207 protein-coding genes, 1 tRNA gene and 2 pseudogenes (2 of these 210 cut by a window edge) are annotated in these 230,686 nt (G+C 61.2%); 119 read left to right on the top strand and 91 right to left on the bottom strand.

Going from position 1 to position 230,686, the window contains the following annotated elements:
* Positions 1–174, bottom strand: the beginning of a protein-coding gene (locus tag NXC14_RS07810; RefSeq protein WP_085780030.1) for an AI-2E family transporter. The gene continues 951 nt to the left of window position 1, outside the view; only the first 174 of its 1,125 coding nucleotides appear in the window; it begins with the start codon at positions 172–174; its stop codon lies off the left edge, out of view.
* A 247-nt stretch (positions 175–421) separates the two neighbouring features.
* Between NXC14_RS07810 and purM the strand changes: the two genes are divergently transcribed.
* From purM to NXC14_RS07795, 3 genes are all read left to right on the top strand, one after another.
* Positions 422–1,495, top strand: coding sequence for a phosphoribosylformylglycinamidine cyclo-ligase (gene purM / locus NXC14_RS07805; RefSeq protein WP_085777687.1), 1,074 nt, complete (start codon positions 422–424; stop codon positions 1,493–1,495).
* The gene (gene purN / locus NXC14_RS07800; protein WP_085777686.1) at positions 1,492–2,163 is read left to right on the top strand and encodes a phosphoribosylglycinamide formyltransferase; all 672 of its coding nucleotides are present in this window, start codon (positions 1,492–1,494) and stop codon (positions 2,161–2,163) included. The genes purM and purN overlap by 4 nt, the downstream gene beginning before the upstream one ends.
* Before the next feature lie 341 nt (positions 2,164–2,504).
* Entirely contained in the window at positions 2,505–3,683 is a 1,179-nt protein-coding gene (locus NXC14_RS07795; protein ID WP_085777685.1) for an integrase core domain-containing protein, read from the top strand.
* Between the two features lie 86 nt (positions 3,684–3,769).
* On the opposite strand, the gene NXC14_RS07790 is transcribed toward NXC14_RS07795, so the two are convergent.
* The 3 genes from NXC14_RS07790 to NXC14_RS07780 all read right to left on the bottom strand — a co-directional run bounded on the left by NXC14_RS07790 (position 3,770) and on the right by NXC14_RS07780 (position 7,876).
* Positions 3,770–4,939, bottom strand: coding sequence for an alpha-D-ribose 1-methylphosphonate 5-triphosphate diphosphatase (locus tag NXC14_RS07790; protein WP_085777684.1), 1,170 nt, complete (start codon positions 4,937–4,939; stop codon positions 3,770–3,772).
* A 145-nt stretch (positions 4,940–5,084) separates the two neighbouring features.
* The gene (locus NXC14_RS07785) at positions 5,085–5,675 is read right to left on the bottom strand and encodes an NUDIX domain-containing protein (protein ID WP_085777683.1); all 591 of its coding nucleotides are present in this window, start codon (positions 5,673–5,675) and stop codon (positions 5,085–5,087) included.
* Positions 5,672–7,876 carry a molybdopterin oxidoreductase family protein gene (locus tag NXC14_RS07780; protein ID WP_085777682.1) on the bottom strand — a complete coding sequence of 735 codons (2,205 nt, stop codon included), beginning with the start codon at positions 7,874–7,876 and terminating at the stop codon, positions 5,672–5,674. The genes NXC14_RS07785 and NXC14_RS07780 overlap by 4 nt, the downstream gene beginning before the upstream one ends.
* Before the next feature lie 16 nt (positions 7,877–7,892).
* Between NXC14_RS07780 and NXC14_RS07775 the strand changes: the two genes are divergently transcribed.
* Together NXC14_RS07775 and NXC14_RS07770 are read left to right on the top strand one after the other, a co-directional pair.
* Positions 7,893–8,762 carry a 23S rRNA (adenine(2030)-N(6))-methyltransferase RlmJ gene (locus NXC14_RS07775; RefSeq protein ID WP_085777681.1) on the top strand — a complete coding sequence of 290 codons (870 nt, stop codon included), beginning with the start codon at positions 7,893–7,895 and terminating at the stop codon, positions 8,760–8,762.
* 60 nt (positions 8,763–8,822) lie between these two features.
* On the top strand, positions 8,823–9,419 hold the full coding sequence (locus NXC14_RS07770; RefSeq protein WP_085777680.1) for a glutathione S-transferase: 597 nt from the start codon (positions 8,823–8,825) through the stop codon (positions 9,417–9,419).
* Positions 9,420–9,506: 87 nt separating this feature from the next.
* Here NXC14_RS07770 and NXC14_RS07765 read toward each other — a convergent pair whose 3' ends face one another.
* Positions 9,507–10,142 carry an outer membrane protein gene (locus NXC14_RS07765; RefSeq protein WP_085777679.1) on the bottom strand — a complete coding sequence of 212 codons (636 nt, stop codon included), beginning with the start codon at positions 10,140–10,142 and terminating at the stop codon, positions 9,507–9,509.
* 364 nt (positions 10,143–10,506) lie between these two features.
* Here NXC14_RS07765 and NXC14_RS07760 point away from each other — a divergent pair, with 364 nt between their 5' ends.
* The 5 genes from NXC14_RS07760 to NXC14_RS07740 all read left to right on the top strand — a co-directional run bounded on the left by NXC14_RS07760 (position 10,507) and on the right by NXC14_RS07740 (position 14,993).
* Positions 10,507–11,274 (top strand): SDR family oxidoreductase, encoded by a 768-nt coding sequence (locus tag NXC14_RS07760; protein ID WP_085777678.1) that lies wholly within the window; start codon positions 10,507–10,509, stop codon positions 11,272–11,274.
* Positions 11,271–13,310 carry an excinuclease ABC subunit UvrC gene (uvrC, locus tag NXC14_RS07755; protein ID WP_085777677.1) on the top strand — a complete coding sequence of 680 codons (2,040 nt, stop codon included), beginning with the start codon at positions 11,271–11,273 and terminating at the stop codon, positions 13,308–13,310. Before NXC14_RS07760 ends, uvrC begins: the two co-directional genes overlap by 4 nt.
* Positions 13,311–13,467: 157 nt before the next feature.
* Complete coding sequence (pgsA, locus tag NXC14_RS07750) at positions 13,468–14,058, top strand: CDP-diacylglycerol--glycerol-3-phosphate 3-phosphatidyltransferase (protein WP_011424811.1); 591 nt, start codon at positions 13,468–13,470, stop codon at positions 14,056–14,058.
* A complete protein-coding gene (gene moaD, locus NXC14_RS07745) occupies positions 14,055–14,309 on the top strand; it encodes a molybdopterin converting factor subunit 1 (protein ID WP_064801643.1) in 255 nt (84 codons plus the stop codon). The genes pgsA and moaD overlap by 4 nt, the downstream gene beginning before the upstream one ends.
* Positions 14,310–14,531: 222 nt before the next feature.
* Positions 14,532–14,993 carry a molybdenum cofactor biosynthesis protein MoaE gene (locus NXC14_RS07740; protein WP_085777676.1) on the top strand — a complete coding sequence of 154 codons (462 nt, stop codon included), beginning with the start codon at positions 14,532–14,534 and terminating at the stop codon, positions 14,991–14,993.
* A 56-nt stretch (positions 14,994–15,049) separates the two neighbouring features.
* Here the strand turns inward: NXC14_RS07740 and NXC14_RS07735 are convergent, their stop codons facing one another.
* A complete protein-coding gene (locus tag NXC14_RS07735) occupies positions 15,050–15,946 on the bottom strand; it encodes a branched-chain amino acid ABC transporter permease (RefSeq protein WP_085777675.1) in 897 nt (298 codons plus the stop codon).
* A gap of 64 nt (positions 15,947–16,010) precedes the next feature.
* On the opposite strand from NXC14_RS07735, the gene NXC14_RS07730 reads away from it, so the two are divergent.
* Positions 16,011–16,556, top strand: a complete 546-nt coding sequence (locus NXC14_RS07730; RefSeq protein WP_085777674.1) for a CGNR zinc finger domain-containing protein — start codon at positions 16,011–16,013, stop codon at positions 16,554–16,556.
* Complete coding sequence (locus NXC14_RS07725) at positions 16,553–17,056, top strand: hypothetical protein (protein WP_085777673.1); 504 nt, start codon at positions 16,553–16,555, stop codon at positions 17,054–17,056. Before NXC14_RS07730 ends, NXC14_RS07725 begins: the two co-directional genes overlap by 4 nt.
* Before the next feature lie 71 nt (positions 17,057–17,127).
* On the opposite strand, the gene ndk is transcribed toward NXC14_RS07725, so the two are convergent.
* Together ndk and NXC14_RS07715 are read right to left on the bottom strand one after the other, a co-directional pair.
* Positions 17,128–17,550, bottom strand: coding sequence for a nucleoside-diphosphate kinase (gene ndk, locus NXC14_RS07720; protein WP_011424805.1), 423 nt, complete (start codon positions 17,548–17,550; stop codon positions 17,128–17,130).
* A gap of 81 nt (positions 17,551–17,631) precedes the next feature.
* A complete protein-coding gene (locus NXC14_RS07715; protein ID WP_085777672.1) occupies positions 17,632–18,321 on the bottom strand; it encodes a glutathione S-transferase family protein in 690 nt (229 codons plus the stop codon).
* 138 nt (positions 18,322–18,459) lie between these two features.
* Here NXC14_RS07715 and NXC14_RS07710 point away from each other — a divergent pair, with 138 nt between their 5' ends.
* The 6 genes from NXC14_RS07710 (at position 18,460) to NXC14_RS07685 (ending at position 26,281) form a co-directional block, all read left to right on the top strand.
* Entirely contained in the window at positions 18,460–18,969 is a 510-nt protein-coding gene (locus NXC14_RS07710) for a DinB family protein (RefSeq protein WP_085777671.1), read from the top strand.
* A gap of 143 nt (positions 18,970–19,112) precedes the next feature.
* On the top strand, positions 19,113–20,162 hold the full coding sequence (locus NXC14_RS07705; protein WP_085777670.1) for a GGDEF domain-containing protein: 1,050 nt from the start codon (positions 19,113–19,115) through the stop codon (positions 20,160–20,162).
* A 125-nt stretch (positions 20,163–20,287) separates the two neighbouring features.
* Entirely contained in the window at positions 20,288–22,171 is a 1,884-nt protein-coding gene (locus NXC14_RS07700) for an ABC-F family ATP-binding cassette domain-containing protein (protein WP_085777669.1), read from the top strand.
* Positions 22,172–22,297: 126 nt separating this feature from the next.
* Positions 22,298–23,146: a polysaccharide deacetylase family protein gene (locus NXC14_RS07695; RefSeq protein WP_085777668.1), complete on the top strand. Its 849-nt coding sequence runs from the start codon at positions 22,298–22,300 to the stop codon at positions 23,144–23,146.
* 67 nt (positions 23,147–23,213) lie between these two features.
* Complete coding sequence (locus NXC14_RS07690; protein WP_085777667.1) at positions 23,214–25,256, top strand: prolyl oligopeptidase family serine peptidase; 2,043 nt, start codon at positions 23,214–23,216, stop codon at positions 25,254–25,256.
* A 98-nt stretch (positions 25,257–25,354) separates the two neighbouring features.
* Positions 25,355–26,281 (top strand): Gfo/Idh/MocA family oxidoreductase, encoded by a 927-nt coding sequence (locus tag NXC14_RS07685; protein ID WP_085777666.1) that lies wholly within the window; start codon positions 25,355–25,357, stop codon positions 26,279–26,281.
* 45 nt (positions 26,282–26,326) lie between these two features.
* On the opposite strand, the gene NXC14_RS07680 is transcribed toward NXC14_RS07685, so the two are convergent.
* Both NXC14_RS07680 and NXC14_RS07675 read right to left on the bottom strand, forming a co-directional pair.
* A complete protein-coding gene (locus tag NXC14_RS07680; protein WP_085777665.1) occupies positions 26,327–26,776 on the bottom strand; it encodes a DNA polymerase III subunit chi in 450 nt (149 codons plus the stop codon).
* Positions 26,773–28,266: a leucyl aminopeptidase gene (locus NXC14_RS07675; protein WP_085777664.1), complete on the bottom strand. Its 1,494-nt coding sequence runs from the start codon at positions 28,264–28,266 to the stop codon at positions 26,773–26,775. The genes NXC14_RS07680 and NXC14_RS07675 overlap by 4 nt, the downstream gene beginning before the upstream one ends.
* A 143-nt stretch (positions 28,267–28,409) precedes the next feature.
* Here NXC14_RS07675 and NXC14_RS07670 point away from each other — a divergent pair, with 143 nt between their 5' ends.
* The 7 genes from NXC14_RS07670 (at position 28,410) to rsmA (ending at position 36,870) form a co-directional block, all read left to right on the top strand.
* Positions 28,410–29,183 carry a phosphatase PAP2 family protein gene (locus NXC14_RS07670; protein WP_085777663.1) on the top strand — a complete coding sequence of 258 codons (774 nt, stop codon included), beginning with the start codon at positions 28,410–28,412 and terminating at the stop codon, positions 29,181–29,183.
* Between the two features lie 99 nt (positions 29,184–29,282).
* Positions 29,283–30,464 carry an LPS export ABC transporter permease LptF gene (gene lptF / locus NXC14_RS07665; RefSeq protein ID WP_085777662.1) on the top strand — a complete coding sequence of 394 codons (1,182 nt, stop codon included), beginning with the start codon at positions 29,283–29,285 and terminating at the stop codon, positions 30,462–30,464.
* Entirely contained in the window at positions 30,461–31,549 is a 1,089-nt protein-coding gene (gene lptG, locus NXC14_RS07660) for an LPS export ABC transporter permease LptG (RefSeq protein WP_085777661.1), read from the top strand. The genes lptF and lptG overlap by 4 nt, the downstream gene beginning before the upstream one ends.
* Positions 31,549–33,879 carry an LPS-assembly protein LptD gene (locus NXC14_RS07655; protein WP_085777660.1) on the top strand — a complete coding sequence of 777 codons (2,331 nt, stop codon included), beginning with the start codon at positions 31,549–31,551 and terminating at the stop codon, positions 33,877–33,879. Before lptG ends, NXC14_RS07655 begins: the two co-directional genes overlap by 1 nt.
* A gap of 184 nt (positions 33,880–34,063) precedes the next feature.
* Complete coding sequence (locus tag NXC14_RS07650) at positions 34,064–35,008, top strand: peptidylprolyl isomerase (protein ID WP_085777659.1); 945 nt, start codon at positions 34,064–34,066, stop codon at positions 35,006–35,008.
* Between the two features lie 6 nt (positions 35,009–35,014).
* Positions 35,015–36,043, top strand: a complete 1,029-nt coding sequence (gene pdxA / locus NXC14_RS07645; protein WP_085777658.1) for a 4-hydroxythreonine-4-phosphate dehydrogenase PdxA — start codon at positions 35,015–35,017, stop codon at positions 36,041–36,043.
* Entirely contained in the window at positions 36,043–36,870 is an 828-nt protein-coding gene (gene rsmA / locus NXC14_RS07640) for a 16S rRNA (adenine(1518)-N(6)/adenine(1519)-N(6))-dimethyltransferase RsmA (RefSeq protein WP_085777657.1), read from the top strand. Before pdxA ends, rsmA begins: the two co-directional genes overlap by 1 nt.
* Before the next feature lie 96 nt (positions 36,871–36,966).
* On the opposite strand, the gene NXC14_RS07635 is transcribed toward rsmA, so the two are convergent.
* Genes NXC14_RS07635 through NXC14_RS07620 form a run of 4 tightly spaced genes read right to left on the bottom strand, consistent with a single transcriptional unit; the run spans position 36,967 to position 42,011 of the window.
* Positions 36,967–38,406, bottom strand: a complete 1,440-nt coding sequence (locus NXC14_RS07635; RefSeq protein WP_085777656.1) for a coniferyl aldehyde dehydrogenase — start codon at positions 38,404–38,406, stop codon at positions 36,967–36,969.
* 21 nt (positions 38,407–38,427) lie between these two features.
* Positions 38,428–39,534 carry an NAD(P)-dependent alcohol dehydrogenase gene (locus NXC14_RS07630; protein ID WP_085777655.1) on the bottom strand — a complete coding sequence of 369 codons (1,107 nt, stop codon included), beginning with the start codon at positions 39,532–39,534 and terminating at the stop codon, positions 38,428–38,430.
* 31 nt (positions 39,535–39,565) lie between these two features.
* On the bottom strand, positions 39,566–40,387 hold the full coding sequence (locus NXC14_RS07625) for a p-hydroxycinnamoyl CoA hydratase/lyase (protein WP_085777654.1): 822 nt from the start codon (positions 40,385–40,387) through the stop codon (positions 39,566–39,568).
* A 4-nt stretch (positions 40,388–40,391) separates the two neighbouring features.
* Entirely contained in the window at positions 40,392–42,011 is a 1,620-nt protein-coding gene (locus NXC14_RS07620) for an AMP-binding protein (protein ID WP_085777653.1), read from the bottom strand.
* A gap of 197 nt (positions 42,012–42,208) precedes the next feature.
* Between NXC14_RS07620 and NXC14_RS07615 the strand changes: the two genes are divergently transcribed.
* Positions 42,209–42,694, top strand: a complete 486-nt coding sequence (locus NXC14_RS07615; protein ID WP_085777652.1) for a MarR family transcriptional regulator — start codon at positions 42,209–42,211, stop codon at positions 42,692–42,694.
* Positions 42,695–42,771: 77 nt separating this feature from the next.
* Here the strand turns inward: NXC14_RS07615 and NXC14_RS07610 are convergent, their stop codons facing one another.
* Entirely contained in the window at positions 42,772–43,671 is a 900-nt protein-coding gene (locus NXC14_RS07610) for an AraC family transcriptional regulator (protein WP_085777651.1), read from the bottom strand.
* 233 nt (positions 43,672–43,904) lie between these two features.
* Between NXC14_RS07610 and NXC14_RS07605 the strand changes: the two genes are divergently transcribed.
* From NXC14_RS07605 to NXC14_RS07570, 8 genes are all read left to right on the top strand, one after another.
* Entirely contained in the window at positions 43,905–45,368 is a 1,464-nt protein-coding gene (locus NXC14_RS07605; protein ID WP_085777650.1) for an aldehyde dehydrogenase, read from the top strand.
* A 65-nt stretch (positions 45,369–45,433) separates the two neighbouring features.
* Positions 45,434–46,753, top strand: a complete 1,320-nt coding sequence (locus tag NXC14_RS07600; protein WP_085777649.1) for an ABC transporter substrate-binding protein — start codon at positions 45,434–45,436, stop codon at positions 46,751–46,753.
* A 5-nt stretch (positions 46,754–46,758) separates the two neighbouring features.
* Positions 46,759–47,514 carry an ABC transporter ATP-binding protein gene (locus NXC14_RS07595; RefSeq protein WP_085777648.1) on the top strand — a complete coding sequence of 252 codons (756 nt, stop codon included), beginning with the start codon at positions 46,759–46,761 and terminating at the stop codon, positions 47,512–47,514.
* Complete coding sequence (locus NXC14_RS07590; protein ID WP_085777647.1) at positions 47,511–48,239, top strand: ABC transporter ATP-binding protein; 729 nt, start codon at positions 47,511–47,513, stop codon at positions 48,237–48,239. The genes NXC14_RS07595 and NXC14_RS07590 overlap by 4 nt, the downstream gene beginning before the upstream one ends.
* Positions 48,236–49,168, top strand: a complete 933-nt coding sequence (locus NXC14_RS07585) for a branched-chain amino acid ABC transporter permease (protein ID WP_085777646.1) — start codon at positions 48,236–48,238, stop codon at positions 49,166–49,168. The genes NXC14_RS07590 and NXC14_RS07585 overlap by 4 nt, the downstream gene beginning before the upstream one ends.
* On the top strand, positions 49,165–50,190 hold the full coding sequence (locus NXC14_RS07580; RefSeq protein ID WP_085777645.1) for a branched-chain amino acid ABC transporter permease: 1,026 nt from the start codon (positions 49,165–49,167) through the stop codon (positions 50,188–50,190). Before NXC14_RS07585 ends, NXC14_RS07580 begins: the two co-directional genes overlap by 4 nt.
* A gap of 39 nt (positions 50,191–50,229) precedes the next feature.
* Positions 50,230–51,015 carry a coniferyl-alcohol dehydrogenase gene (locus tag NXC14_RS07575; protein WP_085777644.1) on the top strand — a complete coding sequence of 262 codons (786 nt, stop codon included), beginning with the start codon at positions 50,230–50,232 and terminating at the stop codon, positions 51,013–51,015.
* 20 nt (positions 51,016–51,035) lie between these two features.
* Entirely contained in the window at positions 51,036–52,481 is a 1,446-nt protein-coding gene (locus NXC14_RS07570; RefSeq protein WP_085777643.1) for an aldehyde dehydrogenase, read from the top strand.
* 170 nt (positions 52,482–52,651) lie between these two features.
* Here the strand turns inward: NXC14_RS07570 and gmk are convergent, their stop codons facing one another.
* From gmk to fabD, 7 genes are all read right to left on the bottom strand, one after another.
* A complete protein-coding gene (gene gmk, locus NXC14_RS07565; protein ID WP_064810043.1) occupies positions 52,652–53,314 on the bottom strand; it encodes a guanylate kinase in 663 nt (220 codons plus the stop codon).
* Positions 53,315–53,317: 3 nt separating this feature from the next.
* Positions 53,318–54,205, bottom strand: a complete 888-nt coding sequence (locus NXC14_RS07560; RefSeq protein ID WP_085777642.1) for a YicC/YloC family endoribonuclease — start codon at positions 54,203–54,205, stop codon at positions 53,318–53,320.
* An 18-nt stretch (positions 54,206–54,223) separates the two neighbouring features.
* Positions 54,224–55,441, bottom strand: coding sequence for an endolytic transglycosylase MltG (mltG, locus tag NXC14_RS07555; RefSeq protein ID WP_085780029.1), 1,218 nt, complete (start codon positions 55,439–55,441; stop codon positions 54,224–54,226).
* Positions 55,442–55,573: 132 nt separating this feature from the next.
* Positions 55,574–56,836, bottom strand: a complete 1,263-nt coding sequence (fabF, locus tag NXC14_RS07550) for a beta-ketoacyl-ACP synthase II (protein ID WP_085777641.1) — start codon at positions 56,834–56,836, stop codon at positions 55,574–55,576.
* A gap of 93 nt (positions 56,837–56,929) precedes the next feature.
* On the bottom strand, positions 56,930–57,166 hold the full coding sequence (locus NXC14_RS07545) for an acyl carrier protein (protein ID WP_003547058.1): 237 nt from the start codon (positions 57,164–57,166) through the stop codon (positions 56,930–56,932).
* 287 nt (positions 57,167–57,453) lie between these two features.
* Positions 57,454–58,191 carry a 3-oxoacyl-[acyl-carrier-protein] reductase gene (gene fabG / locus NXC14_RS07540; RefSeq protein WP_085777640.1) on the bottom strand — a complete coding sequence of 246 codons (738 nt, stop codon included), beginning with the start codon at positions 58,189–58,191 and terminating at the stop codon, positions 57,454–57,456.
* 30 nt (positions 58,192–58,221) lie between these two features.
* On the bottom strand, positions 58,222–59,166 hold the full coding sequence (gene fabD / locus NXC14_RS07535; RefSeq protein ID WP_085780028.1) for an ACP S-malonyltransferase: 945 nt from the start codon (positions 59,164–59,166) through the stop codon (positions 58,222–58,224).
* Between the two features lie 201 nt (positions 59,167–59,367).
* Between fabD and NXC14_RS07525 the strand changes: the two genes are divergently transcribed.
* From NXC14_RS07525 to NXC14_RS07495, 7 genes are all read left to right on the top strand, one after another.
* Complete coding sequence (locus tag NXC14_RS07525; RefSeq protein ID WP_085777638.1) at positions 59,368–60,411, top strand: aldo/keto reductase; 1,044 nt, start codon at positions 59,368–59,370, stop codon at positions 60,409–60,411.
* Between the two features lie 192 nt (positions 60,412–60,603).
* Complete coding sequence (locus tag NXC14_RS07520) at positions 60,604–62,379, top strand: adenylate/guanylate cyclase domain-containing protein (RefSeq protein WP_085777637.1); 1,776 nt, start codon at positions 60,604–60,606, stop codon at positions 62,377–62,379.
* Between the two features lie 256 nt (positions 62,380–62,635).
* Complete coding sequence (rpsF, locus tag NXC14_RS07515; protein ID WP_085777636.1) at positions 62,636–63,094, top strand: 30S ribosomal protein S6; 459 nt, start codon at positions 62,636–62,638, stop codon at positions 63,092–63,094.
* Between the two features lie 12 nt (positions 63,095–63,106).
* Positions 63,107–63,355 carry a 30S ribosomal protein S18 gene (rpsR, locus tag NXC14_RS07510; RefSeq protein WP_007531286.1) on the top strand — a complete coding sequence of 83 codons (249 nt, stop codon included), beginning with the start codon at positions 63,107–63,109 and terminating at the stop codon, positions 63,353–63,355.
* A gap of 155 nt (positions 63,356–63,510) precedes the next feature.
* Positions 63,511–64,497, top strand: a complete 987-nt coding sequence (locus NXC14_RS07505) for a DUF2232 domain-containing protein (RefSeq protein ID WP_085777635.1) — start codon at positions 63,511–63,513, stop codon at positions 64,495–64,497.
* Positions 64,498–64,519: 22 nt separating this feature from the next.
* Positions 64,520–65,098: a 50S ribosomal protein L9 gene (rplI, locus tag NXC14_RS07500; protein WP_085777634.1), complete on the top strand. Its 579-nt coding sequence runs from the start codon at positions 64,520–64,522 to the stop codon at positions 65,096–65,098.
* A 376-nt stretch (positions 65,099–65,474) separates the two neighbouring features.
* Entirely contained in the window at positions 65,475–66,971 is a 1,497-nt protein-coding gene (locus NXC14_RS07495; protein ID WP_064707063.1) for a replicative DNA helicase, read from the top strand.
* Positions 66,972–66,995: 24 nt separating this feature from the next.
* Here the strand turns inward: NXC14_RS07495 and NXC14_RS07490 are convergent, their stop codons facing one another.
* The 3 genes from NXC14_RS07490 to NXC14_RS07480 all read right to left on the bottom strand — a co-directional run bounded on the left by NXC14_RS07490 (position 66,996) and on the right by NXC14_RS07480 (position 68,903).
* Positions 66,996–67,298, bottom strand: coding sequence for an AzlD domain-containing protein (locus NXC14_RS07490; RefSeq protein WP_085777633.1), 303 nt, complete (start codon positions 67,296–67,298; stop codon positions 66,996–66,998).
* Positions 67,295–68,014: an AzlC family ABC transporter permease gene (locus NXC14_RS07485; RefSeq protein ID WP_085777632.1), complete on the bottom strand. Its 720-nt coding sequence runs from the start codon at positions 68,012–68,014 to the stop codon at positions 67,295–67,297. Before NXC14_RS07485 ends, NXC14_RS07490 begins: the two co-directional genes overlap by 4 nt.
* Positions 68,015–68,081: 67 nt before the next feature.
* Positions 68,082–68,903 (bottom strand): AraC family transcriptional regulator, encoded by an 822-nt coding sequence (locus tag NXC14_RS07480; RefSeq protein ID WP_085780027.1) that lies wholly within the window; start codon positions 68,901–68,903, stop codon positions 68,082–68,084.
* Positions 68,904–69,091: 188 nt separating this feature from the next.
* Here NXC14_RS07480 and alr point away from each other — a divergent pair, with 188 nt between their 5' ends.
* On the top strand, positions 69,092–70,255 hold the full coding sequence (gene alr / locus NXC14_RS07475) for an alanine racemase (protein ID WP_085777631.1): 1,164 nt from the start codon (positions 69,092–69,094) through the stop codon (positions 70,253–70,255).
* A gap of 9 nt (positions 70,256–70,264) precedes the next feature.
* On the opposite strand, the gene NXC14_RS07470 is transcribed toward alr, so the two are convergent.
* Complete coding sequence (locus NXC14_RS07470; RefSeq protein ID WP_085777630.1) at positions 70,265–70,897, bottom strand: LysE family translocator; 633 nt, start codon at positions 70,895–70,897, stop codon at positions 70,265–70,267.
* A 166-nt stretch (positions 70,898–71,063) separates the two neighbouring features.
* On the opposite strand from NXC14_RS07470, the gene radA reads away from it, so the two are divergent.
* The 4 genes from radA (at position 71,064) to NXC14_RS07450 (ending at position 75,712) form a co-directional block, all read left to right on the top strand.
* Positions 71,064–72,464, top strand: a complete 1,401-nt coding sequence (gene radA / locus NXC14_RS07465) for a DNA repair protein RadA (protein ID WP_085777629.1) — start codon at positions 71,064–71,066, stop codon at positions 72,462–72,464.
* Positions 72,465–72,554: 90 nt separating this feature from the next.
* Positions 72,555–73,169, top strand: coding sequence for a CvpA family protein (locus tag NXC14_RS07460; RefSeq protein WP_085777628.1), 615 nt, complete (start codon positions 72,555–72,557; stop codon positions 73,167–73,169).
* A 233-nt stretch (positions 73,170–73,402) separates the two neighbouring features.
* A complete protein-coding gene (purF, locus tag NXC14_RS07455) occupies positions 73,403–74,893 on the top strand; it encodes an amidophosphoribosyltransferase (RefSeq protein WP_085777627.1) in 1,491 nt (496 codons plus the stop codon).
* Between the two features lie 78 nt (positions 74,894–74,971).
* On the top strand, positions 74,972–75,712 hold the full coding sequence (locus NXC14_RS07450) for an SDR family NAD(P)-dependent oxidoreductase (RefSeq protein ID WP_085777626.1): 741 nt from the start codon (positions 74,972–74,974) through the stop codon (positions 75,710–75,712).
* A 9-nt stretch (positions 75,713–75,721) separates the two neighbouring features.
* Here the strand turns inward: NXC14_RS07450 and NXC14_RS07445 are convergent, their stop codons facing one another.
* Entirely contained in the window at positions 75,722–76,471 is a 750-nt protein-coding gene (locus NXC14_RS07445; protein WP_085777625.1) for a GH25 family lysozyme, read from the bottom strand.
* A 321-nt stretch (positions 76,472–76,792) separates the two neighbouring features.
* On the opposite strand from NXC14_RS07445, the gene cysS reads away from it, so the two are divergent.
* From cysS to rarD, 7 genes and pseudogenes are all read left to right on the top strand, one after another.
* Complete coding sequence (cysS, locus tag NXC14_RS07440) at positions 76,793–78,169, top strand: cysteine--tRNA ligase (RefSeq protein WP_085777624.1); 1,377 nt, start codon at positions 76,793–76,795, stop codon at positions 78,167–78,169.
* A 208-nt stretch (positions 78,170–78,377) separates the two neighbouring features.
* Positions 78,378–78,857 (top strand): GFA family protein, encoded by a 480-nt coding sequence (locus NXC14_RS07430; protein ID WP_085777622.1) that lies wholly within the window; start codon positions 78,378–78,380, stop codon positions 78,855–78,857.
* A complete protein-coding gene (locus tag NXC14_RS07425; RefSeq protein WP_085777621.1) occupies positions 78,857–79,339 on the top strand; it encodes a GFA family protein in 483 nt (160 codons plus the stop codon). Before NXC14_RS07430 ends, NXC14_RS07425 begins: the two co-directional genes overlap by 1 nt.
* Positions 79,336–79,812, top strand: a complete 477-nt coding sequence (locus tag NXC14_RS07420; RefSeq protein ID WP_085777620.1) for a GFA family protein — start codon at positions 79,336–79,338, stop codon at positions 79,810–79,812. Before NXC14_RS07425 ends, NXC14_RS07420 begins: the two co-directional genes overlap by 4 nt.
* Positions 79,809–80,770 (top strand): annotated as a pseudogene (gene pip / locus NXC14_RS07415) (prolyl aminopeptidase). Before NXC14_RS07420 ends, pip begins: the two are co-directional and overlap by 4 nt.
* Positions 80,771–80,946: 176 nt before the next feature.
* Positions 80,947–82,560: a citramalate synthase gene (gene cimA, locus NXC14_RS07410; protein WP_085777619.1), complete on the top strand. Its 1,614-nt coding sequence runs from the start codon at positions 80,947–80,949 to the stop codon at positions 82,558–82,560.
* 138 nt (positions 82,561–82,698) lie between these two features.
* On the top strand, positions 82,699–83,616 hold the full coding sequence (gene rarD, locus NXC14_RS07405; protein ID WP_085777618.1) for an EamA family transporter RarD: 918 nt from the start codon (positions 82,699–82,701) through the stop codon (positions 83,614–83,616).
* Between the two features lie 34 nt (positions 83,617–83,650).
* Here the strand turns inward: rarD and NXC14_RS07400 are convergent, their stop codons facing one another.
* The 3 genes from NXC14_RS07400 to NXC14_RS07390 all read right to left on the bottom strand — a co-directional run bounded on the left by NXC14_RS07400 (position 83,651) and on the right by NXC14_RS07390 (position 86,567).
* Positions 83,651–84,583, bottom strand: coding sequence for a hypothetical protein (locus NXC14_RS07400; protein WP_085777617.1), 933 nt, complete (start codon positions 84,581–84,583; stop codon positions 83,651–83,653).
* Between the two features lie 90 nt (positions 84,584–84,673).
* Positions 84,674–85,681, bottom strand: coding sequence for an alpha/beta fold hydrolase (locus tag NXC14_RS07395; protein ID WP_085777616.1), 1,008 nt, complete (start codon positions 85,679–85,681; stop codon positions 84,674–84,676).
* On the bottom strand, positions 85,674–86,567 hold the full coding sequence (locus NXC14_RS07390) for an MBL fold metallo-hydrolase (RefSeq protein WP_085777615.1): 894 nt from the start codon (positions 86,565–86,567) through the stop codon (positions 85,674–85,676). Before NXC14_RS07390 ends, NXC14_RS07395 begins: the two co-directional genes overlap by 8 nt.
* Before the next feature lie 84 nt (positions 86,568–86,651).
* Here NXC14_RS07390 and NXC14_RS07385 point away from each other — a divergent pair, with 84 nt between their 5' ends.
* Positions 86,652–87,587: a LysR family transcriptional regulator gene (locus NXC14_RS07385; protein WP_085777614.1), complete on the top strand. Its 936-nt coding sequence runs from the start codon at positions 86,652–86,654 to the stop codon at positions 87,585–87,587.
* Positions 87,588–87,625: 38 nt separating this feature from the next.
* Here NXC14_RS07385 and NXC14_RS07380 read toward each other — a convergent pair whose 3' ends face one another.
* On the bottom strand, positions 87,626–88,249 hold the full coding sequence (locus tag NXC14_RS07380) for a TIGR00730 family Rossman fold protein (RefSeq protein WP_085777613.1): 624 nt from the start codon (positions 88,247–88,249) through the stop codon (positions 87,626–87,628).
* A gap of 154 nt (positions 88,250–88,403) precedes the next feature.
* Between NXC14_RS07380 and NXC14_RS07375 the strand changes: the two genes are divergently transcribed.
* The 5 genes from NXC14_RS07375 to NXC14_RS32930 all read left to right on the top strand — a co-directional run bounded on the left by NXC14_RS07375 (position 88,404) and on the right by NXC14_RS32930 (position 94,702).
* Complete coding sequence (locus tag NXC14_RS07375; RefSeq protein ID WP_085777612.1) at positions 88,404–90,458, top strand: LysM peptidoglycan-binding domain-containing protein; 2,055 nt, start codon at positions 88,404–88,406, stop codon at positions 90,456–90,458.
* Between the two features lie 209 nt (positions 90,459–90,667).
* Positions 90,668–92,545 (top strand): ABC transporter ATP-binding protein/permease, encoded by a 1,878-nt coding sequence (locus NXC14_RS07370; RefSeq protein ID WP_085777611.1) that lies wholly within the window; start codon positions 90,668–90,670, stop codon positions 92,543–92,545.
* A 136-nt stretch (positions 92,546–92,681) separates the two neighbouring features.
* Positions 92,682–93,380, top strand: a complete 699-nt coding sequence (locus NXC14_RS07365) for a phosphatidylserine decarboxylase (RefSeq protein WP_020920887.1) — start codon at positions 92,682–92,684, stop codon at positions 93,378–93,380.
* A 51-nt stretch (positions 93,381–93,431) separates the two neighbouring features.
* Positions 93,432–94,277: a CDP-diacylglycerol--serine O-phosphatidyltransferase gene (gene pssA, locus NXC14_RS07360; RefSeq protein WP_085777610.1), complete on the top strand. Its 846-nt coding sequence runs from the start codon at positions 93,432–93,434 to the stop codon at positions 94,275–94,277.
* 278 nt (positions 94,278–94,555) lie between these two features.
* Positions 94,556–94,702, top strand: a complete 147-nt coding sequence (locus NXC14_RS32930) for a hypothetical protein (protein ID WP_176536258.1) — start codon at positions 94,556–94,558, stop codon at positions 94,700–94,702.
* 140 nt (positions 94,703–94,842) lie between these two features.
* Here the strand turns inward: NXC14_RS32930 and NXC14_RS07355 are convergent, their stop codons facing one another.
* Positions 94,843–95,607: an SOS response-associated peptidase gene (locus NXC14_RS07355; protein WP_085777609.1), complete on the bottom strand. Its 765-nt coding sequence runs from the start codon at positions 95,605–95,607 to the stop codon at positions 94,843–94,845.
* Between the two features lie 64 nt (positions 95,608–95,671).
* Positions 95,672–95,992: a YnfA family protein gene (locus tag NXC14_RS07350; RefSeq protein WP_085777608.1), complete on the bottom strand. Its 321-nt coding sequence runs from the start codon at positions 95,990–95,992 to the stop codon at positions 95,672–95,674.
* Between the two features lie 183 nt (positions 95,993–96,175).
* Here NXC14_RS07350 and NXC14_RS07345 point away from each other — a divergent pair, with 183 nt between their 5' ends.
* The 8 genes from NXC14_RS07345 to NXC14_RS07310 all read left to right on the top strand — a co-directional run bounded on the left by NXC14_RS07345 (position 96,176) and on the right by NXC14_RS07310 (position 101,217).
* Entirely contained in the window at positions 96,176–96,592 is a 417-nt protein-coding gene (locus NXC14_RS07345) for an NUDIX domain-containing protein (RefSeq protein ID WP_085777607.1), read from the top strand.
* A gap of 58 nt (positions 96,593–96,650) precedes the next feature.
* On the top strand, positions 96,651–97,073 hold the full coding sequence (locus NXC14_RS07340) for a TIGR02301 family protein (RefSeq protein WP_085777606.1): 423 nt from the start codon (positions 96,651–96,653) through the stop codon (positions 97,071–97,073).
* Positions 97,074–97,176: 103 nt separating this feature from the next.
* Positions 97,177–97,434 (top strand): hypothetical protein, encoded by a 258-nt coding sequence (locus NXC14_RS07335; protein ID WP_020920882.1) that lies wholly within the window; start codon positions 97,177–97,179, stop codon positions 97,432–97,434.
* A 16-nt stretch (positions 97,435–97,450) separates the two neighbouring features.
* On the top strand, positions 97,451–98,206 hold the full coding sequence (locus tag NXC14_RS07330) for a hypothetical protein (RefSeq protein ID WP_085777605.1): 756 nt from the start codon (positions 97,451–97,453) through the stop codon (positions 98,204–98,206).
* A gap of 96 nt (positions 98,207–98,302) precedes the next feature.
* On the top strand, positions 98,303–99,148 hold the full coding sequence (locus NXC14_RS07325) for a folate-binding protein YgfZ (RefSeq protein WP_085777604.1): 846 nt from the start codon (positions 98,303–98,305) through the stop codon (positions 99,146–99,148).
* A 29-nt stretch (positions 99,149–99,177) separates the two neighbouring features.
* Positions 99,178–99,750, top strand: a complete 573-nt coding sequence (locus tag NXC14_RS07320) for an HD family hydrolase (RefSeq protein WP_085780026.1) — start codon at positions 99,178–99,180, stop codon at positions 99,748–99,750.
* Entirely contained in the window at positions 99,747–100,277 is a 531-nt protein-coding gene (locus NXC14_RS07315) for a tyrosine phosphatase family protein (RefSeq protein ID WP_085777603.1), read from the top strand. Before NXC14_RS07320 ends, NXC14_RS07315 begins: the two co-directional genes overlap by 4 nt.
* Positions 100,278–100,335: 58 nt before the next feature.
* A complete protein-coding gene (locus NXC14_RS07310; RefSeq protein WP_085780025.1) occupies positions 100,336–101,217 on the top strand; it encodes a mechanosensitive ion channel domain-containing protein in 882 nt (293 codons plus the stop codon).
* A 28-nt stretch (positions 101,218–101,245) separates the two neighbouring features.
* On the opposite strand, the gene NXC14_RS07305 is transcribed toward NXC14_RS07310, so the two are convergent.
* Both NXC14_RS07305 and NXC14_RS07300 read right to left on the bottom strand, forming a co-directional pair.
* Positions 101,246–101,764, bottom strand: a complete 519-nt coding sequence (locus NXC14_RS07305) for a superoxide dismutase family protein (RefSeq protein ID WP_085777602.1) — start codon at positions 101,762–101,764, stop codon at positions 101,246–101,248.
* A gap of 124 nt (positions 101,765–101,888) precedes the next feature.
* On the bottom strand, positions 101,889–102,230 hold the full coding sequence (locus NXC14_RS07300; protein WP_085777601.1) for a hypothetical protein: 342 nt from the start codon (positions 102,228–102,230) through the stop codon (positions 101,889–101,891).
* A 421-nt stretch (positions 102,231–102,651) separates the two neighbouring features.
* Between NXC14_RS07300 and NXC14_RS07295 the strand changes: the two genes are divergently transcribed.
* The 3 genes from NXC14_RS07295 (at position 102,652) to NXC14_RS07285 (ending at position 106,226) form a co-directional block, all read left to right on the top strand.
* Positions 102,652–104,556 carry an EAL domain-containing protein gene (locus NXC14_RS07295; protein ID WP_085777600.1) on the top strand — a complete coding sequence of 635 codons (1,905 nt, stop codon included), beginning with the start codon at positions 102,652–102,654 and terminating at the stop codon, positions 104,554–104,556.
* A 143-nt stretch (positions 104,557–104,699) separates the two neighbouring features.
* Positions 104,700–105,344 carry an HD domain-containing protein gene (locus NXC14_RS07290; RefSeq protein ID WP_085777599.1) on the top strand — a complete coding sequence of 215 codons (645 nt, stop codon included), beginning with the start codon at positions 104,700–104,702 and terminating at the stop codon, positions 105,342–105,344.
* A 24-nt stretch (positions 105,345–105,368) separates the two neighbouring features.
* Positions 105,369–106,226, top strand: coding sequence for an MOSC domain-containing protein (locus NXC14_RS07285; protein WP_085777598.1), 858 nt, complete (start codon positions 105,369–105,371; stop codon positions 106,224–106,226).
* A gap of 102 nt (positions 106,227–106,328) precedes the next feature.
* On the opposite strand, the gene NXC14_RS07280 is transcribed toward NXC14_RS07285, so the two are convergent.
* The 12 genes from NXC14_RS07280 to rpoZ form a co-directional block, all read right to left on the bottom strand.
* Positions 106,329–107,333 carry an aldo/keto reductase gene (locus NXC14_RS07280; protein WP_085777597.1) on the bottom strand — a complete coding sequence of 335 codons (1,005 nt, stop codon included), beginning with the start codon at positions 107,331–107,333 and terminating at the stop codon, positions 106,329–106,331.
* A 96-nt stretch (positions 107,334–107,429) separates the two neighbouring features.
* Entirely contained in the window at positions 107,430–108,200 is a 771-nt protein-coding gene (gene recO, locus NXC14_RS07275; RefSeq protein WP_085777596.1) for a DNA repair protein RecO, read from the bottom strand.
* A gap of 139 nt (positions 108,201–108,339) precedes the next feature.
* Entirely contained in the window at positions 108,340–108,825 is a 486-nt protein-coding gene (locus NXC14_RS07270; RefSeq protein WP_085777595.1) for a response regulator, read from the bottom strand.
* A gap of 102 nt (positions 108,826–108,927) precedes the next feature.
* The gene (locus NXC14_RS07265) at positions 108,928–109,680 is read right to left on the bottom strand and encodes a Crp/Fnr family transcriptional regulator (protein WP_085777594.1); all 753 of its coding nucleotides are present in this window, start codon (positions 109,678–109,680) and stop codon (positions 108,928–108,930) included.
* A 145-nt stretch (positions 109,681–109,825) separates the two neighbouring features.
* Positions 109,826–110,767 carry a GTPase Era gene (gene era / locus NXC14_RS07260; protein ID WP_085777593.1) on the bottom strand — a complete coding sequence of 314 codons (942 nt, stop codon included), beginning with the start codon at positions 110,765–110,767 and terminating at the stop codon, positions 109,826–109,828.
* A gap of 7 nt (positions 110,768–110,774) precedes the next feature.
* Complete coding sequence (gene rnc / locus NXC14_RS07255; protein ID WP_085777592.1) at positions 110,775–111,494, bottom strand: ribonuclease III; 720 nt, start codon at positions 111,492–111,494, stop codon at positions 110,775–110,777.
* Positions 111,491–112,234 carry a signal peptidase I gene (lepB, locus tag NXC14_RS07250; protein ID WP_064801523.1) on the bottom strand — a complete coding sequence of 248 codons (744 nt, stop codon included), beginning with the start codon at positions 112,232–112,234 and terminating at the stop codon, positions 111,491–111,493. The genes rnc and lepB overlap by 4 nt, the downstream gene beginning before the upstream one ends.
* A 224-nt stretch (positions 112,235–112,458) precedes the next feature.
* Positions 112,459–112,863, bottom strand: a complete 405-nt coding sequence (gene acpS, locus NXC14_RS07245) for a holo-ACP synthase (protein WP_085777591.1) — start codon at positions 112,861–112,863, stop codon at positions 112,459–112,461.
* 37 nt (positions 112,864–112,900) lie between these two features.
* A complete protein-coding gene (locus tag NXC14_RS07240; protein ID WP_085777590.1) occupies positions 112,901–113,491 on the bottom strand; it encodes a DUF2062 domain-containing protein in 591 nt (196 codons plus the stop codon).
* A gap of 154 nt (positions 113,492–113,645) precedes the next feature.
* Positions 113,646–113,795, bottom strand: coding sequence for a DUF3563 family protein (locus tag NXC14_RS07235; protein WP_064706756.1), 150 nt, complete (start codon positions 113,793–113,795; stop codon positions 113,646–113,648).
* 195 nt (positions 113,796–113,990) lie between these two features.
* Complete coding sequence (locus NXC14_RS07230; RefSeq protein WP_085777589.1) at positions 113,991–116,225, bottom strand: bifunctional (p)ppGpp synthetase/guanosine-3',5'-bis(diphosphate) 3'-pyrophosphohydrolase; 2,235 nt, start codon at positions 116,223–116,225, stop codon at positions 113,991–113,993.
* 142 nt (positions 116,226–116,367) lie between these two features.
* The gene (gene rpoZ, locus NXC14_RS07225; protein ID WP_011424719.1) at positions 116,368–116,772 is read right to left on the bottom strand and encodes a DNA-directed RNA polymerase subunit omega; all 405 of its coding nucleotides are present in this window, start codon (positions 116,770–116,772) and stop codon (positions 116,368–116,370) included.
* 298 nt (positions 116,773–117,070) lie between these two features.
* On the opposite strand from rpoZ, the gene NXC14_RS07220 reads away from it, so the two are divergent.
* Complete coding sequence (locus NXC14_RS07220; protein WP_085777588.1) at positions 117,071–117,652, top strand: NYN domain-containing protein; 582 nt, start codon at positions 117,071–117,073, stop codon at positions 117,650–117,652.
* 38 nt (positions 117,653–117,690) lie between these two features.
* Here the strand turns inward: NXC14_RS07220 and smpB are convergent, their stop codons facing one another.
* Both smpB and dapA read right to left on the bottom strand, forming a co-directional pair.
* A complete protein-coding gene (smpB, locus tag NXC14_RS07215) occupies positions 117,691–118,170 on the bottom strand; it encodes an SsrA-binding protein SmpB (RefSeq protein ID WP_004675044.1) in 480 nt (159 codons plus the stop codon).
* 96 nt (positions 118,171–118,266) lie between these two features.
* On the bottom strand, positions 118,267–119,151 hold the full coding sequence (gene dapA, locus NXC14_RS07210; RefSeq protein ID WP_085777587.1) for a 4-hydroxy-tetrahydrodipicolinate synthase: 885 nt from the start codon (positions 119,149–119,151) through the stop codon (positions 118,267–118,269).
* 214 nt (positions 119,152–119,365) lie between these two features.
* Between dapA and NXC14_RS07205 the strand changes: the two genes are divergently transcribed.
* Positions 119,366–121,441 carry a lytic transglycosylase domain-containing protein gene (locus NXC14_RS07205; RefSeq protein ID WP_085777586.1) on the top strand — a complete coding sequence of 692 codons (2,076 nt, stop codon included), beginning with the start codon at positions 119,366–119,368 and terminating at the stop codon, positions 121,439–121,441.
* Positions 121,442–121,566: 125 nt separating this feature from the next.
* Positions 121,567–122,460 (top strand): alpha/beta hydrolase, encoded by an 894-nt coding sequence (locus NXC14_RS07200; protein WP_085780024.1) that lies wholly within the window; start codon positions 121,567–121,569, stop codon positions 122,458–122,460.
* Between the two features lie 133 nt (positions 122,461–122,593).
* On the opposite strand, the gene NXC14_RS07195 is transcribed toward NXC14_RS07200, so the two are convergent.
* From NXC14_RS07195 to NXC14_RS07165, 7 genes are all read right to left on the bottom strand, one after another.
* Positions 122,594–124,057 carry an HlyD family type I secretion periplasmic adaptor subunit gene (locus NXC14_RS07195; protein ID WP_085777585.1) on the bottom strand — a complete coding sequence of 488 codons (1,464 nt, stop codon included), beginning with the start codon at positions 124,055–124,057 and terminating at the stop codon, positions 122,594–122,596.
* Positions 124,054–126,198, bottom strand: a complete 2,145-nt coding sequence (locus NXC14_RS07190) for a peptidase domain-containing ABC transporter (protein ID WP_085777584.1) — start codon at positions 126,196–126,198, stop codon at positions 124,054–124,056. The genes NXC14_RS07195 and NXC14_RS07190 overlap by 4 nt, the downstream gene beginning before the upstream one ends.
* A 41-nt stretch (positions 126,199–126,239) precedes the next feature.
* Positions 126,240–126,545 carry a hypothetical protein gene (locus NXC14_RS07185; protein ID WP_085777583.1) on the bottom strand — a complete coding sequence of 102 codons (306 nt, stop codon included), beginning with the start codon at positions 126,543–126,545 and terminating at the stop codon, positions 126,240–126,242.
* Between the two features lie 73 nt (positions 126,546–126,618).
* Positions 126,619–127,851, bottom strand: a complete 1,233-nt coding sequence (locus NXC14_RS07180) for a GTP-binding protein (protein WP_085777582.1) — start codon at positions 127,849–127,851, stop codon at positions 126,619–126,621.
* A 48-nt stretch (positions 127,852–127,899) separates the two neighbouring features.
* On the bottom strand, positions 127,900–132,390 hold the full coding sequence (locus NXC14_RS07175; RefSeq protein ID WP_085777581.1) for a DUF4082 domain-containing protein: 4,491 nt from the start codon (positions 132,388–132,390) through the stop codon (positions 127,900–127,902).
* Positions 132,391–132,628: 238 nt separating this feature from the next.
* Positions 132,629–133,810 carry a GTP-binding protein gene (locus NXC14_RS07170; protein ID WP_085780023.1) on the bottom strand — a complete coding sequence of 394 codons (1,182 nt, stop codon included), beginning with the start codon at positions 133,808–133,810 and terminating at the stop codon, positions 132,629–132,631.
* Between the two features lie 101 nt (positions 133,811–133,911).
* Positions 133,912–139,053 carry a DUF4082 domain-containing protein gene (locus tag NXC14_RS07165; protein ID WP_085777580.1) on the bottom strand — a complete coding sequence of 1,714 codons (5,142 nt, stop codon included), beginning with the start codon at positions 139,051–139,053 and terminating at the stop codon, positions 133,912–133,914.
* 233 nt (positions 139,054–139,286) lie between these two features.
* On the opposite strand from NXC14_RS07165, the gene NXC14_RS07160 reads away from it, so the two are divergent.
* The 3 genes and pseudogenes from NXC14_RS07160 (at position 139,287) to NXC14_RS07150 (ending at position 142,509) form a co-directional block, all read left to right on the top strand.
* Positions 139,287–139,502 carry a hypothetical protein gene (locus NXC14_RS07160; protein ID WP_085777579.1) on the top strand — a complete coding sequence of 72 codons (216 nt, stop codon included), beginning with the start codon at positions 139,287–139,289 and terminating at the stop codon, positions 139,500–139,502.
* Positions 139,503–139,674: 172 nt separating this feature from the next.
* Positions 139,675–140,984, top strand: a pseudogene (locus NXC14_RS07155) (polysaccharide biosynthesis/export family protein).
* Positions 140,985–141,003: 19 nt separating this feature from the next.
* A complete protein-coding gene (locus NXC14_RS07150) occupies positions 141,004–142,509 on the top strand; it encodes an O-antigen translocase (protein WP_085777578.1) in 1,506 nt (501 codons plus the stop codon).
* A 193-nt stretch (positions 142,510–142,702) separates the two neighbouring features.
* On the opposite strand, the gene NXC14_RS07145 is transcribed toward NXC14_RS07150, so the two are convergent.
* From NXC14_RS07145 to NXC14_RS07120, 6 genes are read right to left on the bottom strand one after another with little or no spacing between them, the layout of a single operon-like run.
* Positions 142,703–143,920 (bottom strand): DegT/DnrJ/EryC1/StrS family aminotransferase, encoded by a 1,218-nt coding sequence (locus NXC14_RS07145; RefSeq protein ID WP_085777577.1) that lies wholly within the window; start codon positions 143,918–143,920, stop codon positions 142,703–142,705.
* Complete coding sequence (locus NXC14_RS07140) at positions 143,917–144,891, bottom strand: NAD-dependent epimerase/dehydratase family protein (protein ID WP_085777576.1); 975 nt, start codon at positions 144,889–144,891, stop codon at positions 143,917–143,919. The genes NXC14_RS07145 and NXC14_RS07140 overlap by 4 nt, the downstream gene beginning before the upstream one ends.
* On the bottom strand, positions 144,888–145,604 hold the full coding sequence (locus tag NXC14_RS07135) for an acyltransferase (RefSeq protein WP_085777575.1): 717 nt from the start codon (positions 145,602–145,604) through the stop codon (positions 144,888–144,890). The genes NXC14_RS07140 and NXC14_RS07135 overlap by 4 nt, the downstream gene beginning before the upstream one ends.
* Positions 145,594–146,697, bottom strand: coding sequence for a DegT/DnrJ/EryC1/StrS family aminotransferase (locus NXC14_RS07130; RefSeq protein WP_085777574.1), 1,104 nt, complete (start codon positions 146,695–146,697; stop codon positions 145,594–145,596). The genes NXC14_RS07135 and NXC14_RS07130 overlap by 11 nt, the downstream gene beginning before the upstream one ends.
* Positions 146,694–147,731 (bottom strand): Gfo/Idh/MocA family oxidoreductase, encoded by a 1,038-nt coding sequence (locus NXC14_RS07125; RefSeq protein WP_085777573.1) that lies wholly within the window; start codon positions 147,729–147,731, stop codon positions 146,694–146,696. The genes NXC14_RS07130 and NXC14_RS07125 overlap by 4 nt, the downstream gene beginning before the upstream one ends.
* Positions 147,728–148,234: an acyltransferase gene (locus tag NXC14_RS07120; RefSeq protein ID WP_085777572.1), complete on the bottom strand. Its 507-nt coding sequence runs from the start codon at positions 148,232–148,234 to the stop codon at positions 147,728–147,730. Before NXC14_RS07120 ends, NXC14_RS07125 begins: the two co-directional genes overlap by 4 nt.
* A 557-nt stretch (positions 148,235–148,791) precedes the next feature.
* On the opposite strand from NXC14_RS07120, the gene NXC14_RS07115 reads away from it, so the two are divergent.
* Entirely contained in the window at positions 148,792–149,547 is a 756-nt protein-coding gene (locus NXC14_RS07115) for a response regulator transcription factor (RefSeq protein ID WP_085777571.1), read from the top strand.
* A 158-nt stretch (positions 149,548–149,705) separates the two neighbouring features.
* On the opposite strand, the gene NXC14_RS07110 is transcribed toward NXC14_RS07115, so the two are convergent.
* From NXC14_RS07110 to NXC14_RS07080, 7 genes are all read right to left on the bottom strand, one after another.
* Entirely contained in the window at positions 149,706–150,752 is a 1,047-nt protein-coding gene (locus tag NXC14_RS07110) for a glycosyltransferase family 2 protein (RefSeq protein WP_085777570.1), read from the bottom strand.
* Positions 150,753–150,879: 127 nt separating this feature from the next.
* Positions 150,880–151,689, bottom strand: coding sequence for a glycosyltransferase family 2 protein (locus NXC14_RS07105; RefSeq protein WP_085777569.1), 810 nt, complete (start codon positions 151,687–151,689; stop codon positions 150,880–150,882).
* Between the two features lie 127 nt (positions 151,690–151,816).
* The gene (locus tag NXC14_RS07100) at positions 151,817–152,869 is read right to left on the bottom strand and encodes a UDP-glucuronic acid decarboxylase family protein (RefSeq protein ID WP_085777568.1); all 1,053 of its coding nucleotides are present in this window, start codon (positions 152,867–152,869) and stop codon (positions 151,817–151,819) included.
* Positions 152,870–152,915: 46 nt separating this feature from the next.
* Positions 152,916–154,370 (bottom strand): sugar transferase, encoded by a 1,455-nt coding sequence (locus tag NXC14_RS07095; RefSeq protein ID WP_085777567.1) that lies wholly within the window; start codon positions 154,368–154,370, stop codon positions 152,916–152,918.
* Between the two features lie 7 nt (positions 154,371–154,377).
* Positions 154,378–155,244, bottom strand: a complete 867-nt coding sequence (locus tag NXC14_RS07090) for a WecB/TagA/CpsF family glycosyltransferase (protein ID WP_085777566.1) — start codon at positions 155,242–155,244, stop codon at positions 154,378–154,380.
* 593 nt (positions 155,245–155,837) lie between these two features.
* The gene (locus NXC14_RS07085; RefSeq protein WP_085777565.1) at positions 155,838–157,967 is read right to left on the bottom strand and encodes a right-handed parallel beta-helix repeat-containing protein; all 2,130 of its coding nucleotides are present in this window, start codon (positions 157,965–157,967) and stop codon (positions 155,838–155,840) included.
* Positions 157,964–159,283 (bottom strand): O-antigen ligase family protein, encoded by a 1,320-nt coding sequence (locus NXC14_RS07080; RefSeq protein WP_085777564.1) that lies wholly within the window; start codon positions 159,281–159,283, stop codon positions 157,964–157,966. The genes NXC14_RS07085 and NXC14_RS07080 overlap by 4 nt, the downstream gene beginning before the upstream one ends.
* A gap of 617 nt (positions 159,284–159,900) precedes the next feature.
* Here NXC14_RS07080 and NXC14_RS07075 point away from each other — a divergent pair.
* The 5 genes from NXC14_RS07075 to gmd are packed head-to-tail and all read left to right on the top strand — an operon-like array spanning position 159,901 to position 166,435.
* Complete coding sequence (locus NXC14_RS07075; protein ID WP_085777563.1) at positions 159,901–160,851, top strand: glycosyltransferase; 951 nt, start codon at positions 159,901–159,903, stop codon at positions 160,849–160,851.
* Positions 160,848–161,951 carry a glycosyltransferase family 4 protein gene (locus NXC14_RS07070; RefSeq protein WP_085777562.1) on the top strand — a complete coding sequence of 368 codons (1,104 nt, stop codon included), beginning with the start codon at positions 160,848–160,850 and terminating at the stop codon, positions 161,949–161,951. Before NXC14_RS07075 ends, NXC14_RS07070 begins: the two co-directional genes overlap by 4 nt.
* On the top strand, positions 161,942–163,087 hold the full coding sequence (locus tag NXC14_RS07065) for a glycosyltransferase family 4 protein (protein ID WP_085777561.1): 1,146 nt from the start codon (positions 161,942–161,944) through the stop codon (positions 163,085–163,087). The genes NXC14_RS07070 and NXC14_RS07065 overlap by 10 nt, the downstream gene beginning before the upstream one ends.
* Positions 163,084–165,291, top strand: a complete 2,208-nt coding sequence (locus NXC14_RS07060; RefSeq protein WP_085777560.1) for a polysaccharide biosynthesis tyrosine autokinase — start codon at positions 163,084–163,086, stop codon at positions 165,289–165,291. Before NXC14_RS07065 ends, NXC14_RS07060 begins: the two co-directional genes overlap by 4 nt.
* Positions 165,292–165,343: 52 nt before the next feature.
* On the top strand, positions 165,344–166,435 hold the full coding sequence (gmd, locus tag NXC14_RS07055; protein ID WP_085777559.1) for a GDP-mannose 4,6-dehydratase: 1,092 nt from the start codon (positions 165,344–165,346) through the stop codon (positions 166,433–166,435).
* 154 nt (positions 166,436–166,589) lie between these two features.
* Here the strand turns inward: gmd and NXC14_RS07050 are convergent, their stop codons facing one another.
* The 4 genes from NXC14_RS07050 to NXC14_RS07035 all read right to left on the bottom strand — a co-directional run bounded on the left by NXC14_RS07050 (position 166,590) and on the right by NXC14_RS07035 (position 170,859).
* Positions 166,590–167,597: a porin gene (locus NXC14_RS07050; protein ID WP_085777558.1), complete on the bottom strand. Its 1,008-nt coding sequence runs from the start codon at positions 167,595–167,597 to the stop codon at positions 166,590–166,592.
* Between the two features lie 560 nt (positions 167,598–168,157).
* Positions 168,158–168,248, bottom strand: a tRNA-Ser gene (locus NXC14_RS07045).
* 190 nt (positions 168,249–168,438) lie between these two features.
* The gene (locus tag NXC14_RS07040; protein ID WP_085777557.1) at positions 168,439–169,656 is read right to left on the bottom strand and encodes an FAD-dependent oxidoreductase; all 1,218 of its coding nucleotides are present in this window, start codon (positions 169,654–169,656) and stop codon (positions 168,439–168,441) included.
* Positions 169,657–169,743: 87 nt separating this feature from the next.
* Positions 169,744–170,859, bottom strand: a complete 1,116-nt coding sequence (locus NXC14_RS07035; protein ID WP_085777556.1) for a Gfo/Idh/MocA family oxidoreductase — start codon at positions 170,857–170,859, stop codon at positions 169,744–169,746.
* 208 nt (positions 170,860–171,067) lie between these two features.
* Between NXC14_RS07035 and NXC14_RS07030 the strand changes: the two genes are divergently transcribed.
* The 8 genes from NXC14_RS07030 to NXC14_RS32925 all read left to right on the top strand — a co-directional run bounded on the left by NXC14_RS07030 (position 171,068) and on the right by NXC14_RS32925 (position 179,493).
* Positions 171,068–171,943, top strand: coding sequence for a MurR/RpiR family transcriptional regulator (locus tag NXC14_RS07030; protein WP_085777555.1), 876 nt, complete (start codon positions 171,068–171,070; stop codon positions 171,941–171,943).
* Positions 171,944–172,034: 91 nt separating this feature from the next.
* Positions 172,035–173,969: a 5-dehydro-2-deoxygluconokinase gene (gene iolC, locus NXC14_RS07025; RefSeq protein ID WP_085777554.1), complete on the top strand. Its 1,935-nt coding sequence runs from the start codon at positions 172,035–172,037 to the stop codon at positions 173,967–173,969.
* A 196-nt stretch (positions 173,970–174,165) separates the two neighbouring features.
* On the top strand, positions 174,166–176,016 hold the full coding sequence (gene iolD / locus NXC14_RS07020; RefSeq protein ID WP_085777553.1) for a 3D-(3,5/4)-trihydroxycyclohexane-1,2-dione acylhydrolase (decyclizing): 1,851 nt from the start codon (positions 174,166–174,168) through the stop codon (positions 176,014–176,016).
* Between the two features lie 66 nt (positions 176,017–176,082).
* Positions 176,083–177,000: a myo-inosose-2 dehydratase gene (gene iolE, locus NXC14_RS07015; protein ID WP_085777552.1), complete on the top strand. Its 918-nt coding sequence runs from the start codon at positions 176,083–176,085 to the stop codon at positions 176,998–177,000.
* Positions 177,001–177,203: 203 nt separating this feature from the next.
* Positions 177,204–178,001 carry a 5-deoxy-glucuronate isomerase gene (gene iolB / locus NXC14_RS07010; protein WP_085777551.1) on the top strand — a complete coding sequence of 266 codons (798 nt, stop codon included), beginning with the start codon at positions 177,204–177,206 and terminating at the stop codon, positions 177,999–178,001.
* An 88-nt stretch (positions 178,002–178,089) separates the two neighbouring features.
* A complete protein-coding gene (locus NXC14_RS07005; protein WP_085777550.1) occupies positions 178,090–178,311 on the top strand; it encodes a DUF1127 domain-containing protein in 222 nt (73 codons plus the stop codon).
* Between the two features lie 73 nt (positions 178,312–178,384).
* Positions 178,385–179,224, top strand: coding sequence for a helix-turn-helix domain-containing protein (locus NXC14_RS07000; RefSeq protein WP_085777549.1), 840 nt, complete (start codon positions 178,385–178,387; stop codon positions 179,222–179,224).
* A gap of 107 nt (positions 179,225–179,331) precedes the next feature.
* Positions 179,332–179,493 (top strand): hypothetical protein, encoded by a 162-nt coding sequence (locus NXC14_RS32925; RefSeq protein ID WP_176536305.1) that lies wholly within the window; start codon positions 179,332–179,334, stop codon positions 179,491–179,493.
* Between the two features lie 45 nt (positions 179,494–179,538).
* Here NXC14_RS32925 and NXC14_RS06995 read toward each other — a convergent pair whose 3' ends face one another.
* Positions 179,539–180,906 (bottom strand): MATE family efflux transporter, encoded by a 1,368-nt coding sequence (locus NXC14_RS06995; protein WP_085777548.1) that lies wholly within the window; start codon positions 180,904–180,906, stop codon positions 179,539–179,541.
* Positions 180,907–180,986: 80 nt separating this feature from the next.
* Positions 180,987–181,421, bottom strand: coding sequence for a glyoxalase superfamily protein (locus NXC14_RS06990; protein ID WP_183703874.1), 435 nt, complete (start codon positions 181,419–181,421; stop codon positions 180,987–180,989).
* Positions 181,422–181,775: 354 nt separating this feature from the next.
* Between NXC14_RS06990 and NXC14_RS06985 the strand changes: the two genes are divergently transcribed.
* Positions 181,776–182,108, top strand: coding sequence for a hypothetical protein (locus tag NXC14_RS06985; protein ID WP_085777546.1), 333 nt, complete (start codon positions 181,776–181,778; stop codon positions 182,106–182,108).
* On the opposite strand, the gene NXC14_RS33305 is transcribed toward NXC14_RS06985, so the two are convergent.
* Positions 182,059–182,307, bottom strand: coding sequence for a hypothetical protein (locus NXC14_RS33305; protein ID WP_085777545.1), 249 nt, complete (start codon positions 182,305–182,307; stop codon positions 182,059–182,061). The genes NXC14_RS06985 and NXC14_RS33305 overlap by 50 nt on opposite strands.
* Positions 182,308–182,396: 89 nt before the next feature.
* Between NXC14_RS33305 and NXC14_RS06975 the strand changes: the two genes are divergently transcribed.
* Positions 182,397–183,263 (top strand): LysR family transcriptional regulator, encoded by an 867-nt coding sequence (locus NXC14_RS06975; RefSeq protein ID WP_085777544.1) that lies wholly within the window; start codon positions 182,397–182,399, stop codon positions 183,261–183,263.
* A 53-nt stretch (positions 183,264–183,316) separates the two neighbouring features.
* Here NXC14_RS06975 and NXC14_RS06970 read toward each other — a convergent pair whose 3' ends face one another.
* The gene (locus NXC14_RS06970) at positions 183,317–183,763 is read right to left on the bottom strand and encodes a host attachment family protein (protein WP_085780021.1); all 447 of its coding nucleotides are present in this window, start codon (positions 183,761–183,763) and stop codon (positions 183,317–183,319) included.
* A 312-nt stretch (positions 183,764–184,075) separates the two neighbouring features.
* Here NXC14_RS06970 and NXC14_RS06965 point away from each other — a divergent pair, with 312 nt between their 5' ends.
* Both NXC14_RS06965 and NXC14_RS06960 read left to right on the top strand, forming a co-directional pair.
* Positions 184,076–184,501, top strand: a complete 426-nt coding sequence (locus NXC14_RS06965; RefSeq protein ID WP_085777543.1) for a pilus assembly protein PilZ — start codon at positions 184,076–184,078, stop codon at positions 184,499–184,501.
* 179 nt (positions 184,502–184,680) lie between these two features.
* Complete coding sequence (locus tag NXC14_RS06960) at positions 184,681–185,793, top strand: pyridoxal phosphate-dependent aminotransferase (protein ID WP_085777542.1); 1,113 nt, start codon at positions 184,681–184,683, stop codon at positions 185,791–185,793.
* 60 nt (positions 185,794–185,853) lie between these two features.
* Here the strand turns inward: NXC14_RS06960 and NXC14_RS06955 are convergent, their stop codons facing one another.
* Both NXC14_RS06955 and NXC14_RS06950 read right to left on the bottom strand, forming a co-directional pair.
* Positions 185,854–186,291 carry a VOC family protein gene (locus NXC14_RS06955; protein WP_085777541.1) on the bottom strand — a complete coding sequence of 146 codons (438 nt, stop codon included), beginning with the start codon at positions 186,289–186,291 and terminating at the stop codon, positions 185,854–185,856.
* Between the two features lie 191 nt (positions 186,292–186,482).
* Positions 186,483–186,752: a sel1 repeat family protein gene (locus NXC14_RS06950; RefSeq protein ID WP_011424668.1), complete on the bottom strand. Its 270-nt coding sequence runs from the start codon at positions 186,750–186,752 to the stop codon at positions 186,483–186,485.
* Between the two features lie 430 nt (positions 186,753–187,182).
* On the opposite strand from NXC14_RS06950, the gene NXC14_RS06945 reads away from it, so the two are divergent.
* From NXC14_RS06945 to amn, 3 genes are all read left to right on the top strand, one after another.
* Positions 187,183–187,521, top strand: coding sequence for a DUF2147 domain-containing protein (locus NXC14_RS06945; RefSeq protein WP_020920828.1), 339 nt, complete (start codon positions 187,183–187,185; stop codon positions 187,519–187,521).
* 216 nt (positions 187,522–187,737) lie between these two features.
* Positions 187,738–187,917 carry a hypothetical protein gene (locus tag NXC14_RS06940; protein ID WP_085777540.1) on the top strand — a complete coding sequence of 60 codons (180 nt, stop codon included), beginning with the start codon at positions 187,738–187,740 and terminating at the stop codon, positions 187,915–187,917.
* A gap of 86 nt (positions 187,918–188,003) precedes the next feature.
* Positions 188,004–189,506 (top strand): AMP nucleosidase, encoded by a 1,503-nt coding sequence (gene amn / locus NXC14_RS06935; protein WP_085777539.1) that lies wholly within the window; start codon positions 188,004–188,006, stop codon positions 189,504–189,506.
* 9 nt (positions 189,507–189,515) lie between these two features.
* On the opposite strand, the gene NXC14_RS06930 is transcribed toward amn, so the two are convergent.
* Entirely contained in the window at positions 189,516–189,731 is a 216-nt protein-coding gene (locus NXC14_RS06930; RefSeq protein WP_198175511.1) for a hypothetical protein, read from the bottom strand.
* Positions 189,732–189,886: 155 nt separating this feature from the next.
* Between NXC14_RS06930 and NXC14_RS06925 the strand changes: the two genes are divergently transcribed.
* The 4 genes from NXC14_RS06925 to NXC14_RS06910 are packed head-to-tail and all read left to right on the top strand — an operon-like array spanning position 189,887 to position 192,229.
* Positions 189,887–190,243 (top strand): YciI family protein, encoded by a 357-nt coding sequence (locus tag NXC14_RS06925; RefSeq protein WP_085777537.1) that lies wholly within the window; start codon positions 189,887–189,889, stop codon positions 190,241–190,243.
* Between the two features lie 10 nt (positions 190,244–190,253).
* On the top strand, positions 190,254–190,613 hold the full coding sequence (locus NXC14_RS06920; RefSeq protein WP_085777536.1) for a YciI family protein: 360 nt from the start codon (positions 190,254–190,256) through the stop codon (positions 190,611–190,613).
* A gap of 2 nt (positions 190,614–190,615) precedes the next feature.
* Positions 190,616–190,975: a YciI family protein gene (locus NXC14_RS06915; protein ID WP_085777535.1), complete on the top strand. Its 360-nt coding sequence runs from the start codon at positions 190,616–190,618 to the stop codon at positions 190,973–190,975.
* A gap of 12 nt (positions 190,976–190,987) precedes the next feature.
* The gene (locus tag NXC14_RS06910) at positions 190,988–192,229 is read left to right on the top strand and encodes an RNA polymerase sigma factor (protein WP_085777534.1); all 1,242 of its coding nucleotides are present in this window, start codon (positions 190,988–190,990) and stop codon (positions 192,227–192,229) included.
* On the opposite strand, the gene NXC14_RS06905 is transcribed toward NXC14_RS06910, so the two are convergent.
* Positions 192,197–193,159 (bottom strand): lysylphosphatidylglycerol synthase domain-containing protein, encoded by a 963-nt coding sequence (locus tag NXC14_RS06905; RefSeq protein ID WP_085777533.1) that lies wholly within the window; start codon positions 193,157–193,159, stop codon positions 192,197–192,199. The two genes, NXC14_RS06910 and NXC14_RS06905, sit on opposite strands and share 33 nt — an antisense overlap.
* A gap of 183 nt (positions 193,160–193,342) precedes the next feature.
* Between NXC14_RS06905 and NXC14_RS06900 the strand changes: the two genes are divergently transcribed.
* The 4 genes from NXC14_RS06900 to NXC14_RS06885 all read left to right on the top strand — a co-directional run bounded on the left by NXC14_RS06900 (position 193,343) and on the right by NXC14_RS06885 (position 198,991).
* Positions 193,343–194,836 (top strand): glycosyltransferase family 39 protein, encoded by a 1,494-nt coding sequence (locus NXC14_RS06900; protein ID WP_085777532.1) that lies wholly within the window; start codon positions 193,343–193,345, stop codon positions 194,834–194,836.
* A 138-nt stretch (positions 194,837–194,974) separates the two neighbouring features.
* Positions 194,975–195,991 (top strand): glycosyltransferase family 2 protein, encoded by a 1,017-nt coding sequence (locus tag NXC14_RS06895; RefSeq protein WP_085777531.1) that lies wholly within the window; start codon positions 194,975–194,977, stop codon positions 195,989–195,991.
* 12 nt (positions 195,992–196,003) lie between these two features.
* Entirely contained in the window at positions 196,004–197,503 is a 1,500-nt protein-coding gene (locus tag NXC14_RS06890) for a glycosyltransferase family 39 protein (RefSeq protein ID WP_085777530.1), read from the top strand.
* A complete protein-coding gene (locus NXC14_RS06885) occupies positions 197,504–198,991 on the top strand; it encodes a glycosyltransferase family 39 protein (protein WP_085777529.1) in 1,488 nt (495 codons plus the stop codon).
* Positions 198,992–198,997: 6 nt separating this feature from the next.
* Here the strand turns inward: NXC14_RS06885 and NXC14_RS06880 are convergent, their stop codons facing one another.
* Positions 198,998–200,365 (bottom strand): aspartate aminotransferase family protein, encoded by a 1,368-nt coding sequence (locus NXC14_RS06880; protein ID WP_085777528.1) that lies wholly within the window; start codon positions 200,363–200,365, stop codon positions 198,998–199,000.
* 83 nt (positions 200,366–200,448) lie between these two features.
* On the opposite strand from NXC14_RS06880, the gene NXC14_RS06875 reads away from it, so the two are divergent.
* Complete coding sequence (locus NXC14_RS06875) at positions 200,449–201,798, top strand: glutamine synthetase family protein (RefSeq protein WP_085777527.1); 1,350 nt, start codon at positions 200,449–200,451, stop codon at positions 201,796–201,798.
* A gap of 9 nt (positions 201,799–201,807) precedes the next feature.
* Here NXC14_RS06875 and NXC14_RS06870 read toward each other — a convergent pair whose 3' ends face one another.
* The gene (locus NXC14_RS06870) at positions 201,808–202,752 is read right to left on the bottom strand and encodes a diacylglycerol kinase family protein (RefSeq protein ID WP_085777526.1); all 945 of its coding nucleotides are present in this window, start codon (positions 202,750–202,752) and stop codon (positions 201,808–201,810) included.
* A gap of 291 nt (positions 202,753–203,043) precedes the next feature.
* On the opposite strand from NXC14_RS06870, the gene NXC14_RS06865 reads away from it, so the two are divergent.
* On the top strand, positions 203,044–204,273 hold the full coding sequence (locus NXC14_RS06865) for an MFS transporter (protein ID WP_085777525.1): 1,230 nt from the start codon (positions 203,044–203,046) through the stop codon (positions 204,271–204,273).
* Here the strand turns inward: NXC14_RS06865 and NXC14_RS06860 are convergent.
* Positions 204,229–204,636 (bottom strand): helix-turn-helix domain-containing protein, encoded by a 408-nt coding sequence (locus NXC14_RS06860; RefSeq protein WP_085777524.1) that lies wholly within the window; start codon positions 204,634–204,636, stop codon positions 204,229–204,231. The genes NXC14_RS06865 and NXC14_RS06860 overlap by 45 nt on opposite strands.
* A 103-nt stretch (positions 204,637–204,739) precedes the next feature.
* On the opposite strand from NXC14_RS06860, the gene NXC14_RS06855 reads away from it, so the two are divergent.
* Complete coding sequence (locus tag NXC14_RS06855) at positions 204,740–205,753, top strand: zinc-binding alcohol dehydrogenase family protein (RefSeq protein WP_085777523.1); 1,014 nt, start codon at positions 204,740–204,742, stop codon at positions 205,751–205,753.
* A 314-nt stretch (positions 205,754–206,067) separates the two neighbouring features.
* Positions 206,068–207,441: a magnesium transporter gene (mgtE, locus tag NXC14_RS06850; protein ID WP_085777522.1), complete on the top strand. Its 1,374-nt coding sequence runs from the start codon at positions 206,068–206,070 to the stop codon at positions 207,439–207,441.
* 193 nt (positions 207,442–207,634) lie between these two features.
* Here the strand turns inward: mgtE and NXC14_RS06845 are convergent, their stop codons facing one another.
* Positions 207,635–208,108: an Lrp/AsnC family transcriptional regulator gene (locus NXC14_RS06845; RefSeq protein WP_041678850.1), complete on the bottom strand. Its 474-nt coding sequence runs from the start codon at positions 208,106–208,108 to the stop codon at positions 207,635–207,637.
* A 145-nt stretch (positions 208,109–208,253) separates the two neighbouring features.
* Here NXC14_RS06845 and NXC14_RS06840 point away from each other — a divergent pair, with 145 nt between their 5' ends.
* On the top strand, positions 208,254–209,156 hold the full coding sequence (locus NXC14_RS06840; RefSeq protein WP_085777521.1) for a DMT family transporter: 903 nt from the start codon (positions 208,254–208,256) through the stop codon (positions 209,154–209,156).
* Positions 209,157–209,231: 75 nt separating this feature from the next.
* Here NXC14_RS06840 and NXC14_RS06835 read toward each other — a convergent pair whose 3' ends face one another.
* Both NXC14_RS06835 and NXC14_RS06830 read right to left on the bottom strand, forming a co-directional pair.
* Complete coding sequence (locus tag NXC14_RS06835; RefSeq protein ID WP_085777520.1) at positions 209,232–209,846, bottom strand: L,D-transpeptidase; 615 nt, start codon at positions 209,844–209,846, stop codon at positions 209,232–209,234.
* Positions 209,847–209,981: 135 nt separating this feature from the next.
* Positions 209,982–211,646, bottom strand: coding sequence for an electron transfer flavoprotein-ubiquinone oxidoreductase (locus tag NXC14_RS06830; RefSeq protein ID WP_085777519.1), 1,665 nt, complete (start codon positions 211,644–211,646; stop codon positions 209,982–209,984).
* A 243-nt stretch (positions 211,647–211,889) separates the two neighbouring features.
* On the opposite strand from NXC14_RS06830, the gene NXC14_RS06825 reads away from it, so the two are divergent.
* A complete protein-coding gene (locus tag NXC14_RS06825; RefSeq protein WP_085777518.1) occupies positions 211,890–212,678 on the top strand; it encodes an SDR family oxidoreductase in 789 nt (262 codons plus the stop codon).
* A gap of 6 nt (positions 212,679–212,684) precedes the next feature.
* Here NXC14_RS06825 and NXC14_RS06820 read toward each other — a convergent pair whose 3' ends face one another.
* Positions 212,685–213,566: an aminoglycoside phosphotransferase family protein gene (locus NXC14_RS06820; RefSeq protein ID WP_085777517.1), complete on the bottom strand. Its 882-nt coding sequence runs from the start codon at positions 213,564–213,566 to the stop codon at positions 212,685–212,687.
* Between the two features lie 273 nt (positions 213,567–213,839).
* Between NXC14_RS06820 and NXC14_RS06815 the strand changes: the two genes are divergently transcribed.
* The 6 genes from NXC14_RS06815 to NXC14_RS32920 all read left to right on the top strand — a co-directional run bounded on the left by NXC14_RS06815 (position 213,840) and on the right by NXC14_RS32920 (position 221,316).
* A complete protein-coding gene (locus NXC14_RS06815; RefSeq protein WP_085777516.1) occupies positions 213,840–215,165 on the top strand; it encodes an efflux RND transporter periplasmic adaptor subunit in 1,326 nt (441 codons plus the stop codon).
* Positions 215,162–218,281: an efflux RND transporter permease subunit gene (locus NXC14_RS06810; RefSeq protein WP_085777515.1), complete on the top strand. Its 3,120-nt coding sequence runs from the start codon at positions 215,162–215,164 to the stop codon at positions 218,279–218,281. Before NXC14_RS06815 ends, NXC14_RS06810 begins: the two co-directional genes overlap by 4 nt.
* A 207-nt stretch (positions 218,282–218,488) precedes the next feature.
* Entirely contained in the window at positions 218,489–219,775 is a 1,287-nt protein-coding gene (locus tag NXC14_RS06805) for an Hsp70 family protein (protein ID WP_085777514.1), read from the top strand.
* Between the two features lie 68 nt (positions 219,776–219,843).
* Complete coding sequence (locus NXC14_RS06800; protein ID WP_085777513.1) at positions 219,844–220,737, top strand: uracil-DNA glycosylase; 894 nt, start codon at positions 219,844–219,846, stop codon at positions 220,735–220,737.
* Positions 220,738–220,868: 131 nt separating this feature from the next.
* Positions 220,869–221,060, top strand: a complete 192-nt coding sequence (locus NXC14_RS06795) for a hypothetical protein (protein WP_085777512.1) — start codon at positions 220,869–220,871, stop codon at positions 221,058–221,060.
* Between the two features lie 97 nt (positions 221,061–221,157).
* A complete protein-coding gene (locus NXC14_RS32920) occupies positions 221,158–221,316 on the top strand; it encodes a hypothetical protein (RefSeq protein ID WP_198175510.1) in 159 nt (52 codons plus the stop codon).
* On the opposite strand, the gene NXC14_RS06790 is transcribed toward NXC14_RS32920, so the two are convergent.
* Together NXC14_RS06790 and NXC14_RS06785 are read right to left on the bottom strand one after the other, a co-directional pair.
* Entirely contained in the window at positions 221,317–222,189 is an 873-nt protein-coding gene (locus NXC14_RS06790) for a hypothetical protein (RefSeq protein WP_085777511.1), read from the bottom strand.
* A gap of 231 nt (positions 222,190–222,420) precedes the next feature.
* Positions 222,421–223,359 (bottom strand): DMT family transporter, encoded by a 939-nt coding sequence (locus tag NXC14_RS06785; protein ID WP_085777510.1) that lies wholly within the window; start codon positions 223,357–223,359, stop codon positions 222,421–222,423.
* 356 nt (positions 223,360–223,715) lie between these two features.
* On the opposite strand from NXC14_RS06785, the gene pepN reads away from it, so the two are divergent.
* Both pepN and NXC14_RS06775 read left to right on the top strand, forming a co-directional pair.
* The gene (gene pepN / locus NXC14_RS06780) at positions 223,716–226,364 is read left to right on the top strand and encodes an aminopeptidase N (RefSeq protein ID WP_085777509.1); all 2,649 of its coding nucleotides are present in this window, start codon (positions 223,716–223,718) and stop codon (positions 226,362–226,364) included.
* A gap of 191 nt (positions 226,365–226,555) precedes the next feature.
* A complete protein-coding gene (locus tag NXC14_RS06775) occupies positions 226,556–228,859 on the top strand; it encodes an ATP-binding protein (RefSeq protein ID WP_085777508.1) in 2,304 nt (767 codons plus the stop codon).
* Here NXC14_RS06775 and NXC14_RS06770 read toward each other — a convergent pair.
* A protein-coding gene (locus tag NXC14_RS06770) for a bifunctional [glutamine synthetase] adenylyltransferase/[glutamine synthetase]-adenylyl-L-tyrosine phosphorylase (protein ID WP_085777507.1) crosses the window boundary here: on the bottom strand, positions 228,856–230,686 show its 3' portion. 1,127 nt of this gene lie beyond the right edge of the window; 1,831 of the gene's 2,958 nt are visible here — the last part of the coding sequence; the start codon falls outside the window, past its right edge; it ends in the stop codon at positions 228,856–228,858. The genes NXC14_RS06775 and NXC14_RS06770 overlap by 4 nt on opposite strands.

The following is a 230,686-nucleotide window of genomic DNA, read 5'->3' as shown; positions in this document are numbered from 1 at the left end:
GAGCCGCTGCAGCCTGTCCGCCACCGGGTCCAGGAAATAGGCAATCGCCATGCCGGCGACGAAGGGCAGCAGGATCGAGCTGAAGACATAGAGGAAGGCGATGAAGAAGACGAGCACGGCCAGCCAGAAGAATATCTGGCGCTTCAGACTATTGCCGCTGACATGCTGTGGCATCGCTTCCCCGCTGATCGCTCGCCGCCGCCCAAACGCCGCGCCCGATCCGGCGCGGCCATCAAGCACATAGGATGCAGGCGCAAAGATGGTCAACCCTGTCACATCAAATCCCGGAAAGCCTCGGGGGAGACGTGGGAAATTGGGGGCTTTTGCCATGCGACGCTTGCATAAAGGCCCCTGTCATGCAATTGCGACCGGCAGATGACGCGGCGCGTCCGCCGCCCGGAAATAGCCATCGGAGACCAGCATGAGCCAGTCTGGAAAAAACGGCCTGACCTATAGCGATGCGGGCGTCGACATCGATGCCGGCAACCTCCTCGTCGAAAAGATCAAGCCGGCGGTGCGCTCGACGCGCCGCCCGGGCGCCGACGGCGAGATCGGCGGCTTCGGCGGGCTCTTCGATCTCAAGGCGGCGGGCTTCACCGACCCGGTTCTCGTCGCTGCCAATGACGGCGTCGGCACCAAGCTGAAGATCGCGATCGACGCCGATTACCACGACACCGTCGGCATCGACCTCGTCGCCATGTGCGTCAACGATCTCGTGGTCCAGGGCGCCGAGCCGCTGTTCTTCCTTGATTACTTCGCGACCGGCAAGCTCGACCCCGACCAGGGTGCTGCAATCGTCGGCGGCATTGCGGCGGGCTGCCGCGAGGCGGGCTGCGCGCTGATCGGCGGCGAGACGGCCGAGATGCCCGGCATGTATTCCTCCGGCGATTACGATCTCGCCGGCTTTGCCGTCGGTGCTGCCGAACGCGGCAAGCTGCTGCCCTCAGGCGATATCGCCGAGGGCGACGTGATCCTCGGCCTTGCCTCCTCTGGCGTCCATTCCAACGGCTTCTCGCTGGTGCGCAAGATCGTCGAACTGTCCGGCCTCGGCTGGGATGCGCCGGCGCCGTTCGCCGAAGGCAGGAAGCTTGGCGAAGCGCTGCTCGAACCGACCCGCATGTATGTGAAGCCGCTCCTGAAGGCGATCCGCGAGACGGGCGCGCTGAAGGCACTCGCCCACATCACCGGCGGCGGCTTCCCGGAAAACATTCCGCGCGTGCTGCCGAAATATCTGGCCGCGGAGATCGATCTTGGCGCCGTCAAGGTCCCGCCGGTCTTCTCGTGGCTCGCCAAATCTGGCGGCGTCGAGGCGAAAGAAATGCTGCGCACCTTCAACTGCGGCATCGGCATGATCGTCGTCGTCGCCGAAGAGAACGCCGCCGCGGTATCGCAGGCGCTTGAAGCCGAAGGCGAAAAGGTCGTCACGCTCGGCCGCATGATTGGCCGCGCCGAAGGCGCTGCCGGCACGGTCTACAAGGGTACGCTTGCCATATGAGCGCGCCGCGCAAACGCGTCGTCGTCCTGATCTCCGGCGGCGGCTCCAACATGATGGCGCTGGTCGCGGCGGCGAAAGCGGCCGACTATCCGGCCGAAATCGTCGGCGTCATTTCCGATAAGCCGGACGCCGGCGGGCTCGCGAAGGCAGCGGCCGAGGGCATTGCCACCTTCGTCTTTCCTCGCAAGGAATATGCCAGCAAGGAGGCGCACGAGGCGGCGATCTTTTCTGCGCTCGACACGCTTTCGCCCGACATCCTGTGTCTCGCCGGATACATGCGGCTGCTGTCGGCGACCTTCATCCAGCGGCATGAAGGCCGGATGCTCAACATCCACCCTTCCCTGCTGCCGCTGTTTCCTGGGCTGCATACCCATCAGCGCGCCATCGACGCCGGCATGCGCATCGCCGGCTGCACCGTGCATTTCGTCACCGAAGGCATGGACGAAGGGCCGACGATCGGCCAGGCGGCGGTGCCGATCCTTTCCGGCGATACGGCCGAAAGCCTGGCCGCGCGGGTGCTCACCGTCGAACACCAGATCTATCCGCAGGCGCTGCGGCTCTTTGCCGAAGGCCGTGTGGCGATGGACGGCGGCAAGGCGGTGGGCGCTGAGGTTTCGCTTGCCGTGCCGAAGGGGCAACTGATTTCTCTGATCGGCGACCGCGCATAAAAGGCATTTTCATGCCACGCGGCTCAGACTGCTAACAAAGCCCGGCACGTCGCTATGCTCGGACTTGTCTTAGTCCTGCCATTTCGAAAGCTGCCCCTCATCCGGCTGCCGCCACCTTCTCTCCGCTCGCGGGGCGAAGGGGATATGCCGCACCCTCTCCGGTCCCACTCGCTCTCGCAGGGCACGTCCCCTCGCCCCGTTTACGGGGAGAGGGTTAGGGTGAGGGGCAACCATCGGGTACAGCCCGGGCTGATACCTGACAGAATGAACCGGGTTGATGGTCGACAAGTCATAGTGTGTCGGAGGGAGGGCTTCCGACGCCATTTGTGGAGACTTGTCGCATGGAAGAACGTGTTCGGATGCTGTCGGCCTATGCTTTGGGGCACTGGAGTGTGAGAGATCTTTGCCGACGCTACGGTGTGAGCCGGGATACATTTTACGCCTGGCGCAAACGGCAGATGAGCGGAGCGCCGGATTGGTTTGTCGATCGGTCGCATGGCACGGTTTCGTGCCCGCATCGCACGCCGTCAGCCCTTGCCGATGAGGTGATTGCGCTACGCCGGCGGTTTCCGCATATGGGGCCGCGCAAGCTGCTGGCGCTGTTGCAGCGCCAGTCTGCGCAGACCGCTTGGCCGGCGGCCTCGACGATCGGCGACATCCTCAAACGGGCAGGCCTTGTGGACACTGCCAAGCGGCGACGCAGGGCACTGGACCAAAGCCGGCCGTTCACCGAGGCAACACAAGCCAATGACGAATGGAGCGTGGACTTTAAGGGCTGGTTCCGCACCCGCGACCAACAACGCATCGATCCACTGACGATCAGCGACAGCTATAGCCGTTTTCTGATCGATGTCCAAATTGCTCCACAGACCATCGACGGCGTGCGGCCTGTCTTCGAACGAGCCTTTCGCACCCATGGGCTACCGTTTGCGATCCGCTGCGACAATGGTTCGCCTTTCGGCAGCCATGGGGCCGGCGGCCTGACCCGATTATCGACTTGGTGGATCAAGCTCGGCATCGAGGCGCACTTCATCTCGCCGGCATCGCCCCAGGAGAACGGCAGGCACGAGCGCATGCATCGTACTCTCAAGGCCCAGACATCCAAGCCACCGGCCGATAATGCCGGCCAACAGCAGGCCCGTTTCGATGCCTTTCGCCGGCACTACAATGAGGAGCGCCCGCATGAAGCGCTGGGTCAACGACCACCGGCCGATCTCTATCGACCCTGCCAGCCGCGTGTGATGCCCGAGCGTCTCGACGATCCCTGGTATGATGCCGATCATCAAGTGCGTCGCGTGCGAGACAACGGTGAGATCAAATGGAAGGGAGGCCGACTCTTTGTCAGCGAAGCCCTTGCCGGCGAACTCGTCGGCCTGAGCGAGCTCGAAAACGGTGACCACGTCGTGCGCTTCTGCAACCGCGACATAGGCCTCATCGGCCCGGACGGACGCTTTCGTCGCTTCGCTCCGCCGCGACCGCCCGGGCCGATGAGGCCTAAAGCAGCACATACGACAGAATGAAAACTGTCAGGTATCATCCCGGTCCAAAATGTCGATCATCAACCCGGTCGTTCAATCGGCACGAACCGCAGTTTTGGGAAAATGCATTAAGCCGCCAGCGCCCGCAGCGGATGCAGCGTGCCGTCGCTGTAGACGAAGCGGCCGGCGCGGAAGGTGGCGCGGATGCGGTTGATGTCGCCGGGTTCGACCGCCACCAAATCGGCGCGCTGACCGATGGCGATCTCGCCGCGATCCATCAGGCCAGCGGAGCGGGCGGCGTTGCCGGTCGCCATGGCGACGGCTGCTGGCAGGCCCCCTTCCACCGTATCGGCAAGCTTGAATATGCCGGGGACGAAGGCGGCCGGATGATAGTCTGCGGCGATGATGCTTAGCAGCCCGGTCCTTGCAGCGTCGAGGGCGCTGAGATTGCCTGACATCGACTGGCCGCGCAGGGCGTTCGGCGCGCCCATCAGCGTCCAGAGGCCGCGGCGGCGTGCTTCCTCGGCCGCAGGAGCGGTGACCGGAAACTCGCTGATGGTGACGCCGAGGTGATGCATCTCGGCGACCTTCTCGACACTGTCATCGTCATGCGAGGCCAGCGACAGCTTGTGCTTCAGCGACAGCGCGACGATTTCCTTCAGCTTCGCCTCGATCTCGGGATTGTTGCGCATGGCGATGCGCTTGGCGACGATTTCGGCGGCCATTTCCTCGGAGATGGCGCGGCGCTCGGAAATGCTGAGGATGTAGCTCTGCAGGTTGTTGTACTGGCCCTGGCCCGGCGTGTGGTCGGTCAGCGACACCATGTCGATCTGATCGGCATTCAGCAGCCGCTCGAGTGCGGGAGCGGCGCCGACATTGGTGATTTCATAGCGGGCATGAACGCGGTGGTCGATCAGGAGGTCATCACGCAGCCGGTTGATGCCCTCGATCACCGCCGACGTCGTCTCAAGCGAGCGGACGTGGCCATAGACGCTTTCCGTGGCGAAAGAGACCGCGGCAAAGGCTGTGGTCACACCGGCGGCGGCAAGCTTCTTGTCGAGTTCGTGGATGCCGAAATCGATCGGCATCGTCGCGTTCGGCCGTGGGGCGATCTCGCGCTCGATCATGTCGCCATGCAGGTCGACGAAGCCCGGCATCAGCAGCCGGCCGCCGCCATCGATCGCAGCTCCGGCAACCGGCTCCGGCCGGATCTCGGCGATGGCGCCGTCCTCAACACGCACGGAACCTTTGCTCACCACCTCGCCCGGGAGAACGAGGGTGAAATTGCTGAGCCACATGGGCTTTCTCCTGACCGCATCCGATGATCGACAAACCGCAGCGGATAGAACCGCTTCGTGACAAACGTATGAATTTACGCGCCGGCAATTTAATGCCGGAGCCGACTTGGGTGATCGAACGATCCCCCCAAGACATCCCAACTCGCTATCTGATCCTATCCCGGTTCAACGCGGCCCATTGCAAAAGCATGATCGTCTTGGCGTCGAAAATCTCGCCGGTCTCGATCATCCCTGCAGCGTCGTCGAGCGGGATTTCGAGAACCTCAATATCCTCATGCTCCTCGTCCAGACCGCCGCCTTCGGCGACGCGATCGGCGGTGTCGATCAGGGCTGCGAAGAAGTGGACGACTTCGCTAATGGCGCCCGGCGACATGTAGCATTTAAAGAGGAAGCGCGCCTTGCGCAGGCGATAGCCGGTCTCCTCCATCGCCTCGCGGCGTATCGCCGTCTCGGGGTGATCGTTATCGAGAAGGCCGGCCGGCACTTCGATAACCCAGGCGGGATCGCCGTTCAGATGCACGGCAAGACGGAACTGGCGGACAAGGACGACCAGATCGCGTTTCGGATCATAAAGCAGAATGCAGGCGGCCGGCGTGCGGTGGTAGACCTCCCGCTTCAACCGCTGGGTCGCGCCGTTACGGTCGATATAGTCGAGCAGATAGCTGCTCAACCGCGTCCACCCATTCGACAGTATTTCCTCGCCGACGATCTTCACCCGTGATTTCGGCTGCATCATGCTGCGTCCTTGCGAAGCCAGACCTTGTTGTCATGTACCGCCGCTCCGCCATAAGGCGCGACCGGATCGGCGCCCGTCAGGACGTTGATGCCCTCGCCGTCGACATGCGCCTTGTTCGGCCAGAGGCCCTCGGCAATCAGAACGCCCGGTTTCACCTCCGTGGTGATACGGGCGTGGATGCGGAGATCGCCGCGGCTGTTGCCGATGCGGACGAGATCGCCGTGGGCGACACCGTTGGCTTCGGCATCGACAGGATTGATCATCACCTCGGGACGGCCCTCTTTCTGACGAGACGTCTTGGTCTCCGAAAAGCTCGAATTCAGGAAGTTGCGCGCCGGCGACGTGGCGAGACGGAAGGGATGCTCTGGATCGGCAACTTCGATGACATCGACCTGATCGGGGAAGACCGGAAGCTCGGCATGCGGCCCGAGCGCGCCGATGGCGGCCGGCGGCTTGTTCGGTGCGGGCTGGTTGATCCAGTCGGGGCGGAAATGGAACTTGCCGTCGGCATGAGCAAAGCCGTTCAGGAAGTGGGCGTCCTCGAAAGCCGGCTGGCGATCGAACCATTTGTGTTCGAGGAAATGATCGTAATCCGGCAGGTCGCTCGATCGGAGGATGCGGTCGATCATCTCGCGGGCGGTAAAGCCGAAGCCGGGACGATCGGCGACGCCGAGGCGTTTTGCCAGTTCCTCGATGACGAAGAGATTGGTGCGCACGGTCGGCGGCGGCTCGACCAGCTTCGGTCCCAGCAGGATGTGGTTCTGGCCGCCGGCGCGGTAGATATCGTCGTGCTCAACGAACATGGTCGCAGGAATGACGATATCGGCGATGTCGGCCGTTTCGGTCATGAACTGCTCGTGGACGGCGACGAAGAGATCGTCGCGGCCAAAGCCGCGCCTCACGAGACGCTGCTCGGGAGCGATGTTGGCGGGATTGGTGTTCTGGATCAGCATCGCCGTCACCGGACCACGATGGCGCAGCGCCACCGGATCTCCGGTCAGCACCCGGCCGATCTGCGACTGGTCGAGCATGCGGATATCGCCGTCCTTCATCGACCGGCCGGTCAGTTCCGCATTATTCATGCGGAAGATATCGCTGTTCGAATGGAAGGCGCCGCCGCCCTCATATTGCCAGGAGCCGAGAACGGTGGCGACCGACGCGGCCGCATGCATGGCGACCGCGCCGTTGCGCTGGCGGGTGAAACCGTAGCCCAAGCGGAAGAAGGTCTTCTTCGTCGTGCCGACGAGGCGGGCAAAGGCTTCGATCTCCTCGACCGACAGACCAGTGATCGCAGCGGCCCATTGCGGCGTCTTCGTCCTCAGATGCGCTTCGAGACCCTGGGGATCGTCGGCATATCTCGCCATGTAGTCACGATCGGCATAGCCATCCCGGAAGGCGATGTGCATGGTGGCGCAGGCGAGCGCAGCATCGGTGCCAGGCTTGACGATCAACGCCATGTCGGCCTGCTTCAGCGTCGGATTGTCATAAATGTCGATGACGACAATCTTGGCGCCACGCTCTTTGCGTGATTTGACGGCGTGGGTCATGACGTTGACCTGGGTCGAGACCGCATTGGTGCCCCAGATGACGACGCAATCGGTGCGGCCCATCTCGCGCGGATCAGGCCCACGGAGCGTGCCGGTTGCCATGGTAAAGCCGGTCCAGGCCGGATTGGTGCAGATCGACGAGAAGAAGCCGGAATAGCGCTTGGCGTGGCGCAGCCGATCGATCGAATCGCGCTGCACCCACCCCATGGTGCCGGCATAAAAATAGGGCCAGATGGCCTCGCTGCCGTCCCTTGCCTCGGCCTTCACGAAGGCTTCGGCGATTTCGTCAAGCGCATCGTCCCAGGAAATCTGCTGCCACTGCCCTGCCCCCTTGGCGCCAGTGCGGCGCAGGGGATGCAGCAGCCGGTCGGGATGATAGAGCCGTTCGGCATAACGGGCGACCTTGGCGCAGATGACGCCCGAGGTGTAGGAATGGTCGCCGGCGCCGCGCACGCGTCCGATGCGGCCGTCCTCCGATATCTCAACCTCCAGCGCGCAGGTGGAGGGACAGTCGTGCGGACAGGCCGTGTGGCCGATCTTGCTGTCCAGCTTCGGGGATTTGGCGTCAATGGGGGTCGCAATGTTCATGGCATTTGTATATGCCAAGGCCTGCATGGCCAAAAGCCAGAAAAACTTCCCATGACGTGAATTCATACGGACATCAGCGAAAATGAACTACCGCCACATCTACCACGCGGGCAATTTTGCCGATGTGCTGAAACATGCCGTGCTGGCGCGGCTGATCCTTTACATGCAGAAGAAGGAGGGCGCCTTCCGCGTGCTCGACACGCATGCCGGCATCGGCCTCTACGATCTCTCTTCCGAGGAAGCGCAGAAAACCGGCGAGTGGCAGGCTGGCATCGGCAAACTGATGGAGGCCGACCTCGGGCCTCAGGTTTCCGAGCTGCTGGAGCCCTACCTCTCGGCAATCCGCGAACTCAATCCCGAGGGGGGCATCCGCTTCTATCCCGGATCGCCGAAACTTGCGCGCATGCTGTTCCGGCCGCAGGACCGGCTGTCGGCGATGGAGCTGCATCCCGAGGATTACGCCCGCCTGCACCGGCTGTTCGAGGGCGATCACCACGTCCGCATCACCGAACTCGACGGCTGGCTGGCGCTCGGCGCGCATCTGCCGCCGAAGGAAAAGCGCGGCATCGTGCTCGTCGACCCGCCCTTCGAGGAAGAGGACGAGTATGAACGCCTGGCCAAGGGACTCGAAAAGGCCTATCGCCGCTTTCCCGGCGGTACCTACTGCCTTTGGTACCCGTTAAAGAAGGGCGCGCCGATCAAGGAACTCCACGAGGCTCTGCAGGCACTCGACATCCCGAAGATGCTTTGCGCCGAACTCACCGTGCGCAGCGACCGCGGCATGACCGGACTGACCGGCTCCGGCCTCGTCATCGTCAATCCGCCATTCACACTCAAGGATGAGTTGCACCAGATGCTTCCGGCGTTGAAGGACCATCTTGCTCAGGACCGCTTCGCCTCCCACCGCGCCTTCTGGCTGCGCGGCGAAAACAAGACGATCAAGAGCGATTGACCGGGCAAGCTGCTTCGGGAATAGTCCGTCCCACCGCCCCATAGTCTCACCAGGTGTTCCATGAAGCTCCTCTGCTCACCGGCCTCGCCCTATTCCAGCAAGGTGCGGATGGCCGCACATTTTCTGGGAATCGAGTTGAACGCCATCCGGGTCGATACCAATACCGGGCCGGCGATCCTGGTGGACAACAATCCACTCGGGAAAATTCCGACGCTTCTGACGGAGGAAGGCGCTTCGATCTTCGACAGCGTGGCGATCATGCATTATTTCGACCGGCTGACGAATGGTGGCCTCTACCCGTCCAAAGACGGCAAACGCACGGATGCGGAAGTGCTTGAGGCGCTCTGCGACGGTATTTGCGACTGCCTGCTTACCATCGTCTACGAGCGCCGCTTCCGTGACGAGGAGAAGGTTCACCAGCCCTGGATCGACCGGCAATGGAAGAAGGTGACGGCCGGGCTTGCTCATCTCAGCGCCAAGCCGCCGAAACTCGGCAAGAAGCTCAATGGCGGACATTTCGCCCTGGCCGCCACGCTCGACTATCTCGACCTACGCTTCAAGGACCAGTGGGAAGCCGATCACGCGACGCTGGTCGACTGGCTGGCGCAGTTCGAAATGAAATTCCCTGCTCATCGCGAGCTCAAAGCCAGCGCCTGATCCGGAGCTGAAACGGAGCACCGGACAGCAGACAGCAAAAAGCCGGGCGATGAGCCCGGCTTCTGCATATTGGGATGTTCAATCGGCTTAGAACTTCACGCCGATACCGAGCTTGACGCTGTTCTCGTCGTAACCGCGCGAGAAGCTGCCGGAGTCGAGGTCGTAGTCCTTGCTCTGGTAGTCGGTGTAGCGATATTCCAAGCGCGTCGTGATGTTATTTGTCACGAAGGCTTCGACACCGGCGCCGACCGTGTAACCGTAGTTCGTCTTGCTTTCGTCCGAGGTGCCGTCGGAAACCTTGACGTTGCCGAGGGCAAGACCAGCCGTACCGTAGAGCAGGAAGGGATTCATGTCGTAGCCGACGCGGCCGCGGACGGAGCCGTTCCAACCATACTTGTTCTTGACGCCGCCCGAGGAGACGTCATCGCCGCTGTAGCCGAGATCCGATTCAACGCCGTAAACGATCTGGCCTGCTTGCCAATTGTAACCGGTGAAGACCTGGCCGCCGAAACCATAGGTGTGGCGGTCGGAACCGAAGTCACCCATGTTGTAGGTGCCGGCGCCGCCGAGATAGAAGCCTTCCCAGTTGCCGGCCGGCTTGACCGGGGCGTCCTGGGCAACCGGCGCTTCCGGAACCTGGTCGACGGCATCAGCCGCCTGAGCTGCCGAAACGCCCGCGATTGCAAGAGCAGAGGCCATGAGGCCAGCAATGAGTACACGCATACTTTTCTCCTTTCAGTCCCGCGCCGCTTTCATCTGTCTATCAGCGAAGCATTGGCGGGGAAATTGCCAGATGTCCCTTCCGGATCGAGACTGAAATTGGAACTGAAATGCGGATTTGAAAGAGCCAAAATGTGATATCATTGTGGCTGCCGCATGGCGGAAAGTCGATGTTGCTTGAGAGCAACATAGGATTCATTAACCCTACCGAATGGTTAAACTTCAAATACTTATTTTAAGAAACAACATTATTAAATAATACATAGAATATCTCGGCCATGGATGCAACCGTGGCCGCCTATTTATATAATCTCCGCCCGCCCTTATATAGGTTGCACACAGACTCGCGGGATCAGAAGGCAAGATTTTGAACCACAGAAGACTTCGCTCAGCCCTGATAACAGGGGCGGCCAAGAGAATAGGCAGGGCAATCGCCGAAGACCTTGCTGCAAACGGCTTTTCCGTCGCGATCCACGCCAACAGCTCCCTCGGCGAAGCCGAAGAGCTGGCGGCGGAATTGCGGCGAAAGGGACAAAGGGCGGCCGCGCTGCAAGCCGATCTTACCGATCTCGGCGAAACGGCTGAACTGGTCGCGAAGGCGTCGGAAGCGCTCGGGCCGCTCGATCTGCTCGTTAACAATGCGTCGGTTTTCCAGCATGATTCCGCGCGCAGTTTTAACGCCGCCACATGGGCGCTGCACTTCGATCTGCACGTGCGTGCGCCCTCGATCCTCGCGGCGACCTTCGCGCAGCAGCTGTCTGCCGAGGCGGCGGGACTCATTGTCAACATTATCGACCAGCGCGTCTGGGCACTGAGACCGAGCTTCTATTCCTACACGCTCTCCAAGTCCGCGATGTGGACGGCGACGCAGACGCTTGCCCAGGCTTTGGCGCCCCGCATCCGCGTTAATGCGATCGGCCCCGGGCCATCAATGCCGAGCGAGCGGCAGTCGTTGGAGGACTTCCAAGCGCAGGTCTCAGCCCTTATCCTGCAGCGAGGGCCGGCACTGGAGGAATTCGGACAAACGATTCGTTTCCTCTATGACACCCCCTCGATCACCGGCCAGATGATTGCCCTCGACGGCGGCCAGCACCTTGCCTGGCAGACGCCCGATGTGGCGGAGATTAAGGAATGAACGGACGAAAGCTGCCGGATGGCGGCGTTCTCTACGATGATACGGATGAGAGCGAAGACGAAATCGAGGTGGAAGGCGACGTTTCCGCTTCGCCTCTTGCGGCAGCTGTCGACTGGAACGCCGGCAGCCTCAACGAAACCGGGCTCATCGGCGCCGAACTGATCGGCGAATTCGTCAAGCGGCTGCCGAACAGCCCCGGCGTCTACCGCATGTTCAATGCCGAGGGCGACGTGCTCTATGTCGGCAAGGCGCGCAGCCTGAAGAAGCGCGTCGGCAATTACGCCGTCGGCCGTGTGCATTCCAACCGCATCGCCCAGATGGTGCGCCAGACGGCGAATATGGAATTCGTGACGACGCGCACGGAAACCGAAGCGCTACTCCTGGAAGCGAATCTGATCAAGCGCTTGCGGCCGCGCTTTAACGTGCTGCTGCGCGACGACAAGTCGTTTCCCTATATCCTCATCACCGGGGATCACCGGGCGCCGGCGATTTTCAAGCATCGCGGCGCCAGGGCGCGGAAAGGCGATTATTTCGGGCCTTTCGCTTCGGCCGGCGCCGTCGGGCGCACGATCAATTCGCTGCAGCGCGCCTTCCTGATCCGCACCTGCACCGACAGTGTCTTCGAAACGCGCACGCGACCCTGCCTGCTTTACCAGATCAAGCGCTGTTCCGGGCCCTGCACGCACGAGGTTAGCGACGAGGGGTATGCCGAGCTGGTGCAGGAGGCGAAAGATTTCCTGTCCGGCAAGAGCCAGAAGGTGAAGTCGCATATGGCGGAAGCCATGAACCAGGCGGCCCAGGACCTCGATTTCGAACGGGCGGCGATCTATCGCGACCGCCTTGCGGCACTTTCCCATGTCCAAAGCCACCAGGGCATCAACCCGGCCGGTGTCGAGGAGGCTGACGTTTTCGCAATCCACCACGAAGGCGGCGTCTCCTGCATCCAGGTGTTCTTCTTCCGCACCGGGCAGAACTGGGGCAACCGCGCCTATTTTCCGAAGGCCGACCCGCAACTATCCAGCGCCGAAGTTCTGAATGCCTTTCTCGCGCAATTCTACGACGACAAGCCGGTGCCGAAACAGATCATGCTGTCGGAAACGGTCGAGGAATTGGAGCTGCTCGCCGCAGCACTCAGCGAAAAGGCCGGCCACAAGGTTTCCATCCTCGTGCCGCAGCGCGGCGAGAAGCGCGATCTCGTCGAGCATGTGGTCGGCAATGCGCGGGAAGCGCATGGGCGAAAGCTTGCTGAGACGGCGTCGCAGTCGCGGCTGCTCGAAGGATTCAAGGAAACCTTCGAGCTCGCCTATACGCCGCAGCGCATCGAGATCTACGACAACTCGCATATCATGGGCACTAACGCCGTCGGCGGCATGGTGGTGGCGGGGCCGGAAGGCTTCGTGAAGAACCAATACCGCAAGTTCAACATCAAATCGACCGATATCACCCCCGGCGACGACTTCGGAATGATGAAGGAAGTGATGACCCGGCGGTTCTCGAGGCTGATCAAGGAGGAAGGCATTCCCGACCGGACGGCGCAGACAGCAGCTGCCGACGCTGCCGACATGCCCTTCCCCGCCTGGCCGGACGTGATCCTCATCGACGGCGGTCAGGGGCAGATGACGGCGGTGCGGGCCATCCTGGCCGAGCTCGGCATCACCGACAGCGTGACGGCGATCGGCGTCGCCAAGGGTGTCGACCGCGACGCCGGACGCGAGCGCTTCTTTGCGCCGGGACGCGAGAGTTTCACATTGCCGCCGCGCGATCCTGTGCTCTATTTCATCCAGCGCATGCGCGACGAGGCGCACCGGTTCGCGATCGGCTCGCACCGGGTGCGGCGCAAGAAGGAGATGGTCAAGAACCCACTCGACGAGATCGGCGGTATCGGCCCGTCGCGCAAGCGCGCGCTGCTCCAGCACTTCGGCACGGCGAAGGCGGTTTCCCGCGCCGCCCTTTCCGACCTGATGGCGGTGGAAGGTATCTCGGAAGCCGTGGCAAAGCAGGTCTATAACCATTTCCACGACGACGCCGCGAAATAAGCGGCGGCCGTCGCAAATTCCACGCAATGGCGGTGAAAAGACAGAAAGAATGTTGACGGTTCCTGGCCAAAGCCGTCATCTACATCGACCGAAAATCGAAAACGGTTTTCGTAAAGACGCGGCGCTGCAGCGGCGCATCAATTCAGAGAAACGATCCATGGCATCGCGTGCGTACAGCCTTCCCAACCTTTTGACTTACGGCCGCATCCTCGCCGTGCCACTGATCGTTCTCTGCTTCTTCGTCGAGGGCAGGCTGTCGATCAGCAATACGGCGCGCTGGGTGGCGCTGTGGATCTTCATCATCGCCTCAATCACCGATTTTCTCGACGGCTATCTCGCACGCATCTGGAACCAGACGTCGAATATCGGCCGGATGCTCGATCCGATCGCCGACAAGCTGCTGGTCGCCTCGATCCTTCTCCTGGTCGCGGCCGACCAGACCATCGCCGGCTGGTCGATATGGGCGGCAATCATCATTCTCTGCCGTGAGATCCTGGTTTCCGGGCTGCGCGAATATCTGGCGGCGCTGAAGGTCAGCGTGCCGGTGACACGGATCGCCAAGTGGAAGACGACGCTGCAGCTCGTCGCCATCGCCTTCCTGCTCGCGGGACCTGCCGGCGACGAGATTTTCCCCTATACGACGCAGACGGGCATTGCGCTCTTGTGGATCGCAGCACTGCTGACCATCTATACCGGCTACGACTATTTTCGTGCCGGGCTGAAACATATCGTGGATGACGAGGAATGACGCGGCTTGTCTATTTCGCCTGGGTGCGTGAGCGCATCGGCAAGGGCGAGGAGGAGATCGACCTCCCCTCCTCCGTCGTCACCGTCGCCGATCTTCTGAATCATTTGAAGACGCTGGGCGAGGAATATGAAGCCGCACTTCAATATCCCGAGGTGATTCGCGTGGCGCTCGACATGGAGCATGTCGAGCATGACGAGCCGATAGGTGCGCCCCGTGAGATCGGGATTTTTCCGCCGATGACGGGGGGATGAGACGGTGACGGTGGTGCCGTGTCGCTACCCCCCTCTGCCCTGCCGGGCATCTCCCCCACACGGAGGGAGATTGGCTGGGCGCACGGGCTTCCTCAAACAATTGGCGTTTCAGCCCGGCGAAGCGGTAAATGGTCAAGAAGAGCGTGCCACTTGTGATCTCCCCACACGGCACAGCCTTTCCGCATTCTTCATAGCGGCTTCAAAGCAGCGGAGGATTTCGCTGTGACCATCACCCCCACCATCCGCGTCCAGCGCGAAGACTTCGACCTGCAGGCCGAAGTCGATCTCCTCTCGAAAGGCAAAGCCGACATCGGCGCCGTCGTTACCTTCTCCGGCCTCTGCCGCGATGAAGGCGGGAGGCTGGCGGCGCTTGAACTCGAGCATTATCCCGGCATGGCCGAAGCCGAGATGACTCGCATCGGCGAACTCGCCATCACCCGTTTCGGGCTGCTCGGGCTGACCGCCATCCACCGCTACGGCAAGATCGCTCCTGGCGAGAACATCGTGCTCGTTGTTGCGGCCGCCCCGCACCGGCAGGCCGCCTTCGACGGCGCCAATCTCGTCATGGATTTCCTCAAGACCGCAGCGCCCTTCTGGAAGAAGGAGCACGGCAAGGACGGCGCCAGGGGCGACTGGGTCGCGGCGAAAGACGCCGACGACGCGGCGCGCGACAAGTGGAAATGATCAGAGCATGATGCCGAAAAGTGTGCGCGGTTTTCGGATAACATCATGCGCCATTTCTAAAGCACCACACGCTCCCTGCGGCTCATAACCAGAAGCAGGACGAGCAGCGAGAAGACCACCAGATCTCGCCAGACGAATGCGCCATAGGCGCCCCACAAGGTTTCGACAACGGCAAGCCCGGCAGCGCCGCCAGCCGAACGCAGCGGATCGGAATAGCCGCCGACGGCTGCGATCAGCAGCACCTTGAGCCCGAACATCAGTCCCGCGCCGAAATCCATCGAACCGTAATAGAAGGTGGCGAGAATGCCGCAGAGGGTGGCGACGAGAGCAGCTGCCGCATAGGCGACAAGGAAGACACGGCTGGCGCTGGTACCGCAGAGCTCGGCGGCCAGCGGATCATCGGTGACGGCTCGCCAGAGGCGACCCCAGGCCGTGCGCCTGAGGATCAGCGCACCGAACGCGACAATGGCTGACATCAGCGCCGTGTCGATCAGCTGGATATAGGTGAGAGTCACTTTGAATGGACCATCACTCCAGAAGACAACAACCTGGTTCAGGAACGGCGGCAGCCAGATCGCTCTTGTATCGGCGGCAAGGCGGGCGGTTTCCATCAGCACGATCATGATGCCGAGCGCGGCAACGATCACGGTATTCGGCGATTTTCTGGCCAGCGGCAGCATGATGGAGCGGCCGATCCAGATGCTCGCGGCCAGTGAATAGACAAGCGCAGCGCACGCGCCGATCGCAAGGGCAGCCGGCAGCACCAGCCAGAACCTGATATAGGCGAGTTCGGTAAAAAGCAGCAGGATCTGGCCTGAGAAGGCGAAGATCGCCCCATAGGTGATATCGGCCCGCTTGGTCACGCCGAAGGCAACCGCATAACCGAAGGCGAGCGCGGCATAGAGGGCGGCAAGCGGCACCGCATTCGCCAGTTGTTGCAGAAGATAGGCCATTCCGAAGACTCCGCGTCGGCAAATTATAACTGGTAAAACCTATTTCACCAGTTATAATTTCCTCATGAGCTTTTCCTGGACCCCTCACCGTTTTGCCGGCGGCGCACTGGCGCTCGATGTCGCCAACAGCGTCGTTCTTCGCGACGACCCAAAGCGGCGGGTCGACCGCTTCGCGAGCCGCGAGCAGATGCGCAACTTCCCGCGCGCCGCCGCCGAATTCTGCGCCGAACGGGCCTTGTTCGGTGAGATCGCGCCGGTGGCGCCGCAAGACGAAGTCGGCTTTATCGCGCTGCGCGAGGCGATCGACCGCTACTTCCGCAAGCGTATACTGGATGGCGGCGACGACCAATTGCTGGCCGAATTGCTGGAGGCGCTAGCGAAGATCTTGCGCCAGGCAAGTCCGGCAAGCTTGGCGGCGGCGACCGCCCATTCGGTGCTCAGGCTGATTGCCATGCCGGATCCCGAGCGCATGAAGATCTGCGGCAATTGCGGCTGGCTGTTCATCGACCGCAGCAAGAACAAGAGCCGCGCCTGGTGCGACATGGCGATCTGCGGCAACCGCGCCAAGGCGAACCGTCACTATCGCCGTAAGAAGGAGGAGACGCCATGAGAAAACGTCTAATCGTAACAGCGGCGGCAACATGCCTTCTGCTGTCCGCCTGCCAGCGCCAGGCCGAAAATCTCGTCGAAGTCACCGGCCATCTTTTTGTCTTCAATTATCGCGTCGCGAGCGCCACCTATCTGCTGACGCTGAAGAAGACAGGTCCTATCCCCGACGGTTCGGTCATCATCGCCGAATTCGAGAACCCGCAAGGCGGCGACCCGCTGGTGCTGAACCAGAAAATCTACCCGATCGACGACAAGATCGCGCTGCAGAGCGAAAACCTGCACTGCGTGCGCAAGGACCGCCCCTATTCGGTGAATGTCCGGCTGGTCGACAAGGACGGCAAGGTGCTGCAGCAATTGAAGACGGAGTTCCGCTCCGACCTCGACCAGACGGTGCTGCCGAGCAAGCCGCTCGTCGTCGGCGCGCTTTACGACAAGAACCCGGAGGTCTTCAAGCCTGACGGCAGCGTCGATTTCTCGAACACCGACAAGTGCCCATCATAGAAAAAGCCGGGGCGAGGCCCGGCTTTCGAGAGTCAATTCAACGCATTGCGCAGCAATGCCGAAGCGCGGCCTCAGCCGACGATTTCGGTGTCGGAGAACCAGTACTTGATTTCCTGGGCAGCCGTTTCCGGAGCGTCGGAGCCATGAACGGAATTTTCGCCGATCGACAGGGCGTGAACCTTGCGGATCGTGCCTTCGGCAGCGTTTGCCGGGTTGGTCGCGCCCATGATTTCGCGGTTCTTGAGGATCGCGCCTTCGCCTTCCAGGACCTGAACGACGGTCGGGCCGGAGGTCATGCCTTCGACGAGTTCGCCGAAGAAGGGACGGTCCTTGTGAACGGCGTAAAAGCCTTCAGCTTCGCGGCGGCTCATCCAGACGCGCTTGGAGGCGACGACGCGCAGGCCGGCATCTTCGAGCATCTTGGTGATGGCGCCCGTCAGGTTGCGCTTGGTTGCGTCAGGCTTGATCATCGAGAAGGTGCGTTCAATCGCCATAGTCAAATCCTCTGTTTTCTCGGGAAAAGTGGGCGGTCTTTACCCGCCCCAACGGCCGAAAACAAGAGGCTGGCGGCAATTTCACGCCGCTGTCACAGTCCTGCCGCGGCTTTCGTGGAGATCGAGGCAGCGTTCGAACCAGGCCATCACGGGATCGTCGGCGGCAAGCATGGCCAGTCCTGCGGACACCCGCAGCCATTGCAGCGCGCCGAAGACGATATAATCGGCAAAGAGCGGCGATTGCCCGCCGATGAAGGGCTGAAACCTCAGCATGTGACGGAGCGGCTCCAGCTTGGCGCCGAAGGCAGCCTTCTCCGCCTCGCTGTCGGCGGCAAAGACTTCCAGCGGCTTGCCGAGCCTGACCTCGCGGCTCTGACGAAAGTAGGCTTTGTCGCCTTCGTCGAGGATCGCGTGGATATCGAGAAGGGCGATCCGCATGATCGCCGGGTGGATGATCATCTGCGAATAGCCCTCAACCATGCGCGACAGCGCCTTGCCGCCCTCGCCATTGAACAGCGACGGCCGCTCCGGATATGCCTCTTCGAGATAGAGGGCGATAGCAAAACTGTCCGAGATCAGCCGGCCATTATCATCGAGCACGGGCAGGGTCGACGAGACGCCGCCGCCGATGTCGCGGATGCGGGCGTAAGTCGTCGGGATCTCCTCGAAATCGAGCCCCTTATGCGCGAGCGCCATCACTGCTTTCCAGCAATGGGGCGAAAAGAAGCGCCGTTCGTCAGCGCCGCAGAGGGAATAGAGGGCTCTAGTCATGACAATCCTTTCGAGGTCTGATCTGCCTCTATTCGACGACAGAAAGCGAACGCGATCAAATCAGGAAATTTCATGGCGCCATCACTCGGATTTCTCGGGAAAGCGGCTAGACTGCGCCAACAACGCCAGGGGGACCATATGCTTAGACATTTCAGGATGCTCGCGGCCTATAACCGCTGGGCCAATGCCCAAGTCTATGCGGCTGCGGCCGAACTCAGCGAGGCGGAGTTCCGCAGCGACCGCGGCGCCTTCTTCGGCTCGCTGCATCGCACGCTCAATCACCTGCTCGTCGCCGACCGCATATGGATGAAGCGCTTCACCGGCATCGGCGAAGCGCCTGTGACCCTCGATGCCGTGCTTTTCGAAGAGCTGGACGCGCTTGCAGCCGCGCGCAAGGGGGAGGACGAGCGCATCATTGCCTGGACGGGTAGTCTCGATGAGGCGAGCCTCGCAGGCGACTTCACGTATGTCCCGGTGACGCAGCCGATCCAGATCACTCAGCCGCTGTCGAGCGCGCTGGCGCACCTCTTCAATCACCAGACGCATCACCGCGGCCAGTGCCACATGACGCTGACGGCGCTGGGCAAACCGAGCCTCGGGCTGGACCTTATTTATTTTCTGCGCGGCGAAGGCCGCGAGTGGCTGTGAGGCAACGGCTTCATCAAGACTGAATTAACCGCCTTCGCCGGTTCCCATCGCCAATCCGGCGCTTCCCTTCGCAAATTCAGCCTCTTTTAAAAGCTTGAGAGCATAGCGGAAGTGAGAAATGAGGCCGGGCGCGAGGGATCGTCATGCAGAATGCAAGCACAAACGCACTGGCGGCGCGCGAGGCCGTACGCCCGGGGCCGATGGCGGATATCCAGAAGATCGCCCAGCACATGGCGCGGCTCAACGTTGCCGCGCTGCCGCGCAACTACGAACTCTTTCATGAGGCCATCATCGGCCACAATCCTGGTCTTGCGCAGGATATCGCCGCGCTCGGACCGCAGCCGCAACAAGCGATGCTCGACGAACTCGGACTGAAATACCGGCTTGTCGGCCATTGCGGACTGGCGGGCGAGACGTCGCGCAACGAGGCCAGCCTAACGCTGCGCGCGGTGGCGGAAAGGCTTGCCGAAGGATTGCGGCACAGAGACGCCTTTGCCCGCGCCTGCGGCATGATCCTGAGATCTGTCGGCGGTCATGAGGACCAGAGCCTTGCCGCCTTCATCGGCGAGGTCGATTACCTCTCCGCCTCGCTTGCAACTGTAATGTCGGCGGAGATGGAAATCAGCGCCAGACTGCAGGACGACATCAACAAGCTGGACACGCTGGAGCGCGGCATTTCGGCGATGCAATCGGCTACCGTCGCCGACAAGATCACCGGCCTTGCGAACCGCATCGCGCTGAACCGGCAGATTACCGAACTCTACGAACGTAAAGAGGGTGCCGCCGGCAGCGCGCTGATCATGGTCGATATCGACGATTTCACCGAGTTCAACGACAGATACGGCACTCAGGCAGGCAACAAGCTCTTGAAGAAGCTTGCCGCCCTGTTTCGGAAATCGGTGAAGAAGAACGACTTCGTCGCGCGCACAGAGGCCGACGAATTCGCCTTGCTGTTTGCCAATGTCGGCATGCAGGATGCGATTGCTATCGCCGAGCGCCTGCGCGCCTCGGTCGAAGAAAATCTCGTCTTCGCCACCTCAGACAAGGATGACAGCGGCAGGCTGACCATCTCGGTCGGCGTGGCGCTCAGCGCCGATGCGGCGACACCGGGACATCTCCAGGCCAACGCCCGGGTCGCGCTGCTTGCCGCGAAATCGAACCGCCGCCTGCCGGTGCAAGCTTTCGGCCGCTGAGGCGTATGAACGCTGTCGGTGCGGCGAGCAAGCTCGCGGCCGGACGAGCAAGCTCGCCGCCGAGCGAGCTCGCCGGGGGATAAGCGGTCTTGCCTTGCCGGGCGGTTTCGGCCAAAAAGCCGGCCATGATCACAATTACCGACATTTCCGCCCGCATCGCCGGACGCCTGCTTCTCGATAATGCCAGCGTTTCGCTGCCTTCGGGCACGAAAGCGGGGCTGGTCGGGCGCAATGGCGCCGGCAAATCCACGCTGTTTCGCGTCATCACTGGCGAGCTCGGCTCGGAGACCGGCTCGGTGTCGATTCCGAAGGCGGCGCGTATCGGTCAGGTGGCCCAGGAAGCGCCGGGAACCGAGGATTCCCTGATCGAGATCGTGCTTGCCGCTGACAAGGAACGCGCGGCCCTGCTTGCCGAAGCAGAAACGGCAAGCGACCCGCACCGCATCGCCGAAATCCAGATGCGCCTCATCGATATCGATGCCCATTCGGCCGAGGCGCGGGCTGCGAGCATCCTCGCCGGCCTCGGCTTCGACAAGGCGGCGCAAGCCCGCCCCGCCTCCTCCTTCTCCGGCGGCTGGCGCATGCGCGTAGCGCTCGCCGCGGTGCTGTTTGCCGAGCCGGACCTGCTTCTGCTCGACGAGCCGACCAACTACCTCGACCTGGAAGGCACGATGTGGCTGGAGGACTATATCCGCCGCTATCCGCACACGGTCATCATTATCAGCCACGACCGCGATCTCCTGAACAATGCGGTCAATTCCATTGTCCATCTCGACCAGAAGAAGCTCACCTTCTACCGCGGCAATTATGACCAGTTCGAGCGGCAGAAGGCGGAAGCCGACGAGCTGCAGACGAAGGCCAGGGCGAAGAACGAGGCAGCGCGCAAACATCTGCAGAGCTTCATCGATCGCTTCAAGGCCAAGGCTTCCAAGGCCCGGCAGGCGCAATCGCGTGTCAAGGCGCTCGAGCGGATGGGGACGGTAGCTGCCGTCATCGAGGATCATGTGCAGCCGATCACCTTCCCCGAGCCGGAGAAGCAGCCGGCCTCGCCGATCGTCGCAATTCAGGGCGGCGCCGTCGGCTACGAGCCCGGCAAGCCCATCCTGAAGAACCTCAACCTGCGCATCGACAACGACGATCGCATCGCCCTGCTCGGTTCGAACGGCAACGGCAAGTCGACCTTCGCCAAATTCATCTCAGGGCGACTGGCGCCGGAGAGCGGCGAAGTGAAGCTCGCACCGGGCCTGAAGATCGGCTTTTTCGCCCAGCATCAGCTCGACGATCTGATCCCCGAACAGTCGGCGGTGGAACATGTGCGCCGGCTGATGCCGGCCGAACCGGAGGCCAAGGTGCGCGCCCGCGTTGCGCAGATGGGGCTGGCGACCGAGAAGATGGCTACCGCCGCCAAGGATCTTTCCGGCGGCGAGAAGGCACGCCTGCTGATGGGGCTTGCCGCGTTCCATGCGCCCAACCTGCTGATCCTCGACGAGCCGACCAACCATCTCGATATCGACAGCCGCCGCGCTCTGATCGAGGCGCTGAACGATTACAACGGCGCGGTGATCCTGATCTCGCACGACCGCCACCTGATCGAGGCGACCGTCGACCGGCTGTGGCTGGTCAACGGCGGCACTGTCACCACCTTCGAAGGCGATATGGACGAGTATCGCGACCTCATCGTCAGTTCCGGTAAAAAGAAGGAAGACAGGCCGCAGACCAGCGACGATACGACTTCGAAGGCCGACCAGCGCAAGCTCAACGCGGAAAAGCGCGCCTCGCTGACGCCGCTGAAGAAAAAGATCAACGAAATCGAATCCTTGACGGCGAAGCTGGAGAAACAGATTCAGGCTCTTGATGCGGAGCTTGCGGATCCGACTCTTTATGAGAAGACGCCCGCCAAAGCCGCCGAAAAGGCAAAACAGCGCGGCGAGGCCGCGGCAAAACTCACTGCTGCCGAGGAAGAGTGGCTGATGCTGTCGTCCGAATATGAAGAGGCAATGGCAGGATAGCCACAGTCTTTTAGGAAACCCGCGGACTGCCACGCGTTACGAGAATTCCTGCCGATCTCAACCGATCGTTAACCATAATTCGAAAGGTTGTCTCAACATTCATTACTGATTTGTTGAGCCCTTTCCATGCATCGATTTTTCGTCCTTTGCTGCATCGCCCTTGCGGCCGCCCTCTCCGCCTGCAGCACGACCAGACAAGCTCCCGACACCTCGATCAAAACCGCTTCGGTGGTTGCGCCCGAGGGACGGATGCCTTCCGGCAAGCCCGCCAATGATGATGCGCCGCCGCTCTTTGCCGGGCCGCATCACCTTTCTGGACGGACGCTGGAGGTCTCCTCGCCTTCCGATTTCAAGCTCAACGACAAGGAAGTGATCCTGAGCTTCGACGATGGCCCGATCCCCGGCCGGACGGACAAAGTGCTGGCGATCCTCGACCAGTTCGGCGTCAAGGGCGCCTTCATGATGGTCGGCGAGATGGCCGAGATGCATCCGGCGCTGGCGCGCAAGGTGGCAATGGAGGGCAATGCGGTCGGCAGTCACACCTATGACCATGCCAACTTGACCTCGCTGAGCTTCGATGCGGCAATGGACGAGGTGCTCAAGGGCGAGCTGGCGGTGACCAAGGCGACGGGAACAGACGTCTCCTTCTTCCGCTTCCCCTATCTCGCCGAGAGCCAGAGGCTGCGCGCCGCTATCGCCATGCGCGACATGGTCGTCATGGATGTCGACATCGACAGCAAGGACTATTTCACCAGCACACCCCTGTCCGTGACGCAGCGGACGATAAACCTGCTGCACAAGCGCGGCCGCGGCATCGTTCTGATGCACGACATCCACAAGCGCACCGCGAGGATGTTGCCGACCCTGCTTTCGAAACTCGAAGCCGAAGGCTACAAAGTCGTGACGCTGAAGTTCAAGAAGCCGCAGGTACCGAACGATCTCGTCGCCTCGGCCGATATGGTGATGACCCGCTAACGCGCCTTGCCAAGGCGGAGCCGGCTGCCTAGATCTGGGCGACGTCAATGCAAGCGGCAGCTCAGATATGAACCTTCATCTCGAAACGGACGAAGATCCGCGGACCCGCCAGTTCATCGCTGAACACAATGCGCTCTCCGACGCGGCATTGAGAACGCAGCAATTTGCCGAAGATCGCGACGCGATCAAAGCGCTTATCGAGCGGCAGGACAGGCTGATCGTGCCGATGCGCCGCGGGGGCTGGCTGTTCGATTTCCGGCAGAGCAAGGACAATCCGCTTGGCGTCTGGCTCCGCCTGCCGGCGGACCAGGCTCCCCTGCCCGATGCAGCCTGGGAGCCGGTCTTCGATCTCGACGCCTTCTGCGCCGGCGAAGGCAAGCGCTGGAACTGGCGCGGCGCCGTCACCTGCCCGTGGGAACCGACCCGCGTCCTGCTCATGCTTTCAGACGGCGGTTCCGACCTCATCCGTCTGCTCGAATTCGACGCCGAACGCAAACAGGTCGTGACGGGCGGTTTCGACACGCCCGCCGCGCGGTCGCATGCCACGTGGCTCAGCCGCGACGAGATCTGTTACTTCGGTTCGATCGACCGATTTTCGGCGACCCGCTCGGGATGGCCGCGCGTCGGGCGGCGGTTGAAGCGCGGGCAGCGGCCGGAAGAAGCCACTATCATGTTCGAAGCCGCTGATGAGGATGTCTATGGCTTCAATCTCGTCATCGACCCTGCCCTATCGGGAGGTTCGACAGATACCGGGCTGATCGACATTTTCGTCGCCAGCCATGAAATCGGCGTGGCCAGCGCTTTCCTCATTGCCGATGATGGCGCGCAACGGCGCATCGATCTGCCCAAGGAAGCCGATTTTCAGTTCAATCATAATCATTGCCTCTGGCGGGCTAAGACGGAGGAGCGCGTTGCGACCGGCAGCCTGGTGCTCCAACGCTTCGACCCCAGTTCGGAGACGATGCTGCTGGGGCCGGAGCGAATCCTGTTTCAGCCCGACGAAGGTCAGTCCGTCGCGCAGATGATGCTGATGCGCGAATGGTGCGTGTTCATCGTTTCCGACCGGCTGCGCCCACGTCTTATGGTGCTCGACCTGACAAAGGTAAATGCCGAACAGCGGGAAATCGCGCTGCCGGCGGAGATGCAGACGGCTTATATCAGGCCCCTCTATGCGGATCTGCATCATGGCGACGACACACTCCACATCGTCGGCCAGGGTTTCCTGCAGCCGCCGACCTGTTGCCGTCTCGAACTCTCCGATTGCAGCAGAGAGCCCGAGCCGATCTTCACAGCGACGGCGCCGAGCTATTTCGATGCGACTGATATGTCGTCGGAACTGCTGGAGGCTGTGTCCGAGGACGGAACCAGGGTCGCCTACCGGCTGGTGCTGCCGCGGCAGTGGACCAATGGCGCACTGCCGGTGCTGATCTACGGCTATGGCGGATTCGACGTCTCGCTGTCGCCGAATTACTCCGGCGTAACCGGCCGCTGGCTAGAGCAAGGTGGCGCCTATGTGCAGGCCTATATCCGCGGCGGCGGTGAATTCGGGCCTGACTGGTATCGCAGCGCCAAACGGCACGGGCGAGACCGGGCCTTTGCCGATTTCGTCGCCATCGCCCGCGATCTGGTCGCTCGCGGTTACACCATGCCATCCCGAATTGCCTGCCAGGGCGGCAGCAATGGCGGCCTGCTGACGGGCGTGATGCTGACGCGCTACCCGCATGATTTCGGCGCGGTCTGGTGCCAGGTGCCGGTGCTCGACATGACACGCTTCCACCTGTTCAGCGCCGGCCAGGCGTGGATGGATGAATATGGCGATCCAGACACGCCGGCGGACAGGGAATTCATGCTCGGCTATTCGCCGCTTCACAATATCCGGCGGGCCAGCGAGGTCACTTATCCGCCGATCTATATTGAAAGCTCCAGCAATGACGATCGCGTGCATCCCTCGCACGCACGCCGTTTTGCTGCGCGGCTGGAGGAAGCAGGACATCAACTGCTCTTCCACGAATTCGGCTTAGGCGGGCATGGCGGCGACGGCAGTTCCGAGGAGCGCGCCGCCCGCGCGGCGATGGGTTACAGCTTCCTTCGCGAGACCATCATGCGATAGGATAGAAAGGAATGGAGGAGCAGAGCTTGTCGGCGCTCTTCTTTCTGCTACAACACGCCCAATAAATCATACTTTTCATACAGGCACGAGCGAAACACATGTCCCCTATCAACCTCGCCATCGTCGGCGTCGGCAAGATCGTCCGCGACCAGCACCTCCCTTCCATCGCCAAGAACCCGGACTTCAAGCTCGTCGCCACGGCAAGCCGTCACGGCACGGTCGAAGGCATCAACAGCTACACCACGATTGACGCGATGCTCGACGCCGAGCCTTCGATCGATGCCGTGTCGCTCTGCATGCCGCCGCAATACCGCTACGAAGCCGCCTACAAGGCGCTCGTTGCCGGCAAGCATGTCTTCCTGGAAAAGCCGCCGGGTGCAACGCTGAGCGAAGTGGCCGACCTCGAGGCGCTGGCGAACAAGCAGGGTGCGTCGCTGTTTGCCAGCTGGCATTCGCGTTATGCGCCGGCGGTCGAATCCACCAAGGCTTTTCTTGCTTCGACGACGATCAAAAGCGTGCATGTGATCTGGAAAGAGGATGTCCGCCACTGGCATCCGAACCAGGACTGGATCTGGCAGGCCGGCGGCCTCGGCGTTTTCGATCCCGGCATCAATGCGCTGTCGATCGTCACCCATATCCTGCCGCGGCAGGTCTTCATCACCGGGGCTGTGCTGGAATTCCCGGAAAATCGTGATGCGCCGATCGCCTCCGAAATTCACTTCCGCGATGCAGACGGCCTGCCGGTTCATGCCGAATTCGACTGGCGCCAGACTGGCAAGCAGAGCTGGGACATCGTTGCGGAAACGGCAGCCGGCCAGATGGTCCTCTCCGAGGGCGGCGCCAAGCTTTCCATCGACGGCACGCTGACATTCGCCGAACCGGAACAGGAATATCCTTCGCTCTATCGCCGCTTCGCTGAGATCATCAAGGCGGGCAAATCGGATGTCGATCTCGCACCCCTGCGCCACGTCGCCGATGCTTTCATGCTCGGCAAGCGGAAATTCGTCGAGGCGTTCCACGACTGAGCCATTTGAGGTCCTTGCCTGTCGGCTCCGTCGGCAAGGACTCGCTCAAGCCTTCTTCTCCCACCGCCCTTCCGGTGTCTGCTGCCAATAGGTGAGGTTATGCCCCTCGCCTTTCAGCTTCTTCCATTGCGCGCGGGCAGTTTCCAACTGCTCCTGATCGTGACCGTCGAACATGAAGACGACGCGCTCATAGGCATCGGCCGGCGGGGGCTCGGCACCATCGACGATGAAACGAACCGTCGCCGCATTGGCATTGTCCGCCGTCACCGTCAAAAGCACCGGCTGGTTTTCGGCAAAATCGCCTTCGTCGGTGCCATGCGGCAGGAAACTCTCCTCGCGGAACGTCCAGAGATGCGCATCGAGAGCATCGCGCCGCGCCACCTCGCGCGTCTGGACGACGACGCGCCAGCCGCGCTCGATGCTTTTGTCGAGGAGCGGCGGAAGCGCGTCTTCCAGCCTGGTTTCCGTCAGATGATAGAAGAGAACGTCCGTCATCGGGATTCATGATGCGCGCGGACGAGCTCGTCGAGCAGGCGCACGCCGAAACCGGAACCCCAGGACTGGTTGATCTCATCCTGCGGCGAGCCCATCGCCGTGCCGGCGATATCGAGATGCGCCCAGGGCGTCTCCTGCACGAAGCGTTTGAGGAAGTGCGCCGCGGTGATCGAGCCGGCCTGACGGCCGCCGGTGTTCTTCATGTCGGCGAATTTGCTGTCGATCAGTTTGTCATAATCCTTGCCGAGCGGCATGCGCCAAAGTTTCTCGTTTGTGGAAAGGCCGGCCGCCGTCAGCTGGGCGGAAAGCTCGTCGTCATTGGAGAACAGGCCGGCGTGCACGTTGCCAAGCGCCACCACGATTGCACCGGTCAGGGTGGCCAGATTGATCATGAACTGTGGCTTGAAGCGATCATTGCAATACCAGAGCGCATCGCAGAGCACGAGGCGGCCCTCGGCATCGGTGTTGATCACCTCGATCGTCTGGCCGGACATGGAGGTGACGATGTCGCCCGGGCGCTGGGCGTTGCCATCGGGCATGTTCTCGACTAGGCCGATGATGCCGACCGCGTTGACGGCGGCTTTGCGGGCGGCGAGCACGTGCATCAGGCCGGTCACGGCGGCGGCACCGCCCATATCCCCCTTCATATCCTCCATGCCGGCGGCCGGCTTGATCGAAATGCCGCCGGTATCGAAAACGACGCCCTTGCCGATGAAGGCGACCGGACGGTCCTTGCTCTTGCCGCCCTTCCACTGCATGACCGCCAGACGCGGCGGACGCACGGAGCCCTGCGCAACGCCGAGCAACGCACCCATGCCGAGACGGCGCATTTCCTTCTCTGTTAGGATATCCACCTCGACGCCCAGCTTTTCCAGTTCCTTCGCCTTGGCGGCGAATTCGACAGGTCCAAGCGCGTTCGGCGGTTCGTTGACAAGGTCACGGGCGAGATTGACACCGCCTGCGATCGCTTCGGAATCGGAAAACGCCTTCCTGGCGCCGGTCGCGTCGGCGGTGACGATCGTCACCTTAACGGGTTTTGCCGGCTTTTCCTCGTCATCATTCTTCTTTGTCTTGTAGGCATCGAAGCTGTAGGCGCGCAGCAGCATGCCGAGCGCGAAATCAGCGGTGGCGCGCGCGTTCGTCTCAAGGCCGGGCACGTCGATGAAGATGGCGGCCTTGTCGGTATTCTTGATTTTCGACGCCGCGGCGCCGCCGGCTTTCAGCCAGTCGTGAGCGGTGAGTTCGCTGGCCTTGCCAAGCCCGACGACAACGATGCGCTCGACGGGGGCTCCTTCCGGGGCGACAATATCAAGCGCGGCCATTGATTTAGCGGAGAATCGAGCGATCTTGGCAGCCTTGGCGATCACGCCTGCCGGATCAGCCGTTTCGGTGCCTGCGGCGCTGTCGGCCTCCGCAGTTTTCAGCAGGATCGCGAGCCCGCCATTGAGCTTTACCGACTTCGAGAATGAAATTTCGAACTTTACTGACATGTCTTCTCCGCTGGGATTCTTGAAATCCGTCCCTGGCGGATAATTTCGCGTTTAGCGGGTCTGTCAATGGCTCGCGACTATTGTTATGGTCGCCCGCAGCCGTCCAGGCTCTCGTGTTTTCGTCAGTTTCGTAGATATTCGCGTTGACAGTTTTTTCGAAAAATCGATGGCAGGGCCCTGTGATCCGCCTGCCGAAAACGACTTTCGGTGCATTCCTGTTTCTGTTCTGGGCGTGGTGGGCGCTGCTTGCCATCTTTCGCGCCTTCCCTGGAATAGACGTTTATTTTTCCCAGCTTTTTTTCGTGGGCGCAGATTGTGACGCGACTGCCGCTGCCGGGAGCATCTGCGGCGGTTTTCCCTATCGCGACTCGGGGAATTTCGACCTGCTGCGAACCATCTTCTTCCGCCTGCCCTACGTCGTGGCGATCGTCATGGCGTGGAAACTAATCGAATGCTACCAGCAGCACGGCGCGACCTTCAACGCCGAGCGGGCGCGTAAGCTCAAGGTCGCGCTCGGAACGCTGCTGATCGGGCCGGTGCTGCTCGTCAATGTTATCCTGAAGGAACATTGGGGCCGGCCGCGGCCGGTGCAGACGGATATTTTCGGCGGGCGCCTGCATTTTGTCGAGGCCGGCTCACTTGCCGGCAAATGCGTCTCGAACTGCTCCTTCGTGTCCGGCGAGGCGGCGAGCGCTGGATGGCTGTTCTGCCTTCTGCTCTTCGTCCCGAAATCGCTGCGTTATGCGCTGGTGCCACCGGTCGCCGCGATCTCGCTCCTGACGCCCGCCATGCGGCTATCCTTCGGCGCGCATTATCTTTCCGACGTGACGCTCGGATGGCTCTCCTCGCTTGTCATCTTCGCAGCGCTGCTGGCGTTAACTGAGTCGCAACAGGGCCAAAAAAAATCTGAAAATTGAATGAATTTTTGACACCTGCTTGTCGCAAAAGCGCGACAAAGAGCGTAGAGGGATTCTCCTGCAAGCCGTTTTGGCGTGCAGGTGCTTTCAAGGGCCGGCATGAAACTACTCGAGACATACATATTGCGGCGCGTCGGCCAGATGTTTCTCGTGGCGCTCCTGCCCGTGTTGGCAATCATCTGGACGACACAGGTCCTGCAGCGCATCAATCTCGTCACCGACAGCGGCCAGTCGATCGGCTCGTTTGCCAAGCTGGCGACGATGATCCTGCCGTCGATCATTCCCGTGGTGCTGCCCTTCGCCCTCGTCATCGCCATCACCCAGACGCTGACGACGATGAACAACGATTCCGAGCTGACCGTCATCGACGCGGCCGGGGCACGGCGCACCATTCTGGTCCGGCCGATCCTGCTGCTTGCCGCCGTCATCAGCGTCTTTTCCTTTTTCGTCGACAACATCGTCGAGCCACGGGCAAAGACGGTGGCGCGTCAGATGATCGCCGAAACCTACGCCGATCTCCTCTCCTCGGTTATCGAAGAAAAGACCTTCCGCAAGCTCGACGAGGGTCTCTATGTGCAGATCTCACAACGCCTGGCGGGGCGGATGCTGAAGGGCCTATTCGTCGCCGACGAGCGGGACCCTGCCTACGAGCTCATCTATTACGCCAAGGAGGGCGCCGTCGACGATACCGGCACGACGCTGATCATGCACGACGGCGAGGTGCATCGCAAAACGCCCGACGGCAACGTCTCGGTCATCAATTTCGATTCCTATTCCTTCGACCTCTCCGACATGACGGAGAGCCGCGGTCAGGCGACGCTGAAAGCCAGCGACCGTGACCTGTGGTTCCTGTTCAATCCGGATCCGAACGACAAGGACTATACGATCCGCCCCCAGAGCTACCGCGCCGAATTGCATCGACGGCTGACGGACTGGATCCTGCCCGTCGTCTTTGCATTGTTCTCACTGGCGATCGCCGGCGACGCGCGCTCGCACCGGGAAGCGCGACTGCATCCGATGGTGAGCGCGCTCGGCTATGCTTTCGCGCTACGATGGGCTGCTTTCTACGCGGCAAACCAAATCGACACCGATCCGGAATATATCGCGGTTCTCTACGCCATCCCGATCGTCAGCAGCATCATCTCGATCATCTTCCTCGGCCTGCACAAGCGACTGGTCATGCCTTCGTTCGTCTGGGACCGGATATCGGTTTCCTGGAGACGCATGCAGGAAAGACTGCTTACCGCGACCAGCAGGTCCGGCGGGGGCGCGGCCCAATGATGTTCGGGACATTGTCGCGTTATTTCTTTCGCCGTTATCTGGCGACGACCTGCTGGTTTCTGATCGGCGTATCGGCGATCGCCTTCCTGCTTGATTTCAGCGAGACGGCTGGGCGCATGTCCGGCCTGCCTGGCTACACGATCGGCGGCGGCATCGTGATGACCGCCGTGCGCCTGCCGCTCATCCTGCAGCAGACTATCCCCTTCGTCGCCCTCTTCGTCGGCATGACGGTGCTGATCGGGCTCAATCGGAAATATGAGCTCGTGGTCACGCGCGCGGCCGGCATCTCGGTCTGGCAATTCATGTTTCCGTTCATCGCCGGCTCAATTGCGCTCGGCGTGCTGACGATGACGGCGCTCAACCCGCTTGCCGCCTGGGGACAGCGCCAGGCGCTGCTGGTCGAGTCCGACTGGCGTGGCGAAAACGCGGTTCTGCGCAAGGCGCCGCAGATTCCGTGGCTGCGCCAGATCAGTGGCCGCGACGATGTCATCATAGGCGCCCAGACGGTCCAGGAGAACGGAACCAAGCTGATCGACGCCGTATTGATCCATTTCGATTCAAGCGGCCGAGTCATTCTGAGACAGGATGCCGCCACGGCAAAGTTGGAAGATGGTTACTGGCAGCTTAACGGCGTCGTCGAGCGCAAGCCTGGCGAAATCCCACTGCGCAAAGCTTCGGTCCAACTTCGCACCAATCTGAAACAGGATTTCGTTCAGGAGCGGCTGACAGCGCCGGAAACAATTGGTTTCTTTGACCTTTCCAATCGCATTGCGGCGGCCAAATCCTTCGGCATCTCGACCAAGGCCTTGGAGACGCAATTCAACTCCCTGTTGTCTCAGCCTTTGCTGCTGGTGGCCATGACTCTCATTGCTGCAACAGTGTCCCTAAAATTTAGCCGGTTCAACCAATCCCGCTCCGTGATTCTGGGTGGAATCCTGTCAGGCTTCATGCTTTATGTCGTCACCGTGCTTGTTAAAGCATTCGGAAGCAGTGGAGTCGTGCCTCCCTTCGTGGCGACCTGGATACCGGTTGTCGTCGCGTTGGCCTTGGGCGCGACTATTTTGCTTCATCAGGAGGACGGCTAGTGGCGGTAGGCGACCGCAAGTATTTTAGTAAACAGTTGGTTGCCCTGCTTGTCGGTGCGGCTCTATGTTCCTATTTCGGCAGCGCCCCGGCCTCCTATGGCCAGGCCAACACGCCTGAACAAAATATCGAGAATAAGATTCCCGAAGGGGCCAAGCTTCTGCTTTCGGCCAATGAACTCGTCTATAACCGTGACGCCGAACTCGTGTCGGCGATCGGCGGCGTGCAGATCAACTATGGCGGCTACAAAATGGTCGCGCAGAAGGTCGAGTACAACCAGAAGACCGGCCGGATGATGGCGCTCGGCAATGTCGAGCTCGTCAGTCCGGACGGCAACCGCATCTATGCCGACAACCTAGACGTGACCGACAATTTCGCCGACGGGTTCCTGAACTCGCTGCGCATCGAAACTTCCGACAATACGCGTATCGTCGCCGAAAGCGGCGAGCGGGTCGGCGGCACGAAGATGATTCTCAATAAGGGCGTCTATACCGCCTGCCTTCCCTGCGCCGAAGATCCGAAGCGCGCACCGTTCTGGCAGGTCAAGGCCAAGCGCGTGATCCAGAATGGCGAAACCCATACGATCCGCCTGGAGCGGGCGCGTTTCGAGCTGCTTGGTTACCCGATTGCCTTCGTGCCCTTCATCGAGGTTCCCGACAATACGGTGAAGCGCAAGTCCGGCTTCCTGTTCCCGACGATGAGCCTGTCGCAGAACCTCGGCTTCGGCCTTTCCATTCCTTATTATTACGTGATCTCGCCGAGCATGGATGCGACGGTCACGGCGACCGGCTACACGGCCCAGGGCTTCCTGGTCGAAGGCGAATTCCGTCAGCGATTCGAAAACGGCACGCATATCCTGCGCGTCGCCGGCATCGACCAGGCAAAGCCGGACAATTTCAGCTCCGGCACCAGCGATGCCGAAGCCGAGCAGCGCGGCATGGTGGCGTCAAAGGCGGAGTTCCGCATCAATCCGCGCTGGACGTTCGGCTGGGACGTCATGGTGCAGAGCGACAACAATTTCTCGAAAACCTACAAGCTGCGCGGCTTGAGCAGCACCGACCGCACGAACCAGATCTACCTGACGGGGCTCGGGAAACGGAATTATTTCGACATGCGCGCGTTTTATTTCGACGTCCAGGATGCCGATCGGACGAACACGGCCGAAAAGCAGCAGGCCATCGTCTATCCCGCGCTTGATTATCACTATGTCGCGCCTCAGCCGCTTGCAGGCGGTGAACTTTCTGCGGACGTCAACCTGACGAATATTTCGCGCACACACGACGACTTCTATACCGTCGACGGATTCGACCGGTTCCGTGGCCTGAAGGGCCAGACTTCGCGTCTGACGGCCGAACTTCAATGGAAACGCACCTATGTCACGCCGACCGGTCTGGTGATCACGCCGCTTCTGGCCGCGCGCGGCGACGCTTTCGCGTTGAACATGAACGAACCGACCGGTTACGCCGGCAATTATCTTGACGACGAATCCGCCACTCGCTCGATGTTCACCGCCGGGCTGGAGATGCGGTATCCGATCCTGATGACGACTGATAACAGCACGCATATTCTGGAGCCGATCGTCCAGATCTATGCGCGCCCCGACGAGCAGCTCGCCGGCCGGCTGCCGAACGAGGATGCACAGAGTTTCGTTTTCGATGCCACCTCGCTCTTCGACCGCGATAAATTCTCTGGTTACGACCGCGTCGAAGGCGGCACCCGCGCCAATGTCGGCTTCCAGTATACCGGGACGTTCGACAGCGGTTACAAGCTGCACGGCATTTTCGGCCAGTCTTATCAGATCGCCGGCCAGAACTCGTTCGCGACCGATGACCTCGTCAATGTCGGCGCGGATTCGGGCCTCGAAACCGACCGCTCCGATTATGTCGGCCTCGGCGGCGTCGAAACGCCATACGGTGTTTCCGTTGCGGCCTCCTACCGGCTCGACGAGAAGGATTTCGAATTTCGCCGTGGCGACCTGACGACAGGCTACCAGAACGACACCTTCCAAACGCAGGTGACTTACACGCATCTCAGCGCCCAGCCGGCCTATGGCTTCGCCGAGGACAACGACGAGATCCAGACCAGCAGCAAGGTCAAGTTCAAGGACTATTGGTCGATCTTCGGCGGCATCGCCTGGGATCTGAACAACGATGTGATCAGCCGCCGGACACTCGGCCTTTCGTATGAGGACGAATGCACGATCTTCACGATCGCCTATACGGATAGCAGGGATTCCGACGACGAGTCGGCAAGCGACTGGACGATCGGCGCGCGGCTGACGTTCCGCACGCTCGGCGACATCAAGATCGGCTCCGACACGCTCTCCAACTAGCCGGCGGACGGCGTAAACATGGCCTCAAGTCATTCTTTCGCCGTAAGCCTGTGCAGGACATTGCCGCCAGTCGATATCCGAGGCATAGGAGTTTCGCGCCGCGATGGAAGCGATTTCCGCGTGTCTCGCACTGTGGTAAGGACGCCGCGATCAAAGTCTCGCGGCGCTATTGGGAGGTCAACAGATGATTGACGCGAAAAAAGCCATAACCGCCTTTCTCGCCGGCGCAGCGATTGCCTTGCTGACGGGCCTTGCCGGCCCCGCGCTTGCGGCAAGCGGAGTCCAGGCCGTGGTGAACGGCACAGCCATTACCAGCGGCGACGTCGCCAAGCGTCAGGCCTTCCTGCGCCTGCAGCATACCAAGGCCGACGCCAAGACCGCCACGGAGCAATTGATCGACGAGACGCTCAAGCGCCAGGAGGTCGCCCGCGTCCATATGTCGGTTTCGCAGCAGGACGTCGATGCGTCTTTCGCACGCTTTTCGGCCGGCAACAAACTTTCCGTCGAACAGATGTCGCAGATCCTCGATCGCGCCGGCGTTGGCGTCGACCATTTCAAAGGCTTCATCGCCGTGCAGATGAGCTGGCCGCGAGTCGTCAATGCGCGCTACGGCTCGACCTCGCGGCTGTCGAATTATGATCTGGTCTCGCGCATGATGCAGAACAACAAGCAAAAGCCGGTGACGACGGAATATATGCTGCAGCAGATCATCTTCGTCATTCCTGAGGCCAAGCGCGGCGCCATCACCGGTAAGCGCAAGGGCGAGGCCGAGGCATCGCGCTCGAAATTCCCCGGCTGCGATCAGGCAAAGACCTTTGCCGCAACGATGCGCGATGTTTCCGTGCGCGATCTCGGTCGCATGCTTGCTCCCGAGATCCCGCCGGATTGGAAACCTCTGGTCGAGCAGGCCAAGGGCAACACGACAGGCACCCGCGTTACCGAGAAGGGCGTCGAATATCTGGCGATCTGCAGCCAGCGCCAGGTCTCCGACGACCAGGCCGCCGAAATGGTCTTCCGCCAGGAGGATCTCGACAAGTCCAAGGCCGGCAAGAACGGCCCACCGGAAAACGAAAACAGCAAGAAATACCTGGACGAACTGCGCAAGAAAGCGCAGATCGCCTATCGCTGACCGACGATGGCGATACCCTTCTCACGACCGCTTGCGCTGAGCCAGGGCGATCCCGCCGGCATCGGACCGGATATCACCCTGACGGCTTGGCTCCGGCGGCGTGAACTCGGGCTTCCGCCTTTTTTCCTGATCGGCGATCCGGATGTTTTGGCTCTACGGGCCCGCCAGCTCAATCTGGCGGTTTCCATACGTGAGGTCGACACGGCCGGCGAGGCCACCGGCATATTTGCCGATGCTCTGCCCGTCATGAGCGTGCCGGCCGGCATTCAGGTGGTGGCCGGCGAGCCGCATGCGGCAACGGCGAAGGGCACGATCGCGGCGATCGAGAAAGCAGTCTCGCTTGTCATCGGCGGCGAGGCACTCGCAGTCGTCACCAATCCGATCGCCAAGGGCGTGCTCTACGAGGCGGGTTTCCGGTTTCCCGGCCATACCGAATTTCTCGCCGATCTTGCCGCCAAGGCGACCGGCAAGCCGGTGACGCCGGTCATGATGTTGTCGGGACCTAAACTGAGGGCCATTCCAGTTACCATCCACATTCCTGTCCGCGATGTGCCGCAAGCACTGACCGGCGAACTGATCATCGAAACCTGCCGGATCGCCGATGCGGATCTCAGGCAGCGCTTCGGTATCGACGCGCCGCGCCTTGCCGTCGCCGGCCTCAACCCGCATGCTGGTGAAGGCGGAGCGATCGGCACGGAGGATGAGGACATCATCCGTCCATCGATCGAGCAACTGCGTGACGAGGGTATCGACGCGATCGGCCCCCTGCCCGCCGATACGATGTTCCATGACGATGCGCGGGCGCGATATGATGTCGCCATCTGCATGTACCACGACCAAGCGCTGATCCCCGCCAAGGCACTCGGTTTCGACGACAGCGTCAACGTGACCCTCGGACTTCCCTTCGTGCGAACCTCGCCGGACCACGGCACCGCTTTCGGCATTGCCGGCAAGGGACTGGCGCGCGAGCAGAGCCTGGTTGCAGCACTGAAGCTTGCCGCCCAGCTCGGCCGCACCGCCGAAGGCCGCCGCTGATGGCAGCACTCGATGGCCTGCCGCCGCTTCGCGACGTCATTCAGCGTCACGGCCTCGATGCGCGCAAGGCGCTCGGGCAGAACTTCCTGCTCGACCTCAACCTCACGCAGAAGGTCGCCCGCACCGCAGGCGCGCTCGAGGAGACCACCGTTTTCGAGGTCGGCCCCGGCCCCGGCGGGCTGACCCGGGCGATTCTGGCGCTCGGCGCCAAGAAGGTCATCGCCATCGAGCGGGACGCGCGCTGCCTGCCGGCGCTTGCCGAGATCGCCGACCACTATCCCGGCCGACTGGAGGTGATCGAAGGCGATGCGCTGAAGACGGATTTCGAGTCACTGGCGCCGGAAGGACCCGTCAAGATCATCGCCAACCTGCCCTACAATGTCGGTACGCAGCTGCTGGTCAACTGGCTGCTGCCGAGGGCCTGGCCGCCATTCTGGCAATCGATGACGCTGATGTTCCAGAAGGAGGTCGGCGCCCGGATCGTTGCCGGCGAGGACGACGACCATTACGGCCGTCTCGGCGTGCTCTGTGGCTGGCGGACCGAGGCGCGCATGGCCTTCGACGTGTCGCCGCAAGCCTTCACACCGCCGCCGAAGGTGACTTCGACGGTAGTGCATCTTGTCCCCAGGGCGAACCCCATCCCGTGCACCATCGCCAATCTGGAAAAAGTAACGCAGGCCGCCTTCGGCCAGCGCCGCAAGATGCTGCGCCAGAGCCTGAAGCCACTCGGCGGCGAGAGCCTGCTCATCAAGGCGGGAATCGATCCGGCGCGGCGGGCGGAGACCCTCTCAGTCGAAGAATTCTGCCTTCTCGCAAATAGCCTTTAGCGCCACATCTCCTCTTGGATGCACAAAGGACGTGCCTTAGGTAGCAGGCCGTCCCTTCGCACAGGCGATCGGACGGCTGGGTTGATGAGGAGCGCTTTACTTGCAGATCGCTTCGGCCAGAAAGGCGCGCATCGCCTCGCCGAAGGGCGGCCGCATCATAAGTTCCGCCTCCACCATCTTGCTCTGATGATAGACGGCGCGCGGATGCGAGAAGGCGAGGAAACCGAATTTGCCGTGATAGGCGCCCATGCCGGAATGACCGACGCCGCCGAAGGGCAGGCCTTCCGCCGTAACATGGCTCATGCAATCGTTTATGGTCACGCCGCCTGAGATCGTATTGTCCAGAACGCGGCGCTCCTCTTCGCCATCCTGGCTGAAGTAATAAAGGGCGAGCGGGCGCGGCCGGGCGTTGATGCGATCGATGACGTCGGCGACGTCGCGATAGGGAAGAACCGGCAGAACCGGTCCGAAGATTTCCTCCTGCAGCGCGCGCATATCGTCGGTGGGATCGAGAATCAGGGTCGGTGGCATGCGGTGGGCCGGTTGCTGCGAGAAGTTCTCTCCTGCCGGATTGATTTCGACGATGCGGGCGCCCTTGGCCCTGGCGTCGTCGACCAGGCCCTGCACGCGCGCATGGTGACGGGCATTGACGATCGAGGTGTAGTCAGGATTGTCCTTCAGCGTCGGATACATCGCACCGACCGCCGCGACGGCGTGCTCGGCAAAGGCTTCAACGCTTTCCTCGGGCACGTAGACATGATCCGGGGCCAGACAGATCTGGCCGGCGTTCAGCGTTTTGACCGTCATGACCCGACGCGCCGCGTCTGCGAGATCGGCCGAACGGCCGACGATGACGGGCGACTTGCCCCCGAGCTCGAGCGTCAGCGGCGTCAGATTTTCCGCCGCCGCCCGCATGACCTGATGGGCAACCGCCGTACCGCCGGTGAAGATCAGATGGTCGAAGGCAAGCGAGGTAAAAGCGGTGCCGGTCGCCGGTCCGCCTTGCACCACCGCAATTTCCGTTTCGTCGAAGGAGCGGGCAACGAGTTCCGCCATCAGCGCGGCCGAAGCCGGCGTCACCTCCGACGGTTTGATCATGGCGCGGTTGCCGGCGGCGAGGATGCCGGCAAGCGGGGCAAGGGCGAGCTGATACGGGAAATTCCAGGGGCTCAGGATGCCGACCACCCCCTTCGGCTGATAGACTACCTCGGCAACAGCGTCCGGGAACAATGCCTCATGCTGCTCCGGCTTCAGCCATTCGGCAAGATGAGCCTTGGCATATTTGAGCGAACCGACGCAGGTGAAGACGTCGAGAAGCAGGCTCGCCTCGACGCTGCGGCTGCCGAAATCATCCGAGAGGGCCGCCGCAATCGCATCCTTGTGATCGACGAGAAGGGCGATGACGCGGTCGATGCGGTCGAAGCGGGTCTCGATATCAGGCGGCCCCTCTTTAAGGAAAGATGCCCTTTGCCGGGCAAGCAGCGCCTTCATGGTGTCAGCACTGGTATCGGTGGCGATTGGGGTGACGGTGTTCATTGGTTCCTCCCTAAAACGATGTCAGGCGGCAGGCTGGCGCACGATCGGTTTCAGCACGATGCCTCTTTCCGAGTCCTCCACCGCCCGGTTGATGTCGGCAAAATCGTAGAAGCTGACGAGCCTGTCGAACGGGAATCGCCCTTGGCGATGAAGGTCGATCAATAGCGGGATCAGCACGTCGGGATTGGAATCGCCCTCCACGATGCCGCGCACCCGGCGTCCGCCGGACAGGATGTGGGTGAGGTCGAGCGTCAACGTCGCCCCGTGCGGCGGAGCCCCGACGATGCCGCATGTGCCACGCGGCGCCAACACCCGCACGCATTGGTCGATGACGGTCGGCACGCCGGAGGCATCGATCGAATAGTCGACGCCAGCACCGGTCAGCGCCATGATCGCGGCGACCGCGTCGATCTTCTTGCCGTCGACGATGTCGGTCGCCCCGAGTTCGGCGGCAAGCGCCAGCCGCCTCTCGTTGACATCGACGGCGATGATCCGTGACGCACCAACGATCCGCGCCGCCATCACGGCGGCCAGACCAACAGAGCCCATGCCGAAAACTGCAAGTATTTTTCCAGGCTCGATGTCGAGCGCGTTCATCACCGCGCCGGCGCCGGTCTGGATACCACAGGCGAGTGGGCCAAGCAGCGCCAGATCCGCATCTTTCGGCACTTTCACGATATTGCGTTCATGGCAGAGCGCGTGGCTTGCAAAGGACGATTGTCCGAAAATATTGCCATGAATCCGCTCTCCCTCGCATGAGAGCCCGCTCGAACCGTCGGCGCGCGCACCGAAGAAGTTGCGCGGGAAGAACTCGTGGCAGTAGGTTTCCTCGTGATCGTTGCAGCTCGGGCAATGACCGCAGGAATTGAAGGTCATGACCACGTGATCGCCCGCGACCACCTTGGCAACGCCCGGCCCGACACGTTCGACGATGCCGGCGCCCTCGTGACCGAGCACGACCGGCTGCGGCACCGGCAAATACTGGTCGCGCATGACGATATCGGTATGGCAAACGCCGGTCGCTATGACGCGAACGAGGATCTCCCCCTCGCGCGGCTCCTCCAGATCGAGCCTTTCCAGCGAAAACGGCATATGCGGCGCACGCGCCACCGCGGCATGGATCTTCATTCTATCCTCCTCCCGAGATCAATCCGCGCCCTCAGCCGCGCCTGTAGGCGCCGAGTCCCGGCTGATAGGTCTTGTCGTCGAGGAACTGCTTCAGTCCCTCGTCGCGCCCCTTGGTCTTGTCGAGAAACAGCATCTGCTCCAGCTTGGCGTAGATGTAATCGTCGGCGAGATCCCACGGCAGGTTGCGCACCCGCTTATAGGTGTCCTTGGCGGCCTTCAGCGTCACCGGGTTCTTTTCGAGCAGGCTCGCGCAAATCTTGCGAACCCGGGTTTCGAGTTCGGCGAGCGGCACGGCCTCGTTGACGAGACCCATTTCGGCAGCCTTGCGCCCGCCGAAGAGTTCGCCGGTCATGATGTAGTAGAGGGCGTCGCGATGGCGCATCACCTCGGCCACCGCACGCGTGACGTTGCCACCCGGCAAGATGCCCCAATTGATCTCGGAAAGGCCGAAATTTGCCTCCTCGGCAGCGATGGCAAGGTCGCAGGAAACGAGCGGTGTGAAGGCGCCGCCGAAGCACCAGCCATTGACCATGGCGATCGTCGGCTTTTCGAAATACATCAGCCGACCCCACCAGCCGCCGGATTGGCGCCGCGCCTTCAATGTGGCATCGCGCGGCTTGTCGTCGTTGTCGCGAAAATATTCTTTGAGATCCATTCCGGCGGACCAGGACTCGCCGGCCCCGCGCAGGACGAGCACGCCACAGCGCTCATCGCCCTCGAGCTCATCGAGTACCTCCAGCATCCGTGCATTCAAGGCCGGATTCATCGCATTGCGCTTTTCCGGTCGGTTGAGGGTCACGAAAGCGATGCCGTTATCGAATTCGACCAGAACCGGCGATTGGTCTTCAGTCATGAGGTCACTCCATTGGTTTCGGCGTGATTGCCGAGGGCCGTTTCATCGGGCCCTGTCGTTGAAGGGTTTCGTCGGCATGAAGCTGGCGCAGAACATGTTTCTGCACCTTGCCGGAGGCGGTGCGGGGAACGGCTTCGACGAAGAGGATCTGCGCCGGGCGCTTGAAGGCGGCGAGCCTCGCCGCGCAATGGCCAGCAATCGCCTCGCCCGTCACCACGGCGCCCGGCCGCAGCACGACACAGGCGACGCCACATTCTCCCCACCTGTTATTGGGAATGCCGACGACCGCGACGTCGAGGACATCGGGATGGCTTGCGAGTACGGCCTCGACTTCGGCCGGATAAACATTCTCACCGCCGCTGATATACATATCCTTCAGCCGGTCGACGATGCGATAGAAGCCGTTTGCTTCGCGCCGGCCGAGATCGCCGGTACGGTACCAGCCATCGGTGAAGGCGGCGAAGGTTTCGGCAGGCTTGTTCCAGTAGCCCGGCGTCACCGCCGGTCCACGCAGCCAGAGTTCGCCAATCTCGCCGCGGCCAACGTCGTGGCCACCCTCGTCGACAATGCGGATGTCGACCAATGGTGCGGGAAGACCGACGCTGCCGGGATTGTCCTGCACCGCGCGCCGGTCGATCGGCACATGCAGCACCGTTCCGGCCTCGCTCATGCCGTAACCGTTGACTAGCGCAACGCCGTCATCGAGATAGCTTTCGATCAGCGCCTGCGTCAGCGGCGCGCCGCCGACGAAGAGCGCATGCAGGCCAGAGAGAGCCGCGGCGCTGTAGGCGGGATCGTTGCGCAGAGCGAGGGCGATCTGCGGCACGGCGAAATAATGGGTGACGGCGCGCTCACGCAAGACGGCCAGCGTGCGCGCCGGGGTGAAGCGGTCGGAGATGACGAGCGTACCGCCCAGCGTCAATGTGGTGCGGGCCACGGCGATCAGGCCGATCGTGTGGAAGAACGGCAGATCGCACAAAGCGACCGAAGCCGGCCCGATTTCCCCGACGAAGGAAAAATTGATGGCGGCAAAGAAAGCATTGCGGCCGGTGATGACTACGCCCTTCGGCTGCCCTGTCGTGCCCGAGGTGTAGAGAAGGACGCACGCCCGATCGGCATCTCCGGACACCGGATCGGCGGAGGCGCTCGCCTCGATGCGGGCCGAAAGCCCGGCCGTGCCATCTGCCGTGGAGATCACCGCCATGCCAGGATCGACATCTGCGAGGCTTGCCACAACTTCCGAAAACTCCTCGTCGCGGACCAGGAGCGCCGGCGCGCAATCGGCAAGTATCGGCAGCAGTTCGGCGGCGCCGAGACGCCAGTTAAGCGGCACATAAACGGCGCCGACGCGCTGGCAGGCAAAAGCCAGCACGATCGAATCGATCGAGTTGCGCGCCAGCATAGCGACCCGCGCCCCGTCCTGGCGTGCTCCGAGGATAACATCGAGGAAACCGGCGCATCGGGCGATCCGCATATCGAGCTCGGCATAGGTAAGCTCCCGGCCGGTGGCGATCTCGAACAGGGCCTGTCGATCCGGCGCGACACGGGCGCGGTAAAGGATGGGATCATCCGCCACCAGTCCGCAATCGACGAACGAAGACATTCCGGAATGGGAATGCGCCATTTTTCCTCCCATGCCAGCCGCTCCTCCGCGGCCGACAAATTTGTATGTAACACATACTAATATTTTTTGAGCAGGATGCAAGAGGCTGCTCGCAGCAAATCCGTCTACGCCGACAAGCTCTGGGAAATCTTCGGGCGCATATTGACTAAGCTGCTGATTTTGATGGTTATGGCGCCTTGACCGGGCGAGAACGAATAATGGCCGCAAAACCACCGAAGGATGATTTTGAGAGCGAGGATGCTCCGGCGACGCCATTGCTCGACGTCGGCCGGCTTGGCGATCTCCTCGGCTTTCACCTGCGCATGGCGCATGTCGCGATCTATCGTGACTTCGCTGGAACCATGGAAGAGCTGGCGCTGACGCAAAAACAGCTCGCGGTGATGGAACTCCTTGCAGTCAATGCGGGCGCATCGCAGATCGACTTGGCCAATACGCTTGGCACCGACCGCGCAACGATGATGGCTCTCGTCAACCGGCTGGCAGCTCGCGGCTTCGTCGAGCGCCGCCCTTCCGCGGCGGACCGCCGCCGTCAGGAACTGCATCTGACGATGGCGGGACATGCCATGCTCGCGCAGGCGCGCAAGCTGATCGATGCACACGAACGGCGTTTCATCGACCTTTTTTCGCACGACGAAATGGATGCTCTGCTGGCTGCGCTGAAGCGGATATATAAGCGCGACTGAAACCTGCTCCGCCCTTTGCCGGCGTGCCAGAGCAGCATAGGAGCCTTGGCAACTCCGGCGATGCCATGCGCGCAAACCTAAGGCCAGTCCGCATAACCCGAGGAAAGCATGCTGTTTTCCGAGCCGGCGGAAGCACGGGCGATCTCACGGTAGCCGGCGGGGGAAAGGCCGGTTTTGCGCTTGAAGAAATGGCTGAAATAGGTCGGGTCGCGAAAGCCGAGGCTGTCGGAGATTTCCTGGATGTTGCGGGCCGAACGCTCCAATCTCAGCTTTGCCTCCTGCACCACGCGCTCGTGCAGAAGCTGGATCGGCGAGCGGCCGAGCGTCCTCTGACAAATCGAATGCAGGCGGTCGGCGGTGACGCCCAATTCCGCGGCATAATCGCTGATCGGCCGGTGCTGGCGGAAACCGGCCTCGACCAGCTGGCGATAACGCTGCAGGATCGATCCGGTTTCGCCCTGCCCACGCGGCTCGCTTCTTTCGCTGTCGCTGCCGCGCCACAGCGTCATCAGGATCAGCCTGAGATAGGCCGAGACCACCATCCAGGAGGCCCGGGAGGGATCGCCGAGTTCCCGCACGAAGCCCGAAATCAATGGACTCATTTCGGCCACCAGCAAGGGATCCCGTGCCTCGACCAGCTTGCGCTGCTCGGTGAGGAGGCGCAGCGAGTAGGATTCCACCTTGTCGCCAATCGCGTCGACCATGATCTGCGCCGAGGCGCCGATGACATGGGCGGCACTCCCGGCAGCAATCGACAGATCGCAGCGTGCCTGCGGCGGCAGGAAGGCAAGCAGCGGCCCGTGCAGCGGCCGATCTTCGCCGCTGTCGAAATGAAGGTCGGCGGCGCCATCGCCGAGCAGCAAGAAATGATGGAAATCGGCATACAGCCCTTTTTGCAGACGGATGCGCCGGTGCGACAGCGACGGCGCGTGCCACTCGCCCCTGGCATAGTGATAAATGCCTCCGTCCGTCGCCAAGCCCGCTCCTCCGCTCCTGCCAAATAGTGCTGCAATCGCCGGATAATTACAATATTAACCCAATAAATCGCATTCCATCCGCCATCGATCGGCGTAACCTTGTCGTCATCAGCCTTTGGGAGGAGGCATTCCGACAACGCAGGAACGCTTAAGCGCCTATCAGGCCGTCGCGTCCGCTCGTCTTCTCCCGTGGCAATAATGCGGCGTCAGCACTTGGCGCCAGCATGTGACAAATGGGTGAAACCGTGTTTTCGGCAAAGCTGATGATAAACAACGACGCGATGGATGCTTCCGAGGGGGCCACCTTCGAACGCATCGATCCGCTGACCGGCGATGTCGCGACGATCGCTTCGGCAGGATCCGTCGCCGACATGACGCGGGCCGCCAATGCCGCCGCTGCCGCCTTTCCCGATTGGTCGCAAACCGGCCCCGGCGAACGGCGCAGATTGCTCAACGCCGCCGCCGAACTTCTCGATGCCCGTTCGCCGGAACTGATTGCCGCCATGACCGGCGAAACCGGCGCCACGACGCAATGGGCAGCGATCAATTGCCGGCTCGGCGCCGATATTTTCCGCGAGGCGGCGGCGATGACCACGCAAATCTCGGGCGAGCTCATTCCCTCAGGCATTCCCGGAAACCTTGCCATGGCGGTGCGCCAGCCGGCAGGCGTCTGCGTCGGCATCGCCCCCTGGAATGCGCCCATTATTCTCGGCACCCGCGCCGTCGCCATGCCGCTTTCCTGCGGCAACACCGTCGTCCTGAAAGCCTCCGAACTCTGCCCGAAGACCCACGGCCTGATCGGCGACATCCTGCGTGACGCCGGCTTTCCCAGCGGAGTCGTCAATGTCGTCTCCAATGCGCCGAGCGATGCTGCCGCCGTCGTGGATGCCCTGATCGCCCATCCGGCTGTGCGCCGCATCAACTTCACCGGCTCCACCCGTGTCGGCAGGATCATCGCGGAAAGCGCGGCACGGCATCTGAAGCGCTGCCTGCTCGAACTCGGCGGCAAGGCACCATTCATCGTTCTTGCCGACGCCGATCTCGACGAGGCAGTGGGTGCCGCCGCCTTCGGCGCCTTCATGAACCAGGGCCAGATCTGCATGTCCACAGAGCGGATCATCCTGATGGACGAGATCGCCGATAATTTCGTCGGCAAATTCCGGGCGAAGGCCGAAACCCTGGTTGCGGGCCATCCCGGGGACGGCAATACGCCGCTCGGCACGCTGATCAACGCCGAAGCGGCGCGGCGTGTGAAGTCGCTCGTCGACGATGCCCTGCAGAAGGGCGCGGTGCTCGTCTGCGGCGGCCGGCCCAACGGCACGCTGATGGATGCAACCGTCATCGATCACGTGACGCCTGCCATGCGCATCTACCGTGAGGAGAGTTTTGGGCCGGTCGCGGCGATCGTCCGGGTCGGCAGCGTGGACGAGGCGGTGACGGTTGCCAACGACAATGAATACGGGCTCTCGGCGGCGGTTTTCAGCGCCGACATCAATGCGGCGATGGCCGTTGCCATGCGGCTTGAATCCGGCATCTGCCACATCAACGAGGCCACGGTTTCCGACGAGCCGCAAATGCCGTTCGGGGGCGTCAAATCAAGCGGCTATGGCCGCTTCGGCGGCAAGGCCGCAATCGATGAATTCACCGAGCTCAGATGGATCACCATGGCATCGGGAAAACGACACTACCCGATCTGACTTCAGATCGGGATGAACACAGGAAACGGGCCGGGAGGCCCGCATCAAGAGGGAGGAACGATTTCATGAACGGCATTTTCCGCAACGGCAAACTCAACGCGGCAACTCTCACCCGCCGCTCTTTCATCGCATCGGCTGCCGCAGGCAGTGCGGCGCTGGCGCTTTCCGGCCGAACGGTTTTCGCCCAAGGCGGCGATACGTTGAAGGTCGGCTTCATCAGCCCGCGCACCGGCCCTCTCGGCGGCTTCGGCGAGACCGACGGCTATGTGCTGGACCTGGCGCGCAAGGCGCTGGCGAACGGCCTGCAGGCTGGCGGCAAGACCTGGAAGGTGGAGATTCTCGACCAGGACACCCAATCCGACCCCTCGCGCGCCGGCCAGCTGGCGAAGGACCTGATCAACAACGAGGCGATCGACCTGATGCTCGCCGTCTCAACACCCGAAACGATCAATCCGGTGGCCGATGCCTGCGAGGCGGCAGGCATTCCCTGCCTGTCGACGGTGATGCCCTGGGAAGCCTGGTATTTCGGCCGCGGCGCCAAGCCCGGCGCGCCCTCGCCGTTCAAATGGACCTATCATTTCGGTTTCGGCGTCGAAGAGTTCCACAAGGCCTATGTCTCGCAGTGGAATCTGATCGAGACCAACAAGAAGGTCGGCGTCATGTATCCGAACGATGCCGACGGCAACGCGATCCGCACCCATCTGGCGCCTGCACTTGCCAAGGCGGGCTTCACCATCGTCGATCCCGGCGCCTATGAAACCGGAACCACCGACTTTTCGGCCCAGATTGCTCTTTTCCGGCAGGAAGGCGTAGAGATCTTCAACTCCTTCCCGATTCCGCCCGATTTCGCCGCCTTCTGGCGTCAGGCGGCACAGCAGGGTTTGACCCAGCAGATCAAGATCTGCCAGGTCGCCAAGACGGGCCTTTTTCCATCAGACATCGAAGCGCTCGGCGATCTTGGCCTCAACATCGGCAGCGCCGCCTACTGGCACAAGGCCTTCCCCTACAAATCCACGCTGACCGGCGTCTCCGGAACCGAACTCGCCGACGGCTATGAAACGGCAAGCGGCAAGCAGTGGACGCAGCAGCTCGGCGCCAGCCTGGCGCTGCTCGACGCCGGCTTCGATGCGCTGAAGGCGAGCACCGACGTCAAGAGCAAGGAGGCGGTGGCCAAGGCGCTCGCCACGCTGAAGACGACGACGATCGCCGGCAAGGTCGACTTCACCAGCGGTCCCGTTGCCAATGTTTCTCCCGGGCCGATCATCGGCACGCAGTGGGTGAAGGCGCCGGAGGGCTCGAAATTCGCGCTCGACTACGTCGTCACCGAAAACGCCACCGACCCCAATGTTCCGGTCGGCGCCAAGCTCACCGCCTACAACGGATAGCAACAGTGCAGAGGCAAGAAGCGCAAAGACGGCCCGGGGACGCTTTTCTCTCGGCCAGGGGGATCCACAAGCGGTTCGGCGCGCTTGTGGTGCTGGAGAATCTCGATTTCTCCATGGGCGATGGCGAGGCGGTCGGTATCGTCGGGCCGAACGGCGCGGGCAAGACGACTCTGCTCAGCGTGCTCGCCGGCGCCTACCCGCCGAGCGCGGGAAGCATCATCTTCGATGGCGCCGACGTCACCAGCCGGTCGGCGGCGGAACGCTGCCGGTCGGGTCTCGTGCGGACGCATCAGATCCCCAAACCCTTCAACGGCATGACGACCTTCGAAAATGTCTTCGTCGCCGCCTCGCACGGCAATGCGGCAAGCCGCGACGAGGCCTATGAGCGGGTGGTGGATTCACTGTCGCTCTGCGGCATGCTCGGGGTCGCCAACCGCCAGGCCAACACGCTCGGCCTGCTCGATCGCAAACGGCTGGAGCTTGCCCGTGCGCTCGCCACGCAGCCGCGGCTCCTGCTGCTCGACGAAATCGGCGGCGGCCTGACCGATGGCGAAGCGAGCGAACTGGTCGAAGCCATCCTGGAATTGCGCCGCCGGGGTATCGGCATCGTCTGGATCGAGCATATCGTTCATATCCTGCTGCAGGTGGCCGAACGGCTGATCTGCATGGATGCCGGCCGGATCATCGCCGATGGCGAACCGAAGACTGTCATGAGCGATGCGGAAGTGGTCAAGGCCTATCTTGGAGGGACGCCCGCATGAGCCTTCTTTCCATTGAGAATCTCGACGTCCGGCACGGCCTGCTGCAGGCGGTGCGCGGGGTCAGTTTCGATATCGCCAAGGGCGAGGTGCTGGCGCTGGTCGGCGCGAACGGCGCCGGCAAGACGACGCTGCTCCGATCGATCGCCGGCGCCCATCTGCCCTCCTCCGGCCGAGTCCTTCTCGGTGATGAAGACCTGGCTGCCGTCCCGTCCCACAAGCGGATCGCCAAGGGCATCGCCCTGGTGCCGGAAGGCCGGCGCCTGTTTTCGCAGATGACGGTGGAAGAGAACCTGCTTCTCGGCAAGAGCTGCGGGCGCAAGGGCGAGTGGAGCATCGACCGCATTCTCGACGCCTTTCCGAACCTGAAAACCCGCCGTCACGCGAAGACCGGGCACCTCTCCGGCGGGGAGCAGCAGGCGACCGCCATCGGCCGGGCGCTGATGAGCAATCCCGATATTCTTCTCCTGGACGAGGTCTCGCTCGGGCTTTCGCCCCTGGTCGTCGACCGCGTCTATGCCCAGCTGCAGGCGCTGCTGACTTCGGGAACGACCATCGTGCTGGTCGAGCAGGATCTCGGCCGCGCCATGAGCGTCGCCAGCCGCGTCATCTGCATGCTGGAAGGCCGCATTGTCCTCGACCGGCCGGCAGCCGCCGTCACCCGCGACGAGGTCACCAAAGCCTATTTCGGATTGCACCGGGCATCAGGCGAAAGGAGCGCATCATGATCAACACCCTGATCCAGGGCCTCCTGCTCGGCGGTTATTACGCCGTCATCGCCTGTGGCCTGTCCTTCATGTTTTCGGTCATGCGGATCATCAATCTCGCGCATGGCAGCCTGGCCGTCGCGGCCGCTTACGGCCTGTGGCTGCTTGCTGCCAAAGCCGGCATTCCGCCCTTCGCCGGCCTTTTGATCGTGCTGCCCGTCATGGCGGTGATCGGCTGGCTGCTGCAGCGCTACATTCTCGAACGCAGCGCCCGCGGCGGCACGCTGCTGCCGATTCTCACGACCTTCGGCCTGTCGATCGTCATCGACAATCTGCTTTTCGAACAGTTCGGCGCCGACACCCGGTCGCTCGCCCCCTTCATCGGCAACCTCTCCTATGCATCCTGGCAGCTGCCGGACCACATCTTCGTCGGCAAGCTTGCCGTGATGATGATGGTGACGGCGATCCTCATTCTCGGCGGGTTGCAATTCTTCCTCAGCCGCTTTGCATTGGGCCGCGCCATCCGCGCCACGGCAGAAGATCCGGACACGGCAGGGCTCGTCGGCATCGATGCGCGTAGGGTGAACGCGGTCGCCACCGCCATCACCATGGTCACGATCGGGATTGCCGGCGCCTTTCTCGGCATGCGTGCGACCTTCAGCCCCTATGCGGGCGGCCCGCAGCTTCTCTTTGCCTTCGAGGCCGCGGTCATCGGCGGAGCGGGATCGCTCTGGGGCACGCTTGCCGGCGGCATCGTTCTCGGCCTTGCCCAGTCGCTCGGCGCGCAATTGCATCCGCAGGGCTTTCTGATCGGCGGCCATGCCGTGTTCCTGCTGGTGCTTTTCATCCGGCTGTCCCGATCCCGCCTGCCGGTTCTCGACAAGATCGGAGCGCTTCTGAAACCCAGCGCGCTCCTCAACCTTCGCGCACGCCATCGGAGCCCGACATGACATTCGTCTCCAACGGAATATCGATCGAGCGCTGGACGACCTCGTCGCGGCTGGCGCTCGGCTCCATCGCCGCGGTGTTTGCCCTGCTGATCCTCGCCCCGGCCGTGCTCGGCGCCGGTGCGATCGACCGGATGACCGCCCTGTTCATCTATGTGATCCTGGCCGCCATGTGGAATGCGCTCGCCGGTTTCGGCGGGCTGGTGTCGGTCGGCCAGCAGGTGTTCTTCGGTCTCGGCGCCTATTTCACCATTCGGCTCGCCGATGCGGGGCTCGATCCCTTCGTCTCGGTCTTTGCCGCGGCGATCGTGACCGGCGCACTGTCGATCCCGCTTTCGCTGTTCATGCTGCGGCTGAAGGGCGGCGAGTTTGCGATCGGCATGTGGGTCGTGGCCGAACTCGCCCATCTGCTGGTCAATCTCGACCGGCTGATCCAGGGAGAAACGGGAACCTCGCTGATTTCGCTCAACGTCTATGACAGCGGCACGCGGCGGGCGGCAATCTATTGGCTCGCCCTGGCCTCCACGGTGGCCCTGCTCGGCTCGCTCTTCATGCTGATGCGCAGCCGCGCCGGTGCGGCGATGCAGGCGATCCGCGACAATGAAGAGGCGGCGACCTCGGTTGGCGTGCGGGTGACGGCCACCAAGCGGCTGCTCTTCGTGCTCGCCGCCTTCGGCATCGCCGTCGCCGGTGGCCTGTGGCTGGCGACCGCCACGACCTTCCAGCCGAAGACCTATTTCAGCGTCCAGTGGACGGCCTACATGATCTTCATGGTGCTGGTCGGCGGGATCGGCAAGTTCGAAGGCGCCATCCTCGGAGCCATCCTGTTCTTCGTCATCGAGACCTTCTTCGGCAGTGCCGGCGTCTGGTACCTGATCGGGCTTGGGGCCACCGCGCTGATCTTCTCGCTCTACCTGCCGCGCGGCCTCTGGGGAGGAATCGAGCGTCGCTTCGACTTCCAGCTTCTGCCCGTCGGCTACCGGCTGAAACTGCCCGGCCCGTCCAAAATCAAATGGGAAGAATGAACCGGCCTGCTTCCTGGTTTTCTTGCGAAAGGAGAATCCATGCTTTTTGGTAAAACAATCCTGGTGACCGGCGTGGCCTCCGGCATCGGCGCCCGGACCGCGGAACTGGCCGGCCAGATGGGCGCCGAGGTCATCGGCGTCGATGTGCGCGAACCGGCAAATGGAAATGCCGCCTTCATCAAGGGCGATCTATCCACGCCATCGGGCGTTGCCGAAATCGTCGCGCAGCTGCCGGCGCGCCTTGATGCCCTCGCCAATGTCGCCGGCCTTTCCGGCAGCACCGGCGTCGTCTCGACGCTCGCCGTCAATTTCTACGGGCTGCGTGCCTTGTCGGAAGTCGTGGCACCCCGCCTGCGCGAAGGCGGCGCCATCGTCAACGTCGCCTCGATCGCCGGTTACGGCTGGCGGGCCAATCTCGAGCGGGCCAAATTGCTGACCTCGATCGAAGGCTTTCCGGATGTCGCGGCCGTTGTCGCCGAACACGGCCTCAAGGACGAGCAAGGTTATCCGCTCTCCAAGGAACTGCTGCTGCTCTGGACCATGCGCGCGGCCCACCAACCCTTGTTCAAGAACCGCGGCATCCGCGTCAATGCGGTGAGCCCCGGGCCGGTGGAAACACCCATCCTCAAGCAGTTCCGCGCCGTGCTCGGCGACGCCAGGGTCGACAGCGATATCACCCGCGTCGGCCGTGCCGGCACATCAGCCGATATCGCGCCCGCCGTGCTCTTCCTCTGCTCGGATGGCGCACGCTGGATCAACGGCGCCAATCTTGCCGCCGACGGCGGCCTCGAAGCCTCCATCAACGCCGACGTCCTCGGCTTCTAATCATTTCCAGGAGACCCACGATGAATATTTCCCTACTGATAGATGGCGCAGACCGGACAGCCTCCGGCGGCCGGACCTATGACCGCATCGATCCCTTCACGGAGAAGCTTGCGAGCCGCGCCGCCGCTGCAAGCCTGGAGGATGTTGCCGCCGCCGTCGGCGCCGCCTCGGCTGCCTTCGGCGCGTGGTCGAAGACCGGACCCGGCCAGCGCCGCGCCATCCTGATGAAAGCCGCCGATATCATGGATTCGAAAGTGGCTGAGTTTACCCGGCGCATGATCGAGGAGACCGGCGCTACCGCGCCCTGGGCCGGCTTCAACGTCATGCTCGCTGCCAACATCCTGCGCGAGGCGGGCGCCATGACGACGCAGATTTCAGGCGAAATCATCCCTTCCGACAAGCCCGGATCGCTTTCCATGGGCGTTCGCCAGGCGGCCGGCGTGTGCCTGGCGATCGCGCCCTGGAATGCACCCGTCATCCTCGCCACCCGCGCCATCGCAATGCCGATCGCCTGCGGCAACACTGTTATCCTCAAGGCATCCGAACAATGCCCGGGCACGCACCGGCTGATCGCTACGGCGCTGACCGAAGCGGGGCTGCCGGCGGGCGTCATCAATGTTCTCACCAATGCGCCGGAGGATGCGCCGGAGATCGTCGCAGCACTCATCGCCCATCCGGCCGTCAGGCGCGTCAATTTCACCGGCTCGACCAAGGTCGGCAGGATCATCGCCGAGACCTGTGGCAAATATCTCAAGCCTGCTCTGCTCGAGCTCGGCGGCAAGGCACCGCTCGTCGTTCTCGACGACGCCGACATCGACGGCGCCGTCAATGCCGCGATTTTCGGCGCCTTCATGCATCAGGGCCAGATCTGCATGTCGACGGAGCGGATCATCGTCGACACGGCGATCGCCGATCAGTTCGTGGCTAAACTGGCCGCCCGCGCCAGCCAGTTGCCGGCCGGTGACCCGCGCGGTCATGTCGTTCTCGGCTCGCTGATCAGCCTCGATGCCGCCAGGAAGATGGAGGAGCTGATCACTGATGCCACCGCCAAGGGCGCAAAACTCGTGGCCGGCGGCAAGCGCTCCGGCACCGTGGTCGAGGCGACGCTGCTCGATCACGTCACCCCTGACATGCGCGTCTATTCGGAAGAATCCTTCGGCCCGGTCAAGCCGATTATTCGCGTCTCCGGCGAGGAGGAAGCTATCCGCGTTGCCAACGATACCGAATACGGCCTGTCATCCGCCGTCTTCAGCCGCAACATCCAGCGGGCGATGGCGGTTGCGGCGCGCATCGAATCCGGCATCTGCCACGTCAACGGCCCGACGCTGCACGACGAGGCGCAAATGCCCTTCGGCGGCGTCAAAGGCAGTGGCTACGGCCGCTTCGGCGGCAAGGCAGCGATTGCCGAATTCACCGACCTGCGCTGGATCACGGTGGAGGATTCTGCCCAGCACTATCCCTTCTGAGAGGTCGGGCAGCGCCGGCGAAATTTCCGAGGGGGCGAGCGCCATTACAATGCCGTGGTGGGTGACCTGGCGCGGTGCTGTCTCAAACCTGACGTCAGCGAATTCCCAGTGTCGGAATGGCTGTCACTGGCGAGCGCCGCATCAGGGCACGAATCCACGCAATCAGCTCGCTAGAGCGACGGCGTCTCTTCCAGCAGCTCTCGGACGAAATCGAACATGCCGTGGCGGCGGTCGCGGCGCAGGCGTTCGGCCTTGACGATCGACTGGACGGCGTCGAAGGCGGTGTTGAGATCGTCATTGACGATGACATAATCATATTCGCGCCAGTGGGCGATCTCGGCGCGGCTGTTGGCCAGACGCGTCTGAATCACCTCCTCGGAATCCTCGGCACGGCGATGCAGCCGCGACTGGAGCTCCGTCATGGTCGGCGGCAGCACGAAGATCGAGACGACGTCGGCCGACATCTTCTCCTGCAACTGCTGGGCGCCCTGCCAATCGATATCGAAGAGCATGTCGCGGCCTTCGGCCATGGCCTGCTCGACCGGCTCGCGCGGCGTGCCGTAGAAATTGCCATGCACTTCGGCCCATTCGAGCAGCGCGTCGCTATCGCGCAACCGCTCGAACTCGCGCACACTCTTGAAATGGTAATGCACGCCTTCGACTTCGCTCGGGCGGCGCTGGCGCGTGGTGACGCTGACGGAGAGGCCGATATGCTTGTCGGTCTCCAGAAGCGTGCGCGCAATCGTGGACTTGCCTGCGCCCGACGGCGACGAAATGACAAGCATCAGACCGCGGCGGGCGATCTGCACGGGCGAGGATTTCGCCGGTTTCATGTCCTACTCCAAATTCTGGACCTGCTCGCGGAACTGGTCGATCACGACTTTCAGCTCGATGCCGGCGGCGGTGACCGCCGAGGCATTCGACTTCGAGCAGATGGTATTCGATTCGCGGTTAAATTCCTGTGCAAGGAAGTCCAGCCGGCGCCCGGCAGGCCCGCCTTTCGCCAGGAGATCGCGCGCGGCGGCGATATGCGCCTTCAGACGATCGATTTCTTCGCGCAGATCCGCCTTGGTCGCCAACAAAGCGGCCTCCGCGTGCAGCCTGTCACGGTCGAGGGCGGCCATGCCGTCCATCAGCAAGGCAACCTGTGCCGCAAGCCGGGCCGCGATCTCCGCCGGCGAACGTGAGGGATCCATCTCGATCGTCCGCGTCAGGCTCTCGATCGTCGCGACATGATCGAGAAGGATGCGGGAAAGCGCCGCGCCTTCCTGTGCGCGCATTGCCTTGAGATCGGCAAGCGCGGCGAGCAGCCCAGCGCTAATATCTGCATCACGGGCGGCAAGCGCCTCCTCGCCATCCTCGCCTTCACGGAACTCCACGATGCCGCGCACGAGAAGCAGCGTATCGAGCTTCAAAGGCGCCGGATCGATCACGTCAACCAGTTGTTCGCGCATGGCGAGCACGGCAGCGAGCGCCTCTTTGTTCAGAACTGCCTCGAAACGGTTCTCGTCGGCGGTGACCGACAGCGATGCCTGCAGATTGCCGCGGCTGAAGGTTTCGCCGGCAAGGCGGCGGACCTCCGCCTCCATGCGTTCGAGACCGGGCGGCAGGCGCAGGCGCAGGTCGAAACCCTTGCCGTTGACCGAGCGCAGTTCCCACGCCCAACGCCAGCGGCCGCTCGTTCCCTCGCGCCGCGCAAAACCGGTCATCGACTGCAAAGCCATGCGAGCCTCCCGAAACTGTCAGTTGATCTTCTTTTTCTTCGGCGGCACGACGGTCGCGCCGTTTTCGCCCGGCTGCTCTTCCGGCTGGCCGTCGACGGCGATATTCGGGTCCGAACCCTTGTCGGCCTCGAGCTTGCGCCAGCGCTTGACGTTGGCATTGTGCTCCTCGAGCGTAGCGGCAAAGACGTGGCCGCCGGTGCCGTCGGCGACGAAATAGAGATCCTGGGTTTTCCAAGGGTTGGCGACGGCTTCCAGCGCATCCTTGCCGGGATTGGCGATCGGCGTCGGCGGCAGGCCCTTGATGACATAGGTATTGTAAGGCGTGTCCCGTTTCAGATCCGATTGGTAGATCGGCCGGTCCGCCGGTTTTCCCTCGCCACCGAAGAGCCCATAGATGATCGTTGGATCGGACTGCAGGCGCATGCCCTTGCCAAGCCGGTTCAGGAACACCGAAGCGACATGGGCACGTTCGTCGGGAATGCCGGTCTCCTTTTCGACGATTGAAGCGAGCGTCACAAATTCTTCTTTGGATCGGAGCGGCAACGAAGCGTCGCGCTTATCCCAGATCTGATCGACCAGCTTCTGCTGTGCAGCCGCCATCTGTTCGATGATTTCGGAGCGCTTGGTGCCGCGCGAGAATTTGTAGGTGTCCGGACGCAGGCTGCCTTCGGCCGGTAGCGCGGCCGGCAAGTCGCCTTCCAGAACCGGATCCTGCAGCATGCGGTCGAACATCTGGCGGACCGTCAGGCCTTCCGGAAAGGACACCGAATAGAGGATGGACTTGCCCGATTTCAGCAGCTCCATGATATCGCTCATGGAGGCTCTCGCCTTGATCTCATATTCGCCGGCCTTCAAGCTCTCGCCGGCGGAAAGATGAGTCGCCGTCAGATATCGAAAGATGCGGGCATCGGAGATGATCGCGTTGCGCTCGAGGTTCGAGGCGATTTCGGCGAGACCCGCACCGTTGCGGACGATGAAATTGGTGTTGGTCTGCAGCGGGCCCGGGCTCTGATAGGTCGACGTCGCGTAGTAGAAGCCGATGACGGCGAGGACGCAGACCAGCACAGTCATCGTCATGATGAAGTTCAAGAAAAGGACGATCTGGCTGCGAGCGTTCTTGGAGCGTTTCGGCGGCTCGGGAACACGTTCCGGACGCAGGGCTTCGCTCGGCGACTTCGGGATGATCGGTCCCTTCTGCGCCTGGGTATCGTTGCTCTGGTTCGTCGTATCGCTCACCGGCAATCCTCTATAACTCGGCCGTCATTTCGCTATTTCGCGAAGCAATGCGGCAAAAAGCAGGTTCTGCCACCGTTCAACGAAGCCGCTGCCGGTCCTTGTGCTTGCACACGGCCTGCTACGACGGGACCCTTACTGTGCGTAGCGGCGCAGCACGAGCGATGCGTTCGTACCGCCGAATCCGAACGAGTTGGACAGCGCCACATTGATTTCTCGCTCACGAGCCTTGTGCGGAACAAGATCGATCGCCGTCTCGCGTTCGGGATTGTCGAGATTGAGCGTCGGCGGCGCGATATTGTCACGGATTGCAAGTGTCGCGAAGATCGCCTCGATCGCGCCGGCAGCACCGAGAAGGTGTCCCGTCGCCGACTTGGTGGAGGACATGGAGATCTTCGACGCCGCGTTGCCGACCAGGCGCTCGACCGCCCCGAGCTCGATCGTGTCGGCCATAGTCGAAGTACCGTGGGCGTTGATGTAATCGATATCGGCCGGCGTCAATCCGGCGCGCTTCAGCGCCGTCGCCATGCAGCGGCCGGCACCCTCGCCGTCTTCGGAAGGCGCGGTAATATGATAGGCGTCGCCCGACAGGCCATAGCCGACGATCTCGGCGTAGATCTTGGCGCCGCGCGCCTTGGCATGCTCCAACTCCTCGAGCACGACAATGCCGGCACCCTCGCCCATGACGAATCCGTCACGATCACGGTCATAGGGGCGCGAAGCCTTCTGCGGATCGTCATTGTGCTGGGTCGACAGCGCCTTGCAGGCGGCAAATCCCGCCAGCGAAATACGGCTGACGGGAGATTCCGTGCCGCCGGCGACCATGACGTCGGCGTCACCGAGCGCGATCAGCCGCGCGGCATCGCCGATTGCATGCGCGCCCGTCGAGCAGGCGGTGACGACCGAATGATTGGGTCCGCGCAGCTTGTGGCGGATCGAAACCTGGCCGGAGACGAGATTGATCAGGCGGCCAGGAATGAAGAAGGGCGAGATGCGGCGCGGGCCCTTGTCGCGCAGGGTGTAACCTGCCTCGACGATGCCTTCGATGCCGCCGATTCCGGAACCGATCAAAACGCCGGTGGCAATCTGATCCTCATCCGTATTGGGATACCAGCCGGCATCGGCAAGCGCCATATCGGCGGCGGCCATGCCGAAGATGATGAAGGGATCGACCTTGCGCTGTTCTTTCGGCTCCATCCACTGATCGGCATTGAAGGTGCCGTCGGTACCGTCACCGATCGGGATACGGCAGGCGATCTTAGCGGGAAGGTCGTCGACTTCGAATTCGGTGACCAGACGGGCGCCGTTCTGGCCGGCAAGCAGCCGCGACCACGTCACCTCAGTTCCGCATCCCAAGGGTGATACCATGCCGGTACCGGTGATGACGACACGTCTCATCGCGTGCTTTCCCCCGTCTCTTATGTTCTATGGAGAAATATGCCGAAAAGAAAAGGGCGGACTCCAGGCCCGCCCTTTCTCAAATATATAGGATCAGGCCTGGGCCTTCTCAATAAATTTCACCGCATCGCCGACCGTCAGGATCGAGTCGGCAGCATCGTCGGGGATTTCAACGCCGAATTCTTCTTCGAAAGCCATGACAAGTTCGACCGTGTCGAGCGAGTCAGCGCCCAGATCGTCGATAAAGCTGGCGCTCTCGACGACCTTGTCGGCATCCACGCCAAGATGATCAATAACAATTTTCTTTACGCGTTCTGCGATATCGCTCATGTCGGTTTCCTCGACCTTATGTCCTGATCGGAGTGCCGTTGCGGCACCCTTACCCTGTTTCAGCCTGCGATGTTTTCAGACATCCTCGGCAAACTCGTTTACCCGGCTTCAGAGATGTCCCAGGCTTGCGAAAAGCCCGCCGGTCCGTCTGCTTTCTCGGGACGACTGTTCACAGTCATTGGCCCGCTTAACATGGTTTAAGTCTGCCGCAAAGCCAGAAAATCAACGCTTCGTGATTGCTCAACATGCTATTGCGGGAAATATCTCCGTGCCGACAGTTTGTCGTTTCAGATCATCGCCATGCCGCCGTTTACGTGCAGCGTCTGGCCGGTCATGTAGGCGGCTTCGGAGGATGCAAGGTAAGCAACAGCCGAAGCGACCTCGCCGCCCGTGCCCATGCGCTTCATCGGGATCGCCCCCATGATCGCTTCCTTCTGCTTGTCGTTCAGCTTGCCGGTCATGGCGCTTTCGATGAAGCCGGGCGCGACGCAGTTGACCGTCACGTTACGGGTGGCAATTTCCTGCGCCAAGGACTTGGTGAAGCCGATCATGCCGGCCTTGGAGGCGCAGTAATTGGCCTGCCCCGGATTGCCGGTGACGCCGACGACGGAGGTGATGTTGATGATACGGCCATAGCGGCGGCGCATCATCGGATGCGTCAACTCGCGCGTCAGGCGGAAGGTCGCCGTCAGATTGACCTCGAGGACCGCATCCCAGTCCTCGTCGCTCATGCGCACGAACAGGCCGTCCTTGGTGATGCCGGCGTTGTTGACGAGAATATCGACACCCTCGAGATCGGCCTCGGCCTTCTGGCCGAGCGCCTTGACCTCGTCACGGTCCGACAAGTTGGCCGGAAAGATCTTGACGCGCTCGCCGAGCTCGGCCGCCAGCGTTTCCAGCTTCTCGACACGGGTGCCGTGCAGACCGACGATGGCGCCCTGCTTATGAAGAAGGCGGGCGATTTCCTCGCCGATACCACCCGATGCGCCGGTGACGAGAGCCTTGCGGCCGGAAAGATCGAGCATGGAAAGGTTCCTTATATCTGGAGATATCAATCAGGCCATGAGGGCGGCGACGGTCGCGTCGATATCCGAAGGACCATTGACCGAGACGCCGTTGATTGTCTTGTCGATGCGGCGGGCAAGGCCGGTCAGCACTTTGCCGGAACCGAGCTCGTAAAGCGTCGTGACGCCGTTTGCCGCAAACCATTCCACCGTCTCGCGCCAGCGGACCTGACCTGTCACCTGCTCGACCAGGAGGCTGGCGATCTCGTCGGCGCCGGTCACTGGCGCCGCGCGGACATTTGCGATCAGGGGCACGGCGGGATCGGACTTGGCAACCGTTGCCAGCGCCGCGCGCATGGCCTCGGCCGCAGGCGCCATCAGCTTGGAATGGAAAGGAGCGGAGACCGGCAGCAGGATGGCGCGCTTGGCGCCCTTGTCGGTCGCAAGGCCGGCGGCCTTTTCGACGGCTGCCTTCTCGCCCGAGATGACGATCTGGCCGCCGCCATTGTCGTTGGCGATCTGGCAGGCGCCGATGGCGGCCGCCTCCTCGCAGACGGCAACGACATCGGCATGTTCAAGGCCGATGATCGCGGCCATGGCGCCGACGCCGACGGGGACGGCCGCCTGCATGGCATTGCCGCGAATGCGCAGCAGCCGCGCCGTATCCGCGAGCGAAAAGGTGCCGGCGGCGCAGAGTGCCGAATATTCGCCAAGCGAGTGGCCGGCGACATAGGCGACCTTGGACTTAAGATCCACCCCCTTGGCCTGAAGAACACTGACGACGGCGATTGATACCGCCATCAGCGCCGGCTGGGCGTTCGCCGTCAAGGTCAACGTATCCTCGGGACCATCGAACATGATGTCGGAAAGCTTTTCACCGAGCGCTTCGTCAACCTCTTCGAAAACGGCGCGAGCTTCGGCGAAATTCTCGGCGAGATCCTTGCCCATGCCGACGGCCTGGCTGCCCTGGCCGGGAAAAGTGAAAGCGATGGTCATGTTCATGTCCCTGACTATGCCCCTCAAGGCTGTTTTGCCTCCAATTGACATTCTTTCCGGCAGAGTCAAGTGGCGCTCCATTCTCCGCAAAGCCTTTCGCGCCCGCGCAAAAGCCCGGATTTTGCTCTTGCGCTCCGTCAAATCCAGCCTAGATTCACCCAGACCCTTCCAAGGCTTCGCTCTCTCTCCCAAGGTTTTTCCATGAAGTACAATTCCCTAGGCCGAACCGACATTTCCGTTTCAGAAATCTGCCTTGGCACCATGACCTGGGGCTCGCAGAACAGCGAAGCCGACGCTCATGCGCAGATGGACTACGCCGTCGAGAAGGGCGTCAATTTCTTCGATACCGCCGAACTCTACCCGACCACGCCGGTTTCGCCCGAAACACAGGGCTGGACTGAAGACTATATCGGTAGCTGGTTCAGCAAGTCCGGCAAGCGCCGAAATATCGTGCTTGCGACCAAGGTCGCTGGCCGCGGCCGCGATTATCTGCGCGGCGGCGAAGGCGCGGACGCAAAGAACATCCGCCTGGCGCTCGAGGCCAGCCTGAAACGGCTGAGGACCGATTACATCGACCTCTATCAGGTCCACTGGCCGAACCGCGGCCATTTCCACTTCCGCCAGAACTGGAGCTACAATCCCTTCACCCAGGATCGAGACCAGGCCGTCGCCAATATGCTCGAAATCCTGGAAACACTGGGCACGCTGGTGAAGGAAGGGAAGATCCGGGCGATCGGCCTTTCCAACGAGACTACCTGGGGCATCCAGAAATATCTGACGCTCTCAGAACAGAAGGGCCTGCCGCGCGTTGCCAGCGTCCAGAACGAGTACAATCTGCTCTACCGCCATTTCGACCTTGACCTTGCCGAACTCTCGCATCACGAGGATGTCGGGCTGCTTGCCTATTCGCCGCTCGCCGGCGGCATTCTGACCGGCAAATATGTCGATGGTCTGAGGCCGAAGGGTTCGCGCGCGTCGATCAATCCCGATATCGGCGGCCGATTGCAGCCCCTGCAGGAGCCGGCCACCAGGGCTTATCTGGCGCTCGCAGCCCAGTACGGCCTCAATCCGACAGTCATGGCGCTCGCCTTCTGCCGATCGAGGCCCTTCATGACGTCGGTCATCATCGGCGCGACGTCGATGGAGCAGCTCGATACTGACCTGAGTTCCGTCAATCTCAATCTGTCGATCGAGGTTTTGGCTGAAATCGAAAAGGTTCATCGCCAGTACCCGATGCCGATGTGAGGCAAACGGACTGCCCGCAATCGATGAGGCCATTCGCAGTCGGATTCCCTCGCGGTCGAGCGTACATCGCCTGGCCTCGCACCACGAACTGCAACGACGAGTTTACGCTCCGGAGGCAATTTCGCTTCTCCGTTCTCGGCATTTCAGCTAGATTTGTATAGCTCTGGCAGCGCCGCAGGAGCGCTCACCCCCGTGGAACGGAAGCTCGCAGTGATACTTGCCGGCGACGTTGCCGGTTACAGTCGCCTTGTTGCAGCCAACGAGGAAGACGCCCTTGCGACACTCAGTGTCTATGGCGCCACCATCGGTGATCTGGTGCGCGAGCATGGCGGGCGGATTTTCGGCAGCGCCGGAGATAGCATGGTCGCCGAATTCCACAGCGCAGTACAGGGGGTCCGTGCAGCCGTCGCGATCCAGCGCGCCCTCCATCGCCGAAATGCTGACCTGCCTGTGGATCGACGCATGGAGTTCCGCCTTGGGCTCAACCTTGGCGATGTCGTTGTCTCCGGAGACAACTTGCTTGGCGACGGCGTGAACGTCGCCGCCCGTCTTCAAGAAGTGGCGCTGCCTTCAGGTATCTGCATTTCCGGCGCTTTGCGGGAGCAGATCGAGGGCAAGCTGGACTTTCCGCTCGTGTCGATGGGCGATCGCACACTGAAAAACATTCCCCGTCCGGTGCCCGTGCATCGGGTTGACTGGAGCCGCGAGGACCCTATCGAGGCGGGGGTGCTCGGCGGGCCACTCAGACTGCCTGACAAACCCTCGATCGCCGTATTACCCTTCGTCAACATGTCCGATGACCCGGAGCAGGAGTACTTCGCCGATGGCTTGACCGAAGACATTATAACGGCGCTCTCGCTTTATCGCTGGTTTTTCGTCATCGCTCAGAACTCGTCCTTTGTGTTTAAGGGGCGCGCGGTTGATGTGAAGCAAATCGGGCGCGATCTCGGCGTGCGCTACATCGTAGAAGGCAGCGTGCGCAGGGCCGGGATGCGGGTTCGCGTCACAGGCCAGCTGATCGAGGCGGAAAGCGGCGTGCACCTCTGGGCACAACGCTACGACCGTGAGATCGCCGATATCTTCGCCATTCAGGACGAACTCACCCAAAACGTCGTCGGTGCCATAGAGCCTGAAATCCTTATTGGCGAGAGCCGCCGTGCGCTGCTGCGAACCACGGACAACCTCGACGCCTACGAGAGCCACATGCGCGGAACCTGGCTGCACAACGCACAGGATACGGCCGAACATTTCATCGAGGCCATCAACTGGCATCGGCGAGCCATCGAACTCGATCCCAGCTTTGCGCGCGCCCACATGATGTTGGCCCGCTCGCTCTACGCCCGCTGTCTTCGCGGCTTCAGCGACGACGTCGACAGGGACAGTACTGAACTTCGCGTCGAGGCAGAACGTGCTGTCGCGCTCGACCCGCGCGATCCCTACTCTCATTATGTTATGTGCCTCAGCCATTTTGCGGCCCATAACGCTCCAGCCGCGGTCGAGGCGTCCCAGCAGGCGATCGATCTCAACCCCAATTTTGCACTGGCGCATATGGCGCTCGGATGGGCTCGCATTTTCACCGGCCATTTCGCCGAAGCCTGCGACCCGCTCCACATCGCCCTGCGGCTCAGTCCGCATGACCCCTTTACCTTTCTCTTTTTCGACCGACTGGCTTTGTCTCACTACCATCTCGGCAATTACGAGGAGGCCGTTCACTATTCCGAACGCGGACTGTCGCTGCGTCGCGCTTATTTCAACCGACTCGTGCTCCTCGCGAGTCTAGGACAGCTCGATCGCCACGATGAAGCACGGCGGCTAATACCGGAAATTCTAGCGCACGCACCGATGGACCTCGAACACTACTGGAAGTTCCTGACACCATATGTCGCCGCCAACCACTACGACCATTTCGTTGACGGTTTACGCAAAGCAGGACTATCTTTGTTGAACTCGCCGCGAGAACAATACTGACTGCCCCTTGCGTTTCGCGCGAAAATCCGTATAAGCGCGCCTGTTCGTTAACCCGGTCTTCTGGCTGGTGGCTGAACGGAGGGCCGGTTTCCTGTCTGGAAATCGTTCGGAACGGAAGCGTTCCAGCCTCCCGTGTCTCCGCTCTCGACCGTCTCGGAAACGCTTTTCTTGCCTGGGTCCGCCCAATCAGGAGCAGTCGTTGAGGCTTAGCCGCCGAATATCGGGTTGAACCAAACGCAAGAAAGGCAAAGCTGTCATGGCTCTTTATGAACATGTATTCCTTGCCCGGCAGGATATTTCCGCTCAGCAGGTCGATGCCCTCGTAGAACAGTACAAGGGTGTGATCGAAGCTAACGGCGGCAAGGTCGGGCGCATCGAAAACTGGGGCCTCAAGTCCCTCACCTATCGCATCAAGAAGAACCGCAAGGCGCATTACGCCCTGATGGACATCGATGCACCGGCAGCAGCGATCCAGGAAATGGAACGTCAGATGCGCATCAGCGAAGACGTTCTTCGCTACATGACCATCGCCGTCGAAAAGCACGAAGAAGGCCCATCTGCCATGCTGCAGAAGCGTGACCGCGACGACCGCGGCCCGCGCGAAGGCGGCGACCGCGGCCCGCGCCGCGAATTCGGCGACCGTCCGCCGCGTCGTGACGGCGAGTTCCAGCGCGCCCCTCGTCCGGACCGCGCTCCCCGCGAAGACCGTGCATAAGGAGATATAAGAATGTCTGAATCTTCCTCCGCTCCGGTCCGCCGTCCGTTCCATCGCCGCCGCAAGACCTGCCCGTTCTCCGGCGCAAACGCTCCGCGGATCGACTACAAGGACGTACGTCTGCTGCAGCGCTACATTTCCGAGCGCGGCAAGATCGTTCCGTCCCGCATCACGGCGGTTTCCCAGAAGAAGCAGCGCGAACTCGCCCAGGCGATCAAACGCGCCCGTTTCCTCGGCCTGCTGCCCTACGTCGTCGCCTGATCGGCTGAGACGATCATTCTGAGGGAAGGCATTCGTGCCTTCCCTTCTCCCTTCCGCGATGGGCGCGGTTCGGAATTCCTAAAACCCATGTTGAGACGTTTCTGAATTCGATTCAGCAACAGCCTCTAACTGCTTGATGAAGCAGGACAGCGACCTTGAAACGACCGGATCTTAAAACGCTGCTGATCGGCGCACTCGCCGGATTGACCGCCGCCCTGCTGGTGCTGGGCGCGAGCATGCAGCCGTCGTTTTTCAGCGCGCTTCTCTATACGGCCTCGGCGCTGCCGATCCTGCTCGTCGGGCTCGGCTGGGGCAATGCCGCCGCAATTTCAGCGGTCGTTATGGGAGCGGCGCTTGGTGCGGTCCTCATCTCCCCGTCTTTCGCGCTCATCATGACGCTGGTGACGCTGCTGCCGGCCGGCTGGCTTAGCCATCTCGCCAATCTCGCGCGTCCCGCCTCCGAACTCGGCGGCCCAGACCATCTGCTTGCCTGGTATCCGCTCTCCGATATCCTGCTGCATCTGTGCGGCCTGGTGACGCTTGCCGTCATCGTCATCGGCGTGATGATCGGCTATGGGCCCGAGATCACCGACCCGATCGTCGATCTGCTGATCACCTCGGTCAAGCAGCAGCAGCCGGAATTCATGCCCGATCCGGCGGCAACCGCGCAGACCAAATCGCTGATCCTGCTGATGCTGCCGGCGGTGCAGGGCTGCATGTGGGTCAGCATGCTGTTTGCCGCCTATTATTTCGCCGTGCGCATCGTCGCCGCATCCGGCCGCGGCCTCCGGCCGCGCGAGGATATTCCTTCGTCGCTGCGCATGAACCGCAATTCGATCTTCATCTTCCTGGCCGGGCTTGCCGCCTGCTTCTTCGGCGGCGTTCCGGCGCTCGTCGGCGCGACCGTGATCGGCACCTTCGGCGCCGGTTTCATGCTCTCCGGCTTCGCCTCGCTGCATTTCCGCACACGCGGCAAGGACTGGCGGATACCGGCCCTCATCCTCTGCTACCTGGCTTCGATGCTCATGCTGCTGCCAGCTCTCCTCATCCTGGTCGTGGGTCTTACCGATACGCGCAAAGCGATCGCTCTGACCCCGACGAAAGATGCCGATACCTCCAAACAATCCGACACGAAAATCTGAGACACAAGAAAGGAACAAGAAAATGGAAGTCATCCTTCTCGAACGCATCTCCAAGCTCGGCCAGATGGGCGAAACGGTAAAGGTTCGCGACGGCTTCGCCCGCAACTACCTGCTGCCGCTCGGCAAGGCACTGCGCGCCAATGCCGCCAACAAGGCCCGCTTCGAATCCGAGCGTGCAACGCTCGAAGCCCGTAACCTCGAGCGCAAGTCGGAAGCCCAGAAGGTCGCCGACGTCCTCGACGGCAAGTCCTTCATCGTCGTACGCTCCGCCGGCGAAACCGGCCAGCTCTACGGCTCGGTCGCTGCCCGTGACGTTGTCGAAGTTCTCGCCGCGGAAGGCTTCAACATCGGCCGCAACCAGGTTCACCTCAACACGCCGATCAAGGCGATCGGCCTGCACAAGGTCGAGCTGCAGTTGCATGCCGAAGTCGAAATCAACATCGAGCTGAACGTTGCCCGTTCTGCCGAAGAGGCAGAGCGTCAGGCTAAGGGCGAAGAGCTCACCTCGGTCGACGCGATCTACGGCGTCGACGAAGACGCACTGCGTCCGGAAGACTTCTTCGATCCGGAAGCCGACGGCCTCGACGAAGACGAAGCATAATTCTCGGCGGACATTCCGCGAGAGGGAGAGCCCGGCTACCGCGCCGGGCTTTTTCTTTTCCGTTGGTTCGGTGTTCACGCATCCATCGGGTCGCTTTTTTAACGGGGGATTACTCGGATGTTTTTGCTGCGTGCCCGATGTCATCGGGCTAACATATCCTTCTCCGGAACGGATGAGCTGAGTCGGCTCCGTACCGTGTCCCACGGGTGACACTGCCAGAATTTCTTAGTTGTGGCGCCCGGGACTGTGGAGAAGTCGAACAATGGGCACAGCGTTCAGGATTTAGGCGGGACGAGCCCCGCTCCCTTGGCAGCCCCTTGATTTTCTCCATCCGGAATTGCAAATCCGGAGTTGGAAAAAGACAGAACGGATGATGATGAACGACGCCGCTCGAAAGATTGCAGCCGTTGCTCCGTCGGAGCAGCATTACCGCGAAGCACCCAACAATATCGAAGCCGAGCAGGCGCTTCTCGGCGCCATCCTGATGAACAACGACGCCTATTACCGGGTGTCGGACTTTCTGAAGCCGATCCATCTTTACGAACCGCTGCACCGGAAGATCTTCGAGGTCGCCGGCGACATCATCCGCATGGGCAAGATCGCCAATCCGGTGACGATCAAGACCTTCCTGAAGGCCGACGAGAAAGTCGGCGAGATGACGGTTTCGCAATATCTGGCAAGCCTCGTCAGCAATGCCGTCACTGTCATCAATGCCGAGGATTACGGCCGGGCGATCTATGATCTCGCGCTGCGCCGGGCGCTGATCACAATCGGCGAGGATGTCGTCAACATCGCCTATGACGCGCCGCTTGACATGCCGCCGCAGTCGCAGATCGAGGATACCGAGCGCCGGCTGTTCGAGCTCGCCGAAAACGGCCGCTACGACGGCGGCTTCCAGTCCTTCAACGACGCCGTGGCGTTGGCGATCGACATGGCGGCGGTCGCCAAAGAACGCGACGGCGGCCTTTCCGGTATTTCTACGGGCATCCATTCGCTCGATGCGAAGATGGGCGGCCTGCAGCGTTCGGACTTGATCATTCTCGCCGGACGCCCGGGCATGGGCAAGACCTCGCTTGCGACCAACATTGCCTATAATATCGCTGCCGCCTATGAGGGCGAGGTGCAGCCGGACGGCAGCATGAAAGCCAAGAACGGCGGCGTCGTCGGGTTCTACTCGCTCGAAATGTCGTCCGAACAGCTCGCCACCCGTATCATCTCGGAGCAGACGGAAGTCTCCTCCTCGAAGATCCGCCGCGGCGACATCAACGATGCCGACTTCGAAAAGCTCGTCGCCTGCTCGATGATGATGCAGAAGGTGCCGCTCTATATCGACCAGACCGGCGGCATCTCCATCGCTCAGCTTTCAGCGCGGGCGCGCCGCCTCAAGCGCCAGCGCGGCCTTGACGTGCTCGTGGTCGACTACGTGCAGCTGATGACCGGCTCGGGCAAGTCAAGCGACAACCGCGTCCAGGAAATCACCCAGATCACCACCGGCCTCAAGGCGCTGGGCAAGGAACTCAATGTTCCGATCATCGCGCTGTCGCAGCTCTCGCGTCAGGTCGAAAGCCGCGACGACAAGCGCCCGCAGCTCTCCGACCTTCGTGAATCCGGCTCGATCGAGCAGGATGCCGACGTCGTGCTCTTCGTGTTCCGCGAGGAGTATTACGTCAAGAACCAGGAGCCGCGTGATCCTCACGATCCGAAATATCCGGAATGGGAGGCGCTGTTCGACAAGGTGAAGGGTACGGCCGACGTGATCATCGCCAAGCAGCGTCACGGACCGACAGGCACGGTGAAGCTCGCCTTCCAGGCGGAATTCACGCGCTTCGCCGACCTTGCCGATCCTTCCTTCATCCAATACGAGGAACATTGACGCGGTTTTCCCGCGTTGATTTCTTCAGAGTCCTGCCGCCCGCAGCAGTGCGACCGTTGCGACGCCGACCACGACGCTTGCAAGCATCGGTAGGCGGCGCGCGGCGATAGCGGTTGCTGCGCAGGCCAGCGTCTCCGCCCAGCCGGTCGCAAAGGCGGTCGGGGCGATGACGGCCATCAGCACGGCCGGCGGAATGGCTTCGATTGCCGTTCTCCGGCGCTCGTCCATTACGACATGACGAATCAAGATGAGGCCACTGACGCGGGTGACGACCGTTGCAGCGGCCATGGCGAGGATCGCGATAAAGGTGTTGAGGTCGAGCGTCATGCCGCCTGCTCCCGCACCCTACCCTGCCAGAGAGCCGTCGCCAGCCCGGCCAGCGCACCGGCGGCGATATACCAGACACCTGGGACGAAGTGGTGGATCGCAACGGAGGCGACACCGCTTGCTGCAAGGACCGCGCCCGTTTCGGGACCCTTCCAGAAGCCCATAACGAGTACGACGAAGACAGCAGGAAAAGCGAAGTCGAGGCCGATGACGGCCGGATTGCCGAGAAAGGCGCCGAGCAGTGCGCCTGTCAGCGAGGAAATGACCCAGGTGAGGTAAAAGGGCATGACGATGCCGGCATACCAGGCGGGCCTCAGCCGCGTGCTGCCAGCGCGGAATTCCGCCATGGCCCAGAGCTCATCGGCAAGAAAGAGCATGGCGATATAGCGTTTGATGCCGGAGAAGGACTGCATCTTCGTGCCGATCGACGCGCTCATCAGCACGTGGCGGATGTTGACCAGCAGGGCTGCGAAGCCAATGCCGATCCAGCTTGCCGGATGTGTCCAGATGTCCATCGCCACGAATTGCGAGCCGCCTGCAAAGACAAGTGCGCTCATCAGCGTCGTTTCCAACGGGGAAAGGCCCTTCGTGGCCGCGACCGCGCCGAAGACAAGACCGATCGGCAAAACGGCGACGACCAGCGGAAAGATGGCACGCATTCCGGCGAGAAATTCGCCAAGACGAAATTTGCCGGATGGCCGGCCGTGCTGCAACATGGCAACCTCCTGATTAAGATCGCGGAGGGTTAGCCCAGGCCGCCACGGCTGTATTGAACGAAAGTAATCAGCCCAGGCGGAACTGGCCGGGCGTCACGCCCGTGCGTGCCTTGAAGTGCCGAGTAAAGTGCGCCTGATCGGCAAAACCGCATTCCAGCGCGATTTCGGCTGGCATGCGACCCTGCCGCAGCAGCCGCCGGGCCACCTGCACCCGCCGATCCGTCAGGAAGGCGTGCGGTGTGATGTGATATTCCTTGCGGAAGGCGCGGATGAGATGAGCCCGGCTCAATCCCGCCACTTCGGCCAGTTCCTTGAGGCCAACATCGAGGTCGAAGTTCTCGATCAGGTATTCGCGAGCGCGGGCGACGGCGCTTCGCTCCTTGGTATCGACAGGCACGACAATCGTGCTGCCGTGACGCGCAAAGATCGCCGCCAGCACCGAGAACATTCCTTCATCGGACTCGAGAGCGCCTGCGCCGCTCTCCAACGTTCGGTGAGCGGCGTGAAAGGCATTGGCGAGCTCGGGATCGCGTGGAAGCGCGCTGGCGAAGGACGGCGTCGCGTGGAAGGCCTTGCCGGTGACATCCTCCAGAATATCGACGAACAGCTTCGTGTCGGGATAGATCATGCGATAGCGGTAGCCCTCGCCGCCGGGCGCGCCGTCATGGATGACACCGGGATCGATCAGATAAAGGTCACCCGGGCCGGTTTCCTCCCGCCTGCCGCTGAGGGTGGCGATCTGCGTGCCGCTTTCTATCGCGCCGATGCTGAACGTATCATGCGCATGCGGCGCATATTCATGGGTGAGAAAAGTGGCGCTCAGGCATTCCATGTCGCGGAAGCGGCTATCCCGCCAGAAGCGGGCCGATTCCACATTGGCGAGCGGCATGGCCTCCGCCGCCTCTTTCTGCGATACATTCTGCATCCGGCAAAATTAACGCGAAAGCCTGCATGCGTCTTGAACAAAAGTGATCGTACAGAAGCAAAGGGTGATATGTGACCGCCTGCGCTTTTCCTTGGCCACAATGCTCTCTAAACTGAGCGGGACGGGCTCCTTCCATTTTTTCACGGCGATTCATGACAGATTTTTCCATCCCCTCCGAAGACGATGATCTTTTCACTTCCGCGGGCCTGCGGCTGACCGTTGATCTAAGTGCGCTCACGGAGAACTGGCGCGACATGGCGCGCCGCTCGGGTGCGGCGCGCGCCGCAGCCGTCGTCAAGGCGGACGCCTACGGCATGGGCATCGAGGATGTCGGCGAAGCGCTCTACTTGGCGGGCGCCCGGGATTTTTTCGTTGCGACCGTCGATGAAGGGGTGACGCTTCGTCTCTATGCGCCCGAGGCGCGCATCTTCGTGCTCTCGGGCATATGGCCGGGCACGGAACGGCGGTTCTTCGACAATGATCTCGTACCGGTGATTTCCTCCGACGAGCAGCTCGCCTTCTGGATGGCGGTGCTTGCCGATTACGGCGATTACCCCTGCGCCCTGCATGTCGATACCGGCTTCAATCGGCTCGGGCTGCACATCGACGACGCTATCGCGCTTGCCGACGACGTCTCGCGGCCGGCCAGTTTTGCGCCGGTGCTGGTCATGAGCCACCTCGCCTGCGGCGACGATCCCAGCCATGCGATGAACCGACAGCAACTCGAATCATTCCGTAGGGTTACGGCTGTCTATGAAGGCATCGATTCAAGTCTTGCCGCCTCGGCCGGCATCTTTCTCGGCGAGGATTATCATTTCGACCTGACCCGGCCGGGCATCGCGCTCTATGGCGGCGAGGCGGTCAGTGGCATGGCGAACCCGATGCGGCCGGTCGCGACCGCGGAAGCACGCATCATCCAGGTGCGCACCGTCGAGGCCGGCGAGACCGTCAGCTACGGCAGGGCACTGCAGCTTTGCCGCAGAAGCCGGCTGGCAATCGCGTCTGCCGGTTATGCGGACGGTTACATGCGCAGCCTATCGAGCGCCGGCGTGCCGCTGCGCCAGGCTGTGCCGCAGGGCGGGCAAGGCTTCATCGCCGGACACAAGGTGCCGGTTGCCGGCCGGATCACTATGGACCTGACGATCTTCGATATCACCGACCTGCCCGAGAACGCCGTGCGCGCTGGCGATTATGTCGAGCTGTTTGGAACGAACATGCCCCTCGACGACGTGGCGCGGGCGGCGGGCACGATCGGCTACGAGATCCTCACCAGCATGGGGCTGCGCCACGAACGGCGCTATGTGGCCGAGGAATAGGCCCGGCTATCACCGGCCGCTCAGGGCTAGGCGCACACCAAGCCCGACGAAAAGCGCGCCCAGGCCGCGATCGAGCCATCGCCCGATTTTCGCATTACGCCTTAGCGCATCGGCAAGGCGCCCTCCGAGAAATACAAGCGGCGGCTCGATAAAGGCGGCGACGGCGATGATGAGCCCGCCATGAAGCATCAGCTGCGCCCATGCCGGCCCTGCACCCTCGACGACGAATTGCGGCAGGAATGCCAGGAAGAATATCGCCACTTTCGGATTGAGCAGCGACACCAGTATCCCTTGCCGATAGATCCTTGCCGCCGGCATTTCCTCACCAGTCGCGTTCATCAGGCCGTTGTCGCCGCCGCGCAGAGCCTGAATGCCCAGCCAGACGAGATAGGCAGCACCGAGCCATTTGACCGCAGAGAACGCCAGGGCAGAGGCGGCGAGCACGGCGGAAAGACCCAGTGCCGCCATCAGAACGTGCAGGCAGGCGCCTGACCAGACGCCGAACAATGCGGAAAAACCGGCGCGTTTCCCGCCTCTCATCGTATGGCCGAGGATGAAGGCGATGTCCGGGCCTGGCGAGATGTTGAGCAAAATCGCCGCCGACAGAAATGCAAGCCAGTGCGCGAGCGAGTAGTCGAACATCTTCACCGTTCCTGATGATCAGAGGCGAAAAGCATAGGCACCGCTAGGGCTGATGGGGAAATCATTAGTTTTGATCCATTGCGATAGCCATTATCTCGGACACGGCAATGATTCGGTGAAGCTTTCGACGGCTTCATTTGTGGAACGCGACTGAAAGAAAAGATTGATGGCGAAGGCGAGGACACAGTTCATCTGCCAGAATTGCGGCGCGGTTCACAACCGCTGGGCCGGCAAATGCGATAATTGCGGCGAGTGGAATACGATCGTCGAGGAAGACCCGATGGGCGGCATCGGCTCCGGTCCCGGCAAGACGCCGAAGAAGGGCCGGCCGGTGGCTCTGACGGCGCTGTCGGGTGAGATCGAGGAGGCGCCGCGCATCCATACCGGCTTGTCGGAACTCGACCGCGCGCTTGGCGGCGGTTTCGTGCGCGGCTCGGCGGTTCTGATCGGCGGCGATCCCGGCATCGGCAAATCGACGCTGCTGATGCAGGCCGCCGCCGCCCTTGCCCGGCGCGGCCATAAGATCATCTATGTCTCCGGCGAGGAGGCAGTGGCGCAGGTCCGCCTGCGAGCGCAGCGGCTTGCCGCCGCCGATACCGACGTGATGCTGGCGGCCGAAACCAATGTCGAGGATATTCTGGCAACGCTTGCCGAGGGTAAACGCCCCGATCTCGTCATCATCGATTCAATCCAGACCCTGTGGAGCGAACTGGCGGAGTCCGCGCCGGGAACGGTGACGCAGGTGCGCACCGGCGTGCAGTCGATGATCCGCTTCGCCAAGCAGACGGGTGCGGCCATGGTGCTCGTCGGGCATGTGACCAAGGACGGGCAGATCGCCGGGCCACGCGTCGTCGAACACATGGTCGATGCCGTGCTTTATTTCGAAGGCGACCGCGGCCATCACTACCGAATCCTGCGCACGGTCAAGAACCGCTTCGGCCCGACCGACGAGATCGGCGTCTTCGAAATGTCCGACAGAGGGCTACGCGAGGTCGCCAATCCCTCCGAACTCTTCCTCGGCGAGCGCAATGAGAAATCACCTGGCGCGGCCGTCTTCGCGGGCATGGAGGGCACCCGCCCGGTGCTCGTTGAAGTGCAGGCGCTGGTGGCGCCGACATCGCTTGGCACGCCGCGGCGCGCCGTGGTCGGCTGGGATTCAGCCCGGCTGTCGATGATCCTGGCGGTGCTGGAGGCCCATTGCGGCGTCAGGCTCGGCCAGCACGACGTCTATCTCAACATCGCGGGCGGCTACCGCATCTCCGAACCGGCGGCCGATCTCGCCGTCGCCTCGGCGCTGGTTTCGTCGCTCGCCGGTATTGCCCTTCCCGCCGATTGCGTCTATTTCGGCGAAGTCAGCCTGTCGGGCGCCATCCGGCCGGTTGCGCACACCGCCCAGCGCCTCAAGGAAGCCGAGAAGCTGGGCTTTTCCGCAGCGCTGCTTCCTTCCGCCTCCGCCGAGCTGCCGAAGGGTTCCGGCGGGCGATGGAGCGAGGTCGAAAGCCTGCCGGATCTGGTTGCGCGCATCGCCGGGTCGAAGGGAGCGCTGCGTGTGGAAGACGAGGTTTGATCCTTTCATTGCCGGGAATGGTAATGTTATAGGAGGCACACGATAAGGCGCGACACGGCCGCCGAGCGGCAGTCCTGGAGTTGAATTTTCATGCCCATTACGATTTTCGACGGTATTGTCATCGGCGTCGTGCTCTTCTCCGCCGTGCTGGCGATGGTCCGCGGTTTCTCGCGCGAGATCCTTTCGATCGCGAGCTGGGGCGGTTCGGCCGCCGCCGCCTACTACCTCTATCCGTACCTGCTGCCCTATGCGAAGAAGTACACCGATGACGATCGCATCGCCATCGCCGGTTCGGCGGCGGTCGTTTTCCTGATCGCGCTCATCGTCATTTCCTTCATCACCATGAAGATTGCCGATTTCATCATCGACAGCCGCATCGGCGCTCTCGACCGCACCCTCGGCTTCCTGTTCGGCGCGGCCCGCGGCCTGCTGCTGATGGTCGTCGCCGTCGCCTTCTGGAACTGGCTGGTCGATGTCGACCACCGGCCGGCCTGGGTCAACGAGGCCAAGTCGAAGCCCTTTCTGGATTCGATGGTCGTGAAGCTGAAGGCGGTGCTGCCGGAGCAGTTTGCCCAGATGATACAGGCAAGCTTCCGTGATAAGATGCAGCCGGCACAGGGCAGCGAAGGCGCCACGCCGCCGGCGGCCGATCAAGCGCCGGCGGACGACGCACCCGCAGGCGGCGCGCAGCAGCCGGCGAATTGACACAGTGTTCAGCAGCTTGACTCGCCTCGCGGCAATTGCCATTTGAGCGGGACGTGAAATAAGGGTCCGGCCGGGCATTCCAGCTCCGCCGGACCTAAGCCGTTTCAGAGCCCGCTGAACAGGCTTTGAAAGCAGATGTCGTTCAGCACGAAGCTATCGGAAACCTGCGAGATTTCCGGTATCGTGCTATTGGTAATGCCGATCCATTCTTGTGAGAGCAGAGGCCCGCAGAAATGAACCAGTCCCATTCCTTCCCAATCGACGATCCGCTCGACGGAGATACGCTGCATGAGGAATGCGGCGTTTTCGGAATTCTGGGACATCCCGATGCCGCAGCTCTCACGGCTCTCGGGCTGCACGCCCTGCAGCACCGCGGACAGGAGGCAGCCGGCATCGTCTCCTTCGATGGCAAGCGCTTCTATCAGGAACGCCATATGGGCCTGGTGGGAGACCACTATACCAATCCAGTGACGCTGGCCCGCCTGCCCGGCAGCATAGCGATCGGCCACACACGCTATTCCACGACAGGTGAAGTGGCGATGCGCAACGTGCAGCCGCTGTTTGCCGAACTGGAGGAAGGCGGCATCGCCATCGCCCATAACGGCAATTTCACCAATGGCCTGACGCTGCGCCGCCAGATCATCGCCATCGGCGCCATCTGTCAGTCGACCTCCGATACCGAAGTCGTCCTGCATCTCATTGCCCGCTCGCGCCATGCTTCCACGTCCGACCGCTTCATCGACGCCATCCGCCAGATGGAAGGCGGCTATTCGATGCTTGCCATGACCCGCACGAAACTGATTGCCGCGCGCGATCCCACCGGCATCCGCCCGCTTGTCATGGGCGAACTCGACGGCAAACCGATCTTCTGCTCGGAAACCTGCGCGCTCGACATCATCGGCGCCAAGTTCATCCGCGATGTCGAAAACGGCGAAGTCGTCATCTGCGAAATCCAACCGGACGGCTCGATCAGCATCGACGCCCGCAAGCCCGGCAAGCCGCAGCCGGAGCGCCTGTGCCTGTTCGAATATGTCTATTTCGCCCGGCCGGACTCGGTCGTCGGCGGCCGAAACGTCTATACGACGCGCAAGAACATGGGCATGAACCTCGCCAAGGAGGCGCCGGTCGATGCGGATGTGATCGTGCCGGTGCCGGATGGCGGCACGCCCGCGGCTCTCGGCTATGCCCAGGAAAGCGGCATCCCCTTCGAATACGGCATCATCCGCAACCACTATGTCGGCCGTACCTTCATTGAGCCAACGCAGCAGATCCGCGCCTTTGGAGTCAAGCTGAAGCATTCCGCCAACCGGGCGATGATCGAAGGCAAGCGCGTCGTGCTGGTCGATGATTCCATCGTGCGCGGCACAACGTCGCTGAAGATCGTGCAGATGATCCGCGAAGCCGGCGCGCGTGAAGTCCATATCCGCGTCGCAAGCCCGATGATCTTCTTCCCGGATTTTTACGGGATCGATACCCCCGACGCCGACAAGCTGCTCGCCAACCAATATGCCGACGTCGAAGCCATGGCCAAATATATCGGGGCGGATTCGCTTGCCTTCCTGTCGATCAACGGACTTTACCGCGCCGTCGGCGGCGAGGACCGCAATCCGGCCCGCCCGCAGTTCACCGACCACTACTTCACCGGTGACTATCCGACCCGCCTGCTCGACAAGAACGGCGAGTCCATGGGCAACAAGCTTTCGATGCTTGCCAGCAACGGCTGAGCCGCTGCCGCTTTGACTTTCGCTTCCGAGGGGCCTATTGCGCCCCTCACCTTTGCAAGCAAATCCGGAACCGGACAGATGAACATCAATCTTGAGGGCAGGATCGCACTCGTCACCGGTGCGTCGCGCGGCATCGGCTACTTCACAGCCCTTGAACTTGCCAAGGCCGGCGCCCATGTGATCGCCTGCGCACGCACGGTCGGCGGACTCGAGGATCTCGACGATGCGATCAAAGCCGTCGGCGGCAGTGCGACGCTCGTGCCCTTCGACCTTGCCGATATGAATGCGATCGACGCACTCGGCGGCTCGATCTTCGAGCGCTGGGGCAAGCTCGATATCCTCGTTGCTAATGCCGGCGTGCTCGGCGTCATTTCGCCGATTGGCCATATCGAGGCGAAGGTGTTCGAGAAGGTGATGAACATCAACGTGACGGCGACATGGCGGCTGATCCGGTCGGTCGATCCGCTGCTCGCCCGCTCGGATGCCGGCCGCGCCGTCATCCTGTCTTCAGGCGCCGCCCACAAATGCCGTCCCTTCTGGGGCGCCTATTCCGCATCAAAGGCCGCCGTCGAGGCGCTGGCGCGCACCTGGGCCGGCGAGAGCCAATCGACGCCGCTGCGCATCACCAGCGTCGATCCGGGCGCAACCCGAACGGCGATGAGGGCGCAGGCGGTGCCCGGCGAAGATCCGCAGACGCTGCCGCACCCCTCCGAAGTGGCGAAGGCGATCCTGCCACTGGTTGGTCCCGGTGTGACAGAGACTGGCAAGCTGTTCATCGTACGGGACAACAAGCTCGCCGATTACCGCCTGCCGGAATAAACGGACGTTTCAGTTCGCGGCAATGGCCGGGAACAGATGCGCGAAACCTGTTTCGGCTGGGCATAGGACATTGAGGTCCACTGGTCCTCGGATGCCGTTCACAGCGCCGTTGTCGGCAAATTGCCAGACCGACCAACGACTGCAGCCTACCTGCGTTGGCTCATTGAACACGCTTCGCAGCCAAAGGTAATGCTCGGGGAAGCGAGCCTCGTTGCCTTTCAGATACTGATCGAAAAATTCCTGCGTGACGTAGAAGATCGGCTTTTCCGGAAAGATCGCTTTCAGTTCGGTGACGAAGGCATTGACCTCCGTTGCCATTTCCTCGACCGTCGGGACCTTGTTGCAATTACCGACAAATTCCAGATCGATGGCGATCGGCAGGGTTCGCGGCGCCTTCGGCACGGTGGCCAGGACATTCTGCGCCTGATCCTTGCCCGGGCGGCAGAAGGTGAAGAAATGGTAGGCGCCTCTCACCAGCCCTGCATCTCCGGCACGTTGCCAGTTCTCGGCGAACCTGGAATCCTTGTGATCGCCGCCTTCGGTCGCCTTCATGATTGCGAAACGCACGTTCGGCTGGGCGGCCACCGTCTTCCAATCGATGTCGCCCTGGTGATGGCTGACATCGATGCCTTGAATCGGATAACGCGATAAGGTCGGATTGTTGAAGCGAAGCATGCCGAAATCGTATGCGAAATATGCGGCGGATGCGACCACCGGAATTGCAGCCGCAGTGATTGTCCACCGAACAACGCTCCCCACTCATTCCTCCCGCATTTTCAGCAGCTTCCGAACCGGCTACACGCGATTTACGCCACGAAAATGGCAGACGAGCCTCCGGGGACGCAGCGCACCGGATTAGTCGCTTCGGTTGCCGCCGATCCTTCCTTGCCCCTCTTGACCAAACGCCGTTCCCGCGCCATAAAACGCGGCATGAAAACGGTTATCTGCATTATCTGCGGAAAGATTATTCGCTAGCGCACGCGCTGGCCTGGCCGTTTTCGTCTCCCCAATTGTCAAGATGCGAAACGCCCCGGCCTGCCGGTCGCGATATTTTTCTGATCGTGCATTTGGGAGAGTGAAATGGGCCGCACGCCGGAACTGAAGCTGTACAACACGCTGACGCGGGAGAAATCGATCTTCAAGCCGATCGATGCCGAGAACGTCCGCATGTATGTGTGCGGCCCGACGGTCTATGATTTCGCCCATATCGGCAATGCCCGGCCGGTCATCGTCTTCGACGTGCTGTTCCGGCTGCTGCGCCATGTCTATGGCGAAGATCACGTCACCTATGCCCGCAACATCACCGACGTCGACGACAAGATCAATGCGCGGGCGCTGAGAGATCATCCCGGCCTGCCGCTGAACGATGCGATCCGCGCGGTCACTGAAAAGACCGAGACGCAGTTTCACGCCGATGTCGCCGAACTCGGCTGCCTGGAGCCGAATGTCGAGCCGCGTGCCACCGATAATATCGCAGAGATGATCCAAATCATCGACAAGCTGATCGGCAATGGGCATGCCTATGTGGCGGCAGGCGAAGTGCTGTTCGACACCAAATCCATGGCCGATTACGGCCAGCTTTCGAAGCGGCCGCTCGACGAGCAGCAGGCCGGCGCCCGCGTCGCCGTCGATGCGCACAAGAGGAATCCGGGCGATTTCGTGCTCTGGAAGCTCTCGAGTCATAACGAGCCCGGCTGGGAGAGCCCCTGGGGCCGCGGCCGGCCGGGCTGGCATATCGAGTGCTCCGCGATGAGCAGGCGTTATCTCGGCGATGTCTTCGACATTCACGGCGGCGGACTGGATTTGATCTTCCCGCATCATGAAAACGAGATCGCCCAGTCGCGCTGCGCCCACGGGACCGAGGTGATGGCGAATGTCTGGATGCACAACGGCTTCGTTCAGGTCGAAGGCCGCAAGATGTCGAAGTCGGAGGGCAATTTCGTCACCATCCACGATCTGCTCCACACGGAAACCTTCGGCGGCCGCAAATGGCCGGGCGAGGTGCTCCGCCTTGCCATGCTGATGACGCACTACCGCGAGCCGATCGATTTCTCGATCAAGCGGCTGGAAGAGGCCGAACGCCTGCTCGCCAAATGGCCGGCGACGGAAGCCGGCGATGCAACGCCGGACGACAGCGTGCTGAACGCGCTGGCCGACGATCTGAATACGGTCGCCGCCGTGCAGGCGTTGCACGCGCTGGCGCAATCCGGCAACGATGCCGTCTTCGCCGCAAGTGCGGCGCTCCTCGGAGTGCTGCCGAAGAAAGTCGAAATCGATGAAGCCTTCGCAGCAGCGGTCGATGCGCTGGTCGCCATGCGTCTTGAAATGCTGAGGGCGAAAAACTTCGCCGAGGCAGACAAGGTTCGCGACGAGCTTGCGGCAAAGGGCATCCAGCTGAAGGACGGTAAGGATGTGGCGACCGGCGAGCGGGTGACGACGTGGGAGGTCAAGCGGTGAGAGCGCTGTATTGGGATAAGGCCCCTCCCCAACCCCTCCCCACAAGGGGGAAGGGCTACGGTGCCGCGCGGCTCCAAAATGATCTCACCGCAACTGCAAGCATTCGAGGTGGAAACAAAGGCGAAACCACGAGGGAGCCCTCCCCTTTGTGGGGAGGGTTGGAAGGGGTCGTCTTTTTCTTGTCGGCATCGTTGCGGAGAGATCGTCTATGACCAAGACCTATACCGGCGGGTGCCAATGCGGCGCGATCCGTTTCCACGTCATCGGTGAACTCAAGGATTCGTCGATCTGTCATTGCCGCATGTGCCAGAAGGCGTTCGGAGCCTATTACGCGCCACTGGTCTCTGTGCGCGGCGCCGATTTCGAATGGACGCGGGGGGAGCGCAAAAGGTTTCGCTCGTCGAACTTCGTCGAGCGTGGTTTCTGCGGCGATTGCGGCACGCCACTGACCTATGAAGCGCCGGACGGGATGGCGATTGCGGCGGGCGCGTTCGACGACCCGTCGCAGCTGCCGCCGACCGTTCAGTGGGGTGTGGAAGGCAAGATCGGCTTCGTCGATCATCTGCACGAACTGCCGGGAGAACGGACCGAGGCGGATCTGACGGCGGGCTCCTTCCTGCACGAACTGATTTCCTATCAGCACCCCGACCACGACACGCCGGTCTGGCCGCCGGAGGATCGCACTTGATGGAAACGGCGAGACAGACCGGCGGATGCCAGTGCGGCGCGGTTCGTTATCGCGCTCTGGGCGAACTCGGTTATCCCCATATCTGCCACTGCCGCATGTGCCAGAAGGCGGCCGGCAATTATTTCCTGCCGCTTGCGGCGGCCAAGCGCGAGCATTTCGAACTGACGCGCGGCGATCCCAAGTGGTTCCGCTCCTCCGATCTCGTGCGGCGCGGCTTCTGCGGCGATTGCGGCACACCGCTGTTCTACGACATTCCCGAAGAGGATTTCATCAACATCGCGCTCGGCTCGCTTGATGATCCCGATGCGGTGAGGCCCGTTATGCAATCCAACACTGGCCGCAAGATGTCCTGGTTCCACGCCATCGACGGGCTGCCGGTGGAGGCCGAGCCAGATACGCACGACCGCGAGAACGCGATCGCCGCAAGCAATCATCAGCACCCGGATCACGACACTTCCCATTGGCCACGGAGAATTCCATGACGGATAAGATCAAAACAGGCGGATGCCAGTGCGGCGCCGTGCGCTTCCGCATATCAGGCCAGTTGGGACGGCCCTCGATCTGCCATTGCCGCATGTGCCAGAAACAGTTCGGCGGCTTCTTCTCCGCACTCGTCACAACACCGGAGGAAGGGATGGAATGGACGCGCGGCGAACCGAGCTACTTTCAATCCTCGGTCAATATCGACCGCGGCTTCTGCAGCAATTGCGGCACGCCGATGACCTATCGCCATCCAGGCGGGCTGGAGCTTGCGATCGGCACCTTCGACGACCGCAGCGATCTCGCGCCGCAGATCCAGGTGAATTATGACGCCCGGCTGCCATGGGTCGAGACGATCTTCGATGCGCCCGCGCACAAGGACCCGGATTTCTATGCCCGACAGGAGGCGATCATCTCCTTTCAGCATCCCGACCACGACACCCAGGCCTGGCCCGCAAAAGGCGTGAGAATATGACCGAGATCCTGCGCACGCTCTATCCCGAAATTGAAGCCTATGCCTCCGGCCATCTCGATGTCGGCGACGGCCATGTGATCTACTGGGAAAGGTCGGGAACGCCCGGCGCCAAACCCGCGGTCTTCCTGCATGGCGGCCCGGGGGGCGGCATCTCGCCTTCCCACCGCCGACTTTTCGATCCCGCTCTCTACGACGTCATGCTGTTCGACCAGCGAGGCTGCGGCAAGTCGACACCGCATGCGGAGCTGAATGCCAACACGACCTGGCACCTCGTCGCCGATATCGAGCGGCTGCGCGCAATGGCCGGCGTCGAGAAATGGCAGGTGTTCGGCGGCTCCTGGGGCTCGACGCTGGCGCTCGCCTATGCCGAGACCCATCCCGAGCGCGTGTCCGAGCTCATCCTGCGCGGCATCTACACGCTGACCAAGGCGGAGCTCGATTGGTACTACCAGTTCGGCGTGTCGGAAATGTTCCCCGACAAGTGGGAGCGTTTCGTCGCTCCCATTCCCCCGGAAGAGCGGCATGAGATGATGCATGCCTATCATCGCCGTCTGACTCACGAGAACAGGAACGTGCGCCTTCAAGCCGCGCAGGCCTGGAGCATGTGGGAAGGCGAAACGATCACGCTGCTGCCGGAACCGTCGACCAGCGGCAAATTCGAAGAGCCGGAATTCGCTTATGCATTCGCCCGCATCTGAACCATTTCTTCGTCAATGCCGGCTGGATGGACGAGGGACAACTGATCCGCGATGCCGGCAGGCTCAGGGATATCCCGGGCGTGATCGTGCATGGGCGCTACGACATGCCCTGCCCTGCCAAATATGCCTGGCTGCTTCACAAGGCCTGGCCGAAGGCGGAGTTCCACCTGATCGAAGGTGCGGGCCATGCCTATTCGGAGCCGGGAATTCTCGATCAGCTGATTCGGGCGACGGATAAGTTCGCCGGGAAGCCGGACTGATCATTTGGGGCAGCCCCTCACCCTAGCCCTTTCCCCGCTCGCGGGGAGAGGGGACGTACCCCGCGATACCCTGCGGCATTCCCCTTCTCCCCGTCAGAATGGGGAGAAGGTGGCGGCAGCCGGATGAGGGGCAGCATCCGCAGTACAACAACACCCGCCCGTCGGGAGGAAACGACATGAAAGAACGCATCTATCTCTTCGACACGACGCTCCGGGACGGGCAGCAGACGCCCGGGATCGACTTTTCCGTCGAGGATAAGATTGCGATCGCCGCCATGCTCGACGAGTTCGGCCTTGATTACGTCGAAGGCGGATATCCCGGCGCCAACCCGACGGACACCGCTTTCTTCAGCGAGAAGCGCACCCGTCAGGCAACCTTCGTCGCCTTCGGCATGACGAAGCGGGCAGGCGTTTCGGTCTCGAACGATCCCGGCATCGCCGGGCTGCTGCAGGCCAAAAGCGACGCCATCTGTTTCGTCGCCAAGAGCTGGGACTATCATGTCGCCGTGGCGCTCGGCTGCACCAACGAGGAAAACCTCGAATCCATCGCCGAAAGCGTCAAGGCGGCGGTCGGCGCAGGCAAGGAGGCGATCGTCGACTGCGAACATTTCTTCGACGGCTTCAAGGCCAATCCGGCCTATGCGATCGCCTGCGCGAAGACGGCTTATGAAAGCGGTGCCCGCTGGGTCGTGCTCTGCGACACCAATGGAGGGACGCAGCCGCCGGAGGTGCGCGCCATTGTCGAGGCGGTGATCGCGGGCGGCGTGCCCGGCCGCTGTCTCGGCATTCACGCTCACAACGACACCGGCCAGGCCGTTGCTAATTCGCTTGCTGCCGTTGAAGCCGGCGTCCGGCAGATCCAGGGCACCTTGAACGGCATCGGCGAGCGCTGCGGCAACGCGAATCTGGTGACGCTGATCCCGACCCTGGCGCTGAAGAGCGCCTACAACACCCGTTTCGAAACGGCGATCGACGAGGAGAGGCTGCTCAACCTCACCCGGCTCTCGCACGCCTTCGATGAGCTCCTCAACCGCTCGCCGGATCACCAGATGCCTTATGTCGGCGCCTCTGCCTTCGCCACCAAGGCCGGCATTCATGCTTCCGCTCTGCTGAAAGATCCTCGCACCTACGAACACGTGCCGCCGGAAAGCGTGGGCAATTTCCGCAAGGTCATGGTCTCGGACCAGGGTGGCAAGGCGAACTTCATCAATGCGCTGAAGCGGCGCGGCATTATCGTCGCCAAGGACGATCCGAAGCTCGATCTCCTGATCTCGATCGTCAAGGATCGTGAATCGATCGGCTATGCCTATGAGGGCGCGGATGCGAGCTTCGAACTTTTGGCGCACCGCACGCTCGGCACGATCCCGGAATTTTTCACCATCGAAGGCTTCCGCGTGATGATCGAGCGCCGCTTCGACAGTCTTGGCCGTGTGAAGATCGTCTCGGAGGCTGTGGTCAAGATCACCATCGATGGCCAGACGCTGATGTCTGTCGCCGACGCCGAGGGTCCGGTCAACGCGCTCGACCTGGCGCTACGCAAGGATTTCGGAAAGTACCAGCACGAGATCGACGATCTGGTGCTCGCGGATTTCAAGGTGCGCATCCTCAATGGCGGCACGGCGGCAATCACCCGCGTGCTGATCGAATCCACCGACAGCGACGGTGTGCGCTGGTGGACGGTCGGCGTCTCCGAGAACATCATCGACGCTTCGTTCCAGGCGCTGATGGATTCCGTCATCTACAAGCTGATGAAGAACCGGCAGCTGGCGGGGAAGATCGCGGCGGAATAAGTCTCTGCCGCCGGGATTCGTCTACCGCTCGGGTTTTCGCTTCAAATCCTCTCAGCCTTCGTTCAACGAAATGAATTGGCCTATTCACGGCGCTTAAGCTAGGCCGGATCAGAAGAAGAACAAAGATGGAAACACCCGATGTCGACCGATGCAACCGTTCCACTGGCCAAGAACGAAGATAGTCCGCGCGGTTTCGCTTTCGCACTGACCGCCTATCTGCTCTGGGGCTTCCTGCCCTTCTACATGAAGGCTGTCGCACATATTCCGCCGGCCGAAGTCATTGCCCATCGCATCGTCTGGTCGCTGCCGCTGGCCGGCATCGTGTTGGTCGTGCTCGGACGCACGGCGGACATCCGCGCAGCATTGCGCTCGCCGCGCATGCTGGCGATGGGGGCCTTGACCGCATCGCTGATCACCGTCAACTGGGGCACTTATGTCTGGGCGATCGGCGCCGGCCATTCGCTTGATGCAGCACTAGGCTATTTCATCAATCCGCTGTTCAGCATTTTCCTCGGTGCGGTGCTGCTCAAGGAAAAGCTGCAGCCGCTGCAGATGGCAGCGATCGCGCTGGCGGCACTTGCCGTCGCCATTCTGGCCCTGGACAGTGGTGGCATCCCCTGGGTGGCGCTGACGCTGGCGGTCAGCTGGGGTTTTTATGCCTTGCTGCGCAAGACGCTGCCGCTCGGACCCAATCAGGGCTTCTTCCTCGAGGTTCTGATCCTCAGCGGCCCCGCTCTCGTCTACATCCTCTATCTCGAATACGGCAACGGACTTGGCCATTTCTACCGTACCGGCCTTGCCGATACGACCCTACTTCTCGGCTGCGGTGTCATCACCGCCGTGCCGCTGATGATCTATGCCAACGGCGCCAAGCTCCTGAAGCTCTCGACGATCGGCATCATGCAGTATATCGCGCCGACGATGATCTTCCTGATCGCCGTCTTCGCCTTTCGCGAGCCGCTCGGCACGGCGCGGATGATCGCCTTCCCGCTGATCTGGGCGGGGCTGTTCCTCTATAGCTGGTCGATGCTGAAGGGAAGCCGCGGAAGGATGTAGCCGTTACGCTCATCGCACGCCCGAGCGCCTTGACTCAAAGCCAGGATAGCAGCGCAGTGCGGGCGAGGATTCCGGCCAATGCGCTGAAGACGGCGACGCCTGCGACCGAGCGGAGCGCCGGCACCGAAGCGACAAGGATGGAGAGGCCGGGAAGGTCGAGAGGGTTTAGCAGAAATGCGGATCCGTGAATGATTTTCTCAGGCGGAAGGCTCAGTTGCTTGTGGGCGTCGATTAACAGCGTGACCGCTGCGCTCGATCCTGCCAGACACTTTGTGAGGATGAACAGGACATCCTGCTGCGAGGCGCCGAGCAGCTGAAGCAATGGCTGCGCAGCCGACGTGACGGCCGAAAGTGCGCCTGTGCTCTCGGTAAGCCTTACCAGAGCAAGTGAGATCACGAGCATCGGCAGGATCGCAGAAATGACGCCAATGGCATCCGCGCCGCCGCGATTGATCGCAGCCAGCAGATCGCGCCTTGCGACGTCGCGGTCATCCGCCCTGTCGCAGGAACAGATCTTTCCGGGCAAGGAACGGCGTCCAACGATCCAACAGGCGAGAGTGGACGCAACGAGCGCTCCGCAAATGCCGTTTACGATGATCAAACCCGGATCGACCCCGAGGCTTGCGAGCGGAAAACTGGCATTCGCCGGCGCGGCCGCAAGCACCGCGGCAAAGGCTGCGGCCATAAATTTCTCCGATCTTCTTTTGTGCGCCATCAGCGACAGGGCGGCGATCGGGGCAGCCGAACTGACGAGGCTGAGCTGGATGATTGCTAGGGCCCCGAAAGCGTCCAGACCGAAAAGTCTGAAGAGCGGGTTGGCCTTGTCGGCGATCGATCGCAGTGCACTCACTCCCTCGAGGTAGCGCATCAGCGAAAACGTCACGATCATGAGCGGCAGAAAGGTGAATATTGCGATGTCGACGGCACTTCGTCCGGCATCCAAAATGGCGGTGATCAGAATTGTCATGGGAACGACTGGTTTGATGGCCGTGAACGCGGCCGGCTTGAGGGAGGAAGTGGGCTCCGGATGCGCTCCCGGAGCCCTGTCGTTCAGACTCTATTCCGGTTTGAATGCTTCATCGAAGAAGTGGGCGATCTCGGAATAGGCCTGCATGCGGTGGCACTCCATGAGGGCGAGATGCGTTGCCTCCCCGATTTCTACCCATCGCCTGTAGGAGGCGCCGGTCAGTTGCTCGAAATAGGCCCGTGCCAGGTCAAGCGGAACATCGATGTCCCATTCGCCGTGTAACAGCAGCACCGGCGCGCGAATCTCGCTCGGCCGATAATAGGGGTTTCCAGCTCTCCAATAGGTTCGGATGTCCTGGATCGGCCCGTTGGTGGCTCGCAGTCTGCCTAACTCCCTGTCGGCCTGCGACGTCTCCTCCGAGAGGGTCAATTCGGCCCAGAGGTCGAACCAGCCCTCGGGCACGAGACGTTCACGCGCGTATTCGGGTGCGGTGCCCAGCCAGCGCGCCAGGGCCGCATGGACCGGAACAAGCCTGTAGGAGCCGAGGGCGCCACCCTGATCGATGGGGATGGGAACGTCACTCAGCCATTGCGGCGCGAGCAGTGCCAGCTTGACGACCTTGTCTGGGTTGCGCGCAGCATATGCGCCGGCAACGGTACCGCCCCACGACATTGCGAAGACGTTGACGGCCCTCAGGCCGCGAAGCCGGAGAACGAAATCGACAGCCGTTGCGAAATCGGCGACGCCGGTGTCGGTGGCGACAAGCGGCAGGTTGAGGTCGGGGTTCGCCTGCATTTCCGGCGGGCGGGTTGATTTTCCATAGCCCCGGACATCGACCGCAAAGACATCGAAGCCGCGATGAGCGAGGAAGTCGATGAAGGACATCCCGTTGAAGGGTACGTCGTAGAGACTTCCGGACGAGAAGGTCGCCCCATGCACCATCACGATTGTTTTCTGCGCGAGAAAGTCTTCGTGCCCCTTCTTTCGCTTATTGCGGAGATAGAGCTTGATGCCTTCGGTTCCGCTATCGATGTAATGCTCCTCGAATACGATCTCGCCGCGGTCAAAAGCTGAAGATGCAAGATTGTTCTTAGACATAGGACCACCTGAATTTTTCGCCGTCGCGGGTGACATATCCGGCAGACGAACCGGGGAAATGGGTGGAGAAGTACAGGGCGCGATTATCGGCTGCCAGTTCGAGGACACGGCGTCTCGACTGGGCAGCCTGATCCAGGAATTCGCAGAAGACCGTGTTGAGGTCGGGCCGCTCCACCTGGATCGGATGGTGCGTGACATCTCCCGCGAAGATTGCCGCTTGATTGTCCGCTTCGAGCAGAACGGACATATGGCCGATGCTGTGGCCAGGCGTCGGCAGGAAGGTAAATCGATCCAGGAAAGGACCACCTGCGCCGTCGATGACATCGGCAAGCCCCGCCTCAATCACAGGCCGCACGCTGTCTTCATAGACGCCGGCACTCGGAATGTTGACGTCGTTGTGGCTCGCCGTCGACGCGTAATATTCCTGCTCGGCGCGCGGGAAGACGTAACGCGCATTTTTGAAAGTGGGGGTCCATCTTCCGTCCTCGAGCACGGTATTCCAGCCGGAATGATCAACGTGAAGATGGGTATTTATGACGAAGTCGACATCTTCGGGCTCTACACCCGCCTGACGCAGCCTGTCGAGAAACGGAATGGTCTGCTGATGGAAGGCGGGATTGCGCGGTCTTTCCTTGTCGTTACCCGAACCCGTGTCGATGAGGATGACGTGGTCGGGCGTCATGACAAGCCAGCTGTGAATGCTCACGACAAGGGCATCGCGGCCCTCTTCCATATCGACGGCGGAAAGCCGCGGCTCGACAGCCTTGATCTCTTCAGATCCGGCAGTCGGGTAGAGAAACGAGGGCGGGACGTTGTGCAGATACTGCTCCTGCACTTTTCTCACTGTCGCGCCGGCAATACGATATTCCTTTCCAAGATCGCTCATGGAACTTCCTTTCGAGTTGGAACGGGGGACAGCGCTGTCTGATGCATATGGACAGTAGGGAAGATTCATGCAACGATCAAATCGATGAACGAAATTGTCTCCATCGATCATTTCAATTTATGGTCTTTCGACCTCAACCTGCTCGTGGCCTTCGACGCGCTCATGAAGGAGCGGAGCGTTACGAAAGCTGCTGTTCGCCTAAAAATCCAGCAGCCTGCCATGAGCCACAATCTCGGCACTCTCCGTACATTGCTTCAGGACGAGCTGTTCGTGCGTGTCGGCCAGGTCATGCAGCCGACCCACCGGGCGCTGCGTTTCGCCGAAGCGGTGGAGCAGATACTCAGCCGCACCCAGCAGGCGATCGTAACGCCTGCGTCCTTCGAGCCAGGACAAGCCGAGCAGATATTTCGCATCGGCTTTTCCAGTGAGCTTGAGGTGCTGCTTGTGCCGCGTCTCGCCGCTGTGTTGAACGAGATAGCCCCCGGTATCAAAGTGCTTGCGCGAGCGGTCGACCCCGAGCTTGTTCACAAGCTTCTGGACGACAACATCATCGACCTCGGCGTCGGCTGCTATGATGACGGCAACAACAGACATCGGCGGAGCCTGCTGTTCGAGCAATCGCTGATGTGTTGCTACAATCCGAAGCTTCTCGATCTTCCCGAAACTTTGGACCGCGACAGCTATGTCGGGCTCAAGCATGCCCTGGTTTCACAGAAGGACGCCATCGAAGGATGCATCGATGAAGCCTTGAAGCGGATCAGCGTGCGACTCGACGTGTCGGTGGCTGCGCCGGAATTCCTGACCGTGCTTACCGCTGTCCTCGAAGCGCCTCTGATCGCGACTCTGCCGACCAGAATCGTGAAGCGGTATGCGGGCCTGTTCGGCTTGGCGATCACCGAGGTTCCCCTCGATCTAACGGTAAGCCCGATATCGATGGTCTGGTCGGCGGCAAGCGACAATGATCCCGCCAACCGATGGATGCGATCTCAGGTGACGGAGCTTGTTTCCGCCTATAGCTGAATAGAGAGAGGCTGGTCGGTGCCAGGCTCCTGCCCTGCCTACATTTTGGAGATCACCTCGTCCTCGCCGTCGCGATCGGCGGCAAGCTGGGCTGCCTGGGCCATGATCGCCGGAATGATGCCGGCGACATCGTCGACAACGAGCGGCTGCACCCGGTGGGCGGTGTGCAGGAAGCCTTCGTCGGTCATATGACGCATCAGCTCCATCATCGGATCCCAAAAGCCGTTGATATTGGCAAAAACCATCGGCTTTTCATGACGGCCGAGCTGCGCCCAGGTCATGACCTCGACGATCTCCTCCAGCGTGCCGATGCCGCCGGGCAGCGCGACGAAGGCATCGGAACGCTCGAACATCGTATGTTTGCGCGCGTGCATGTCAGGGGTTACAATAAGTTCGTTGAGCTGACCGAGCGAATGGCGAGTCGCTTCCATATCGATCAGGAATTCCGGGATGATGCCCGTGACCTGACCGCCGCCTGAAAGCACTCCGCTCGCAACCGCGCCCATGATGCCTTTGGTACCTCCGCCATAGACGAGGCGCAGGCCGTATTCGGCGATCTCTCTTCCGAGAGCCCGCCCGGCCGCCATGTGGGAAGGATCGCGTCCCGGCCTTGAGCCGCAGTAAACGCAGATGGATCGAATCGATACAGATTGTTCGGTCATAGGGCAAAACAACTATTCCATTTCAATGCAGTCAAGAAAATTGACTGAAAAGCAGCCTGCCGAGCTTGCGAAATTGCGTTGAATGCTTGTGAAAAGCATCGGAAATCGCTAGCAATTTCGGTTACTACGGCAAATTGCCGCCTTGGGAGACATAATGATGAAGAACCGTGCCGGCTTGCTGGCCCTTGCAGTGCTCGTAATCGCAATCCTACTGATGGTATTCTTCGTCATGCCGCGCATCGGCAGCGATGCATCCAAAGTCGGCGACGCCATCAACCAGGCGGGCACGGAGCTCAAGAACACGGTTAACGAAGCGACAAAGACATCACGCTCTGCCGTGGCCGACTCGACTGGGGTCGCCGATCAGGTCAGACGCCTCTCGGCCGATGCCGGCGTGGCGCTCGGCGAGCTGAAGGCGCTGTTTGCCGACGGCAAAGGCCCGGCCATTGATGTCTTCACCGCCGCCAAGGCCAAGGCCGTCAATGCGCTCACCGCACTTGTCGGCTTCACCGTTCCCGAGGGCATCGATCCCGCAACACAAGCCATTGCCGCCAAGGCCAAGGAAGGCGGCGCCAAGGCGCTCGCCATCGTGCAGTCGCTGCCGGAAAATATGGCGGATGCGCCTGCCGCGATTTCCAGGGCCGAAGCTGCGCTGACCGGTGCGCCCGAACCAGCCTCTGCCGCGACCCCGGCGGCCGCAAATACCGGCCCGAAACTTCCGGCCTTCGACGTCCTGCGTGTCGAGCCTGATGGATCGACCGTCATCGCCGGCTCCGCCGAGCCGAACGGCAAGCTCGAAGTGCTCGACGGCGAAAAGGTGGTGACGACGGCCAACGTCGGTCCGAGCGGCGATTTCGCGGCCGTCCTCGACGATCCGCTTCCGGCCGGCGACCACCAGCTCGTGCTCAAGGTAACGGACAAGGATGGCAAGACCGCGCTTTCCGAAGAAGTCGCCACCGTTTCCGTGCCGAAGGACGGCAATGCCGCCAATCTGCTCGCCATGGTCTCCAAGCCCGGCGCGGCGAGCCGCATCATCACTGCGCCGACAGGGGACACCGAAGTCGCCGACGCCTCCAATCCGTTGGCGCCGGCTGCGGACAAGCCGGCAACTGGCGGGACCGCTGCAGCCGACGCGCCTGCCGCAACAGTAGCGCCAACCGGTGAGCTGGCGCTGCAGACGCCTGGTCTGCCCGACGCCTCCGCCACCGGCACAGATGCGACACCGGCCGTTCCAGGTGCTGGCGAAACCCACGAGGCCACCGCGCCCGATGTGATGGTCAACGCCGTCGAGATCGAGGGCAACAAGATCTTCATTGCCGGCACGGCGCGCGCCAACGCCAAGGTCCTCGGCTATGCCGACGACAGCCTTGTCGGCCAGGACACGGCCGGTCCTGACGGCCATTTCGTCATCGATGGCGTCGCGGCGCTTTCGGTCGGCGATCATAAGATTCGCGTCGACGTCGTCGATCCCGCGGGCAAGGTGATCGTGCGGGCCGCAGTGAACTTCAATCGCCCGGCGGGCGACCAGGTGCGGGTTGCCGCTCAAGCCGGCCCCGCCGATGCAAATGGTGCTGCCTCGATGGTGCCGCTCGACGAGGGTGAACTCGGCAAGCTCAAGGCCGAAGCCGGCAAGGCGTTCGGGCTCTTGAAGGGGCTGTTTGCCGATGGCCAGCTGCCCGGCGCCGAACAGCTGGCGGCGGCGCGCTCAGCAACGGAATTCGCGCTGCGCTCTGTCGCAGACTTCCGCCCGGCGGCGGATGCGTCCGACAGCTTCAAGCAAGCCTCAGGCGCCTCCTCGCAGACCGCCGCCAAGGCGCTGAAACTGCTGCAGGATCTGCCGAAGGACGCAAAATCGGTCGGCGCCGGGCTGGACGGGCTGGGTGCAATCATCGGTGAATTGACCGACACGCCCGCACCGGCCGCGCCCGCCGCAAACGATGTTGTGAGCAATCAGCCGAAGACGATCGAGCAGGCACCGCTGACGGCAAACAATGCGGCGGTCATCATCCGCCGCGGCGATACGTTGTGGCAGATCTCCCGCCGGACCTATGGGCTCGGCGTGCGTTATACGACGATCTACATCGCCAACGAGGACAAGATCATCGACCCGGATCGTATCCGTCCCGGGCAGATTTTCGGCCTGCCGAAGGACGCGCTGCCGAACGCCGAGGAGCTGCACCGCAAGCGGCTCTCCAAGCAGCACCTCTGAAAGGCCGCTCCTTAAGCGCAACGCGAGTTGATGAAGCCGGGCAGGAGAAACGCCCGGCCTCACTTTTCCCGGCCCCCGCACGTGTTGTATTCCTCGGCCCGACGCCCTATCTGCCGGTGGCGGTTTGGGATTCAGGTAAGCGCTTCAGGTGCGCCCCTGCCCCCGCCTTGCCGGACATCGAAGAAAATCATCCGGACTGGAGACACGGCATGGCAAACGGCAAGACAGTCTCGGAATCCCACCTGCTGCGGACGCTTTTCAACCTCTGGCCCTATATGTGGCCGGCCGGGCGAACCGACCTCAAGATGCGGGTCGTCTGGGCGTCGGTCTATCTGCTGATTTCCAAGTTCGTCCTGCTGCTCGTCCCCTATTTCTTCAAATGGTCCACCGATGCGCTGAACGGCAGGATGGACCTTGCCGGCACGGTACCGCCGCTGCTTGCCGGCGCCGTAGCCCTTGTCATTGCCTATAACGTCACCCGGTTGATCCAGCTCGGCCTCAACCAGTTGCGCGACGCGCTCTTTGCCAGCGTCGGGCAACATGCGGTGCGCCAGCTCGCCTACAAGACCTTCGTGCACATGCACGAGCTGTCGCTGCGCTTCCATCTGGAGCGAAAGACCGGCGGCCTGTCACGCATCATCGAGCGCGGCACCAAGGGCATCGAGACGATCGTGCGCTTCACGATCCTCAATTCCGTTCCGACAGTGATCGAATTCCTGCTGACGGCGGTTATCTTCTGGTGGGGCTACGGCTTTTCCTATCTTGCGGTCACCGCCTTCACCGTCTGGGCCTATATCTGGTTCACGATCCGTGCATCTGACTGGCGCATCGCCATCCGCCGCTCGATGAATGACAGCGACACCGACGCCAACACCAAGGCGATCGACTCTCTCCTCAATTTCGAAACTGTCAAATATTTCGGCAATGAGGAAATGGAGGCCAAACGCTTCGACAAGTCGATGGAGCGCTACGAGAAAGCGGCGACCGATGTCTGGACCTCGCTCGGCTGGCTGAACTTCGGCCAGGGCGTCATTTTCGGCATCGGCACGACCATCATGCTGGTGCTGTCGGCGCTGGCGGTGCAACGCGGCGATCAGACGGTCGGCGATTTCGTCTTCGTCAATTCGATGCTGCTGCAGCTTTCCGTGCCGCTCAATTTCATAGGTTTCGTCTACCGGGAAATCCGGCAGGGTCTGACCGATATCGAGCAGATGTTCGATTTGCTCGAGGTGAAGGCCGAGGTCAAGGACGCCCCCGACGCTGCCGAGCTTCGAATCCGCCAGGGCGCGATCTCCTTCAAGGATGTGCACTTCGCTTACGATCCGGCCCGTCCGATCCTGAAAGGCATTTCTTTCGATGTGCCGGCCGGCAAGACGGTCGCCGTCGTCGGGCCGTCGGGCGCCGGCAAATCGACGCTGTCGCGCCTGCTCTATCGTTTCTACGATATCCAGAGCGGCGCGATCACCATCGACGGCGAGGATATCCGCACGGTGACGCAGCAAAGCCTGCGATCGGCGATCGGCATGGTGCCGCAGGATACCGTGCTGTTCAACGACACGGTCGCCTACAATATCCGCTACGGCCGCACATCGGCGAGCGATGGCGAGGTGTTTGCAGCGGCCGAGGTGGCGCAGATCGCCCATTTCATCGAGGCGCTGCCCGAAGGCTTCGAGACCAAGGTCGGCGAGCGCGGGCTCAAGCTTTCCGGCGGCGAGAAACAGCGTGTGGCGATCGCCCGCACCATCCTCAAGGCGCCACCGATCCTGATCCTCGACGAGGCAACTTCAGCGCTCGACACCACCACGGAACGAGAAATCCAGACAGCTCTCGACGTGGTTTCGAAGAATAGGACGACCTTGGTCATCGCCCATCGGCTTTCGACCGTCATCGGCGCCGACGAGATTATCGTGCTCAAAAGCGGTGAGATCGCCGAGCGCGGCACGCACGCCGCCCTCCTCGAAAGGAACGGCCTCTATGCCTCGATGTGGAACCGCCAGCGCGAGGCGACACAGGCGGAGGAGCATCTGAAGCAGGTGCGCGAAAGCGACGAGATGGGCGTCATCACGCGGCTTGCCCCGGCAAGCTGAAGCGAACACCGATAGCGGCGCCGGCTTTTATTGTTCAGAACTGCGGCGGCGGAACCGAGGCCAGGGCCGGAGCATTGCTCAGGAGCTGGTTTTTCGCTAACCAGCAAAAAATGACAACGCAAGGAGACCGGCAGCCATGAGCCTGTTCAACACGGTTCGCAACACGATCGTGCCCGTGCACAAGGAGGGTTACCCCTTCGTCGCCGCCTTCTTCGTGGCCTCGCTGGTGCTGGGCTGGATCTTCAAGCCGCTCTTCTGGATCGGCATGATCTTCACGCTCTGGTGCGCCTATTTCTTCCGTGATCCCGAGCGGGTGACCCCGCAGGACGACGATCTCGTCATCTCTCCCGCCGACGGCAAGGTTTCGGCGATCCAGATGGTGACCCCGCCGGCAGAGCTCGACCTCGGCTCCGAGCCGATGCTGCGCATCTCGGTCTTCATGAACGTCTTCAACTGCCATGTGAACCGGGCACCGATGCGCGGGCGCATCGTCAGCATCAACTACCGCTCCGGAAGCTTCGTCAACGCCGAACTCGACAAGGCGAGCGAGGACAACGAGCGCAACGGACTGGTGATCGAAACGCGGCACGGACAGATCGGCGTCGTGCAGATTGCGGGCCTCGTGGCGCGGCGTATCCTTTGCTGGGCAAACACCAACGAGCCGCTGGACGCCGGCGAACGCTTCGGGCTGATCCGTTTCGGCTCGCGGCTCGACGTGTTCCTGCCCGCCGGTGCGGCGCCACGCGTCTCGCTCGGCCAGACGGCGATTGCCGGGGAAACCGTGATTGCCGAATTCGCCTCGGCCAAGGGTCCGGTGATCAGCCGCCGAAGCTAAAGCGCTGCCGCGCCTTTGCCGGAATTGCTCAAGGAACGATTGGAACGCGACATGGAAACACCCTTTCCGCCTTTCGAGCCAAACGGGCCGGATGATTCCGCCCGCGGTCCGCGCCTGCGAGAGATTCCGCTTCGCCTCGTCTTTCCGAACCTCATCACCATTCTGGCGATCTGTGCCGGGTTGACGGGCATTCGGCTCGCTTTCGAGAACCGTTACGAGCTCGCCGTCGCGATGGTGCTGCTCGCCGCCTTCCTCGACGGCATCGACGGGCGCGTGGCGCGGCTGATGAAGGCGACCTCGAAATTCGGCGCGCAGATGGATTCGCTTGCCGATATCGTCAATTTCGGCGTCGCGCCCGCGCTCGTCGTTTACGTTTTTGCTCTCGATCAGGCTCGTTCGCTCGGCTGGATTGCCGCCTTGATCTATGCGATTGCCGCCGGGCTTCGCCTTGCCCGCTTCAATGTCATGGCCGAGCGCGAAAACAAGGCGAGCTGGCAATCGGAATATTTTGTCGGAGTGCCCGCGCCGGCCGGCGCCATGCTGGTGCTGCTGCCAGTCTATCTTGGCTTCCTCGGTCTGGCGACGGACCGCACCTTCGCCTATCTCTCGTCGATCTATACCGTCGCCATCGCCTTCCTGCTGATCAGCCGGCTGCCGGTCTGGTCGGGCAAATCGGAAGGCAACCGCTTGCGGCGCGATCTGGTGCTGCCGATGATGCTCGGCGTCGTGCTCTATGTGGCTCTGCTGATGAGCTACACGTGGGAGGTGATGGTCTTTACCGTTGCCGCCTATCTCATATCGCTCCCCTTCGGCGCACGCAGATGGCGGCGGAAATATGGGACCCTGACGATCGAGGAACCCGGCGTCGGCGACGACGATATTGGCCGGCACATCTGACCTCCGCGCGCTTCCGAATTCTCCCGCATCACCGAAATGCTTCTCTCCCATGTTGTGGCCCCGGATATACGCTGCGCGTTGCCCGGGGAAAACCGCTTTGCGGTTTTTTGGAACCGCTCCCTTCAGTAAGTATTAACCAACGTAGGCTTCAGTTAAGCCTCGCGAATTATGGTGGGCGTTCACAAATCCTGATAGGCGACGCCGCCGTTTTGTCGCTATTTCTGACCAAATAGCAAAATACAAAAATACTCAGGGAAGCAACACGCAAGGAGAGTATCGTGACTTCGAAGAAGAGCAGTGCCGGCGAACAACAGGCGGCCAAGCCAGACCTCGCCGCCAACTATCGCCCGGTCGGCTTGAAGGCCGTTGCCGCGGCATCATTGATGACAAAGAACAAGCCGGACGGCGTCAAGAAATCCGCTTGAGGTGCCGAGCTTCGAACGGCACATCCACGCTTCACGTTTTGCGGCATGCCGTTATCCCAAGACTGCGGCATGCTTGGCGATGTGCCCCCGGCATTGCGGGTAAGCCGAGCAGGCCGCGGTGCCGGAAGCGCTACGCCGTTTTAGAAAAAACTCAGCTGGCCGTGATCCGGCCTTTGTTTCGCAGGCGCCTCAGGCGGTCTTTCGACGACAACCTGCTCCTGCAGGTCCGGCCCCATATTGGCAACCTTGTTGACCTTGTCGGAAACCGGGATAGCCTCGAAGAAATCGCCCTGAGCAGGCTGCATCAGGTCGACCACCTCGCGCGGTTCCTGCGCCTTGCAATCGAGCCAGCGCGAGAAGTCCTCCGGTTTGATGACGACTGGCATGCGATCGTGGATCGCGGAGATGCCCGCATTGGCTGACGTTGTCAGGATCGCACCGGTATCGACCTCCGAGCCATCGGCCGAGGACCATGTCTCCATCAGCCCGGCAAAGGCGACGACCCGGCCCCGGCGCGGCCTGATCCAATAGGCCTGCGGCTTGCCGCCGCTCTCCTTGGAGGGGCGATGCCATTCGTAAAAACCTGAGGTCGGAATAAGCACGCGGCGATGACGCATCGCCGCTCGAAACGAGGCCTTGCCGATCGCGGTCTCGGCGCGCGCGTTGATCAGCAGCGGGAAATCCCTCGGGTCCTTGACCCAACCCGGCGTGAAGCCCCATCGCACGAGAACGGCGCGACGATCGGGCAGATTGCTGCCCCGCTCCCGGCACTCGCCTGCCATGACCACGAGGATCGGCTGCGTCGGGGCGATGTTGTAGCGCGCCGGGAAGTCCTCGAGATCGAGACCGGAGAAGAAGTCGCGCAGGTCGGCGCTGGAACTTGTCAGGGCGAAACGTCCACACATCGTCCTGTCTTTGCAGCCGGCCCGAGTCCGGTCAAGGCGCGTTGCATGCTTTTGCGTGACGGTTTCAGGCGCGCGGCGCAAAGAGGATGACGCTCGCCCCGCCAAGGCAGATCAGTCCGCCGCCGATATCATAACGATCGGGCACCCGGCCTTCGATCAGCCACAGCCAGGAGAGCGAAGCAAGAATGTAGATGCCGCCATAGGCTGCGAAGGTTCGACCGGCGGCATCGCTCGGCACCAGCGTCAGAAGCCAGGCGAAAAGCGCAAGCGAGATCATGCCCGGCGCCAGCCACCAGATCGGCTTCTCAAGCTTGAGCCACGCCCAGAAGGCGAAGCAGCCGGCGATCTCGAAAACGGCGGCAAACGCGTAAATGATATAGGTCACGCAAAGCCCTTTCGAATATTTTTTGCCTCCTTGTTGCACGGATGTCGTTATTTCGCGAACCGCTACGCAATTTTTCGGGGCTTGTCTTGGGAGCTATCCCACAGGAAAATCGGGCCGGCCCGCAGCCGCGATCCGCAATCATCAGCCCGTCAGATCGAATAGGCCGTCACAGCAAGAGCAGCCATGACCTCCACCGCCAAAGCCGCCTCCTCCGCCATTCTCGAACGCGACGGGCGATTCCTTCTGGTATTGCGACGCAACCCGCCCTCTGCCGACATGTATGCCTTTCCCGGCGGCCGCGCCGAGCCGGGCGAAACGCCGGAGCAGACCGCGCTGCGCGAGTTCCGCGAGGAAACCGGCATCTCGGCGCACAATCGGCGGCTGTTCTCTACCTATGACCTTAAGACGCATGGGCCGGATGGCAACATCAGGAGCCATTTCTTCCTGTCAGTCTTTTGCGTCGACGCCGACCGGGAAATGGTGGCGGAAGCCGCCGACGATGCGGCGGCGCTCGGCTGGTATACGGTAGAGGAGATCCGGCGACTGCCTGTGCCGCAAAGCGTGCTCGAATGCGCGGAACGGCTGGCGGGCGGTGAATAGAAGTGGAAACTTTCAGACGCGCCTTGTTGCCGTCACGCTCAACGTATCAAGTGGAAGCATGATTCCCGTTCGACGCGTTGTCCTGTCCCTGCTCGTGCTTGCCGGGCCCACCATGGCTCAGGGCAAGAATACGGCGCCTGCGCAGGAGGAGATTGCGCCGCCGGTCGCGGCCGTGCCCGTGCCCTATGACGACAAGCTGGCGCGGCTCGCCGAAGTGCTGGGTTCGGTGCATTATCTGAGAACGCTCTGCAAGGCGGCGGGCGGCGATGAGTGGCGGGAAGGCATGAAGCAGCTGCTCGATTCGGAGACGGGTAACGAGCCGCAGCGCAAGGAAAGGTTGACCGCGGCCTTCAATCGTGGGTATCGCGCCTTCGCCTCCGTCTATACGGATTGCACCCCGGCGGCCATCGTGGCAGAAGAGCGCTACCGTAACGAAGGTGCAACACTCGCCACAGAAATTACCTCGCGCTTTGGAAATTGACATTTAATTAACCTGTTTTCGCATGCGGACGTGTCGTTTTGGGAAAAGGCTGTTAGTGTTATTAACGGTGCAGTAAGACATGAGAAGTTCTGAGGAAAAGACAATGGAAGCAAGCCTCAACGACATCGACGACATGATCGTCCACGAAAAGATGCAGGCGGCTCTGGAGTACCAGAACGAGGCTTGGGCCGACGGCATGGCCGATGGGATCGAGCCGGAGATCATAGCTGATGCCGCCATCGCGCATGCCCTGCGCGAAACCATCCGATTGCACGGGGAAAACAGCGCCGAAGCTCTGCTCGATTCGCTGCGCGACCGTATGCTTGCCGGCGAATTCTCCGCCAACCGCACCCTGCAATAATTGTTCAGAGAGTTCGATGCCCATCGGTAAAGAGAAAGTTTCGCGAATTCGGCTCGCGCCGGTGTTGCTTGCGTTCAGCCTTACCGCCGGCAACGCCCTCCTCGCGCCCTCGGCCTATGCGCTTTCCGAACTCCATAAGATCCCCGGCCAAGCCCCCAGCGAGGCGCCGCTGGCACAGGGAAGTCCTGAGGGGCAGAACCAGCCCCAGGGCAGCACCCCCGGCGTTCCCATGGCCGAGCCGCTGGTCAACAGCCAGAACAGTCAGGGCGTCGACAAGACGCCCGGCGCCCAGGACGCATCCAAACCGGTCGAGGTGATTTACGACATCAACAAGGCGCCCGAGCCGGTTCGCAAAATGCGCCAACAGATTGTCGAGGCCGCCGCCTCCGGCGATCTCGAACGGTTGCGACCGCTGATGGGCACCGGCAAAGACCAGACGCAGGTGACGGTGGGTGAAGCAACCGACGACCCGATCGGCACGCTGAAAGATCTCTCCGGCGATCCGGACGGAGATGAAATTCTAGCCATCATGCTCGATATCGTCTCGACCGGTTTCGTTCATGTCGGCCAAGGCACAGCCGACGATATGTATGTCTGGCCCTATTTCGCCGAGAAGGATCTGAAGTCGCTGACACCGCCGGAGCGAGTCGAGCTGTTGCGCATCGTGACCGCCGGCGACCTTTCCGACATGCAGGAATTCGGTGGCTATAATTTCTACCGCCTCGGCATCACGCCTGACGGCAAGTGGAAGTTCTTCACAGCGGGCGACTGACGCCGCCTCGCATGCGCCTTCCGCATGTCACATGACCTTGCGATCCACTCCACGAAGTCATACCTCTGAGCGACGACCAACGCGACAGATTCCGCCATGCCAGCCGTTTTCCTGAAAGACCGCTCACTGCTCTCCGTCGGCGGCGCGGACGCCCAATCCTTCCTGCAGAACCTGATCACCACCGATATTGTTTCGCTTGCGCCCGATGAGGCGCGGCCTGGAGCACTGCTGACGCCGCAGGGGAAGATCCTGTTCGATTTCATGGTCTGGCGGGACTGCGACGGCTACCTGATTGAAACGGATGCGGCCCAGCTCGAAGGGCTGGCGAAGCGGCTGACAATGTACAGGCTGCGGGCCGCCGTTACGCTTACGCCTCAGCCTGAGAATGGCATTACCGTTTGCTGGGGCGAGGATGCCGATCGCATCGGAGGTGTCCGAGACAGCCGCTTCGCCAAGGCAGGTGTCCCGCTGCGCCGCCGGGCAGGAAAGCATGGCCATGATGCGCCGTCACTCTATGAGAGCTTGCGCATCCGCCACGGTATCGTCACCTCGGGATCCGACTTTGCCCTGCAGGACGCCTTCCCGCATGACGTGCTGATGGATCTGAACGGCGGCCTCTCCTTCAAGAAAGGCTGCTATGTCGGCCAGGAGGTCGTCTCGCGCATGCAGCACCGCGGCACTGCGCGCCGGCGCGTTGTCACCGTGTCCGCCGCTACGGCCTTGCCTCTAGCGGGCACGGCGATCACCGCCGCCGGCAAGCCGGTGGGCACACTCGGTTCGGTCGAGGGCGGCAGCGGGCTTGCGATCGTGCGAATTGACCGCGCCGGTGCTGCAATGGCGGAAGGCACGCCGCTGCTGGCCGGCCAAACGCCGGTTTCTCTCGCCCTGCCGCAATGGTCCGGCCTTGTCTTTCCCACCAGCGCAGACGAGGCCAGCGCGTGACGGCCAAAGCTCCGCGTGCCTGGCAACGCATGCTGTCCGGGCGCAGGCTCGACCTGCTCGACCCGTCGCCGCTCGATGTCGAACTCGCCGATATCGCCCATGGTCTCGCGCGCGTGGCACGCTGGAACGGCCAGACATCGGGCGATCATGCCTTTTCGGTGGCGCAGCACAGCCTCGTCGTTGAAGATATTTTCCGCCGTTTCAACAATGCGCGGCCGGAGGAATGTCTGATGGCGCTGCTCCATGACGCGCCTGAATATGTGATCGGCGACATGATCTCGCCGTTCAAATCCGTGGTCGGCGGCGGCTATAAGGCGGTGGAAATGCGGCTGGAGGCCGCCGTGCACCTGCGCTTCGGCCTGCCGCCTCACCCATCGCGCGATCTCAAGGACCGGATCAAGAAGGCCGATACGATCGCGGCATATTTCGAGGCGACGGTACTTGCCGGCTTCACGCCCGCCGAGGCGCAGAAATTCTTCGGCCAGCCTCGCGGCATCAGCAAGGAGATGTTGCTGATCGAACCTTTGCCGGCGCTGGAAGCCCAGCGGCTGTTCTGCGAGCGCTTTGCGGCGATCGAGGCCGAGCGGGGGATGGTATCGTGAGCTTGATCGTCGTCTCGCCGCTCTCGCGCATCGCCGAAATGGCGGTGCGCCACAAGGCGCGTGACATGATCAGCCTGATCGCCAAAGAACAGGCCTTTCATCGGCCGGGTGTGATCGCGCCCGATCGTCACCTGACGCTTTCGATGAACGATATCACCTTCAAGGGCACGGGCGGTCTCGTGGCGCCTGACGAAACACATGTACAGGCGATCATCGAGTTTGCCGCATCGTGGCGGCAGGAGACCCCGCTGCTCATCCATTGCTGGATGGGCGTGTCGCGATCACCGGCCGCGGCACTCATCGCCGCTCTGTCGATCGCGCCGGATCAGGACGAGGAAGAGCTTGTCCGTCGGCTGCGCGCCGCTTCACCTTTCGCAACTCCGAACACCCGGCTGATCGAGATCGGTGACACCTTGCTTAGCCGCGGCGGCCGGCTGGTTGCGGCGGTAAGGGCGATCGGGCGTGGCGCCGATGCGGACGGCAATGCGCCCTTCCTGCTGGCGATCCGGAACCTTGCCTGCGGTTGACGCTGCTGGCGTCTGCTCCATCTTGGCCTCGACCTCGCAATCTCCACAGGGCCAGATCATGGAACAACAAGCAGCCGATGTCCTTCTCGCCACCCGCACGGCACTCAGCCAGGCAAGCGCACTTGCAGTCCAATATTCCTTCTCCATTCTCGGGGCGTTGATCCTGCTCGTCATCGGCTGGACGCTGGCCGGCTTTGTCAGCCGCTGGGCCTATGAGGGCTTGTCACGCATCCATGGCATCGACGAGACACTGGCGCGATTCTTCACCAATGTGGTGCGTTATGCGCTTCTGATTCTGGTGTTCATCACCGTGCTCGGCCAATTCGGCGTCCAGACCGCCTCGATCATCGCCGCCCTCGGCGCAGCCGGCCTGGCGATCGGGCTGGCGCTGCAAGGGACACTGCAGAATATCGCGGCCGGCATCATGCTCCTGATCCTCAGGCCGTTTCGGGTCGGCGAATATATCGAAACCAGCAGCGTGGCCGGCACGGTGCGCGAGGTCGGATTGTTTGCGACTGAACTCAGAACCGGCGACGGGCTCTATCGGCTGGCGCCGAATTCAACGCTGTGGAACACGCCGATAACCAACTTCAGCCGTGAGCCTACGCGGCAGAACGACTTGAAAATCAACATTTCTCGTGAGGACGACCTCGATCAGGCGATGGAGACGTTGATGGGCATTGCCAAAGGCAACCCAAGGGTGCTGCCGTCACCGGCACCCAGCGTTTTCATCGACGCGCTCGGTGACAGCACGATTTCGCTAACGCTACGCTACTGGGCAAAGACCGGTGACTGGTGGCAGGTCAGCCGCGATATGGTGAAGCGGGTAAAACTTGCCTTTGACGAAAAGGGCGATCCAGCCGCTGTGCGGGACGGTGGAAATTCCGCGCTGGGAAAAAGGTCCAACGGCACGGCGGCGGAAGAGCCAACACGGCAGTGAACCATTGCAGCGCGGGCCGATCGTCGGCCTATTCGACCACGCCGCAAGCAAGTCTTTCACCGGCACCGCCGGAAGGCTGACTGCGATAATCATCGGAATTGGCGTGCACCATCAATGCGCGGCCGCGAATGCCATCTTTCTTGCCATCGAGCGTGACCATGCCATCGAAGATCTGAGCTCTGAGCACGCCATCCTGTCCAACATACTGGTTGGGCATGTCGCCGGCATGCGGCCCCTTAGCGGCGAGAATGCCGTGTTCGGCAGAGCCCGGGTTGAAATGACCGCCTGCCGATTCGTAATGGCTCGCCGCGTCGCAGCGGCCGGTTTCGTGAACATGAAAGGCCACCCATTTATTCGCCGGCAGCCCTGATATCTCCACTTCGATCAGAACGCCGCCATTGGCGGCGGCCGTCAGTTGGGCCCGACCATTTTCCTTGCCGTCCTCGCCGACGAAATTGGCGACCGCCGTCTGCTTGTCCTGGGCAGCACTTGCCGGCAAGGCAAGGGCCAGCAGGCTCAGGGCGGCGATGATGCGCATGGCTTTCATGGAGATCTCCTTCCGTCCGGATGTCCTTCTGAACGTCTCAGCCCTGAAGGTGTTCCTCTGCGGAGCATCCAACGAGAAAAGCCGACCAACGGGCCGGCTTCAGATCACGTGAACCGTGCTATCGTCAGGCGACGGCGTCGAAATCGAACTGGCCGTAGGTGTTGCGGTAGAGATCGTCGGATTGGCTGCCAGTCGCAGACGCGCTCTGCTGCAGCGGATAGGGCACGGCGATGCTGCTTGTCGTGCCGCTGTCGTGGGTATCCATCATCAGCGCAATCAGGCTGCCGGAAAATTTGGGCTGAGTCTCGCTGCCCATGTCTTCCTCCAGGAGTTCTTTGATGATGCCTGGCTTCTCATCGGCGGCACGTTCGCCGCGGCTCAATACGCCGTCGCCGTTTAGATCTAGCCGTGAAAGTGTCGCTAGATACGCATATGACGTGTCTGAAACGGATGTGGTGCGGGTCATACAAACCTCCATTCACCGCCTTTTGCCGGTGGTGTTTGTACGCAATACGAAGGGGAAATCACTGTTGACTCGGTGGTTAAACTGATTTGCGCAGTGCGTCAATAAGTTGTTAACTACTCGTTAACAATGGTTGACAGAAATCAACGGAGCGCGCTCGAACCGGGTTTCCGCCGCTGCCCGCCCGGTATTCCAGTAATTTCCAATATGGAAAGCAACCTGTCTGACGACGTGCACCTCTGCTGCACTGCAACCGAATATTAATCCGCCCGCTCCAAAATAGTCATCAGGCATTACCCGTACGTCACTCATAAAAATTGATTTCAATGGTTTCTCTTAGAAAGGTTTTCATGTCCGATATTTTGAGGCACGTCCATCAGACGCGGACGGCTCTTGCTATTGCCGTCAGCCAAGATGCTTTCCCATGAAGGCTGAAGCGCTCTTCTGGCGGCAATGCACAGAGGCTGTCATGGCCGACGGATCAATTGACGCGCAGCGTCTGATGGAGCTGGTGATCGCAACCTACCGCGGCCATGAAAGCGACTATGATGCAATCGAGAGAAGTGCGGAAACCCTTCAAAAGGAAAACCAGACGCTGAGAGGGAATCTATCGGCGCTCAGTCAAGCGTTCGAAGGACAGAAAAAACTCTTCGAGATCGTCCTGAACAACCTGCCGCTCGGCCTCAGCGTTTTCGACGCCGGCCAGCGGCTGACGCTTTACAATATCCGCTTCCCTCAGCTCTTCGGACTGACGCCGGAAGATATCGCCGCGGGCGCGACGATTGCCGAACTCATCGGCAAAATGCGCGGCAACGAAAGCACCGCCTCCAAAAGCGTCCGGCAGACAGCACGACCTTCCCTCGCCAAGGCAGAAAGCAGCAGCATCCGCCGACGCGAATGGCAGATGCATGATGGCCGCATCATTCAAAGCGTGGTGACCATCCTCTCCGACGGCAGCAGCATCGCCATTCATGCCGATATCACCGAGGATCGAAAGGCCGCCCAGCGCATCACCTATCTCGCCCATCACGATCCCCTGACGGGTCTTCCCAATCGGATGTATTTCCGCGAGCAGGTCGATGCGACGCTCGCCGAGCGCAAGCCGCACGAGCAGATCGCCCTCGTCCATCTCAATCTCGACCGCTTCAAATCGATCAACAACACGATCGGCGTATCGGTCGGCGACAAGATCCTGCAGCAGGTTGCGGAGCGCATCCGAGCTTCGGCTGGATCGGAAAACACGCTGGCGCGCCTCGGTTCGGACGAATTCGCCATCCTGCAGACGGGTAAGCAGCAGCCTAAAAACGTGACGGTGCTGGCCGACCAAATCCGCCGCGCGCTTTCCGAGCCATTCCTGAACGGCGAAAAACAGGTGACGCTCAGTGTCTCCATGGGTATTGCAATCGCTCCTGAGAACGGCGGGGAAACCGATATCCTGCTGAAAAATGCCGGCGTGGCGCTGTCGCATGCCAAGGCGGACGGACGCAAGCGCGAGCGCTTCTTCACCGGCGAAATGGAAGCGCAAATGCAGTTGCGCCATGCGCTGGAGGCAGATCTTCGAGCCGCCGTCGAGAACGGGGAATTCGAGCTGCATTACCAGCCGCTTTACGATCTTGCCGAGCGGCGGATCTGCGGTTTCGAAGCGTTGATCCGCTGGAACCATCCGTTCCGAGGCCGAGTGCCGCCGATGGATTTCATTCCGCTTGCCGAGGAGGTCGGCCTCGTCGTCGATATCGGCCGCTGGGTTTTACGCCAGGCCTGCAGGGATGCGGCCCAATGGCCGGAAAACATCAAGGTCGCAGTCAATGTTTCGGCGATCCAGTTCCGCAGCGGCAACCTGACGCATGACGTCAGCGAAGCGCTTGCCGCCGCCGGGCTCTCGCCATCGCGGCTCGAACTGGAAATCACCGAGAGCGTGCTGATGGAAAACCTCAGCGAGGTGCTGCCGATCCTGCATGCCCTGAAGGACCGCGACATCCGCATCTCGATGGACGATTTCGGCACCGGATATTCCTCGCTGAGCTATCTCTCCAGCTTTCCCTTCGACAAGATCAAGATCGACAAATCCTTCGTGAACGACATTGTCGACAGCAAGGAAGCGCATGCGATCATGCGCGCAATCATCCTGCTCGGCGATGCGCTCGGCATGCGCGTCACCGTCGAAGGCGTCGAGACGGCGGCCCAGCTGACGCTGCTCGAAAGCGAGGAATGCGACGAGATCCAGGGCTATCACATCAGTCCGCCGCGCCCGGTCCGTGACGTGCCCCATCTTCTCTCCCCGCCGCCGAAGAGCAGCGGCGCGACAGCTTTTCAGACGCTCGAGCGCTGACCTCCCTCGATTGCGACTCGCACGTTGAGCCGCTACAAACCGGCTTCGAGATCTCCGTTTTTCGTAGCGGCGTCTTCCTGTGAAGCTCCCTTTGCTTTCGGCCGGCGCTCCTCGACGTTTTTCTTCCGACAAGAGGTGGCACAATGTTCGAGGCCGAAGCCTTCTCCCCTCATGAAACGCTCGCCGCTGCGCTGATCGCACACGCCGCCGAAGGCGACGACGGCTCACACGATCTTGCCCATATCTTGCGCGTCTTCAGGAACGCCATGCGCATCCATGCGGGAGAAGGCGGAGATGGGCGCATCCTTGCCGCCGCCGTGCTGCTGCACGACTGCGTCGCCGTCGAGAAGAACTCACCCTTGCGGGCAAAAGCATCGGCCTTGGCGGCGGAAAAGGCTTCGGTGATCCTTTCCGAACTCGGCTGGAGCGAAGCGGATATCGAAGCCGCGGCCCACGCCATCACCGCTCATAGTTTTTCCGCCGGGGTGGCGCCGCAGACGCTCGAGGCGAAGATCCTGCAGGATGCCGACCGGCTGGACGCGATCGGCATGGTCGGCGTCGCACGCTGCTTCTATATCGGCGGACGAATGGGATCGGGACTTTACGATCCCTTCGACCCCGCGGCAACGAACCGGCCCTTCGACGACAAGCGTTATGCCATTGACCACTTCCAGACGAAGCTGTTCAAACTGGCGGAGGGATTCCAGACCGAGACCGGCCGCCGGATTGCGGCCGCGCGCGACAAGAGCCTGCGCGATTTTCTCGCGGCGTTCATGGATGAAATCTAGAGAACTATATCCAGGGAGAACGGCATGCGCATCAGCGACCTCTTCATATACCCGCTCAAGAGCGCTCGCGCCATTGCGCTGCCCGCCGCCGATATTGGCGCCGAGGGGCTTGCCGGCGACCGGCGGGCGATGATTACCGATTTGAACGGTCACTTCATCACCCAGCGCGAACTGCTGGACCTCGCGCGCATCGAGATCCGTCCGGAACCGGGCGCCTTTCGGCTGCTGATGCAGGGAAAGTCTGAGCTAGCGGTGCCTCCGCCTCGGCCTGAAGTCCGCATGGATGTGACCGTATGGAAATCGACCGTCAGCGCCGCGGTCGCCGATCCCGACAGCAACAGGCAGCTTTCCGAATGGCTCGGCCGCGAGGTGCTGCTGGTCTTCTTCGACGGGCAGGCACGGCGGACGGCGAACGCCGAATGGGCCGGCGAAAGCTCGCCCGTCACCTTTACCGACGGATACCAGATCCTGGTGACGACGACGGGCTCACTGAAGGCGCTGAATGCCGATCTCGCCGCGCATGGCGAAGGCAGCGTCGGAATGGAACGTTTCCGTCCGAACATCGTCATAGACATCGATGAGGCATGGCCGGAGGATCGCTGGGCGGCGATCGAAATATCAGGCGTTCGTTTCGATCTCGTCAAACCTTGCTCCCGCTGCATCATGACGACGCAGGACCAGTTGACCGGTTCACGCGAGGGGCCGAACCCGATGCCGGCCATGGGTCGCATCCGCATGTCTGCTGACCGGCGTGTGCCAGGGCCGCTCTTTGGCTGGAACGTCACGCCTCGCGGCAGCGGACGGATCGCCATCGGCGACGAGGTGAAGATCATCGAGGCGCGGCCGGAGGGCTGGGCGATGAAGGTTCGCGCACGAGAGTAGGTTGAATTGCGGAAGGGCTGAGGGCGCTTTGTCCCTTATACATCGCAACATTCTCCCTCATTGCTGTGACAGGCACAGGAATGAGGGAGCGTGGGGAGAGTTTCACCGTCTCTCACCCATGCCGAGTGCGGCATCGATAGCCGCCATGACGTCAGCCGACAGCGGTCCCTTTTCCAGTGCGCCGGCATTTTCCTCCACCTGGCTGATGGTGCGGAAGCCCGGAATGGGGAAAGTGCGCGGCGACCTCGCCAGGAGCCAGGCGAGAGCCCCCTGTGTCAGCGTGCGGCCGCCTGACGTCAGGAGATCGCGGACGGCATCGAGCCTTGCGGAAAATTCCGGAGCCATGCGCCCGTCCTTGAAATAGACCATCCAGGGGAGTGCCGCGCCGCGGACATCCTTGGCGCCTACCGCCTTGTCGGCGGTGAACTTGCCGGTGAGCAGCCCCATGGCCAGCGGACCGCGATTGATGGAAATCAGACCCTTCCCTTCGATCACAGCGATCATCTCCGGCACCGGATCGAAGACGTTCATCGTATGCTGGACCGAGACAAAGCCGGCGCGGTCGGCATGGCGGGCGGCGCGATCGGGAAAATCGGTGCTCCAGCCGAATGCGTCGATCTTGCCTTCGGCTCGCAGCGCCTCTAGCGTATCGAAGACAGCATCCGACTGTTCCAGCGGAAAATCATTGATGTGAAACTGCAGCAGATCAAGGCGATCGCGCTTGAGTCGGCGCAGCGATGTCTCGACCGAGCTGCGAATGAACGCCTCATCGGCGAAGGCCCCAATTGCCTGCTTCGTCTCCGGATCGGTCGCGAAGCCGAATTTGGTGGCGACGATGATGCCGTCACGATTGCCGACCGCCCGGCCGAGCACCTCTTCCGAGTGGCCGGCGCCGTAGTTCGAGGCGGTATCGAAGAAGCGGATGCCGAGCGCGATGGCGCGATCGATCGCTTCGACGGATTCATTGTCGTCGACTTCGCCCCAACCAAGCGGCGTGTCACCAGCGAAGAAAGGGCCGCCGATTGCCCAGCACCCCATGCCGAGGCGCGGGATTTCGCGACCGTTCCAGAGCGTGATCGTCGTCGGTGATGCGGTCTTGGTCAGCATGGAATCCTCCTTGATTGGCAATCAAGAGATAGGAGCCACCGATCAGCGGGTAAACCGCCAAATCCGGAGGATATTTTGCAGCAGTAAAAAATCAGGTCAGGCGGGGACGCCGTTCGGATCGGAAAGCGTCCGCGAGGCTGGATCAAGCGCCCTGAGCGCGGCCCGCACGAAACCGTCACGGGCTGCCGCAGCCTCGATGCCGCGCGGCTCGTAAACATGGCGATGCAGGAAGAACCCGGTCAGACGGAACGCGGCAGCAAGGCTGTCGAAGTCCGCCGCGTGATTGCCTTTGACACCGAGGAAGGGCGGCAGGACCAGCATCTTGTCGGCCCACGGCGCCCCGGCGCTACGGCTCACGGCGCGGCCGGACTTCGGCGAGACATAGACGAGATCAGAGCGGGCGCCGGTCGCCGCGCATTCGGCAAGATCGAGCCCGAAGCCGAGATCGTTCAGCACCGCCAGCTCGAAACGTACGAAAAGCTCACCGGCATCGGCGGGGTTGTGCAGATGATCGAGGATCACCTCCAGCGCGTCGAAGAGATGCGGATGCGGGTCTCGCTCCGGCAGCAGCCGCAGCAGAGCGCCCATCGCCTGGACCCCGTAGACGGCGGTCGCCGTTTCAATCAGACGGGCGGCGCGCAGCGTCACAGGCTCGACGCGGAATTCGCCGAGATGTTCGTCGAGCCGGGCGCGCCAGACGACCTCGACGGCATTGCCCGGCTGCAGCACCGGCTGCATGGCGCGCGAACGGCCGGAACGCACCAGGCCGAGGTGACGGCCGCGACCACGCGTCATAACCTCGGCGATGACGCTCGTCTCGCCGTGGCGTTTGACACCCAGAATGATTGCCTGGTCCTGCCACTGCATAAGAAGTTCCTGCGGCCGATTACCTTATCGTAGCGCATAAATCGGGAAACCGGAATCGATTTCCCGAAGGATTGCCCGCAGTTTCAAAGCGATCGCATCAGGCGCTCTCAAGCAGATCCCGTGTCCATCACGGACTACGTTAGGCCGCAGCCGGCAGAAGCCTCTGCAGGAATTCGCGCATCGCCTTTTCGTCGAACGGCTTCACCAGCAGCGGTATGTGCTGAAGGTCGCACGGGAAGTCACGTATATCGGAATAGCCACTGACAAAACCGAAGGGGATGCCGGCATCGAGAAGATGGCGGGCAAATCCGAAACTCATGCCCTCGCCGAGGTTGACGTCGAGAAGAGCGAAATCATACGTCTCCGCAGCGATGGCGGCTCTTGCCTGATCGAGACTGCCGACAATATCGATGCTCTCGACACCGGCCATGCGCAGGATATCCTCCGCCTCCATCGCGATGATCAGACTGTCCTCGAGAACCAAAACACGGAGTGCGTTCATGCTTCCGCGCCCCTCGTCGGGCGCTTTTCGCAGCGCCTTGGCCCTTTCGCCAACATCATTGCCCTCCGGTGCCCCGCATGGCACGCTATCGGTGAATTGCGCCACCAGTTCTGAATAAACCATTTTTCTGCCCGGTCGATAAGAATCAAAATCGGAGGAAAGATGACGACCGACCTTATTTTCCGAAAAGCTTAACTGCATTTAAAAAAGACATAGGCCATCGGGCTAAATGAAGGGACGCTTGCCCTCCCCAAGTCCTTCCCAACCGGCGATCGCCATTAACTCCTCACCGTTTTGAACTTCGCAGCCGCGTTCCTGCCAGCGGATCAAACCGCGTTCTCCAAGCTTTCTCAGCGTCTTGTTGGTGTGAACGATGGAAAGACCGAGAGTGTCGGCGATGTGCTGTTGAGTGATGGGGATGAATTTGCGGCCGTTGAAGAGATCGAGCTTCCTGCCGCGCTCATACAAGAAAGCGATCAGATAGGCCGCTCTTTCCAATGCAGTGCGACGGCCGATGGAGAGGAGATGCTCATCCAATATTCGTTCTTCGCGCGCGGCAATCCACGTGATGTCGAAGGCGAGCGAAGGATGTTTGTTGTAGAGCGTCATCAGCCGGTCGCGCTCGAAGACGCAAAGGGAAACGGGCGACAGCGCTTCGATGGAATGCTGCATTTCGCCGGCGATCGTTCCCTGAAGACCGATCAGGTCGCCCGGCATGATGTAATTCAGAATCTGGCGGCGCCCGTCCTCCAGCATCTTGTAGCGGAAGCCCCAACCGGACAGCACGGTGAAAAGATGAGCGCTGTGGGCGCCTTCGACAAGAATGGTGGAGCCGGCATCGACGGCAAGCTCGCCGCGTTTGAAACGTGAAACGAATTCCAGCTCGTCTCGGCTGAACTCCCTGAAATGCGGCAGAGGCCGCAATGGACATAATTCGCAAGGGGTCTTGAATGAATGGATGCGTCTCGACGTCGCCATGCCTGCCCCGCGGTCGCGCAAACGACGGCCCGTCTGGCCGCCGTTGACCGAGGAATGCGCAAAGCTCGGATTCGTTCCGCAACGAGACGGATTTTTTCCTAAGAAACAAGGGGCTGGAGGCTTCTCGATAAAATCGTTGCCGTCCTTATTTAGGGAATTCGAGGCCCATTTCGCGGAAGCGCTCGGGGTCATCGCCCCAGTTCTCGCGGACCTTGACGAAGAGGAAGAGATGGACCGGCTGCTCTAATATTTCCGACAATTCCTTGCGGGAGGCGGTCGAGATCGCCTTGATGGTTTCGCCACCTTTGCCGAGGGCGATCTTCTTCTGGCTATCACGCTCGACATAGATCACCTGCTCGATCCGAACCGAGCCATCCTTACGCTCTTCCCACTTTTCCGTTTCGACATGCGAGGAATAGGGAAGCTCCTGGTGCAGGCGCAGGAACAGCTTTTCGCGGGTAATCTCCGCGGCGAGCTGACGCATGGGGAGATCGGAGATCTGGTCTTCCGGATAGTACCACGGCCCCTCCGGCAAGGTGGTGGCCAGATAGTCCATGACATCGTCGCAACCGGAACCGGTTTCGGCCGAGATCATGAAAGTGCGATCGAAAGCAATCTTCTCATTGGCGGCGGCGGCCAGCGCCAGCAGATCCTCGCGGTTGACGCGGTCGATCTTGTTGAGCACCAGGATCTTCGGCTGCTGGACTTCTTTCAGGCCCTCGAGGATGGCTTCGGCGTCGCCGCGCAAACCGCGCTCGCTGTCGATCAGCAGCATGATCAGATCGGCATCCTTGGCGCCGCCCCAGGCAGAAGTCACCATGGCTCGGTCGAGCCGACGGCGCGGCTTGAAGATGCCGGGCGTATCCATGAAGACGATCTGGGCATTGTCATGAATGGCAATGCCGCGGACGATCGCGCGCGTCGTCTGCACCTTGTGACTGACGATCGACACCTTGGCGCCGACGAGGCGGTTCACCAGCGTCGACTTGCCGGCATTAGTCGGCCCGATCAGCGCAACGAAACCCGAATGTGTCGGACCATTGGCTTCTACGGCAGCTTCGGCCGCGATATCTTCTTCTTGTGTCATTGTACCGTCAGTTTCCGGCAGACGATTGCTGCCAAATGCCTTCACGCTCGAGCATCTTGGTCGCCGCAACCTGTTCGGCGGCACGCTTCGACCGCTCTACGCCGGTTTCCGGCTTTATGCCAGCAACTTCTACCGTCACCTTGAAGCGCGGATCATGATCCGGTCCGCTGCGTTCATCAACCCGATAGATCGGTGTGACGCCGAATTTCGCGTGTGACCATTCCTGCAGCTCGGTCTTGGCGTCGCGCTTGGCGCCGTCGGCCCTGACCGCCCTGCCCTGCCAATAGCGCAGGATGAACCGGCGGGCGACTTCGAGACCGCCATCGAGATAGATCGCGGCGATCAGGCTCTCGACGACATCGGCGCGCACATTCATCATGCGCTTGCCGGTCAATTTCTTCACATCGGCGCCGGTGCGGATATAAAGGTGGAGATTGAGTTCGTCGGCGACCGCTGCACAGGTTTCGGCGCTGACGAGCTGGTTGAGGCGAACCGAGAGCTCGCCTTCCCCCGCCGTGCCGAAGGTGCGGAACAGAAGCTCGGCGATGCAGAGCCCGAGGACCCTGTCGCCGAGAAACTCCAGCCGTTCGTAGTTGCCGCCCTTTTCGGTACGGGCGCTGGCATGGGTCAGTGCCCGGTCCAGGCGTGCCTTTTCGGCGAAGTCATGGCCGATCAGGCTTTCGAGCTTTGCGCGATCCGCCGCAGAAAGCGTCTGCGCCTTACTCATTCAACGACCTTGAAAAGGCGGTCCCAGCGCATGTTGGTCGGCCACTTCCAGATTTCGCGGAAAGACGTGTCGTTGCCGAGCGAGAAGAAGATGACGCTGGCGCGACCGACAAGATTTTCAGCCGGCACGAAGCCGACGTCGAAGCGGCTGTCGAGCGAGTTATCGCGGTTGTCGCCCATCATGAAATAATGGCCTTCCGGCACGATGAACTCACGGGTGTTGTCGCCGCGCGAGACCGGCGACTGGTCGAGCGTGTCGTAAGTCTTGCCGTTATCAAGGGTTTCGCGGAAGACCGGTACGTCCTCGCCCGGATCGAGCTTGTAGTCCGAGGTGAAACTGCCATCCGCCACCTTCGGAACCGGCTTGCCGTTGACGTAGAGGACGCCGTCGGTGACCTGGATATGGTCGCCGGGCAGGCCGATGCAGCGCTTGATATAATCGACATCGGGATTCGGCGGGAAGCGGAAGACGACGATATCGCCGCGCTTCGGATCGGAGCCGAAGATGCGGCCGCTGAAGAGATCAGGCGAGAAGGGCAGCGAATACTTCGAATAGCCGTAAGCGAACTTATTGACGAAGATATAATCGCCGACGAGCAGCGTCGGCATCATTGAACCGGACGGAATGGTAAAGGGCTGGAACAGCACGGTTCTGATCACCATCGCCAAAATCAGCGCCTGAATGATGACCTTGATGTTTTCCCAGAGGGCGTTCGGCTTGGTATCGACTTTTTCGGACACGCAGTCTTGTTCCTTCAAGACGCCGTAAAGGCGCAATTCTTTCTGCCGTTCTCTCTAGCGGCTTCGGCCGGTTGCGGCAATGGCGACAACATGAAAAGCGACGAGAGGTCGCGTTGAAACGCTTCCGTGGTCGCGATCAAACACTCCCAGGGTCGCGTTGAAACGCTTCTGCGGTCGCTACCAAACGCCCCCGGGTCCCGTTGAAACGCTCCCCGGGGTCGCCATCATGGCCTTTCGGGCAACGCCTCGATGATAACGAAGGCCTGCGCCAAGGGATAATCATCGGTTATTGTCAAATGAATGGCGGGTCTATGGCCCGCGGGCAGCATCGCTTCCAGGAGCGCGGCGGCGGTACCGGTCAGTAGCATGGTCGGCTTGCCGCTCGGCAGGTTGACGACGCCCATGTCCTTCCAGAAGACGCCCTGGGCTATGCCGGTGCCGAGCGCCTTCGAACAGGCCTCCTTGGCGGCGAAACGCTTGGCATAGGATGCGGCGCGGTTTGCCCGGCGGTCGGAACGGGCGCGCTCGATCTCGGTGAAGCAGCGATGAGTGAAGCGCTCGCCGAAGCGCTCGATCGATTTCTCGACACGACGAATGTCGATCAGATCGCTGCCAATGCCGATGATCATGCCGGAACCTTCCGTCGCTCAAGAATTCTGTACCGGTTCATATGCTCGGCATGTCGCTGGCCGCACCCGCCAGGCGCAGACGTGCCCGCTCCAGCAGTCGCGTGCGGCGGCGGGCCTGAAAACCTTTGACGGTGTAGAACGTCAGCGCATAGAGCGCAACGGCGGTTACGATTCCCGGTGGGATGGCGCCGATCAACATCGGCTCCAGCACGGGCTTCCACAATTCGGTGAAGTTCAGCTTGTGAAAGAGCGCGGCGAGATCCACCGCCTGACCGGCCAGATGATCCTCACGGCTGAGCAGCAGATGGCCGATTTCCCAGGTGATACCCCAGATGAAAGGATAGGTCAGCGGATTGCCGAAGGCCGCGCAGCCGAGAGCCGCGGCCACCATATTGCCGGAGAGGAAATAGGTGATGACGAAAGCCATGACGAAATGCACGCCAATGAACGGCGTCCACGAGACAAAGACGCCGGCGGCAACACCGGCCGCAACCGCATGCGGCGAAGCGCTCAGGCGCAGAATGCGCATTGTCAGGTAACGGATCGGGCGAAGGAAACCTTTTCGGGGCCATAGAAGCTCCCGCATCTTTTCCTTGAAACCCGCAGGCTTGCGACGGCGAAACAACATGGCCGCTATTTAGTGCAGTGCACCGGACCATGACAAGAGCGGCCAATGGTACCGCCCGAAACAGCCCCCTTATCTTTCTTGCAAAGGAGCATCTTCATGCCGAGGCGCGCTCATTATCGTAACGTCCCTCACTCGACAAAGTATAAAGGCGGTGTCAGCGATTGCGGAACAGACCGCGATCGACCTGACGCTGACGAAACTCGAGATCGATACGATCCAGCGAGCCGTTCAGATAGGCCATTTCACGTTCCTGCGTGGTCGGCGCGCGAAAGGCGCGAGCGATTTTCCTGATAGGATCAAACATTACCTTGTCTCATCTTCTGTTTACGTTTTCGATGACCAGAAGATAGTCCCGGCAAAGGTTAATTACCACCGCCGCAACATGGACACAGCTATGCGCACAACGCATTCCTTGCCTTATTGCTGCGCCGTCGCGAGTACAGACCGATCATAAAATGTGCATTTTGGTCGATCAGCTCCATGGCAGGCTAACAAAAGCCTACTCATAGAGCCGCCGGACCGTGGCGATGCAATCCAGGTCCTTCATCTGGGCGAGCAACTGGTTGAGCTGCCGCAGGTCCCACACCTCGACTTCGAGCATCATCTCGGTGAAATCGGCTGCCACGCGCACCGTGTTCAGCATGCGAATATTGACGTCGAGCCCGGCCACGGTCTGGGCGACCTTGGCAAGCGTGCCGGGCTCATTCAATGCATTCACCATGATACGCGCCATGAAACGCGACTTGTTGGCCTCGTCGAGATCCCAGCGCACGTCGATCCAGCGATCGGGTTGATCGTCGAAACGCTGCAGGCTCGGCGACTGGATCGGATAGATGGTAATGCCCTTGCTCTGATCCATGATGCCGACGATGCGGTCGCCGGGCACGGCGCCGGTCGAGGCGAACTTGACGTCGACATTGCCGGACAGGCCGCGGATCGGGCCGACATCGACATCGGCATCGAGTTCCGAATGGCCGCCTTCGGCCCCTGTTTTAGCCTTTCCGGGAATCTTGAAGATCATGCCCGCGGCGCTGCGGACGTTGAACCAGCCGTCATCGCCTGAAGGCTTGACGGTGACGCGCTCGTCCTGGTGATCAGGATAGACGGCGCGCAGCACGTCGAGCGAGGACATCTCGCCGCGACCGACGGCGGCGATTGCATCCTCGACATCCTTCTGGCCCAGACGGTGGAGCGCCGGCTTCATCGCCTCGCGCGAGAAAATCTTGCCGGCCCGGTTGAAGGTGCGCTCGAGAATGCGGTGGCCGAGGCCTGCATATTGCTTGCGGATCGCCATGCGGGTGGCGCGGCGGATGGCAGCCCGCGCCTTGCCGGTGACGACGATTTCTTCCCACGCCGCCGGCGGAACCTGCACGCCGGAGCGGATAATCTCGACTTCGTCGCCATTCGCCAGCCGCGTCACCAGCGGCATGATGCGGCCGTTGATCTTGGCGCCCACCGTCGTGTCGCCGATATTGGTGTGCACCGCATAGGCGAAATCGATCGGGGTGGCACCACGCGGCAGGGCAATCAGCTTGCCCTTCGGCGTGAAGCAGAAGACCTGATCCTGAAAGAGTTCGAGCTTGGTGTGCTCAAGGAATTCCTCCGGGCTGTCACCTTCGGCGAGCGCCTCGATCGTATGGCGCAGCCAGGAATAGGCATTGGATTCGCGCGAAAGAATGTCGCCATCGGCATTGGTGGCGCCATCCTTGTAGAGCGTGTGAGCGGCGATGCCGAACTCGGCGATTTCGTGCATACGCTTGGTGCGGATCTGCAACTCGATGCGCTGGCTGGAGGGGCCGACGATGGTGGTGTGGAGCGAACGGTAATCGTTCTGCTTCGGCGTCGAGATATAATCCTTGAACCGGCCGGGCACGACGCGCCAGCGCGTATGGACGATGCCGAGCGCCCGGTAACAGGATGGAATGTCCTCGACGATCAGACGGAAGCCGTAGACATCGGAAAGCTGTTCGAAGGAGAGCGACTTCGACTGCATTTTGCGAAAGACCGAATAGGGCTTCTTCTGCCGGCCCTTGACATAGGCGCTCGTCAGGCCGCTTGCGACCAGCAGGTCGCGCAATTCGGCCTCGATCTTCTTGACGATGCCTTCGTTGCGCTTGGAGAGCTCTTCCAGCCTTTTCGTGACGGTCTCGTAGGCCTCCGGGTTCATGTGCCGGAAGGAAAGCTCCTCGAGTTCCTCGCGCATATCCTGCATGCCCATGCGGCCGGCGAGCGGCGCATAGATTTCCATCGTCTCCTCGGAGATGCGGGCACGCTTGTCGGCCGACATGTGATCGAGGGTACGCATATTGTGCAGGCGGTCGGCGAGCTTGACGAGCAGCACCCGCACGTCATCTGATATGGCGAGCAGCAGCTTGCGCAGGTTCTCCGCCTGCTTGGCCTTCTTGGTGACGAGATCGAGCTTCTTGATCTTCGTCAGCCCCTCGACCAGGCGGCCGATGTCCTCACCGAAGAGTTCGTCGATTTCGGCGCGCGTCGCCGTCGTATCCTCGATCGTGTCGTGCAGAAGGGCGACCGCGATCGTCGATTCATCGAGATGCATATCGGTCAGGATGGCGGCGACCTCGAGCGGATGGGAAATATACGGGTCGCCGCTCGCGCGTTTCTGCTGGCCATGTTTCTGCATGGCGTAAACATAGGCCTTGTTCAGCAGTGCTTCATTGGCATCGGGCTTGTATTGCTGAACCCGCTCCACGAGCTCGTACTGCCGCATCATTCCAAAGCCACTCCGACAAAAACAAAAGCGCGCCAATCAACGATTGGCGCACACATGGGCAATAATATGCCTAAGCAATAAAGGCGCAAGATTGACGATTGGTAATCGTCGCTCTTTTCCGGTTCAGATCCGGTCGAGACGCTTAATAATCGTCGCTCTTTTCCGGCGGCACGAGGCCCTCGATACCGGCAAGCAGCTCTTCTTCCGACATCTGGTCGAAAGTGATCGTCTCCGGCAGGTCATCCTGCTCCTCGCTATCGGCGGCAGCAGCGCCGCCGGCGGCGATCATGCTGGCCGGATCGGGCTCGGGCTCGTCGACTTCGACATGCTTCTGCAGCGAATGGATCAGATCTTCCTTGAGATCATCGGGGGAAAGCGTCTCGTCGGCGATTTCGCGCAGCGCCACGACAGGATTCTTGTCGTTGTCCCGATCGATGGTGATCGAGGCACCCTGGGAAATCAGCCGGGCGCGGTGGCTGGCGAGCAGAACCAGCTCGAAGCGGTTCTCCACCTTGTCGATGCAATCTTCAACTGTGACACGGGCCATTGCCTGTCCTTTACGGTCGTCATTTCGGGATTAGCACGCCCGATACAATTAAAACCGGGCAAATACAAGTTTTTCGTTCCGGCTCCCCTCGTCTTTATCCGGTGCCGAGCTAAATTTCCATGGAGAATGTGACAATTCTACCAAAGGTTGCTTGGAATATGCGGAATCGTGCCCTAAATCTCTCTTATATGAATAGATGGTAAAGTAAGCATCAGATCAAGGATCACGATAAGCCCTTGTATTTATTGCAATTTGATGCCCTGCGAATTTCGATTTCTCTCATTGGAATTGGTAAGCGATGTTTGACCCACGCGAAAAAATTGCACTCTTCATTGACGGCGCCAACCTCTACGCTGCATCCAAGAGCCTCGGTTTCGACATAGATTACCGCAAGCTCTTGAAGGCATTCCAGAAACGCGGCTACCTCCTGCGCGCCTACTATTATACGGCGTTGATCGAGGACCAGGAATATTCATCGATCCGTCCTCTGATCGACTGGCTCGACTATAACGGCTACAAAGTCGTCACCAAGCCCGCCAAGGAATTCACCGACTCCATGGGCCGGCGGAAGATCAAGGGCAACATGGACATCGAGCTGGCGATCGACGCCATGGAGCAGTCGGAAACCGTCGACCATCTCGTCATCTTCTCCGGCGACGGCGACTTCACGAACCTCGTCGAAGCGCTGCAACGCAGAGGCCGCAAAGTCTCGGTGATCTCGACCATGGCGACGCAGCCGCCGATGATCGCCGACGACCTGCGCCGACAGGCCGACCATTTCATTGATCTCTTGTCGCTGAAGGCTGAGATCGGTCGCGATCCCGCGGAACGGGCGCCGCGCCCGGTCGAAGTCGCCCCAGCCAGCGATTTCGGGGACTAATCGAAGCGTCGCGAGCCGATCGGCTGCGGCGTGATGGGTTAGCCGTTATCCTTCAATAAGCGGCTCTTCTGCCGGTTCCAGTCGCGCTCCTTCTCGGATTCGCGCTTATCGTGCAATTTTTTGCCCTTGGCGAGCGCCAGCTCCATCTTCGCCCGACCCCGATCGTTGAAATAGATCTTCAGCGGGACCAGCGTCATGCCTTCGCGGTTGACGGCGGAGCGCAGGCGATGGATTTCACGGCCCGACAGCAGCAGCTTGCGGCGCCGGCGCGGCTCGTGATTGAAACGGTTCGCCTGCAGATATTCCGGCAGGTAGGAATTGATCAGCCAGATCTCGCCGTCCTCATCCGACGCGTAGGATTCGGCGATATTGGCCTTGCCTTCGCGCAACGACTTGACCTCCGTGCCCTTCAGCACCAGACCTGCCTCATAAGTATCGATGATCTCGTAGTTGAAGCGGGCTTTGCGGTTTTCGGCCACGACCTTGTTCACCACGCGCTGGCTGCCTTTGGGGGCCATGACGATATTCCCTTCGGGGCGCGCGAAAAGCCGCGCCCTCATTGCTTACCCCTTATGTAAGGGAACGAGCCGGCCTTGTGAAGGCGGCCGGTCTCCTCAGTTCAGCAATCCTGCATGACGCATGGCGGCATCGATCGCTGCTTCGGTTGCCGGCTCCAGCGTCGAAAGCAGCGGCGAGCGGACGTTACGGCTCATGCGGCCGAGCTTGGAGAGACCGTATTTGGCGCCGCAGAGACCAGGCTCAAGGAAAATTGCCTTGTGCAGCGGCATCAGGCGGTCCTGATATTCGAGCGCGCGGGCGTATTCACCGGCCAACGTCGCGGCCTGAAAATCGGCGCAGAGGCGCGGGGCGACATTGGCCGTCACCGAGATGCAGCCGACGCCGCCATGGGCGTTGAAACCGAGGGCTGTCGCGTCCTCGCCGGACAATTGCCTGAAATCCTTGCCGCAGGTGATGCGCTGCTCGGAAACACGCTCGATCTTGCCCGTCGCGTCCTTGACGCCGACGATATTGCTATGTGCCTTGACGAGAGCACCCATCGTTTCGGGCGTCATATCGATCACCGAACGGCCCGGAATATTGTAGATATAGATCGGCAGGGCAACGGCCTCGGCAATCGCAGAAAAATGCGCAATCAGCCCCTTCTGCGTCGGCTTGTTGTAATAGGGCGTGACGACGAGCACGGCGTCGGCGCCGACCTTTTCGGCGTGCTGGGCGAGTTCGACCGCCTCACGCGTATTGTTCGAACCGGCGCCGGCCATGACCGGAACGCGTTTTGCCGCCACTTCGATGCAGAGTTCCACGACCTGCTTGTGCTCGGCATGCGACAGCGTCGGCGATTCGCCGGTCGTTCCCACCGGAACGAGACCGCTGCTGCCTTCCTTGATCTGCCAGTCGACATGGGCAGCGAAGCTCGCTTCGTCGATCAGTCCGGCATCGGTGAAGGGGGTGACGAGGGCGGGAATGGACCCATTGAACATGCAAAGCTCCTCACGACCAAATCCTTGCTTCGGCCGCATTCCATGAATATTTTGCGCACCATAAAGCGCTGAAATCATCGCGACAAGCGCGGAGAGTTCGGTTTAGGGCAAATTCCGATAGCAGATGTGAATGAATTTTACCTGGTACGGTAAGGTTTCGTTAAGAAGCCTCTAGCCAAATGAACAGGGCGTGTTTTCCGTTGCGAGATCCCGGATGAAGAAAGCTGTCCTGATTCTGACCGCCTTCGGCTTCGTTGCCGCCGCGTGGGGCAGCGTTGCGTCCCCGCTTCCCGGCGAAAGCATTCCGACGCCTGAAGTCAGGCCGATCGGCTTCGTCCCAGAGACCTCCATACCGGAAGCGCTGACAACCGGCGCCATCCCGCGCAATCAGGCCGTCGCGCCGGTCGCCAATGATCTGAAAACCGGACTCGACGCGCTCTCTGCCAAGAACCCGCAACTGGCTCTGTCAATCCGCGACAGCATGCGCGAGGATACGCTCGATCGCCATATCCTCACCTGGGCGATCGCCGTCTCCGGCTTGAAGGGCGTTCCCTCCTATCAAATCGCCAGTGCTGCGCAGGAGCTCAAGGGATGGCCTGGCCTTTCCAGGCTGCGCGCCTATTCCGAACGCGCGCTCTACGACGAAAACCCCGACCCGTCAGCCGTGCTCGCCGCCTTCGGCGACACCGCGCCGGAGACGATGCAGGGCGCCATCATTCTCGGGCGGGCGCTGATTGCGACAGGCAAGCAGGCGCAGGCAGCAAAATATATCCGCACGGTCTGGCGCACCGAGGCGCTCGACAAGGCAAGCGAAGACAAGATCCTCCTCGAGTTTTCCGCCCTGCTGACGCCAGCCGACCACAAGGCGCGGATGGACTATCTGATGTATCGTGGCCGGGTGGCGCAGGCCAAGCGCTTCGGCGACATGGGCGAGGCGCAGTCCCTCTACAAAGCCTGGGCCGCCGTCGACGCCAAAGCTGCCAATGCCGACGCGCTGCTCAATAGCGTCGAGGCGAAATGGCGTGGCGATGCCGGCCTGCTGTTCGCGCGCATCGAATATCTGCGCAGGCAGGACAAATATGCCGAAGCGGCGGCGCTTCTGGAAAAGATGCCGCGCGAGCCGGGCGAACTCGTCAATTCCGGAGAATGGTGGAACGAGCAGCGGATCGTCAGCCGCGGCCTCGTCGACCAGGGACAATTCAGACCGGCCTATCGCATCGTCGCAAGCTCTGCGGCAACCAGCCCGACTGATATCGTCGAGGCCGAATTCCATGCCGGATGGTATGCGCTGCGCGGGCTGCAAGACCCGACAACGGCGGAAAAGCATTTCCGCAAGATTCTGGCGACTTCCAACGGTCCCATCTCGGTGTCGCGCGCCTGGTACTGGCTCGGGCGAGCAGCCGAGGCCGGCGGCCCCGGCAGTTCCGGCGAATTCTACGGCAAGGCCGCGAATTTTCCCGGCACCTTCTATGGACAGCTCGCTGCCGAAAGGCTTGGACGCAAGACGCTCAACGTCAGCTATCCCACGCCGAGCGCAGCCGACCGCCAGCGTTTCCAGGCGCGCGAGGCCGTGCAGGCAATCGCCCGGCTTGAGGCAGCCGGCCACGGTTGGCGGGCCGACATCCTCTATCTCGCACTCGCCGATCAGCTGCAAAGTCCCGGTGAACTGGCGATCCTTGCGGCGCAGGCCGAGCAATCAGGCAATCATCATCTGTCGCTGCAGGTCGGCAAAATCGCCTATGGCCGAGGGATCGATGTCGCCGCGCTCGCCTTTCCCGTCGGCGTAATCCCGCCGAATGCCAATATCTCCGGCTCCGGCAAGGCGCTCGCCTATGCCATTGCCCGGCAGGAAAGCGCCTTCAATCCGGCCGCCGTTTCGGCAGCGAATGCACGCGGCCTGCTGCAGCTTCTGCCCGGCACTGCTCAGGCGGTGGCCAAACGCCACAACATCACCTTTTCGAAGGACAAGCTGACGGCCGATGCGGGCTACAATGCGACCCTCGGTGCGCATTATCTCGGCGAGCAGATCGAAGCCTTCGGTGGCTCCTATATCCTCACCTTCATCGCCTATAATGCCGGGCCGAAGCGCGTGCCGGAATGGATCGGACGCTACGGCGACCCACGCGGCAGGCCGATCGACGAAATCATCGACTGGATCGAACGCATCCCCTTCCCCGAGACGCGCAATTACGTACAGCGGGTGATGGAGAATTATGAAGTCTACAAGGCCCGCCTCGGCCAGCCGACGGATATCGAGCGCGACCTGATCGGCGGACGCGGCGCCTCCTGAAGTCGTTTGGCGCGGCTTGAAAAGCAGGCTGGTCTTTTTTCCGCATGTCTTTATCGCAAAACCGCTGCACACTTTTGCGAGACATGCTCTACACCTTCCAGATCAGACAGGTCTCGAGGAATGCGATGCCGGACGTGGATGCAGGCAGTTTCCAGGAACGATTTTACCATTCTTCCGATGGGCTGACGCTTTATGCCCGCGACTACCGGCCCCCCGGGGCCGCAGCCGCCGAAAGGCTGCCGGTGATCTGCCTGCCCGGCCTGAGCCGCAATGCCCGGGACTTTCATCCGCTTGCGCTGCTTCTCAGCCGCGACAGAACTGGCCCGCGTAGAGTGATCGCCGTCGATTCGCGCGGGCGCGGAAATTCCGCATGGGATGAGAACAAGGCCAATTACAATCTCGCTGTCGAGACCGGCGACATCATTGCCGCCTGCACGGCATTCGGCATCGAGCGGGCGGTTTTCATCGGCACGTCGCGCGGCGGCCTGATCCTGCACTTGATCGCGGCGGCACGGCCGGATCTTCTCGAAGCCGTGGTCCTGAACGATATCGGACCGGCGATCGAGGCAGGAGGGCTGGCGCTCATTCGCGACTACCTCAACGGCAGGAAGCCGGCCGACTGGAAAGAGGCGGCCGATATATTGCAGGTGAATCATGGCGCCTCGTTTACTGCGCTTACGGGCGAGGACTGGCGCGAAATGGCGCTTGCGCTATATCGCGACGTCGGCGGAAGGCCGGTCGCCGACTTCGATCCGGCTATCGCCGAGGCACTGAGATCGATCGATTTCAGCCAGCCGCTGCCCGATCTGTGGGCACAATTCGAAAGCCTGAGCCGCTTTCCGCTGATGTTGATCCGCGGTGAAAATTCACCGCTGCTGTCGCAGGAAACAGTGAACGAAATGGCCCGACTGCATCCCGGATTGGTCCTTCATACCGCCGGAGGGCAAGGACATGCGCCCCTCCTCCATCTCGGCAATATCTCTGCAGCAATTCGCGCTTTTCTGGCCACTTGCCGGTAGGCTGTATCTGCAAACGGATGCGGCTTCCGCTGATACACAGACGCTTTTGGGGGCGGCCGCCTGGAGGCCTGGCGCCACCTCCATCCCCGGCGTGTGTAGGACGCCCCTCGCCCACACCTCGTCTGCGGCCCCCTCAGTTCGGTTCCCGGATGGCATCATCCAGGCCGCGCAGCAGCGGATAGAGGAAATAGGAGATCACCGTTCTGTTGCCCACCTTGATCTCTGTGGAGACGGTCATGCCCGGCAGCAGCCTGACCGGCACGTCCGAGACGTTCAGCCTCGTATCGGCAAGCAGGATGCGAGCCTTGAAGAAGGGCGCGGCCGGCTGGCCCGGGGTGGCGGTCTGTTCCTGCTGCTGGCCGGTCATGAACGTGTCCTGGCTGATGGTGCGAACCTCGCCCGACGCGGTGCCGTATTTCTGGAAGGGGTAGGCGTCCAGCTTGATGCGGGCCTCCTTACCCACCGCGATGCGGCCGATGTCGCGGGTGTTGATCGAGACTTCGGCTTCGAGCGGCACGTTGATCGGCACCAGTGTGACTATCGGTTCGGCTTCGCGTACCACGGAGCCGATGGAGCGCTGGGCGAGGTCGAGCACGACGGCGTCGGCAGGTGCTGTCAGCGACACCATGTTGCGGCGCAGCTCCATCTTCTTCAGCTCTTCATCCGCCATGTCGCGCTGGCCGCGCAGCTCGACCAGCTGTTCCATCGCGGCGCGGCGGAAATCCTCGATAAAGGCCTGCCGGTCGGCTTTCAGCTTGGCAAAGGTATGCGCGGCTTCGTCGGCCTTGCCGCGCACGGCCGTCAGATCGGACTCGACGTCGAGGCGGGCGTCGCGCGAGCCGAGCATGGTGATCAGCGAGCCGCTCTGCGTGTTAAAGAGCCGCTCGCGCGCGCCTTCGATCTGCGAGAGCGTGTCGCGTCGGTCGATGAGCACGGCTTCCTGGTTCTTGGCCGCGGCAAGCGCTGCCGACTGGCCGGCGATCTGCTGCTCGAAATTCTGCAGCTGCGCCGTGTAGAAGGCCCGCCGCTGGCCGAAGAGCTGCAACTGCAGCATCTCGTCGGGCGTCGATCCGGCCATCATCGTGTAGTCATCGCCGGCGAGTTCCGCCTCGATGCGCTTCACTTGGGCGTCGAGTGCGGAGAACTTCGCCTGCTGCTGGTCGACATCGGCCTGGCTGAAAGTGGCGTCGAGCGTTGCGAGCGTTTGTCCGGCACGCACCACCTCGCCGGCCTTCACATCGATCGTGCGGATGATCGAGGTTTCCAGCGGCTGGACGACGATGGTCGGTTGCGTGGTGACGAGTTTGCCGGGCGCAATCACCACCTCGTCGATCTCAGAGACGGACGCCCAGATGATGGTCGCAGCGATCAGCGCCGTCACGCAATAGAGCGTCATGCGCGCAATGCGCGGCGGAGCACGTTCCTCGAGCTCGACGGCATCGGACTGAAATTCCGCGATAACAGGCGGCAGCGGCGGGCGGGCGACGAGCAGCCCGGTCCTTCCGTCTGGCCCCTTATTCGAGGGGCCATGGTCCGAGGCGCCCTTGTCTGATGAAATTGGCAGGTTCTCGCTGGATTTTGTGACACGCGCGTTCATGCGACCTGCCTCATTTGCTGGGCCCACAGGTGGCGATAAGTCATGCAGCGCGACACCAGCTGGTCGTGCCGGCCGATATCGGCGACCTTGCCCCGATCGATGACGAGAATGGCATCGGCATCCACAAGCGTCGAAAGCCGGTGCGACACGATGACGACGGTGCGCCCGGCGGCGATCCGGCTCAGATTTTCGCGGATGATCGCCTCGCTGTCTGGGTCAAGCGCGCTCGTCGCCTCGTCGAAGATCAGGAGCTTCGGATCGGTGATCAGCGCGCGCGCAATGGCAAGCCGCTGCCTTTGGCCGCCGGAGAGGTTGGCGGCGTTTTCTTCCAGCATCGTGTCGAAGCCGCGCGGCAGGCGCTCGATGAATTCCTCCGCGCCGGCGACGCGGGCGACCTCCATGATTTCCTCGATGCTGGCATCGGGTTTGGCGGCAGCGATATTGTCGCGCACCGTGCCGCGGAAGAGGAAATTATCCTGCAGCACGACGCCGATGCTGGTTCTCAGATGCACGAGATCGATTTCGCGGCTGTCGTAGCCATCCATGCGCACCAGCCCCTCCTGGCTCTGATAGAGGCCCTGGATGAGTCGGGTGATCGTCGTCTTGCCCGAGCCGCTCTTGCCGACGACGCCGAAGACGCAGCCCGCCGGAATGGCGAAGGACACATTGTCGAGCGCAGGCGCCGCATCGGGAGCATAGCGGAAGGTGACCCTGTCGAATTCGATGCGGCCATGCAGATGCGGCCGCACACCTCGGCCGCGTCCGGCCTGTTCCGGCCGCTGGTTCATGATCTCGCCGAGCATGCGCACGGAAAGCGCCACTTCCTGATATTCATGCACCATGGTGACGATCTGCACCAGCGGCCCCGAGACGCGGCCGGCCAGCATGTTGAAGGCGACCAGCGCGCCGATCGTCATGGAACCGCTGAAGACATCGAGCGCGCCGAGCCCGATGATCGCCACGCTCATCAGCTTTTCCAGAAGCCCGGTCAGCGACTGGGCGATGGTGGAGATTTTTTCGACCCGGAAGCGCACCGAGATCGACTGCGCCGAATAATCGTCCCACACCTTGCGCTGTCGCGGCTCCAGCGCCAGTGATTTCACCGTGCGCATGCCGTGCACGGTTTCGACAAGCAGGGCCTGCCGGTCGCCTTCGGCCTGATAGAGGGCCTGCAGGCGACGCTGGAACGGCCCGACGAGCATCATCACCACAAGCCCGACGAGCGCCGCAAAACCCAGCACCACGAGGGTCAGCTTGACGCTGTAGAGAAGCAGGATCGGCACGAAGACGAAGAGCGAAACACCGTCGAGAAGCGTCAGGAACAGCCGGCCGGTCAGGAATTCGCGGATGCGCCCCGTCTGCTGCATATGCTTGACGAGAACACCGGCCGAGGCCTGTTCGAAGAGCGCGATCGGCAGGTTGAGCAGATGGCCGAAGGTGCGCGTCGCCACCCGGATGTCGATCCTGTTGGTGGCGTAGAGCAGCAGATAGCGGCGCAGGAAGCTGAAGGTCGCGTCGAAGACGAGCGCCACCGCGATACCGACGGTCAGGACCGTCAATGTCGCGTAGCTCTGATGCACGAGCACCTTGTCGATGACGAGCTGGAAGAACATCGGCGTCGTCAAACCCAGTCCGTACAGCACGAAGGCTGCGAGCGCCACATCGCGGAAGAAGCTGCGCTGCCGGATAATTTCGGGGATGAACCAGCGGAAGCCGAAGGGCCGGTCCTCATCCGACATGCGGTAGTTGCGCTTCAGCAGAACCACCGATCCGAGCCAGGCCTTGGCGAATTGCTCCTCGCTCAGCAGCATGACTTCAGGGCGCGTGGCGAGCGGGTCGAGAACGCGGATCCGCTCATCCTCACCCTCCCCGAGAGCGCCAGCGATGACCACCCAGTTGCCGTTCGAAAGTTCGGCAAGCACCGGGAAAGCCTCGCCGAGTTGGAACAGGCTTCGCCAGTCGAGGGCCAGATGCCTGGCCCTCAGACCGGCATCCTTCGCCATTCTGAGCATTTGCCGCACCGCCACCGGATCGTTGCCGACGCAATAATCGTGCTGCAATCGCTCAGGAGAAAGGTCGACGCCGTGGTGACGCGCGACGAGCGCAAGACAATGCAGGTTGGTATGCAGAAAACCACTCATGGCCCACCCGAAACATTACGAGACCGAGGCTGTCCCTGTTGTCAGTTGAAATTCGGCGAGGCGTTTGAAGCGCCCTGCACCGATTGGATATCGGTGGCGGCTGCAGCCGACACGTCACCGATGCGACGGACCGCGCCCGCCTCGACCAAGCCGCCAAGCGCCTTCTGCATGAGATCAACCGCATTGGCGAAGGCGTCGACAGGCATGATGATGCGCTGGCGGAAAACCGGCTTCGGATTGTTGTTGGCGTCCCGATCGGTGGCCGAGAGCGACATCAGGTCGATGCGCACGATCGTTCCTGTGACGGTGATTTCGCCTATACCGTCTGCATAAAGTTCGCTGCTCATTGTTCTCTCCTCTGGTTGATAATCAAAACCTGTTCACCTTTGAGTCGACGCATCGGATTATCCGAAAACCGCTTCACATTTTTCCGTTCGATGCGTGCGTATCGTGCCGCCATGGCGGAAACGGATCGCGAAGACCGACGGCGGTCTGAGGATCGAAACCCGTCTCCTCGCCGGTCAAGCAATCGTCGAGCGCGATGCGGATGGCGCCCTCGTCGAAGCCGGAGCCGATGAAGACCAGCTCCTGGCGGCGGTCGCCCCAGACATCGTCCCAATGCCGGTCGAGTAACTGGCGGAATTGCGGATGGCGCGGCCAGTGCGCCCGCGGCACCGAGGCCCACCAGAACCCTCTGGTATCGATGCGGCATTGCGTACCGGCAATCGACAGCAGACCGATCTCGTCCGGCCGGGTCGCCAGCCAGAAATGGCCTTTCGCCCTGATGACGCCGGGCAATGGCTGCTTGAGCATGCGGCCCAGCCGCGCCGGATCGAAGGGCCGGCGGCTGCGATAGACGAAGCTTGTTATGCCGTATTCCTCGGTCTCCGGCACATGATCGTCCCAGCCGAAGAGCTCCTTGTGCCAGAGCGGATGGCGGGCGGCCTTGGCTTCGCTGAAAAGGGCGGTATCCAGGATCGTGCCAAGCGGCACCTGGCCGAACACCGTCTCGATGACGCGGGCATCCGGATTGAGTGCCGCGACGACCCGGCGAACCTCGGCAAGGTCGGCGCAGGGCACGTCGCCCGCCTTGTTGATGATGACGACATCGGAAAATTCGATCTGCTCGACAAGCAGTTCCACCAGCTTGCGCTTATCGTCCCCGTCACGCCTTTCGCCGCGATCGGCCAGGAACTCGTCGCTGCGGTAATCGGCAAGCAGATTGACCGCGTCGACGACGCAGACCATGGTGTCGAGCCTTGCCACGTCGCAAAGGGCAGCTCCACTCTCGTCGCGGAAGGAGAATGTCGCTGCTACCGGCAGAGGCTCGGCGATCCCCGTGCCCTCGATCAGCAGATAGTCGAAACGGCCGGCGGCCGCCAGCCGCCGCACCTCGCTGAGGAGATCTTCGCGGAGCGTGCAGCAGATGCATCCATTGGTGAGCTCTACCAGCGTCTCATCGGTGCGCAGAAGGTCTGCACCTCCCTCGCGCACGAGATCCGCATCAATGTTAACCTCGCTCATATCGTTGACAATGACCGCAACCCGACGGCCCTCCCGATTACTCAGGACATGATTGAGGACAGTCGTCTTCCCTGCGCCGAGAAACCCCGCGAGAACCGTAACCGGCAATCTGTTGTCTGCACGCATCATCGATACTCTCACTCTTTACTCGATGGTCGGCTTGCATCCTTGTGGGCGTTACGCCGCGAGCTGCAGTTTGAACGCCACGTCCACATAGTAGTTTGTGCTGTTGTAACTGCTGGTCGGGAACAACCCGCTCGATCCATAGGCATAGAGGCCATTGTCGCCGCTGAACGCCCTGAGGTCGCCGCTGGTCTTCTCAGTGCTGAAATAATTGCCCGTCGCCGAGTAATTGCCGTTTGTGCTGTAGGAAACGACGTAGGCCGTATCCGCTGCGACCGCGACCTGCTGGGTGAGCGTGGCAGTCTGCCAGCCGCTTGCCGTTTCGTTGCTGAAGGTGACGGTTGCAAGCAGCGTGCCCGAGGCGGTCCAGAGATAACCGTTATGCGGGCCGGTATTGTCGGCGCCCTTATAGAAGCGGATCCCTGTGACCCAGCCGGCCGTGTCCGCCTGAAATTTCATGCCGAGATTGACCGGGTGATTGTCGTTCACCGAGACGACTGCAGGCGTTTCATTGGCGCTGAAGAGGTTCTGCTCGCTCCCCTGGGCGTTGACGGTAAGCCCAACCTGGGCGGATGCCGTGCCGCCCTGACCGTCGGCGATGGAATAGCTGAAGCTCGCCGGCCCGGTATATCCTGCCGTCGGCGTGAAGGTGACGGTCTGCGTCTGGTTCTCGTAGGACACCGAACCGTTGACCGCGCCGCTGACGCCGGTGATGACAAGCGGGTTGCCATCCGCATCGCTGTCATTTGCGAGCAGATTTGCGGCGGCGATCGACAGAGCCGTATTGGTATAAGTCGTATAGCCGTTGTCATTGGCGGCGACCGGCACCGCATTGCCCGTCGATTGATTGAAGACGACGTCAACCCAGTAATTCGTTGACTGATAGCTTGACGTCGGGAAGATCGAGCTTGATCCGACCGAGTAGACGCCATTGCTGCCTGCAAGCGCCGTCAGCGAGCCATTGGTATGTGCCGTGTTGAAATAATTCGACGTCGCCACATAGGTGCCGGTCGTGTGGTATGAGGCGACATAGGTCGCACCCGCGGTGATCTGCAGCGGCGTGGCGAAGTTCGCGGTCTGCCAGCCGGAGAGCGACTCGTTGGTGAAGGTGACCGTTGCGACGAGCGTGCCGTCGGCTCTCCAAATGGAGCCGGTATGCAGGCTGGTATCGCCGGCAGCCTTGTAATAGCGGATGCCCGAGATCGTGCCGGTCGAGGAAGCGACGAACTTCATGCCGAGTTCCAACGCCGTATTGTCGTTGAAGCTGCCGCCGGTCGGTCCCTCACTTGCCGTAAACAGTGTCTCGCCAGCCGAACCCGTCTGGACGGTCAGGCTGACATTGCCTTGATCCGTGCCGCCGCGCCCGTCAGACAGCGTATAGCTGAAGCTCGCCGGTCCTGAATAATCGTTGGCCGGCCTGAAGGTGATGGCGCCGGTCTGCTTGTTGAGAGCGACCGTGCCATTGACGGCATTGCCGACGGCCGTGATGGTCATCGCATCGCCATTGGGATCGGTATCGTTTGCCAGGAGCGAGGCAATGGAGATAACAAGCGTTGCGTTGTGGCCGGTGATCAGCCCGCTGTCGTCGGTCGCGACCGGCTGGCTGTTGGGGCCGGCATCGAAGACCACGTCCACCCAGTAATTGCTGCCTCCGGGGTTCTGGCCGGGGAATGTGCTGGGCGTAGTGCCGTAGGCGAAGACGCCGCCGCCATCGACGGCCTTCAGCTGGCCGCTGGCATAGGGCTCGTTGAAATAGTTCTGGGTGAGCGAGTAGTAGCCATTGCTGTGATAGGAGGCCACATAGGTCGTGCCGGCCGCGATCTGGATCGGGCTGGAGAACATCACCGTCTGCCATCCTGAGAGCGATTCCCCTGTCGCTACGCCGGTCGCCAGCAGCGTTCCGGTGCTGCTCCAGAGGCTGACGACGTGTTCGCCGATGTTATAGAAGCCCTTGTAGAAGCGGATGCCCTCCACCGAGCCTGCCGTCGTCGCTTGGAAGCGCAGGCCGAGCTCGACTGAATCGCGATCGACCGCTACTTCGGTCGCGGGCTTTTCCGCCAGCGTCCACAGGCCCTGCGTGCCCGGCAGCGTGACGGTGACCTGCTTGCCGGCCGATGGCGCCTCCAGATTGACGCTGTCGTCGACGGCGCGTGACAGGATCGTATAGGTGCCGCTCGCCTGGACGACCCAGTTATAGCTCCAGTTCTCGCGGCCCGTGGCCTTGAACCAGTGCTGGCCGCCATCGGTGGAGACCTCGACGCCGGCAATGATGCCGCCGCCGAAATCCTGCGCCGTTCCTGATATCGTCACATGCTGCCCTTCGAGGAAGCTTGCGCCGACGATGGGCGAGGTAATCGACGAGGTGGGCTTCAGCGTGTCGCTCGATTGGGTCGCGAGGATCAGGCTCGCATCGAGCGTCGTCGGCTGGATGCCCATGTCCGCGAACATGTTGACCATCGCCTGCTGCACGTTGCGATCGGTTGACGTTGCCGGCCCCTGATGCTGATCGTTCAGCCCCCAGGACCAGAAGACGGTGCCGGCGCCGAAGACGAGCGCGCCGCTTGCCGCCCGGTACATGGTCAGGCTGTGGGTCGCCACCGCATCGCCGACCGTCGAACCGTAATCGCGCAGATAAGTGTTGACCGCCACCGAGGAGAGCGACAGGTTGATCAGTCCAGCTGGACGGAATCCGTTTTCGACATCCGAATCCCATTCGTAACCAAGCAGGTTCTGCACCAGATTGTAAGTCTCGCCCGGCTGCAGCTCTGCCACATCGGTATTGCGCCAGAAACGAAGGTTCGAATAGTCGTAGGGGATGGAGATCGTATCCTGGCGGTAGCCGTCCACCTGAAACATCGTCCCCGTCAGCGAATTTTCCGGCTCCTGCCCCGGATCGGCGTAACGCGGATCGCGCCAGGTTCCGGTGCCGATATTGCTCGGGTCCGTGCCCGTGCCGTAGGTCTCCTTGTAGCAGACCATGGTGCGGTAGGCTTGGCCGCTGCCATCGATGCTGCTTTCCCAGCGAACCTTCCAATAGACTTCGTTGCCGCTCCAGAAGGCGAGGTTCACGCCGGCATCGCGCGCGGCCTCCACATTGGTGCGCTGCTCGGCCGACCAGTATTCGTCATGTCCGACCGACAGGAAGGCATCATGGTTCAGCAGCAGGCTACCGCTACGCGTCGCATCGACACCGGAAATATAGGAGACGTCGTAACCGTTCTGCTCCAGCCACTGGATGGCTGAATGCTCGACGCCAAAAATGAAGTCGTGCGAGCCGCCGACTGGGCTCGTATTGGTGATGATCGGCCTGTTGTAGCTGATCGCCGAGGCGCGACCGATTGCGGTCAGGCCGCAGCTGCAGTTCGGCGGCAAGTAGCCGATCATGTCAGCGGGATCGACGGGGACATCGCCGTAATAGAGGCTGGCGCCGCCCCAGGCATTATAGGCCTGCCACGTCGTGTCCGAGGTCTGGAAAACGATATTGCTGTGCGAGGAGTCGTCGCGCACGACGAAGGGGATGATGCTGGCATCCTCGGTGCCGTCCTCACGCACCAGCTTGGCGAAATAGACCCCGGAGACGGCATCGGTCGGAATCTGCCAGCTCGCCGAGACCGACCAGTTGCCGCAGTCGATGAGACCGAACGACATGTCGACGATCGGATGCGGCTGGATCTGCGCCGTGGTCAGCTGCTGCTCGATCGAGTCGACCTTGCGCGCGCCGGCCCCGCCGTAATAACCCATCCGGTAGATATCGATGCGGTAATGCGTGGAATCGGTGGCGATCTTGAAATCGACCGTCTGGCCGATATTCGTACTGATTTCAGTTGCGAAGCCCTGGATGGTGCCCTTGCCATCGCCCTCCAGGCCCCACTCGCTGATCGGGCTGCCCTGTTTCAGGTTTTCCAGTGCGATCTTGTTGAGCGTGACCGCAGCCGGAGCCGCCGCTGGTGCGGCCAGCGCTGAGACCGCGGTCGTATCGGCGGAAGCGTCCTGGCTCGGCTCCACCGTGAGGGATGCTATCGAGGCCTGAAGGCGCAACGAAGCCGTGTCGAGAGTGCTTGAAGAAGTGACCGGCGCCGTCGCCGTGGCGCTTCCGGTGCCGGCATCGCTGGTAATACCCGTCAATGCGGGGGCGGCAGGCAGTGTAGCAGCCTCTTCGTAGGGATCTGGGGCAAGTACGGTGTCTTGCGATGCCGAGGAGGTCGTGTCGAAGATCGTCGCAGCCGACGCCGTCTTCGTGGACGTGTCCTGCGCGCCGCCATCGGCGGCAGGCGGCGACATCGGCCTCGACGATGCAGGCGACGACTGCATGTCGCCTGATGATATCAAGGAAGATGTAACCGTGCCGGTGAGATAGGATTGAACGGTTGCGCTGCCGTGATTGGCAAAGTCGGAAGAACCCTGAGTGCTCGAAGACACGACGGTCGGAGTTCCAAGCAGCGCGGCCCAGGCCGAGGTTGCGTGACTGATGCACGGCGTGCCGCCGGCAGCAGTCAAGTATTTGCGATTCCTCACATGAAATCTCACCAAGAGCGGCGTCCCCATTCCCGTCGACCAGCATTGAATAGCTTCATCCTGCCAGCTTTCGGAGCGGAACGTACGACAGCAATCTTGGGTATGTTGGTGGTACTCCATACGCCGATATGATGATCCTCACCGCATATCCGGTTCTGGACCCGTCTGGTGCTCCCGCTAAGCGGCGGACGCTGTGTAAGAGAAAGCTGGTCGGTCTTGTGTTGCCGGTCCGGCTGGTCGAGCCGGCAAACTCCGGCGCCGCCCCGTGCTACCAGGCCGGAAAGGGATCTTCGAGAGCCGACCAGTCCCGCGGATCCGAGCTGGCCAGGCAGTCGTCCAACGCGCTGCGGACGCCTGTCTCGTCCATGTCAACACCAATGAACACGAGTTCCTGCCGACGATCGCCCCAAGCGCTGTCCCATCGGCGCTCGATATGCTGGCGAAACTGGTGGTGGCTCGGCCAGTCCTGCCGGGGAACGGCCGCCCACCAGAGCCCCATTGGTTCACAGCGTCGTTGCGCTCCGGCCGCCGACATCAGACCCACGTGACGCGGGCGCGTGGCCAGCCAGAAATGACCTTTGGCGCGGATGACCCCTGGCCAGGGCTCGTCCAGGAATGCCCGAAACCGTGTCGGGTCGAAGGGACGCCTCGTGCGATAGACAAAGCTCGATACCCCATATTCCTCCGTCTCCGGAACATGAGCACCCGGGCTGTACAGTTCCTTGTGCCATAACGGGTGAGCGGCGGCCTTTGCTTCGTCGAAGAGGCCCGTACTGAGAATGCTTGCAAGAGAAACCTTGCCGAAGTCCGTCTCCACCTGGTGCGCATCCGGGTTGAGCGCAGCCACCGTTTTGCGAATTTCTGCGCGGATTTCCTCGGTCGCGTCCGAGATCTTGTTGATCACGACAACGTCGGCAAACTCGATCTGGTCCACCAAGAGGTCGATGAGTGTCCGCCGGTCCTCGCCGTCCCGCTGCATGCCGCGATCGCGAAGCAGATCGGCGCTGCTGTAATCAGCCAAGAGGCTGGCGGCGTCCACGACAGTCACCATCGTGTCAAGTTTGGCAAAATCGGAGAGCGAAACACCATTCTCGTCGCGGAAGGAAAAGGTGGCAGCGATGGGGCGCGGCTCGGCAATGCCGGTTCCCTCTATCAGCAGATAGTCGTACCGCCCCTCTTCGGCCAGTTGCCGCACTTCCGTCAGGAGGTCATCGCGCAGGGTACAGCATATGCAGCCATTGCTGAGTTCAACCAATGCCTCCGTCGTATGCGACAGGTTGCAGCCGCCGTCTCGAATGAGACTGGCGTCTATATTCACTTCACTCATATCGTTGACGATGACGGCTACCCTGAGGCCCTGACGATTGGTCAGCACGTGGCTGAGAAGCGTCGTCTTGCCGGCGCCGAGAAAGCCGGCGAGCACTGTCACCGGGAGCCGGCCCTTGTTCATCGCTGTCGCTTGAGTGGGAGCGGAGGCCGCGTCCCTCTCTGCGATCCGCATTTGCGTCATGTCATCCTCATTTGAAACCGATCCTACTCTTATCCTTTGCATCACGCGACCAGTTGCGGCCGGAAGACGACGTCGGCGTAGTAATTGGTTGAATTGTAGCTGTTGGTCGGGAAAAGACCTGCGGTGGCGGAACCGCCATAGGCATAGACGCCATTGCCGCTGGCCGGCGCCGTCAACGGACCGTTGCTGACAGCGGCCGTAAAGAAATTGCTGGTCGCCACGTAAGCGCCTGTCGTGTGATAGGAGGCGACATAGGTGGTATTGGCGGCGATGGTGACTGGGTTTGTGAAGTTCACCGTCTGCCAGCCGCTCGCGGTGGTGGTGGTGAAGGTGGCGGTGGCAAGCTTGGTGCCTGTCGCGGTCCAAAGGTCGACGACATTCTGGCCGTTGTCATTGGCGCTGCGATAGAACCTGATACCGGTGACATCTCCGGCAACGTTCGACGTGAACCTGACGCCAAGTTCGAGCTGCTGACCATCGTTGAAGGTGCGGCTCGGCGTGCTGGAGGCAGAGAACAGGCTGTAGCTCGTCGGCGCCGTCGACACGGCGATATTGAAGGTCTCGTTGGCGGCAAGGCTGCCGAGATCGGTTGCCGTCACCTTGATGCCGTAAGTGCCAGTTGTCGTCGGCGTGCCGGAGAAAGTGCGTGTCGAGGCGTTGAAGCTCAGCCAGGAAGGCAGCGCCGTGCCATCGGCGGACGTTGCCGCATAAGCGAGCGTGTCGCCGCTGTCGACATCGGTGAAGGTGGTCGTCGGCAGCGTGAAGGAGAAGGCAGAGCCGACGGTGGCGTTCTGGGTCGTCGTCTGGACGGCCAGCACCGGCGCATCGTTAGCGCCATGGATGGTGATCGTCAGGTTCGCCGTGGCCGTGGCGCCAGCGCTGTCGCGCATCGTGTAGCTGAAGACATCGCTCAGCGTGTTGGTCGACTGTCGCAGCGCCTGGACGGTCGCATTGTTCTCGTTGACCGCATAGCTATAGGCACCCGATGCATTGAGCACGAGACTGCCATAGGTGCCGTTCAGCGCCGAGCCGAGCGTGCCTGACGTCGTCCCGAAACGGACTGCCGTGACGGTCTTGGTGTCACCGGTATCCGGATCGGTGTCGTTGGTCAGCACGTTGCCGCTCGCAACCACGCCGCCCGAACCATTGGCCACACCACCCTTCTCGGTCGCATCCCCCGTATCGGCAACCGCCGTCGGCGTCGCATTGCCTGATGTCGACACGGCGATATTGAAGGTCTCGTTGGCGGCAAGGCTGCCGAGATCGGTTGCCGTCACCTTGATGCCGTAAGTGCCAGTTGTCGTCGGCGTGCCGGAGAAAGTGCGTGTCGAGGCGTTGAAGCTCAGCCAGGAAGGCAGCGCCGTGCCATCGGCGGACGTTGCCGCATAAGCGAGCGTGTCGCCGCTGTCGACATCGGTGAAGGTGGTCGTCGGCAGCGTGAAGGAGAAGGCAGAGCCGACGGTGGCGTTCTGGGTCGTCGTCTGGACGGCCAGCACCGGCGCATCGTTAGCGCCATGGATGGTGATCGTCAGGTTCGCCGTGGCCGTGGCGCCAGCGCTGTCGCGCATCGTGTAGCTGAAGACATCGCTCAGCGTGTTGGTCGACTGTCGCAGCGCCTGGACGGTCGCATTGTTCTCGTTGACCGCATAGCTATAGGCACCCGATGCATTGAGCACGAGACTGCCATAGGTGCCGTTCAGCGCCGAGCCGAGCGTGCCTGACGTCGTCCCGAAACGGACTGCCGTGACGGTCTTGGTGTCACCGGTATCCGGATCGGTGTCGTTGGTCAGCACGTTGCCGCTCGCAACCACGCCGCCCGAACCATTGGCCACACCACCCTTCTCGGTCGCATCCCCCGTATCGGCAACCGCCGTCGGCGTCGCATTCGAGCTCGGCGTCGTAAACATCACATCGACCCAATAGTTCGTCGACTGGAAGGTGCTCGTGGGGAATAGGCTGTTGCTGCCATAGGCATAGACGCCGTTGCCGCTGGCCGGCGCCGTGAGCGGACCGCTGGTTACATTTGAGGTGAAGTAGCCGGTCGTCGACGAATAGTGACCGGTATTGGTATGGTAAGATGCAGTGTAGGTTTGTCCGACCGTCAGCGATACCGGACTGGTGAAATAGGCGGTCTGCCAGCCGCTGGCAGTCTCGTTCGTGAAGGTGAGGGTCGCAATCCGCGTGCCGGTACTCGACCACAGTGAACCGGTATGCGTGCCGGTATCCTGACTGCCCTTATAAAAACGAATGCCGGTGACAGTACCTGCCACAGACGTCTGGAATTTGAAGCCGAGTTCAACCGCCGAGGTATCGTTGGTGTTGACGACCGCTGGCGTCCCCGAACCGAAGAGAGAGGTGTAACTCGGCCCGCTGACGGTGACCGTTCGTCCCGCAGAGGGCGTTTCCAGATTGACGTTATCATCGACTGCGCGAGACCGGATGGTATAGGTGCCCGCGGTTTGCGGCTGCCAGGTATAAGTCCAGTTCTCATCGCCCGTCGCCGGATGCCAGCTCGCCCCATTGTCGGTCGAAACCTCGACCGCGGCGATGACCCCGCCTCCGGTATCGGCAGCGGTGCCGGTAATCGTCACGGTGGATCCAACGGTCGCCGTGGCGGGCACCGTGATGACCGATGTCGGCGCAGTGTGGTCCAACGAAGCGGTCGCGGCGGTGAGCCCGGACTGTAGCGTTCCAGGCTGAATGCCCATGTCAGCAAGCAAATTGACCATTGCCTGCTGTACGCGCGAGTCCGTCCGGGTCGCCGTGAGGTCGTGATTGTCGCTGAGACCCCATGTCCAGTAGACCGTGCCGGCGCCGAACACCAGCGCGCCGCTGGGCGCGCGATAGAGCGTCAGATTGTGGGTCGCCGTCGCATTGCCGGTCGTGTTTCCGTAATCGAGCAAATAGCTGCTGACCGGAAGCGTCGTCGACGACAGCTTCACCAGGCCAGCCGGATCGAAGCCGTTATCGGGTGCTTCGTCCCACTCGTAACCGAGATAGTTTTTGGTGAGCGTTGCCGTCTGCCCGGGCTGAAGATTGGCAACGCTCGTATTGCGCCAGAAGCGAAGGTTGGCATCATCATAGCCAACGGTGATCGCACCGAGGTTGCTGCCGACATCGTCGACCTTGAACAGCTGGCCGGTCAGCGAATTCTCCGGATTGCCGCCGCCGATGGCAGGTGGGCTGAAGCGTGGGTCGCGGAAGGTGCCTGTCCATTGGTCGGAAGGATCGATATCGCCGCCCGCCCATGTCTCCTTGTAGGTGATCAGGGTGCGGTAGGGCGTGCCGTCGGCGCTATAGGCATTGCCCCAGCGAGTGCGCCAATAGACTTCGTTGCCGCTCCAGAACATCAGGTTGACGCCCGCATCGCGCGCGGCCTCGACATTGGTTCTCTGCTGCCCCGACCAATATTCGTCATGCCCGGCATCGACATAAGTCTTGTGATTGAGCAGCAGGCTGCCATAGCGATCGGCGTCGACACCCGACAGATAGGAGACGTCATAGCCGTTCTGTTCCAGCCAGTAGATGCCCGCATATTCAGCACCGAACAGATAGTCCTGGGGACCGGCGTAAGTGCCGACCCCGCCGCGCGTCGCGATCGGCCTGTTGTAGCTGACCGCATAGGCGCGACCGGCACCCTGCCCTGTCGCTGGACCGTTGCCGCCATAGAGGTTTGCGCCACCCCAACCATTGTAAGCTTGCCAGGTCTCATCCGCGGTCTGGAAGACAACGTCGCTGTGGCTGTCGTCGTCGCGCACGATGAACGGGATGTGATTTTCGCCGGAGGTGCCATCCTGACGGACGAGCTTGGCGATATAGACGCCTGAAACGGCATCATCCGGTACGGTCCAGGACGCCGAGACGGCCCAGTTACCGGCGTCCACCGTGCCGGTCGTCGCATTGCGCAACGGACTAGGTTGGGTCTGCAATCCGGTGTGCTGCATCGTCGCGACCTTGCGCGCCCCCATGCCGCCATAATAGCCGAGGCGATAGATATCGATCCGGTAGTTGGTAGAATTGGTATTGATCTTGAAGCTGATCGTCTTTCCATTATCGACGCTGATATCGGTCGCGAACCCTTCGATGTTGGAGCTGCCGGCACCGTCGATGCCCCACTCGCTCTCTGGATTGCCCTGCTTCTGGTTTTCTAGCACGATGGCGTTGCTGGCCACCGCCGCAGCCGCCAGGCCCTGCGTTGTCGATGACCCCTGCGTAGAAGGCTTAGGTGGCTTCGTCACAGAGCCGGACAGGATACCGATATCCTTGGACTTTGTTCCCGTTCCCGTCTCTCCCCCGCCTGGCAGGGTTCCATTGGTGAGCGCCGCGTCCGACCATGTTGCAGTGCCGGTCCAGCCCGAGAGTGGGGACACGTCACGATCGAGAAGCGGATCGCTGACCGAGGCGCCGATGGCCTGCTTGATCGTCGCCACATAGTCCGGCCCTTCGATCAGCCTGGTCCCCGGCAATTGACCGTCCTGTTGAAGCAGGGCGCCGCCATGAGCCCAATCGAGAATCCGCGTGGGGGAGGTAAAGTAGCCGCACCCGCACACGCCAAAGGGCATGCCGAAGGCCAGCGAATTCGCGCCGGCGTCGTGCGCAGTCGCCTGCCCTGACGGACTCGATTCGAGAATGACGACCTTGCCCGAATGAGCACGCCCGGCCGCCACCTTAGGAGCACCATGCCCCGAAGCTGTCGGTGCGGGGCTTTGCGGCAGATAGGGAGCCAGAGGATCGTCGCCCATGGAGCTCATTGCGGTATCGGTGCGCTGAAGGGACGATGCGGCCCCGAACGCAACTCCATCCGCGTGCCACTGGAACCGTGCAAAATCCGGCTTAAGCGCCGACAGCGCGGCCACATCGCCGCTTCGAATTCCCATTTCGCCAGGCGTTGCGAAAGTGTCAGGCAACGGCCGCTCTTCGAGGCTGTTGACCGCGTCGCCGTTCACGCGCTCTCTCTGCCCGCCATCATGCTCGTTGAGGGCCGCATCCTTATAGGGATCGTCGACAAGAATGCCCTGCTTGTGTCCCTCGGCGGTTTGCACAGATGCCGCTAGTTGAGCACTATCCTTATGCTTTTCGGCAGGTTTGCGCGATCTTTCTTTTCCGCCGACGGTCAACCATCGGGGCACCAAGGAATCCACGAGAAGTGAGTGCGAAATCCACCGGCGAGCGTTGCGATACATGGCGGGTACCTCTCGCTATATTAATCGGGATCAAATCTATGAGGATCGTTTGATACGACTCCAGGAAGTATAGTCGAAAAATAAGCGAGTATATCCTACGCCTTTCGCTCTACGGGCGCCATCCTTTGGGCAACAGCCGTGTTTTATGAAATAGTGACGGGTGCGACGGGCCGTAAAGCTTCGCCGCGTCCGGTGCAGGAAGCCGCGGCGGCGGCTTAGGCCACCATCTCCACTTGGCGGCACTGACGCTGGAAACGCCCAGGCAGGAAGCAACGGATCGGGTCGACCAAGCGATGGCAAAGGCCGTCTGCATCGGGGCGCCTTCGATCCGGCACGCCTATGCGATCGCGGTCCTTCACGGCGAGCGCACCTATTCCTGCGTGCATGATCTCGTGATTTTTCAGGATGATCCCTCTCTGAGATATACGCTCCTGCTCGATTTAGACTGAGGCACCCACCCCATCTCATCAATAGTGATGAGGCAAAGCAAGCGACCTTCACCTTCCTCAAGCCTTCGTCAGACGGCACACTAACGATGCGGCTTCGGACCTGCCAGCCGGCGGTCGAACAGCGTGAAGGCATTGGATCAGCATCCGTTCAAGGATGCTTCGCAGGCGAGATATGTATATGAATTCATCGCACCGCATCCCTCAGCTGCTCTTTCGCACGACGTTTGTCATCGGTGCACTCGCATTTCTTGCCGGAGCGGTGTCGCCGGCTCTCGCCGATAGCGCGTTCTTCGCTCCACAAACGAAAATCCGTCTGAGTGTCGTGCAATGGATACCGTCCAAGGGGCAGTTTGATCGGTTGGATGGGATCAGTGGAGAATACACTGTTTCGGATTCAGGTATAATCTCCCTGCCCTTCCTGGGGTCGTTGGCCGTCGCCAATCTCGACAATGCGGGCCTTACCATCGAGATTGCCAAGCGCCTTCAGGCGAAGATGGGTCTGGCCCAGGCACCTGCAGTGACCATCGACGTTCTGGACTATTCCTCCATTTACGTGGTGGGAGACGTGATGGCGCCGGGAGAATACAAGTTTCGCTCCGGCCTCAGTGTCTTGCAATCCCTCGCCATGAGCGGCGGCCCGTTGCGGGCGGCGGCGCAGCAGCAATCGCAGGCGATCAGGCTTGCCGGCGATTTGCGGGACATTGACCACTCGCTGCTGCGCAGTTCTGCAAAGCTCGCGCGGCTGCAGGCGGAGATGGCGGACGCGAAGGAGATAGTCTTCGATCAGCCGTCCGCCGCCGATCGGCAATATGCCGAGAGTATCTACGAGGAGGAGCGGGTCATTTTTCAGGCCCGTGCAAGCGCGCTGGACAGACAGTCGGTAGCGCTCGTCGAATTGCGTAATCTCTTGACTGCGGAAGTCGAAACGCTGCAAGAAAAACTGAAAGGCTCGGATGACAATATCCAGTCAGTGGAGGAACAACTGACGAGCGTGAAGACGTTGGTCCAGAAAGGCCTGACGATCTCCTCACGTCAGATGGATCTGGAACGATTGCTCACCACCTATCGCTCCGATCGGCTCGATCTTGTGACTGCCATCATGCGGGGACGCCAGGCAATCAACGAGACGACGCGCAGTCTCGAGGGACTTTCCGACACTCGCCGCAATGAGCTCGCTACCGAGGTGCAGGCGGAAAAGGCCAATCTCGATCAGCTCAAATTGAAGCGTGACACCACGCAACAACTGCTTCTCGAAGAACTGTCGAGCGGCGCCAGCGTGAAGAATTACAATGAAGAATTGCCGCTGACGTTCATCGTGAGTCGGCGGGAAAAGGGTGAGGTCAGTCAGTTCCAGGCTTCCGAAATGACGGAGCTGGCACCGGGCGACGTGGTCAGGGTGACTCGGGTACGCACCGCCGATGTGTCATCAGAAGACGCCGCTGCGCTGCCTGTCCAGACAATGTCAGTCAGGTAAGCCGATGATGACGGGCTGGGGCTTTCGATGACTTTCAGAATGATCCCACCAAGCCAGACCTATACCCAGATCCTCAAATCGACGATGCTGATGGGCGGCTCTTCGCTGGTCAACGTCGCACTCAGCATCGTCAGAAACAAAGCCATGGCCGTCCTGCTCGGGCCGGAAGGCATCGGGCTGATGGGCCTTTACAGCTCGATCGTGGATATGGCGCAGTCCCTCGCTGGTCTGGGCGTCGGCGGCAGTGGCGTGCGTCAGGTCGCTGAGGCAGCCGGCACCGGCGATACAACCAGGATTGCCCAATCGGCGACCGTACTGAGACGCATATCAGTGGTGCTGGCGCTCTTTGGGGCGCTCCTTCTTGCCGCATTGGCGTATCCTGTCTCAAGTTTCACCTTCGGTGATTACCAGCACGTCGGGGGCATTGTGCTGCTGTCGCTCGCCGTTTTCTTCCGGCTGGTGTCTGCGGGGCAAGGCGCATTGATTCAGGGTATGCGCGGAATTGCGGATCTTGCCCGCATCAACGTGCTTGCCGGGCTCTTCGGTACAGCGGTGAGTATCCCTCTGATCTATCTCTTCGGGGTGCAGGCGATCGCACCGTCGCTCGTGGTCATTGCAGCTGCCTCAATCGTTCCGACGTGGTGGTACAGCCGGCGGATCTTTCCAAATCCATACCCGATGTCGGCGCGCCAGTTCAGCCGGCAGGTGTCGGCTCTGCTCCGGCTCGGGTTCGTCTTTATGGCAAGCGGGCTTCTGACCTTCGGCGCGGCCTATGCCATCCGCATCATCGTGCTGAAGGAAGGCGGCGTCATGGCGGCGGGATTGTATCAAGCTGCCTGGGGTCTCGGCGGTCTCTACGCCGGCTTCATCCTGCAGGCCATGGGGACGGATTTCTATCCTCGCCTGACTGCAATGATCGACAACGATGTCGAATGCAACCGGCTCGTCAACGAACAGGCCGAAGCCAGCATGCTGCTCGCCGGTCCCGGCCTGCTCGGCACGCTGACGCTGGCGCCGCTCATGATGAGCCTGTTCTATTCGGCAGAATTCCACGGGGCAGTCGAACTTCTGCGCTGGATCTGTCTCGGCATGATGCTGCGCATTATTTCCTGGCCGATGGGTTTCATCGTCGTGGCGAAGAACACCCAGGCGATTTTCTTCTGGACTGAGGTTGCGGCTGCAGTCGTGCATGTTGGGCTTGCCTGGCTCCTAGTATCGCTGCTCGGTACCCAAGGAGCCGGCATGGCGTTTTTTGGCCTCTATGTCTGGCACGGCATCCTGATCTATGTGATCGTCCGCAAGTTGACCGGTTTTCGCTGGTCCGCCGCCAATCGCCGACATGCGTTGCTTTTCTTGCCCGCATCGGGACTGGTATTCCTGATGTTCTCGATCTTGCCGCTGTGGCCGGCGACGGTGATCGGCTTCGTCGCCGTCCTTGTCTGTGGGTTGTATTCACTGCGCATGCTGGTCGACCTGCTTCCGCCGGAGTCCGTGCCGGCCATGATTCGCGGATGGATCACGAAGTCAGCCTAGAGCGATTCAGCTCATCACGGAAATGCAAGACCATTCCAACCATTTGTATTTACGGTAAATTGTCGGCAAAAGCGCTTCGCGCTTTGCCTGGGAAAACCGCTTCGCACTTACCTGGCGCTCTAACGAACAATGCGCGCATCCTCAGATCCGCGCATTGTTTGTTATGCAAATTGCCGCGTGAGGCAGATGGCGTTCAGGCGACAGCAATATCCATGTGAGATTGGACGCCGGCGGCTCCGACGGTCGCCTCCTCGAGGGCTGCGCGAAGTGCCTCAACAACCCTGACGATGTCGAGGTCCGTCATCTGGGCGAAGAGCGGCAGGATTATCGTTTCCTGCTGCGCTGACACGCTTCGCGCCAGGCCAGTGGCGGCTCGATAGACGCACTGGCCGGAATAGGCTCCTTCCAGATGAATGTTCATCACGCCGCGCCTGGTCGATATCCCTTGATCGAGCAGTACCTGCATGACCGCCCGTTGGTCGACGGCATCAGGTAATCTCACACAGAAGCTCTGCCAGTTGCTGCGGGCCCAATCAGGCTCCATTGGCAGCGTTAGGCCGGCGATCGTCGACAGGCGCTCGCAATATTGAGCGGCAATCCGCCTTCGCTCTGCAACCAACTCCGGCAGCCGGCGGAGCTGCACCCGTCCGACTGCGGCCTGGAGGTCGGTCATGCGATAGTTGTAGCCCAGTTCATCATAGTCTTCGAAAATCACCTGTTTCGAGCCGTGGCGGACAGCGTCGGTGACGCTCATGCCATGCTGGCGCCACAGCCGGAATTTTCGGTCATATTCCGGGTTCGCCGTCGTCAGCATGCCGCCATCACCCGTGGTGACGACCTTTCGGGGATGGAAGGAGAAGCAGGCAATGTCGCCATGCGGCTTGCCGATCTTTTCCCAACGCCCGTCCCAAAGGATTTCGCTTCCCGTCGCACAGGCCGCATCCTCGATAACCGGTATCGAATGGCGCTTGCCGATCTCGACGATCGAACGGAGATCGCAGGGCATGCCGAGCTGATGCACGCACAGGATTGCCTTGGTGCGGGGCGTGATTGCCGTTTCGATCAAGCTGGGGTCGATATTGTAGCCATCCGGCGCGATATCGACGAACACGGGTACCGCATCGCAGTATCGAACGGCATTCGCGGTGGCGATGAACGAATGGCTGACCGTGATGACTTCATCGCCGGCACCGATGCCGACCGCCATCAAGGCGAGATGAAGCGCGGTTGTGCAGTTGGAAACGGCACAAGCGTGCCCGGTGCCGACGAGGGCTGCGAATTCCTTTTCAAATGCCGCGACTTCCGGCCCCTGCGTCACCCATCCCGACAGGATGACGCGACGCGTGGCCTCAGCCTCTTCCTCTCCGAGAACGGGTTTGGCGACGGGAATCGTCGATAATAACGGGCTCATGCAGCCTGGCCTCCTGCCGAAGCAGTCTTCGACTGCCACCACGCGACAAGGTCACGAAGCCCCTGCTCCATCGAGATTTCCGCCTTGAAGCCCAGAAGCCTTTCGGCCTTGCTGATGTCGGCAAGACGACGTGTGACGCCGTTGACGGCGCGCGCCTCTTTGTGCTGCGGCTCGAGTGAGTATCCCATGATTTCGCTCAGCATCCGCGCGAGTTCCAGCAGGCTTATTTCCCTGCCGCTCGCGACGTTGAACACCTCGTCCGTAACGTCGCTCTTTGCCGCCAGGATGTTTGCCCGCGCGATATCGCGTGCATCGACGAAGTCCATCGTCTGACTGCCGTCTCCATAAACGAGCGGCGGCATTCCGGCTGCCAGGCGTTCCATCCAGCGGATCAGAACTTCGGTATAGGCGCCGTAAACGTCCATTCTCGGGCCGTAGACGTTGAAATAGCGCAGCGCCACATAGCGCAGGCCGTACATTTCCGCGAAACTGCGCAATAGACCCTCGTTGAAGGTCTTGGCGGCGCCGTAGATCGTCCGGTTATTGTAGGGGTGATGCTGCTCGGTCGTCGGGAAGCTTTCGGCAAGCCCCAGCACGGAGGCGGAGGAAGCAGCGACGACCTTCGATACGCCTGCCTTCACGGCAGCTTCGAGGACGTTGAACGTGCCTTCGGCCAGAACATCGAAGGCGAGCCGCGGGTCTTCGGCGCATTGCGTGATGCGGATCGCCGCCTGGTGAAAGACGATGTCGACGTCTTCGAAGGTTTTCGCCAGCAGTGCCCTGTCGCGGATATCGCCTTCGATGATGTTGACGGAGCCGCTTGATATTGCCGTGCTGAGATTGTCCCGGCGCCCGCGCACGAAATTGTCGAGGACGATGATCTCGCGAGGTTTTTCCAATGCAACAAGATCGGCAATATGCGAACCGATCAGACCGGCACCGCCGGTGATGAGCACCCGTTTGTTTCTCATGATCTTCCCTCACGCGACATGTTCGTCATCGGATCATTCTCCGAACGCCAACGTATGAATTTCGCCGGTACACCGGCGGCAACAGAGAACGGCTCGACGTCGGAAACGACAACTGCACCCGCTCCAACGATCGCCCCCTTCCCGATGGTCACGCCGGGAAGAATGGTCGCATTCGTTCCGATATCGGCCTCGGCACAGATGCGGACCGGCTTGATTTCAAGATCCGTACGGATGATCGGCACGTCTATCGGCAGTGCTGTGTGGGTCGAGCCAAGCACCTTGGCGCCCGGCCCCCACCCGACCGAATCCTCGATCACAAGGTCGCGCGCGTCGAAATAGGCCATCGGGCCGATCCAGACATTGTCGCCGATGACGCAGGTGCCATCGTAGCGTCCCTGGATGTAGGCCTGAGCGCCGATGAACACGCCATTGCCGATTTCGAAGGTTTCCGGATGTTTGAAACCGGCGCCGCTAGCGACCTGCAAACCTTCGCCGCAGCTGCGCGTGATAGCCCGCCAGATGGCTTTGCGCATCAGCGCGTCGACGACGCCGTCGCCTGTCGCGAAGCGGCCGTAGAGTTCGATCAGGCCGGCGCGCCCATATGCTTGCCTGAGCTCTTCGGCGAGCCCCGCTTGATAGGCTGGATCTGCCGGCTTCTGGCTGCGGCCGTGGACGGCCTGCACGACACGAGCCTCGCGTGGACTAGCTGACATAGGCATACTCCAGCGCAGCCGCGACCTGATCGACGTGCTGTACGGACATTTCAGGGTAGATCGGCAAGGAGAGAACCTCGCGTGCGGCGGCTTCCGAGACCGGGAAGTCCCCTGCTTGGTAACCGAGGTCGGCATGGGCCTTCTGCAAATGAACGGGAATAGGATAGTGCAGACCGGATGGAATGCCCTCTCCTGTGAGCACACGTTGCAGGCCGTCCCGATCGTGGCTTCTGATGGCGTAGACATGGTAGACATGCCGCCGCTCCGGCACTTCGACAGGCGTTCGCAAATGCGGCGATCCTGCAAGCAGCGAGGAGTAGCGGCGACCATGCGAACGACGGGCTTCGGTCCAGGCTTCGAGATGCCGGAGCTTGACGCGCAGAATGGCTCCCTGGATGGCGTCCATGCGATAGTTGAAGCCCTTCAGCAGATGGTGATAGCGCTGCTCCTGACCCCAATCCCGCAGCATGCGCATTGTCTTGGCCTGCTCATCGCTGTTCGTGACGGCGATCCCGCCCTCGCCGCAGGCGCCGAGGTTCTTACCCGGATAGAAGCTGAAGCAGCCAGATGCGCCGATGCTGCCGGCGCGCGCGCCCTTATACCGGGCGCCATGTGCCTGGCAGGCGTCCTCGATGACCGGAATCCCGTAGCGATCAGCGACTGCCATGATGCCATCCATATCCGCCATCTGACCGTAGAGATGGACGGGGATGATGGCCTTGGTCCGGGAGGTGATCTTCGCCTCCAACTGAGCCGGATCCATGGTGAGCGTCACCGGCTCGACATCGACGAATACGGGTGTTGCGCCGGTATAGCAGATTGCCGACACAGTCGCGACAAAGGTGAACGGCACGGTGATGACTTCATCGCCGGGACCAATGCCCGCCGCAAGCAAAGACAGATGCAGGGCACTCGTCCCGGTGTTGACGGCGATCGCGTGTTTGACGTTGCAATAATCCGCAAATTCCTGCTCAAGGCGGATGACTTCCTCGCCCAGTATGTATTGCCCAGAGGCGAGCACGCCGAGCACGGCGGCGTCGATTTCGCTCTTGATCGATTGATATTGTGCTCTGAGGTCCAGAAAGGGGATCATGCGATGCGCCTCGCCTCTTCGAGCTCGACGACACGACCGCGCTGTGCGAGCGAACGGCTTGCGGCTTCAAGGACCCGAACGACACGCAACCCGGCATGCCCGTCCGTAATGGGCCGGGAATTCTGCTCGATGCACTCGACGAAGTGATCCAGTTCGCGCTTCAATGCCTCGGTCATATCGAGCTTGGGTGCCCACATATCGCCGCTGCGGTAGCCGACCAGCATCTGATGCACCTTCTCTCCGTACGCATCGGAATTGGGGCACATGGTGATGCCCTTGTCATAGACCTTGATCTTTTCGCTGGGCTCGAGATCGTCATAGACGATCATCTTGTTGCTGCCGCCGATCAGCGTGCGGCGCACCTTGACCGGCGCCAGCCAATTGACGTGGATGTGCGCGATGAGCTTGCTCTCGAAAAAGAGCGTCAGATAAGCGATGTTCTCCGGCTCGCCGAGCACGTGGCTCATGCCCGTCGCGGAAACAGCCACCGGTTTTTCCTGCAGGACGTGGTCCAGGATGGAAAGGTCGTGCACCGCGAGGTCCCAGATGACGCTGACATCATGCTGGAAGAGCCCGAGATTGACCCGAACCGAGTCATAATAATACATGTCGCCAAGGCCGCTTTCGACCAGTTCGCGCATTTTCCGCACGGCGCCGGTGTGGACGAAGGTATGATCCACGGCCAGCACGAGGCGTCGGCGCGCAGCTTCGTCGACCATTCGCGACGCTTCGTCCGCCGTCGCTGCCATCGGCTTTTCGACGAAGACATGCTTTCCGGCCATCATCGCCTGCATTGCAAGCTTGAAATGCGTCGAGACCGGCGTCGCGATGGCGATCGCGTCGACTCTCGGATCGCGCAAAACTTCCTCGAAATTGTCGGTGACCGTTATTGCGGGGTACCGGCTTTTGACGGCCCCCAACCGTTCGACATTGAGATCACAGACTGAAACAAGGTGGGCGCCGGCCGCTTCAGAGATGTTACGAACCAGATTCGGACCCCAATACCCATATCCGACAACAGCGATACCGATCATTCCATTTCTCCCAACGCAAACATGTCTACCGGTCCGTCATTGACGCGGCCGATTACCCTGGCCGGAACGCCCGCGACAATGGCGCCGTCGGGCACGTCTTTTGTTACAACCGCTCCGGCGCCGACCTGCGCAGCCTCTCCGATGGTCACGCCGGGCAGAATGGTGGCGTTGCTGCCGATCGACGCGTGGCGCTTGACGAGTGTAGGGATGAGTATCCAGTCGGTCTCCGTCTGCAGGCTGCCGTCCGGATTAATGGCGCGCGGGTACGTGTCGTTCGTAAACATGACCCCGTGGCCGATGAACACGCCGTCTTCCAGCGTCACGCCCTCACAGAGGAAGGAATGGCTGGAAATCTTGCAGTCTCTCCCGACCACGACATTCTTCTGAATTTCGACAAAGGTGCCGATGCGCGTTCCTGCGCCGATCGTGCAGCCATACAGATTCACGAGATCTCGATGGTGGATGACGCTACCGTCACCCAGCTTGACATTTGATGCAATCATCCCTGAAAACCCCTACTACTCCTAACAGGGCCCGATTTTCAGTTAAAACAAACAATCGGGCGATTGCGTCCAAGGTTTCAAACCAACAGGACAAATATTTCTCTGCACTTCAAAGAGAATTGTTTTCGTCATCCGAGTAAAGAAACAAAACGGTTAAGCTTACTCACCTAAAGGCGTATCTACTTATGACGACTTACGCCTTGGCTCATTCTATCGACCAGCACTGGAGGCAGGGGGCCACCTCCCGCACGCAATGCGGGCCTACGCCGGAGACAGCGATTGTTTCCATGCATTTAGTGGCCTGCCATAAAACTTATATGTAAAAACAGAGACTATCCTGAAAGGAATCCAGTAAGACCTAAGTCTATACTCAGGATTACCTTCAAATTTTCATCCAATTATGAAAGCTGTGCTGTACTTAGCCTATATTAGCTACTGTAACGTTCCGCGAATTGTGGTATTCGATTCCTACTTTAGAGTTTCCTAAACCCCCGTATTGAGAGGGGTCGGTACTCTGGTCGTAGTGAAGCGTAACGTGTTAGAGGGAGGGTGAAGCTGTGAATTCAGCACTTATACCGAATTTGGACCTCAGGCAGGAAAACGTAGCTCTTCCCCTTAATAACGCGCACACACTTGCCTTGTCGGCAGGGCAGACGCATTCGCTTGTCATTCTCGATAATCGCGAACTTGATCGTCAATGCCTGGCGCAATGCATGGCTGCTCAAAAGGCGGATTTGCAGATTCTGGCGTTTGGTTCGATTGAGGAGTGGAAGCAGAAGCGCGACGAATACGCTCCGCTTGCGGCAATCCTCTTGAATGTAGGCGGCAAAAAGGTCGATGAACCGGCCGTTTCGGAGCAAATCCGGAAGCTTTCGTCGGAATTCGCCTCTACACCCCTTATCGTGTTGGCTGATAGCGACGATTTCGGACAAATCGTCAGGGCTCTTGAGTACGGAGCCAAAGGGTTCATACCCGCCTCAGTCAGCGTCAGCGTCTGCATGGAGCTGATCGCGCTGTCGGTGGCAGGGGGAATATTTGTGCCTGCAAGCGCCCTGTTCGCCATGCGTCACCTGCTGGACTCGAACAACTCGACGGCCCGTCCGCTCTCCGGCATCTTCACCGATCGTCAGGCAGAAGTGGTCGAGGCGCTCCGACGCGGAAAGGCGAACAAGATCATCGCCTACGAGCTCAATCTCCGTGAGAGCACTGTCAAGGTGCATGTTCGCAACATCATGAAAAAGGTCAAAGCGACGAACAGGACGGAAGTTGTTTTCAAGCTCAACGACTTGTTCCAAAGTGGTGTTCCGGCGTGAGCGTGAATACAGCGATGTGCTGATATAACTCTTGGGGCAAATCTTTTCGTATTTTCCAGCACATTTGTGCTCAAATCAGCCCGGTGGCGCGAAATGCGTCGCCGGGTTTTTTGATACCGGGCAGGTCTGTCGCGGGGGCGTGAAGTGCGATCGAGCCCTCAGCTGCCGACCGTTGTTCCTGTACTTGCAGATGACCTAACCCGGTTCCTGCGCATGCATCCTGCAACTCGTCGCCCGATGGACTTCAAGGCGTACCAATGCTTTGGCCCGATCGTTTGCTTGCAGGCCAGTTTGAACCAGGGCAGCGAATTTCGCAGCTCAGGAGAGACCTCCAGGGCAAAATGCTGGATGGCCGCGGCCGTAGCAAGGTCGAAGTTGTTGAAGGCGATGCCAGCCTGTTGAAGCGCCTTCTTTCCGAGATCCATGGCAAGAAAGCGTCGTAGCATCTGATCCTTTTTGAGGCTATCTGTCGCTTGGCCAAACAGGGCATCAAAAGCCTTTTTTCTTTGTAGAAGGTCGGAAAGAACGTTTTCGCCGTAGTACTGCAGCGACATGTTCGAAGCATGTCGGCGATATACTGCTTGATCCTCTTTGATGAAGCCTACATCAGCATGTGCTGCGAGCCGCAGCCACATTTCCATATCGCCGGCGTGCGGCAGTTCCTTAAGATAGCCGCCAACCTGCTTTTGCAGCGCCGTCCTCACGACAGCCGTCGGTGTTGGAACGAGATTGCTTGCCCCACTCAACCGCATGAATTGTGGACCGGACAAGACCTGCATATGACGCACGTCATGGTCGCCGAGAGGATCAGCGCGGCTCGTATTACCGTCCGGCTCAGCTATGAGCGCGTTCCCGAACGCCATCCCCACATTCGGATAGGTGCGCATCAGCTCCGCCGCGCGGCCCAGCGAGCCCGGCAAAAGATAATCATCCGCAGAAAGAAGCAGGAATAAGTCACCGCCTGCCCAATCGATTCCCTCATTGTAGGTGGCGATGTGGCCCATGTTTGTCGTGTGCCGCCGATAAGTGACCCGGTCATCCCGGGATGCCAGCGCCTTTCCGACTTCCGGTGTATTGTCCGGCGAGCAGTCATCCAGAATAAGCACGCGCACATCGACGCCCGCTTGTGAAAGGACACTCTCAACAGACTCCTGCAGGAAATGAGCGTAGTTGTAGCAGGGAATGACGACATCAACACGTTGCAAACTTATTCCTCCGCCTGCACAACGCCACGCTTGGTTAGAGAGATCTTCCGCCCGCGGCATCGTCTTGTTGTAAGTGGCGTTTGTTTCCCGCTCGCAGGTGCGTTGAGAGATGTTTCCGCCTCGGCACTCATGTTTTGGCCCCGAGATAGGAATACGGGGAAAGTCTTGACAGCGCATATTGACCGACCAGCTTTGCTACCGTGCGACGCCTGAGCGGGAAGCCGAAATCCTGCCAGATGCGCCAGCGGTCTCGGACCGGAAGGGACTTGAACCAGTAGTAGGGCTGGTCAGTGAACGCGAGGGTCTTGCTGCCCGCGGGGGCAGGTTCGCCCATCCGCTTGTAGTCGGCTTCCCAAGTCGTGCGGTAACAGACCGTCGAGATCGGCTCATGAGAGCGCGACAGCCCAGAGCTCCGTATCGAGCTCCAATAGACAGAATCTCCTACTGGATAGAGTTCCCTCGGCATGTGAGCCCAACGCGCGACGATCGGCAGGCACGGCCGCGTGAGAAACAAGCAGTTCGTATCCACGTGCGTGCGGCCGTCGCTTTTTGAGTCGTCGAACATGTAGGTGCCGTCTGCGCGATGCATCGAACGTCTCGATGAGCAAACCGCAGCACCGGTACGGTGGTGAAGTTCAAGCAGACGCTGGATGTGGTCGGATCTGTACCAGTTGTCCGCATCGAGAAACGCCACCGCGTCATAACCCTGGGCGAAGGCGCTGAGGCTGCCGATTACGCGAGCCATGTTGCCCGCGTCGCCGTGAGCATCGGGCAGGATGAAATGTTTTGCGCCCCAGCGAGCGACGGAACTGTTCGGAAAGCCATCGGCAACAAAAACATGGTCGCATGCAACGGTCTGGTCGACAACGCTCGCCCGGCACTGCTCAAGGAGTTCGTTGGGCTCCTTGTAATATGGTGTAATAACAGCAACGCGCATTGCCCGTGTCCTCAGTGTTTTTGCGGCGATTTGCACGTCCGACGATCGCCGCCCCTTTTACAAACCGGATATGGGCTCGGTTCATTAAACCCAAACCGAGCCATGACTTGCGCTTTGACGTTGCCGATCACGTTCCCAATGGAGCGGCGTGCGGAACGGGAACGCCGACGGCCGGCGCGGGCGGATTGGTGTAGGCCATCTGCGGAAATCTGACGCCGGGCATGCTTCTGGCCTCGCCGGAAAGCTTCCACTCGAAATAGGCGATCGTTCTCTCGAGCCCTTGGCGCAGGCTCACCGTCGGCTGCCAGCCCAGTTCCTGCTTTGCCCGGCTGATATCGGGTTTGCGCTGGGTCGGATCGTCGATCGGCAGGGGTCTGAAGACGATGCTTGATTTCGATCCGGTCATGTCAATGACCATTTCGGCCAGTTCCCGGACCTGGAATTCTCCCGGGTTACCGAGATTGATCGGACCCGTAACGCCGGCCGGCGTACCCATCAGGCGGATGAAGCCCTCGATCAAATCGTCGACATAGCAGAAGGAGCGCGTTTGCGTGCCGTTGCCGAAGATGGTGATCGGCTCGTTTTGAAGCGCCTGAACAATGAAATTGGAGACGACGCGTCCGTCATTGGTCTGCATTCGTGGCCCGTAGGTATTGAATATCCGCGCCACCCGGATTTCCACGCCATATTGACGGTGATAGTCGAAGAACAGTGTCTCGGCGCACCGCTTGCCTTCGTCATAGCATGCCCGGGGGCCTATCGGACTGACGCTTCCGCGATACTCCTCAGGCTGCGGGTGAACCGCCGGATCGCCATAGACCTCGCTTGTCGATGCCTGGAAGATCTTTGCCTTTGTGCGCTTGGCCAGGCCGAGCATATTGATCGCCCCATGCACATTGGTCTTCACGGTCTGCACCGGATCGTGCTGGTAGTGGACCGGAGATGCTGGGCAGGCGAGGTTATAGATCTCATCGACCTCCACATAAAGCGGGAATGTGATGTCGTGGCGGAGTATTTCAAAACGAGGATCGTCAAGAAGGTGCAGTACGTTATCGCGCGAGCCGGTATAGAAATTGTCCACGCAGAGGACGTCATTGCCCTCTCGCAAAAGCCTTTCGCACAGGAATGATCCCAGAAATCCGGTGCCGCCGGTAACCATAATTCGCTTCTGTCCGTGCATTGATTTGCTCCGTTGTTAATGTTTGCCCACCGGGATGGAGAACATGTCAGCAGGCTCCCTTGCCTTTCAGGACCGCAGGAATTGTGCTGAGAAGGATGTGCCAATCGAACCACAAGGATCGATTGTCGATGTAGAACTCGTCGAGTTGCTGCTGCAGTTCGATATCCGCATTGCTTCGTTCGGATATCTGCCAAAGCCCCGTCAGCCCCGGCGTTACCGAGCGCCGCTTGGCACGAAACTCGCTATCCATCGCCGAAAGGTGATATTCCGGGAAGGGACGTGGTCCCACGAAGGACATCTCTCCTGCAATGATGTTCACCAGTTGCGGGAGTTCGTCGAAACTCGATGAGCGAAGGACATGCCCGATCACTGGCAGGATGCGCGGATCCTGCCGAAGCTTGAAGTGGTTCGACCACTCGGCTTGTATGTCCGGATTGTCCCGGAACAATGTTTCGAGGCGTTGTTCCGCATCTCTGTACATCGTTCTCAGTTTCAGGACGCGCACCGGCTTGCCGGACAAGCCTTCCCTGGCGTGTCTGAAGAAGACGGGACCCGGATCGATGGCATAGATCGCGGCGGCGGCAACCAGTATGCAGGGCATCAGCACCAGCACCGCCGGGATAGCGATCACGAGATCGAGGACTCGACGCACCAGGTTCGAGCTTGCCGATCTCCCACCGACGGCCAAGCGAACACCGATCTCTCCGCCGACGTCCGCCGGTCGCAAACCGGTTATCTTGACGTTCGGCGTGTCGGAGAGGAGGATGACTTCGGCGAACTGCCGACGCATGGTTGCCAACTCCGCGATAAATGAGCCCGTATCGTCAGCGATCAAGGCAATCGATGGCCCGTTGTCGGCTGATACTTCCGAAGTATCGGGAGAAAAGGATTCCGGCCGAATGCCATAGTGCCAATGCTCTGAGAAATACGCCACAAGCGCAGGGATGCGATTGCGGGCACCGACGATCACTGCCCGCTCACCCCAGATACCAAGCCTCCAGGACAGTCCTCGTGCGGCCCCACGCATAAGAGGTTGAACAACCAATCCGAGGCCCATGAAGGCGATGATTGGAAGCAGCACGCCTAATCCTTCCGGCAGAAGGATCGCCCCAAGCGCTGCGATGACCACCACCTTGAAGGACGCTGTCGTGCGGCGGCGCAGATGTTCGTGGTCGTGAAGCCGATATCCGGGATAGAGCGCGTTCGATGCATAAAGAACGATCGCTGCCAGCGCTGCGACGGCGAAAGCGCGCTCCAGCACCATATTCTCCGAAGCGTTCGAAAGGAACGGCAGGAGAAGAAGATAGGCTATCAGGTAGCTTGCGATGTCGCCGGCAATCAGAAATGACGACGTAGCGAGCCGAGGCAACCTGCGCCTGAATGGAACCGTTATTTTCAGCTCTGCCCGCTTGCTGAATTCGGCGGTCGGTGTGGGGTTTGCCACGAAAGGTTTCGTCTTCCGCAGGTCGGACGTGATTGCTGACGGCGCAAATAGGGACATGATCGCTTCACACCTTTACGGCTGTTGCTTTTGGCGCACTCGATCCAAAAACCTCGTCTTCGATCGGAAACTTCCGAAGCCCCAGTCTCTGGAATGCTGTCAGTGAGATGAAGGTCGGCACGACGAGCGCATACCGCCGCCACAGCCGTCGCGGCTCGCACAAAAGACGAAAGGCCCATTCGAAGCCGCTTCTTTGAATGAACCTTGGAGCTTGCCGCTTGAGGCCGGCGTGAAAATCGAATGCAGCTCCGACGCCGATAAGCATCGATGCATCCAGACGGTCACGCATGCGCGCCATCCAGAGTTCCTGCTTGGGACTGCTCAGCCCCACCCAGATGATATCGGCGCCGGATCGATTGAGCCGGTCCGCAATATCGGCTTCCTCTTGCGGTGACAGTTTATGAAAAGGCGGTGCATAGGAGCCGGCTATCTCAGCTTCCGGGAATTTCGCGAGAAGCTGCGCCTGCAAGTGCTGCAGCGTCTCGGGCGTTGCGCCATAAAGGAAGTGGCGTATTCCCTTCGATGTGCCGGCCTCGAAAACAGACAACATCAGATCGGGTCCGTACACCCTGTCGCTGTCCGCATGGCCAGCACGCTTCAACGCCCATACCAACGGCATGCCGTCAGGGGTCACGAGGAATGCCCGGTTATGTATCGACCGGAGCTCTGGGTCATCTTGACATCGGACGACACCGTGTGCGTCGCGAACACACACATATTCCCTCCTGCCGTCTTCAATCCCTTTTTGAATAAAACCGGTCGCGCTTTTAAGATTAACTGCCGAAATGCGAACACCAAGAACATTAGTCCATTCCATGGAGTCCTTTTGTTTAAGAACTGAAGTTTGGCTTCTGTCTGTCGGTTGCTTTCCCATGACCTACGCTTTCGCGATTTAAACTGTCATCAGAATATGCCGGCAGAGCGATTGTCTCCATACTTTCAGTTCCAACTATTGGACGTAGAAGACACTTCATATTCCTACGCCTTCGGGCCGAGATAAGTTACAATATTCGAAGTAAGGCGGCGTACCCCACGGCTTGCCGCGTTGCTCTTTTTGATGAGTGCGACCCCGAAAGAGCGGTTTGACCTTCACAAGGCCGCAGAAGATAGTCACTCTCGCGCCAAGCCTGGGCGGACCTGCGCGCGAATAAAGCGTGGGAAGAGATGATTAACCCAACAGGCGAGATGACTGGGCTGACGAACCGTCAGAACTGCCCGACAAACCAACCCTAGCAGGCTTCCGCGCCGGGAACTTGATGCGCGCACCTGCGTCGGCGCAGGATTCGTCGTGACGCAGGATCCGTTGGAATTTTCGCTCTGGGCACGCTCGCCGAAGCCATGGCGTCATAGCTCTTGCCGGCAGTAGTCATTTTTGCGCCGAGCAAACCGGCGGCGAGTGGTCTGAGCTTCGTGTGGAGCGCAATACTCCCGCCAGCAGCGACATAGCCCGTCACGTTGCCGTTCTTGTCAATTGGAGCGCGACGCTACGCTGCCTACGTCGATCCCAGCCTTCTGAAGATCGCTTAGACTGCCAAACTCTCCCGAAGGCATGATCTCCGGGTGTATCCTGAAGCTCTTGTCGTTCAGATTCCCGTTGTAGCGGTTACGCGCAAATTGCACCGATCCAAGCTTGTGGTCAGGCACGTAAATGTATGCCGCCAACCCATTGCCGCTGTCGACCGACACGATATTATCCTCGATGCGATTGGGGCCTGCCCAAGGCGGATGCCACCCCCGGCCCGTACCGTCATCGACGCGAAAGGCAGCCCCAGATCCGCCGGTAATGATGTTCCCCCTCACCAGGTTGCTCCAGCCGCCGTTTATGCCGATCGCCGATATATTATCCGAAAGCGTATTTCCTTCGATGCGCACTCCACTGGCCTTGCCGTCGGTATAGATCGCCCAACTGATAGGAGAAGGCCATTCACTGGTATTTTCATATCCAGGGGGCCAGAATGTCCCATCGACCCTGTTCATAAGCTGACCTGTTCCGGTGACGAGATTGTAGCGAATGCTGCTGTTCAAAGGGTCGGTCTGTTCACCCATCATCTTGATGGCGCCGCCGTCTGCCGTTTGCTGATTGGCGTTGCGGACCACGTTGTGTTCGATGATCGCGTCATGAACTGCGTCCTGATCTCCCCATAGCGAGCCACCGGCGATACCGAACTGGGCTGCGTTTTCGATGAGATTATGAGCAATCCTGACATTGTCGGCAGCCTGGAACCATATCCCGGCCGTTTCGAAATAGACCCTGCCGATGTCATGGATGTGGTTCGACAGGATGGCCGCACCGTGCGATTTGAGGAAGGTGCCATAGGTCGTGCCGACATAAATCCCGTTGCCGGCCACATCCGCAATCACGTTGCCGGCAATCAGGACATCTTTGCTCTCGGAAACGTGGATGCCGACACCGACATTGTCGATGGAATTGCCGAGCAGCCGGACGCCGTCCGCCCGGTCGAGCCGTATGGCACCGAAGCTCCTGGTGTCGGTACCGAACTTGCCGCTGCCGCGCGGATCCCCATCCCTGAACTGGAGCCCGGATACAACCATTCCATCGGCTCCATCCAGCCTGAAGAATGTCGGCAGGATGCCGGCGACAGCCGTAGAGCTGATTGGCAATCCATCGGTCGGAATATAGACGAGTTGCTCCTTGGCGCGGTCATACCACCACTCGCCGGGAGCATCGAGCAGGGCCGCCGCCCCCGCCAGGAAATAGCGGCTGCCTTCCGCGGTGAAGAAGTAGGCAGTGCCTCTGGTGTTGATGGTCCGGTTGGCGGTGTCGATTGAAACTACCGGGAGGGTGTCACTGCCCCATTGGCTACCGGGGCTAAAACCACCGACAATATGGGCGACAAGCCCCACCGTATTTTTCGAGATCGGAAGATCGCCGGCATGGAAGCAAAAGCGCGTGTTGCCATGCCATATGTCGTCATCCTCTGTGCACTTGGCCGCAAAAAGCCATCCTTTGCGCGGATCTCCATCGAACGGGGCGTTGGGAAAGCGTGCCTGCGTCTGCAGCGCGCCCTTGACGAAAAGGTCGCCGACGGCCCTGCCTGGAGGCAGCTTCAGTGATGCCGTCCAGCGGCCATCGGCCTGTGCCGTCCAATTGCGTACAAGCGGGCCGCCGTGCAGAACCGGCGCTTCGTTGCACCTCGCCGTGATGACCAGGCCCGCGTCGCGCGCGTCGAAGACTATCGGTTCAGAGAGATAATAGTCCCCGCCGCCCAACGCGATCGTGTTTTGGCCGCCCTTCTTACGCGCAGCATCCTGAGCTCTCTCGATACTGACAAAAGGACCGTCGGTATGCTGAGGATTGGGTTTGGGAAGACGCCCACTCCAACCGTCCTTGCCATCAGGAGAAACATAGAATACCGCCCGGGCCGCAGATGTGCCCGTTGGTACATTGCTCAGTGAAGTCCCCTTCAGCCTGTCGGAAAAGGTCGCCGGCGACGCCTCCGCGCAAGTCGCTTCCCTAAGCGCCGTCTGCAGCTTATCGGGCGCATCTGCGTCCGAGGTCACTGAGGCCAGGTTGCTCGGCTGCGGAAAGAGCGTCGCAAACAGAATGCTCAAGATCGGTGCAAAATGCAGCCTCAAGTCTGCAGCTCCGCCGTTTTTCTGCGCGCCGATGCCCGCATTTTCTGGCCGGGACTCGTTGAAACAACGGGCTCGTATAGAGAGAACATGATGATGCCCGACATAAACAGAACGAAAATCGCGTCATTCTGGATCAGGAAGATGGTCTCGGTCATGTTCATCACCAAAATGACGACTGTGAAGACATTCAGCCAGAGCCAGCAATAGTGCGGGTCCCGGCATTGGAGGATCGCCCCTTGGCGCAATGCCTGTAGAAGCATCAGAGTGAACAAAATCATTCCGCTTATTCCGAAGTTCAGCAGTGTATCGCGGAATCCGCTATGGGCGTGGGGAGCCATCCATTGGATCTTCGACCAGATAATCCAGGCCTCTGGGTTCGCCTCTGTCCAAAAGGCCTGGTAGCCGAAGCCGAGCAGCAGATGATCGGCAATCTGACCATCGACCAGTTCCCACAAGGGCACTCGGCCCGTCAAAGTTGCATCCTTGCCAAGCGCCTCCAGGAATGGAACCAGGAATTCATGAAGCAAAAGGAGGAGCCCGATGAACATTTGGACAAAAAACAGGATGAGGACGATGCGGCTGATGCCACCGATCCGCCGCAACAGGGAATAAAACCCGATCAAGCAATAGGCCGATACCGTCGCAATGATCGCGGTCATCGATCCGGAGCCCATGAGACAGGCCCCAGCCGCGATCAAGAAAAGCAAAGCGGTTCGCCTTAAACCCCGGCTACCGTCCATTAAAACGGCCGTCGACACCAGTATCATCATCGCGGCATACCAACCGAGACTGTTCTTATGGATGAATATGCCACGCACGGCGCCGTCCATCGGCATGCGAGCGAGACCCGGCGACGCCACCAAGACCAGCAGGCTGAGGACGATGCATGTTCCGAAGGTGGCAAATGCCAGCAGAAGCAACTGCCGTGGTGTGAAGCGTATCGCCAGCACGTAAGCCAGAAGCACCGTAAAGAGCAGGCCGATGGCGCGCCTGAATGTCGTTGATGGGCCCACCGACCAGAAGACGGACACAAACGGCATGGCGACTATCAGGGGGACAAACCAATTTCGCTTGAGCGCCGTCAGAAAGTGCGGAAAATTCCGTACCAGCATCAATAATGTAAAGCCGTATACGGGTAGGTAAAGCAGACGCAATATAGACCTGGCGTGATCGCCAAGGGATCCGTCAGCGTCCGCCAGCATGAGCGGGAAAAGGGCGCCTGTCTGAAGGAAAAGGCAGAAGCCCGCGCCCCAGCACTCTATCGCTCGCCAACTGACGGTCGGCCCATTCGCGGCTCTAAGCGTATCGGCTCTCATTATCGGTCCCGATTTGCCTGGACAGATGAGAGGCTGTTGATCGCGGCAATTTGGAAAGACATCGGTCCCCTTTCACAGCTGCGCTGCTTACCAACGAACATCCCGCCACCTCCCCAGTCAACTGACGCAAACGAAGGCGCAGCTAAGCCTAACGCGCATACCCACCGTCCAAGGACGTTGGTTGGGTTAAAGCTCACGGTCTACCCCTCCCCCAAAAGTTGGTGCTTGGACCAACGGCATTGCCCATAAGAGCAGATGTCACCCGTGAGCAATCGCCGGTAGCTTGGCTATGAAAACATACCGCGAAGATCGCGCTGAGCCGCAGTTGGTGGTGAAGCGAGGCAATAATTCTGGCGCAGCTGGCTTTGGCAGGTGACGCTTGGAAGGGTTGGGATTCTTATGGTTCTGCGTCATGGTCCTAGTTTCGTATGCACTATAACGGAAGCGTCACGCGTTGCGGTGGTGATCCTACGAGCTCAGGGCGGAAGCCTGATCGCGCAGAATGATCCCTGTCCGCCTCTCATTTCTTTCCATCAATTCGCGTTGCCGAACGAACGAGCGTTCGCAACTCCGGCGTACCGATGTGTCGCGCAGCAACGCACTTGAGAGGGGGTGTCATGGAGCGACCGACGATCAGCGTCCTCATCAACAACTACAACTATGGTTGCTTTCTTTCCCGGTCGATCGACAGCGCCTTGCGCCAAAGAGCGTCTGATGCCGAGATCATCGTCGTCGATGACGGCTCGAGCGATCAGTCGCGCTCGGTTCTCGAAGGTTATGAAAAGCAGGTGAAGGTGCTCTTCCAGGAGAACCAGGGACAGGCCGCCGCCATTAATGCCGCTGTGAAGGCAAGCAGTGGCGACATCCTCTGTTTTCTCGATGCCGATGACTGGTGGGCGCCGGGCAAGCTGTCGGCAACAGCCGCTGCTTTCCAGTCGAATCCTCATGCATCGCTTGTTTATCACCGACTTCAGCCAACGCAGACCGATGGCTCAACAGCCTTCAAGCCAATCCCCCGGACCCTGTGTTCGGGAGATTTATCGCCACGGCTGGCGAGATCGGCTGGCTGGTGGCCCTTCCCAATGACATCAGCCATCGCAGTAAGACGTAGCGCCTGGAATGCGGCAGGAGATATTCCCGAGCAGTTCCGCATTTCCGCCGATGCCTGGCTCACGGGCACCTACCCATTTCTGGGGGATGTTGTCGCCCTGCCGGATTCACTCGGATTCTACCGGATTCACAACAATAACTGGTATCGGCCAGTCGATGACGCCGCCATGCTGCGAAAGCGGATGGCCCATTGGCGGACTGTCGTTGACGCGACCAACCAGTTTCTTTCCGCGCATGGTTTAGCCGGAAGGCTGCGTCTGACTGATCACTTTCCGTATCGGGTCGCCTCAGCCAGGCTGGAGGGGGCAGATGCACGCACCCGGTTCAGACTTGGCGTGGAAGGACTTTTTTTCGCCGGAGAACCAAACTTGCTGAGGCGTATGCGTGAGGCATTGCGGACAGCCCGCGACCTTCCTCGACGCGGTCAGGCCGTTAGCTTGTCGGAGTCGGCACGATGAAGGCGCTGATGCTGGTTTCCGAACTCGAAGACTACACCATCTCGTTCGCAAGTGGTGTTGCGCAACACCTGCAGGTCGTGCTCGCAGTCCCGCGTCGGCGCTACGCCAACCTTGTCTCCTCTTTCGACCCGGCGGTCGATCTGCACCTCTTGGACTGGCCACGGCACCGGTCGCTCTCCAATCCCTGGTTCCTACACCAACTCACGCGTCTCATCCGGCACGAGCGGCCGAATGTCATTCACCTTCTGAGCAATTCCACGCTCTGGCTGAACTTTGCTGCGCCATTCTGGCGGCCGATCCCGCTCGTGACGACCGTCCATGATGTTGACGTGCATCCCGGCGATTCCGACACCCGAACGCTGCCGGCCTGGGCTCCGCGATTGATCGTGCGGCAATCGAGCCATGTCGTCGTCCATGGCGAGGGGCTGAAACGAATGGTTCTCGAGCGATATTCAAAATCGCCCGAGTGCGTCCATGTCCTGTCGCATCCGGCCATTCATCGCTACGCGGAACTTGCTCGGCAGCACAAGATGATACGGCGCCACGCAGATGGAACCTTGCGCGTCCTGCTTTTCGGGCGGATTTTTGCTTACAAGGGATTGGAGCATCTGATCCGTGCCGAGGCGATGCTGAAGGACCAGCTCCCCAATCTGCGGATCACGGTCGCCGGCCGCGGCGATGATCCCTGGATCTTCCAGCCTCTTATGGGCGAAGCCGGCCGCTATGATATTCGCAACCACTTTATCGAGGATATGGAGGTCGCCCAGCTTTTTCTGGATGCCGATATCGTTGTTCTTCCCTACACGGAAGCCTCGCAGAGCGGTGTACTCAACCTTGCCGCGGCATTTGGCAAACCGGTCATCGTGACCGATGTCGGCGAATTGCGCGCCACCGTTCTGCCGAACGGACTGGGAATGGTGGTTCGGCCAGGGGACGTCGAACAGCTCGCCAGCGCCATCCGAACACTGGCTGATAACAACGAACTGAGAAGCAGCTTCGGAACCAGCGCGCTCGCCTGGGCCAGAGGTCCGAATTCGCCTGAACAGGTTGGGGCGCAGGCTGCGGCCGTTTATCGTGAGGTGGTCGGAGCATGCGAATGACGACGCTCACGGAGGGGAATCGGACAGCGGTGCGGAATGCCGCAGCAACCGTGCGCCACTATGTCCCGGGTGGTTGCGAGAACGGCGGCGGAATTGGCAGGCTGGTCGGCTATATATCAAGCACGGCGAAGGAGGCAGGCGAAAAGCACGTCGTCACCGACACCAGAGGGCCTCGCTGGTCCCTGGTTACCTCGCCGATGCGCCTGCTCGGCGCCATCTTGATGATGGCCAAGGATCGGATAATTGCTCCGGCACGCATTCACCATATCCATATCGCCGGTCGCGGCAGCACCGCAAGAAAACTGATCCTTACCGAGGCTGCCCGTTTCCTCGGGTGCTCTCACATATTACACCTGCACGATTACGATTATGCGAGTGACTTTGCCGCACGCTCGCCACGGCAACAAATGCTCATACGCCGGATGTTCCAACATGCCGACCAGGTCGTAGCGCTGGGGCAGCGCGACCGTATGACGCTAACGACGCTTCTGGGCGTGGACGAGCGCCGCGTGGCCGTCATCCGCAATTGTGTTCCCGACCCCGGGGCGCGCAGTGTTCACGTCGGCAAGATGCCCTTGATCGTCTTTCTCGGCCGACTGAGCGAACGCAAGGGTGTTGGGGAGCTTCTGCTTGCCTTAAGTCATCCGACTATGAAGGCGCTCCAGTGGCGGGCCGTACTGGCAGGCGACGGACCTGTGGAAGACTACCGACGCCAAGCCGCAGCCCTGGGCCTTTCAGATCTGGTGAAAATGCCGGGCTGGCTCGGCGCCGACGAGGCGCAAGCCTTGTGTGCCCGAGCAGATATCCTGGTCCTACCTTCGCATGCCGAAGGCTTGGCAATGGCTGTGGTCGAAGGGCTCGCCCACGGGCTTTCGGTCGTTACTACACGCGTCGGCGCGCATGGCGAGGTCATCTCCGACGGTGAAACGGGTGTCTTCGTGCCTGTCGGAGACAAGGATGCCCTGGCTGCGGCGCTGGCCAAACTCGTCAGCGATCCGGAAATCCGCAACCGCCTCTCGGCCAAGGCCCGAGCTCATTATCTCAATCAGTTCAGTATGAAGGCCTACATGCGATCGCTGGAAAAACTCTACGACGCCGTCTCCGCGCAACCTCAAACGTCGGTTGGTGAACGATGACCATTTCAACTATCCCGCCAGACCGCAACACCTCGCTCTCCTCGATGCGCTACGATCCCCGGTTTCAGGTAGAAACGAGGTCGGACGATTTTGACCTCACATCGGGCCTGCGTCTTATCCGGCGAAGGATGGTGATGATCGCGGCTATCGTCACGCTGTTTATGGCGATCGCCGCAATGATGGTTTCGGGATTGAAGCCGAGTTTTCATGCCGAGTCCCGGCTGATAATCCACACGCCTCTGGCGACAAAACTCGGCCCTGAGGATTCCGGCCGCAACGATCCGCTGGACGCCGCTTCGGAGACCGAACGGCTTCTTTCCAGAAGCATTGCAGAGCGGGTAATCCGCGACCTGCGGCTCGATCAGTGGCCGGAGTTCAATCCAGCGCTGCAAGAGAGCTCGCTTATCGACAGCATCCGAGCAATGTTGCGCGGTCTGGTCGACAGAGAAAAACCACTCTCGCCGGTGCGAAACAGCATCGAGCCAATCATCCCGAAGTATTACAAGGCACTGCGCGTATGGCGTGATGGCCAGAGCGACGTTATTCAGATCGGCTTCGATGCGAGCGATCCTCAACTGGCAGCCTCGGTCCCGAACCGGCTCATCAGCATCTATCTCGAAGAGCGGAAGGACGGTCTGCGGGGGCGCCTAGATGCGGCAGAAGAATGGGTTCTCCAGCGCATCGCCGAACAGAAGGACCGCGCTGCGGCAGCACGCGATGCCGTCGACGCGTATCAGAAAACGATGGACGTCGTCTCAAATGACGACGATCAGGTTGAACAGATCAAGTCAATAATGGAGCTGGGCGAGCGGCAGACAAAAATCGAACAAAGCCGCACTGAAGCGAGAGCAACGATATCTGCACTGGAAGCGGCTGACGACCTCTCGCTTGCCCTGCAGAATATGGTTATTCCCGACAGCATTGGCGCGGCGCAACGGGAGCTTCGTTCACAGGAGCAAGATCTCGAACGCCTTCTCGAGATATATGGCGACAGCGCCGAAGTCGTGGTCGATATGCGAGCGAAGATTCTTAAATCCCGCACCGATCTCAGCCTTGCGGTCGATCGATATCTTCAATCCATCCGCTCCAAGCTTGCGGCGCTCGATCATGAGGATGACGCGGTTCGGTCGGCCTTGGCGGTAGCTCATGAGAAACGCGCTCGCTCTGCCCTGGCGCAAACGGAGCTGGCGCGACTCCAACGCATGTCTGACAAGGAGCAGACCGCGCTTGATAAGCTCGAGGAGCAGCGCCGTGGCCTGGCTGCGCAAGCCATGCTGCCGGGAGCGGAATTGGAAGTTCTGTCACCGGCAGCAGTGCCGCTGGCACCGCAGGGGCGCGGACGACTTTTCTACCTGGTCGGCGCCCTCCTGGCTTCGATATCGATCGCGGTAACAGCCGCTTTCGTGGTCGAGATGCTGGATAACTCGGTCCGCAGCTTCGATCAGATGGCCGGAATGCCTCGCATTGCGCCGGCCGGATTCATCCCGCGCCTGAAACGGAAGGACCGGGGGGATCCATCTATGCTCTTTGGGTACATTCAAGACGGGATGTTTGACGAAGCAATTCGCTCTGTCATAACTTCGCTTAAGCAGTCCAACGGTGGAAAGCTGCCTAACAGTATTGTCGTGACGTCGGCTCACAGCGGAGAGGGCAAGTCGCTTGTCGCCAGATCACTGGCAATCGATCTCGCCGCCAACGGAATTCCGGTGCTGCTTGTTGATGGCGACCTCAGACACGGAAATCTCGACTCGTTTTTCAAGTCAGAGCTACAGCAGGGATTGAACGAATTCCTGTGTGGACAGGCTGGAATCCGGGACATCATCGATCACCATCCGAGCGGCATCGACTTCATTCCCGCCGGCAATGCTACTCTCCATCGGCGCGCCCGTATGACGGATGCGGCTGACATCGTCTCGATGGCCGCCTCGCTGGGCCAAGTCGTCATCTTCGACAGCGCACCCGTGCTCGCCTCGGCTGATACGATGCATCTGACGGCCTTAGCAGAACGAACGCTCGTGGTGGTTAAATGGGGTAAGACGAGCCGTCGCGCCGTCGAATTTTGCTTACATCAGCTGAGGACCGCACGCAACGCGGAGCTTTGCGTTGCCATAAACAACGTCAATCCGAAACAACACGCCATGTACAACTTCAGCGATTCGGAATTGTTTGTGAAATCATTGAGGAAATACCACGAATTCACCTGAGCCGAGACAGCATTCACATCTGATTCCGCCGAAACAAATTACGGAGACCGTAGTGAAGAATAAAAACAGGGTTGCGCTGATTACGGGTATAACAGGTCAGGACGGTGCATATCTGGCCGAGTTTCTCTTGGAGAAGGGCTATATTGTTCACGGCCTCAAGCGACGCTCATCGTCCTTCAACACCAGCCGCATCGAGCATCTATACGAGGATCCGCATGTCGAGAATCCCCGGTTCATCTTGCATTTCGGGGACATGACCGATTCAACGAATCTCATCCGTGTCGTTCAGGAAACGCAGCCGGACGAGATCTATAATCTCGCAGCACAGAGCCACGTTCAAGTCTCTTTCGAGACGCCGGAATATACGGCCAACGCGGATGGAACCGGCACCCTTCGGCTGCTTGAAGCAATTCGCCTCCTGGGACTGACCAGGAAGACGCGCTTCTATCAAGCGTCCACCTCGGAGCTCTACGGCAAAGTTCAGGAAGTCCCGCAAAGTGAAACGACGCCGTTCTACCCTCGATCACCCTACGCAGCGGCCAAGCTCTACGCCTATTGGATCGTGGTCAATTATCGCGAGGCATATGGCATACACGCCTCGAACGGCATCTTGTTCAATCATGAAAGCCCGATCCGCGGCGAGACCTTCGTGACCCGTAAAATCACCCGGGCGGCGGCTGCGATCCATCTTGGACTGCAGGAGAGGCTCTATCTCGGCAATTTGGATGCACAGCGCGACTGGGGACATGCGCGAGAATATGTCCGTGGGATGTGGCTGATGCTGCAGCAGGACGAACCGGAGGACTATGTCCTGGCAACCGGCGAAACGCATTCGGTTCGCGCCTTTGTCGACAAAGCCTTTGCCAAAGTGGGCATGCCGATTGATTGGCGTGGCAACGGGGTCGAGGAAAAGGGGTATGACAAGACATCCGGTCGGTGCGTGGTGGAGATCGATCCGGCTTATTTCCGCCCGACTGAAGTTGACCTTCTGATCGGTGATCCGACGAAGGCGCATACGAAGCTTGGCTGGAAACACGAGACCAGCCTTGATCAGCTGGTTACGGAGATGGTCCGCGAGGATCTGAAAGTCATGGCACGAAATGTCCCGGCAGTGAGTGTAACCAGGGCCTTTGCCTATGCCTGAGGCGATCTGTCGCCAGCCACCGCGGCGTGGCGGGCTCCGCGATCGTGCGATCGTCTCGCTTCCGACAGCTGAGAGATTCAAACACTACCCTGCGCAAACGCAAAAAGCCCGGCTCGAGAGCCGGGCTTTCCTGATCGACCGAAATCAGACCAGATTAGAACGAACGCTGCAGGCGGAAGTAGCCCGTCGTGGAGTCGTCAGCGTCTTCCGGATCGAGGTACTGAACCGAAGCCTTGGCGTAGAAGTTGTCAACGATCTGGTAATCAACCGTCAGACCGACCTTCCAGGCATCGCCGTCGCTGAAGTCGTCGCCAGCAACGTAGTAGTCGCCGTAGTACTGGACGCCAGGAGTGATCTTGAGCTTGTCGGTTGCCTTGATAGCGTATTCGGCAGCGACAGCCCATTCAGCTGCGGAGTAGTAGGAGTTCGGGCCGGAAGAGTACACGGCTGCGAGGCCGAGCGTGCCGGGGCCGATGTCAACCGTACCCATTGCACGGATAGCGCCGTCTTCGTTGTCGAAGTCCCAACCGCCGGTGAGCTGGTAGCTAAAGGCGCCAGCCTTGCCGCCGAGACCGAAGGCAACGCCTACGTTGTTCGGGCCTTCGCCAGACTTGTAGAAGCCGTCTTCCAGTTCGTCGACGCTGAGACCAGCGTAGAAGTCGCCGCTTTCGTACTGATAGCGGATGGAGTTGTGCAGCGTTACGATCGAGCCGATGTCGTCGGTTTCACCCGAGAGACCATCGTCCCACCAGCTGTAGAACAGACCGGCGCGGAAGCCCGCGACGTCGAGGTAAGCGGAGTCGAGCTTGGCTTCCTGGTCGGTAGCATTGTCAGCATTGAACTGCATGACGATGACGCCGGTCAGCGGACCATATTCGGTGTCGCTCTTGGCGGTGAACTGAACCTGACCGCGGGTGACTGCATCCCAGTCAGAGTCGCCGCCGACGTCTTCGCCAACGTTAACCTGGAAACGGATGTAGCCTTCGATCTTGAGGCAGGTTTCGGTGCCCGGGATGTAGAAGTAGCCGGTGCCGTAAGCGTCGCAGACGCGAACATATTCAACCGGTTCCGGCTCAGCAGCAACAATAGCGTCAGCAGCCTGAGCACCGGAAACTACTGCGAGAGCAGCAGCGGAGCCGAGAAGAAGGCTCTTGATGTTCATAAATGACCTCCAATTCAAAGTTTCGATCGGGTTTGGGATCTTTCGCTGAGCAGCGTTCCCTGCCCCATCCCCGTGTTTTAAGAAGTGGACGATCCGTCGCCCTTGCTTCCGAGGGTGAAAATACAAGACGGCGGCCGTCACGCAATCACCAACTTACTCGAATGGGTGGTTTGCGGGAGCCTTCCCGACATTCTGTTGCCGAAAGGACACAAGTCAGGCAACCGGCCCCGATTTCCTTTATGCTTTGTTAAGAAAAGCCTGATTTTGTCGCTGCTTAGCCGAAGTCGACAAAGAGCTAGACATGCGTCCTCCGACGCATTTGCGACACGTTTTTGACAAGTTCGGGCTATTGCGGAAGAGATGGCAGTCCGAAAGCGCAACCGGACGTTCACCGATCCGCTCTCGCTGCCGCCTGAGGGCGGAAGCGAGGGACGTGATTCCCGCCAGCGATTCTCTGTCTTCGAAGCGATTCTCCCTTGCCGCGACTCGCAGGGATAGCCGATTAAGCGGCCATGATTCGCCGACGGAAGTTCAGACCAGAGACACGGTGGAAATCAAAATGGCGGAGAAGATGGGATTCGAACCCACGATACGCTTTTGACGTATACTCCCTTAGCAGGGGAGCGCCTTCGACCACTCGGCCACCTCTCCGGTGCGGCCTAACTAGGGTGAGCGGTCTTTGAATGCAAGGGTTTTTTCAGTTTTCACCAGAAGAAATGCAGGGGCCGGCGTTTCGGCTTTTGACGGACAGACGAGAACAATCGCTCGTCTGCGCCCTTCCCCGGAAAGCTCGGCCGATCGTCCTTCAACCGCACGCGCCTGGCGGCGCCCGCTTGCGGACTCAGCTCAATAGGCTCTTGAGATCGGCCGAGGGGTCGGCGAGGATCGCTCGATCGGGATTGGTGCGAGATTCCAGCAGCTTCTTGCCGGTCACATAAGCCTTTGCGTCATTGATCGCATCGACCGCGATCAGCCGGCCTTCCCTGAAGTACCAGACCGAATGAGCCCCTTCGCGGGCGCCGGGACGCAGTAGCGTGTCGTCATAACCGAGATTGAAGCCGGCGATCTGGAGTTTGACGTCGTACTGGTCGGACCAGAACCAAGGCTTCGGCTCATAAGGCTCGTCGCCGCCGGCGATGAGAGCTGCCGCAGCCTCAGCCTGGTCGACAGCGTTCTGCACCGATTCGAGCCTGATGCGTCCACCCTGCCATGGAAGTGCTGCGCAATCGCCGGCCGCGAAAATCGCCGGATCGGAGGTCCGGGCGAATTCATCGACGATGATGCCGTTGGCGACTTCGAGGCCGGCTTCCTTGGCAAGCTGGTCGTTCGGCACGACGCCGATTCCGACGACGACGAAATCGACGTCGATGACCGAGCCGTCGGAAAGGGCGGCGCCGGAAACCCGACCATCCTTGCCGATCAAATGTTTCAGGCCGGTCTTCTCGCGGATCACCACGTCGTGGCTCTCGTGAATGGCGCGCATGAGGTCGGCCGTTTCCTTCGCCGCGACACGCTGCAGAATGCGATCGGCCATTTCGATGACCGTGACCTCGAGGCCGCGATGGCGGGCTACTGCCGCAGCCTCGAGGCCAATGTAACCGCCGCCGATGATGAGGACGCGCCGGCCGGGGCGCATTTCATCGGCCAGCAGATCGGCATCGCGCTTGTCGCGGGCGACATAGACGCCTTCGAGATCGCCGCCGATTGCCGCCGGCAGCCGGCGCGGCGTCGAGCCGGTGGCGAGCACCAGCGTGCCGTAGTCGAGAACGGAGCCGTCCTGCAGCAGAACTTGCTTGCTGTCCCGCTCGATCTGCTCGGCCCAGGTCGAAAGGCGAAGATCGACGTCGTTGTCGGCATACCAGTGTTCCGGGCGGAACAGCAGGCGGTCGAAGCTCATTTCGCCGAGCAGATATTTCTTCGAAAGCGGCGGGCGCTGATAGGGGGCTACATCCTCGGCGCCGATGAGGGTGATCGGGCGCGTATCCTTCAAAGCACGAAGTTTGGCCGCCAAGGCGAAACCCGCCTGTCCCGCGCCGATGATCACCACTCTATCCGTCACGATCTCACTCCTGAAACTAGGCTCGACACTTACGCCAAGGCCTATCCCCTGCCCCATGCGCCGTCAACGGAAAGCGGCTTCTTACATTCAGCCGATTTCGATCCAGCGACGCTCGTGGAAGGACTGTGCCATGGCATGCACCGACTTTTCTATCCTGAGACCGTCTTTAAATGTCACGATCGACGACGGCTCGCCCGATATGGCCCGGATCAGCTCGCGGCACTCGATGATCTTCAGATCGTTGAAGCCGAGACCATGGCCAGGAGCCGGGATGAACCGATCATAGGGCCGATGGGCAGGCGCCGCCAGTATCTTGCGGAAGCCCTGCTCCGAACCGGGCCCTTCTGCCTGATAGAGTTCGAACTCGTTCATGCGCTCCTGGTCGTAGAGGATCGAGCCTTTCGAGCCGTAAAGCTGCAGGGCGATCCGCCCCTTGCGACCCCAGGCGGCGCGATTCGCCATCAACACCGCGGAGATGCCGCCGCCGAGCCGCATCAGCACGTTGGCGACATCGTGATTTTCGACGGCACGGCGGCCACCCTGGTTGAGCGGACGGTCGGCGCAGGGCTTCACCATGTCTGTTATGACGGCCTCGACATGCCCGAAAAGATACCAGAGCAACGACAGCGGGTGCACGGCGAAATCGTCAAGCGCACCATAGCCGGCGGAAAGCTCGCTCTTCCAATAAAAGAAGACGTCGGGATCGGCCATGAAATCCTCGTCCATTTCGACTCGGACATGATTGACCGTACCGATGGCACCGTCTCCGACAAGCTTCCTGATGTGCCTCATGACGGGATTCTGAATGTAATTATAACCGAGAACGGCGACCTTGCCGGAACGCTCCGCCGTCGCCAGCATGCGCTCGGCATCGGCATAAGCGGGCGCCATCGGCTTCTCACACCAGACATGCTTGCCGGCATCCAGGGCTGCAATCGCCATCTCGGCATGGAACTGATTGGGCGTGGTGACGGAAACGACGTCGACCTCGGGGTCGGCGATCAGCGCCCGCCAGTCGGCCGTTGCCTTCTCGAAGCCGAACTCGCCGGCACGAGCCTCGGCAAGCGCGGCATTGGCTTCAGCCAGGTGCACGAGCCGCGGACGCTCGACATCGCCGAACACGGTCTTCACCGCATTCCACGCCAGCGCATGGCATTTGCCCATATAACCCGTGCCGATCAGACCGATGCCAAGTGGTTTCATTTCCGTCTCCTCCAGAAGTGCGCGCGGATTTTTGGAATATTTGGATCATTTTGACAAGAGACTGTTGGCAGGCATACGGCCTTCATTCGCCCGGTGCGATTGTACAAAACCCTTCAATTACAGGCGATTAAAAACAATTAGGCGCGCCGTTCGAAATCGTCTATGCTCGGCGATATGGAATGTTTGTTTCATCCCGTGAGCCGCAAGCATGGATAATGATCCCCAAAGGCACGCGCGCGTGCCGCGCGATTTCGAAAGCCTGCGCAGCACCATCATCGAGCGCAAGGCGAACATGCCGAAGCGGCTGGCGCAAGTCGCCGCGTTCGCGCTCGGCAATCCCGATGAAATTGCCTTCGGCACGACGGCGAGTATCGCGGCCGCCTCCGAGGTCCAGCCGTCGACGCTGGTACGCCTGGCGCATCATCTGGGTTACGAAGGCTTTTCCGATCTGCAGAGCATCTTCCGAGAAAGGCTGCGCGACCGGACGCTGAGCTATGAAGAGCGGCTCGTCACGCTGGAGCAGTCGAACGGCGACGATGATGACGCCAACCTGCTTTCCGGCTTCATCGCCGCGGCGAGCCAGTCGGTCAACCGGCTGGCCGCGACCGTTCAAAGCGACACGTTCACGAAGGCGGTCGATATCCTGGCCGCTGCCGAAACCATCTATCTTATCGCCAAGCGGCGCTCCTATCCGCTGACAGCGCATATGACCTATGCATTTTCCAAGCTCAACATCCGCCACCAGATCGTCGCCTCGCCGAACGGAGTCGATCCTGAAATGGTGCAGTTCGCATCGCCAAGGGATGCGGCGATCGCTGCGAGCTTCTCGCCCTATGCAGCCGACAGCCTCAGCCAGAGCCAGGAGCTCGCCGATCGCGGCGTCCCGGTCATTGCAATCACCGATTCGGCCTTCTCGCCACTTGCCGCCTGCGCCACACATTGGTTCGAGGTGGCGGAAGCGGATTTCGCTGGCTTCCGCTCGCTTTCAGCCTCAATGGCGCTCACCATGGCGCTGCCGGTTGCGATCGCCGAGCGGCGTCGCAAGCGTCAACATCACAAAGCTGGAAAAGAGAAAATGGAATAAACATTCCGAATTGACAAAATATCGGAACCAATGTTTCATTATTGACATTAGCAGGCATTGGAAGCCGCGCAAAATCTAGCGGGAGGACATCATGGTACAAACCAATCCGGGTTCACAGCCGGAGCCGGCGCTTGATGTAATCACCATCGGCCGTTCCTCGGTCGATCTTTACGGGCAGCAGATCGGTTCGCGACTGGAGGATATTGCCTCCTTCGCCAAATCCGTCGGCGGCTGCCCATCCAATATCGCCATCGGCACGGCGCGGCTCGGCCTCAAGTCCGGGCTCATCACCCGCGTCGGCGACGAGCAGATGGGACGCTTCATCCGTGAGCAGGCGGCGCGCGAAGGTGTGGCGACGGACGGCATCGTCACCGACAAGGAACGGCTGACGGCGCTGGTGCTGCTGGCGGTCGAGGCCGAGGGCGTGTCGCCGATGATCTTTTATCGCTCCGACTGCGCCGATATGGCGCTCGAGGAAGGCGATATCGACGAAAACTTCATCAAATCGTCGCGCGCCGTTCTCGTTTCCGGCACGCATTTTTCTCTGCCCAACACCGAAGCCGCGCAACGCAAAGCAATCCGCATCGCTAAGGAGAACGGCCGCAAGGTAATCTTCGACATCGACTACCGGCCGAACCTCTGGGGCCTTGCCGGCCATGCGGAAGGCTTCGAACGCTATGTGAAATCCGACCGCGTCTCCTCGAAGATGAAGGAAACGCTGCCCGATTGCGATCTCATTGTCGGCACTGAAGAGGAAATCCTCATCGCATCCGGCGCAGATGACGTGCTCGGCGCGCTGAAGGAGATTCGCCGCCTGACGCCGGCGACGATCGTGCTTAAGCGCGGAGCCATGGGCTGCATCGTCTATGACGGGCCGATCGCCGACGATCTCGAAGCCGGCATCGTCGGCCAGGGCTTCCCGATCGAAGTGTTCAACGTTCTCGGCGCCGGCGACGCCTTCATGTCCGGCTTCCTGCGCGGCTTCCTGCGCGACGAGCCGCTGCAGACCTGCGCCACCTGGGCCAATGCCTGCGGGGCCTTCGCGGTCTCTCGCCTGCTCTGCTCGCCGGAATATCCGACCTGGGCGGAACTCGACTTCTTCCTGAAGACCGGCAGCAAACATCGGGCGCTGCGCAAGGACGAGTCGATCAACCATATTCACTGGGCATCCACCCGCCGCGGCGAAATCCCGCTTCTGATGGCGCTGGCGATCGACCACCGCTCACAGCTCGTGAGCGTCGCCGACGAGCTCGGCGTCGACCACAAGAAGATCGTCGCCTTCAAGCGACTGGCGGTCGAGGCGGCAGCACGCGTTTCGAACGGCCGCGACGGCTACGGCATGCTGATCGACGAGCGATTCGGCCGCGACGCCTTCTTCGATGCGGCGACGAAGAATTTCTCCTGGATCGGCCGGCCTGTCGAACTGCCGGGCTCGAAGCCGCTGCGCTTCGAATTCAGCCAGGATATCGGCTCGCAGCTTGTCGAATGGCCGCTCGGCCATTGCATCAAGTGCCTGTGCTTCTATCATCCCGATGATCCCGTCGACCTGAAGACGGAGCAGCAGGAGAAGCTGCGCACGCTGTTCGAGGCCGCACGCAAGGTCGGACGCGAACTTCTGGTGGAAATCATCGCCGGCAAGAACGGGCCGCTCACCGACGATACGATCGCCACCGCGCTGGAGGAACTTTACGCGCTCGGCATCAAGCCTGACTGGTGGAAGCTGGAGCCACAGGCTTCCGGCGAAGCCTGGAAGAAGATCGATGCCGTGATTGCCAAAAATGATCCATGGTGCCGTGGTATCGTGCTTCTCGGGCTCGAAGCGCCCGCAGAGGAACTGATCTCCTGTTTCGAGGCGACGCTGGCGGCTCCCTCGGTGAAGGGCTTCGCCGTCGGCCGGACAATCTTTGCCGATCCGGCGCGCGCCTGGCTCTCCGGCGAGATAAGCGACGAGGCGGCAATCGCCGACATGGCCGGCCGCTTCCGGCAATTGACAGAGGCCTGGCTTAAGACGCGTGGGCTTCACTGAGAATTAGACCCCTCCCCAGCCCCTCCCCACAAGGGGGAGGGACTTAAGTTGAGGCATCGCTTCACACCACAAACGAGCTCTGATGCGGACGCAAGGTTGCGGTGAAATGCGGCGAGCCCAACGAGTGGCCCCTCCCCTTTGTGGGGAGAGGTTGGGGAGGGGAAACCAACTAGAACGAAGATTGCGGGAGGCCCCGATGGGCAAGACGATACGGTTGACGATGGCGCAGGCCGTCGCGCATTTCCTGAAAGTACAAATGACCGTTGTCGACGGCAAAAAGGTGCCGATCTTCGGCGGCGTCTGGGCGATCTTCGGCCACGGCAACGTCGCCGGCATCGGCGAGGCGCTTTATCAGGTGCGCGGGGAATTGACGACTTACCGCGCCCACAACGAGCAGGGCATGGCGCATGCTGCGATCGCCTATGCAAAGGCAAACTTCCGCACGCGCTTCATGGCCTGCACGACCTCGATCGGTCCCGGCGCACTGAACATGGTGACGGCCGCGGGTGTCGCGCATGTCAACCGCATTCCCGTCCTCTTCCTGCCCGGGGACGTCTTCGCCAACCGCGCGCCGGATCCGGTGCTGCAGCAGATCGAGGATTTCGGCGACGGCACCGTATCAGCCAATGATGCATTCCGCCCGGTTTCGCGCTACTTCGACCGGATCACCCGGCCGGAGCAGATCATCACGGCGCTGAAGCGCGCAATGCAGGTGCTGACCGATCCGCTCGATTGCGGGCCGGTGACATTGTCGCTCTGCCAGGACGTTCAGGCCGAGGCCTTCGATTATCCGGAAAGCCTGTTTCAGGAAAAGGTCTGGACGACCCGCAGGCCGCAGCCGGATGCGGACGAACTGGCAAATGCCATCGCGCTGATCAAGGCATCTGAGAAGCCGGTGATCGTTGCCGGCGGCGGCGTGCTCTATTCGCAGGCGACGAAGGAACTCGCGGCCTTTGCCGAAGCTCACGCCATCCCCGTCGTTGTCACTCAGGCCGGCAAGTCGTCGATCAACGAGACCCATCCGCTGGCGCTCGGCTCGGTCGGCGTCACCGGCACCTCGGCGGCGAACGCAATCGCCGAAGAGACAGATCTCGTCATCGCCATCGGCACGCGCTGCCAGGATTTCACGACCGGTTCCTGGGCGCTGTTCAAGAATGACAGCCTGAAGATGGTCGGCCTCAACATCGCCGCCTATGACGCGGTGAAGCACGACAGCCACCCTGTGGTGGCCGATGCACGCGAAGGGCTGAAGGCGCTTTCGGTAGGCCTTTCCGGCTGGAGGGCGCCGGCGGCACTTACCGAGAAGGCAACGGCGGAAAAGAAGGTCTGGATGGAGGCTGCTACCAAGGCTATGGCGGCGACCAATACCGCCCTGCCCTCCGATGCGCAGGTGATCGGCGCGGTGGCGCGCACCATCGGTGGCGAGAATTCGACGCTGCTTTGCGCCGCAGGTGGCCTTCCCGGCGAATTGCACAAGCTCTGGCCGGCGACGACGCCGGGCAGCTACCACATGGAATATGGCTTCTCCTGCATGGGCTACGAGATCGCCGGCGGGCTCGGCGCCAAGATGGCGCGCCCCGAAAGGGATGTCGTCGTCATGGTCGGCGACGGTTCCTACATGATGATGAATTCCGAGATCGCGACCTCGGTTATGCTCGGCCTCAAGCTCAACATCGTCGTGCTCGACAATCGCGGCTACGGCTGCATCAACCGGCTGCAGATGGGAACCGGCGGGGCCAACTTCAACAATCTGCTCAAGGACTCCTATCACGAGGTGATGCCTGAGATCGATTTTCGCGCGCATGCCGAAAGCATGGGCGCTATCGCTGTCAAGGTTAGTTCCATCGCCGAACTCGAGCAGGCGATCGTCGATTCTAAGAAGAACGATCGTACATCCGTCTTCGTCATCGACACCGATCCCTTGATCACCACTGAGGCCGGCGGCCATTGGTGGGATGTCGCGGTGCCGGAAGTCAGCCCGCGCGAAGAAGTCAACCAGGCGCGCAAGGGTTATGTCGAAGCCCGCGGCTCCCAGCGCATCGGCTGAACAGGTTAACCCGTTTTTCCGGAGGAGCCGACCCGCTCTTCCGCAATGTCTTTAAGGAGAATATTGATGAAGGCCAAACTCGGCATGTCGCCCATCGCATGGTGGAACGACGACCTTCCTGAGCTTAGTGACGATGTGTCGCTCGAAGAATGCCTGCGGCAATCGCGCAGCGCCGGTTTCACCGGCATGGAGCAAGGCCGCCGTTTCCCCAGTAGCCCGGAAGAGATGCTGCCGATCCTGCGCACCGCGGACGTGACGCTGTGCGGCGGCTGGTTCTCCGGCACGCTTGTCAATGAGGAGCTCTCGGCCAACAAGGACCGCATTGCGCCGATGATCGAGCTGTTCAAGGCGGTCAACGCGCCCTGCATCGTCTATGGCGAAGTTGGCCGCTCCATTCAGGGCGACCGCTCCAAGCCGCTCGCGACCAAGCCGCGCCTTTCCGACGACGAGATTAAGGCCTATGCGCGCCGCGTCACGGAATTCGGCGAATGGTGCGCTGAAAAGGGCATGCCGCTCTCCTATCACCACCACATGGCCGCCGTCGTCGAAACCGAACAGGAACTCGACGCCTTCATGCGCTCTTCGGGCGAAGGTATTCCGCTGTTGCTCGACGCCGGGCATCTGGCCTTTGCCGGCGGCGATGTGCTGCGCGCCATCGACAATCACCACGCCCGCATCAACCACGTCCACGTCAAGGACATTCGTCAATCCGTCGTGGATGGGCTCGACCGCAGCCGGCAGTCTTTCCTCGACGCCGTGGCGCTTGGCGCCTTCACAGTGCCGGGCGACGGCTCGCTCGATTTTGGCGCCATCGTCCAACGCTTCGCCGACCATGGCTATGAAGGCTGGTTCGTCGTCGAGGCCGAACAGGATCCGCGCAAGGCGCCGCCGCAGAAGATGGCCGAGATCGGCCATGCCGAACTGATGCGCGTCATGACCGCGGCTGGTTATACTGTGGAAACGGAAGGCTTTCCGAAGGGGTAACGGGACGAAAGACCCCTCTCACAAGAGGGACGAATTGACCGGACCGCTGGAGCAAGCGGCCCCCTCATCCGCCCTTCGGGCACCTTCTCCCTAAGGGGAGAAGCGAAAAGCGACGGTGCGGCATATCCCTTCTCCCCTCGGGGAGAAGGTGGCGGCAGCCGGATAAGGGGGCTGCGCCCACCAACATACGAGGAGAAACACCAATGCCAAACCTCAAGGTGAAACCATCCGGCACACATGGCCGCGTCACGCATGTCACCCCGGAAAATGCCGGCTGGACCTATGTCGGCTTTGATCTGCACCGCGTCAAGCCGGGCGAGACGGTTTCGGGAGAGACCGGCGATCGGGAAGTCTGCCTGGTCTGGGTGACAGGCAAAGGCAAGGCGTCGGCCGGCGCGAAGGATTTCGGGACGCTGGGCGAGCGGATGAATCCCTTCGACGGGGCGCCGTATGCGCTTTATATCCCGATGGGCTCGACGTGGTCGGTCACGGCGGAGACCGATCTGGAACTGGCTGTCTGCTCGGCGCCCGGCGGCGGCGGCTATGAGGCAAAGGCGATCCCGCCCGGCACGCATCCGCAGGTGACGCGCGGCAAGGGCACGAATGTGCGCTACGTCAACAACATCATGCCTGAGGACGATAATTCGGCGCATTCGCTGCTCGTCGTCGAGGTGATCACGCCAGGTGGCCATACCTCCTCCTATCCGCCGCACAAGCACGATCAGGACGACCTCCCGAACGAGAGCTTCCTGGAGGAGACTTACTACCACCGCCTCAACCCGCCGCAGGGTTTCGGTTTCCAGCGCGTCTACACCGACGACCGCTCGCTCGACGAGGCGATGGCGATCGAGGACGGCGACGTGACGCTGGTGCCGAAGGGCTATCATCCCTGCGCCGCAACGCATGGCTATGATCTTTATTATCTCAACGTCATGGCCGGGCCGAAGCGGATCTGGAAGTTCCACAATGCCGCCGAGCACGAATGGCTGCTGAAGGCATGAAGGCCGCGCTCGATCGCTAAAAAATCTGACAGCGCCAAATTGTCGGTGATGGTTCACTGCCTCCATCCAATGAGGATGGAGGATCATCATGCACAGCTCGCATTTCACGATACCGGCCAGCAATATCCGCCCTTCGCGGCGGCCCGGCCTTCTTTCTGCAGCCGCCACAGCAGTCCGCTGGCTGGGGCGCAAGATCAGCGAATGGCGCAACTACAATGCGCTGATGGAACTTTCCGACGATCAGTTGAAGGATGTCGGCCTCTCCCGGGGGCAGACAGAAAGCGACGTGCACGTTTACAGCCGCTACTGAAACATCAGACTCACTGTGGTACTGTGCCCCAGCGCAGCCTTGTCGGGCTGCCCTGCCTGAACCGGACGATACAATGTCGCAGTTTTCAACAGCTCTGCTCCTGAAAACCAAGACCGTCACTATTCGTGACGTCGTCTGCAATGGCGAGTGCCGCCACATGAGCGACGAGGAATGTGCTCACAAAACAAGCCTCGTCTATCCCTATCGCGGCGTCTTTATGCGCCATGTCGGCCGCGCGGATACGGTGGCTGAAGCCAATCAGGTGCTGTTCTTCAATGCCGGTCAGGGCTATCGGATCAGCCATCCGATCGCGGGCGGCGACGGCTGCATCGACCTGTCGATCGACGAATCCATGCTGGAAGAGCTGGCGCCGAAGGAGCAGGCCCAGCCCGGCCCGGCCTTTTCCTTCCGCCGCCAGCGCCGGCGGATCGACCCTCGCGCGCAGGCGCTGGTCGCCCTGCTGCGCCACGGTCTCAGGCGCAACGTCGCCGAAACGCTCGAGGCGGAAACGCTGGCCCTGACGCTGGTTCGCCGCTCGCTCGGCGAGCGCACCTCGCATGCGGCCGGCGCCAGCCTCGGCCGGCAGAAACTCGTCGACCGGGCAAAGCTGGTGCTTTCCTCCGATCTCGCGAGACGCTGGACGCTTGCGGAAATCGCCTCGGAAGTCGGTGTTTCCCCTGTTTACCTCACCCAGGTCTTCCAGCAGGTCGAGGCCACGCCGCTCTATCGCTATCAGCTGAGGCTGCGGCTTGCCCGGGCGCTCGATTTGCTCGGCCAGTATGAGGATCTGACCGCGCTCGGGCTCGATCTCGGCTTTTCCAGCCACAGTCATTTCAGCGCTTCCTTCAAACAGGCCTTCGGTCAGACTCCGGCCGAATTCCAGCGCTCGGCGCAACTGCGACGCCGACCTTAGAGCCTTTCCGAGTTGATAATCGCTAAAGTTTTCGACAGCGATGACGCGGTCTTCGATGCTCTTATGATGCTGTCCCGATCCGGGGACGATCAATGGAGGATTACCCGATGAAGAAGACCACATGCGCTGCCTGCGACTGCGAACTCGGCGCCGAGACCATCACCGTCAAGCTCGGCGGCAAGACGGTCGAAGTCTGCTGCCGGGAATGCGCCGAGGCACTGAACGAGGCGGAGGCTTCGACATCGGCCGCGCAGAGCGGGAAGGAATAGAAGCCAATCGGCGGAAGCCGCACAGGAAGGCGCGGCTTCCGTCTCTCAGGCGGGCAGAAGCCCGTATCGCCAGCCGCGGCGCCTGGCATTCTCAGACAGCACCAGCAAGGCAAGCACCACCATGCCTGCCTCGGCAAAAACAGGCACCATCCAGATTCCCTGCTCGCCGAAGACGAAAGGCAGCAGGAAGGTGAGAGGAAGGGTGAGAAGATAGGGTCGCGACAGACCGAAGATCGCCGCGCGCGGCGCATCGCCGATCGACTGGAAATAGGACGACAGGATCAGCATCTGCCCGAAGAGAAAATAGGCGCCGATCGTCCAAGGCAGAATTCGTCTGACCTCGGCGATAATGGCGGGATCGCCAACAAAGACGGCGCCGATGCGGCCAGCCAGCAATTCCACCGTGATCTCCACCAAGCTGCAATAGACGAGCGCCGAGAGCATGGCGATCTGCAGGCTGCGGCCGACGCGCAACCCAAGGCCGGCTCCGTGATTGTTGCCGGCGATCGTCTGTAGGGCGATGCTGAGACCAAGCAGCGGCAGATAGGCGAAGGTCAGGATACGGGTGATGATGCCGTAGGCGGCAATGGTGGCGGTATGATCACGCGTGCTCCAGAGCGAGACGTTGACCAGAATCGCGGCCGAGGCAAGCGATATGCCGATGAAACCGAGGCTCATGGGAGCGCCCAAGGCGACAATGCCGCGCCATTCGACAAGGGCGAATGCGGGAGAAGGCCTGAGCGTCGCCGGCCGACGCCAGCGATAGACGAGCACGGCGGCGAGACAGACGAATTGCGAAGCGATGGAGCCTGCGGCCGAACCGAGCACGCCCCAATGCATCACCGCCATGAACAGCCAGTTGGCGAGGATGTTGAGCAGCGAGGCCGAGAGCGTGACCGCCGTCATGAAACCGATCCTGCCTTCACAGCGCAGCCCGTCGAGATGCAGCGACAGGAAAAAACTCACCGGCGTCGCGGCGATCATCGCGCCCATGAAAAGCATGGCGCCGTCGGCCACGGCCGTGTTCTCGGCGGCGCCGGCACCGATGATCCGCTCGCCGAGGGTCCAGTAGATCACGATGAGGATCACGACGACGGCGAGCGCCAGCGTATGGGCGCCGGAAAATACCCGGCGCGCGCCCTGGCGATCGCCGGCACCGAGCCGGCGGGCGAGGATGCTTCCCATGCCGTTCGAGACGAGCGATTGCAGGGCGACCAGCAGCATCAACCCCGGGAAGATCAGGCTGACGGCTGAGAGCGCGTCGGGGCCGACATAGGCGCCCAGGAAATAGGTGTCGACGACAGCAAAGAGGCCGTTGACGGTAGTGATCGCGACGATCGGCGCCGCAGTCCTGATGAATACGCCCGGCAGCCAGCCGGTGAGGAAGTCATTGCCTTTGGAAGGATCGGTCATGGAGAAATCCGTGTGATATCGGGCGACATCCGCTGCGCTTGAACAAGCCATGCGGGCAGCCAGGAAGGATGAGGAGCAAATCAGAGATCGAGTACCAGATGAGGCACGCCGTTCGAGGTCTTCCTGGGGGAGACGCCGTCGGCATCGATCTGTGCACTCACGCGCCGCCGAAAGGCTGAAAAACTCTCGAAGGTGACCACGTCAACCGCTTCGTCGAAATGGATGGTGATCCGGTAGAGGCCGCCCGGCAGAGCCGAAAGCGAGAGGATTTCGCCAGTGAACGGCTGATTGAGATAGCGGCCGCGAATATGGGCGCCGACGAAGAGCGGCGTCTTCGCAGCCGCATTGGGTTTTGCCGCCAGAGCCGCCAGCGTGTTCCAGTCACGCGCGCCGTGCTGGCGGGCGATCATTTCCAATGCCGCACTGTGGGTCAGCGCGCTGCCGCGATCGTTCATCGCCTGGCGCAGGCGCTTAGCCTGGGCCTTCAGTTCTTCAATGCCGGGATAGGTCGTCATGGAGTGAGCCTTCGCAAGGCATGCTCTTCGACTGTCAATGGGAGCTCGCATTGCCGTCAGTCAGCATGCACAAGGGGCCGTGACCATGATCGCGAGGGCTTCACCATGGATTTTCATCCGCGAGCGGCTGGTGCCTCGAACCGGGGCTTTGTATGCGCGATCGCTGTCGGCATGTCAAGAATGGCGCGGCTGCCCGCCGAATTGCGCGAATTTGGAGCAGATATGGACGGAATCGGTGCGATTTTCAGCCGATCTCGGCAAAAACCTTCAAACCTAACGACAATCTTCAGCAATCGTCAGCACTCTTGCATTATTCTCTGCTTACGATGAGCAGAGGCTAAAAGGGCCTTTCAGATGCACCTCGCCACAGAACACCCCAAGCCGGAACGTGCTTACCGGGAATTCAATCTCGACAGGCCGGGCAATATCATCTTCGTCGGCCACCACCTCAGCACCGGGACGCAGGTACGCTGCCTGATCCGCACGATCACACTTGCCGGCGCCGTGCTCGAAGTCAGTCCGAGCCTGGAGATGCCGAGTCACTTCTTTCTCGAAATACTCGGCATCCATGACGAAATCGGCGCCACCTTGGTCAAGCGCGAAAACGAACTGGTGACGATCAGCTTCAACATGCTGCTCAATCCGGAATTCCTGCACCACGTGCTGCGACTGAGCTTCGAAAACTGAGGCGTCTTCCAATCACCGCCCGGTCCCGGCGCGGCCTCCTCGTCTCGCCTCTTGTTGCCGAGAGATGCGCGATGATCGCTATGATCCAGAGAAGTCCGCGCCATTCCGGGCCATCGAGCGGATCGGCCATGGGATCGCGGCGCATCCGGCAATTGCGGGACGCGACCTCGTTGAAGAGAACTACCCAGTTGAGAAGCATTGCCTATCCTCCATCTATTGCTGGAGTAGTTGAGCTAAGCCTTCACGCTCCCGTTATGTAGAGGCATGGAGGAAAGGGGGTTTTCATCCATGAAAGAGGCGAGCTGGGATGACCTGCAGCTTTTTTTCCATGTCGCGACCGGCGGCGGTCTATCGGCGGCGGCGGCGCGGACGGGGCTCAGTGCGCCGACGATCGGCCGGCGTATGCTGGCGCTCGAACGTGTGACCGGCCGGTCGCTGTTCAACCGCGGTCCCACAGGCTACCTGCTTGCCAAGGACGGCCAGGAGCTGCTCGATCGCGTCCGGCTGATGCAGGATGCGGCCCGGGCGATTTCCGACTGGCGCGGTGAAGTGCTGACGCTGCCGATTGTGTCGACGGTCGTCGATAGCTGGACGTCGCGCTTTATCGCCGACCACCTGGCCAGCGTCTGGACGCCGAAAGACTGTTTTCGCATGTGTTACAAGACTTGTGACGCGAGTGTCGATTTCACCTATCGCGAGGCGCATATCGCCATTCGCCACAGCCGGCCGGACGGCGGCAACGTCGCGATCCGCCGTTCAGTCAAGGTGGCGCATGCGGTTTATCAGGCGGCCGATTATGACGAGACCAATTGCAACTGGATCTCACTAGGAACGGACATCGCCATCACACCGGCGGACAAGTGGACTTTCGAACAGCCGGATTATTGGATCACCAGCTGGACGAACACGCCGCATATGCTCTTTTACCTGATCCGAGGCGGCGCCGGCCGCGGCGTGCTGCCCTGTTTCATCGGCGACCAGGAGCGCAAACTCGTCCGCGCCGGGCCTGTCATCGATGAATTGACCTACGAGATGTGGATCGTCGCGCATGACGACGAGCGGCAAAGGCCGGAAGTTAGGACGGTCATCGATCGCCTGGCCACGCTGTTTGCCGATCATGAGGATCTGTTTGCCGGAGAGAGACCGTTGGTCTGAAGCGAACAAGAAATGCGGGCCAGAGGCCCGCGTCAGTTCATCGATCGGTTTCATCACGCTGCGAGATGCCGCTCGATCTCGTCGATCGGCAGATTGGTATAGTCTTTCGCCAATTCCGCCGATATCGCTGCCTGCGTCTCGGCGCTCAGCGCCGGCCGCAAGGTGCCGAGCGCCTTCGGCGGTGCGATGAGGACGATACGACGCGCATCCTTTGCCTGCGTCAGCTCGTCCATTCGCTCCGCCACATGTTTCAGAAATTGCGCTTCGGCCTGCTCCTGCCAGCTGGTCTCTTCGACAGCGCTGCGGCTCAATCCGTCTGCGGCATGGCTGCGGCCGGGCTTGTCGGCGCCGAGTTCGCGATCGGGCTCGTTCGGCTGCGTCAGGGTTTCCAACACCTTCAGGTTCATCAGCTGGGCATCGCCGGCGTTCTGCATGATCAGGGCCTTGGCTCCATTGCAGACTACGATCCATGATTTTCCGGGGATTCTGACGTCGGTCATCTTCAACTCCTCGCTGTCGTCATCGACGCGCCCCTTGCTCGTCGATCTAGACAGAACGCCCGGCCATTGAAAGAGTTCGAGAAAACAGCGCCGGAAATGATAGCGGCGCAATCCGCCATCGAGCTTGGCATGACAGCCTGCGTGCCGATTGTGAACATCAGGAGTCCCGCTTGGGAACAAAATTTAAACTCGTTAAAATTGTCATCATATGTTTGACGAATGTGCAAAACATTCATGGGACCGTGACTGGAGCAAGATCAGCTTGCTCAGAGCAAGAACCCCAACTGTGCCCTGTCTGACGGAGAATGTAAGATGACTATGCTCCGCGCCACACACCTTGCGACGGTCAAATCCGCCGTTTACGACCTGCGCTGGGAAGAGTTCCACGTCAAGCGCCCGGCCCGCATCGTCGCCGTGCGGCCGTGCCTCACCGGCGTGTCGATGCGAAGCGCCGAGATCATCGACATATCGCAGGGCGGTGCGACGTTCATCGTCTCGACAACCGCCGGTCTGCCGAAACATTATTATCTGAACATCCTCGGCCTGGCTTATCGCATCGGTTGCGCCGAGGTCTACCGCCATAAGGAACGCATCGGGGTAAGGTTCATCAACCTCCTGGATCCAGAGGTTCTGCGACGCGTCGTCCGCGCCGATTTCCTTGTCGGCAATATGGAAGCGATCGACGCCAGGCGTGCACCGATGTTCCGCGAGACGAGGCTTGCCGCCAGCCCGGTATAAGTCCCCGGATGGGAAACTGATCCGAGGAAAAATCGTCCAGCAATTCAAATCACTCGTCGCCTTGCCGATTGAAAGGGACGCATCAGGAGCGCCGTGGCTGCGGAATAATCTTGCTTGCCATGGCTGGGCCCGGGCCTATTGTTGCGCCTGATCTCAACATGTCCGGAAACCGCTTTCGCATGTCCGCCTTCTCGCGCTTTACACCCCTCATCAGCGCCCTGCCCTCCACAGTTCCCTTCGTTGGCCCCGAGGCCATCGAACGCGAGCGCGGTCGCGCCGTCCTGGCGCGAATCGGCGCCAATGAGAACGGCTTTGGCCCGGCCCCTTCCGTGCTTGCCGCGATCCGCGAAGAGACGCACGACATCTGGAAATACAACGACCCGGAGAATTTCGCGCTGCGGCAAGCACTTGGCGCGCATCTCGGTGTGGCGCCCGCCAATATCGCCATCGGCGGCGGCATTGACGAACTGCTCGGTCACATCGTCCGGTTGGTGATCGAGCCGGGGGCGCCCGTCGTTACCTCGCTCGGCGCCTATCCGACCTTCAACTTCCATGTCGCCGGTTTCAGCGGCCGGCTGGTGACCGTCCCTTATGTAAACGACCGCGAGGATCTGGACGGGCTTCTCGATGCCGTCAGGCGCGAGAATGCGCCGCTTGTCTATTTCGCCAACCCTGACAATCCGATGGGAAGCTGGTGGGAAGCCGACAGCATCGTAGCATTCGCCCGCGCGCTGCCCGAGACCACGATGATGGTGCTGGACGAGGCCTACAGCGAAACGGGGCCGGCAAATTCATTGCCGTCGATCCTCTCGCTCATCGATCTGCCGAACATCGTCCGCACCCGCACCTTTTCCAAGGCCTACGGGCTCGCTGGTTCACGCACCGGCTACGCGATCTCGACCTCGGGCACGGCACAGGCCTTCGACAAGATCCGAAATCATTTCGGCATGAACCGGCTGGCGACGGTTGCAGCGCTGGCGGCGCTCAAGGACCAGGCCTATTTGGCCGAGGTGGTCGGGAAGATCCATGCGGCACGCGAGCGGATCGGCCGCATCGCCCGGGCAAATGGTCTTGAGCCGCTGCCCTCGGCGACGAATTTCGTGGCGATCGATACCGGTCGCGAGGGCGCCCATGCGCGGGCGATCGTCGATGGCCTGATGGAGCATGGCGTGTTTATCCGCATGCCGGGCGTCGCGCCGCTCAATCGCTGCATCCGCGTCAGCGTCGGACCGGAGGCTGAAATGGCGCTCTTCGAGGAAGCGCTGCCGCAGGTCCTGAAGACGCTCGCCTGAGGTTTTTATCCCTGTCCGCCGACATTGGTCGGTCTTCCCCCTTTTGTCCGCGTATTGCGTTCAGCGGAGTTCCTCGGCGAGGCCGATCAGAATCCCTTCAGGTCCGCGAATATAGCAGAGCCGATACGCATCCTTATACTGAACCACTTCCCCTACGAGCTGCGCGCCGCGCCCGCGCAGTCTCTCAAGCGTCTCGTCAATGTCATCGACTGCGAACATGACGCGGAGGTAGCCGAGGGCGTTGACCGGGGCGTTCCGGTGATCTGCGACGACAGGCGGCGCCAGAAAGCGGGAGAGCTCAAGCCGGCTGTGGCCGTCCGGTGTGCGCATCATGGCGATCTCGACACGCTGATCTCCCAGTCCAGTGATACGTCCGGCCCATTCGCCATCGACCGTCGCCCGCCCTTCCAATTCGAGGCCGAGCTCGCGAAAGAAATCAATCGCCTCTCCGAGGTTTTCGACGACGATTCCGACATTGTCCATTCGCTTGAGCGCCATGTTTTGATCCCCAAGGTGTCGTTGCAATCGACGAGGTCTTGCCTCGTCTAACGAAGGACGTCTGAGGCGTCCCAACACCGACAACCTCAGAAAACGTCAGTTGGAGCGCCGTGGGTCCTTTTGGACACGCGGCGCTCCAACAGTTGAGGTATCGTTCTGTCCGGAATCGTTTCGGATTCTCGGTCGGTGCGTTAGTGAACCGTCATCCATTCGCGGGCAGCGCGCAGTGCTTCCACGAGCTGCATCTTGTTCATGGCGGCGGCCACGTCGGCGCGGAGCTCGGCGGCGCGGTCGTTGCCCTTGATCGCGGCGATGTTCAGCCACTTGTGGGCGGCAACGAGGTCGACGGCGCAGCCGCGGCCGGTCGCATACATCAGACCCATTTCGCAGAAGACATCGGCGCTGTTGTTGTCGCCACCCATGGTGGCCGTTTCAGCATTGTGCATTTCAAAGCGTGCCATCGGTTTTATCCCTGTTAGCCTGTTTACGACTTACCCTGTTTTACCTTCGGACCCTGCCGTCTACGCGGCTTTGCGGCCCTTCCGGTCCGGCGGGTTTACCCCGCTCGTCTGATGGCTTGACTATGCCAAACTGCTTTCAAAAAACGCCTAAAATGCATGATTAATTTGAGACAAACAAACTGCAAACGCTTGGTAAAATTGGGTTTTTGTTAAACATCGGATTGCCTGCGATTTAAGGACTTTCGTTCGAATTTTACAAAAGATTCAGATTTGGAAATAAACGGATCGTTCATCATGAACACAGCAGGCGACGGGTTTAAAATACGGTCGGCTTTTCGGCTGCCTTCAGCGACCGGCAGCTGGCTCTATTTACCTTTACGTTCGCGTCAGTTATTTTCGCGGTCGGTCAGAGGACATCAGGGAGGAAAAGATGATCCGCAGTCTCATTCTTGCCGGCGCTATCGCCGTGATAGCGGGCACAGCGAATGCCGAGGAACCTATCGTCGGCAATTGGAAGACCGCCTCCGGCGAAACGGCGGTGATTGCCGCCTGCGGCGGGAGTTATTGCGTGACGCTGAAAACCGGTAAATATACCGGCCGCAAGATCGGCACACTTGCCGGGACCGGCGGCAGCTACGCCGGCGAAATCACCGACCCCGCCGCCGACAAGACCTATAGCGGCTCAGGAAAGATTTCCGGCAATTCACTGAAGATGCAGGGCTGCGTGATGAAGATCCTTTGCAAGACGCAGACCTGGACGCGGCTCTGACGTGATAAAACCAGGCGCAACAATCATCCCAAACGTATAATCATGCCGGTCGAAAAGCCGACATGCCTCGAAGTCTTCCCGACTTGCCAATCGTCACTGCAATCGCCAGTCCCTGCCCCGGAAGCTGAACGGTGGATGAACCGGCATCTCAGCACTCGTTCAGCCGAGGTGTGGCAAAACTCATGTCACGGTTAGGTTGCGTATCGGGGGCCTGGGATGAACTTCTATATTCTGGCAAGACGTTTCACCATCATCACGCTGTTTGCGGCGGTCTTCGCCGTCACGTTTTCGGCGGTCGTCGTGCACAATGGCGGGGGCGGTACGCAGTCGCATTTCGGTGCGAACTATACCTGCCTGGAGAGAAGCGGAACCTTCTGCGCGCCCACGGTGCGGTGACGGCAACAGGCTCGCAAGAGGATAAAAAATCGGAATCGGCCGGCGCGCGTCGTTTGCTTGTCAAAAACAACTCTCTATAATGCGTCATGAACAAACGAATCTCCCCTCTGTCGCCCCTCGACATTTCCTCTCCGCCCCCTTTCCAGCCCGAGAGCTTCGATGATCCGGCCAAGGCCGTCGAGACGCTGACAGCGCTTTATGAACGCAATACGGCGTTCCTGATCCAGAGCTTCACCGACCTTGCCCAGGGCGCCCCAATCGCCTCGCGCTACCGCGCCTTCTATCCGCAGGTCAGCATAGAGACGACGAGCTTCGGCCATGTCGATTCGCGCCTCTCCTACGGCCATGTCACGGCGCCCGGCATCTACACGACGACGGTCACCCGGCCGAAGCTCTTCAGGCATTACCTGAAGGAGCAGTTGTCGCTGCTGATCAAGAGCCATAATGTTCCGATCGTCGTCTCGGAATCGTCAACGCCGATCCCGCTGCATTTCGCCTTCGGCGAGGGCGCCCATGTCGAAGCATCGGCCTCAGCTTTTGTCGACGTTCCAATGCGCGATATCTTCGACACGCCCGACCTCAACACCACCGACGACGAAATCGCCAACGGCGAATATATCCCGCCGCCAGGAGAGCCCTCGCCGCTTGCGCCGTTCACCGCTCAGCGCATCGACTATTCGCTCGCCCGGCTGTCGCATTATACGGCGACGCATGCCGAGCATTTCCAGAACTTCGTGCTGTTTACGAACTACCAATTTTATATCGATGAATTCTGCAGCTGGGCGCGCAAGCTGATGGCGGACGGCGGCGACGGCTACACCGCCTTCGTCGAGCCCGGCAACATCGTCACCCTGCCCGGCTCAAGTGTGCCGGAAACGGATGCGACACTTTCCCGTCTGCCGCAGATGCCGGCCTATCATCTGAAGAAGAAGGGCCATGCCGGGATCACCATGATCAATATCGGCGTCGGCCCTTCCAACGCCAAGACGATCACCGACCACGTCGCCGTGCTGCGCCCGCATGCCTGGCTGATGCTCGGCCACTGCGCCGGGCTTCGCAATAGCCAGCGGCTCGGCGATTACGTTCTCGCCCATGCCTATATGCGAGAGGACCATGTTCTCGACGACGACCTGCCGGTCTGGGTGCCGATTCCGGCGCTGGCCGAAGTGCAAGTGGCGCTGGAAGCGGCCGTCGCCGAAATCACTGGCTACGAAGGCTTCGAGCTGAAGCGCATCATGCGCACCGGCACAGTCGGTACGATCGACAACCGCAATTGGGAACTGCGCGATCAGCGCGGGCCGGTGAAGCGGCTCTCGCAGGCGCGCGCCATCGCACTCGACATGGAATCGGCAACGATCGCCGCCAATGGCTTCCGCTTCCGCGTGCCCTACGGGACGCTCCTCTGCGTCTCCGACAAGCCGCTGCATGGCGAGTTGAAGCTGCCGGGTATGGCGACCGCCTTCTACCGCACGCAAGTGAACCAGCATTTGCAGATCGGCATCCGTGCCGTCCAGAAGCTGGCCGCCATGCCGAAGGAAGCGCTGCATTCGCGCAAACTGCGCAGCTTCTTCGAGACGGCATTCCAATAGGCCGTTTCTTCATCGGCCGGTCGCAACAGGCGCCGAACTCTGCGCAAGCATTTGCGGCCTGTCGGCGGCGATATTCAGCGCTGCAATCAACAGGGTGAAGGCGAAGAAGACGAAAGCGACGCGCAGAAGGGCCTTCAGCCCAGCGCTTTCGTCGAATGCCAGCCCGCGCTTCTCATGGCGGCGCGCCCAGATCTGGCTTGCCAGCGCGATTTCAAGAATACTCATTGCCATTCTCCTCGACAGGTTTCGACGAAGCCTTGTCGAGTGCTCACTTGTCATTTCGACAGGTGACCGGCACAAAAGATTTTTCCTGACGCTGTCGAAATGCCCGCACCCCATTCGTCCAGAGGTATTGAAACTCTGCAAGGAGGCTGCCCGCGATGAAATATCTCTGCCAGGTCTGGTTCGATGGCGCGATACTCGACACCATGACGCAGGAGGAGAAGGCCGAACTCGACGCAAATTCCCTGAACTACGACAGGGACCTCGTCGAAAGCGGGCATATGATCGTCGCCCAGGCGCTGCAGCCGCCAACATCGGCGGTGACGGTTCGGGTGCGCAGCGGCGAGATGTCGGTGACTGATGGCCCCTTCGCCGAGACGAAAGAAGCGCTCGGCGGCTTCATTCTGATCGAGGCCAAGGACCTTAACGGCGCGATCCGCGTTGCCGCCGGCATCCCGCTCGCCAAGCTCGGCGCAATCGAAGTGCGGCCAATCCACGAATTCGGAACCAAATGAGGAAAGAGCGATGAAATTTCTATGCCAGATCTGGTTCGACACGGAAAAAAGCAAGCTGGTCCCTCAGAGCGAATGGGATGCGCTCACACAGGAGTGCATCATCAGCGACAATCGCTGGCGCGAGAGCGGTCACCTGCAGGTGGCACTCGCCTTGCATGAACCGTCAACAGCGGTCACGATCCGCCTGCGCAATGGCGAAGTCTCTGCGACCGATGGCCCATTTGCCGAAATCAAGGAGCATCTCGGCGGTTTTGTGCTTGTAGAAGCAGAGAATATCGAGGAGGCGAAGACGATCGCGTCGAGCTTTCCGATCCTCAAATATTCCTCGATCGAAGTGCGCCCGACTTACGCGATCCAGGATAGGAATTAGCCATGCGCTACATCTGCCTGATCTACAACAGCGCCGACACGGATGGCAGGCTGACGCCTGGTGAGACCGATGAACTCATCAAAGCGCATTTCGCCTTCGATGAGGAGCTACGCCGTGACGGCATCATGATCCACGCCGATGCCTTGGAGATGCCTGACCAAGCGACGGTGCTGCGCGTTCGTAACAACACGCTCTCCGCCACCGATGGCCCCTATGTCGAGACGAAGGAACATCTCGCCGGCTTCTACGTCATCGAGGCGCCGGACCTCATGCAGGCGAAAGAGATTGCCGGACGGATCCCTTCGGCGCGTTTCGGCGCGGTCGAGCTCCGGCCCGTGCGGACACTCCCCGCGCCGTACTGAGGAGGTGAGCCGCTGGAGAGCGTGATCGAAGAGATTTATCGAACCCAGTCGCGACGGGTGCTGGCGACGCTGATCCGCCTGCTCGGGGATTTCGACCGAGCGGAGGAAGCGCTTCAGGATGCCTTTGCCGCGGCCGCCCGGACATGGCCGACGGATGGCGTTCCCGGCAACCCGTTCGCCTGGCTCGTCTCGACAGGACGTTTCAAGGCGATCGACACAATCCGGCGGCGAGCGCGCTTCGACGCCTCGCAGCATCACATCGAGGACAGCCTCTACAGCGTCGACACAACGGAGATCGGCGATATGGAAGCGATCGAGGACGACATGCTGCGCCTGATCTTCACCTGCTGCCATCCTGCCATCCCATCCGACGCGCAGACGGCGATGGCGCTCCGCGAAATCTGCGGATTGACCACCGAAGAGATCGCCCATGCCTTTCTCGTTCCGGCGCCGACGGTCGCCCAGCGGATCGTGCGCGCCAAGAACAGGATACGCGCCGCGAATATCCCCTACGAAGTGCCGGGCCGCGACGCACTGCCTCAGCGGCTCGATCAGGTGCTGCACGTCATCTATCTCGTTTTCAACGAAGGTTATTCCGCCTCATCCGGCGAGGATGTTGTCCGCGCCGACCTGACCGCCGAGGCGGTTAGGCTGGCGCGGCTGCTTCTGGCGCTGCTGCCGCATCCTGACGCCCGTGGTCTTCTGGCGCTGATGCTGCTGCAGGATTCCCGCCGCTCGGCACGCAGCAACGAGCAGGGATCGCTGGTGCTGCTTGCCGACCAGGACCGGTCGCTCTGGGACCGTGCAAAAATCGCGGAAGGCCTGGCGCTGCTCGCCGAGGCGATGCGGGTGGCGGAGATCAGCGCCTATACGGCGCAGGCGGCGATCGCTGCAGAGCATGCCAGAGCGCCGACCGCCGAAGAAACCGACTGGCGGCGCATCGCCTTCTACTATGATCTGCTGCTGGCGGCGCAGCCCTCCCCGATCGTGGAACTCAACCGCGCCGTTGCGATATCAATGGCGGAAGGGCCGGCGAAGGGACTGGATCTGGTCGATGCCATTTTAGGGCGTCAGGAGCTCAGGTCCTATCACCTCGCCCATTCGGCGCGCGCCGATTTCCTGCGCAGGCTTGGCCGCACTGAAGAGGCGATCACCGCCTATCAGACGGCACTGTCGCTCTGTCGGCAGGAGCCGGAGCAGGGTTTTTTGCGGAAACGGATTTCAGAGCTTGCCGCGGCGCCCGAGCGGCAGTGAGATTGCGGTGCCCGTCAGCGCCGAGACGATGATCAAGAGATGCGCATTGACGCTTGCCTGCGCCAGCGCGGCCAGAGCCATCCGCTCGCTGGAGGCTCCGAGCGCAATGGCGCCGGCGGTGATGCCGGCCGGATAGGTGCCGACGCCGCCCGGCGCGTGCACCGGCAGAACGGAGGAGAGTTCACCGCCGAGCGCGCCGCCGAAGCTTGCCGCCATCGGCAGCACGCCCATCAGGCCGAGCGCCCATGCGAGCACGATCACCTTCACCAGCCAGTTGACGATGGTCATCGCCCAGGCGCGCGCAAACGCCGCGGCATCGAGCGGCAGACCGTTTTCGATCTCGACGACGAATTTCTGCGCCTTATCAGGCAACAACGTGGCAGCGAGCCGGAACAGCGGCTTGCGCGCGGCGAAGGCTGCGACCGGCAGCAGCAGGAAGACTGCCCAAAGCGACCATGCGACGAATGCATCGGCCGCGGCGAGCGCAAAGCCGATACCCGCTGCAGCCAGAAGCGCGTGCAGGTCGAGCAGCCGCATGACCAGGAGCGCCGAGGTTCCGCGGGTCAGCGGAATGCCGAACTCGGTGCGCATCAGCAAGGGAAAGCTGGTCTCGCCGGTGCGGAAGGGCAGCATGATGTTCAGGAGATTGTGGATCTGCGTAACGCGAAAGAGAATCGCGAACCGGCCCGCCGTCTCCTTGGGAAAATAGTCGTAGATGCGCCAGGTACGCAGGAAATAGGTGCTCGTCAACGCCACGAGCGCGCCGATCACCGGGCCTGCCCCGACATCGGCCCATTGGCTGATGATGACGGGCCAACCCCAGAACCATTGTACGAAGAGCGCATAGGCTGCGACAATTACGACCGTCAGCGCCGTCATGCGATTGCGCATAAACCAGGACTGCTGGCTTTCAACGATCGAACTCTTCATGTAGTAGGCATTCCTCGCTTGGCGTCGGCATGAGCCTCGGCTCCATTGCCAGGCGTTTTAGGAGAAATGAAGGTTGGGCACAACGGCGGAGTTGAAGCGACGGCGGCGAGATCGCTTTAAGGCCGACCACCGCCGCTGCAGACCGACAGATCACGGCGTCTTGCCGGCCTGACTTGGAGATCGATGTTGGAGCGCATTACCAGAAACATCACGAGCGCGAGCATTTTTCTGGCAGTCTATTTCCTGCTGAACATCGTGCTCCGCATCGCATTGCCCCATACGCTTGATCTCGACGAGGCGGAACAATCGTTCTACTCGCAATATCTTCTGGCCGGCTACGGTCCGCAGCCTCCCTTCTACAACTGGATCCAATACGCCATCGTCTCGGTCACCGGGATTACGATGTGGGCGCTCTCGGTTCCGAAGAACATCATTCTCTTCGGCTGCTATCTTTTCTATGGGCTGGCTGCCCGCGAGGTGCTGAAGAACCGTCTGCTCGCACCCGTCGCTATGCTGAGCCTGATTACCCTGCCACAGGTCGGCCTGATGGCGCAGCGCGAACTGACCCATACCGTTGCCCTGCTGTTTGCGACCTCGCTCTTTCTCTTCGGCTTTTTTCGCACGCTTCGGCAGCCGACAATCGGGAGCTATCTCGTCATCGGCATCGCCACCGGCATCGGCCTCATCTCAAAATACAATTTCGCCATCCTGCCGTTTGCCGCCTTCGTCGCGGTCCTGGTGGACCGAAAGTGGCGCAGCCGTCTGTTGGACTGGCGTCTGCTGCCGGCGTTCGCAATCGCCATTCTGATCATTCTGCCGCATGCGCTATGGCTGCCCGATAATCTCATCAGCGCTTCGGCCCCGACCATGGAGCGGATGACCGCCGAACACGAGGCCGCCGCTGGCCTTCCCCGCATCGGTCAGGGGCTGTTGTCCCTCGTCATCGCCGTCCTCGGCTTCGTCGCACTGCCCATCGTTCTCTTCGCAGCAGCCTTCCGACGGGATTTCTTCCGTGCGCTTTCCGCGTCCAGTCCGATGATACGGGTCATCGAGCGAATGATGATCGTGAGCCTGCTCGCCTTCGTCGGTGTCGTCATCGTCGCCGGCGCGAGTGATATCCACGAGCGCTGGCTCGACCCGTGCCTGCTCGTCATGCTGATCTATCTGTTCCTGAAGCTCGAAACCGCCGGCGTCGATCTTTCCGCCGGCCTTGCACGCTTCCGGCCTGTGGTGCCGGTCTTCATGGTCGTCATCCTGGCGATCCTTCTGCTCAGGATCGTCGGCATGCAATATACCGGCGTTTACACGAGAACGAACGTGCCCTTCGCGAATTTCGTTGACGAGCTGACCGCGACCCGCAAGCCGGTTCTCATCGTGGCGGGAACCAAGTTCGTGGCCGGCAACATGAAGCTGGAATTCCCCGACGTCCCCGTCGTGATCCCATTCTTTCCAGGCCCCGGGGTGCCTGAATATGCGGCTGCGAAGGGTCCTGTGCTCGTCGTCTGGCGCGGAGAAACCGCAAATGACCCCACCATTTCTCCCGACTTTGCCGATGATCTCGTGAGATCGGGTATTCATCTGCAGGAGGTGAAGACGCTGACCCTTCCCTATCTTTTCGGTGACGGCAAACATACGTTCTCAATTGGTTATTCCTGGGTAGAAGGCGGTGCGAAGTAGGGTTGCGGCAAGTCGGCCGATTGCGGTGAAAGCGGCATTGCCCGCTGGCAACGGGCGGACACTTCATGTAGTAGGCTTCCGCAAGCGCGGTGGCGGCAGTAAGATTGCAAGGCCGCCCGGCCTTTTGGAGATGCAAAGTTGCAGACAACGGTAGAGCCCATTCGCGGCACGAATGATCCGGTACAATCGCTCGAGCTGTCGCTGGTCGTGCCCGTTTTCAACGAAGAGGAAAGCGTCGGCCCGCTGGTCGAGCGCATCGTTGCGGCGATGGCCGAGTATCCTCATCGCTGGGAACTGATCCTCGTCGACGACGGCAGCACGGATGCGACGCTCGTCAACGCCCGAAAATTCGTCGGCCGCAAGGGCCTGGCGCTCCGGATCGTCGAGCTGCAGCGTAATTTCGGCCAGACTGCCGCCATGCAGGCTGGCATCGATACCGCCCGGGGGCGGCTAATCGCGACGATGGACGGCGATCTGCAGAACGACCCGAAGGACATCCCTGCGATGGTCTCGGAGCTCGAGCGGCGCGAACTCGACCTGCTGGTCGGCTGGCGCAAGAACCGCAAGGACGGCCTGTTCCTGCGCAAGATCCCCTCCTGGTGCGCCAACTACCTGATCGGCCGCATCACCGGCGTCAAGCTGCACGACTACGGCTGCAGCCTGAAGATCTACCGGGCCTCGATCATCAAGCAGGTGAAGCTGATGGGCGAGATGCACCGCTTCATCCCAGCCTGGGTCGCCGGCGTCGTCCCGAGTTCGCGCATCGGCGAGATGGCCGTCACCCACCATGCCCGCGAGCACGGTGTTTCGAAATACGGCATCTCGCGCACCTTCCGCGTTATCCTCGATCTGCTGTCGGTGATGTTCTTCATGCGCTACAAGGCGCGGCCCGGCCATTTCTTCGGCTCGCTCGGTCTCGGTCTCGGCGCGGTTGCCATCTTGATCCTGCTCTATCTCGGGTTCGACAAGTTCATCATGGGCAACGATATCGGCACACGTCCGATGCTGATGGTCGGCGTCGTGCTCCTGCTTTCGTCGGTACAGATGATCACCACCGGCATCCTGGCGGAAATGATCGCGCGCACCTACTATCGTGACGATGCCTCCCCGAACTACATCGTCCGGGAGATCTTCGACGATCAAAGCCAAGCATAAACCGGCAGCACGATGCTGAACCGGGCGACGAGGACGATGAGAACCGCGGCGCTGCTGCTTGCAGCCTATTTCGTGCTGAACATCGCGCTCAGGCTGGTACTTCCGCACGCGCTGGAACTCGACGAGGCCGAGCAGTCCTTCTTCTCGCAATATCTGCTGGCGGGTTATGGCCCGCAGCCGCCCTTCTACAACTGGATGCAATATGCCATCGTTTCGGTGACCGGCTTGTCGATGGGCGCGCTTGTTATCCCGAAGAACATCCTGCTCTTCCTGTGTTACCTCTTTTACGGCCTTGCCGGACGCGAGGCGCTGAAGGACGAGAAGCTTGCCGCCGTCGGAATGATGGCATTGATCACGCTGCCCCAGGTCTCCTACATGGCGCAGCAGGATCTGACCCATACGACGGCGCTGCTCTTTGCCAGTTCGCTCTTCCTCTACGGCTTCTTCCGCACGCTCGAGCGGCCCGACCTCGGCAGCTACCTCCTGCTCGGGCTTGCGACCGGCATAGGGCTGATCTCGAAATATAATTTCGCGCTGATGCCCGTCGCGGCGCTGATCGCCGTCCTGCCCGATGCCGAATGGCGGCGCAGGGTGCTGGACTGGCGTATCCTGGCAGCGATCGCCGTCGCGCTCATCATCGTGCTGCCGCACGCGATCTGGCTGCGGAGCAACCTCGAATTCGCCTCCTCCGATACTCTGGTCAAAATGGCCGCCGGCAATGAACCGGCCGGAGCCTTGCGCATCGGCAAGGGCATTCTCGCCTTTGTCATCGCCATCATCGCCTTTGCGGCGCTGCCCATCGCCATTTTCCCCGCCGCCTTCGGCCGGAACTTTTTCAGGGCGCTCGCATCCGGAAACCGCTGGACAGGGATGATGGAGCGGATGATGCTTGCCAGCCTCGCCGGAATCCTTTTGATCGTTCTGTTCACCGGCTCCACGACGGTGCGTGAACGCTGGCTCGACCCGTTCCTGCTGGTGCTGCCGATCTATTTCCTGGCAAAGATGCAGGCGGCCGGGTTTGACCTTTCCGCCGGACTGCGCCGCTTCCGACCCGTCGTGCCGGTGCTGATGGCCTGCGTCCTGGTGGCGCTCGGCTTCCGCGTCGTCGGCGCCGGGCTGATCGGCACCTACAGCAGGCCGAATGTGCCGATGGCCGATCTCGCCCGCGAAATGACGCGACAGGCCGAACCTGCGCTGGTGATCGCCTCGGATACCTATGTCGGTGGGAACATGCGGCTGCAGTTTCCCGGCGTGCCCGTGGTGATCCCGGATTTCCCTGCACCCGGCATCCCGGCCTATGCGACATCGGACGGACCAGTGCTCATCGTCTGGCGCGGCAAGAAGACGGCGACGGCCGCCGATGCGGCCATGCCGGAGCGATTTTCATCGGCGCTGGGGGCGGCCGATATCGCACCGCAGGAGATCGGCGCCTTGTCGCTTCCCTATCATTTCGGTCGCCAGGGCGATAATTTCGCACTCGGCTATGCCTGGGTTCGGCCGGGAGCGAGATAGATGAGCGAGACCAGCCTTCGCGACGTCAGGTGGATTTTCATCCTGCTGGCCGCCTATTTCGTCCTTCAGATCGGTGTGAGGCTGGCGACATCGCATTCACTCGATCTCGACGAGGCGGAACAGGCCTTTCGCTCACAATGGCTCGCCGCCGGTTATGGCCCGCAGCCGCCCTTCTACAATTGGCTGCAATATGCCGTCTTCCAGTTTGCCGGCGTCTCGCTTGCCGCCCTGTCCGTCGTCAAGAACCTTCTGCTCTTCATCTCCTATCTGCTGTATGGCCTGACGGCGCGGCTCGTCCTGCGTGACAAGGCGCTCGTGGCAATCGCAACACTCGGGCTGCTCACCATTCCGCAGATGGTTTTCGAGATGCAGCGTGACCTGACGCACACGGTCGCGGTCTTCTTCTCGGCCAGCATCTTCTTCTACGGTTTCATCCGCAGCCTGAAGCAGCCGAGCCTTGCCTCCTATCTGATCGCGGGCATCGGCATCGGTTTCGGTCTGCTTGCCAAGTATAATTTCGCCATCCTACCGGCCGCTGCCCTGATTGCCGCGCTGGCGGATACACGCCTGCGGCCGCGAATCTTCGACCGGCGGCTGGAGCTGACCGTGATCGTGGCCCTCGTCATCATCCTGCCGCATCTCTTCTGGCTGAAGGACAATCTCGATTTCGCAACCGCGCGCACGCTGGAGAAGATGACGGCGAGCGGCCATGCGAGCTATCTGATGCAGGTCGCCATGGGCATCGGCTCGCTCGCTCTCGCCGTCATCAGCTTCGCCGGATTGACCATAGCAGTGTTCGCCATGGTCTTCGGCAAGAAGCTTCGCTCAGCGCTGACTGCCCAATCGGAATGGACACGGCTCCTCGAGCGGATGCTGCTCGTCTTCGTCATCGGCATCCTGCTGTTGATCGTCTTCGGCGGCGCGGCCGGCATCAAGGATCGCTGGCTGGTGCCGATGCTGTTCATAGTGCCGCTTTATCTCTGCCTAAAGATCGAGGCGGCAGGGGTGGAGACCGACAAGGCTTTGCGGCGTTTCATGCCGATCGTTGCCATCATCATGATCGGCGTGCCGGCGGCCCTTTACGGCAGTGTGGCGAGCGCGCGCTTCTCAGGTCATTACGAGCGGCTGAACAGGCCATATGCTGATATGCTGGAAACCTTGCGCAGGCAGGCCGAACCGGCGGCGATCCTTGCCGGCGACAGCCTGCTCGCCGGCAATCTCAGACAGGATATTCCCGGTATTCCCGTCCTCTCAGTCGATTATCCCGGCTTCAAGCCGGATATCTCAGGCCGCCGGCCGCTTCTCCTGGTGTGGCTCATGCTGCAGAGGGAGAAAAACGAAGGGCTGCCGCCGGCCATGGCGCAATGGCTCCAGGTCAATCTCGGCGTATCCGCGCCCGACGCCGCGGTTATCGATGTGCCATATCTCTACGGGCGCGGCGACGACCGCTATCGCTTCGGTTATGCCTGGATCAACCAGGCCAACTGAACGACTTCATGATTTCAGCTCCTTCCAGGCCGCATCCAATGCCAGCCTGGTGATTCTCGCCATCTCGTCCACCTCAGCGCGGCTGATGACGAGTGGTGGCGAGGCGAGCATGCGGTCGCCGGTGGCGCGCAGCACCAGGCCGTTCGCCAATGCGTGATTGCGGACGAGCGCGCCGACCTGATCGGGCTTTTCGTAACGGGTGCGCGCGCTCTTGTCGGCAGTAAGCTGCAGGCCGCCCATGAGGCCAATGCTGACCGCCTCGCCGACAAGATCGTGTTCGGCCAGTGCTGCCCAGGCCTTGCCGAAGTAGGGACCGATATCGTCGCGCACGCGCTCGACCAGTTTTTCCTCCTCGATGATGCGCAGGTTTTCGAGAGCCGCGGCGGCGCAGACCGGATGGCCGGAATAGGTGAAGCCGTGATTGAAATCGCCGACCTCGTTGATCAGCACATCGGCGATGCGGCCGCTGACGAGCACGCCGCCGATCGGCAGATAGCCGGAGGAAAGCCCCTTGGCAATCGGCGCGAGATCGGGTTCGACGCCGAAATGCTGATGGCCGAACCAGGCGCCCAGGCGGCCGAAACCGCAGATCACCTCGTCGGTTACCAGCAGGATATTGCGCGCCTTGCAGATGCGGTCGATCTCAGGCCAGTAAGTCTCGGGCGGAATGATGACGCCGGCAGCCCCCTGCACCGGTTCGGCGACGAAGGCCGCGACATTTTCCTCGCCGAGTTCGTCGATCTTGGCTTCGAGCTCGCGGGCGACTTTCAGGCCGAATTCGGCTGGTGAGAGATCGCCGCCCTCGCCGTACCAATAGGGCTGCCCGATATGGACAATGCCTGATATCGGCAGATCGCCTTGCTCATGCATGTACTTCATGCCGCCGAGGCTGGCGCCAGCGACGGTCGAGCCGTGATAGCCGTTCCTCCTCGCGATCACGATCTTCTTGGACGGCTTGCCGACGGCGCTCCAATAGACGCGAGCCATGCGGAACCAGGTGTCGTTCGCTTCCGAACCGGAGCCGGTGAAGAAAATATGGTTGAACCGTTTGCCCGCATGCGACGTCACCTTCTGCGCCAGCAGCGCCGTCGGCGTGGAGGTCGTGCCGAAGAAGGTGTTGTAATAGGGCAGCTCGTTCATCTGCCTTGCAACCGCTTCGGCGATCTCTCGGCGGCCGTAGCCGATGTTGACGCACCAAAGGCCGGCGAAGCCGTCAAGATATTTTATGCCGTGACTATCGAAGATGTAGACGCCCTCGCCGCGCTGAATGATCCGCGTTCCCTCGACGTTCAGCTTCTTCATGTCGGCGAAGGGGTGCAGATGGTGCGCGGCGTCGATCGCAGCAAGGTTGGAGGGCGGGTAAGTATCGGGCATCACTGGCAAAAGATCCTCGCGGATTGAAAGGCTGCTGTCGATGGGATAGGAGCTTGGCCTTGTCCCGGAGGATTTTCAAGGTCATGGTGAGCGACAGGATGGACGGCAAGGCCGATGGAGACCCACGTTTCGATATCCTGATCGTCGGCATGAATGGCGAGCTGCGCGGCAAACAGCTTCCGCCCGGCAGCGAAGGCAAGGTCTGGGCCGGCGAGATCCGCCTGCCGACATCGACACAGTCGCTCGACATCTGGGGCGACGACAATGACGACATCACCGGCCTGTCGCTAACCATCGGCGATCCCGACGGGATGGTCGTTCCAGACCGACGCAGCCTCGCGCCAATGCCCTGGGCGCCGGAGGGCTCGATGCAGGTCCTCGCCACCATGTGCGAATTCGACGGCACCCCGAGCTTCATGGATCCGCGCGCGATCCTCGCCTCGGTGGTCGAACGCTACAGGCTGCGCGGGCTGACGCCCGTCATCGCCACCGAGCTGGAATTCTATGTGATGTCCGCAGACTGGCGCGAGACCGGACGGCCTTCCCCGCCCGAAAGCCTCACCTATGGCGGCGAGCCGAATGGTTTCCAGCTCTACGACATGAGCGCCGTCGACGCGCTCGACAGCTATCTGCGGACGCTGAGGGCCTATGCCAAGGCGCAGGGGCTGCCGGCGGACGCGACGACAGCGGAATTCGGACCCGGCCAGTTCGAGGTCAATCTCATGCACCGACCCAGTGCGCTGGCGGCAGCCGACGACTGCCTTTATTTGAAGCGCATCGCCGAACAGGCGGCGCGCCGCCACGGGCTGAAATCGACCTGCATGGCCAAGCCCTATTCCGACCATGCCGGTTCCGGCCTGCATGTGCATGTAAGCGTCATCGACGAACAGGGCCGCAACATTCTCGACGCCAAAGGCGGCGAGCCGAAGCTGCTGAAATCGGTCACGGCAGGTATGCTCGACAGCATGCGCGAGGCGCAGCTGATCTTCGCCCCCTTCGCCAATTCCTACCGGCGCTTTCAGCCGGGCTCCTTCGCGCCCGTCGATCTGAGCTGGGGCAACGGCCATCGCGGCACGGCAATCCGCATACCCGAAAAGGACGGGCCGGCCGCACGCATCGAGCATCGCGTCGCCGGCGCCGATGCCAATCCTTATCTGCTGCTGGCGGCGATCCTCGGCGGCATGCTCACCGGTCTCGACCGCGAGCTCGATCCCGGCGAGGAGACGACGCCCGCGCACACGCCCGCAGATACGAGGCGACTGACGCATGATTTCCTGAGCGCGGTCGAGACCTTCCGCACCTCGCCCTTCATCGCCGATATCTTCGGCAGCCGCTATCAGGCGCTCTATGGGGACACCAAGCGCAAGGAAGCGCTGGCGCATCTTCGCACGGTCTCCGATTTCGACTATCGCACCTACCTACCGCGTCTCTGAATCCTTCCGTTACGCCGCGGGTTCGCGGCGTTCGTCCGCATCGATCTGAGCCGCCAGACCCTGCTTGACGAGAACCTTCAGTTCGCCCGGATGCAGACGGATCAAGACGTCGCGTTCGAGCGGCAGCAGCTCCCCGTCCATCACGCAATTGGCCTTGGAGCGCAGCTTCGGGAAATGCAGGCGCACCTCGGCCGGGTGCATCACCATGACGTCCGCGTTCTCGCGGACCTTGCCGCGCATCATATCGAAGGCGAGGCGGGCGACACCGAGCGGTTTCAGCGGATTTGCCGTATAGAAGCCGAGTTCGCCGCTTCTCAGATTATCGGCATACAGCAGTGCATTTTCGCCAAACGGGTTGTTGGAGACCGAGACTGCCGAAACCCGGCGACGCTCGCGCATGCCGGCCGCTTCGAACTCGACCTCGAATTCAGGCGGATTGAAGATAACGCCGAGGGCCGCCTTCGTGCTTGCCCTGATCTTGCCCAGCCGCGAGCGATAGCTATAGGAATTGCGATAGCGCACCATGCGGGCATGCAAGCCGGCGGAAAACTGATGAATGAAGGGGCGGCCGTTGGCGCTGGCAATATCAACATTGTCGATCTCGCCTGATGCAAGCACGTCGAGAGCCTGCCAGATATCGAGCGGCACGCGCAGCGAACGGGCAAAGAGGTTCATGGTGCCGGCCGGGACGACGCCGAGTGCGATACCGTTCTTCCAGGCGATCGATGCCGCCGCCGAAATCGTCCCGTCGCCGCCTCCGGCGACGATGCCGTCGATATCGTCGCGCTTGGCCGCACGTTCCATGGCCGGAATGATTTCATTTCCGGAGAAAACGATCGCGTCGAAATCGTGCCCCGCATCGCGGAACGCTGCTTCCGCCCTCTTCTCGTAGGCCAGCATATCGGTGGTCTTGAAGGTACCGCCGTCGCGATTGAAAAAGCCTACAAGCTTCATGAGGGCTCCCGTCCCTGGCGCGGAAATGGTCCTGCCTTGCTCCTCAAATGGTTGCGGCACCGACGATTTCAAGCGCCGCCCTGGCTCGGCAGAAATGACAGAAATGCAAATGTTGCAACGGACATATGCACATAGCAAGACGCTGCACTGCGAAAAATGCACTCGACGCCTGCCGGCATATTACGGATAGATCAGATATCGCCATCTTCCTTCCCGCCATTTGTCCCGATCGCCTCGTGGCCGCACTTGGCCAGTGGCCTGCCGAGCAGAAACCGTCCAGAGAGAGCTCCCATGAGTGAGATCGCCATCAACGATTCCGTCGGTACCCAGCCTGCTGACGAGCTGCCGTCGGCAACGACCGTGGTTTTGGTTCAACTGGCGCTCGCTTGCGGCGGCTTCGGCATCGGCACCGGCGAATTCGCAATCATGGGGCTGCTGCCCAATGTGGCCGATACCTTCTCGGTGACGACGCCGCAGGCTGGATACGTCATCAGCGCCTATGCGCTCGGCGTCGTCGTCGGCGCGCCCGTCATCGCCGTGCTCGCCGCGAAGATGGCGCGCCGCACATTACTTTTGTTGCTGATGCTGGTCTTTGCCCTCGGCAATATCTCGAGCGCCGTGGCGCCGACCTTTGAGACGTTCACCGTCCTGCGCTTCATCACCGGCCTGCCGCATGGCGCATATTTCGGCGTCGCCGCACTTGTGGCCGCCTCAATGGTGCCGATTCATCGGCGGGCACGCGCTGTCGGACGCGTCATGCTCGGACTGACTGTCGCAACGCTCCTCGGCACGCCGCTGACGACGCTTTTCGGCCAATCGCTGGACTGGCAGGTTGCGTTCCTGTCGGTCGGGGTCGTCGGGCTGCTGACAGTGGCCTTGATCTGGGTCTATGTTCCGAAGGACAGGGTCTCCGAAGAAGCGAGTTTCTCACGTGAACTCGGCGCCTTCCGCCGACCACAGGTCTGGCTGACGCTCGGGATCGCCGCGGTCGGTTATGGCGGCATGTTCGCCATGTTCAGCTATATCGCCTCGACGACGACCGAGGTGGCGATGCTGCCGGCAAGCGCCGTTCCGGTCATGCTGGTGCTCTTCGGCATCGGCATGAATGCCGGCAATTTCATCGGCTCATGGCTCGCCGACAAGTCGCTGCTCGGCACGATCGGCGGATCGCTCGTTTACAATATCGTCGTGCTCACGACCTTTTCGCTGACCGCCGCCAACCCCTATATGCTTGGCCTCTCGGTCTTCTTCGTCGGCTGCGGTTTTGCCGCCGGCCCGGCGCTGCAGACGCGGCTGATGGATGTCGCCGCTGATGCGCAGACGCTGGCGGCCGCTTCCAACCATTCCGCCTTCAATATCGCCAATGCGATTGGCGCCTGGCTCGGCGGCCTCGTCATCGCCTGGGGTTACGGCTTTGCGGCCACGGGCTACGTCGGCGCAGCACTCTCCTTCCTTGGTCTCTTCGTCTTCGCAGCCTCAGCCCGCCTGGAGAGGCGCAGCCGGCGTGTGCAGCCCGCCTGAGGACATGCGCAACTCACGTCCTTCCGGGTTGCAGAAGACATAATCGTCGCCCCAGGCGGCAAGCGCATCGACGACCGGCTTCAGCGTCATGCCTAGCGGCGTCATCGCGTACTCAACACGCGGCGGCACCACCGGGAAGACGGTACGCGACACCAGACCGGACCCTTCGAGTTCGCGCAACTGCTTCGTCAGCATCCGCTGGGTCACGGCCGGTAGCTTGCGGCGCAGTTCGTTGAAGCGCAGCGTGCCCTTCATGAGGTGAAAGAGGATCACACCCTTCCATTTGCCGTCGAGGTAGCTCAGCGTCGCCTCTAAAGGGCAACCGGGAAAATTCCTGACGAGTTTGGCGCGCGGCAACGACATTTTACAGTATCCTTTATGGTACTACGTACAGAATTTGTGCATTCTTGCGTTGCTCGAACATAGTGCGCATCTAGCTTCCGTGCAAAGAACACAGGAGTTTCCCATGCGCGCCGTCGCTTATAAAACCCCACTGCCCATTACCGCCGAGACCTCGCTGATCGATGTCGACTTGCCGATGCCGGAAGCTCGGGGCCACGATCTGCTCGTCGAGATCAAGGCGGTCTCGGTCAATCCCGTCGATGTGAAGGTGCGCGCCCATTCCGCGCAACCTGCCGACGAACTGAAGGTGCTCGGTTGGGATGCCGCCGGTGTCGTCAAGGCCATCGGTGCTGACGTCACGCTGTTCAGGCCGGGCGACGAGGTGTTCTACTCCGGCGTCATCAGCCGTCCGGGCAGCAATGCCGAATTCCACCTCGTCGACGAGCGCATTGTCGGCAAAAAACCGAGGAGCCTCGATTTCGCGGCCGCAGCCGCCCTGCCGCTGACCTCGATCACCGCTTATGAGACGTTGTTCGACCGGCTGAAGGTGCAGGACCCCATTGCGGGCCCGGCACGCTCCATCCTGATCATCGGCGGCGCAGGCGGGGTCGGCTCGATCGCCATCCAGATCGCCCGTTCTCTCACCGACCTCACCGTGATCGCAACGGCATCGCGGCCGGAAACGCAGGACTGGGTGAAGGCGCTCTGCGCACATCACGTCGTCGATCACTCCAAGCCGATCGCGCCTCAGGTGGCAGCGCTTGGTATCGGCGCGCCGGGATTCGTTTTCTCGACAACCAATACCGACAGTCACATCGGCGACATCGTGGAAGCCATCGCGCCGCAGGGCCGCTTCGCACTGATCGACGATCCCAAGACACTCGACATCGTGCCCTTCAAGCGCAAGGCCATCTCCATTCATTGGGAGCTGATGTTCACCCGCCCGCTTTATGGCACGCCTGACATGATCGAGCAGCACAAGCTGCTGAACAAGATTTCCGAACTGGTCGACGCCGGACAGATCCGCACGACGCTCACCGAGACCGTCGGTCCGATCAATGCGGCAAATCTGAAGAAGGCACATGCGATGGTGGAAAGCGGCCGTATGAAGGGCAAGGCAGTGCTTGCAGGCTTCTGATTCTCACTTGCACGAAGGTTTTTTAAGCCGTCAGCCGCAAGTCATTGCCACACGCCGGAATGCCGCACCGCACAGGTGCGACATTCTGGCGTTAAGCATTTATCCTGCTTGACTTTTTCGGCGTTCGGGGCCACCTAGCATGACACGTGGATGACATTCATCTTCCGCGCATTTCAACGGAGCCATCACTCAGATGCCAAGCGACAGTAACAGTCGATTGCCTTTGCCGTACGCGGCCGCCCTCGTGCGCTGACCGACTCCTGTCGGCTCGCCCGATCGGACGCTACGGCGGATCGACGGAAAGGCGAGCCTCAATGAATATCAACCGCTTCCCTCTTCGGGCAGGCCATGCCGCCCGCGCCTTCATCAACAACAGCCGCGGCGCAACAATCGCCGAACGCGTCGAAGCTCTGAATGCGCTCAGCGTCCAGGACGCGGGGCGGGTGCTGTCGGGCATGCCGCTCGACTATGCCGTCAATATGCTCGACCGGCCGGAGCTTCGCAACGCTGCACAGATCCTCGCGCTGATCAGCGCCGAGGACGCCGCACGGCTGATGCACGGCATGTCCAACGACCGCGTCGCCGACGTGCTGCTCGAACTCGACGGCGAGACCCGGGCCCGGCTGTTCTCCAGCCTCGACGAGCCGGTGCGCGTCGCCATCCAGCACCTGATGGGCTATCCCCCGCGCACGGCGGGCGGCATCATGACGACGGAATTCGTCAGTGTTCCCGACAGCTGGACCGTTGCCCAGACTCTCGATCATGTACGCCAGGTCGAACGCTCACGCGAGACGGTTTACGCTATCTACGTGCTCGATGAGTTGAGTCATGCGCTGCAGCATGTGGTGACGCTGCGCCGCCTCATCACCGGCGAGCCGGATGCATCCATCCTCTCCGTGGCTCAGAAGGGCGCGCCGGTTTCGGCCGATCCGCTGATGAAGCAGGAGGACGTCGCCCGGCTGATCCGCAAGCACGATTTGCTCGCCCTGCCTGTCATCGACGAACACGGGCAGGTGCTCGGCATCGTCACCGTTGACGATGTGATCGACACGATGATCGCAGACACGACGGAAGCCGCCCAGAAGTTCGGCGGCATGGAGGCGCTCGGCCAGCCCTATATGAAGATCGGCTTCGCCGGCATGATCCGCAAGCGCGCCGGCTGGCTCGCCGCCCTCTTCCTCGGCGAGATGCTGACAGCAAGCGCCATGCAGCATTTCGAAGGCGAGCTCGAAAAGGCCGTGGTGCTGACGCTGTTCATACCGCTGATCATGAGCTCGGGCGGCAATTCGGGTTCCCAGGCCACTTCGCTGATCATAAGGGCGCTGGCGCTCGGCGAATTGAAGCTTTCGGACTGGTGGAAGGTGCTGTTGCGCGAACTGCCGACCGGCATCGTGCTCGGCGCGATCCTCGGCCTCGTCGGCTTCGTCCGCATCGTCTTCTGGCAATCGGCGGGGCTCTACAATTACGGTCCGCACTGGCCGATGGTCGCCGTCACGGTGTTTGCCGCGCTGATCGGAATCGTCACCTTCGGCTCGATCTGCGGTTCGATGCTGCCATTCATGCTGCAGAAACTCCGACTCGATCCGGCCAGCGCCTCTGCGCCCTTTGTCGCCACGCTGGTCGACGTCACCGGCCTCGTCATCTACTTCTCGGTGGCGCTGCTCATCCTCAGCGGGACGCTGCTGTAGCACATGCGCAACCGGCTAGATGTGCCCCTCACCCTGGCCCTCTCCCCGCACGCGGGGAGAGGGGACCTGCCTTGCGAGAGATTGGTGAGAAAGGAGAGGTTGCGGCGATACTCTCTTCGCCCCGTTTACGAGGAGAAGGTGCCGGCAGGCGGATGAGGCGTGGGCTCCACGCCCTATCCAAACCTTTGGGAAATCACCTTCCCTCAGGCAGCTTCAGCGGCCCATGCGTCTTTATGCTGCGGATGGCGAAGTTCGAGCGGATGTCGCTGACGTTCGGCAAAGTCAGCAGCGTCTCCGTCAGCAGCCGTTCATAGGCGGCGAGATCCTCCACCACCACTTCGGCTAGGAAGTCGGCCGTACCTGAGATCAGAAAGCAGGAGACGATCTCGGGAATGGCGAGCAGCGCCTTCTGCTGCGCCTCGGAATTTTCGCGACTGTGATGCACCACCTTAAATTCGACGAAGACCGTCAGGCCGAGACCGACCTCCTTGCGGTCGATATCGGCGGTGTAACCGCGGATGATACCGGAGCGTTCGAGATTGCGGATGCGGCGCAGGCAGGGCGACGGCGAGAGGTTCACCTTCTCGGCGATCTCGACATTGGTGGCGCGCGCATCCTCCTGCAGGCATTTCAGGATGGCAATATCGAATTTGTCGAGATTTGGCATTTTCCAGAGATCCATCGGCATCATTTGGCAGAAGATTGCGTATAGCACGATTTTCAAGCCACAGATAGCAAGGACATGCCCCGGCCTTCGGCGCTAATTTTCTTTTCAACCGGACAGGATCCGGATCGAGGAAAGGATTGGGACTATGAGCACGATCGCATTTTCAAACGACAAATCACCTTCGCAGACGCTCGGTTATGCCGCCGGCAGCGTCACCGTGTTGATCTGGGCGAGCTGGTTTCTGGCAACCCGCCACAGTACCGCGACGTCGCTCGGTTCGATCGATATCGGCCTTATCCGCTTCGGCATCCCGGCGCTTGCGCTTTCGCCGGTCTGGCTCCGCACTGGCCTGTTGCCGAAGGGTCTGCCGCTCCATCTGCTGGCGATCATGGTCGCCGGCTGCGGCGCGATCTTCTTCCTGGTGACAACGCTCGCCATCCACTCCACACCGGCCGCCTCCTCCGGCATCCTGCTCGGCGGCTCCATGCCGCTTGCCACCGCATTGATCGGCATTCTGTTGTTTCGGGAGCGGCCGGATGCCACACGCATTGCCGGGCTGGCGGCAATCGTCGGAGGCGTGATGATCCTGCTCGCCCGCAGCTTTGCCGATGCCTCCCTACCCTGGACGAGCTTCGTCCTGCTGCCTGCCGGCGCCGTGCTATGGGCAAGCTACACGCATGCCTTCCGCCGCTCGGGGCTGACGGCCATTCAGGCGAGCGCGCTGATCGCCGCCTGGTCTTTCCTGATCATGGCGATGCTCGGCCTCGTCTTCGGCGTCTCGCTGCCACAGGCGCCGCTTGCCGAGATCGGACTGCAGGTGTTGAGCCAGGGTATTCTGTCGGGCCTCGTCGCCATGGTCGCCTATGGCACGGCGGTCCGCATCCTCGGCGGAACGCAGGCCGCCGCCTTTACGGCATTGACGCCTGTTCTTGCGACTGTCGGCGGCGGTTTTCTCCTTGGTGAAACGATTGGTCTTGCCGAAATCAGTGCAGCAGTGATCACCGGCATCGGCGTCGCGCTTTCAACCGGTATCGCTGCACGACGCTGACCATCAGCCACAATCGACAATATCAAGCCGCCGGCAGCCATCGCTGCCGCGGCTTTTCAGTGTGTTCTCGATCGTTCAGGCTTGGATGACAACGACCCGGGCACCGACCTCCACGCGACCATAGAGATCGATGACATCGTGATTCATCATGCGGATACAGCCGCTCGACATGGCGAGACCAATCGATTCCGGCTGATTGGTGCCGTGGATCCGAAAATGCGTGTCGTTGCCGCCGCGATAGAGATACATTGCGCGCGCGCCGAGCGGATTGTTAGGGCCACCGGGCATACCGCCGGCGAGCCTGCGATAGCGTTCCTCGCGACGCTGCATGTTTTCCGTCGGCGTCCAGTTCGGCCACTCGGCCTTGCGCCCGATATAGGCGTTACCGGCAAAGGCCAGCCCCTCGCGGCCGACACCGACGCCATATCGCATCGCCCTGCCGTCACCGAGGACGTAGTAGGCGCGACGCGCCGGCGTGTCGATGACGATCGTGCCCGGCGCATGTGTGGTTTCATAGGCGACTTCCTGGCGGCGAAGTTCCGGCTTGATCTTATCGATCGGCACCTGCCTCAGCGGAAACTTTTCATCCGGAAGTGCTGCATAATTCGTCTGGCTATTGAGGCCGGTCGAGGAGCAGCCGGCGACAAAAAGCGGCAGAGCGATCAGAAAGCCCCGGCGGGAGATCGTCATGAATGTGTCCTTAGTGCGTCAACAACATGTCGCAAGCTAAGGAATTTATGGTTAACGAACGGCTAACGGCAGCCGGCGAAAGGCGATCACGAAGACGTCAGCGGTCGAAATCACCGCCGATGTCGGCGAGGCACCTCACATATTCGGATAGACCGGCCCCTCGCCGCCCTGCGGCGGCACCCAGTTGATGTTTTGGTTCGGGTCCTTGATGTCGCAAGTCTTGCAGTGCACGCAGTTCTGGGCGTTGATAACGAAGGTCTTGTCGCCATCCTTCTCCACCCATTCGTAGACGCCGGCCGGACAGTAGCGTGTCGACGGGCCGGCATAGATGCCGAGCTCGGAGCTCTTCTGCAGCGCCATGTCCTTGACCTGCAGATGCACCGGCTGGTCTTCCTCGTGATTGGTGTTCGACAGGAACACCGAGGACAGGCGGTCGAAGGTCAGAACGCCATCCGGTTTCGGATAGGCGATCGGTTTGTGGTTGGCGGCCGGCTCCAGGCTCTGCGCATCGGTCTTGCCGTGACCAAGGGTGCCGAAGAAGGAGAAGCCGAACAGCGTGTTCACCCACATGTCGAGGCCGCCGAGCGCGACGCCGACGGCCGTGCCGAACTTCGACCACAGCGGCTTGACGTTGCGCACCAGCTTCAGGTCGCGGCCAATGTCTGTGGCGCGCCATTCATTCTCGATCTCGACCACTTCGTCATGGCTGCGGCCTGATACAATCGCCGCGGCGATCTTCTCGGCCGCCAGCATGCCCGACAGCACCGCATTGTGGCTGCCCTTGATGCGCGGCACATTGACGAGACCGGCCGAACAGCCGATCAGCGCCCCGCCGGGGAAGGAAAGCTTCGGCACCGACTGATAGCCGCCCTCGGTGATCGCACGCGCGCCATAGGACAGCCGCTTGCCACCCTCGAAAGTTCCCCGGATCGCCGGATGGGTCTTGAAGCGCTGGAACTCCTCGAAGGGGTAGAGATAAGGGTTCTTGTAGTTCAGGTGGACAACGAAGCCGACGGCCACCAGATTGTCTTCGAGGTGATAAAGGAAGGAACCGCCGCCGGTTTTCATGCCGAGCGGCCAGCCGAAGGAGTGCTGCACCAGACCAGGCTTGTGATTCTCCGGCTTGACCTGCCAGAGCTCCTTGATGCCGATGCCGAATTTCTGCGGCTCGCGGTCCTTCTGCAGGTCGAACTTGGCGATCAGCTGCTTGGCGAGCGAGCCACGCACGCCTTCGCCGATCAGCGTATATTTGCCGCGCAGCTCCATGCCGCGGGTGTAGTTGGGACCAGGCTCGCCATTCTTCTCGATGCCCATATCGCCGGTGGCAACGCCGATCACCGCGCCTTTGTCATCGTACAGCACTTCGACGGCGGCAAAGCCCGGATAGATCTCGACGCCGAGTTCTTCTGCTTTGCCAGCCAGCCAGCGACAGACATTGCCGAGTGACACGATGTAGTTGCCGTGATTGTTCATCAAGGGCGGCATCAGGATGTTCGGCAGACGGATCGAGCCGGCGGGGCCGAGGACCAGGAAGTGGTCGGCGGTCACCTCGGTCTTGAAGGGATGGCCTTCCTCCTTGCGCCAGCCGGGCAGCAGCCGGTCGATGCCAATGGGATCGACGACGGCGCCGGAGAGGATATGGGCGCCGACCTCGGCCCCCTTCTCCAGCACCACGACGGACAGTTCCGGATTGACCTGCTTCAGCCGGATGGCCGCCGCCAAACCGGCAGGACCGGCGCCGACGATCACAACGTCAAATTCCATGCTCTCGCGTTCGGGCAGCTCAGTCGTCTCGGTCATTCATTCGTCTCCGCTTGGCCAGTGGCCATCATCCCATGGCCACTGTCTTGTCAAAACCGCGAAGCATTGTCGAGCCGGGATGCGACAGCCAATCCTCAATTCGCACAAAGACATTCCAGCCGATGCGAGACTTACGGTACCGCTTACGTTAACGTCAGTTGTGAAACCCGCGAGACCACAGTCGTCCCTTTCCCTTTTTGTCGTCCGCGCCTTATACATGCCTCGAAGACATCGGAGGAAATCATGGATCTCGGTATCAAGGGCAAACGGGCGCTCGTTCTTGCCTCCTCGCGCGGGCTTGGCCTCGGCATCGCCACAGCACTCGCGCGCGAAGGCGCAAACGTGCTGCTGTGCGGGCGCAGCGGCGAACAGCTGGAGGCCAATTGCGCGGCGATCAACAGCGAAGGCAATGGCCGGGCCGACTGGATCTGGGCCGATCTTGGCGATGAGCGCTTCGTCGAGACGGCAACGACGGCAGTGAAGGAGAGGTTCGGCGGCATCGACATCCTCGTCAACAATACCGGCGGGCCAACGCCCGGCACGACGGAGGAGATGACGGCCGAAAAGCTCGAAACCTATTTCCTCTCCATGGTCGCCCGGGTGATCACGCTCACCAATGCGCTGCTGCCTGACATGAAGGCGCAAGGCTGGGGCCGCATCCTGACGGTCGCCTCATCAGGCGTGATCGAACCGATCGCCAACCTGGCGCTGTCGAACACGCTGCGCCCGGCGCTTGCCGGCTGGAGCAAGACTCTTGCCTCCGAAGTGGCGAGCTTCGGCATCACCACCAACTTGCTTCTGCCGGGCAGCATCCTGACCAGGCGGCTCGACGACCTCGACGGCGCCGCGGCAAAGCGGACGGGCAAAAGCCTCGAGGAAATCCGCGCCGACAAGGAGGCGCGCATTCCTGTCGGCCGCTACGGCAGGGTCGAGGAATTTGCCGCAACGGCCGCCTTCCTGTGCAGCCAACCGGCAAGCTACATTACCGGCTCGCTCATCCGCTGCGACGGCGGCGCCGCACGGTCCGTCTAGAGCAGCTCAGGCCGCACGGACCGCCACGGCAGCCCAGGTCGCCGCGTTCCGGATCATCTGTTCGACATTGGCCGGATCGTCGGCAAGTTCGGCGAGTTCGGAAAGCCGATGGAAACCCGTCAGGATCGCAATGCGCCGCCGGTCGAGCCTCCGTCCGGTCAGCATTTCATAGGCAGAGACGATGCGCGCGGTCAGATCGGGCGAGATGAAGTTCGAATAGATGAACTCCTGGTGCAACGGACCGAAACCTGAATCGGCGAAATCGTAAATGCCGTTGAGCTTACCGTGCCCGTGATCGAATGCCATATTCCAGCCGTGGCCATCGAAGAAACCAAAGACGCTGCCGAAGGGATCCGGCGGCAAGGCCTCGAAATCCGAAACAACGCTCTCCGCAAAGCCCTTGATATCGGGCGGCAGCAGCGGCAAAGCCTTCGTCCGAACCGCCTCCGGCGATTGCCATGGCTGGATCGCTCCGGCGCCGGCCGCCCGTAGAAGATCGGCATCGAGCGCGTGCAGCTCGGCGTAAAATCGCGCGAGGTCATCCGCGAGCCGCTGACGGTCGCCCTCCCGAAGCGCATCGTAGTCTTCGGCAATAAGGTGTTCACCCTCGAGCTTGGCGTGGCTGGAGAAGATCGGCGGCCCGTCGTGAATGCGCATGTCGGGAACCGCCATCGACAGCGACGGTCGGACGACATTGAGCAAAGCGGCTTCTTTCACAAGCGCTCTTTCGGCGCCTATATGGCGGGGAAACTTGAAGATCAGCGTGTCGTCGACGTCGATCGCGATCGAATCCCAGTCCTTTGCCGCCAGCTTGAAGACGGAGCCGGTCAGTTCGGGAAATACGCTTGTGACGACAGAGCGAAATTCGCTGGCATCCAATTCAGTCATGACGAGCTGCCTTCTCTGTTTCCCCATCTTTCGCGCGTGGGGAGTGGCACCGAGCTGTTGCGAACCGCCGGATTGCAGCCTTCGAGCCCGCGCCAATTTGCACTTCACATATATTAGTATAACCTGAATATTACGGAATATTCATTACAAAAATTTAAGCCATTATAACCACTTAGTGATCGCGACACGGGAATTATGTCTTTTTTGCGCCGCAATATAAGCGGCTCAATCAAAGCATAAATTTGCACCCGTGCTCAAACCCCGGTCTCACCCATGAAGAAATTTTGGATCACCGTCAGCTTTGTCGCAATCGCCGCGGTCGGGGTTTGGCAATTCGGGAATCTCGTCCCTTATGCCGCGCACATTCCCTACCTTTCGCAGCTCATCAAGCAGCCGGCCGGCGGCAATGGCGGCAGCAGGCAGGCACAGGGCGAACAGACGCAGGCCAATCAGGCGCCGACCGACCAAGCCGGGAATGGCGGGCAACACCAGGGTGGCGGACGCAGACGTGGAGGTGGTGGCCCGACCGTCGTCAAAACAGTCGCTGCGGTGAAAACGACGCTGCCGACGGATGTCACCGCGTCCGGCTGGGCCGATGCCGACGACAATACGACCATGGCCGCACAGGAACAGGGCCTGGTCGTCAGCATCAATGCGCAGGATGGAGCCACCGTCAAAGCCGGCGACCTTATCGCCAAGCTCGACGACCGGACGGCCAAGGCGGCGGTCGACAAGGACAATGCGATGATCGTCCGGGATACGGCAACGCTTTCGGAAGCGGAGACGGCCCTGGTTCGCGCACAGGACCTGTTCGACCAGAAGGCGGGCACCCAGCAGAGCCTCGACCAGGCAAGAGCTGCCCGCGACACCGCCGCGGCCACAGTCGAGGCTGACAAGGCCACCCTGGCCTCGGATCAAATCACCCTCGAGAATACGGATATCCGGGCGCCCTTCGACGGCCGGCTCGGCGATATTGCCGTCAGCAAGGGCGCCTTCCTCAATGCCGGGTCGGCAATCGTCACCATCGCGAAATATGATCCGATCTATGTGAAATTTCACCTGCAGGAGCGCTATCTGCGCGTCCTGAAGAAAGCGCTGGCAGCCGGCCCGGTCGAGGTCAGCACAGTTCCCGCTTCCTCCAAGGGGCAGGTGCGCAAGGGCGAGATCAGCTTCTACGACAACACGGTCGACACGGCCTCGGGCACGATCTTGGCCAAGGCGAAATTCGAGAATGCCTCCGGTGCGCTGTGGCCCGGCCAATCGGTCAATATCGTCGTGCATTTCAACAACGACGAACAGCAGGTGGTGGTGCCGACGGTTGCCGTCAGCCCCGGCCCGGACGGGTTCTTCGCCTTCGTCGCCAAGGACGGCAAATCGCATCTGACGCCGGTCACCGTCGCCCGCGCCAATGGCGGCTTCACCGCTATCGAATCGGGTCTTCAGCCGGGCGACCATGTCGTCATCGAAGGCCAGGGCCAGCTCAGCGACCAGCAGCCAATCAACGAGCAGTTCGACGACAAGACGCTTGACGTCGCGTCTGCCGAAGAGCCTCGGCAACTGCGGCAGTCCGAGACGATCGCGGTGGGAGCTCAGCAATGATCCCGAATTTCTGTATCCAGCGCCCCGTCGCAACAACGCTGCTTGCCATCGGCGTCATTCTGGCCGGTCTTGCCGGCTACCGGCTCGTGCCGGTTGCAGCGCTGCCGCAGGTTGATTTTCCGACGATCAACGTTTCGGCGCAGCTGAGCGGTGCTTCGCCGCAGACCATGGCGACCTCGGTTGCCACGCCGCTGATCAAGCAGTTCGAGACCATTCCCGGGATCAGCGAAATCAGCGCCTCGAGCTCGCTCGGCAGCACCAGCATCGTGCTGCAGTTTGATCTCAATCGCGATATCGATGCGGCTGCTGCCGATGTGCAGGCGGCAATCTCACACGCGACGCGGCAGCTGCCCGACAACCTGACGACACCACCGAGCTATCGCAAGACCAACCCGGCCGATGCGCCTGTGATGCTGCTCTCCGTGCAGAGCAACACCATGCCGCGCAGCAAGCTCGACGAGATCGCCGAGGACATCATCTCGCCATCGCTTTCGACGCTGCCCGGCGTTGCCCAGGTCAGCGTCTATGGTGCGCAGACCTATGCTGTACGAGTCGAGGTCGATCCCAACAAGCTGCTCACACGCGGCATCGGCATCGATACCGTCAACAAGGCGCTTTCTGCCGCCAACAGCCAGCAACCCGTGGGGACGCTGCAGAACAATTCACAGAGCATGACCATCACCGCGAATACGCAGCGCACCAATGCCGACCAGTTCCGCTCGCTCGTGATCGCCAATCCGAACGGAGCGCCGATCCATCTCGGCGATGTCGCCGATGTACAGGACGGCGTCGAGAACCAGTATACCGGCAGCTGGTATGACGGCCAGCGCGGCATCATCCTCGCCATCCAGCGCCAACCGGACGCCAATACGGTTGATGTCGTCGATGCAATCAACGCCAAGCTGCCGCAGTTGCACGCCGAAATTCCGTCTTCGGTGACGACCGTGGTCATGAACGACGCCGCAAAACCCATTCGCGCCGCCATTGCCGACGTTAAGTTCACACTCTTCCTGACGATCGGCCTCGTCGTTCTCGTCATCTACCTCTTCACCGGCCATGCAACGGCAACGATCATCCCGGGGCTTGCCGTTCCGCTGTCGCTGATTGCGACCTTCGGCATGATGTATGTGCTCGGCTACAGCATCGACAACATTTCGCTGCTCGGGCTGACACTGGCAGTGGGACTGGTGGTGGACGACGCGATCGTCATGCTCGAGAACATCCTGCGCCATGTCGAGGAAGGCATGCCGGTGCGCGAGGCGGCGATCAAAGGGGCCGGCGAAGTCAGCTACACGATCATATCCATGTCGGTTTCGCTGATTGCCGTCTTCATCCCGATCCTCCTGATGGGCGGCGTCGTCGGCCGCGTGTTCAACGAATTCGGCATGGTGGTCGCCATCGCCATCATCTCGTCGGCGATCGTTTCGCTAACCGTGACGCCGATGCTTGGTTCGCGCCTTTCCAACAATCACAGCCGGCCGCCGCTTTTGATCCGCATCTTCGATGCCGGTTTCGAGCGGACACTCCGCGGCTACGACAGATCAGTCGGCTGGTGTCTTCGCCATCGTGTCACGATTCTCGGCCTGTTCCTCGGCTCGGTGGCGCTGACAATCTATTTCTTCATGACGCTGCCGACCAGCTTCTTCCCGCAGGAGGACATCGGCCGGCTGACGATCAGCACGCAGGCCCGGCAAGACATTTCCTATTCCGCCATGGAGGCTCTGCAGCAGCAGGCGGCAGCCGCCGTCAAGGCGAACCCGGCCGTCAACCATGTCATGTCGACGATCGGCGGCAATCCGAACAAACCGCAGAACAATGGCTCGATGTTCGTCGAACTCAAGGACAAGAAGGAGCGCCCGCCGCTTGATCAGACGTTGCGTGAGCTGCGCACCGCGATCAACAAGATCCCCGGATTGCAGGCCTTCGTGACGCCGAATCAGAGCCTGCGCTTCGGCGGCCGCCAGACCGCAAGCCAATATCAGCTGGTCATTCAGGCGCTGAGCGCCGACCAGACCAATCTCTGGGCCGGCAAGATCCAAGCGGCGATGCGTGGTGACCGCGGGCTGTTCACCGATGTGACGTCGGATGCCCAGAACAACGCCCTGCAAGCCAATATCGTCATCGATAGTGAGCGGGCGGCGGCCTATGGGATCGACAACGATACGCTGCGCACGACACTGCAGGAATCCTTCAGCGGATATACGGCGGCAGAGATCCAGTCGACCGGCGACAGCTACGACGTCATCGTCGAATACGACACCAGCAAACCCTGGGACGACCAGAAGCTGTCGGAGATTCGCGTCGCCTCGTCCAATGGCAGTCTGGTGCCGCTTTCGAACTTCGCGCACGTGCAGCGCACCACCGGCCCCGTGACGATCAACCAGACGGGCCAGCTTGTCTCGACCACCGTTTCCTTCAACCTGCCTGAAGGCGTTTCGCTCAGTGACGCGACGGCAGCGATCGACCAGATCAAGAAGGAGATCGGCCTGCCGGCCGATGTCTTCACCTCCTATGGCGGCACGGCCGAGATCTTCGAACAGTCGCAGGGCAATACGCCCTATCTGATCCTGGCGGCGGTGCTGACCATCTATGTTGTGCTCGGCGTGCTCTATGAAAGCTTCATCCATCCGCTCACCATTCTGTCCGGCTTGCCCGCGGCGGCCTTCGGTGCGCTGCTCGCCTTGAAGATCATGGGCTTCGACCTGTCGATCATTGTCCTCATCGGGCTGCTGATGCTGATCGGCATCGTCAAGAAGAACGCGATCATGATGATCGATGTGGCGGTGGAGACCATGCGCACGACCGGCGAAAAGGCGACGTCGGCGATCCACGAGGCCTGTGTGCGACGCTTCCGGCCGATCATGATGACGACCTTCTGCGCCCTGCTCGGCGCGCTGCCGATCGCACTCGGCACCGGCGCCAGCTCGGAGCTGCGCCAGCCGCTCGGCATAGCCGTCGTCGGCGGCCTCGTCGTGTCGCAGTTGCTGACGCTGTTCATCACCCCTGTCATCTTCGTCGAGATGGACCGGTTCGGCCATTTCCTCGGCCGGCTGATGGGCCAGAAGAAGGTCGAGGAGCCGGTGCTGCAGGAGACAAGGGCGCTGGCCGCCGAGTAAGGAGTTCTGACGATACCGGGCCTTGCCTGTCCGCTTCTTGCCCCCGAGCGGCGAAGAAGCGGGCGCGGCAACGCGTCTCGATCTTCAATCCCCTTGAATGTGTCACGCCGCTATGGCATCAACCGCCCTCCTTGATCCAGGCGTCCTTTACGCCCTTGCGGAGAGCTGCTCCGTCTCCAGCAACAATCGGCATGAAGAGGTGCGGGCATGGCTCAGGCGCTGGGTTTCGACTTCGGCACGACGAATACGGTTCTCGCCACGGCGGATGGCGGGACAACGGGTTCGATGACGTTCACAAGCGCGGCCGGGACGGCCGACAGCATGCGGACGGCACTCTCCTTCATGAAGGACGCCCAGCTCGGCGCCTCGGCGCTGAAAGTGGAGGCGGGCCATGCGGCCATCCGGCAATTCATCGACAATCCCGGCGAATGCCGGTTCCTGCAGTCGATCAAGACCTTTGCGGCAAGCGCGCTGTTCCAGGGCACGCTGATCTTCGCCAAGCGGCACAATTTCGAGGATTTGATGGAGATCTTCGTGCGGCGCCTGCGCAACTATGCCGGCGACAGCTGGCCCTCGGATGTCAGCCGCATCGTCACCGGCCGGCCGGTGCATTTCGCCGGCGCCAGCCCCGATCCGGCGCTCGCGACCGAACGCTATAACGAGGCGCTGTCGCGCTTCGGCTTTCCCGAAATCCACTATGTCTACGAGCCGGTCGCCGCCGCCTTCTATTTTGCGCAGAACTTGAAGCAGGATGCGACGGTGCTGGTTGCCGATTTCGGCGGCGGCACGACCGACTATTCGCTTATCCGCTTCGAAACCGTCGCCGGCAGGCTGACGGCAACGCCGATCGGCCATTCCGGCGTCGGCGTCGCCGGCGATCATTTCGACTATCGGATGATCGACAATATCGTCGCGCCGCTGATCGGCAAGGGAAGCCATTTCAGGAGCTTCGACAAGATTCTCGAAGTCAACTACTATTCCAGCTTCGGCCGCTGGAACCAGCTGTCGATCTTCAAGACCACGCGGGAATTCGAGGATCTGAAGAAACTGGTGCGCACCAGCCTTGAGCCGGAAAAGCTCGAAATCTTCATCGACCTCATCGATCATGACGAAGGCTATCCGCTCTACCAGGCGGTGTCGACGACGAAGATGGCGCTCTCGGCTGCCGACGAGGCGCCTTTCGAATTCGCGCCGCTTGGCCGCGGCGGACAGCGCAGCATTAAGCGCCGCGACTTCGAAAGCTGGATCGCCGAGGATCTCGCCCGCATCGAAGGCGCCCTCGACGAGGTGCTTGTCAAAACCGAGACGAAGCCTGCTGACATCGACAAGGTGTTCCTGACCGGCGGCACCTCCTTCGTGCCGGCGGTGCGCCGCATCTTCACCGAGCGCTTCGAGCGCGACCGGATCGAAAGCGGTGGCGAACTGCTGTCGATCGCCCATGGTCTGGCGCTGATCGGCGAACGCGACGACATCGCGCAATGGACTGTGCAATAAAGCGGGCAAGCGCGGCCAACGTGCCGCCCGCCCTTTCAATGCCACGATCTCTTCGCTAGATTTGCCGTATGATCTCCGCCAACGACCTTTCCCCCGCCGAGCTTGCAGCACTTCTGCATTTCCATGCGGATGCCGGTGTGGAATGGCTGCTGGAAGAAGAGGCGGTCGACCGCTTCGCCGAATTCGAGGCGATGAAGGCTGCGCGCCGTCCGGCCGCGCAGACCCAGCAGGAACCATCTCCCACTGAGCAACGTCCGTCGCCTGGGCAGCGCCAGACATCGCCTCGTCCGAGTGCAGCGGCACGTCCGACCCCGGCCGCCGGGCCGCAGCCGGCGATCCCAGACAACGAGGCCGTGCAGCAGGCGCGTTTCGTCGCCGAAACCGCGCGGTCGCTCAGCGAGCTGAAGACCGCAATCGAATCCTTCAACGGCTGCAATCTCAAGCACAGCGCCCGCTCGACCATCTTTGCCAGCGGCGATCCCGGCAGCGGCATCATGGTGATCGGCTCGGCGCCGAGCGCCGAAGACGATCGTGAAGGTACGCCCTTCTCGGGAAAATCCGGCCAGTTGTTCGACAGGATGCTGGCGGCGATCGGACTTAGCCGTGACAGCGTCCTGCTGACGCAGGTCATTCCCTGGCGGCCGCCCGGCAACCGCGCGGCGTCGCCGGCCGAAATGGATATCTGCCGACCCTTCATCGAGCGGCAGATTGCGCTCGCCGAGCCGCAGGCGATCCTGCTGCTCGGCAATTTCGCGGCGCGGTTCTTCTTCGGAGAAAACGATACGATTCACGGCTTGCGTGGCCGCTGGAGAGAAATTGCCGTCGCCGAGCGCGTCGTTCCCGCCATTGCCAGCCTGCATCCTCAGGATCTGTTAACCGCACCTGTCAACAAACGGTTGGCCTGGAACGACCTGCTGATCTTTCAAGCGAAACTGAACTCGCTCTCTTTGCTCAGAAATTAGTCGAAGTGAACGATTCATAAAATGATCCATGCGTATTTCGCATGGCTGCATCGCATTACGATGCATTGCAGAATCGATGTTGCACTGCAATATAAGGCCGCGTCTTGGGAGGAATTACAGGAACCAAGGCCATGAACAAACGATTTCGTCCTATCCATTGCGGGTTTGAAACCCTTCGTCTCACCGGCGACCAGATTCGTTCCACTAACGGCTATAGCCGCTTCGGCTTTGCCGCGAACGAGCAGATGGTTGCCCGCGGCACCGGCATCAACAGCCGCACGGCACGTCCGAACGCCATTTTTTCCGACTTCCAGCAATATTAAGCGGCGGGCGCTGCCGCGCCGCGCATCTTTTCAGAGGCATCAAAGGCCTCTAAGGAATCGCGCAGCCGCCTGCCCGTTCATGTCAGAGTAAACCACCATGTCGACGATCCTGCTGTCGTTTCTGCGCAATATCGAAACCTTCGAACATATCCGCGTCGCGGTCTGCGCCGCACGGGAATATGAGCGCGAGCTGTCGGTCAGGCCTGCCGATGTCGCCTCGGATCTTGGCGCGAGTGCAGCGGCGATCGTTCTCTGATCAGACTGCCATTTCTTCGATCCGGGCTTTCGCCCATTCGAAGGCTTCGTCGACATAGGCGAACTTGACGGCCTGCCAGGCGCAATATTCTTCGACAAAATCCCGCGATATCCAGAGCCGCGTCTTGCGCGGCTCGTCATGCCAGCCGACGCAGCCGCGCTGCGCCGCCTTCGCCAAGAGCCGCTGCAGGTGCGTGCGCGACATCATGAAATCGGCGGCGAGCGCGCGGGTTTCGACGCGGCCGACGACAAAGCTGTCAGAAGCGGTGTTCTCGATATCCATCCGGCTGATGAAGTTGTCGACCACGAGGCCGCCGGCTTCGGTCCAGAGAAACTGCGCCACCTGCTCCGGCGGCTCCCGCCAGGCGGCGTCTTCCAGGCAATGGCGTGCGATGCGCGGCTGAACAAGCTTCATCAATGCTGGATTTGCCTGGAAAAAGGCCGCCCTTTCGCCGCCGTCCAGCAGGTCGAGCGCAGCCAGATTGGCGTGAATCCAGCCAAACATTGCCTGGTGGCTGACAATGGCCGGTTCAAAATGCCGTGGGCGGCGCCGCTCGTCGCCAGGCGTGTGAGCGATGAAGCGGTAGGTATAAAGTTCTTCGATGAAAGCGAGCACGGTGTTACGGCTCGCCACCTTGTGTGCGGTGATGCGGCCGGTCAGCCGAACGGCGGTGAAACCCGACGTCGGGTCGCGCGGATCATATTCCAGGTGGAGAGCATAGGCGGTCTGGGTCAGGAGCCAGCGCTGATGGGAGGCGAGCAGTCGCGCCAAACGTGGACCGGCGTCGAACATGCTGCGCGTCTGCCCAGCCAGAAAGCGGATGCTCATCAAAAAGGAGCAGTTCCCCGCCAATTGCTCCGCCGTGAACGCCATTATGCTTTTCTCCATCTCCGCTCGCAGGCCAGCGTTCGGAGCAGTAATATCGAAAGCCGCAAACCGGCTCATTCAGACATGCATAGCATTGAATAAATGATAGTTTTTCATGTTCAACAATCATATTCCGCAGGTCGACGCCATCCCAAGAATTCGCCATTCTTTTCGCTCACCGGCAGCAAGCCTCTCATGACAGCAATCCCTGCGTAAAATATAGTGCCGGTCGGCACCTCAGGCTTGCGGCGTCGTCGCCTTGCGCGCCCCTCGCTGTTCGATGCCCAGCTGATGCTCGCGATAAATGATGAAGATACCGGCAGCAACGACGATGACGGTACCGATCAGCATTGTGACGGTCGGCACGTCGCCGAAGACGAAGTAGCCGACGATACCGCCGAGCAGGATCGACGTATATTCGAACGGCGCGATGGTGGAGACATCCGCATGGCGGTAGCTTTCCGTCAGCAAAATCTGGGCGACGCCGCCGCAAAAGCCGGCAGCGACCAGATAAAGCGCCGACGGCCATGGCAGGACGAGCCAGCCGAAAGGAAGGGAAGCCAGCGAGAAGATCGACGCGGTCAGCGAAAAATAAAGCACGATCGTCGCAGTCTTCTCTTCTTCGACGAGCCGACGCACCTGGATCATCGCCATGCCGCCGAGAACGGCCGAGAGCAGCACGCAAAGCGCGCCGACGGCCTGTTCGGCTTGCATGCCGCCGTCACGAAACAGCGTCAGCTTCGGCCAGGAGACGATGGCGACGCCGACGATGCCGACGAGAACGGCGCTCCAGCGATAGATGCGCACGGTCTCGCCGAGAAAAACCGCGGCGAAGACAACGGCGACGAGCGGCAAAGCGTAGCCAAGCGCGATCGCCTCCGGCAGCGGCAGATGCAGCAGGCCGTAAAAACCGAAAGCCATCGACAGGATGCCGATCGTGCCGCGCTTCAGGTGGCCGAGCGGGTTGGCGGTGTGGAAGGCTGCGCGCAGCTGGCCGATATAAGCGAGATAAGCCATGATCGGGAAGAGCGCGAAGAAGGACCGGCAGAAGGTGACCTGGCCCGGCGGGATATGCGGGCCGGCCAGCTTGATGAAGGTCTGCATGGCCAGGAAGACCACGACCGACGAGACTTTCAGCGCAATGCCTCTCATCGGGTTTCTGAGAACCGAGTGCATGATCCTGGCTCTGATGCTGACTTAAAAGCAACGGGGAGACGCATCCGACTCGGGGACGCGGCGAGTGACGTCTGTCATCCTAGCTAAAGAAAATCGAGATGGGCGAAAATTTATCGCTTTTCGCATCCGATCCGACTGGGCAGGCGGGAGAGCGGCTGCTCGATCCGATATAACGCCTTTCGGCCGGCTGCCACGTTCATCCGGCTCCCATGGATATTTTGCCTGCGAACTTCGCGTTTGCCGGCAATTTGCTTTAACTTTAGTTCAGACTTTAATGTAATCATGCCCGGCAATTTAGGCAGAGTGCGCCCGCCTCTGTATCCGCGGTTGTCAAATAACGGTCTTCAGGAAACACCATGCGAACAGATACCGGCCAGGTCATTCATCTGGCAGATTACCGTCCCACCGACTTCGTGCTGGAACGCGTGGACCTGACATTCGAACTTGATCCGACCGAGACAAAGGTCGAAGCGCGTCTCATCTTTCATCGTCGTCCGGGCGCCGACATCGCGGCGCCGATCGTGCTCGACGGCGACGAGCTGACGCTGGCGGGGCTGCTGTTCGACCAGGTGGAGCTTGACCCTTCACGTTATGACGCGACGCCGGAAAGCCTGACGGTGCGCGACCTGCCGGAAAGCGCCCCTTTCGAGCTGACGATCACCACGATCATCAATCCCGAGGCCAATACCCAGCTGATGGGCCTCTACCGCACCGGCGGCGTCTACTGCACGCAGTGCGAGGCGGAGGGCTTCCGCCGCATCACCTACTTCCCCGACCGACCCGACGTGCTTGCGCCCTATACGGTCAACATCATCGCCGACAAGGACGCCAACCCGCTGCTGCTATCGAACGGCAACTTCCTGGGCGGCGCCGGCTACGGCCCCGGCAAGCATTTCGCCGCCTGGTTCGACCCGCATCCGAAGCCAAGCTATCTTTTCGCCCTCGTGGCCGGCGATCTCGGCGTCGTCGAAGACACCTTCACCACCATGTCCGGCCGTGAAGTGGTGCTGAAGATCTATGTCGAACACGGCAAGGAGCCTCGCGCAGCCTATGCGATGGATGCGCTGAAGCGCTCGATGAAGTGGGACGAAGAGCGGTTCGGGCGCGAATATGATCTCGACATCTTCATGATCGTCGCCGTCTCCGACTTCAACATGGGGGCGATGGAGAACAAGGGCCTCAACGTCTTCAACGACAGATATGTCCTTGCCGATCCCGAGACCGCGACCGATGCCGACTACGCCAATATCGAAGCGGTCATCGCGCATGAATATTTCCACAATTGGACCGGCAACCGCATCACCTGCCGTGACTGGTTCCAGCTGTGCCTCAAGGAAGGCCTGACGGTCTATCGCGACCAGGAATTCTCCTCCGACCAGCGCTCGCGCCCGGTCAAACGCATCGCCGATGTGCGCCATCTGAAATCCGAACAGTTTCCGGAGGATGGCGGCCCTCTGGCCCATCCGGTGCGGCCGACGACATATCGCGAGATCAACAACTTCTACACGCGGACTGTCTACGAGAAGGGCAGCGAAGTCACGAGGATGATCGCCACACTTCTCGGCAAAGACGCTTTCAAGCGGGGCATGGACCTCTATTTCGACCGCCATGACGGTCAGGCCGTGACGATCGAGGATTTCGTCGCATGCTTCGAGGATGCAAGCGGGCGCGACCTGACGCAATTCTCGCTCTGGTACCATCAGGCCGGCACGCCGCTCGTCACCGCGTCGGGCAGCTACGATCCGGCGGCCAGCACCTTCACCCTGTCGCTCGAACAGATGGTTCCGGCAACACCCGGCCAGTCGAGCAAGGAACCGATGCATATTCCGCTCAGCCTCGCGCTGTTCGGCGAAAACGGCGGCATGATCGAACCGAGCTCGGTCAGCGGCGCCGAATATGCCGGCGAGGTGCTGCACCTGACCAACCGCGCCCAGACGGTGGTATTCCACGGCATCGGCTCGCGTCCGGTCGTCTCGATCAACCGCAGCTTCTCGGCGCCGATCAATCTGCATTTCGATCAGAGCCCGGCCGACCTTGCCCGCCTCGCCCGGTACGAGACGGATCATTTCGCCCGCTGGCAGGCGCTGACCGATCTGGCGCTGCCGAACCTTCTCAAGGCCGCCCGCGACGCGCGTGAGGGCAAGCCCGTCGCCTGCGAGGCGACCTTCGTCGAGACGCTGATTGCGGCTGCCGCCGACGAGAGCCTCGAGCCCGCCTTCCGCGCTCAGGCGCTGGCTCTGCCGAGCGAATCCGATATTGCCCGCGAACTCGGCAGCAACAATGATCCCGACGCCATCCATTCCGGCCGTCAGGCGATCCTGAAACAGATCGCCGATGCCGGGAAGGATATTTTCGCCAGCCTTTACGCGGCAATGACGACCTCAGGCGCCTTCAGCCCGGATGCCCGAAGCGCCGGCCTGCGCGCCCTGCGCAATAGCGCCCTCACCTACCTCTCCTATGCCGAGCAGACACCGTTTCGTGCCAAGGCCGCCTTCGACGCGTCCAACAACATGACCGATCTCAGCCATGCGCTGACGATCCTCGCCCATCATTTCCCCGAGAGTGAGCAGACCAGCGAGGCGCTCACAGCCTTCCGCGACCGCTTCGCAGAAAATGCGCTCGTCATCGACAAATGGTTCGCGATCCAGGCCGGCATCCCCGGCGCCAAGGCCTTGGAGCGGGTCCGCGCCCTGATGGAAAATTCGCTGTTCAAGCGGACCAATCCGAACAGGATGCGGGCGCTGGTCGGCACCTTTGCCTTCGCCAATCCGACCGGCTTCGGTCGTGCCGACGGCGAAGGCTACCACTTCCTTGCCGGTGAGATTCTCAAAATCGACGAGCGCAACCCGCAACTCGCCGCCCGAATTCTTACCTCGATGCGCTCCTGGCGCTCACTGGAGCCGACGCGTGCCGATCATGCCCGCGCCGCATTGAGCAAGATCGAACAGGCGCCCAACCTTTCCACTGACGTGCGCGACATCGTGGAGCGCACGCTTAAGGGGTGATTTGCTGAGCCGGCCGCCGCGCAGGATGTGACGGCGGGCCGGCCTGTTGATTCGAATCGCTCAAAAATTTCAGAAATTTAAATAGTTAACGGATTTTTACCTTTACCTCTGGACAAGGCGAATCCCCCGTGATTCTCTAGGTCAGGTTCGAGCGAGCGGCGCGCGAATCACACGAGGGACAAGGCGAAGAGATGATGGACGTGCGGCGGGCAACCGTGGCCGGAGGACGGCTGCGTGTCGATTTTGACGGGCTGAAAGCCTGGCGAAACAGCCTTTCCGGTCATGCGACATCGGAACCGCTCCTTCGTCATCTGCCGAAGGCCGAGCTCATCTTGAAGCGCACCATTCCGGCGCTCATCATTGCCTTCCTCTCCGTCGTCGCCGCCTCGCATTTCTTCGGCATGATGAATGAATATGCCCGCCTGGAGGCTTCCGCCCGTCATGCCACCGCGCTCTCGGCGGCGACTGCCTCGGCGGTGTTTGCCGATGCGTCCCAGATTTTCGACAGCGGCGATATCGGCCAAGCGCAGACCCGCCTCGCCAAGTACCTGCCGCAGGATCGGCTGGACAGCGGCGCTTTCGTGCTGCTGGTGCAGGCCAGCGGCAAGGTTTTCGCCGCGACGACTGCCGGGCTCTCGCATGTCGGCAGCAATGTCGGTGACTTCTTCCCCGAGGTTTCGGCAATCCGACGTTTCGGCGATCGAGCCGGTGTCATCGAAACCACGATCGGCGGCGTGCCGCACTATGCCGAGATCACTTTGATGGGCAATGCCGGCGGCTATATCGTCGCCGCCACCTCGCTCGAGGAGATCAGCCAAGTCTGGCGCGAGGAACTGGCGCTCAACGTCACGCTGTTTGCCGGCATATCCTCGATCCTGCTCGTCATCCTCTATGCCTATTACACCCAGGTGAAGCGCGCCCGCGACGCCGACGATATCTTCCTGGAATCGAACCTGCGCGTCGAGACGGCGCTGTCGCGCGGCCGTTGCGGCCTCTGGGATTTCGATTTCGAGAACCGCGAATTCTTCTGGTCGCGTTCGATGTACGACATGCTCGGCCTGCCGGGTTCGGACAAGACGCTGGGCTTCGGCGAGGCCGCGCGGCTGATGCATCCGGATGACGGCGGCCTCTATGAGATCGCCCGCGCCATCGCCAACGGCCATTCCGGTCAGGTCGACCAGATCTTCCGCATGCGCCATGCCGGTGGCCACTATGTCTGGCTGCGCGCCCGCGCCCAGGTGATCCGCAGCAATTCCGGCCGCATGCACCTGATCGGCATCGCCATGGACGTGACCGAACAGCACCGGCTCGCCCAGCGCTATGCCGAAGCCGACCAGCGGCTCGCCGACGCCATCGAATGCACCTCCGAAGCCTTCGTGCTCTGGGACAAGAACGATCGGCTCGTCATGTGCAACACGCATTTCCAGGAAGCCTACGGCCTGCCGGACAGCGTGCTGGTGCCCGGCACCGAGCGCTCGATCGTCAATGCCGCCGCCGCCCGCCCCGTCATCGAGCGGCGGGTCGCCGATGCCGACGGCTCGGGGCGCACGACGGAGGTGCAGCTTGCCGACGAGCGCTGGCTGCAGATCAATGAACGGCGCACGCGCGACGGTGGCAGGGTCTCCGTCGGCACCGATATTACGCTAATGAAACGTCATCAGGAGCGGCTGCGCGAATCCGAACGCCGGCTGATGGCAACGATCGGCGATCTCTCCGCCTCGCGTCAGACGCTGGAGCTCCAGAAGGCCGAGCTTTCGACCGCCAACGCCAACTATCAGGCGGAGAAGGAACGGGCCGAAGCCGCCAACAAGGCGAAGTCGGAATTCCTCGCCAACATGTCGCATGAGCTGCGCACCCCGCTCAACGCCATCCTCGGCTTCTCCGAGATCCTACAGAACCAGATGTTCGGGCCGCTCGGCTCGCTGAAATATGACGAATATGCCCGCGATATCCATGACAGCGGCAAACATCTGCTGAACGTCATCAATGACATTCTCGACATGTCGAAGATCGAGGCCGGCCATCTGAAGCTGCACCGCGAGCGCATCGACCTCGTGCCGCTGATCGAGGAAAGCCTGCGTTTTACCGCCATTCCGGCGGCCGAAAAGAACATCGTCATCGAGCAGCGCATCTCGTCGGGCCTGACGCTGACGGCAGACCGCCGAGCGATGAAACAGGTGCTTCTCAACTTGCTCTCCAATGCGGTGAAGTTCACCGACGATGGCGGCCGCATCGCATTGCGCACACGCCGCGTCGACGGCGCCGTCTTCGTCACCATCGCCGATACCGGCATCGGCATCCCGCGCTCGGCGCTGTCGAAAATCGGCCAGCCGTTCGAACAGGTGCAGAGCCAATACGCCAAGAGCAAGGGCGGCTCCGGCCTCGGCCTCGCCATTTCCCGCTCGCTGACTTCGCTGCATGGCGGCCGCATGAAGATCCGCTCCCGCGAAGCTGTGGGCACGGTGATCTCGCTGCGCATTCCGGATGATGTTTAGGCTTTCACGGTATTCAAGAATATCTTTCTCACTGCCTTCGAAAGCCGCTTCACCTCGCCTTCCAGCGTCCTGATGTCAGGGCAGTCGCCGGCACGGCAGACGAGCTCGATTAGGCCGGCGGGCGCGTCGTTCGGGTCGAACTCGCTCTCGATGCAGAGCCGGATCAGCTGTGAAAGACTGGTGTAGAGCGTGAAGGCTTCGAGGCACGTGTCGAGGTCGGCAGTCGCCATCAGTCGGTCACCAAGCAACTTAAGGGCCTCGCCGGTGCTCTTGCCATTCACGACAATGTCGATGCCCTTGGTTGGTGCGATCAACGCCAGATACTGGGCGATGAATTCGAGATCGATGACGCCGCCGGGAATGTGCTTCAAGTCCCAGGGGCCGGATGGCGGCTTTTCCTTGTCGATCAGTTCGCGCATCTCGGCAACGTCATGCGCCACCTTGGCGATGTCGCGATCTGAAGTCAGCACCTCGCGAATAATATGTTCCGCCTCGGAGATCAGGCTGTCATCGCCTGAGATCAACCGGGCGCGGCTGAGCGCCATATGCTCCCACGTCCAGGCCTCTTCGCGCTGGTATTTGCGGAAGGCATTGATGCGGGTGGCGACCGGGCCCTTGTTGCCGGAGGGACGCAGCCGCATATCGACCTCGTAAAGTACGCCCTCGGCGGTCGGCGCCGACAGGGCGGCGATCAGTCGCTGGGTGATGCGGGTGAAATAGCGCGTCGAGTCGAGCGGCTTTGGCCCGTCGGATTCGGAAGCCGCTTCGTCATAATCATAGAGCAGGATCAGATCGATGTCGGAACCTGCGGTCAGCTCAAAGCTGCCGAGCTTGCCCATGCCTGATATGGCGATGCGGCCACCCGGATAATCGCCATGCGCCGCCCGCATCTCGCTCACCACGGCATCGAGTGCGGCCGCAATGATGAGATCGGCGAGATGGGTAAAGGCGCGGGCGGCCATTGCGCCATTGATTGCGCCGGTGAGCAGGCGGATGCCGATGAGGAAGCGCTGTTCGGCGGCGAAGATGCGCAGCCGGTCGAGCACTTCCTCATAATGGCGCGCCTGGGCAAGAGAGCCCTTCAGGCGTTCGCCGAGATGCTCGCGGGTCGGCAGCTCGGCCATCAGGCCGGGATCGAGCATGCCGTCGAAGACATGCGGCTTGGCGGCAATCACTTCGGCCAGGCGGGGCGCCGAGGACATGATGTTGACGATTAGCGACAGGAGCGCCGGATTGCTGCCGAGCAGCGAGAAGAGCTGGATGCCGGCGGGAAGGCCCGAGATGAAGCTGTCGAAGCGCAGCAGCGCCTCGTCGGCACGCTTGCTTTCGCCGAAGACGCGCAGCAGCTCCGGTGCCAGCTCCGTCAGTCTTTCACGCGCCTCCACCGATTGCGTCGCGCGATAGCGGCCGTAGTGCCAAGTGCGGATGATGCGCGAAATGTCGGATGGTCTGGTGAAACCAAGCTTCTTCAGCGTCTCCAGCGTGTCCGGGTCGTCGCCCTGGCCGGTGAAGACGAGGTTTCCGGTTTCGCTGGAAAGCTTGCTCTCCTGCTCGAATAGGCGGGCGTAACGACGCTCGACCGTTTTCAGGACACTGACCAGCCTTTCGGAAAAGCTCGGCGTGTCGGGAAAGCCCATCATGAAGGCGATGCGCTTCAGGTCGGCGTCGGTCTCCGGCAGAAGGTGAGTCTGCTCGTCGCGCACCATCTGAATGCGATGCTCGACGTCACGCAGGAACCAGTAGGCCTCCGTCAGTTCGTCGCGCGTTTCCGCATCGATCCATTTCGCCTTGGTGAGTTCACGGAGTGTCTCCTCCGTCGCCCGGGCG

Source organism: Rhizobium sp. NXC14 (assembly GCF_002117485.1).
In the GTDB taxonomy this organism is placed as follows: Bacteria; Pseudomonadota; Alphaproteobacteria; order Rhizobiales; family Rhizobiaceae; genus Rhizobium.
Note: the sequence above shows the minus strand (reverse complement) of the source record. Positions and strands in the feature narration are given on the sequence as shown.

Bases quoted from the DNA above. Each gene is read 5' to 3' on its own strand.
- purM (WP_085777687.1), top strand. From the start codon at position 422: ATGAGCCAGTCTGGAAAAAACGGCCTGACCTATAGCGATGCGGGCGTC.
- purN (WP_085777686.1), top strand. From the start codon at position 1,492: ATGAGCGCGCCGCGCAAACGCGTCGTCGTCCTGATCTCCGGCGGCGGC.
- NXC14_RS07795 (WP_085777685.1), top strand. From the start codon at position 2,505: ATGGAAGAACGTGTTCGGATGCTGTCGGCCTATGCTTTGGGGCACTGG.
- NXC14_RS07790 (WP_085777684.1), bottom strand. From the start codon at position 4,939: ATGTGGCTCAGCAATTTCACCCTCGTTCTCCCGGGCGAGGTGGTGAGC.
- NXC14_RS07785 (WP_085777683.1), bottom strand. From the start codon at position 5,675: ATGATGCAGCCGAAATCACGGGTGAAGATCGTCGGCGAGGAAATACTG.
- NXC14_RS07780 (WP_085777682.1), bottom strand. From the start codon at position 7,876: ATGAATTCACGTCATGGGAAGTTTTTCTGGCTTTTGGCCATGCAGGCC.
- NXC14_RS07775 (WP_085777681.1), top strand. From the start codon at position 7,893: ATGAACTACCGCCACATCTACCACGCGGGCAATTTTGCCGATGTGCTG.
- NXC14_RS07770 (WP_085777680.1), top strand. From the start codon at position 8,823: ATGAAGCTCCTCTGCTCACCGGCCTCGCCCTATTCCAGCAAGGTGCGG.
- NXC14_RS07765 (WP_085777679.1), bottom strand. From the start codon at position 10,142: ATGCGTGTACTCATTGCTGGCCTCATGGCCTCTGCTCTTGCAATCGCG.
- uvrC (WP_085777677.1), top strand. From the start codon at position 11,271: ATGAACGGACGAAAGCTGCCGGATGGCGGCGTTCTCTACGATGATACG.
- pgsA (WP_011424811.1), top strand. From the start codon at position 13,468: ATGGCATCGCGTGCGTACAGCCTTCCCAACCTTTTGACTTACGGCCGC.
- moaD (WP_064801643.1), top strand. From the start codon at position 14,055: ATGACGCGGCTTGTCTATTTCGCCTGGGTGCGTGAGCGCATCGGCAAG.
- NXC14_RS07735 (WP_085777675.1), bottom strand. From the start codon at position 15,946: ATGGCCTATCTTCTGCAACAACTGGCGAATGCGGTGCCGCTTGCCGCC.
- NXC14_RS07730 (WP_085777674.1), top strand. From the start codon at position 16,011: ATGAGCTTTTCCTGGACCCCTCACCGTTTTGCCGGCGGCGCACTGGCG.
- NXC14_RS07725 (WP_085777673.1), top strand. From the start codon at position 16,553: ATGAGAAAACGTCTAATCGTAACAGCGGCGGCAACATGCCTTCTGCTG.
- ndk (WP_011424805.1), bottom strand. From the start codon at position 17,550: ATGGCGATTGAACGCACCTTCTCGATGATCAAGCCTGACGCAACCAAG.
- NXC14_RS07715 (WP_085777672.1), bottom strand. From the start codon at position 18,321: ATGACTAGAGCCCTCTATTCCCTCTGCGGCGCTGACGAACGGCGCTTC.
- NXC14_RS07710 (WP_085777671.1), top strand. From the start codon at position 18,460: ATGCTTAGACATTTCAGGATGCTCGCGGCCTATAACCGCTGGGCCAAT.
- NXC14_RS07705 (WP_085777670.1), top strand. From the start codon at position 19,113: ATGCAGAATGCAAGCACAAACGCACTGGCGGCGCGCGAGGCCGTACGC.
- NXC14_RS07700 (WP_085777669.1), top strand. From the start codon at position 20,288: ATGATCACAATTACCGACATTTCCGCCCGCATCGCCGGACGCCTGCTT.
- NXC14_RS07695 (WP_085777668.1), top strand. From the start codon at position 22,298: ATGCATCGATTTTTCGTCCTTTGCTGCATCGCCCTTGCGGCCGCCCTC.
- NXC14_RS07690 (WP_085777667.1), top strand. From the start codon at position 23,214: ATGAACCTTCATCTCGAAACGGACGAAGATCCGCGGACCCGCCAGTTC.
- NXC14_RS07685 (WP_085777666.1), top strand. From the start codon at position 25,355: ATGTCCCCTATCAACCTCGCCATCGTCGGCGTCGGCAAGATCGTCCGC.
- NXC14_RS07680 (WP_085777665.1), bottom strand. From the start codon at position 26,776: ATGACGGACGTTCTCTTCTATCATCTGACGGAAACCAGGCTGGAAGAC.
- NXC14_RS07675 (WP_085777664.1), bottom strand. From the start codon at position 28,266: ATGTCAGTAAAGTTCGAAATTTCATTCTCGAAGTCGGTAAAGCTCAAT.
- lptF (WP_085777662.1), top strand. From the start codon at position 29,283: ATGAAACTACTCGAGACATACATATTGCGGCGCGTCGGCCAGATGTTT.
- lptG (WP_085777661.1), top strand. From the start codon at position 30,461: ATGATGTTCGGGACATTGTCGCGTTATTTCTTTCGCCGTTATCTGGCG.
- NXC14_RS07650 (WP_085777659.1), top strand. From the start codon at position 34,064: ATGATTGACGCGAAAAAAGCCATAACCGCCTTTCTCGCCGGCGCAGCG.
- pdxA (WP_085777658.1), top strand. From the start codon at position 35,015: ATGGCGATACCCTTCTCACGACCGCTTGCGCTGAGCCAGGGCGATCCC.
- rsmA (WP_085777657.1), top strand. From the start codon at position 36,043: ATGGCAGCACTCGATGGCCTGCCGCCGCTTCGCGACGTCATTCAGCGT.
- NXC14_RS07635 (WP_085777656.1), bottom strand. From the start codon at position 38,406: ATGAACACCGTCACCCCAATCGCCACCGATACCAGTGCTGACACCATG.
- NXC14_RS07630 (WP_085777655.1), bottom strand. From the start codon at position 39,534: ATGAAGATCCATGCCGCGGTGGCGCGTGCGCCGCATATGCCGTTTTCG.
- NXC14_RS07625 (WP_085777654.1), bottom strand. From the start codon at position 40,387: ATGACTGAAGACCAATCGCCGGTTCTGGTCGAATTCGATAACGGCATC.
- NXC14_RS07620 (WP_085777653.1), bottom strand. From the start codon at position 42,011: ATGGCGCATTCCCATTCCGGAATGTCTTCGTTCGTCGATTGCGGACTG.
- NXC14_RS07615 (WP_085777652.1), top strand. From the start codon at position 42,209: ATGGCCGCAAAACCACCGAAGGATGATTTTGAGAGCGAGGATGCTCCG.
- NXC14_RS07605 (WP_085777650.1), top strand. From the start codon at position 43,905: ATGGGTGAAACCGTGTTTTCGGCAAAGCTGATGATAAACAACGACGCG.
- NXC14_RS07600 (WP_085777649.1), top strand. From the start codon at position 45,434: ATGAACGGCATTTTCCGCAACGGCAAACTCAACGCGGCAACTCTCACC.
- NXC14_RS07590 (WP_085777647.1), top strand. From the start codon at position 47,511: ATGAGCCTTCTTTCCATTGAGAATCTCGACGTCCGGCACGGCCTGCTG.
- NXC14_RS07585 (WP_085777646.1), top strand. From the start codon at position 48,236: ATGATCAACACCCTGATCCAGGGCCTCCTGCTCGGCGGTTATTACGCC.
- NXC14_RS07580 (WP_085777645.1), top strand. From the start codon at position 49,165: ATGACATTCGTCTCCAACGGAATATCGATCGAGCGCTGGACGACCTCG.
- NXC14_RS07575 (WP_085777644.1), top strand. From the start codon at position 50,230: ATGCTTTTTGGTAAAACAATCCTGGTGACCGGCGTGGCCTCCGGCATC.
- NXC14_RS07570 (WP_085777643.1), top strand. From the start codon at position 51,036: ATGAATATTTCCCTACTGATAGATGGCGCAGACCGGACAGCCTCCGGC.
- gmk (WP_064810043.1), bottom strand. From the start codon at position 53,314: ATGAAACCGGCGAAATCCTCGCCCGTGCAGATCGCCCGCCGCGGTCTG.
- NXC14_RS07560 (WP_085777642.1), bottom strand. From the start codon at position 54,205: ATGGCTTTGCAGTCGATGACCGGTTTTGCGCGGCGCGAGGGAACGAGC.
- fabF (WP_085777641.1), bottom strand. From the start codon at position 56,836: ATGAGACGTGTCGTCATCACCGGTACCGGCATGGTATCACCCTTGGGA.
- NXC14_RS07545 (WP_003547058.1), bottom strand. From the start codon at position 57,166: ATGAGCGATATCGCAGAACGCGTAAAGAAAATTGTTATTGATCATCTT.
- fabG (WP_085777640.1), bottom strand. From the start codon at position 58,191: ATGCTCGATCTTTCCGGCCGCAAGGCTCTCGTCACCGGCGCATCGGGT.
- fabD (WP_085780028.1), bottom strand. From the start codon at position 59,166: ATGACCATCGCTTTCACTTTTCCCGGCCAGGGCAGCCAGGCCGTCGGC.
- NXC14_RS07525 (WP_085777638.1), top strand. From the start codon at position 59,368: ATGAAGTACAATTCCCTAGGCCGAACCGACATTTCCGTTTCAGAAATC.
- rpsF (WP_085777636.1), top strand. From the start codon at position 62,636: ATGGCTCTTTATGAACATGTATTCCTTGCCCGGCAGGATATTTCCGCT.
- rpsR (WP_007531286.1), top strand. From the start codon at position 63,107: ATGTCTGAATCTTCCTCCGCTCCGGTCCGCCGTCCGTTCCATCGCCGC.
- rplI (WP_085777634.1), top strand. From the start codon at position 64,520: ATGGAAGTCATCCTTCTCGAACGCATCTCCAAGCTCGGCCAGATGGGC.
- NXC14_RS07495 (WP_064707063.1), top strand. From the start codon at position 65,475: ATGAACGACGCCGCTCGAAAGATTGCAGCCGTTGCTCCGTCGGAGCAG.
- NXC14_RS07490 (WP_085777633.1), bottom strand. From the start codon at position 67,298: ATGACGCTCGACCTCAACACCTTTATCGCGATCCTCGCCATGGCCGCT.
- NXC14_RS07485 (WP_085777632.1), bottom strand. From the start codon at position 68,014: ATGTTGCAGCACGGCCGGCCATCCGGCAAATTTCGTCTTGGCGAATTT.
- NXC14_RS07480 (WP_085780027.1), bottom strand. From the start codon at position 68,903: ATGCCGCTCGCCAATGTGGAATCGGCCCGCTTCTGGCGGGATAGCCGC.
- alr (WP_085777631.1), top strand. From the start codon at position 69,092: ATGACAGATTTTTCCATCCCCTCCGAAGACGATGATCTTTTCACTTCC.
- NXC14_RS07470 (WP_085777630.1), bottom strand. From the start codon at position 70,897: ATGTTCGACTACTCGCTCGCGCACTGGCTTGCATTTCTGTCGGCGGCG.
- radA (WP_085777629.1), top strand. From the start codon at position 71,064: ATGGCGAAGGCGAGGACACAGTTCATCTGCCAGAATTGCGGCGCGGTT.
- NXC14_RS07460 (WP_085777628.1), top strand. From the start codon at position 72,555: ATGCCCATTACGATTTTCGACGGTATTGTCATCGGCGTCGTGCTCTTC.
- purF (WP_085777627.1), top strand. From the start codon at position 73,403: ATGAACCAGTCCCATTCCTTCCCAATCGACGATCCGCTCGACGGAGAT.
- NXC14_RS07450 (WP_085777626.1), top strand. From the start codon at position 74,972: ATGAACATCAATCTTGAGGGCAGGATCGCACTCGTCACCGGTGCGTCG.
- cysS (WP_085777624.1), top strand. From the start codon at position 76,793: ATGGGCCGCACGCCGGAACTGAAGCTGTACAACACGCTGACGCGGGAG.
- NXC14_RS07430 (WP_085777622.1), top strand. From the start codon at position 78,378: ATGACCAAGACCTATACCGGCGGGTGCCAATGCGGCGCGATCCGTTTC.
- NXC14_RS07425 (WP_085777621.1), top strand. From the start codon at position 78,857: ATGGAAACGGCGAGACAGACCGGCGGATGCCAGTGCGGCGCGGTTCGT.
- NXC14_RS07420 (WP_085777620.1), top strand. From the start codon at position 79,336: ATGACGGATAAGATCAAAACAGGCGGATGCCAGTGCGGCGCCGTGCGC.
- cimA (WP_085777619.1), top strand. From the start codon at position 80,947: ATGAAAGAACGCATCTATCTCTTCGACACGACGCTCCGGGACGGGCAG.
- rarD (WP_085777618.1), top strand. From the start codon at position 82,699: ATGTCGACCGATGCAACCGTTCCACTGGCCAAGAACGAAGATAGTCCG.
- NXC14_RS07400 (WP_085777617.1), bottom strand. From the start codon at position 84,583: ATGACAATTCTGATCACCGCCATTTTGGATGCCGGACGAAGTGCCGTC.
- NXC14_RS07395 (WP_085777616.1), bottom strand. From the start codon at position 85,681: ATGTCTAAGAACAATCTTGCATCTTCAGCTTTTGACCGCGGCGAGATC.
- NXC14_RS07390 (WP_085777615.1), bottom strand. From the start codon at position 86,567: ATGAGCGATCTTGGAAAGGAATATCGTATTGCCGGCGCGACAGTGAGA.
- NXC14_RS07385 (WP_085777614.1), top strand. From the start codon at position 86,652: ATGAACGAAATTGTCTCCATCGATCATTTCAATTTATGGTCTTTCGAC.
- NXC14_RS07380 (WP_085777613.1), bottom strand. From the start codon at position 88,249: ATGACCGAACAATCTGTATCGATTCGATCCATCTGCGTTTACTGCGGC.
- NXC14_RS07375 (WP_085777612.1), top strand. From the start codon at position 88,404: ATGATGAAGAACCGTGCCGGCTTGCTGGCCCTTGCAGTGCTCGTAATC.
- NXC14_RS07370 (WP_085777611.1), top strand. From the start codon at position 90,668: ATGGCAAACGGCAAGACAGTCTCGGAATCCCACCTGCTGCGGACGCTT.
- NXC14_RS07365 (WP_020920887.1), top strand. From the start codon at position 92,682: ATGAGCCTGTTCAACACGGTTCGCAACACGATCGTGCCCGTGCACAAG.
- pssA (WP_085777610.1), top strand. From the start codon at position 93,432: ATGGAAACACCCTTTCCGCCTTTCGAGCCAAACGGGCCGGATGATTCC.
- NXC14_RS07355 (WP_085777609.1), bottom strand. From the start codon at position 95,607: ATGTGTGGACGTTTCGCCCTGACAAGTTCCAGCGCCGACCTGCGCGAC.
- NXC14_RS07345 (WP_085777607.1), top strand. From the start codon at position 96,176: ATGACCTCCACCGCCAAAGCCGCCTCCTCCGCCATTCTCGAACGCGAC.
- NXC14_RS07340 (WP_085777606.1), top strand. From the start codon at position 96,651: ATGATTCCCGTTCGACGCGTTGTCCTGTCCCTGCTCGTGCTTGCCGGG.
- NXC14_RS07335 (WP_020920882.1), top strand. From the start codon at position 97,177: ATGGAAGCAAGCCTCAACGACATCGACGACATGATCGTCCACGAAAAG.
- NXC14_RS07330 (WP_085777605.1), top strand. From the start codon at position 97,451: ATGCCCATCGGTAAAGAGAAAGTTTCGCGAATTCGGCTCGCGCCGGTG.
- NXC14_RS07325 (WP_085777604.1), top strand. From the start codon at position 98,303: ATGCCAGCCGTTTTCCTGAAAGACCGCTCACTGCTCTCCGTCGGCGGC.
- NXC14_RS07320 (WP_085780026.1), top strand. From the start codon at position 99,178: ATGCTGTCCGGGCGCAGGCTCGACCTGCTCGACCCGTCGCCGCTCGAT.
- NXC14_RS07310 (WP_085780025.1), top strand. From the start codon at position 100,336: ATGGAACAACAAGCAGCCGATGTCCTTCTCGCCACCCGCACGGCACTC.
- NXC14_RS07305 (WP_085777602.1), bottom strand. From the start codon at position 101,764: ATGAAAGCCATGCGCATCATCGCCGCCCTGAGCCTGCTGGCCCTTGCC.
- NXC14_RS07300 (WP_085777601.1), bottom strand. From the start codon at position 102,230: ATGACCCGCACCACATCCGTTTCAGACACGTCATATGCGTATCTAGCG.
- NXC14_RS07295 (WP_085777600.1), top strand. From the start codon at position 102,652: ATGAAGGCTGAAGCGCTCTTCTGGCGGCAATGCACAGAGGCTGTCATG.
- NXC14_RS07290 (WP_085777599.1), top strand. From the start codon at position 104,700: ATGTTCGAGGCCGAAGCCTTCTCCCCTCATGAAACGCTCGCCGCTGCG.
- NXC14_RS07285 (WP_085777598.1), top strand. From the start codon at position 105,369: ATGCGCATCAGCGACCTCTTCATATACCCGCTCAAGAGCGCTCGCGCC.
- NXC14_RS07280 (WP_085777597.1), bottom strand. From the start codon at position 107,333: ATGCTGACCAAGACCGCATCACCGACGACGATCACGCTCTGGAACGGT.
- recO (WP_085777596.1), bottom strand. From the start codon at position 108,200: ATGCAGTGGCAGGACCAGGCAATCATTCTGGGTGTCAAACGCCACGGC.
- NXC14_RS07270 (WP_085777595.1), bottom strand. From the start codon at position 108,825: ATGGTTTATTCAGAACTGGTGGCGCAATTCACCGATAGCGTGCCATGC.
- NXC14_RS07265 (WP_085777594.1), bottom strand. From the start codon at position 109,680: ATGGCGACGTCGAGACGCATCCATTCATTCAAGACCCCTTGCGAATTA.
- era (WP_085777593.1), bottom strand. From the start codon at position 110,767: ATGACACAAGAAGAAGATATCGCGGCCGAAGCTGCCGTAGAAGCCAAT.
- rnc (WP_085777592.1), bottom strand. From the start codon at position 111,494: ATGAGTAAGGCGCAGACGCTTTCTGCGGCGGATCGCGCAAAGCTCGAA.
- acpS (WP_085777591.1), bottom strand. From the start codon at position 112,863: ATGATCATCGGCATTGGCAGCGATCTGATCGACATTCGTCGTGTCGAG.
- NXC14_RS07240 (WP_085777590.1), bottom strand. From the start codon at position 113,491: ATGTTGTTTCGCCGTCGCAAGCCTGCGGGTTTCAAGGAAAAGATGCGG.
- NXC14_RS07235 (WP_064706756.1), bottom strand. From the start codon at position 113,795: ATGTTTGATCCTATCAGGAAAATCGCTCGCGCCTTTCGCGCGCCGACC.
- NXC14_RS07230 (WP_085777589.1), bottom strand. From the start codon at position 116,225: ATGATGCGGCAGTACGAGCTCGTGGAGCGGGTTCAGCAATACAAGCCC.
- rpoZ (WP_011424719.1), bottom strand. From the start codon at position 116,772: ATGGCCCGTGTCACAGTTGAAGATTGCATCGACAAGGTGGAGAACCGC.
- NXC14_RS07220 (WP_085777588.1), top strand. From the start codon at position 117,071: ATGTTTGACCCACGCGAAAAAATTGCACTCTTCATTGACGGCGCCAAC.
- smpB (WP_004675044.1), bottom strand. From the start codon at position 118,170: ATGGCCCCCAAAGGCAGCCAGCGCGTGGTGAACAAGGTCGTGGCCGAA.
- dapA (WP_085777587.1), bottom strand. From the start codon at position 119,151: ATGTTCAATGGGTCCATTCCCGCCCTCGTCACCCCCTTCACCGATGCC.
- NXC14_RS07205 (WP_085777586.1), top strand. From the start codon at position 119,366: ATGAAGAAAGCTGTCCTGATTCTGACCGCCTTCGGCTTCGTTGCCGCC.
- NXC14_RS07200 (WP_085780024.1), top strand. From the start codon at position 121,567: ATGCCGGACGTGGATGCAGGCAGTTTCCAGGAACGATTTTACCATTCT.
- NXC14_RS07195 (WP_085777585.1), bottom strand. From the start codon at position 124,057: ATGAACGCGCGTGTCACAAAATCCAGCGAGAACCTGCCAATTTCATCA.
- NXC14_RS07190 (WP_085777584.1), bottom strand. From the start codon at position 126,198: ATGAGTGGTTTTCTGCATACCAACCTGCATTGTCTTGCGCTCGTCGCG.
- NXC14_RS07185 (WP_085777583.1), bottom strand. From the start codon at position 126,545: ATGAGCAGCGAACTTTATGCAGACGGTATAGGCGAAATCACCGTCACA.
- NXC14_RS07180 (WP_085777582.1), bottom strand. From the start codon at position 127,851: ATGATGCGTGCAGACAACAGATTGCCGGTTACGGTTCTCGCGGGGTTT.
- NXC14_RS07175 (WP_085777581.1), bottom strand. From the start codon at position 132,390: ATGGGGACGCCGCTCTTGGTGAGATTTCATGTGAGGAATCGCAAATAC.
- NXC14_RS07170 (WP_085780023.1), bottom strand. From the start codon at position 133,810: ATGAACAAGGGCCGGCTCCCGGTGACAGTGCTCGCCGGCTTTCTCGGC.
- NXC14_RS07165 (WP_085777580.1), bottom strand. From the start codon at position 139,053: ATGTATCGCAACGCTCGCCGGTGGATTTCGCACTCACTTCTCGTGGAT.
- NXC14_RS07150 (WP_085777578.1), top strand. From the start codon at position 141,004: ATGACTTTCAGAATGATCCCACCAAGCCAGACCTATACCCAGATCCTC.
- NXC14_RS07145 (WP_085777577.1), bottom strand. From the start codon at position 143,920: ATGAGCCCGTTATTATCGACGATTCCCGTCGCCAAACCCGTTCTCGGA.
- NXC14_RS07140 (WP_085777576.1), bottom strand. From the start codon at position 144,891: ATGAGAAACAAACGGGTGCTCATCACCGGCGGTGCCGGTCTGATCGGT.
- NXC14_RS07135 (WP_085777575.1), bottom strand. From the start codon at position 145,604: ATGTCAGCTAGTCCACGCGAGGCTCGTGTCGTGCAGGCCGTCCACGGC.
- NXC14_RS07130 (WP_085777574.1), bottom strand. From the start codon at position 146,697: ATGATCCCCTTTCTGGACCTCAGAGCACAATATCAATCGATCAAGAGC.
- NXC14_RS07125 (WP_085777573.1), bottom strand. From the start codon at position 147,731: ATGATCGGTATCGCTGTTGTCGGATATGGGTATTGGGGTCCGAATCTG.
- NXC14_RS07120 (WP_085777572.1), bottom strand. From the start codon at position 148,234: ATGATTGCATCAAATGTCAAGCTGGGTGACGGTAGCGTCATCCACCAT.
- NXC14_RS07105 (WP_085777569.1), bottom strand. From the start codon at position 151,689: ATGCGCGTTGCTGTTATTACACCATATTACAAGGAGCCCAACGAACTC.
- NXC14_RS07100 (WP_085777568.1), bottom strand. From the start codon at position 152,869: ATGCACGGACAGAAGCGAATTATGGTTACCGGCGGCACCGGATTTCTG.
- NXC14_RS07095 (WP_085777567.1), bottom strand. From the start codon at position 154,370: ATGTCCCTATTTGCGCCGTCAGCAATCACGTCCGACCTGCGGAAGACG.
- NXC14_RS07090 (WP_085777566.1), bottom strand. From the start codon at position 155,244: ATGGGAAAGCAACCGACAGACAGAAGCCAAACTTCAGTTCTTAAACAA.
- NXC14_RS07080 (WP_085777564.1), bottom strand. From the start codon at position 159,283: ATGAGAGCCGATACGCTTAGAGCCGCGAATGGGCCGACCGTCAGTTGG.
- NXC14_RS07075 (WP_085777563.1), top strand. From the start codon at position 159,901: ATGGAGCGACCGACGATCAGCGTCCTCATCAACAACTACAACTATGGT.
- NXC14_RS07070 (WP_085777562.1), top strand. From the start codon at position 160,848: ATGAAGGCGCTGATGCTGGTTTCCGAACTCGAAGACTACACCATCTCG.
- NXC14_RS07065 (WP_085777561.1), top strand. From the start codon at position 161,942: ATGCGAATGACGACGCTCACGGAGGGGAATCGGACAGCGGTGCGGAAT.
- NXC14_RS07060 (WP_085777560.1), top strand. From the start codon at position 163,084: ATGACCATTTCAACTATCCCGCCAGACCGCAACACCTCGCTCTCCTCG.
- NXC14_RS07050 (WP_085777558.1), bottom strand. From the start codon at position 167,597: ATGAACATCAAGAGCCTTCTTCTCGGCTCCGCTGCTGCTCTCGCAGTA.
- NXC14_RS07035 (WP_085777556.1), bottom strand. From the start codon at position 170,859: ATGAAACCACTTGGCATCGGTCTGATCGGCACGGGTTATATGGGCAAA.
- NXC14_RS07030 (WP_085777555.1), top strand. From the start codon at position 171,068: ATGGATAATGATCCCCAAAGGCACGCGCGCGTGCCGCGCGATTTCGAA.
- iolC (WP_085777554.1), top strand. From the start codon at position 172,035: ATGGTACAAACCAATCCGGGTTCACAGCCGGAGCCGGCGCTTGATGTA.
- iolD (WP_085777553.1), top strand. From the start codon at position 174,166: ATGGGCAAGACGATACGGTTGACGATGGCGCAGGCCGTCGCGCATTTC.
- iolE (WP_085777552.1), top strand. From the start codon at position 176,083: ATGAAGGCCAAACTCGGCATGTCGCCCATCGCATGGTGGAACGACGAC.
- iolB (WP_085777551.1), top strand. From the start codon at position 177,204: ATGCCAAACCTCAAGGTGAAACCATCCGGCACACATGGCCGCGTCACG.
- NXC14_RS07005 (WP_085777550.1), top strand. From the start codon at position 178,090: ATGCACAGCTCGCATTTCACGATACCGGCCAGCAATATCCGCCCTTCG.
- NXC14_RS07000 (WP_085777549.1), top strand. From the start codon at position 178,385: ATGTCGCAGTTTTCAACAGCTCTGCTCCTGAAAACCAAGACCGTCACT.
- NXC14_RS32925 (WP_176536305.1), top strand. From the start codon at position 179,332: ATGAAGAAGACCACATGCGCTGCCTGCGACTGCGAACTCGGCGCCGAG.
- NXC14_RS06995 (WP_085777548.1), bottom strand. From the start codon at position 180,906: ATGACCGATCCTTCCAAAGGCAATGACTTCCTCACCGGCTGGCTGCCG.
- NXC14_RS06990 (WP_183703874.1), bottom strand. From the start codon at position 181,421: ATGACGACCTATCCCGGCATTGAAGAACTGAAGGCCCAGGCTAAGCGC.
- NXC14_RS06985 (WP_085777546.1), top strand. From the start codon at position 181,776: ATGCACCTCGCCACAGAACACCCCAAGCCGGAACGTGCTTACCGGGAA.
- NXC14_RS33305 (WP_085777545.1), bottom strand. From the start codon at position 182,307: ATGCTTCTCAACTGGGTAGTTCTCTTCAACGAGGTCGCGTCCCGCAAT.
- NXC14_RS06975 (WP_085777544.1), top strand. From the start codon at position 182,397: ATGAAAGAGGCGAGCTGGGATGACCTGCAGCTTTTTTTCCATGTCGCG.
- NXC14_RS06970 (WP_085780021.1), bottom strand. From the start codon at position 183,763: ATGACCGACGTCAGAATCCCCGGAAAATCATGGATCGTAGTCTGCAAT.
- NXC14_RS06965 (WP_085777543.1), top strand. From the start codon at position 184,076: ATGACTATGCTCCGCGCCACACACCTTGCGACGGTCAAATCCGCCGTT.
- NXC14_RS06960 (WP_085777542.1), top strand. From the start codon at position 184,681: ATGTCCGCCTTCTCGCGCTTTACACCCCTCATCAGCGCCCTGCCCTCC.
- NXC14_RS06955 (WP_085777541.1), bottom strand. From the start codon at position 186,291: ATGGCGCTCAAGCGAATGGACAATGTCGGAATCGTCGTCGAAAACCTC.
- NXC14_RS06950 (WP_011424668.1), bottom strand. From the start codon at position 186,752: ATGGCACGCTTTGAAATGCACAATGCTGAAACGGCCACCATGGGTGGC.
- NXC14_RS06945 (WP_020920828.1), top strand. From the start codon at position 187,183: ATGATCCGCAGTCTCATTCTTGCCGGCGCTATCGCCGTGATAGCGGGC.
- NXC14_RS06940 (WP_085777540.1), top strand. From the start codon at position 187,738: ATGAACTTCTATATTCTGGCAAGACGTTTCACCATCATCACGCTGTTT.
- amn (WP_085777539.1), top strand. From the start codon at position 188,004: ATGAACAAACGAATCTCCCCTCTGTCGCCCCTCGACATTTCCTCTCCG.
- NXC14_RS06930 (WP_198175511.1), bottom strand. From the start codon at position 189,731: ATGAGTATTCTTGAAATCGCGCTGGCAAGCCAGATCTGGGCGCGCCGC.
- NXC14_RS06925 (WP_085777537.1), top strand. From the start codon at position 189,887: ATGAAATATCTCTGCCAGGTCTGGTTCGATGGCGCGATACTCGACACC.
- NXC14_RS06920 (WP_085777536.1), top strand. From the start codon at position 190,254: ATGAAATTTCTATGCCAGATCTGGTTCGACACGGAAAAAAGCAAGCTG.
- NXC14_RS06915 (WP_085777535.1), top strand. From the start codon at position 190,616: ATGCGCTACATCTGCCTGATCTACAACAGCGCCGACACGGATGGCAGG.
- NXC14_RS06905 (WP_085777533.1), bottom strand. From the start codon at position 193,159: ATGAAGAGTTCGATCGTTGAAAGCCAGCAGTCCTGGTTTATGCGCAAT.
- NXC14_RS06900 (WP_085777532.1), top strand. From the start codon at position 193,343: ATGTTGGAGCGCATTACCAGAAACATCACGAGCGCGAGCATTTTTCTG.
- NXC14_RS06890 (WP_085777530.1), top strand. From the start codon at position 196,004: ATGCTGAACCGGGCGACGAGGACGATGAGAACCGCGGCGCTGCTGCTT.
- NXC14_RS06885 (WP_085777529.1), top strand. From the start codon at position 197,504: ATGAGCGAGACCAGCCTTCGCGACGTCAGGTGGATTTTCATCCTGCTG.
- NXC14_RS06880 (WP_085777528.1), bottom strand. From the start codon at position 200,365: ATGCCCGATACTTACCCGCCCTCCAACCTTGCTGCGATCGACGCCGCG.
- NXC14_RS06875 (WP_085777527.1), top strand. From the start codon at position 200,449: ATGGTGAGCGACAGGATGGACGGCAAGGCCGATGGAGACCCACGTTTC.
- NXC14_RS06870 (WP_085777526.1), bottom strand. From the start codon at position 202,752: ATGAAGCTTGTAGGCTTTTTCAATCGCGACGGCGGTACCTTCAAGACC.
- NXC14_RS06865 (WP_085777525.1), top strand. From the start codon at position 203,044: ATGAGTGAGATCGCCATCAACGATTCCGTCGGTACCCAGCCTGCTGAC.
- NXC14_RS06860 (WP_085777524.1), bottom strand. From the start codon at position 204,636: ATGTCGTTGCCGCGCGCCAAACTCGTCAGGAATTTTCCCGGTTGCCCT.
- NXC14_RS06855 (WP_085777523.1), top strand. From the start codon at position 204,740: ATGCGCGCCGTCGCTTATAAAACCCCACTGCCCATTACCGCCGAGACC.
- mgtE (WP_085777522.1), top strand. From the start codon at position 206,068: ATGAATATCAACCGCTTCCCTCTTCGGGCAGGCCATGCCGCCCGCGCC.
- NXC14_RS06845 (WP_041678850.1), bottom strand. From the start codon at position 208,108: ATGCCAAATCTCGACAAATTCGATATTGCCATCCTGAAATGCCTGCAG.
- NXC14_RS06840 (WP_085777521.1), top strand. From the start codon at position 208,254: ATGAGCACGATCGCATTTTCAAACGACAAATCACCTTCGCAGACGCTC.
- NXC14_RS06835 (WP_085777520.1), bottom strand. From the start codon at position 209,846: ATGACGATCTCCCGCCGGGGCTTTCTGATCGCTCTGCCGCTTTTTGTC.
- NXC14_RS06830 (WP_085777519.1), bottom strand. From the start codon at position 211,646: ATGACCGAGACGACTGAGCTGCCCGAACGCGAGAGCATGGAATTTGAC.
- NXC14_RS06825 (WP_085777518.1), top strand. From the start codon at position 211,890: ATGGATCTCGGTATCAAGGGCAAACGGGCGCTCGTTCTTGCCTCCTCG.
- NXC14_RS06820 (WP_085777517.1), bottom strand. From the start codon at position 213,566: ATGACTGAATTGGATGCCAGCGAATTTCGCTCTGTCGTCACAAGCGTA.
- NXC14_RS06815 (WP_085777516.1), top strand. From the start codon at position 213,840: ATGAAGAAATTTTGGATCACCGTCAGCTTTGTCGCAATCGCCGCGGTC.
- NXC14_RS06810 (WP_085777515.1), top strand. From the start codon at position 215,162: ATGATCCCGAATTTCTGTATCCAGCGCCCCGTCGCAACAACGCTGCTT.
- NXC14_RS06805 (WP_085777514.1), top strand. From the start codon at position 218,489: ATGGCTCAGGCGCTGGGTTTCGACTTCGGCACGACGAATACGGTTCTC.
- NXC14_RS06800 (WP_085777513.1), top strand. From the start codon at position 219,844: ATGATCTCCGCCAACGACCTTTCCCCCGCCGAGCTTGCAGCACTTCTG.
- NXC14_RS06795 (WP_085777512.1), top strand. From the start codon at position 220,869: ATGAACAAACGATTTCGTCCTATCCATTGCGGGTTTGAAACCCTTCGT.
- NXC14_RS32920 (WP_198175510.1), top strand. From the start codon at position 221,158: ATGTCGACGATCCTGCTGTCGTTTCTGCGCAATATCGAAACCTTCGAA.
- NXC14_RS06790 (WP_085777511.1), bottom strand. From the start codon at position 222,189: ATGGCGTTCACGGCGGAGCAATTGGCGGGGAACTGCTCCTTTTTGATG.
- NXC14_RS06785 (WP_085777510.1), bottom strand. From the start codon at position 223,359: ATGCACTCGGTTCTCAGAAACCCGATGAGAGGCATTGCGCTGAAAGTC.
- pepN (WP_085777509.1), top strand. From the start codon at position 223,716: ATGCGAACAGATACCGGCCAGGTCATTCATCTGGCAGATTACCGTCCC.
- NXC14_RS06775 (WP_085777508.1), top strand. From the start codon at position 226,556: ATGATGGACGTGCGGCGGGCAACCGTGGCCGGAGGACGGCTGCGTGTC.